This window comes from Rhodococcus koreensis (assembly GCF_017068375.1).
GTDB lineage: Bacteria > Actinomycetota > Actinomycetes > Mycobacteriales > Mycobacteriaceae > Rhodococcus_F > Rhodococcus_F koreensis.
The window spans coordinates 2,891,942-3,122,627 of record NZ_CP070609.1 but is presented as its reverse complement, the minus strand read 5'-3'; the positions used below and the strand labels follow the sequence as shown (position 1 = coordinate 3,122,627).

At 66.8% G+C, this 230,686-nt stretch carries 210 protein-coding genes and 4 pseudogenes (2 of these 214 cut by a window edge); 109 read left to right on the top strand and 105 right to left on the bottom strand.

Annotated elements, in window-relative coordinates; translation table 11 throughout:
• On the bottom strand, positions 1-208 hold the 5' portion of the coding sequence (locus JWS14_RS14425; protein WP_095862150.1) for an alpha/beta fold hydrolase. Its footprint begins 665 nt before the window's first position; 208 of the gene's 873 nt are visible here — the first part of the coding sequence; it begins with the start codon at positions 206-208; its stop codon lies off the left edge, out of view.
• Positions 209-515: 307 nt separating this feature from the next.
• Between JWS14_RS14425 and JWS14_RS14420 the strand changes: the two genes are divergently transcribed.
• The 4 genes and pseudogenes from JWS14_RS14420 to JWS14_RS50065 form a co-directional block, all read left to right on the top strand.
• Positions 516-1,421 carry a VOC family protein gene (locus JWS14_RS14420; RefSeq protein ID WP_095862151.1) on the top strand — a complete coding sequence of 302 codons (906 nt, stop codon included), beginning with the start codon at positions 516-518 and terminating at the stop codon, positions 1,419-1,421.
• Positions 1,422-1,446: 25 nt separating this feature from the next.
• On the top strand, positions 1,447-2,616 hold the full coding sequence (locus JWS14_RS14415; protein WP_095862152.1) for an acyl-CoA dehydrogenase family protein: 1,170 nt from the start codon (positions 1,447-1,449) through the stop codon (positions 2,614-2,616).
• A 73-nt stretch (positions 2,617-2,689) separates the two neighbouring features.
• On the top strand, positions 2,690-4,177 hold the full coding sequence (gene tcuA / locus JWS14_RS14410) for an FAD-dependent tricarballylate dehydrogenase TcuA (RefSeq protein ID WP_206013580.1): 1,488 nt from the start codon (positions 2,690-2,692) through the stop codon (positions 4,175-4,177).
• A 19-nt stretch (positions 4,178-4,196) separates the two neighbouring features.
• Positions 4,197-4,330: pseudogene (locus JWS14_RS50065) on the top strand (4-hydroxy-2-oxovalerate aldolase); the annotation flags it as partial.
• 267 nt (positions 4,331-4,597) lie between these two features.
• On the opposite strand, the gene JWS14_RS14405 reads toward JWS14_RS50065, so the two are convergent.
• The 4 genes from JWS14_RS14405 to JWS14_RS14390 form a co-directional block, all read right to left on the bottom strand.
• Entirely contained in the window at positions 4,598-5,416 is an 819-nt protein-coding gene (locus JWS14_RS14405) for a PaaI family thioesterase (protein WP_206013579.1), read from the bottom strand.
• A gap of 100 nt (positions 5,417-5,516) precedes the next feature.
• Entirely contained in the window at positions 5,517-6,413 is an 897-nt protein-coding gene (locus JWS14_RS14400) for an SDR family oxidoreductase (protein ID WP_072937112.1), read from the bottom strand.
• Between the two features lie 29 nt (positions 6,414-6,442).
• Positions 6,443-7,579, bottom strand: a complete 1,137-nt coding sequence (locus JWS14_RS14395; RefSeq protein WP_072937113.1) for an acyl-CoA dehydrogenase family protein — start codon at positions 7,577-7,579, stop codon at positions 6,443-6,445.
• 89 nt (positions 7,580-7,668) lie between these two features.
• Entirely contained in the window at positions 7,669-8,463 is a 795-nt protein-coding gene (locus tag JWS14_RS14390; RefSeq protein WP_072937114.1) for an enoyl-CoA hydratase-related protein, read from the bottom strand.
• Positions 8,464-8,815: 352 nt separating this feature from the next.
• Here JWS14_RS14390 and JWS14_RS14385 point away from each other — a divergent pair, with 352 nt between their 5' ends.
• From JWS14_RS14385 to JWS14_RS14365, 5 genes are all read left to right on the top strand, one after another.
• A complete protein-coding gene (locus JWS14_RS14385) occupies positions 8,816-10,060 on the top strand; it encodes a phosphotransferase family protein (RefSeq protein ID WP_206013578.1) in 1,245 nt (414 codons plus the stop codon).
• Positions 10,060-10,605: a hypothetical protein gene (locus tag JWS14_RS14380; protein ID WP_072937116.1), complete on the top strand. Its 546-nt coding sequence runs from the start codon at positions 10,060-10,062 to the stop codon at positions 10,603-10,605. The genes JWS14_RS14385 and JWS14_RS14380 overlap by 1 nt, the downstream gene beginning before the upstream one ends.
• 36 nt (positions 10,606-10,641) lie before the next feature.
• Positions 10,642-11,949, top strand: a complete 1,308-nt coding sequence (locus JWS14_RS14375) for an MFS transporter (protein WP_206013577.1) — start codon at positions 10,642-10,644, stop codon at positions 11,947-11,949.
• 31 nt (positions 11,950-11,980) lie between these two features.
• The gene (locus JWS14_RS14370; RefSeq protein ID WP_206013576.1) at positions 11,981-12,994 is read left to right on the top strand and encodes a DUF7064 domain-containing protein; all 1,014 of its coding nucleotides are present in this window, start codon (positions 11,981-11,983) and stop codon (positions 12,992-12,994) included.
• A 76-nt stretch (positions 12,995-13,070) separates the two neighbouring features.
• Complete coding sequence (locus JWS14_RS14365; protein ID WP_206013575.1) at positions 13,071-13,865, top strand: IclR family transcriptional regulator; 795 nt, start codon at positions 13,071-13,073, stop codon at positions 13,863-13,865.
• Positions 13,866-13,992: 127 nt separating this feature from the next.
• On the opposite strand, the gene JWS14_RS14360 is transcribed toward JWS14_RS14365, so the two are convergent.
• Positions 13,993-14,514 (bottom strand): thioesterase family protein, encoded by a 522-nt coding sequence (locus JWS14_RS14360; RefSeq protein ID WP_206013574.1) that lies wholly within the window; start codon positions 14,512-14,514, stop codon positions 13,993-13,995.
• Between the two features lie 45 nt (positions 14,515-14,559).
• Here JWS14_RS14360 and JWS14_RS14355 point away from each other — a divergent pair, with 45 nt between their 5' ends.
• On the top strand, positions 14,560-15,108 hold the full coding sequence (locus JWS14_RS14355) for a TetR/AcrR family transcriptional regulator (RefSeq protein ID WP_072937118.1): 549 nt from the start codon (positions 14,560-14,562) through the stop codon (positions 15,106-15,108).
• Between the two features lie 68 nt (positions 15,109-15,176).
• Here JWS14_RS14355 and JWS14_RS14350 read toward each other — a convergent pair whose 3' ends face one another.
• The 3 genes from JWS14_RS14350 to JWS14_RS14340 form a co-directional block, all read right to left on the bottom strand.
• A complete protein-coding gene (locus JWS14_RS14350) occupies positions 15,177-16,193 on the bottom strand; it encodes an Rv3169 family protein (protein WP_072937119.1) in 1,017 nt (338 codons plus the stop codon).
• Positions 16,194-16,221: 28 nt separating this feature from the next.
• On the bottom strand, positions 16,222-17,520 hold the full coding sequence (locus JWS14_RS14345; protein WP_072937120.1) for an MFS transporter: 1,299 nt from the start codon (positions 17,518-17,520) through the stop codon (positions 16,222-16,224).
• 129 nt (positions 17,521-17,649) lie between these two features.
• Entirely contained in the window at positions 17,650-18,891 is a 1,242-nt protein-coding gene (locus JWS14_RS14340; RefSeq protein ID WP_072937121.1) for an acyl-CoA dehydrogenase family protein, read from the bottom strand.
• 151 nt (positions 18,892-19,042) lie between these two features.
• On the opposite strand from JWS14_RS14340, the gene JWS14_RS14335 reads away from it, so the two are divergent.
• Together JWS14_RS14335 and JWS14_RS14330 are read left to right on the top strand one after the other, a co-directional pair.
• Complete coding sequence (locus JWS14_RS14335) at positions 19,043-19,495, top strand: MaoC family dehydratase (protein WP_072937272.1); 453 nt, start codon at positions 19,043-19,045, stop codon at positions 19,493-19,495.
• Positions 19,496-19,515: 20 nt separating this feature from the next.
• A complete protein-coding gene (locus JWS14_RS14330; protein WP_206013573.1) occupies positions 19,516-20,532 on the top strand; it encodes an NADPH:quinone oxidoreductase family protein in 1,017 nt (338 codons plus the stop codon).
• A 10-nt stretch (positions 20,533-20,542) separates the two neighbouring features.
• On the opposite strand, the gene JWS14_RS14325 is transcribed toward JWS14_RS14330, so the two are convergent.
• Entirely contained in the window at positions 20,543-21,583 is a 1,041-nt protein-coding gene (locus tag JWS14_RS14325; protein ID WP_206013572.1) for a phosphotransferase family protein, read from the bottom strand.
• Positions 21,584-21,705: 122 nt separating this feature from the next.
• On the opposite strand from JWS14_RS14325, the pseudogene JWS14_RS14320 reads away from it, so the two are divergent.
• The 3 genes and pseudogenes from JWS14_RS14320 to JWS14_RS14310 form a co-directional block, all read left to right on the top strand.
• Positions 21,706-22,125 (top strand): annotated as a pseudogene (locus JWS14_RS14320) (SDR family NAD(P)-dependent oxidoreductase); the annotation flags it as partial.
• A gap of 120 nt (positions 22,126-22,245) precedes the next feature.
• Entirely contained in the window at positions 22,246-23,676 is a 1,431-nt protein-coding gene (locus JWS14_RS14315) for an IS1380 family transposase (RefSeq protein WP_206013571.1), read from the top strand.
• A 145-nt stretch (positions 23,677-23,821) separates the two neighbouring features.
• Positions 23,822-24,205: pseudogene (locus JWS14_RS14310) on the top strand (SDR family oxidoreductase); the annotation flags it as partial.
• Between the two features lie 13 nt (positions 24,206-24,218).
• Here JWS14_RS14310 and JWS14_RS14305 read toward each other — a convergent pair.
• The 4 genes from JWS14_RS14305 to JWS14_RS51160 all read right to left on the bottom strand — a co-directional run bounded on the left by JWS14_RS14305 (position 24,219) and on the right by JWS14_RS51160 (position 28,308).
• The gene (locus tag JWS14_RS14305; RefSeq protein WP_072937124.1) at positions 24,219-24,932 is read right to left on the bottom strand and encodes an SDR family NAD(P)-dependent oxidoreductase; all 714 of its coding nucleotides are present in this window, start codon (positions 24,930-24,932) and stop codon (positions 24,219-24,221) included.
• Complete coding sequence (locus tag JWS14_RS14300) at positions 24,929-26,263, bottom strand: PucR family transcriptional regulator (RefSeq protein ID WP_072937125.1); 1,335 nt, start codon at positions 26,261-26,263, stop codon at positions 24,929-24,931. The genes JWS14_RS14305 and JWS14_RS14300 overlap by 4 nt, the downstream gene beginning before the upstream one ends.
• Before the next feature lie 7 nt (positions 26,264-26,270).
• Complete coding sequence (locus tag JWS14_RS14295; protein WP_072937126.1) at positions 26,271-27,191, bottom strand: LLM class flavin-dependent oxidoreductase; 921 nt, start codon at positions 27,189-27,191, stop codon at positions 26,271-26,273.
• Between the two features lie 994 nt (positions 27,192-28,185).
• Positions 28,186-28,308 (bottom strand): hypothetical protein, encoded by a 123-nt coding sequence (locus tag JWS14_RS51160; RefSeq protein WP_009476095.1) that lies wholly within the window; start codon positions 28,306-28,308, stop codon positions 28,186-28,188.
• Between the two features lie 318 nt (positions 28,309-28,626).
• Here JWS14_RS51160 and JWS14_RS14290 point away from each other — a divergent pair, with 318 nt between their 5' ends.
• Positions 28,627-29,004 carry a serine recombinase gene (locus tag JWS14_RS14290; RefSeq protein WP_072937127.1) on the top strand — a complete coding sequence of 126 codons (378 nt, stop codon included), beginning with the start codon at positions 28,627-28,629 and terminating at the stop codon, positions 29,002-29,004.
• Positions 29,005-29,380: 376 nt separating this feature from the next.
• Here JWS14_RS14290 and JWS14_RS14285 read toward each other — a convergent pair whose 3' ends face one another.
• The gene (locus JWS14_RS14285) at positions 29,381-29,626 is read right to left on the bottom strand and encodes a hypothetical protein (protein ID WP_143548905.1); all 246 of its coding nucleotides are present in this window, start codon (positions 29,624-29,626) and stop codon (positions 29,381-29,383) included.
• A 108-nt stretch (positions 29,627-29,734) separates the two neighbouring features.
• Between JWS14_RS14285 and JWS14_RS51155 the strand changes: the two genes are divergently transcribed.
• From JWS14_RS51155 to JWS14_RS14275, 3 genes are all read left to right on the top strand, one after another.
• Positions 29,735-29,863, top strand: a complete 129-nt coding sequence (locus JWS14_RS51155; protein ID WP_255314948.1) for a hypothetical protein — start codon at positions 29,735-29,737, stop codon at positions 29,861-29,863.
• 815 nt (positions 29,864-30,678) lie between these two features.
• Positions 30,679-31,203, top strand: a complete 525-nt coding sequence (locus JWS14_RS14280) for a hypothetical protein (protein WP_072937129.1) — start codon at positions 30,679-30,681, stop codon at positions 31,201-31,203.
• Positions 31,204-31,268: 65 nt separating this feature from the next.
• Positions 31,269-31,817: an RES family NAD+ phosphorylase gene (locus JWS14_RS14275; RefSeq protein ID WP_241031343.1), complete on the top strand. Its 549-nt coding sequence runs from the start codon at positions 31,269-31,271 to the stop codon at positions 31,815-31,817.
• 216 nt (positions 31,818-32,033) lie between these two features.
• Here JWS14_RS14275 and JWS14_RS14270 read toward each other — a convergent pair whose 3' ends face one another.
• From JWS14_RS14270 to JWS14_RS14255, 4 genes are all read right to left on the bottom strand, one after another.
• Entirely contained in the window at positions 32,034-34,016 is a 1,983-nt protein-coding gene (locus JWS14_RS14270; protein ID WP_206013570.1) for an acetoacetate--CoA ligase, read from the bottom strand.
• A 31-nt stretch (positions 34,017-34,047) separates the two neighbouring features.
• Positions 34,048-35,805 (bottom strand): FAD-dependent oxidoreductase, encoded by a 1,758-nt coding sequence (locus JWS14_RS14265; protein WP_206013569.1) that lies wholly within the window; start codon positions 35,803-35,805, stop codon positions 34,048-34,050.
• Positions 35,798-36,688: a fumarylacetoacetate hydrolase family protein gene (locus tag JWS14_RS14260; protein WP_206013568.1), complete on the bottom strand. Its 891-nt coding sequence runs from the start codon at positions 36,686-36,688 to the stop codon at positions 35,798-35,800. The genes JWS14_RS14265 and JWS14_RS14260 overlap by 8 nt, the downstream gene beginning before the upstream one ends.
• A 64-nt stretch (positions 36,689-36,752) precedes the next feature.
• On the bottom strand, positions 36,753-37,325 hold the full coding sequence (locus JWS14_RS14255) for a VOC family protein (RefSeq protein WP_072937134.1): 573 nt from the start codon (positions 37,323-37,325) through the stop codon (positions 36,753-36,755).
• Between the two features lie 246 nt (positions 37,326-37,571).
• On the opposite strand from JWS14_RS14255, the gene JWS14_RS14250 reads away from it, so the two are divergent.
• The 5 genes from JWS14_RS14250 (at position 37,572) to JWS14_RS14230 (ending at position 43,072) form a co-directional block, all read left to right on the top strand.
• Positions 37,572-38,858: a PucR family transcriptional regulator gene (locus JWS14_RS14250; RefSeq protein WP_206013567.1), complete on the top strand. Its 1,287-nt coding sequence runs from the start codon at positions 37,572-37,574 to the stop codon at positions 38,856-38,858.
• Positions 38,859-39,162: 304 nt separating this feature from the next.
• Positions 39,163-40,755, top strand: a complete 1,593-nt coding sequence (locus tag JWS14_RS14245; RefSeq protein WP_206013566.1) for an FAD-dependent oxidoreductase — start codon at positions 39,163-39,165, stop codon at positions 40,753-40,755.
• A gap of 24 nt (positions 40,756-40,779) precedes the next feature.
• On the top strand, positions 40,780-41,157 hold the full coding sequence (locus JWS14_RS14240; RefSeq protein WP_095862174.1) for a nuclear transport factor 2 family protein: 378 nt from the start codon (positions 40,780-40,782) through the stop codon (positions 41,155-41,157).
• Between the two features lie 60 nt (positions 41,158-41,217).
• Entirely contained in the window at positions 41,218-42,057 is an 840-nt protein-coding gene (locus JWS14_RS14235; RefSeq protein ID WP_206013565.1) for a mycofactocin-coupled SDR family oxidoreductase, read from the top strand.
• A gap of 19 nt (positions 42,058-42,076) precedes the next feature.
• Positions 42,077-43,072 (top strand): zinc-binding dehydrogenase, encoded by a 996-nt coding sequence (locus tag JWS14_RS14230; RefSeq protein ID WP_206013564.1) that lies wholly within the window; start codon positions 42,077-42,079, stop codon positions 43,070-43,072.
• Positions 43,073-43,296: 224 nt separating this feature from the next.
• Here the strand turns inward: JWS14_RS14230 and JWS14_RS14225 are convergent, their stop codons facing one another.
• The 9 genes from JWS14_RS14225 to JWS14_RS14185 form a co-directional block, all read right to left on the bottom strand.
• On the bottom strand, positions 43,297-44,079 hold the full coding sequence (locus JWS14_RS14225; RefSeq protein ID WP_206013563.1) for an SDR family NAD(P)-dependent oxidoreductase: 783 nt from the start codon (positions 44,077-44,079) through the stop codon (positions 43,297-43,299).
• Positions 44,080-44,124: 45 nt separating this feature from the next.
• Positions 44,125-44,433, bottom strand: a complete 309-nt coding sequence (locus tag JWS14_RS14220; protein ID WP_206013562.1) for a non-heme iron oxygenase ferredoxin subunit — start codon at positions 44,431-44,433, stop codon at positions 44,125-44,127.
• Positions 44,434-44,504: 71 nt separating this feature from the next.
• Complete coding sequence (locus JWS14_RS14215; protein ID WP_206013561.1) at positions 44,505-45,008, bottom strand: aromatic-ring-hydroxylating dioxygenase subunit beta; 504 nt, start codon at positions 45,006-45,008, stop codon at positions 44,505-44,507.
• A 50-nt stretch (positions 45,009-45,058) separates the two neighbouring features.
• Positions 45,059-46,372 (bottom strand): aromatic ring-hydroxylating oxygenase subunit alpha, encoded by a 1,314-nt coding sequence (locus JWS14_RS14210; protein ID WP_206013560.1) that lies wholly within the window; start codon positions 46,370-46,372, stop codon positions 45,059-45,061.
• A 46-nt stretch (positions 46,373-46,418) separates the two neighbouring features.
• Complete coding sequence (locus JWS14_RS14205) at positions 46,419-46,697, bottom strand: hypothetical protein (RefSeq protein ID WP_072937155.1); 279 nt, start codon at positions 46,695-46,697, stop codon at positions 46,419-46,421.
• A gap of 11 nt (positions 46,698-46,708) precedes the next feature.
• Positions 46,709-47,905, bottom strand: a complete 1,197-nt coding sequence (locus JWS14_RS14200; protein ID WP_095862180.1) for an NAD(P)/FAD-dependent oxidoreductase — start codon at positions 47,903-47,905, stop codon at positions 46,709-46,711.
• Positions 47,906-47,999: 94 nt separating this feature from the next.
• Positions 48,000-49,142, bottom strand: coding sequence for an MFS transporter (locus JWS14_RS14195; protein WP_072937157.1), 1,143 nt, complete (start codon positions 49,140-49,142; stop codon positions 48,000-48,002).
• A gap of 197 nt (positions 49,143-49,339) precedes the next feature.
• On the bottom strand, positions 49,340-50,323 hold the full coding sequence (locus tag JWS14_RS14190) for an alpha/beta fold hydrolase (RefSeq protein WP_072937158.1): 984 nt from the start codon (positions 50,321-50,323) through the stop codon (positions 49,340-49,342).
• Positions 50,307-51,374 carry an amidohydrolase family protein gene (locus tag JWS14_RS14185; RefSeq protein WP_072937159.1) on the bottom strand — a complete coding sequence of 356 codons (1,068 nt, stop codon included), beginning with the start codon at positions 51,372-51,374 and terminating at the stop codon, positions 50,307-50,309. Before JWS14_RS14185 ends, JWS14_RS14190 begins: the two co-directional genes overlap by 17 nt.
• 203 nt (positions 51,375-51,577) lie before the next feature.
• Here JWS14_RS14185 and JWS14_RS14180 point away from each other — a divergent pair, with 203 nt between their 5' ends.
• The 4 genes from JWS14_RS14180 (at position 51,578) to JWS14_RS51400 (ending at position 56,030) form a co-directional block, all read left to right on the top strand.
• Positions 51,578-52,414, top strand: coding sequence for an IclR family transcriptional regulator (locus JWS14_RS14180; protein ID WP_241031341.1), 837 nt, complete (start codon positions 51,578-51,580; stop codon positions 52,412-52,414).
• 118 nt (positions 52,415-52,532) lie between these two features.
• The gene (locus JWS14_RS14175; protein ID WP_206013559.1) at positions 52,533-53,597 is read left to right on the top strand and encodes a DODA-type extradiol aromatic ring-opening family dioxygenase; all 1,065 of its coding nucleotides are present in this window, start codon (positions 52,533-52,535) and stop codon (positions 53,595-53,597) included.
• Positions 53,598-53,754: 157 nt separating this feature from the next.
• The gene (locus JWS14_RS14170) at positions 53,755-54,885 is read left to right on the top strand and encodes a helix-turn-helix transcriptional regulator (RefSeq protein WP_206013558.1); all 1,131 of its coding nucleotides are present in this window, start codon (positions 53,755-53,757) and stop codon (positions 54,883-54,885) included.
• The gene (locus JWS14_RS51400) at positions 54,882-56,030 is read left to right on the top strand and encodes a LuxR C-terminal-related transcriptional regulator (protein WP_206013557.1); all 1,149 of its coding nucleotides are present in this window, start codon (positions 54,882-54,884) and stop codon (positions 56,028-56,030) included. The genes JWS14_RS14170 and JWS14_RS51400 overlap by 4 nt, the downstream gene beginning before the upstream one ends.
• Before the next feature lie 123 nt (positions 56,031-56,153).
• Here JWS14_RS51400 and JWS14_RS14160 read toward each other — a convergent pair whose 3' ends face one another.
• The 14 genes from JWS14_RS14160 to JWS14_RS14095 all read right to left on the bottom strand — a co-directional run bounded on the left by JWS14_RS14160 (position 56,154) and on the right by JWS14_RS14095 (position 71,607).
• On the bottom strand, positions 56,154-57,821 hold the full coding sequence (locus tag JWS14_RS14160) for an AMP-binding protein (protein ID WP_206013556.1): 1,668 nt from the start codon (positions 57,819-57,821) through the stop codon (positions 56,154-56,156).
• A 201-nt stretch (positions 57,822-58,022) separates the two neighbouring features.
• Positions 58,023-59,468 (bottom strand): aldehyde dehydrogenase, encoded by a 1,446-nt coding sequence (locus tag JWS14_RS14155; protein WP_206013555.1) that lies wholly within the window; start codon positions 59,466-59,468, stop codon positions 58,023-58,025.
• Positions 59,469-59,529: 61 nt separating this feature from the next.
• Positions 59,530-60,570: an ABC transporter ATP-binding protein gene (locus tag JWS14_RS14150; RefSeq protein ID WP_095862185.1), complete on the bottom strand. Its 1,041-nt coding sequence runs from the start codon at positions 60,568-60,570 to the stop codon at positions 59,530-59,532.
• A gap of 56 nt (positions 60,571-60,626) precedes the next feature.
• A complete protein-coding gene (locus JWS14_RS14145) occupies positions 60,627-61,163 on the bottom strand; it encodes a hypothetical protein (RefSeq protein WP_206013554.1) in 537 nt (178 codons plus the stop codon).
• The gene (locus tag JWS14_RS14140; RefSeq protein WP_206013553.1) at positions 61,160-61,759 is read right to left on the bottom strand and encodes a hypothetical protein; all 600 of its coding nucleotides are present in this window, start codon (positions 61,757-61,759) and stop codon (positions 61,160-61,162) included. Before JWS14_RS14140 ends, JWS14_RS14145 begins: the two co-directional genes overlap by 4 nt.
• Entirely contained in the window at positions 61,735-63,222 is a 1,488-nt protein-coding gene (locus JWS14_RS14135; RefSeq protein ID WP_206013552.1) for an MCE family protein, read from the bottom strand. The genes JWS14_RS14140 and JWS14_RS14135 overlap by 25 nt, the downstream gene beginning before the upstream one ends.
• Complete coding sequence (locus JWS14_RS14130; RefSeq protein ID WP_206013551.1) at positions 63,222-64,361, bottom strand: MCE family protein; 1,140 nt, start codon at positions 64,359-64,361, stop codon at positions 63,222-63,224. Before JWS14_RS14130 ends, JWS14_RS14135 begins: the two co-directional genes overlap by 1 nt.
• Positions 64,358-65,554 carry an MCE family protein gene (locus JWS14_RS14125; RefSeq protein WP_241031340.1) on the bottom strand — a complete coding sequence of 399 codons (1,197 nt, stop codon included), beginning with the start codon at positions 65,552-65,554 and terminating at the stop codon, positions 64,358-64,360. The genes JWS14_RS14130 and JWS14_RS14125 overlap by 4 nt, the downstream gene beginning before the upstream one ends.
• A gap of 17 nt (positions 65,555-65,571) precedes the next feature.
• Entirely contained in the window at positions 65,572-66,573 is a 1,002-nt protein-coding gene (locus tag JWS14_RS14120; protein WP_206013549.1) for an MCE family protein, read from the bottom strand.
• A complete protein-coding gene (locus JWS14_RS14115; protein WP_206013548.1) occupies positions 66,573-67,574 on the bottom strand; it encodes an MCE family protein in 1,002 nt (333 codons plus the stop codon). Before JWS14_RS14115 ends, JWS14_RS14120 begins: the two co-directional genes overlap by 1 nt.
• Entirely contained in the window at positions 67,574-68,737 is a 1,164-nt protein-coding gene (locus tag JWS14_RS14110) for an MCE family protein (protein ID WP_206013547.1), read from the bottom strand. The genes JWS14_RS14115 and JWS14_RS14110 overlap by 1 nt, the downstream gene beginning before the upstream one ends.
• Before the next feature lies 1 nt (position 68,738).
• Positions 68,739-69,515 (bottom strand): MlaE family ABC transporter permease, encoded by a 777-nt coding sequence (locus JWS14_RS14105; protein ID WP_206016017.1) that lies wholly within the window; start codon positions 69,513-69,515, stop codon positions 68,739-68,741.
• A 141-nt stretch (positions 69,516-69,656) separates the two neighbouring features.
• Entirely contained in the window at positions 69,657-70,451 is a 795-nt protein-coding gene (locus JWS14_RS14100) for an MlaE family ABC transporter permease (protein ID WP_095862194.1), read from the bottom strand.
• Positions 70,452-70,503: 52 nt separating this feature from the next.
• The gene (locus JWS14_RS14095) at positions 70,504-71,607 is read right to left on the bottom strand and encodes an NAD(P)-dependent alcohol dehydrogenase (RefSeq protein WP_206013546.1); all 1,104 of its coding nucleotides are present in this window, start codon (positions 71,605-71,607) and stop codon (positions 70,504-70,506) included.
• A gap of 393 nt (positions 71,608-72,000) precedes the next feature.
• On the opposite strand from JWS14_RS14095, the gene JWS14_RS14090 reads away from it, so the two are divergent.
• Positions 72,001-73,287, top strand: a complete 1,287-nt coding sequence (locus JWS14_RS14090; RefSeq protein WP_420855135.1) for an NlpC/P60 family protein — start codon at positions 72,001-72,003, stop codon at positions 73,285-73,287.
• A gap of 63 nt (positions 73,288-73,350) precedes the next feature.
• Here JWS14_RS14090 and JWS14_RS14085 read toward each other — a convergent pair whose 3' ends face one another.
• From JWS14_RS14085 to JWS14_RS14055, 7 genes are all read right to left on the bottom strand, one after another.
• Complete coding sequence (locus tag JWS14_RS14085; RefSeq protein WP_241031339.1) at positions 73,351-73,776, bottom strand: DUF2834 domain-containing protein; 426 nt, start codon at positions 73,774-73,776, stop codon at positions 73,351-73,353.
• Positions 73,777-73,780: 4 nt separating this feature from the next.
• Complete coding sequence (locus JWS14_RS14080; RefSeq protein WP_095862197.1) at positions 73,781-74,098, bottom strand: 2Fe-2S iron-sulfur cluster-binding protein; 318 nt, start codon at positions 74,096-74,098, stop codon at positions 73,781-73,783.
• A gap of 68 nt (positions 74,099-74,166) precedes the next feature.
• Complete coding sequence (locus JWS14_RS14075; RefSeq protein ID WP_206013544.1) at positions 74,167-75,489, bottom strand: cytochrome P450; 1,323 nt, start codon at positions 75,487-75,489, stop codon at positions 74,167-74,169.
• Positions 75,490-75,642: 153 nt separating this feature from the next.
• Positions 75,643-76,440 (bottom strand): SDR family NAD(P)-dependent oxidoreductase, encoded by a 798-nt coding sequence (locus JWS14_RS14070; RefSeq protein WP_072937179.1) that lies wholly within the window; start codon positions 76,438-76,440, stop codon positions 75,643-75,645.
• A gap of 26 nt (positions 76,441-76,466) precedes the next feature.
• Entirely contained in the window at positions 76,467-77,621 is a 1,155-nt protein-coding gene (locus JWS14_RS14065; protein ID WP_206013543.1) for an acyl-CoA dehydrogenase family protein, read from the bottom strand.
• A gap of 224 nt (positions 77,622-77,845) precedes the next feature.
• Positions 77,846-78,376 carry a MarR family winged helix-turn-helix transcriptional regulator gene (locus tag JWS14_RS14060; RefSeq protein ID WP_206013542.1) on the bottom strand — a complete coding sequence of 177 codons (531 nt, stop codon included), beginning with the start codon at positions 78,374-78,376 and terminating at the stop codon, positions 77,846-77,848.
• 54 nt (positions 78,377-78,430) lie between these two features.
• Complete coding sequence (locus JWS14_RS14055) at positions 78,431-79,411, bottom strand: quinone oxidoreductase family protein (RefSeq protein ID WP_206013541.1); 981 nt, start codon at positions 79,409-79,411, stop codon at positions 78,431-78,433.
• A gap of 163 nt (positions 79,412-79,574) precedes the next feature.
• Between JWS14_RS14055 and JWS14_RS50055 the strand changes: the two genes are divergently transcribed.
• The gene (locus JWS14_RS50055; RefSeq protein WP_072937183.1) at positions 79,575-79,832 is read left to right on the top strand and encodes a lipase family protein; all 258 of its coding nucleotides are present in this window, start codon (positions 79,575-79,577) and stop codon (positions 79,830-79,832) included.
• A gap of 12 nt (positions 79,833-79,844) precedes the next feature.
• On the opposite strand, the gene JWS14_RS14045 is transcribed toward JWS14_RS50055, so the two are convergent.
• On the bottom strand, positions 79,845-81,254 hold the full coding sequence (locus JWS14_RS14045) for an FAD-binding oxidoreductase (RefSeq protein ID WP_206013540.1): 1,410 nt from the start codon (positions 81,252-81,254) through the stop codon (positions 79,845-79,847).
• Between the two features lie 9 nt (positions 81,255-81,263).
• Positions 81,264-82,460, bottom strand: a complete 1,197-nt coding sequence (locus tag JWS14_RS14040; protein WP_206016015.1) for a L,D-transpeptidase — start codon at positions 82,458-82,460, stop codon at positions 81,264-81,266.
• Between the two features lie 250 nt (positions 82,461-82,710).
• Between JWS14_RS14040 and JWS14_RS14035 the strand changes: the two genes are divergently transcribed.
• Both JWS14_RS14035 and JWS14_RS14030 read left to right on the top strand, forming a co-directional pair.
• Entirely contained in the window at positions 82,711-83,166 is a 456-nt protein-coding gene (locus JWS14_RS14035) for a MarR family winged helix-turn-helix transcriptional regulator (protein WP_206013539.1), read from the top strand.
• Positions 83,163-84,575: an MFS transporter gene (locus JWS14_RS14030; RefSeq protein WP_206013538.1), complete on the top strand. Its 1,413-nt coding sequence runs from the start codon at positions 83,163-83,165 to the stop codon at positions 84,573-84,575. Before JWS14_RS14035 ends, JWS14_RS14030 begins: the two co-directional genes overlap by 4 nt.
• An 8-nt stretch (positions 84,576-84,583) precedes the next feature.
• Here the strand turns inward: JWS14_RS14030 and JWS14_RS14025 are convergent, their stop codons facing one another.
• Positions 84,584-85,162, bottom strand: coding sequence for a TetR/AcrR family transcriptional regulator (locus tag JWS14_RS14025; RefSeq protein WP_072937187.1), 579 nt, complete (start codon positions 85,160-85,162; stop codon positions 84,584-84,586).
• Between the two features lie 70 nt (positions 85,163-85,232).
• On the opposite strand from JWS14_RS14025, the gene JWS14_RS14020 reads away from it, so the two are divergent.
• Complete coding sequence (locus JWS14_RS14020) at positions 85,233-85,703, top strand: group II truncated hemoglobin (protein WP_072937188.1); 471 nt, start codon at positions 85,233-85,235, stop codon at positions 85,701-85,703.
• Here JWS14_RS14020 and JWS14_RS14015 read toward each other — a convergent pair.
• Entirely contained in the window at positions 85,691-86,818 is a 1,128-nt protein-coding gene (locus JWS14_RS14015; RefSeq protein ID WP_072937189.1) for a nitric oxide synthase oxygenase, read from the bottom strand. The genes JWS14_RS14020 and JWS14_RS14015 overlap by 13 nt on opposite strands.
• A 141-nt stretch (positions 86,819-86,959) precedes the next feature.
• On the opposite strand from JWS14_RS14015, the pseudogene JWS14_RS50045 reads away from it, so the two are divergent.
• The 11 genes and pseudogenes from JWS14_RS50045 (at position 86,960) to JWS14_RS13965 (ending at position 97,978) form a co-directional block, all read left to right on the top strand.
• Positions 86,960-87,597 (top strand): annotated as a pseudogene (locus JWS14_RS50045) (MsnO8 family LLM class oxidoreductase).
• Entirely contained in the window at positions 87,597-87,935 is a 339-nt protein-coding gene (locus JWS14_RS50040; RefSeq protein ID WP_241031336.1) for a hypothetical protein, read from the top strand. The pseudogene JWS14_RS50045 and the gene JWS14_RS50040 overlap by 1 nt, the downstream one beginning before the upstream one ends.
• Before the next feature lie 112 nt (positions 87,936-88,047).
• A complete protein-coding gene (locus tag JWS14_RS14005) occupies positions 88,048-89,064 on the top strand; it encodes a LacI family DNA-binding transcriptional regulator (RefSeq protein WP_072937191.1) in 1,017 nt (338 codons plus the stop codon).
• Positions 89,065-90,069 (top strand): 2-hydroxyacid dehydrogenase, encoded by a 1,005-nt coding sequence (locus tag JWS14_RS14000; protein WP_072937192.1) that lies wholly within the window; start codon positions 89,065-89,067, stop codon positions 90,067-90,069. It abuts the gene before it with no gap.
• The gene (gene manD / locus JWS14_RS13995) at positions 90,066-91,283 is read left to right on the top strand and encodes a D-mannonate dehydratase ManD (RefSeq protein WP_206013537.1); all 1,218 of its coding nucleotides are present in this window, start codon (positions 90,066-90,068) and stop codon (positions 91,281-91,283) included. Before JWS14_RS14000 ends, manD begins: the two co-directional genes overlap by 4 nt.
• Positions 91,284-91,288: 5 nt before the next feature.
• Entirely contained in the window at positions 91,289-92,821 is a 1,533-nt protein-coding gene (locus JWS14_RS13990; RefSeq protein ID WP_206013536.1) for a mannitol dehydrogenase family protein, read from the top strand.
• A 50-nt stretch (positions 92,822-92,871) separates the two neighbouring features.
• A complete protein-coding gene (locus tag JWS14_RS13985) occupies positions 92,872-94,251 on the top strand; it encodes an MFS transporter (protein ID WP_072937195.1) in 1,380 nt (459 codons plus the stop codon).
• A complete protein-coding gene (locus tag JWS14_RS13980) occupies positions 94,248-94,862 on the top strand; it encodes a bifunctional 4-hydroxy-2-oxoglutarate aldolase/2-dehydro-3-deoxy-phosphogluconate aldolase (protein WP_095862209.1) in 615 nt (204 codons plus the stop codon). Before JWS14_RS13985 ends, JWS14_RS13980 begins: the two co-directional genes overlap by 4 nt.
• Positions 94,862-95,800, top strand: coding sequence for a sugar kinase (locus JWS14_RS13975; protein ID WP_206013535.1), 939 nt, complete (start codon positions 94,862-94,864; stop codon positions 95,798-95,800). The genes JWS14_RS13980 and JWS14_RS13975 overlap by 1 nt, the downstream gene beginning before the upstream one ends.
• 35 nt (positions 95,801-95,835) lie before the next feature.
• Positions 95,836-96,906 carry an L-idonate 5-dehydrogenase gene (locus JWS14_RS13970; RefSeq protein WP_206013534.1) on the top strand — a complete coding sequence of 357 codons (1,071 nt, stop codon included), beginning with the start codon at positions 95,836-95,838 and terminating at the stop codon, positions 96,904-96,906.
• An 88-nt stretch (positions 96,907-96,994) separates the two neighbouring features.
• Entirely contained in the window at positions 96,995-97,978 is a 984-nt protein-coding gene (locus tag JWS14_RS13965) for an MDR family oxidoreductase (RefSeq protein ID WP_072937278.1), read from the top strand.
• 32 nt (positions 97,979-98,010) lie between these two features.
• On the opposite strand, the gene JWS14_RS13960 is transcribed toward JWS14_RS13965, so the two are convergent.
• From JWS14_RS13960 to JWS14_RS13945, 4 genes are read right to left on the bottom strand one after another with little or no spacing between them, the layout of a single operon-like run.
• Positions 98,011-101,232, bottom strand: a complete 3,222-nt coding sequence (locus JWS14_RS13960) for an acetyl-CoA carboxylase family protein (RefSeq protein ID WP_206013533.1) — start codon at positions 101,230-101,232, stop codon at positions 98,011-98,013.
• The gene (locus JWS14_RS13955) at positions 101,229-102,938 is read right to left on the bottom strand and encodes an AMP-binding protein (protein WP_206013532.1); all 1,710 of its coding nucleotides are present in this window, start codon (positions 102,936-102,938) and stop codon (positions 101,229-101,231) included. The genes JWS14_RS13960 and JWS14_RS13955 overlap by 4 nt, the downstream gene beginning before the upstream one ends.
• Before the next feature lie 33 nt (positions 102,939-102,971).
• The gene (locus JWS14_RS13950; RefSeq protein ID WP_095862213.1) at positions 102,972-103,598 is read right to left on the bottom strand and encodes a TetR/AcrR family transcriptional regulator; all 627 of its coding nucleotides are present in this window, start codon (positions 103,596-103,598) and stop codon (positions 102,972-102,974) included.
• Between the two features lie 26 nt (positions 103,599-103,624).
• On the bottom strand, positions 103,625-104,863 hold the full coding sequence (locus JWS14_RS13945) for a cytochrome P450 (RefSeq protein WP_206013531.1): 1,239 nt from the start codon (positions 104,861-104,863) through the stop codon (positions 103,625-103,627).
• Positions 104,864-105,110: 247 nt separating this feature from the next.
• On the opposite strand from JWS14_RS13945, the gene JWS14_RS13940 reads away from it, so the two are divergent.
• Positions 105,111-105,677, top strand: coding sequence for a TetR/AcrR family transcriptional regulator (locus JWS14_RS13940; protein ID WP_095862215.1), 567 nt, complete (start codon positions 105,111-105,113; stop codon positions 105,675-105,677).
• On the opposite strand, the gene JWS14_RS13935 is transcribed toward JWS14_RS13940, so the two are convergent.
• Positions 105,655-106,194 carry a nitroreductase family deazaflavin-dependent oxidoreductase gene (locus tag JWS14_RS13935; protein WP_373560143.1) on the bottom strand — a complete coding sequence of 180 codons (540 nt, stop codon included), beginning with the start codon at positions 106,192-106,194 and terminating at the stop codon, positions 105,655-105,657. The two genes, JWS14_RS13940 and JWS14_RS13935, sit on opposite strands and share 23 nt — an antisense overlap.
• 181 nt (positions 106,195-106,375) lie before the next feature.
• On the opposite strand from JWS14_RS13935, the gene JWS14_RS13930 reads away from it, so the two are divergent.
• Complete coding sequence (locus JWS14_RS13930; protein WP_095862217.1) at positions 106,376-106,840, top strand: DUF6069 family protein; 465 nt, start codon at positions 106,376-106,378, stop codon at positions 106,838-106,840.
• On the opposite strand, the gene JWS14_RS13925 is transcribed toward JWS14_RS13930, so the two are convergent.
• A complete protein-coding gene (locus tag JWS14_RS13925; protein ID WP_206013530.1) occupies positions 106,837-107,487 on the bottom strand; it encodes a TetR/AcrR family transcriptional regulator in 651 nt (216 codons plus the stop codon). The two genes, JWS14_RS13930 and JWS14_RS13925, sit on opposite strands and share 4 nt — an antisense overlap.
• 128 nt (positions 107,488-107,615) lie before the next feature.
• Here JWS14_RS13925 and JWS14_RS13920 point away from each other — a divergent pair, with 128 nt between their 5' ends.
• Positions 107,616-108,488, top strand: coding sequence for an oxygenase MpaB family protein (locus JWS14_RS13920; protein ID WP_206013529.1), 873 nt, complete (start codon positions 107,616-107,618; stop codon positions 108,486-108,488).
• Here the strand turns inward: JWS14_RS13920 and JWS14_RS13915 are convergent.
• The 6 genes from JWS14_RS13915 to JWS14_RS13890 all read right to left on the bottom strand — a co-directional run bounded on the left by JWS14_RS13915 (position 108,459) and on the right by JWS14_RS13890 (position 117,040).
• The gene (locus JWS14_RS13915; protein ID WP_206013528.1) at positions 108,459-111,749 is read right to left on the bottom strand and encodes a protein kinase domain-containing protein; all 3,291 of its coding nucleotides are present in this window, start codon (positions 111,747-111,749) and stop codon (positions 108,459-108,461) included. The two genes, JWS14_RS13920 and JWS14_RS13915, sit on opposite strands and share 30 nt — an antisense overlap.
• 166 nt (positions 111,750-111,915) lie before the next feature.
• The gene (locus JWS14_RS13910; RefSeq protein WP_206013527.1) at positions 111,916-112,650 is read right to left on the bottom strand and encodes an SDR family NAD(P)-dependent oxidoreductase; all 735 of its coding nucleotides are present in this window, start codon (positions 112,648-112,650) and stop codon (positions 111,916-111,918) included.
• Positions 112,650-113,492 (bottom strand): alpha/beta fold hydrolase, encoded by an 843-nt coding sequence (locus tag JWS14_RS13905; protein WP_206013526.1) that lies wholly within the window; start codon positions 113,490-113,492, stop codon positions 112,650-112,652. Before JWS14_RS13905 ends, JWS14_RS13910 begins: the two co-directional genes overlap by 1 nt.
• Before the next feature lie 48 nt (positions 113,493-113,540).
• On the bottom strand, positions 113,541-115,445 hold the full coding sequence (locus JWS14_RS13900; protein ID WP_206013525.1) for a flavin-containing monooxygenase: 1,905 nt from the start codon (positions 115,443-115,445) through the stop codon (positions 113,541-113,543).
• Between the two features lie 49 nt (positions 115,446-115,494).
• Entirely contained in the window at positions 115,495-116,301 is an 807-nt protein-coding gene (locus tag JWS14_RS13895) for an alpha/beta fold hydrolase (RefSeq protein ID WP_072937211.1), read from the bottom strand.
• Positions 116,294-117,040: an ABC transporter ATP-binding protein gene (locus tag JWS14_RS13890; RefSeq protein WP_167372201.1), complete on the bottom strand. Its 747-nt coding sequence runs from the start codon at positions 117,038-117,040 to the stop codon at positions 116,294-116,296. Before JWS14_RS13890 ends, JWS14_RS13895 begins: the two co-directional genes overlap by 8 nt.
• Positions 117,041-117,512: 472 nt before the next feature.
• Here JWS14_RS13890 and JWS14_RS13885 point away from each other — a divergent pair, with 472 nt between their 5' ends.
• The 15 genes from JWS14_RS13885 to JWS14_RS13815 all read left to right on the top strand — a co-directional run bounded on the left by JWS14_RS13885 (position 117,513) and on the right by JWS14_RS13815 (position 136,356).
• Entirely contained in the window at positions 117,513-118,343 is an 831-nt protein-coding gene (locus tag JWS14_RS13885; RefSeq protein ID WP_167372202.1) for an SDR family NAD(P)-dependent oxidoreductase, read from the top strand.
• Between the two features lie 41 nt (positions 118,344-118,384).
• Positions 118,385-119,254, top strand: a complete 870-nt coding sequence (locus tag JWS14_RS13880; RefSeq protein ID WP_072937213.1) for an ABC transporter permease — start codon at positions 118,385-118,387, stop codon at positions 119,252-119,254.
• 4 nt (positions 119,255-119,258) lie between these two features.
• Complete coding sequence (locus JWS14_RS13875) at positions 119,259-120,074, top strand: SDR family NAD(P)-dependent oxidoreductase (RefSeq protein WP_206013524.1); 816 nt, start codon at positions 119,259-119,261, stop codon at positions 120,072-120,074.
• A gap of 123 nt (positions 120,075-120,197) precedes the next feature.
• Positions 120,198-121,100: a LysR family transcriptional regulator gene (locus JWS14_RS13870; RefSeq protein ID WP_072937215.1), complete on the top strand. Its 903-nt coding sequence runs from the start codon at positions 120,198-120,200 to the stop codon at positions 121,098-121,100.
• Between the two features lie 161 nt (positions 121,101-121,261).
• Positions 121,262-123,481 (top strand): acetate--CoA ligase family protein, encoded by a 2,220-nt coding sequence (locus JWS14_RS13865; RefSeq protein WP_259375855.1) that lies wholly within the window; start codon positions 121,262-121,264, stop codon positions 123,479-123,481.
• Between the two features lie 23 nt (positions 123,482-123,504).
• The gene (locus JWS14_RS13860) at positions 123,505-125,043 is read left to right on the top strand and encodes an acyl-CoA carboxylase subunit beta (protein ID WP_072937280.1); all 1,539 of its coding nucleotides are present in this window, start codon (positions 123,505-123,507) and stop codon (positions 125,041-125,043) included.
• 10 nt (positions 125,044-125,053) lie between these two features.
• The gene (locus JWS14_RS13855; protein WP_072937217.1) at positions 125,054-126,430 is read left to right on the top strand and encodes an acetyl-CoA carboxylase biotin carboxylase subunit; all 1,377 of its coding nucleotides are present in this window, start codon (positions 125,054-125,056) and stop codon (positions 126,428-126,430) included.
• A 1-nt stretch (position 126,431) separates the two neighbouring features.
• A complete protein-coding gene (locus JWS14_RS13850) occupies positions 126,432-126,653 on the top strand; it encodes a biotin/lipoyl-binding carrier protein (RefSeq protein ID WP_072937218.1) in 222 nt (73 codons plus the stop codon).
• A gap of 20 nt (positions 126,654-126,673) precedes the next feature.
• Positions 126,674-127,672, top strand: coding sequence for an NADPH:quinone oxidoreductase family protein (locus JWS14_RS13845; RefSeq protein ID WP_206016013.1), 999 nt, complete (start codon positions 126,674-126,676; stop codon positions 127,670-127,672).
• 144 nt (positions 127,673-127,816) lie between these two features.
• Positions 127,817-128,863: an ABC transporter substrate-binding protein gene (locus JWS14_RS13840; RefSeq protein ID WP_072937220.1), complete on the top strand. Its 1,047-nt coding sequence runs from the start codon at positions 127,817-127,819 to the stop codon at positions 128,861-128,863.
• An 8-nt stretch (positions 128,864-128,871) separates the two neighbouring features.
• Positions 128,872-129,945, top strand: a complete 1,074-nt coding sequence (locus JWS14_RS13835) for a phosphotransferase family protein (protein WP_206013522.1) — start codon at positions 128,872-128,874, stop codon at positions 129,943-129,945.
• Positions 129,946-131,175 carry an acyl-CoA dehydrogenase family protein gene (locus JWS14_RS13830; protein ID WP_095862226.1) on the top strand — a complete coding sequence of 410 codons (1,230 nt, stop codon included), beginning with the start codon at positions 129,946-129,948 and terminating at the stop codon, positions 131,173-131,175.
• A gap of 213 nt (positions 131,176-131,388) precedes the next feature.
• On the top strand, positions 131,389-132,405 hold the full coding sequence (locus JWS14_RS13825) for a PDR/VanB family oxidoreductase (protein ID WP_206013521.1): 1,017 nt from the start codon (positions 131,389-131,391) through the stop codon (positions 132,403-132,405).
• 10 nt (positions 132,406-132,415) lie between these two features.
• Positions 132,416-133,633, top strand: a complete 1,218-nt coding sequence (locus JWS14_RS13820; protein ID WP_241031335.1) for a cytochrome P450 — start codon at positions 132,416-132,418, stop codon at positions 133,631-133,633.
• Between the two features lie 5 nt (positions 133,634-133,638).
• On the top strand, positions 133,639-136,356 hold the full coding sequence (locus tag JWS14_RS13815; RefSeq protein ID WP_206013519.1) for a helix-turn-helix transcriptional regulator: 2,718 nt from the start codon (positions 133,639-133,641) through the stop codon (positions 136,354-136,356).
• Here JWS14_RS13815 and JWS14_RS13810 read toward each other — a convergent pair.
• Positions 136,343-136,999, bottom strand: coding sequence for a histidine phosphatase family protein (locus tag JWS14_RS13810; RefSeq protein ID WP_206013518.1), 657 nt, complete (start codon positions 136,997-136,999; stop codon positions 136,343-136,345). The genes JWS14_RS13815 and JWS14_RS13810 overlap by 14 nt on opposite strands.
• A 119-nt stretch (positions 137,000-137,118) precedes the next feature.
• Here JWS14_RS13810 and JWS14_RS13805 point away from each other — a divergent pair, with 119 nt between their 5' ends.
• The 7 genes from JWS14_RS13805 (at position 137,119) to JWS14_RS13775 (ending at position 144,805) form a co-directional block, all read left to right on the top strand.
• Positions 137,119-138,120, top strand: coding sequence for a LysR family transcriptional regulator (locus JWS14_RS13805; RefSeq protein WP_095862230.1), 1,002 nt, complete (start codon positions 137,119-137,121; stop codon positions 138,118-138,120).
• 185 nt (positions 138,121-138,305) lie between these two features.
• Positions 138,306-139,625 (top strand): MFS transporter, encoded by a 1,320-nt coding sequence (locus tag JWS14_RS13800; RefSeq protein WP_206013517.1) that lies wholly within the window; start codon positions 138,306-138,308, stop codon positions 139,623-139,625.
• Positions 139,622-140,812 carry a CaiB/BaiF CoA transferase family protein gene (locus JWS14_RS13795; RefSeq protein WP_072937225.1) on the top strand — a complete coding sequence of 397 codons (1,191 nt, stop codon included), beginning with the start codon at positions 139,622-139,624 and terminating at the stop codon, positions 140,810-140,812. The genes JWS14_RS13800 and JWS14_RS13795 overlap by 4 nt, the downstream gene beginning before the upstream one ends.
• Positions 140,813-140,859: 47 nt before the next feature.
• Positions 140,860-142,008, top strand: a complete 1,149-nt coding sequence (locus JWS14_RS13790) for an acyl-CoA dehydrogenase family protein (RefSeq protein ID WP_206013516.1) — start codon at positions 140,860-140,862, stop codon at positions 142,006-142,008.
• Positions 142,009-142,070: 62 nt separating this feature from the next.
• The gene (locus tag JWS14_RS13785) at positions 142,071-142,835 is read left to right on the top strand and encodes an SDR family NAD(P)-dependent oxidoreductase (protein WP_095862232.1); all 765 of its coding nucleotides are present in this window, start codon (positions 142,071-142,073) and stop codon (positions 142,833-142,835) included.
• Positions 142,832-143,611, top strand: a complete 780-nt coding sequence (locus JWS14_RS13780) for a crotonase/enoyl-CoA hydratase family protein (RefSeq protein WP_206013515.1) — start codon at positions 142,832-142,834, stop codon at positions 143,609-143,611. The genes JWS14_RS13785 and JWS14_RS13780 overlap by 4 nt, the downstream gene beginning before the upstream one ends.
• A 30-nt stretch (positions 143,612-143,641) precedes the next feature.
• Positions 143,642-144,805 carry a thiolase family protein gene (locus JWS14_RS13775; RefSeq protein ID WP_095862234.1) on the top strand — a complete coding sequence of 388 codons (1,164 nt, stop codon included), beginning with the start codon at positions 143,642-143,644 and terminating at the stop codon, positions 144,803-144,805.
• A gap of 284 nt (positions 144,806-145,089) precedes the next feature.
• On the opposite strand, the gene JWS14_RS13770 is transcribed toward JWS14_RS13775, so the two are convergent.
• On the bottom strand, positions 145,090-145,701 hold the full coding sequence (locus JWS14_RS13770) for a TetR/AcrR family transcriptional regulator (RefSeq protein ID WP_012689589.1): 612 nt from the start codon (positions 145,699-145,701) through the stop codon (positions 145,090-145,092).
• Positions 145,702-145,862: 161 nt separating this feature from the next.
• The gene (locus tag JWS14_RS13765; RefSeq protein ID WP_206013514.1) at positions 145,863-146,813 is read right to left on the bottom strand and encodes a hypothetical protein; all 951 of its coding nucleotides are present in this window, start codon (positions 146,811-146,813) and stop codon (positions 145,863-145,865) included.
• Positions 146,814-146,966: 153 nt separating this feature from the next.
• Here JWS14_RS13765 and JWS14_RS13760 point away from each other — a divergent pair, with 153 nt between their 5' ends.
• The 8 genes from JWS14_RS13760 (at position 146,967) to JWS14_RS13725 (ending at position 155,215) form a co-directional block, all read left to right on the top strand.
• Positions 146,967-148,118 (top strand): acyl-CoA dehydrogenase family protein, encoded by a 1,152-nt coding sequence (locus tag JWS14_RS13760; RefSeq protein ID WP_206013513.1) that lies wholly within the window; start codon positions 146,967-146,969, stop codon positions 148,116-148,118.
• 123 nt (positions 148,119-148,241) lie between these two features.
• Entirely contained in the window at positions 148,242-149,036 is a 795-nt protein-coding gene (locus JWS14_RS13755) for an enoyl-CoA hydratase-related protein (protein WP_072937232.1), read from the top strand.
• Positions 149,037-149,067: 31 nt separating this feature from the next.
• Positions 149,068-149,802 (top strand): SDR family NAD(P)-dependent oxidoreductase, encoded by a 735-nt coding sequence (locus JWS14_RS13750; protein WP_072937233.1) that lies wholly within the window; start codon positions 149,068-149,070, stop codon positions 149,800-149,802.
• A 25-nt stretch (positions 149,803-149,827) separates the two neighbouring features.
• Positions 149,828-151,507: a class I adenylate-forming enzyme family protein gene (locus tag JWS14_RS13745; RefSeq protein WP_206013512.1), complete on the top strand. Its 1,680-nt coding sequence runs from the start codon at positions 149,828-149,830 to the stop codon at positions 151,505-151,507.
• Positions 151,508-151,518: 11 nt separating this feature from the next.
• Positions 151,519-152,712: an acyl-CoA dehydrogenase gene (locus tag JWS14_RS13740; RefSeq protein WP_072937235.1), complete on the top strand. Its 1,194-nt coding sequence runs from the start codon at positions 151,519-151,521 to the stop codon at positions 152,710-152,712.
• A 12-nt stretch (positions 152,713-152,724) separates the two neighbouring features.
• The gene (locus tag JWS14_RS13735; RefSeq protein ID WP_072937236.1) at positions 152,725-153,867 is read left to right on the top strand and encodes an acyl-CoA dehydrogenase family protein; all 1,143 of its coding nucleotides are present in this window, start codon (positions 152,725-152,727) and stop codon (positions 153,865-153,867) included.
• Positions 153,868-153,956: 89 nt separating this feature from the next.
• Positions 153,957-154,619: a TetR/AcrR family transcriptional regulator gene (locus JWS14_RS13730; RefSeq protein ID WP_206013511.1), complete on the top strand. Its 663-nt coding sequence runs from the start codon at positions 153,957-153,959 to the stop codon at positions 154,617-154,619.
• Positions 154,616-155,215 (top strand): hypothetical protein, encoded by a 600-nt coding sequence (locus JWS14_RS13725; RefSeq protein WP_072937238.1) that lies wholly within the window; start codon positions 154,616-154,618, stop codon positions 155,213-155,215. The genes JWS14_RS13730 and JWS14_RS13725 overlap by 4 nt, the downstream gene beginning before the upstream one ends.
• Here the strand turns inward: JWS14_RS13725 and JWS14_RS13720 are convergent.
• The 3 genes from JWS14_RS13720 to JWS14_RS13710 form a co-directional block, all read right to left on the bottom strand.
• Positions 155,212-155,469 (bottom strand): Txe/YoeB family addiction module toxin, encoded by a 258-nt coding sequence (locus JWS14_RS13720; protein ID WP_072937239.1) that lies wholly within the window; start codon positions 155,467-155,469, stop codon positions 155,212-155,214. The two genes, JWS14_RS13725 and JWS14_RS13720, sit on opposite strands and share 4 nt — an antisense overlap.
• Positions 155,466-155,714, bottom strand: a complete 249-nt coding sequence (locus tag JWS14_RS13715; RefSeq protein WP_072937240.1) for a type II toxin-antitoxin system Phd/YefM family antitoxin — start codon at positions 155,712-155,714, stop codon at positions 155,466-155,468. Before JWS14_RS13715 ends, JWS14_RS13720 begins: the two co-directional genes overlap by 4 nt.
• 151 nt (positions 155,715-155,865) lie before the next feature.
• Positions 155,866-156,099 (bottom strand): hypothetical protein, encoded by a 234-nt coding sequence (locus JWS14_RS13710; RefSeq protein WP_206013510.1) that lies wholly within the window; start codon positions 156,097-156,099, stop codon positions 155,866-155,868.
• A 256-nt stretch (positions 156,100-156,355) separates the two neighbouring features.
• Between JWS14_RS13710 and JWS14_RS13705 the strand changes: the two genes are divergently transcribed.
• On the top strand, positions 156,356-157,897 hold the full coding sequence (locus JWS14_RS13705; RefSeq protein WP_095862242.1) for a GAF domain-containing sensor histidine kinase: 1,542 nt from the start codon (positions 156,356-156,358) through the stop codon (positions 157,895-157,897).
• A gap of 54 nt (positions 157,898-157,951) precedes the next feature.
• Positions 157,952-158,371, top strand: a complete 420-nt coding sequence (locus tag JWS14_RS13700) for a LytR/AlgR family response regulator transcription factor (protein WP_095862243.1) — start codon at positions 157,952-157,954, stop codon at positions 158,369-158,371.
• Here the strand turns inward: JWS14_RS13700 and JWS14_RS13695 are convergent.
• A complete protein-coding gene (locus tag JWS14_RS13695; protein ID WP_095862244.1) occupies positions 158,349-159,044 on the bottom strand; it encodes a response regulator in 696 nt (231 codons plus the stop codon). The two genes, JWS14_RS13700 and JWS14_RS13695, sit on opposite strands and share 23 nt — an antisense overlap.
• A gap of 289 nt (positions 159,045-159,333) precedes the next feature.
• Here JWS14_RS13695 and JWS14_RS13690 point away from each other — a divergent pair, with 289 nt between their 5' ends.
• A complete protein-coding gene (locus JWS14_RS13690) occupies positions 159,334-159,618 on the top strand; it encodes a hypothetical protein (RefSeq protein WP_072937245.1) in 285 nt (94 codons plus the stop codon).
• A 166-nt stretch (positions 159,619-159,784) separates the two neighbouring features.
• Here the strand turns inward: JWS14_RS13690 and JWS14_RS13685 are convergent, their stop codons facing one another.
• From JWS14_RS13685 to JWS14_RS13670, 4 genes are all read right to left on the bottom strand, one after another.
• Positions 159,785-160,177 carry a tautomerase family protein gene (locus JWS14_RS13685; RefSeq protein WP_072937246.1) on the bottom strand — a complete coding sequence of 131 codons (393 nt, stop codon included), beginning with the start codon at positions 160,175-160,177 and terminating at the stop codon, positions 159,785-159,787.
• A 93-nt stretch (positions 160,178-160,270) separates the two neighbouring features.
• Positions 160,271-161,764, bottom strand: coding sequence for a CoA-acylating methylmalonate-semialdehyde dehydrogenase (locus tag JWS14_RS13680; protein WP_206013509.1), 1,494 nt, complete (start codon positions 161,762-161,764; stop codon positions 160,271-160,273).
• Between the two features lie 52 nt (positions 161,765-161,816).
• A complete protein-coding gene (locus JWS14_RS13675) occupies positions 161,817-162,164 on the bottom strand; it encodes a cupin domain-containing protein (protein WP_206013508.1) in 348 nt (115 codons plus the stop codon).
• 37 nt (positions 162,165-162,201) lie between these two features.
• Positions 162,202-163,614, bottom strand: coding sequence for an NAD(P)/FAD-dependent oxidoreductase (locus JWS14_RS13670; RefSeq protein ID WP_206013507.1), 1,413 nt, complete (start codon positions 163,612-163,614; stop codon positions 162,202-162,204).
• 131 nt (positions 163,615-163,745) lie between these two features.
• Here JWS14_RS13670 and JWS14_RS13665 point away from each other — a divergent pair, with 131 nt between their 5' ends.
• Complete coding sequence (locus JWS14_RS13665) at positions 163,746-165,215, top strand: PucR family transcriptional regulator (RefSeq protein ID WP_206013506.1); 1,470 nt, start codon at positions 163,746-163,748, stop codon at positions 165,213-165,215.
• A 79-nt stretch (positions 165,216-165,294) separates the two neighbouring features.
• Here JWS14_RS13665 and JWS14_RS13660 read toward each other — a convergent pair whose 3' ends face one another.
• From JWS14_RS13660 to JWS14_RS13650, 3 genes are all read right to left on the bottom strand, one after another.
• Entirely contained in the window at positions 165,295-166,734 is a 1,440-nt protein-coding gene (locus tag JWS14_RS13660; RefSeq protein ID WP_072937251.1) for an amino acid permease, read from the bottom strand.
• Positions 166,735-166,912: 178 nt separating this feature from the next.
• Positions 166,913-167,218, bottom strand: a complete 306-nt coding sequence (locus JWS14_RS13655; protein WP_206013505.1) for a WhiB family transcriptional regulator — start codon at positions 167,216-167,218, stop codon at positions 166,913-166,915.
• 200 nt (positions 167,219-167,418) lie between these two features.
• Positions 167,419-168,276, bottom strand: a complete 858-nt coding sequence (locus tag JWS14_RS13650) for an SGNH/GDSL hydrolase family protein (RefSeq protein ID WP_206016011.1) — start codon at positions 168,274-168,276, stop codon at positions 167,419-167,421.
• Between the two features lie 153 nt (positions 168,277-168,429).
• On the opposite strand from JWS14_RS13650, the gene JWS14_RS13645 reads away from it, so the two are divergent.
• Positions 168,430-169,290 carry an SDR family oxidoreductase gene (locus JWS14_RS13645; protein ID WP_072937254.1) on the top strand — a complete coding sequence of 287 codons (861 nt, stop codon included), beginning with the start codon at positions 168,430-168,432 and terminating at the stop codon, positions 169,288-169,290.
• Positions 169,291-169,292: 2 nt separating this feature from the next.
• Here JWS14_RS13645 and JWS14_RS13640 read toward each other — a convergent pair whose 3' ends face one another.
• Positions 169,293-170,048 carry an IclR family transcriptional regulator gene (locus JWS14_RS13640; RefSeq protein WP_206013504.1) on the bottom strand — a complete coding sequence of 252 codons (756 nt, stop codon included), beginning with the start codon at positions 170,046-170,048 and terminating at the stop codon, positions 169,293-169,295.
• Entirely contained in the window at positions 170,045-171,499 is a 1,455-nt protein-coding gene (locus JWS14_RS13635; RefSeq protein WP_179377604.1) for an APC family permease, read from the bottom strand. Before JWS14_RS13635 ends, JWS14_RS13640 begins: the two co-directional genes overlap by 4 nt.
• 419 nt (positions 171,500-171,918) lie before the next feature.
• Between JWS14_RS13635 and JWS14_RS13630 the strand changes: the two genes are divergently transcribed.
• From JWS14_RS13630 to JWS14_RS13615, 4 genes are all read left to right on the top strand, one after another.
• A complete protein-coding gene (locus tag JWS14_RS13630; RefSeq protein ID WP_072937285.1) occupies positions 171,919-173,424 on the top strand; it encodes an aldehyde dehydrogenase family protein in 1,506 nt (501 codons plus the stop codon).
• Positions 173,425-173,593: 169 nt separating this feature from the next.
• Positions 173,594-175,084 carry an APC family permease gene (locus JWS14_RS13625; RefSeq protein WP_072937256.1) on the top strand — a complete coding sequence of 497 codons (1,491 nt, stop codon included), beginning with the start codon at positions 173,594-173,596 and terminating at the stop codon, positions 175,082-175,084.
• Entirely contained in the window at positions 175,081-177,027 is a 1,947-nt protein-coding gene (locus JWS14_RS13620; RefSeq protein WP_206013503.1) for a primary-amine oxidase, read from the top strand. The genes JWS14_RS13625 and JWS14_RS13620 overlap by 4 nt, the downstream gene beginning before the upstream one ends.
• A 5-nt stretch (positions 177,028-177,032) precedes the next feature.
• Positions 177,033-177,497: a hypothetical protein gene (locus JWS14_RS13615; RefSeq protein ID WP_206013502.1), complete on the top strand. Its 465-nt coding sequence runs from the start codon at positions 177,033-177,035 to the stop codon at positions 177,495-177,497.
• A gap of 14 nt (positions 177,498-177,511) precedes the next feature.
• On the opposite strand, the gene JWS14_RS13610 is transcribed toward JWS14_RS13615, so the two are convergent.
• Positions 177,512-178,579 (bottom strand): IS110 family RNA-guided transposase, encoded by a 1,068-nt coding sequence (locus JWS14_RS13610; protein WP_206013501.1) that lies wholly within the window; start codon positions 178,577-178,579, stop codon positions 177,512-177,514.
• Positions 178,580-178,871: 292 nt separating this feature from the next.
• Positions 178,872-179,546: a GntR family transcriptional regulator gene (locus tag JWS14_RS13605; protein WP_206016009.1), complete on the bottom strand. Its 675-nt coding sequence runs from the start codon at positions 179,544-179,546 to the stop codon at positions 178,872-178,874.
• A 166-nt stretch (positions 179,547-179,712) separates the two neighbouring features.
• Here JWS14_RS13605 and JWS14_RS13600 point away from each other — a divergent pair, with 166 nt between their 5' ends.
• Together JWS14_RS13600 and JWS14_RS13595 are read left to right on the top strand one after the other, a co-directional pair.
• Positions 179,713-181,491, top strand: coding sequence for a CocE/NonD family hydrolase (locus tag JWS14_RS13600; RefSeq protein WP_206016008.1), 1,779 nt, complete (start codon positions 179,713-179,715; stop codon positions 181,489-181,491).
• A 118-nt stretch (positions 181,492-181,609) separates the two neighbouring features.
• Positions 181,610-182,749 carry a serine hydrolase domain-containing protein gene (locus JWS14_RS13595; RefSeq protein ID WP_072937286.1) on the top strand — a complete coding sequence of 380 codons (1,140 nt, stop codon included), beginning with the start codon at positions 181,610-181,612 and terminating at the stop codon, positions 182,747-182,749.
• Positions 182,750-182,761: 12 nt separating this feature from the next.
• Here the strand turns inward: JWS14_RS13595 and JWS14_RS13590 are convergent, their stop codons facing one another.
• The 5 genes from JWS14_RS13590 to JWS14_RS13570 all read right to left on the bottom strand — a co-directional run bounded on the left by JWS14_RS13590 (position 182,762) and on the right by JWS14_RS13570 (position 187,747).
• On the bottom strand, positions 182,762-183,670 hold the full coding sequence (locus JWS14_RS13590; protein ID WP_206013500.1) for an ABC transporter substrate-binding protein: 909 nt from the start codon (positions 183,668-183,670) through the stop codon (positions 182,762-182,764).
• Between the two features lie 11 nt (positions 183,671-183,681).
• The gene (locus JWS14_RS13585) at positions 183,682-184,431 is read right to left on the bottom strand and encodes an ABC transporter permease (protein WP_206013499.1); all 750 of its coding nucleotides are present in this window, start codon (positions 184,429-184,431) and stop codon (positions 183,682-183,684) included.
• Positions 184,428-185,078: an ABC transporter permease gene (locus JWS14_RS13580; protein WP_072937263.1), complete on the bottom strand. Its 651-nt coding sequence runs from the start codon at positions 185,076-185,078 to the stop codon at positions 184,428-184,430. The genes JWS14_RS13585 and JWS14_RS13580 overlap by 4 nt, the downstream gene beginning before the upstream one ends.
• Positions 185,075-186,184, bottom strand: a complete 1,110-nt coding sequence (locus JWS14_RS13575) for an ABC transporter ATP-binding protein (protein ID WP_206013498.1) — start codon at positions 186,182-186,184, stop codon at positions 185,075-185,077. Before JWS14_RS13575 ends, JWS14_RS13580 begins: the two co-directional genes overlap by 4 nt.
• 66 nt (positions 186,185-186,250) lie before the next feature.
• The gene (locus JWS14_RS13570) at positions 186,251-187,747 is read right to left on the bottom strand and encodes an aromatic amino acid ammonia-lyase (protein ID WP_206013497.1); all 1,497 of its coding nucleotides are present in this window, start codon (positions 187,745-187,747) and stop codon (positions 186,251-186,253) included.
• 317 nt (positions 187,748-188,064) lie between these two features.
• On the opposite strand from JWS14_RS13570, the gene JWS14_RS13565 reads away from it, so the two are divergent.
• From JWS14_RS13565 to fdhD, 4 genes are read left to right on the top strand one after another with little or no spacing between them, the layout of a single operon-like run.
• Complete coding sequence (locus JWS14_RS13565) at positions 188,065-189,150, top strand: S-(hydroxymethyl)mycothiol dehydrogenase (protein WP_206013496.1); 1,086 nt, start codon at positions 188,065-188,067, stop codon at positions 189,148-189,150.
• A complete protein-coding gene (locus tag JWS14_RS13560; RefSeq protein WP_206013495.1) occupies positions 189,147-189,779 on the top strand; it encodes an MBL fold metallo-hydrolase in 633 nt (210 codons plus the stop codon). The genes JWS14_RS13565 and JWS14_RS13560 overlap by 4 nt, the downstream gene beginning before the upstream one ends.
• Positions 189,780-189,783: 4 nt before the next feature.
• Positions 189,784-192,111 carry an FdhF/YdeP family oxidoreductase gene (locus tag JWS14_RS13555; protein WP_206013494.1) on the top strand — a complete coding sequence of 776 codons (2,328 nt, stop codon included), beginning with the start codon at positions 189,784-189,786 and terminating at the stop codon, positions 192,109-192,111.
• Between the two features lie 3 nt (positions 192,112-192,114).
• The gene (gene fdhD / locus JWS14_RS13550; protein ID WP_206013493.1) at positions 192,115-192,936 is read left to right on the top strand and encodes a formate dehydrogenase accessory sulfurtransferase FdhD; all 822 of its coding nucleotides are present in this window, start codon (positions 192,115-192,117) and stop codon (positions 192,934-192,936) included.
• Positions 192,937-192,983: 47 nt separating this feature from the next.
• Here the strand turns inward: fdhD and JWS14_RS13545 are convergent, their stop codons facing one another.
• The 4 genes from JWS14_RS13545 to JWS14_RS13530 all read right to left on the bottom strand — a co-directional run bounded on the left by JWS14_RS13545 (position 192,984) and on the right by JWS14_RS13530 (position 195,855).
• A complete protein-coding gene (locus tag JWS14_RS13545) occupies positions 192,984-194,219 on the bottom strand; it encodes a helix-turn-helix transcriptional regulator (protein WP_072951023.1) in 1,236 nt (411 codons plus the stop codon).
• A gap of 101 nt (positions 194,220-194,320) precedes the next feature.
• Positions 194,321-194,812, bottom strand: a complete 492-nt coding sequence (locus tag JWS14_RS13540; protein ID WP_206013492.1) for a Clp protease N-terminal domain-containing protein — start codon at positions 194,810-194,812, stop codon at positions 194,321-194,323.
• Entirely contained in the window at positions 194,809-195,024 is a 216-nt protein-coding gene (locus JWS14_RS13535) for a hypothetical protein (protein ID WP_087558768.1), read from the bottom strand. Before JWS14_RS13535 ends, JWS14_RS13540 begins: the two co-directional genes overlap by 4 nt.
• 60 nt (positions 195,025-195,084) lie before the next feature.
• The gene (locus JWS14_RS13530; protein WP_072950995.1) at positions 195,085-195,855 is read right to left on the bottom strand and encodes an IclR family transcriptional regulator; all 771 of its coding nucleotides are present in this window, start codon (positions 195,853-195,855) and stop codon (positions 195,085-195,087) included.
• A gap of 227 nt (positions 195,856-196,082) precedes the next feature.
• Here JWS14_RS13530 and dctA point away from each other — a divergent pair, with 227 nt between their 5' ends.
• The 15 genes from dctA to JWS14_RS13455 all read left to right on the top strand — a co-directional run bounded on the left by dctA (position 196,083) and on the right by JWS14_RS13455 (position 216,541).
• Positions 196,083-197,516, top strand: a complete 1,434-nt coding sequence (dctA, locus tag JWS14_RS13525) for a C4-dicarboxylate transporter DctA (RefSeq protein WP_206013491.1) — start codon at positions 196,083-196,085, stop codon at positions 197,514-197,516.
• Positions 197,509-198,291: an MTAP family purine nucleoside phosphorylase gene (locus JWS14_RS13520; protein ID WP_072950998.1), complete on the top strand. Its 783-nt coding sequence runs from the start codon at positions 197,509-197,511 to the stop codon at positions 198,289-198,291. The genes dctA and JWS14_RS13520 overlap by 8 nt, the downstream gene beginning before the upstream one ends.
• A gap of 4 nt (positions 198,292-198,295) precedes the next feature.
• A complete protein-coding gene (locus tag JWS14_RS13515) occupies positions 198,296-198,703 on the top strand; it encodes an allophanate hydrolase-related protein (protein ID WP_072951000.1) in 408 nt (135 codons plus the stop codon).
• Between the two features lie 26 nt (positions 198,704-198,729).
• On the top strand, positions 198,730-199,551 hold the full coding sequence (locus JWS14_RS13510; RefSeq protein ID WP_206013490.1) for a hydroxypyruvate isomerase family protein: 822 nt from the start codon (positions 198,730-198,732) through the stop codon (positions 199,549-199,551).
• 35 nt (positions 199,552-199,586) lie between these two features.
• On the top strand, positions 199,587-200,471 hold the full coding sequence (locus JWS14_RS13505; protein ID WP_206013489.1) for a 2-hydroxy-3-oxopropionate reductase: 885 nt from the start codon (positions 199,587-199,589) through the stop codon (positions 200,469-200,471).
• Between the two features lie 36 nt (positions 200,472-200,507).
• A complete protein-coding gene (gene gcl / locus JWS14_RS13500) occupies positions 200,508-202,313 on the top strand; it encodes a glyoxylate carboligase (RefSeq protein WP_206013488.1) in 1,806 nt (601 codons plus the stop codon).
• A gap of 8 nt (positions 202,314-202,321) precedes the next feature.
• The gene (locus JWS14_RS13495; protein ID WP_206013487.1) at positions 202,322-203,473 is read left to right on the top strand and encodes a glycerate kinase; all 1,152 of its coding nucleotides are present in this window, start codon (positions 202,322-202,324) and stop codon (positions 203,471-203,473) included.
• Entirely contained in the window at positions 203,470-204,525 is a 1,056-nt protein-coding gene (gene alc, locus JWS14_RS13490; RefSeq protein ID WP_206013486.1) for an allantoicase, read from the top strand. The genes JWS14_RS13495 and alc overlap by 4 nt, the downstream gene beginning before the upstream one ends.
• 44 nt (positions 204,526-204,569) lie before the next feature.
• A complete protein-coding gene (locus JWS14_RS13485; protein ID WP_206013485.1) occupies positions 204,570-205,967 on the top strand; it encodes an NAD-dependent malic enzyme in 1,398 nt (465 codons plus the stop codon).
• Positions 205,960-207,303 carry an allantoinase AllB gene (gene allB / locus JWS14_RS13480; protein ID WP_072951016.1) on the top strand — a complete coding sequence of 448 codons (1,344 nt, stop codon included), beginning with the start codon at positions 205,960-205,962 and terminating at the stop codon, positions 207,301-207,303. The genes JWS14_RS13485 and allB overlap by 8 nt, the downstream gene beginning before the upstream one ends.
• A 206-nt stretch (positions 207,304-207,509) precedes the next feature.
• Positions 207,510-209,033, top strand: a complete 1,524-nt coding sequence (locus tag JWS14_RS13475) for an NCS1 family nucleobase:cation symporter-1 (protein WP_072951018.1) — start codon at positions 207,510-207,512, stop codon at positions 209,031-209,033.
• A gap of 12 nt (positions 209,034-209,045) precedes the next feature.
• On the top strand, positions 209,046-209,771 hold the full coding sequence (locus JWS14_RS13470; RefSeq protein ID WP_072951021.1) for an aspartate/glutamate racemase family protein: 726 nt from the start codon (positions 209,046-209,048) through the stop codon (positions 209,769-209,771).
• 60 nt (positions 209,772-209,831) lie between these two features.
• The gene (gene aceE, locus JWS14_RS13465; protein WP_206013484.1) at positions 209,832-212,735 is read left to right on the top strand and encodes a pyruvate dehydrogenase (acetyl-transferring), homodimeric type; all 2,904 of its coding nucleotides are present in this window, start codon (positions 209,832-209,834) and stop codon (positions 212,733-212,735) included.
• 18 nt (positions 212,736-212,753) lie between these two features.
• Positions 212,754-214,226, top strand: a complete 1,473-nt coding sequence (pyk, locus tag JWS14_RS13460) for a pyruvate kinase (protein WP_206013483.1) — start codon at positions 212,754-212,756, stop codon at positions 214,224-214,226.
• Positions 214,227-214,360: 134 nt separating this feature from the next.
• Entirely contained in the window at positions 214,361-216,541 is a 2,181-nt protein-coding gene (locus JWS14_RS13455) for a malate synthase G (protein WP_206013482.1), read from the top strand.
• Positions 216,542-216,591: 50 nt separating this feature from the next.
• Here the strand turns inward: JWS14_RS13455 and JWS14_RS13450 are convergent, their stop codons facing one another.
• From JWS14_RS13450 to JWS14_RS13410, 9 genes are all read right to left on the bottom strand, one after another.
• Positions 216,592-217,329, bottom strand: a complete 738-nt coding sequence (locus JWS14_RS13450; protein ID WP_206013481.1) for an anti-sigma factor — start codon at positions 217,327-217,329, stop codon at positions 216,592-216,594.
• Positions 217,322-217,900: a sigma-70 family RNA polymerase sigma factor gene (locus tag JWS14_RS13445; RefSeq protein WP_124393860.1), complete on the bottom strand. Its 579-nt coding sequence runs from the start codon at positions 217,898-217,900 to the stop codon at positions 217,322-217,324. The genes JWS14_RS13450 and JWS14_RS13445 overlap by 8 nt, the downstream gene beginning before the upstream one ends.
• A 98-nt stretch (positions 217,901-217,998) precedes the next feature.
• The gene (locus JWS14_RS13440; RefSeq protein ID WP_206013480.1) at positions 217,999-218,799 is read right to left on the bottom strand and encodes a DUF1295 domain-containing protein; all 801 of its coding nucleotides are present in this window, start codon (positions 218,797-218,799) and stop codon (positions 217,999-218,001) included.
• Complete coding sequence (locus tag JWS14_RS13435) at positions 218,796-220,100, bottom strand: SAM-dependent methyltransferase (RefSeq protein ID WP_206013479.1); 1,305 nt, start codon at positions 220,098-220,100, stop codon at positions 218,796-218,798. The genes JWS14_RS13440 and JWS14_RS13435 overlap by 4 nt, the downstream gene beginning before the upstream one ends.
• The gene (locus tag JWS14_RS13430) at positions 220,097-221,500 is read right to left on the bottom strand and encodes a class I SAM-dependent methyltransferase (RefSeq protein WP_206013478.1); all 1,404 of its coding nucleotides are present in this window, start codon (positions 221,498-221,500) and stop codon (positions 220,097-220,099) included. Before JWS14_RS13430 ends, JWS14_RS13435 begins: the two co-directional genes overlap by 4 nt.
• Complete coding sequence (locus JWS14_RS13425) at positions 221,497-222,237, bottom strand: DUF1365 domain-containing protein (RefSeq protein ID WP_206013477.1); 741 nt, start codon at positions 222,235-222,237, stop codon at positions 221,497-221,499. The genes JWS14_RS13430 and JWS14_RS13425 overlap by 4 nt, the downstream gene beginning before the upstream one ends.
• A complete protein-coding gene (locus tag JWS14_RS13420; protein ID WP_206013476.1) occupies positions 222,234-223,574 on the bottom strand; it encodes an NAD(P)/FAD-dependent oxidoreductase in 1,341 nt (446 codons plus the stop codon). Before JWS14_RS13420 ends, JWS14_RS13425 begins: the two co-directional genes overlap by 4 nt.
• Positions 223,567-224,214: an alpha/beta fold hydrolase gene (locus JWS14_RS13415; RefSeq protein ID WP_206013475.1), complete on the bottom strand. Its 648-nt coding sequence runs from the start codon at positions 224,212-224,214 to the stop codon at positions 223,567-223,569. Before JWS14_RS13415 ends, JWS14_RS13420 begins: the two co-directional genes overlap by 8 nt.
• 105 nt (positions 224,215-224,319) lie before the next feature.
• A complete protein-coding gene (locus JWS14_RS13410; RefSeq protein WP_072948122.1) occupies positions 224,320-224,985 on the bottom strand; it encodes a fasciclin domain-containing protein in 666 nt (221 codons plus the stop codon).
• Positions 224,986-225,192: 207 nt separating this feature from the next.
• Here JWS14_RS13410 and JWS14_RS13405 point away from each other — a divergent pair, with 207 nt between their 5' ends.
• Entirely contained in the window at positions 225,193-225,795 is a 603-nt protein-coding gene (locus tag JWS14_RS13405) for a lipocalin family protein (protein ID WP_206013474.1), read from the top strand.
• On the opposite strand, the gene JWS14_RS13400 is transcribed toward JWS14_RS13405, so the two are convergent.
• Positions 225,774-227,255: an SDR family oxidoreductase gene (locus JWS14_RS13400; RefSeq protein ID WP_206013473.1), complete on the bottom strand. Its 1,482-nt coding sequence runs from the start codon at positions 227,253-227,255 to the stop codon at positions 225,774-225,776. The genes JWS14_RS13405 and JWS14_RS13400 overlap by 22 nt on opposite strands.
• A 59-nt stretch (positions 227,256-227,314) precedes the next feature.
• Here JWS14_RS13400 and JWS14_RS13395 point away from each other — a divergent pair, with 59 nt between their 5' ends.
• Positions 227,315-228,667 carry a TIGR01777 family oxidoreductase gene (locus JWS14_RS13395; RefSeq protein WP_206013472.1) on the top strand — a complete coding sequence of 451 codons (1,353 nt, stop codon included), beginning with the start codon at positions 227,315-227,317 and terminating at the stop codon, positions 228,665-228,667.
• Here JWS14_RS13395 and JWS14_RS13390 read toward each other — a convergent pair.
• The 3 genes from JWS14_RS13390 to JWS14_RS13380 all read right to left on the bottom strand — a co-directional run.
• Positions 228,648-229,016 carry an MmcQ/YjbR family DNA-binding protein gene (locus tag JWS14_RS13390; protein WP_206013471.1) on the bottom strand — a complete coding sequence of 123 codons (369 nt, stop codon included), beginning with the start codon at positions 229,014-229,016 and terminating at the stop codon, positions 228,648-228,650. The genes JWS14_RS13395 and JWS14_RS13390 overlap by 20 nt on opposite strands.
• Positions 229,017-229,093: 77 nt before the next feature.
• Positions 229,094-229,921, bottom strand: a complete 828-nt coding sequence (locus JWS14_RS13385; RefSeq protein WP_241031334.1) for an acyl-CoA dehydrogenase family protein — start codon at positions 229,919-229,921, stop codon at positions 229,094-229,096.
• Between the two features lie 259 nt (positions 229,922-230,180).
• A protein-coding gene (locus tag JWS14_RS13380) for an RNA-guided endonuclease InsQ/TnpB family protein (protein WP_206013470.1) crosses the window boundary here: on the bottom strand, positions 230,181-230,686 show its 3' end. It continues 655 nt past the right edge of the window; 506 of the gene's 1,161 nt are visible here — the last part of the coding sequence; its start codon lies beyond the right edge, outside the window; the stop codon is at positions 230,181-230,183.

Sequence of the window (230,686 nt, the reverse complement as noted above, 5' to 3'; positions counted from 1 at the left end):
GCCCCCACCCGGGCATGTCCACCGCCAAGCACCGGAAGTGGGCACCGAGGGCCCTGATGTTCTCCGAGAAGTTGCTCCATCCGGTCGCCCCGGGACCCGATCCGTGCAGAAACACGACCGGATGCCCTTCCCCGTACTCGTGGTAGTGCAATGTCCCACTGGGTGTGTCAACGAACCGGCTGGTCGCCTCCTCGGTGAACGGAATCATGATGCACCCTTCTTGAAATAACGCGGCGAATTGCTCTCACCGCGCAGAGTGCCGCACCGCCTCCCTCGAGCACCATCCTCGGTTTCCGAGGTTTGGAACAATCTGGCCGTTGATCGAAAGTTTCAGGCTTTGGAACACAATGCTGGTTCTCTCGTGGGCCAGGCCGCAGGATGGCTCGTGTCCCGGCCGTCATCGGCTCGTGCGGGCGGTGCTCCGCTTATCGCGAGCCGCTTGACCCGCGGGGCACCCAGCAAGCGAAAGCGCAGCTGACGACTGCGCCGCCGCCCCGATCAAGAAGGGGGACCCGATGGATCCGAGTGTGAAGGCACTGGGCTACGTCGTCATCGAGACGACACAGTATGACGAGTGGAAGCGCTTCGGGAATTCGCTTTGCGGCATGCAGATCGCCGACGAGTTCGACGGCTTTCTCCGTTTTCGGATCGACAACAAGATTTATCGCGTCGAGGTCCGACGATCCACCCGCGATAGAATCGCGGTGATCGGATGGGAGGTCTCAGGCCCTCAGGAACTACAAGCCCTGCAAGCACGGTTGGAAGCAGAAGGCTACGTGACAACCATGGGATCGAAGGACCACGCCCGCAACCGCGGTGTCATCGAACTCTTCTCGTTCGTCGATCCCGACGGCCTCGCCTCGCTCGAAATCTTTTACGGTCTGACCGAATCCTTGGAGCGATTCGCCTCCCCGAACGGCGCCTCCTTCGTTGCCGGCGAGCACGGGCTCGGCCACTTACTGCAAATCGTCAGCGACCGAGACGCCTACTGGCACCTCTACGTCGACGTACTGGGCATGAAGTTCACCGACCTGGTCGACTCCCCGAAGCGCCAAGCCGAATTGCTCTTCCTGCGCTGCAATGCGCGACATCACTCGTTCGCTTTCGCCCAACTCGACGGGGTCGAGCCGGGTGTCGGCCATTTGATGCTCGAGGTGACCGATCTCGACGTGGTAGGCCGCGCATACGACAAGGTCCTCGATGGTGAAGCACCACTGATCACCACCTTCGGGAAACACACCAACGACGACATGCTTTCGTTCTACGTCCGAACTCCGTCCGGATTCGGACTCGAATACGGCACCGGCGGAACGCTTGTCGATGAAACGTGGCGGCCGGCCCGCTACAACGACGCGCACTACTGGGGGCACCGACGAGCCGAACCGGTGGCGAACCTCCTTCCCGCGGCCGACGTCGACTAGCTAGAGAATCAACGAAAGGCAACTGATGTTCGAGGTAAAGGCCCGCGTGCTGGAACTGTCCGACTTCTGGCGCGACCACGCCGCCGAAAACGAGGCAGCGGGACAGATCACCGACGAAGTCGCGGCAAAGCTGCGCTCCACCGGAGTGATGCGCATGCTCCAGCCCAAGCGATACGGCGGATACGAGTGTCACCCCCGCGACTTTTTCGAGACACTGATCGAACTGGGCAGTCGATGCTCGTCCACCGGCTGGGTAGCCGGTGTCGTCGGCGTACACGCGCACGAGCTGGCGCAGACGGACCCGCAGCTTCAAGAGGAGGTGTGGGGTGAAAACGAGGACACCTGGGTGGCCTCGCCGTACGCGCCGATGGGCCGGGCCAAGCCGGTCGACGGCGGATACATCTTCAACGGACGGTGGTCGTTCTCATCCGGCACGGATCAGTGCCAGTGGGTGATGATCGGCGGCTTGGTCCTCGACGCCGAGGGCAAGCCTGACGGAGCAGGCACTCGTCATTTCTGCCTTCCCCGAGGCGATTACGAGATCGTCCCCGACTCCTGGGAGGTCATGGGACTGCGTGGCACCGGATCCAAGGACCTGATCGTCCGAGACGCCTTCGTGCCGGCGCACCGCGTCATCGACCAGGAGGAGATCATCGCGGGTACCGCCGCTCGGGCCATTGGCCTGGACAACCCGCTGTATTCGATCCCCCGGCAGACCATGTTCTCCGGCGCGATCACCGCGGGCACACTGGCGATCTGCCAGGGCGTGCTGCAGGCGTACATCGATCACAGCCGCCAGCGGGTGTCGCGGCTGTCGGGGAGCACCAGCCAAGACCCGAACAGTCTCGCCGTGCTCGGCGAGGCCGCCGCCGACATTCAGGCGTCCATCCAGCACTTTCTCTGGGACATCGACCGCGTCTACGACCTCGCTGCACAGGGCGAGACGATCTCGAAGGATCTCCGGATCGAGGTGCGCCGCAACCAAGTGAACGCCAGTGCCCGTGCAGTGCAGGCCGCTGACCGTCTGTTCGTCAACACCGGTGGTGCGGCACTGCACACCTCGCACCCCATCCAGAGGATGTGGCGGGACGCCCACGCAGCGATGAATCACATGATGAATACGACAGCCCCAACGTATGTCCAGTACGGGCTCAATCTGTTCGGGCACGAATTGCCGCCGACCGCCCGCTACTGAACATCAGTAGCCGATTTCGAATCACATTTCGCAACAACAATATTCCATAACTATCTCATCGAGAGGTTGATCCATGTCTACACGCCGGGTGATCGTCGTCGGAGCCGGAAATGCGGCACTCTGCGCAGCGTTGGCCGCACGCGAACGAGGCGCGGAGGTCCTCGTTCTCGAACGCGCCGACAAGACCCGCCGCGGCGGCAACACCGCCTTCACCGCCGGCGCCATGCGCGTCGCCTACAACGGCGTCGACGACCTGCGTGAACTGATGCCCGACCTGACCGACGACGATGCCGCCAACACCGACTTCGGCTCGTACACCACCGAGAATTTCCTCGACGACCTCGCGCGGGTCACCGAGTACCGCACAGACCCCGACCTCGCCGGCATCCTCGTCGACCAGAGCTACCCGACCCTGTCCTGGATGAAGGACCAGGGTGTGAAGTTCATGCCGATCTACGGACGCCAGGCATTCAAGGTGGATGGGAGGTTCAAGTTCTGGGGCGGACTGACCGTCGAGGTCAACGGCGGCGGACCCGGACTGGTCGAGTATCTCACCAAAGCTGCCGATCGCGAGGGCATCAAGATCGAGTACGGTGCCCGCGTTGTCTCGCTCATCCACGGCGACGAGGGCATCACCGGCGTGACCGTCTCTCAGGACGGCGTGACCCGCAACGAAGAGGCCGACGCGGTCATCCTCGCCAGCGGCGGATTCCAGGCCAACACGGAATGGCGCACCCGCTACCTCGGCCCGTCGTGGGACCTGGCCAAGGTTCGCGGCACCATGTTCAACACCGGCGACGGCCACAAGATGGCCCTCGACATCGGTGCGAGCCCGACAGGCAACTGGTCGGGTTGCCATGCCGTTGGCTGGGAACGCAACGCCCCAGAGTTCGGCGACCTCGCCGTCGGTGACGGTTTCCAGAAACACAGCTACCCGTTCGGCATTCTCGTCAACGCCCACGGCCAGCGCTTCGTCGACGAAGGCGCTGACTTCCGCAACTACACCTACGCCAAGTACGGACGCCGGATCCTCGAGCAGCCCAACCAGTTCGCCTGGCAGATCTTCGACCAGAAGGTGACTCACCTTCTCCGTGACGAGTACCGGATCCGCGAGGTCACCAAGGTCACCGCGCCCACACTCGAAGCACTGGCCGTGAAGCTCGAGGGTGTCGATCCTGACGGCTTCCTTGCCGAGCTCCAGGCCTACAACGCCGCGGTCGACACGAACACCGAGTTCAACCCGAACGTCAAGGACGGTCGCTCCACCAGTGGCCTACCGGTGAACAAGACCAACTGGGCTAACACCCTCGACGAAGGTCCGTTCGAGGCGTACCAGGTCACCTGCGGTATCACGTTCACCTTCGGTGGCCTGCGGATCAACAAAGACGCCCAGGTGCTCGACACCGACATGAACCCGATGCCGGGTCTCTACGCAGCCGGCGAGCTGGTGGGTGGCATCTTCTACTTCAACTACCCCGGTGGGGCCGGACTGACCAACGGATCGGTGTTCGGTCGGATCGCCGGCTACCACTCAGCGGACACTGCACGCGCACCACGCTGAGGTCGACAGCACTCAGCTCACGGAGATCGGCATCCACGCCCCAACGAGAACCTGTCGATGTCGGTCGCCAATTCCATCGTCGAGGTCGAGGAAGGCGTCACAAGGATCGACGCCTCCTTGGCCGGGCACCTCCGTCATCGTGGTCACGGACCAGCGGGACTGACAGCACAACAGAGACCCTGTTCGCCATGCAAGACGATGCCGAGGAAGTGTCAGGCATTCGGGCGGCTCGACACGTCGGGGCGCCGGCCGCACGTCGTTGTCACGTTTCCCGCCGAAGTTTGTTGCTTGGGAACAGGGAGCCGACGAAGATTCGGGTTGAACTCGGCTGTTACGAATTCGGGACTGCCCATCGAGGCGGAGCGAGTATTTTTCCGTCGCATCTTCTTCAGCTGAAAGGCCCATGCGTGCGGCAGGAAGTCAGAGCGGTTGCGTGCGATGGCACGTGACCGTCGCTGTGGTGCAGGTCTTTCCGGCTCGATTGCGCGCGGCGACCTGGACGACGGCGAAGCTGCGGCCACGGTAGATCACCCGGGGAGCGAAGGTGAGTGGCTCGGTGCCCGGGCAGGGGCGCACGAACGCCATGGCGATCGAGGTCGTCTGGAACTCCGCCTCCGGTGTTACCGCGGAGTTGCCGGCGATCTCGGAGGCGCACAGGAGTATGCCGCCGTGGACGTTGCCGAGCGGATTGCAGTGCGATTCCGCGGCTTCCAGTTCCAGCCCTGCGGCGGCGTTGTCCCGTCGGTGGTGGGCGCCGAGCAGTTCGACGATCGAGGATGCGCTCGGTCCGACAGGGGGTCGGTCATCGGGAGCGGATGCCGTCGGCATCTCCGCGGCGACGAACCGGAGCCGGGCGCTGGCGATGGCCACTGCCCGCCCGGACTCGTCGACGACCCGGCCGGTTGCAAGGCCGCCATCCGCGTCGGACGTGACGACTCGGCTCTCCGCATGGAGGATCGAACCGTCGAGCGCCGGGTTTCGTGAGAAGTCGAGGTGAAGTTCAGTCGTGACGGCCCAATGTCCGGCCGGGGCGCGGGCGGCGATCGGGTATCCCGAAACGTCGTCCATCAGGACGCCGAGAGCGCCGCGGCACGGAAGGCCGCGTTCGTCGGACATCCACGGTCCGGTCTGCATCTGAGACTCGCCACGCGTGGCGTCGCCGATCACGGGAGCCACACGGAACAGTGCTTCGGCACCCGCCGAGATGAACGGAAGTGCCTGGAGATTGTCGGTTGTCATGTCTCTTTCGGCGGATACGGCGCGGACTACGGGCGCACATGAGAAAGGCCTGCCGGCCGGGACTTGTCGTCACCGACTGGCAGGCCCGGTCTGCGAGGGGTCAGACTCCGCGCTGCGACTTCGCGGCTTCGCTGGCGGCCTTGCTCTTTTCCCGGGCGGTGGCCCAGTCCTCGTTGCTCATCGATGTCAGGCCGGCGAAAGTGCCGGGGCCGGCGAGCATCTGGCCGCCATCCATGGCGATGGTCTGGCCGGTGAGGTAGTCGCAGGCGTCCGACAGCAGGAAGATGGTGAGGTTGGCGAGTTCCTCCATCGTGCCCATCCGGCCCATCGGCACCTGGTCGGCCTGGGTCGCGCCGACTGCACTCTTTTCGGTCGGGTTCAGCATCTCCCACGCGTAGTCGGTCGGGATCGGTCCCGGTGCGAGCGCGTTGAGGCGGATGCCGTACCGCGCCCATTCGACGGCGAGCGACATCGTCATCGAGTGCACGGCAGCTTTCGCCATCGCGGACGGGACGACGAACGCGGAGCCGCTCCAGACCCAGGTGGTGAGCGTCGACAGGACGACGCCCTTGGTCCCGCCGTCGATCCAGCGGCGGCCCGCGGCGTGAGTGGTGTTGAACGACCCGTTCATCACGGTGGAGGTGACGGCTTCGAAGGCACGCGGGCTGAGTGATTCGGTGGGGGCGATGAAGTTCGCGGCGGCGTTGTTGATCACGCCGGTGAGCGGACCGTGGAGCGTCCAGATCTCGTCCATTGCGGCCGACACGAGATCTGCTTTGCGCACGTCGACGGTCTGCCAGTGGACCGAACCCGGCCGGGACACGGACGCCTCCGCCGCGGCTTCCTCGAGTACGGCGGGACGGCGGCCCCACAGGTGGACTTCGGCGCCGTGGTCCACGAGGTGGCGCGCGACGCCGCGGCCGAGTCCGGTGCCCCCGCCGGTGATGAGGACGCGCTTGCCCGCGAGGGCGTCGGAGGTGAAGGGAGAGGTGGTCATGCGATGGTCCTTACGATGGGGAACGAGGGCTACAGGCCCAGGCTCTTGCTGATGATCTCGCGCTGAATCTCGTTGGTGCCGCCGTAGATCGGTGGTGCCAGAGAACGGCGGACCTGCTCCTCCATGCCGTACTCGCGGGTGTAGCCGTAGCCGCCCATCATCTGCATCGCCTCGAGTGCGGTCTTCTTCGCGATCTCGGTACATCTCAGCTTGGCCATCGAGCCCTCGCGGTTGAGGGTGTCTTCCTCGCCGGCATCGATCCGCTCGGCGACCTCGTACACGAAGGACTTCGCGAAGGCGATGTCGGTCGCGAGGTCCGCGATCCGGTGCCGGATGGCCTGGAAGCTGCTGATCTTCTGGCCGAACTGTTCACGCTCGGTGACGAACGCGATCAGGTCGTCGAGCGAACGTTGGGCGCCGCCCAGTGCCATCGTCGCGATGATGAGGCGTTCGACGCTCAGTCCGCGCATGAGGTGGCGCCACGCCTGGTTCGGTGTGCCGACGACCGCGCTCGCCGGGACCGCGACGTCGGTGAAGTACAGGTCGTTGCAGGTCCGGGCCTCCATGGTCTTGATCTCGTGAATCTCGAGCCCCGGCGCATCGGCCGGCACCATGAACAGGGTCAGGCCCTGGTGCTTGTTGCCGGTCGTGTCGGTCCGGGCCAGGAGGAGGATGTGCTCGGCGATGTGGGCCGCGGAGATCCACGTCTTCTGCCCGTTGATCACGTAGTGGTCGTCGACCAGTTCCGCCTTGATCCGGACGCCCCCGAGATCGGAGCCGGCGCCGGGCTCGCTGAGGGCGATCGCCTCGAGCTTGCCCGCCGCCATGTTGCCGACGATGGTGCGTTTCTGCTCCTCGGTGCCGTAGCGAAGATAAGTCTGCGCGGCGGTGAGACCGGTGGAGTAGGCGATGATAGGTGCGAGGCCGCGGGCGGATTCCTCGAGGAAAATGCATTCCTCGACCATTCCGGCGCCGCCACCGCCGTACTCCTCCGGCAGCGAGACGGCGAGCCAGCCGAGGCCGGCGAACTTGTCGAGGATGAGGGGGCTGTTCGCCAGGGTGCCGCCCTCGGTCAGCAGGTCGCGTTGCTGGAGGGTCTTGCATTCGGCGGCGCAGAACTCGCGGACGGCGACCGCGAACTCTCGTTGCTCTCTAGTGAAACGCATAGCGGCGGATGCTCTCTCGCGTGAGGGGTGGGCTTCGGTCGACGCGGCGGGCGGGAGGCGAGGCGCGTACGCCCCGCCTCCCCGATCCGTCAGGCCCCGCGGAACTTGGAGAAGTCGGGCTTGCGCTTCTCGTTGAACGCGCTGATTCCCTCGATGGCCTCGGCGGACTCACCGAACAGCTTGAGCGTGGAGTACGCCATGTTGCCCTGTGCGATGAAGTGCTCGGTGTCGGCGTTGAGTGACTGCTTGAGCACCTTCAGCGACGTCGGCGACAGCTGCAGGATCTCGTCTGCCCACGCCCGAACCTCGGCCCGCAACTGGTCACCGGGCACCACCTTGTTGACCAATCCCCAGTCGAGGGCCTGCTCGGCGCTGTAGCGGCGGCACAGGAACCAGATCTCACGCGCCCGCTTCTCGCCGATGGCCCGCGCCAGGTAGCCGGTGCCGAGGCCGGCGTCGAACGATCCCACGCGCGGCCCGTTCTGCCCGAAAATCGCGTGCTCGGCGGCGATGGACAGATCGCACAGCAGGTGCAGCACGTGCCCGCCACCGACCGCGACACCGTTGACCGCGGCGATCACGGGCTTGGGCACGTCGCGGATCACACGGTGCAGAGCCTCGACCTCGAACAGGCCGCTGTCGGACGGGCCGTAGTCGCCGGTCTCCATCCGCTGCTTCTGGTCGCCACCCGAGCAGAACGCCTTCTCCCCGGCGCCGGTGAGCGCGATCGCCCCGACCTCGGAGCTGCCCCACGCCTTCTTGAACGACTTCACCAACTCGTCGACCGTCCGCGCGCGGAACGCGTTGTACCGCTCGGGCCGGTTGATCGTGATCCAGGCGAGTCCGTCCTCGACCTCGTACGTCACATCCGTGAAGTCACTCATCGACCTGTTGGTCCTTTCATGCTGCCCGCGGAGCGTGAGCCACCCGCGAAGTTGTTTTGGTCTTACCTTATGACGAACGTAGCGCTGATAACGAGCGTTTTCAAGAGCGACGGTGAAAAACGCTGTGACCTGCAGTGATGTCGGAGCGAAGGTCTGCAGTATTCGTCCGAGGCCTGGTCGTCGCGTCCCCATCCTCTGCACAGCAGAACCTTCTGTACGTGTGTGCCCGGTCACATTAGTGTTCGGGTCGTCGAGGTGACGACCACCCGACTCGCAAGCCCCAATCTCCCGGAGAGCCGTGCTGTAGCGCTCCGGTCACGGCGTGACCCGCCAAGAGCGTGATGAGGAAATCATGAGTGCAACCATCCAACGGGATCGGCAGATACCCGGACTGATCGCAGACTCCGATCGAGACGAGCCCACGCCGGACGTCATCGAGGGGATTCGCGCGCGGTTCCCCACCGAAACCGAATACGACCGGATGCTGACCCGCAAGATGGAGCGGCGGGCGGGCCAGGGTTATCGCAGCTTCGATCTGGACCTTCTCACCGCGGCGCTCGAGAACATGCTGAGGGACGTACTGTCGTCTTCGCGGTTCGAGGTCCGAAACGCGCGGTGGCTGACAGGTGGGGCGTCGAAGATTCAGATGGGTTTCACGCTGCGCTACGACGACTCCGTAGCCGGTGAGGTGACCGAGGATCTGGTCCTGCGCATGGAGCCGCCCGAGTCCCTGAACGCCACCAGCCGGATGCGGGAATTCGAGGTGATCAACGCCCTCGCCGGAACGGTGCCCGTGCCGACGGTCCGGTGGGTCGACGAGGACGGCAGGTGGTTCCCGGAGCCGGCGCTCGTCTATACGTGGGTGCACGGATCCGCGAAGCCCAGCCGCGCCCAGAGCCGGATCGCCGGCATCGGGATCAACTTCGGTCCCGAACTCCGAGAAGTCCTGGCGCCGCAGTTCGTCGATCTCCTGGCACGCATTCACACGCTCGACGTGACGGCGGCAAAGCTGGATCACTACGAGAAGCCCGCCGTAGCCGGTACCGAGAGCGCACTGTGGCAGTTGAATCGGGCGAGGCGGGTGTGGGAGGAGGACCGTGGCGAAGACTTTCCGCTGCTCGATGTGGCGGCGGGTTGGCTGGAGGACAACCTGCCTGTTCTCGACCGTGTCAGTCTCGTCCACGGCGACTACCGGGGCGGAAATTTCCTGTTCGACGAGGACACCGGATCCATCACGGCCATTCTCGACTGGGAGCGCAGCTTCCTCGGCGACCGCCACCGCGACCTGGCATGGGCGACGCTGTACCCGTTCGGCCATCCGTCGGAGGACGGTTCCGCATTCCTCGCGACCGGACTGCTGCCGACCGCCGTCTTCTTCGAGATGTACGAGCAGGCGTCCGGCCTGACCGTCGATCCGGAGAAACTGACGTTCTACCGGATTCTGAACGAATACCAGTCCGTCGTCACCGCGCTGGGCTCGGCCTACCGCGTCTCGAAGCTGGGGAAGACCCACCAGGACGTTCTGCTGACGGGACTCGAGGCGACCGGATATCTGATGGCCCATCAACTCGGCCAGGATCTCGAGGAGGTTCTGTAATGGTGAACAAATCCGCGAACACGTTCGACGCTGCCGCCCGCTCCCTCCGCATGACGGTGACACCGGCGCTGGGCGAATCGAACTCGCTGGCCGCAGAGCAGGTGAGGGTCATCGCCGGTGTCCTCGACTTCTACCGCGACCGCGCACACCACGAGTATCCGCGGAAGCAGTACGAGTTCCGAACGTATCTCGCTCTCGCTGAACGGCTCAGCGACCACGAGAAGGTCGATCACGCTGCCCGGTCACTGCTCGCGGACGCACTCGAGAATGCGCGCCGCACCGATCTGCTCGCCGTTCCGGAGTACGGACAACTCGACCGGGCCACGGACGAGTTGACGCGTGCGATTGCCGGGATCGTCCGATCGGCGCGCACCACCGACCCGGACACGGGCGCCGAGGTCAGCCGCATCGTGCTCCAACACTCACGACCACTCGTCGAGTTGCAGCGGTCGTGGTTCCTCCCTCAGGGTGTCGATCCGGACCCGCATACGGTCCCGCCGCTCCGCTCTCTGCTCGGAGCCCAGACCGCCACCCGCGCGCACTAGCCAACGCACCGTCTGCCTCATGGATCAGGAGAAAACATGTCATCCGAGGTGATCACCACCGCCCCCTACAGTACGGTCTCGACAGCCGTGCGTCGGCGCGCGATCTCCGCCGCCAGTTTCGGAACCTTTGTCGAGTACTACGATTTCGTCATCTACGGCTACGTGGCGACGTACATCGCGCAAGCCTTCTTTCCCACCGGAAACTCGTTCGTCAGCCTGTTGCTGACCTTCGGTGCCTTTGCCGCCAGCTTCATGGCGCGCCCCCTCGGTGCGGTGATCTTCGCGCCGCTGGGTGACCGGTACGGCAGGCGAACGGTCCTCTCCGTCGTCATCACCCTGATGACGCTCGCCACGGCGGGCATCGGAGTGCTGCCCACGTACTACCAGATCGGTCTTGCCGCACCGGTTCTCCTGACGGTGCTGCGTCTCGTGCAGGGAGTCTCCGCGGGAGGCGAGTACGGCGGGGCGACGTCGCTCATCGCGGAGTTCGCGCCACCGGCCCGGCGGGGCTTCTTCGTCGGATTCATCTCGCTGACCGTCGGCGGCGCGATGCTGTTCGGATCGGGAACGGCGATGTTGCTGACCCGCACCCTGTCGCCCGAGTCGATGTCGTCGTGGGGTTGGCGGTTGCCGCTGCTGCTGTCGCTGCCACTGGGGCTGATCGGCCTGTACATCCGTTACAGGCTCGAGGAGACCCCGGCGTTCACCGCCCTCTCCCGGGAGGGGCGGGTGCAGAAGTCACCGCTGCTCACGACGCTGCGACGGGACTACCGTTCGGTTCTCATCGGTATCGGCATCGCGGCGACCAACTCGTGCATGATGGCGTTGTACTTCATCTACATGCCGTCCGCGCTGAAGCAGTTCACTGACTTCTCCGCCGCTGATGCACAGTTGATTACGTTCGTCGGTCTGGTGGCGTATTGCGCTGCGGTGCTGCCCTTTGCCCGGCTGTCCGACCGAGTGGGGCGGATCCCGCAGCTGCTCGTCTCGTCGGCCACGTTGATCGTGCTGATCTACCCGTCCCTCGTGATGCTGTCGAGCGGGGTGCTGCCACTCGCGGTCGCCGCGATGGTGGTCGTCACGCCCGTCGTCGCGGCGAACATCGCGGCGGTGACACCCTTGCTGTCCGAGATGTTCGAGACCGACACCCGGTACACGGGTTTGTCTCTCGGGTGGCAGATGTCGACAACTCTCTTCGCCGGCCCCACCCCCATCATCCTGGCGGCACTCGCCGGACTCGGCGGCTCGACCGTCCCGGCCTTCTATGCGATGGCCGTCGTGGCACTCACCGTGATCGCCGGCATTTTCGCGGCGCGCACGGTTGCACGATCCCGAGCCCACTAGACCAACCACTCAGAACTGAGGAATGAGAACAATGGCATTCGACGCCGAGCATTTCGAGTACCAGAATCCCCCTGAGGCCGACCATCTGTGGGTCGAGACGATCCTGTTTCCGATCGTCATACCGGAGGCGAATCTCTACACCCTGATTTACACGAATGTGCGCCCCAGTCTCGGGGTGATGTGGAACCAGATCATGGTCTGCGGTTCGCTCACCGACACGCGCGCGGAACTGTTGCACTACAACGAGAATCCGCATCTCCCTGCGCCGGCATCCTTCACGCGGATCGAATCGCCGATCGGGCTGTCGATCGATGCCGTGGACGCACCGCGCAAGTTCCGCATCGACTACGTCGCCGACGACGGCACCGAGATCCACGTCGACTGGGTGAATCTCATGGACCCGTTCGACATTCATGATCCACAGCACAGCCCGCAGGCCGGCGCGGCTCCCGATATCCATGCCGACCTCGAGTCGGGAGCGCACAAGTCCGTCGGGCACGGGGACGCCACCGGGCATGCGACCGGGACGATGATCGTTCGCGGCCGCGAGTACGTCGTGGACTCCATCGAGCGGATGGACCGGAGTTGGGGGCCGCGTGACCCGATGAAGGCAGGGAAGCCGAACCATATCGTCTCCGCGACCTTCGGTGAGGACCTCGCCTTCCACATGATCTGTCCTTGGAATCCCGAGGCGGCAAACCCGGACGCGTTCCAACTCTCGCACGGATACGTGATGGACGACGGTGAAGTCTACGGGCTCACCGACGAATTGGAGATGACCAGCACTCACCTGGGAATGGTGTGTACCGGCATCGACATGACGGTCACCGATGTGCGCGGGAAGAAGTTCCGGCTCCAGGCCACGCCCAACGTCGGGGCTCCCTGGATCGCGGCGCCGACCGCTATGGTGCACAACGCCCTGATGCGGTGGACGTGCGAGGGCCGGGACGGGTACGGGGTCGTCATGAGTACTCGGCACCTGTCCGAGTTGAACAGGAGCTTCGGTCGGTTCCAGGCCGACACTCGCGGACTTGTCTCCGTCTGACCGGCGTGATGTGAGCGGGGGAGCGCGTTGCCGGACATCCTTTTCGGATACTGCCGGGTCGGACTATCATCCCGGTATGAAGACGAGGCCGATCAGTAAGCCGACTTACATGATCGAGTCCGTGCACAACGCGCTTCTGCTGCTGAACGCAGTCCGCGACCACGGCAGCCTCCGGTTGAAGGACGCCGCCGAAGAGATCGGGGTGGCGGAGTCGACCGCTCACCGGTTGCTGGCCATGCTGATCTACCACGGCTTCGTCGTGCAGGACGAGTCGCGGAGGTACCTCCCGGGGCCGTCGATCGGGGTCGGACCCACCGGGTCGTCCTGGACCCGGGTGTTCCGCGATGCGTGCCTCGACTCGATGCACGAATTGGCTTCGCTGACGGGGGAGACGGTGAATCTCGTCGTTCGGACCGGCGTCGAGTCCCGGGTGATCGGAGCCGTCGAGTCGGAGAAACTGCTCAGGGTCGGTAATCGACAGGGTCATGTTCCGCCCGCACGAACGTCGGCCGGCGGCCGGGTGCTGCTCGCGCAACTCGACGACAGTGCGCTCGCGGATCTGTATCGGTCGGAGTACGCACTCTCGGCCGACCGGCTGTCGCCTGCGGAATTCGCTTTGTTGCAGAGGGAATTGCGGGCTGTGTCCGAGAAGGGGTACGCAACAGCGGTGGATGCGGTCGAGGTCGGCTTGTCCTCCGTGGCGGTCTGTCTGCGCAACGGCGAGGGTGTCGCTCTGGGCGCCCTGGTCGTGGCGATGCCGACAACCAGGTTTCATGCCAGCCTGGAGTCGGGACTGGTCGGCCAGATGCGCAGAACAGCAGCGGGAATCGAGTCTCGCATTCGTGACCTGAGGTCGTCCGACGCCACGTGAGTCGGGCCGCGGTGACGGCATCCGGCACTACTTATCCGGACACGCGCACCTTCTCGGCCGCCGTAGCGAGTGCGGGAACCGAGAAGGTGAGCGTCAATGGCTCGTGGAAGCCGTCAGTCCGACGCCGTCACCGCGCGGCCCTGGCGCGGACGCCCATCGCACCGCAGACGGGGGCGGGCCAGTCGACGTCGGTGCGGGCGAGTTCCCGGTCAACCGCACCGGCGACGTCGCCGGCGAAGGGCACGACCCGGCGGCTGGTGAGGTCGACGTGGGTCGCGGTGACCTCGAGTGTGCTCGCGAGGCGTTCGGTGGTGTCGTCGACGAGGAACGCCATGGCGTGGACGACCTTGTCCGAGCGTTCGACGATCCGCGCGTGCACCGACACGCGGTCGCCGACGTGGACCTCCGCGTAGTAGCGGATGTGGTGCTCGGCGGTGAAGAAGCCCTGGCCACGGGTGGCGCGGTAGTCGTCGGTAATGCCCATCCGATCGAACACTTCCGCGATCGCCTGCGCCTCGAGGTCGAAATAGTGGCGGATGTTCATGTGGCCGTTCTCGTCCTCGTAGGCGGACGGAACGAGCACGGGCCCGCACTCGCGGGGCAGTGCAACCACCTGGAGGTATGAGGGGATTTCGGCTGGTGACGTCATCGGTCCATAATAACGATCGTTATCACCGAGTGCTAGAATGCAGCTGTGGACCGGAACAGGAAGATCCTCGACACCGCCGCAGAGCTGTTCTACGAAAAAGGCTTTCACGGAACGAGTGTCGATGAGCTGGGCTCCCGTGCCGGTCTGAGCGGTCCTGCCATCTATCGTCATTTCTCAGGCAAGGACGAGATTCTGGCCACCCTGTTCGATGAGGCGATGGACGAGTTGATCGGCGCCACCGAACCGGTGCACGAGGACGCGGATCTCGATCTCCAGCGGATGATCCGACACCACGCCCTCTATGCTGCCCGGCACCGCCATCTCGTGAACGTCAGCCAGCGTGAAGACCGGTCGCTGGTCGATCCGTGGCGGAAGGCGATCAACCGCCGGCGCAAGCAGTACGTCCAGGGGTGGGAGGCCGCGGTGGCGCGGTCGATCCCCGCCGCGTCGCCGGCAGAGGTTTCGGTGGCCACCCAGTCCTGCCTGGGCATGATCTTCTCGATCGCGTACTGGCCCGCCAAGGTGACCCGCACCGCCGGGCTCGCCGATCACATGGTGCGGATGGCGAGCGAGGGCCTGGACGCTTTCCGGTAACAGCACACCGGTAATAGCACTCTGCCCCTGCACCTATCGGTAGATGCAGGGGCAGAGTCAGCTTCGGGCTAGGTCGCGATGCTGGAGCGGTACGTGTAGGACGACGACCGCGACAGGGCGAACTCGAAGATTCCGTAGCCGGTCTGCCCGTTCCACTCGAACGTGCAGCACCGGTCGGTCAGGGCCGAGTCGAGGGTCGTCGGCCCCACGGATCCGTCGAGCGGATAGACGTCGAACTCCTGGAAGTCGCGGCCACGGACCTTGCCGTGGTGTCCGCCGTAGCCACCGCCCGCCATGTAGCCACCGCCTGCGGAGGCGTCCGCACCGATGCGGTAGGTCGCGCCGCCGGCCGTCACGACCTCGATCGTCCCCCCGGTGAGGTCGTTGCCCGCGGCGAATGCCAGGTCGTGCCGGACGTCGGTGATGTCGTCGAGTCGGCCGTCGTCGTGCATGACGGCGCCTTCCAGCAGAATTCGGCCACCTCGACGGTCCTCGACGAGCAGGAACCCGAACGTGCGGTCCGGGAACTGCGCCTGGTACCAGATGTGCAGGCCCTGTCCGCCGGACATGGTCCGCACCCCGCGGGAGCGGTCCCGCAGGCCGTACCACCCGCCGACGTCGGTGGCGGACCCGTCGAGGGTGAGAGTGCCTTCGTAGCGGCCGGGCTGGAAGAGATGGTCGAACGACGTGACGTTTCCGTCGGTGTTCTCCACATCCACCGATCCGAGCCAATACGGTGCCCGGGCGCGCCAGACCAGGTCCAGTTCGAGTCCGGTTTTGTTCTCACCCAGCTGGATTCGCCAGGTCGTGTTGTCCTCGAGCGTCTCCCACTTCAGCGGCCCGACGGAGGCGGCGTCGGTCGCGTCGTGCTCGGTGGAGAAGCGCAGGTTGCGCTGCTCGGTCTCCGTGGTGAGGACGACGAAACCGTCCACGACGTTCCGCGGTGGATAGACCCCGGCGCCGAGGATCACCGACGGCGCGGCGGCGCCGTCCGGATGAAGGTTGAACATGAACCGGTCGAAGAACCTCTCCGGCATGTCAGCAGTGGCCCGGGTTACCAGGGCGTCGTGGAATCCGTCGGTCATGCGTACTCCTTCTGGTCGACGGTGGGTATCAACTGGAGACCGGCGACTTCGGCGCCGATGTCTCGTCGACAGCGTCGACCTCCTTGTGATCGAGGGTAAAGCGGTAGGACCCCATCAGCAGCAGGCAGACGATCCCGACACCGACCAGCACGATGATCGGCAGCGCTCCGGCACGGTAGGAACCGGTGGCGCTGTAGACCTGTCCGAGCAGGAAGATGCCGAACGCCGACCCCTGCGCGTAGAGGAAGTAGATGAATCCCAGCACCCGGCCGTAGGAGTGCTTGGGGAAGTATCGGCTCACCATGTAGGCGGCGAGATCACCCTCGGATCCCAGGCCGAGACCGATCAGGACGGCGCCGACGAACAGCAGGCCGGTCTGCGACGACGTGATCATCAGGAAGACGCCGACCGCGCACAACGCGAAGATGATCGAGCCGATGGCGGGGGCGTAGAACCGGTCCAACAGGTAGCCGACCAGCAGGCGGGCGGAAACCGACGCCAGGCTGAGGACGGACAGGATCGAGACGGCGGTGCCCTGGCTGATGCCCTTGTCGGTGGTCATGGGCACGATCTGCGACATCAACCCGAAGGTTGCCGACGACACCAGGAAGATGGCGATGGAGAGCAGCCAGAACTGCCGGTACTTCCGGGCCACGGTGAGGAGGGACTCCCCGGCCATCCGGCCTTGTAGGCGCGCGGCCATGCGCTCGGCCTCGTGTTCGGCCGGCATCCGGGTGACGAAGGCGTAGACGGCGGCCGGGATGACCGTGCACAGGGCGCCGATGACCAGGAACGCCAAGCGCCATCCGCCGATGCCGAGCATCCAGTTGGCTAGATACGGCATCAGTACACCGCAGGAGCCGAGGCCGGCCATGAGAATGCCCAGCGCCATGCCGCGCCGGTCCTGGAACCACGCACTCACCACGGTCGAGTGCGCGACCGGGTTCACGGCGCCCGCTCCGGCGCCGATCACCACACAGAGCAGGTAGAAGACGAGTTGATTGTTCGGCAGTGCGGACATCAGCATCAGGCCGATTCCGAACGCCAGTGACATCGGGACCGAGGGGATCTTGGGTCCGTACCGGTCGATGAGGAAGCCCAGGATGACGATGCTGATGCCCACCAGCACCGTTTCGATGGACAGGCCGTTGCTGATGACGCTGCGTTCCCAGCCGAACTCCTGGGTCATGGGCTTGCCCAGGATGTTGAACAGAACGTTGACCGCTGTCGTGCCGAACAGCAGTGTCATGAAACCGGTAACGACATACCACCAGCGGTTCAGATGCCGCGTGGGCGCCTGCAACCCAGTCGTGCCGACTGCGCTCATGGAAGCTCCTGTCGATTGATATCGGTAGTCGGGGGCGGCGATGCCGCGCAGGGGATCCACGGTGAGTGGCCTCCGTCACAGATAACACCATATGGACAGGCCAAAGTAAAGGACAGTCCAAAATGGTGACTAGCGATGGGACGAGAAGTCGAAGATCCTGCTCGCGATCCGGCGCAGCTGCAGCTCGTCCGTGCCCTCGGTGATGCGGTAGCGGCGGTGGTGGCGGTAGATGTGCTCGAACTGCTTGTGGCGGGAGTATCCGACGCCGCCGTGGATCTGGATCGCGCGATCGGCGGCGCGGCAGGCGAGCTGGTTGCTGCGCAGGTTCACCATCGCCACCTTGTCGGTGACGGCCGTCTTCCCGAGCTCGTCCATCATTGCCGCGGTCTTGTAGATCGTGTTGCGGATCAGTTCCGCATCGGTCTGGAGTTCCACCAGTTGCCACTGGATTCCCTGGTGCTCGTGCAGCGGCTTCCCGAAGACGACCCGCTCCTGCGCGTACTTCACGCTCTGGTCGATGCAGTACTGCGCCGCACCGAGCGACGACGCCGCCTGCCGGATCCGGTTCTCGTGGACGAACAGCTGCGCGCAGTCGAGGCCGCGGCCGACCTCCCCGACCACTGCGCTCGCCGGGACCCGCACGTCGTCGAGATGGACTTCCGAATGGTCGCTGGGCATGTTGAACGTCCAGTGGTTGAACGGAACGGAGAACCCGGGCGCGTCCGTCGGTACCAGGAATGCGGTGATCCCGTCGGCCTTGCCGGCCTGCCCGGACGTGCGCGCGAACACGAGGTCGACCTCGGAGCAGTCGACAAGGCTGTTGAAGCGCTTCGCCCCGTTGATGATCCAGTCGTCGCCGTCACGCCGGGCCGTCGTTTCCAGGTACGTCGCGTCGCTGCCGTGCCCGGGCTCGGTGAGACCGAACGCGATCTCGATGTCGCCGCGGATCAGTGGTTCGAGGTACTGCTCCCGCTGTTCGTCGGTACCGTATTCGTGCAGTACGAGCGCAAGGGGGAGGTTCGCGACCACCGATGCCTCGTCGGCGTGCGGGAAGTGCAGACCGGAGCCCCGGGTGAGGAGGTGCTCGCGCACGACGGCCATCGCGAGGTTGCTCCCGTCGTTGCCGCCGAGCGCCCGGGGCAACGGGAACCGGAAGAACCCGGCGGCGTCGGATCGGCGCCGCGCCTCGAGCAGCAACTCGCGCCACTCCTGCTTGGGGAATCCGTCCCGTTCCCAGTCCGTGCGGGCGTACTCGCGGCGGTGGTCGAAGAACTGCGGGTGCTTGGCCTCGAGCGGGGTGATCTCGCGATCGATGAACGCGTCGAGGTCGGTGACGAACTGCTGCACATCGTCGGGAATGGTCCAGTCCATAGGGCGTCCTCCGCTTCGGTTTCCTGATGCATCGGACGGTAGGGAGCGGCGGCACCCACAGCCACGAGGCCGCCGCGCCGCACTGTTGATTTCTCCAGTGCCGAATCGACGGTTCCTGTGGTGCGCGCGGTCGCCGTGGTTGCATGCGGCCATGCTGAAGCTGAACGGGATCGACGAGTTGGTTGCGCGGGTCGGCACCGACCTCGGCACGACGGACTGGTACGACGTGACCCAGGACCGCATCACGGCGTTCGCGCACGACACCGAGGACTTCGAGCGGATCCACGTCGACCCCGAGCGTGGCCGGGAGGCCGGATTCGGCGGCACGATCGCCCACGGAATGTACACACTCTCGCTCGGGCCGAAGTTTCTCTACGAGGTCTTCGAGATGAACGGGCATTCGCTGGGACTCAACTACGGGTTCGACACGGTGCGGTTCCTGAACCCCGTCCCGGTCGGTTCGCGGATCCGCATGACGGCGCGACTGCAGGATGCGCGACCGATCGACGGCGGATATCGGTTCACGATCCGGCAGACCTTCCAGATCGAGGGTCACGACAAACCCGCCTGCGTCGCGGACGCGGTCGTGGCCTACTTCCACTGAATACGAGGAGAGTGACGTCCATGCGCGCAGTCGTCGTCGAGGAACTGACCGGCCCGGAGGCCGCGACGTTGGCAGAGGTACCCGAACCGCACGGCGCCCACCCCCGGGCGGACGGACAGCGACTACTCGTCGACGTGCACGCCGCCGGCCTCTCGTTCATCGACCCCCTGCAGACCTGGGGGAAATACCAGAACGGCGTGCCCACACCGTACGTGTGTGGCAGCGAGTTCGCGGGTGTCGTGGTCGAGGCGCCGGGCGGCACCGACCTCCGGCCGGGCGACCGGGTCGGCGGAATCGTCTGGCACGGCGCGCTCGCCGAGCGGGCCCTGGCACTGCCCGAGTACACGGTGAAGATCCCGCCGTCGATGTCGTTCGTCGAAGGCGCGGCGCTCTACATGAACTACTCGACGTCCTGGTACGCGCTGCACCGGGCGCAGGTTCGGCCGGGCGAGTACGTGCTCGTCCACGGCGCGGCGGGTGGGGTGGGTACCGCGGCGCTCGACCTCGCGGACACGTTCGGGGTGAAGGCGATCGCGGTCGTGTCCAGCGACCGGAAGGAGGAGGTCGCGCGCCACCACGGCGCGCACGCGGTGGTGCGGTCGGACGGGCCGTGGCTCGACGAGGTGCGCGACCTCACCGACGGGCGCGGCGTGCACGTGGTGATCGACCCGGTGGGCGGCGACCGGTTCACCGACTCGCTCCGCGCACTGCGCCAGGGCGGGCGACTCGTCGTCGTCGGATTCACCGGCGGCTCGATTCCCACCGTTAAGGTCAACCGCCTGCTCCACCGCAATCTCACCGTCACGGGAATCACCATGGACAACATGGAAACCGAGTATCCCGGGACTTTGCGGATGGTCCGGGACGCCGTCGAGTCACTGGCCGCCGAGGGACGGATACATCCGTATGTCGGGGCGACGTTCCCGCTCGAACAGTCGGCGGCCGCACTGCGCGCGCTGGACGACCGGGCCGCGCTCGGCAAGGTCGTGGTCGAGGTGGTACCTCGCGGTGTTACGGAAGTGGTGCCGTCGGCCTGACGGCACGGGCTCAGGGAACCGCCGGGGCGCCGAGCACGGCCAGCCCTCGTTCGACGACCTCGGCGAGGCTCTCCGCGGCGACGACCAGGGCGGGGTCCGGGTCGGGGCGCCTCCGGTTGCGTTTGACGAAGACCGACATCGTCGACGCCGTCTTGTAGTAGCAGTAGGCCAGGAACCAGTCCAGGTCGGGAATCGGCCCGTCACGCTCGGCGCGGTAGGCGGCCAGGAGTTCGCCGCGGGACGGCATCCCGGTTCCCGCCGCGACGTCGGCCGCCGGACGGGACCGCCGGAACCGGTGCGCCGGGTCGGTGTGCATCAGCAACCACGCCAGATCGGTGCGGGGGTCGCCGACGGACCAGATCTCCCAGTCGATGATCGCGGCGAGGTCGTCGCCGGCGAACAGCATGTTCGCGAGTCGGTAGTCGCCGTGCAGCAGGGTGGGAGCGACCGGTGCGGGGATGCGGTCCGTCAGCGCGGCGTGCAGTTCGGCGTGCCGAGGCGCGATGTCGTCGTCGACGGTGTCGAGCAGGCGCTGCCAACGGGCGAGTTCCTCCGCGACGGTGACGACCGGTTCGTCCCCGACTCCCAGCGCGACGGGATCGAGGTTCTGCATCCGTGCGAGCATCCCGGCGGCTCGGAGAGCGCGGACGGCAACCGTGTCGGCGGACGGCGGGGAGCCGGCTTCGTCGAGGAGCGGTTCGTAGGACTGTCCGTCGACGAGGGTCATGCCGAAGTACGGTGGCCGTTCGGGTGTTCCGTTCTCCTCGAGGAGGATCGATGGCACCCGGACGCCGGGCGCCGCGCCGAGGAGACGGATGATCCGCGCCTGCCGGAGGACGTCGCGGTTGCGGACCGGTTCCAGTCCGGGGGGTGCCATCTTGAGGACGATGCCCGCGTCGGGCACGCCCGGGCGGCTGAGCACGGCCCGGTAGGTCAGGCTCGACACCCCACCCGGCAGTGCCGAGGGCGCCGATATCGCGGCTCCCGGCCATCGGCGATCCGCGGCCGCCGTCGCCCGTGTGGTCAGCGTGTTCACATCGAATTCCGTCACGTCTCCACGATCGGGCCGGTCGGCCGGCACCGCAAACACGCGCGTCGCTGTCACTGAAGAAATCCACAGTGGTCCCTCGGTGGTTGCTTCGGATGATCTCCGGTGCGTGGTAGAGCTTGTCTATGACATCGATCAGCGGATATCGGTCCCGGAACGATGCTGGGCTGGAGCGGTTCTCGTTGCACGGCAAGGTCGCGGTGGTGACCGGGGCGTCGTCCGGTCTCGGTGTGGCCTACGCGCTCGCCCTGGCACGCGCGGGTGCCGACGTCGTCCTCGGGGCGCGGCGTGGCGACAAACTGGCCGACACCGCGGAGCAGGTGCGGAAGTACAACCCCCGCGTGGTGGCGGTGGAGACCGACGTGACGCAGGTGGACCAGTGCGACCGCCTCGTCGAAGCCGCCGTCGAGGCATTCGGGCGGGTGGACGTCCTCGTCAACAACGCGGGCACCGGCGGTGAATACCACCCCGTGACGGAGGATCCGCCCGACCACTTCCGGTCCGTCGTCGACGTCAACGTGCACGGCTCCTACTGGATGATTCAGCCTGGAAGCACCGATTGGTATGAGCGCGTGAGAGTGTCATAAAAGCGAAATGCCCTGTCGTAGTGGAAGAATGAGACTTCTCGAGGGTCAGATTCAGCCACGCGGAAGGACATCTCGCGGATGCAACTATCTCACACCCGACCCGTCTCGGCGGCGAGGTTCGACGATCCGAATTTGGTGGCGACCGCGGGACTGGTCCCGGTGATGGCGTTGGCGCAGGCCAGCGGCCTGCTCACGCTCGCCGATCAGCACCTGAGCGTGCCCACCGACAAAGGCGCCAACCCGGGCCGCAAGATCGGGTCCCTGATCGGCGGGATGGTCGCCGGCGCCGACAGCATCGCCGACCTGGCGATCCTGCGGCACGGGGCAATGGGGACCGTCTTCGACCGCCCCTATGCACCGTCGACGCTGGGATCGTTCCTCCGCGAGTTCACCTTCGGGCACGTGCGGCAACTCGACGCCGTCGCCTCACGGTTCCTGGGCGCTCTCGCCGAGAAGACCCCGCTGGTCAGCGGCATCGACACCGGGCGAATCATGGTCGATATCGACGACACGATCATCGAGGTCCACGGCCACGGCAAACAGGGCTCCGGATACGGCTACTCCGGCGTCCGCGGGCTCAACGCCCTGCTCGCCACCGTCACCACCGACACCTGCGCGCCGGTGATCATCGGTCAACGCCTACGCCGAGGAGCCTGCGGCTCCGCACGCGGCGCCGCCCGGATGGTCGCCGATTCGCTGGCCACCGTCGACCGGCTGCGTTCCCAGGCCGGCGGGGCGGACGGCCACGGCGCGTCGAAGCCCCTGGTCCGTGGCGACTCCGCCTTCTACGGCCATCCCACCATCAGTGCCGCGATTCGCGCCGGCGCCGATGTGTCGGTCACCGTGCGCCTGACCTCCACCATCAAACGTGCGATCGCATCCATCGACGACGAGTCCGCGTGGACACCCATCGAATACACCGACGCCCTCTACGACGAGGACACCGACACCTGGATCTCGCGGGCGGAGGTCGCCGAGATACCGTTCACCGCGTTCGCCTCGCAGAAGAAGGCCCACCAGATCCCCGGACGGCTGGTGGTGCGCCGCATCCCCGACCTGCGACCGCCCAAGGACCAGGGCCAGGGCACGTTGTTCGACATCTGGCGGTTCCACGCCTTCTTCACCACCACCGACCCCGACGACCTCGACACCGTCGACGCCGACAAGACCCACCGCCAACACGCCGTCATCGAGCAGGTGCACGCGGACCTGAAGAACTCCGCCCTCGCGCATCTGCCCTCGGGCCGGTTCGCCGCGAACGCCGCCTGGCTGGTCTGCGCGGTGATGGCGTTCAATCTGACCCGTGCCGCCGGCACCCTCACGGCTGACCCGAAGCTGACGAAAGCGACCACCGGCACCATCCGGCGCACCCTCGTCTCGGTCCCCGCCCGCATCGCCTCCTCCGCCCGACGGCTGACGCTGCACCTACCGACCGACTGGCCGTGGGAAACACCATGGAACACACTGTTCGACAGAACGTTCGGCCGCAATCACCCGATCATCGTCTAACGTCCGCGACACCTGCCCGCCCTCGACGCGAAAGAGCCAGTGGAACAACCCGACACGCAGGTCGGACGATCACCCACGTCCGTAACCAACTCGCTGCCGCACAACGAAACTCAGCACGGACACATCAGTCGATCGGTGGATTTAGGTTCAGGCGTGCGCGCGGGTGATGGGCCGCGGCAGTTCGATCGTGAACGTCTCCAGCGTCATGGCTCTCACGACGGCGAAGATGCCCGCCGCCGCGTACAGCGCGAGCAAGGCGGCCGTTCTCGGGCTGAGCCGCGACCTCGCCGCGCAACTCGGTCCGAGCGGAATCCGGGTGAATGCCATTCTGCCGGGTGTCTTTCCGTCCGAGGCGACGGCGCACTACAGCGAGAACTACAAGCGCAAGATCATCGACGCGCGGATACCCCTCGGACGCATCGGCGATCCCGAGGACATCGCCGCGGTGGTGGTGTTCCTGGCGAGCGACGCGTCCGCGTATCTGACCGGGGTGAGTCTTCCCGTCGACGGCGGCGTGCTGGTGAACTGAGCACGCGCGGACGCTATCGGTGCTGCGCCACCGAGGAGGTGACCGTGCGGGTGTTGAGGCCGTCGCCGGCGTCGACGGTGAGGAACTGGCCGGTGACGCTGCGAGCGGTGGGGGAGGCGAAGAACGCGACGGCATCCGCGATGTCGGCCGGGTCGACGAATCCGTTGGGCATCGACGCGAGCCACGCGTCCTGGATGTCCTGAGGCATGGACAGGATGCCGGAGCTGGCCGTCATCCCGGGCAGGACGGCGTTGGCGGTGATGCCGAGGGCGACGTTCTCGGCCGCCACCGTCTTGACCAGACCGAGCAGGCCGGCCTTCGTGGTGCTGTACGACACCTGGGCCGGCATGCCCTGCGTGCCTGCGGTACTGGAGATGACGACCACGCGGCCGTATTCCCGTTCGCGCATCCCCGGCAGGCATTGCTGCAGCACTCGGAAGGTCCCGGTGAGGTTGACCTCGAGGTCTTTTCGCCACTTGTCGATCGACAGACTGTGTGCGGCGCCGAACATCGTCGTCAGACCCGCATTGGCCACGTAGACGTCGATGTCGTCGAGGGGCGGCAGTTCGTCGGCGGACATGTCGGCCTGGTACGTGCACCCGGGTGCACGGTCGAGCGTGACCACCTCCATCCCGTCGGCTTCGAGTCGGGCGACGATGGCCTTACCGATACCGCCCTCGCGTGCGGCACCGGTTACCAGTGCCTTGCGGCGGTGCGGGTCGGTCATGCGGATCTCCGTTCGTCGGGCAGTGCATCGATGCGTCCAGTGTCGTCGCATTCCGCTTCGGCGCAGCGGTTTTCGACGTGGAAGGCCGGATGGTCGCGAAGTCGGAGGACGAGAAGCGCGGTATGGATGCTCAGTTGATGAGACGCGTCACCGGTGACGTCGAGGCCGGTGAGGGCGTGCACTCGCGACAACCGGAGGCGCACCGTGTTCTCGTGCACACCCAGACGCGTGGCGGTGCGGCGCATGCCGCGATTCTGCTCGAACCAGACTGCCAGGGTGCGAATCAGTTCGGTCGACGTCGCGTCGTCATCGAGGAGGGGGCCGAGCATGTCGTCGATGTAGTGCCGGATGGCGGAGATCTCGCCGTTCGCGAGGAAGAGCCGGGCCGGTCCCAGATCGTCGACGGCGAGAACGCGATGCCCCGTTCCGTGAGTGAAACGGTCGATGCAGCGCACCACCTCCCGTGCCTCGCGGTAGGCGCGGGTGAACGAATCGGGTTCGTACACGGATGACACCCCGGCGATCAGACCTCCCGTCGGGCTCAGTTCGGCGGCCGCCGCCTCGAGGGTCGCGGTGATGCGCCGGACGACGGTCGGGGACGCGACGTGCTCCGGTGCCTCGATGAGCAGGAGGATTCCCTCCGAACCCCGAGTCGACAACACCTCCATGCCGAGAGCACGCTCGGTGTGCTCGGCGAGGGAGCGGTCGAGATCCTCGGGTGTTCCGTCGGATCCGCGGACATACACCAGGGACCGGCGGGCGTGGACGTTCACGCCGAGGTATTCGGCACCGGCCGCGAGATCGGCCCAGGCGCCGGAGCCGCGAACGAGTTGGCGGGCGAGTGCGGACCGCGCATTCCAGGCCACCCGGGTGATGCGACGCTGGGTGAGGAATTGCGCGCCGATGCGGCGGGCACAGCGGAGGGTCACGTACTCGTCCGTGGGATGGAACGGCGTGGGTTGTTCGTCGACGACGAGCCATCCGAGGTGTTCGCCGCGTTCGACGATCGCGCTGAGGATCTTGCGCCGCGACAACCCGGTGCCGAGTTCGGCGGGCAACAGCACGGGTTCCGCACTGGTCGGGGTGATCGTGTGCTCGCGCACGATCTCGCGCAGTGGTGGGAACGTCGTCTGCCTGCCGGCATCGGGCCGGGAGGACGCGACGACGTGTCCCTGGCGGTCGAAGAGGGTGACGGCTTTGCCGGTGGCCTCCGAACAGACCCGGACGATCGCGGACAGGCAGTCGACGGCCACCGCGGCGTCGTCGAGAAGCTCGTCCAACGCGCTGAGCGGAAGGTGCCTACGGTCGGTGCGCTCGTCGGAGGTGGACATCACACGGTCAGCGGTGATGGGTGAGCAGAAGTGTGCGGACTGACGCCGCGTGCTCGATGGCCGACTCCATCGACGTGGTTGCCGGCACCAGGGTGATGTTGTCTGCACCTGCTTCGACGAACGAGTTCAGCCACTCGGCGACCTGCTCGGGTGTTCCGGCGGGGGCCAGATGACGGAACTTGTCGCGCGGCAACTGATACAGCGCCTGCATCTTCTCGCCGACGAGCCGGTCCGCGACCGCGGCATCCTTGTCGAGCCCGCACCAGACGTTGACGCCGAACGAGTCGGGTGCCCGGTCTTCCTTCGCTGCCGCATCGAGAATGGCGGTACGGGTCTCGGCGAACCGGCGTGGAGTGCAGAAGATGCCGAGCCAGCCGTCGCCGTAGCGGGCGGTGCGGCGGATGGCGGATTCGCCGCGGCCACCGATCAGAATCGGCACCGCCGGCTGCGGCGCAGGCAGGATGCGTGCCCGGTCGAGGGTGAAGAACTCACCATGATGGGTCACTTCCTCGCCGGTGAGGACGGCGCGCAGCACCTCGAGCGTCTCGTCGAGGCGACGGCCGCGGGTGCTGGGGTCGACCCCGCTGTTCGAGATCTCGGAGCGGTCCTCACCGCCGACGCCGGCACCGAGGACCAGCCGTCCGGGTGCGATCTGCGACAGCGTCGCGATCTGGCGCGCGGCGAGCATCGGGTGCCGCAGTCCGAGCAGGTAGACGCCGATGATCACCGACAACGTGTCGTGGCTGGACAGGACGGACGTGGCCGAGACCATGCCGTCGAACCCGGTTCCGCCGTGGAAGCTGATGTGGTCGCCGACGGTGATGTGGTCGAGACCCGCCTCTGCCGCGGAATCGAGGAGCAGTCGCCGATCCGCGGGTTTCGGGACGAGGAGTGCGTCCGTGACCGACAATCCCACTCTGATCGACACCCTGATCTCCTTTCATGCGAATGGACTGACCATAAACTTATCGGCGGGGCGATGGCAAGGGGCGGGGCAGGCCCCACCACGTCTTCTGGCCGTTGATCACCCAGCCGTCAGCGGTTTGCTCGGCGCCGCAGTTCATCGCGGCGACATCTCGTGGTGTCGGCAACCGAACGAATGAGACTGGCGGGGTTCGGTTCGGCGTGCCCATATCATCGGTCCACGAGCATCGACCGGGCGCCGGCTTTGGCGGCCCAGAATTCTCGGCTGCCGCCTTCGCGGAGCGGGTCATTGTTCGGTCGATCAGGCTGCCGGCGCGGTCGGGGGTGAGTTCCTCGCAGGCCAGTACCAGTCCGTTGCCGGGTACTTCCCACAGCGACAGGTAGGTGGCCGGGGGCCGACGTACGGGCGTTGCGGGCTGTCAGGTGCGCGCTGTCCATCGGGTGCGAGGCCGAACGCTATCGGGGGACTGCTGCGATCGACGATGTGTCGGAACGCCGGCAACTGTGCGTGGGGCCCGTCGTCTCCTCGGCGACAGTGAAGTCGGGTCCGGCCGAGGGGGTGGCGATTCCAGGACGATTCATTTCTGTTCCATCAATTCTCGACGGGTCTGGAACTCCGGATGTCGTTGTGTGAGTGGCCTTGTCTTGCTCACCCTGAACTACTTCGGAAAACACGTCGTCCCGGCCACGGAGAGGCCGGGACGACGTGCCAGAGGCCGGAAGTTGGCCCCCCGATCAGGTGGTCACACGCAGGGAAAACCGAAAACCTGCGGCGTGCTTCCATTGAACTCGTCAGGTCTTGTGAGACTTTTCGCTGCTGCAAAAAATGGAAGTGAGTGCAGTCGGCAATATTTCCACGTTCCGGGCCGTTCCTTTCCGAAGCCGTTACTTCTGATGTGGGCGCGGGTCAGGGGTGTTGGCCGTGTTCCCGCGGCAACATCATCAATCCTCAGGCAGCGAAGAAGATGGCGGGATGCGGTGTTGACGCCAGTGTCGCATCAGCTCTTCCGCTTTCGGATGAGTTGAGTGGACTCGAGGGCCTTCTCTCGCTTCTCCGCCCGGCGCTCCTTGAGGGCACGTGCGGACTGTTTCGAACTCTTGACGGCGGACTTGTCGGCCATTGTCGGTCCTTTCCGAATCGGCAACCGCGAACTGACCTCGACCATACCCAACAAAAGAAATAAGTCCAGTTCAGCGGCCGAAATGCGAGGCGGCTCGGTGATGCCGGGTCGTGACGAGGGGTCGGGTGGCGCCTCGGCGGGCGGTTCCCCGGTCCGAGGGGCGCTACGCCCCCTTTTGTCCGGTCCGGTCGTCGTGAAACACCAGTCGGGAGCTTCCGAGGTGCAAGGCGCGCAGGAAATTTCACGGAGCTTGCTTATTTCTCACCGATGGCTATGGTGCAGGGCAGCGTTAGTGGAATCTATTTGGAGGACTGAAATGTGAGTGCAGCTACCGATCGTCAGTGGGCGGTTCGCGACGCTGTTCTGCGTTGGCTTCTTGCGAAGACAACGGAGGGTTATCGCAGCCCGATTCTGGACGCGGATGCCATCGGAGCGGAGGTCGGGTGGGTGGCCTCGGCGCTCACCCATGACGAAGTGGTCGACGCCTCGATGTTTCTCTTCAAGGAGAACTTTGTGACAGGCGTCCCGGTAATGGGTATCGGGATTCCACGACCGATGCTGACTGTCGCCGGACGCCGGGTGGCCAAGGCAGGCAAATCGTTGAGGTCCAAGATCGACGCTCACGAAGCGAAGTTGCGCCAGCGTCTACCGGCCCCGCTCGCAGAGACATCCGCGACGACGGCGGCCGTGAAGTGAACGAGAGAATGGCTCGACCGGTCACTCGACGTTGAGTTCGTGAGCCTGGGGTTGAATTCGGAACCGTTGGAGTCTGCACCGTCGTCGGGCACACTGCGCCGACACCGACGAGGTCACCCAGTCCGGTGGCGTTCCCCGAGGTAGGTGTCCGCGTACGCGCACTCTGCGGCGCGAAGGTTCGACCACATCGGCGACGGCCGGCAGGCGACCAACAGCGAAAAAAACTGAACGATAGGAGAATTCGATGATTTCCTACTGGATGACAGGGTGCTCCGGAGGTCGTAGCGTGGGTGCTGGACGGATTGGTCGATGGCGGGCAGTGTGACTCACGGTTTCGCCGGCCCGTCGCCGTTCGCATGGCTCGTCGATGGGCACGTTATTTGCTGGTGAGGGTGTAGCGGTCGGCGATGACTTCGCGGTCTTCTCGTGGGGTGACTGCATGCCCGTCCGTGATCTGGCCGAGTGCACTCGGAGCCAACCAATTGATTTCTAGACGAAGGCAGGAATCGTCCATCATGAGTGTGACATCCGACCGCAGGAGATCGTCGACCCTCACCGGTGCCGGGTCGATCAGCACCGCGGAGATCAAGGCCCGACTCGCCGTGATGTTCGCTGACGACAACGCCGACACCCCTTTGCCCTCGCTGCCGACTGGGCGCGAACTGAGCTCTACCGCATCACGATCCGCACCGGCCGCCACACCTGGCCCATCCCGAGGAGGACCTGTCCCGTGAATCTCAATGTCGCTCTACTGCTCCTTGTCCTCGCCGGCGGAATCGGTGGCACCGCCGTCATCCAGGCCGCGTTGCGCCGTTCCGCCGACCGCGGTCGACATGCGGTGTTCCACGTCGACGGCTGATCAAACTCGGTCAAGCTCGCCGGGGGTCGAGAAGGGCAGAGGTGAGCGATCCTGCGATGGGGGTTGGGTCTGGTACGGGCGCTGCCGCGGATCCCGTGCCGGCCCACGAACCTATCGACCTGCGTGACAACGCCGGTCCCGGCGGCGGCTGCGACCGCGGCTCGAACGGGCACGGTCGGGATGAGGCCATGCGATTAGCTCGGAGGTCGCAAATGACGAATCCGATGCCGGGCAACTCGGACAGATCCGGTGCGACGGCCGTCACGGCAGAATCGAGTGCCTTCATGTTGTCGATCAACTCGGTATCGGGGGTGCAGATTCGTCTCGCTCGAGGACTGATCGAGGCGGCGTAGCCGGGTTTGGGATCAAGTTTGTGGTGTATGAGTCACGTTCGACTCGTGATGTTTCAAGCCGCGAGTGCGCGGTGGCGGTTGCTTCTAACCGGCAAGGTGAACCATCGACCCTCCAGCACGCGTCGTCAGGGGAAATCGGCGCGTTTGCCGTCTCTGATCGTCGACGCCACCGCTGCAATCGCGACGCCGGAACGAGCCCCGCAGAGTGTGGTGCCCGGAGCGCCCCGCCGGATGCGGCATCCGCAAGGAAACCTCGGTCACACGGAGGGACCGGCCGGGACCGGCTCCTCGACGAGGTCGAGGGGAACGCTCTGTCGAGGTCGACGATCGGCGGCGATGAGATCGACGTCCGCACTTGACCGTAGATCGGGGAGGTGCGATCGGGCCGACTCTCTGGTTGACGTGGTTGACGACATAAGGCAGCATTATGGTTGACAAGGTTGACGCGAAAGGGCGGGTGTGATGACGTCGCTGGTGGAGCAGGAGAAGCGATTGATGGAGGAGCTGTCGCAGCGTGTGCACCGCACGTTCGCTGCGGCCGCTGCGGCCGGTGTGCCCACCGACGCGTTCGCGGACGTGCAGGCGATCGCTGATGCGATGTCGGCTGCGCTTCCCACCCATCATGTCTATGACCAGGTCGTGGGCCCGTTTTACGATACGGCCGGGCTGACTCGCTGGTGGAATGTCAGTCGGCAGGCGGTGAGCAAGAGGGTCGCTACCAACGCGGTGATCGCCTGCCAACTCGAAGAGGGGCAGTGGGTCTATCCGGTGTGGCAGTTCACCAGCAGCGGCACCGTGGATCCGACGCTGGTGCAGGTGTGGCGTGTCCTGCGTGCGGGGGCGGACCCGTGGACGTGTGCGCTGTGGCTGCGGGCACCGCAGGATGCGTTCGGCGGTAAGACCGCGGCGGGCTGGTTGGCCGAGGGCGGCCGGGTCGACCCGGTCCTGGCGGCGGCCCGCGCGGACGTGCAGCGGTGGGAGGTGTGAACCGTGAGGACGTTGCTCTTCGGGCGCCCGGACCACGCACGCTCACGGGGTTTCCTGGTTGGCGGTTGACTGGGAGGCGGCAGGTCAAGCGTGGTCACCGGGTCTCGAATGGGCCGTGGTGGTTCTCCTCTTCGGGTGGCGGACGATTCGATCTGTCCGCACCGCGGGGCACGTGTTACGTCGCATTCGATGAGGCGACGGCGATCCGGGAGACGGTGGGGGAGGCGTTGGCATCGCTCGGGGTGATCGCCCACGACTTCGCGGCCGAGCGGGCACTGTCGACTCTCCGGGTACCGGGCACCCATGACCTCGCCGACACGTGCGCTGACGCGGCTGCCGCGTTCGGGCTCACCCGGGAGTTGTGTTCGATGACACCGTACGACGTTCCCCGGTCGTGGGCGGCAGCGTTCGATGTCGAGTTCGACGGCATCCGGTATCAGACGCGTTTCACCACGGGCCCGGCGGCGAATGCGGCCGCAGTGTTCGGTCCGGCCGGTGAGGTGTCCTGGCCTGTGGACCCGCGCCCGGAGTCTTTCATGGCGGCGGCGAGGCGTTGTGATATTGCGGTACAGCCGCTTCCGCGGTCGGTCCGGGTCCTCGATCCGCCAACCTGACGATCCAGGGCCGGCTCGGCAGGGCGATGTGTCGCGCGTCGAGTGCCGGACACAGCAGCCGTGCGTGGAAGCGCCGCGTCCGTGGCCCGTGCTGCGAGGGGGTCGCGGTCCCGTGATCGACTGACAGGGCGTTGTTCATTGTTTCTCTTTGGTTTACGACGAAGCTGCGGGGGTGCAACAGGGCAGTTCCGAGGGGACTATCGCTCCCTGAGCAAGTCAGCCACCCTCGCTGTTGCTGTGAAAGCGTTCGGCATAGTCGATGTACCAGTCGAGGGCGGCGGCGTCGGCGACGGTGGCGCGGTTGATCGCGGTCTCGGGAGCCACTCCCTGGATCAGCTTCTTGACGGGAATCTCGAGCCGCTTGCCGGTGCGGGTGGTGGGAACTGCAGGAACATCGATGATCTCGTCCGGAACGTGCCGGGGCGAGGTCTGACGGCGGATCGAGGTGCGAATCTTCTCCACGAGAGCCTCGTCGAGGTCAAATCCTTCGCGCAGCACCACGAACAGCGGCATGTGATAGCCCCCGTGGGGTAACTCGGCGCCGATCACCAGTGCCTCGGCGATCTCGGGAAGCGTTTCGACGGCTTGATAGATATCCGCCGACCCCATCCGGACACCGCCGCGGTTGATTGTCGAGTCCGACCGACCGTGGACCACGCAACCGCCGTCGGCTTCCATGCTGATCCAGTCGCCGTGCCGCCATACCCCGGGATAAACATCGAAATAGGCTTCCCGGTAGCGGTTTCCGTCGGGATCGTTCCAGAAGTAGATCGGCATCGACGGCATCGGTGCGGCGATCACCATTTCCCCGACCTCGCCGACGACCGCCTGACCGGCCTCGTTCCAGGCCTGCACATCGACCCCCAGGTAGGGGCCTTGGAGTTCCCCGACGCGAACAGGGGAGATCGGGTTGGCGCCGATGAATCCGGTGGCCACGTCGGTGCCGCCGCTGTCCGACCCCAGGTGCACGTCCGCGCTGACTGCGTCGTAGACCCACCGCCAGGTGGTGTCCGGTAGCGGCGAACCGGTCGACATGATCGACCGCAACCTCGACAGGTCGAAATCGGTACCGGGCTGGGTGCCGCCCTTTTCGCACAGCGTCAGGTAGGCCGCGCCGGTGCCGAATCTCGTTGCCCCGTAGCGGGCGCAGACCTCGAATTGGTGGTCTGGCCGGCCGTAGGTGGGGCTGCCGTCGTAGGTGATCACGGTGGCGCCGACCGCCAGGACGTCGACCAGCATGTTCCACACCACCCAGGCGGTGCTCGCGGCGATGAACACCCGATCGGCGGGGCCGAGGTCATAGTGCAGCGCGTTGGCCTTGAGGGATTCGAGCAGGATTCCGCCGTGCGAGTGGACGATGCCCTTGGGGAGGCCGGTGGTGCCGGAACTGTAGAGGATCCACAACGGGTGATCGAACGGCACCTGCTCGTACTGTGGTGCGGCGTCCCCGACGACGAGGTCGGCGTAATCGGCGACCTCGGGCGGGAGCCGCCCCTCGAGGCCGAGGTTGCGGACCACGATGGTGTGCCGCACGGTTGGGAGCTGTTCCAGCAGTGCGGAGAAGACGTCGCGGCGGTCGATGCGCTTGCCGTTGAATTGGTAGCCGTCCACCCCGATCAGCACGGTCGGCTCGATCTGCGCGAACCGGTCGACCAGCCCTTTGACGCCGAAATCCGGTGCGCAGCAGGACCACACCGCACCGACGCTGGCCGCGGCCAGCACCGCAACGACGGTGGGGGCGATGTTCGGTAAGACCGCGGCGACCCGATCGCCGGAACGCACTCCGATCTCGCGGAAGTGCGCGGCGAGGTTGGCGACCTGCGCGACCAGCTCGGCCCGCGATAGTTCCCCGGTCGTGCCCGTCTCGTTTACCGAGATGATCGCCGGCCCGGGCTCGTCGACGTGACGGAGGAGGTTCTCCGCCCAGTTCAGCCGAGCGCCCGGGAACCACCGGGCACCGGGCATCCGCGGGTCGGCGAGCACCGTTTGCGGCGGCGCCGAGGCGATCACGTCGGAATACTCCCAGATCGAGAGCCAGAACTTGTCGAGGTCACTGATCGACCAGCACCAGAGCGAATCGAAATCGTCGGTGGGGACATTCTTCTCGGTAGCGAGCCAGCGTTGGTACCGGATGATGTTCGAGGCCGAGACCCGCCCGGGCGGCGGCGTCCACAGCACTTCACGTCCTGGCGTGGTCATAGTCGTGCGTCCTTTCCGGTGGGTCCCGCCGTCAGCGTGAGAGCACGGTGCCGAGTGCGCGGGTGAGCTCGTCGGCGGGGTCGGCGGCGGTGCCGGTGCTGCGCCAGGCGACGTGGTTGTCCGGACGGACCAGGATCGCCCCGGTGTCGTCGATCTGGCGGAGTTCGCTCCACCGGCCGGTGGGGTCGGTGCCGTCGCCGATCTGCGCGACCTTGATCTGGACACCGAACTTGTCCATGGCGAGTCGGGCGGCGTCGGACCATGCGGCACCGTCCGTAGCAGTGATGAGCACGAAGTGAGCGTTGTTCCCGGTGAGGTCGTGGGTGGAGATCTGTCTGCCGTCGTGTTCGATCCACGCGTGGGGCAGTCGGTGCCCGGGACGGGTGGTGGGGTAGTACGTGTGCCCCATCGGGTCACGCGGCGGTGCCTCGGTGCCGTCCGGGACGAGTGCCCCTTCCGGGTAGGAGAAGCCGATCTCGAGATCGTGAGCCTGGAATTCGGTGCGCTGGGTACTGATCACCTCGGCTGCACGCGCACGGCGGGTTTCACCCATCGGGGTGTCGGAGAAGAAGTCCCGGAACACCTGGACCTGAGCCTCGACGGGCTGCCCGGGGATCAGGCCGAGACCCGCGTCGATGACCATGTGATTGAGGAAGGTGAACATGGCCCAGTCGACATTGCGCATCCCGACAAGGCGACGTTCGGGCTCGTAGGTGTTGAGCAGGGCAGGGGCGGCGTCCCCTTTCAGGACCGCAGCCAGCTTCCACGCCAGGTTGTGGGCGTCCTGGACGGCGGTGTTCAGACCCAGTCCCGTGGTCGGCGGGTGTCGGTGTGCGGCGTCGCCGGCGAGGAAGATGCGGCCCACCTGGTACTTGTCGGCGAGCACACCTTCGAGGATCCAGTGGCTGACCTTGTGGACCGTCATCTCCAGGTCGGGCAGCTTGAGTAGTTCGCGGATCCGGGGAACGATCGCGTCTTCGTCGAAGCGAGCGGGATCGTCGGGCCGGAAGGTGAAGTGGAGGACGAATTCTTCCGAATGTTTGCCCCAGGTCGGCCCCATCGCGGCCATGGCGCCGCTGCTCCAGGACCCGGCGCCCTCGGGGTTGAGGAGCCAGGTGATCAGGACGTCGTCTTCCCACCACTGCGACAGGTCCGCGGTGAAATGGGTGCTGACCATGTCCAGGATGCCGCTCGGGCCCTCCATCGTGATTCCGAGTTCGGGGCCGACGGTCTTGCCGCCGTCCGCGGCAACCATGTACTGGGCGTGGACGGTGTAGGTCTCCTGCGTTTCCCGGTTCACGATGACCGCGTGCACACCGTCGTCGTCCTGCTCGAACGAGACCAGCTCACGACCGAAGTGTATCGAGCCCGGTGCCCGGTCCTCCGCATGCTGCCGGAGCAGCCGTTCGAGACGGATCTGGGGGTAGTTGCTGGACGGGCACGGGCTGTCGACTGCGTACGCACTCTCGAGCCGTCCGCCGCCGAACGACTCCAGCGTGAACAGGGTGCGGCCGTCGAGTTCGCCGTCACCCCCGAGAGAGGTCACCCATCGGGTCTTGCCCATCTTCCTCGGCGGGGTGCCCACTTCGTAGATCGAGTCCGCGACGCCGACCTGGCGCAGCACCTCCATCGTGCGCTGGTTGAGGTAGTGGGCCTTCGGCAGGTGGGAGGTGCCGGTGTGCCGCTCGACGAGATGGTGATCGATGCCGTGCTCGGAGAGGAGGATCGAGGTGGTCAATCCGCACCCGCCTCCACCGACGACGAGTACGGGGACGGTGATGTCAGACATGGTGTGTGCTCCTGGAAAGAGTGGTGAGGGGGTGCGGACGGTCGGTGGCGGCGAAGCGGTGCCGCATCTCGCCGATGCCTTCGGCGCGGCTGACGAGTTCGTCGTCGAAACCGATGAGCCGTTGGGGATCGCGGGTGAAGCCGATCCCCGAGGGGGTGCCGGTGAAGATGAGGTCGCCGGGGCACAGCGGCAGAATCGAGGACAGGTAGGACACGAGGACCGGGATCGGGAAGATCAGGTGCCGGGTCCGCGACTTCTGCATGAGCTCGCCGGAGAGGACCGTGCTGATCTCGATGTCGTCGGGGTCGCCGAATTCGTCGGGCGTCACGAGCAGGGGTCCGATCGGGGCGAATCCGGCGAAGGACTTGCCGAGGTTGAACTGCTGTGGCGGGGGACCGGACAGCTGCAGGTCCCGCTCGGACAGGTCCTGGCCGAGGGTCAGCCCGGCCACGTGGTCCCAGCCCTGGGAGGCGGGCACGTTTCGGGCTTCCTTGCCGATGACCGCCACGAGTTCGACCTCGAAATCCACCGAGCCACCGGGGTGTTCGATGGTGTCGTACGGCCCGGCGATCGACGCGGGGAACTTGGTGAACACGAACGGGGCGTCGGGCAGTGTGAGCCCGGATTCCTCGACGTGATCGGCGTAGTTGACGCCGACGGCAAAGATCTGGCCGGGCCGGGGAACCGGAGCGCCCAGCTTCGACTCGTCCACCGGTACCCCGTCCGCCAGGTCCGCGGTGCGTGACCAGGCGGTGAACTCGTCCCACCGGTCGAAAATCTGCTGGGGTTCGGCGGAAAAGTGGCCCCCGCTGGCCGTCTCGACGTCGACGGCAACGCCGTCCGCCACGACCTGGAGCCGGCCGGCTTGGTTTGCTACACGCATGAAGATTGTCCTTCGGTGAAAGAGAATTGCCGCTGTGCCGAGCCGAGCGTGAGTTCGAGTGGGGTCAGCTGGTCAACGCCGCCATCGGGTCGGGCAGGTCGGGGCTGGTCTGCAGGGCCCAGGAGTGGGTGGTGATCTGCGAGATCGGGGTGCCGTTCACGAGTGCTTCCCGCATCAACTCCGGTACGAACGACACTCCGACCGGGTTGTTGCCGTACTCCGGGCCGTTCATGTAGGCCGTTGCCTCGTCCGGGGTGGTGAAGTTGTCGATCTGGAGTTCCACGAAGTTGCCGTCCGGATCCTGGTAGTACAGCGACGTCGTCACCCCGTGCTGGATCGGCACTTTCGGCTCGATCCCCCGCTCCTTCAGGGAGTCGTAGCGATCGAGCAGATCATCGAGAGTGTCGAACGTGTAAGCGGTGTGATGCATACCCGACGCGCCCGGGTTCCTCGGTTCGAGCTGCACGGGCGCTCCCAGCAGCGCGACCCGGTGGTGTTCCTCGTCGAACGTGATGAAGCACAAACCGTGCCCTTCGTAGACCACGTGCGCGTCCAGCACGGTGCAATACCAGTCGCGCATCTCCTCGAACCGGCTGGTCTGTAGCACGACGTGCGCGAACTTGGGGGTGGCGGTCATCGTTGACTCCTTTGTGTCCACGGTCACTCATGGGTGGTGTAATGCGAAACATGTGTTGACGACACCGGGTGAACGCCATGTCCGAGAGACCCGGTGCTGTGGTGCCCGTCACTGATCGATGACACAATTTCATTCAATTTCAGCGCGTGTTGCTACTGGCTGAGGACCAGGAACACTCGAGGAATTTGGGTTCGAGCCCAATTCGGGCGGATCGTAGTGGTCGGGGGCAGAGTGGAAGGATGTCGAGTGCCGCACTGGACTCACGAACTCGCGGGCACCCGCGCCCGGCAATCCGAACGCGAATGGCTCAGTCCCGACGCGGATCGCATCCGCTCCACCCTGGGCGACGGCGCTGTGACCTGGGCTGTCGAGGTAGGCGAAGATATCGCGACCAGGATCTCGCGGGAAATGCCGATCCTTCGGGAAGGAGCCTCACAGCCCAGTGCCGTGCGCAGGGCGACGACGTCGACAGCACTACGGGCCCTGACATTGGTCGCCGGCCTCGGTGAACCCGATACCTCCCTGGCGAGTGCCGAGGTCGAGGAGGTTGCGGTGGACTTCGCCCGCCGAGGCCTGGAACTCAATGATCTTCTCGGCTCGATCCGAGTCGGGTACGCCGTTCTCGCAGCCGCCATCCTCGATGCGGCCCTCCGGTTGATCCCGCCGGCGGAGAGCAGCGCTGAGTTGCGGCGGGTCTCGGTGCTGCTCTTCGAGGTCTTGGACCAGTTCACCGGAGTCGCTGCCACTACCTTTCTCGAGGAGCGGAGCGCCTGGGCGGCCGGGGTCTCTGCCGCTCGACTCGATTTCGTCAAGAAGATCGTCGAGGCCGAACCCGTCGACCCTTCTCGCGCAGACGAGGTGCTGGGATACCCGCTCGGCGGACACCATCTGGCGATCATCGCGTGGAGCGGGCCGCACGCGGGTCACGATCTGCGAAGCATCGTCGACCCTGTGTTGCGGCACTGGGGAATTCCTACAGCAACGCTGGTGATTCCCGTGGGACTTCAGACGATATGGGCGTGGGGTGCGGTCTCCCCGGATCAAGGGCATGTCCTCCGAGAGCCTTTGCCGGAATTCGGTGACATCTCCGTCGTCGTCGGCCAACTGGGATCCGGAGTGGATGGCTTTCGGCGCAGTCACATGGAGGCCAGGGCAGTGGAGCGGATAGTGCGTCTTCGCGCCGATCAGCCGCGCACCACGTGCACGCACGAAGATGTCGCCCTCGAAGTGCTTCTCCTCGCCGAACCAGATGCCGCCGCCGGATTCGCCAGTCGCCTGCTCGGCCCCCTCGCCGACGACGACGCCCGGACTGCCGATCTGCGATCGACCCTCATTCGCTATCTCGACATGGATCACAGCCTGGCCAAAGTCGCTGCTGCCGAACATATTTCCAAGAACACGGTCACGTATCGAGTCCATAAGGCTTTGAGCCTGTGTGAGCATCCACCTGGAGCCTCGACCACCAACCTGCGGGCCGCACTCAGGGTCCACGAATGGCTCCGAGGTGGCACCACGTCCCGGCCCGACGCCTGAATCAGCGGTCCAGGCGATGTGAGTTCGCGCCGATGTTGGTCTCTGGACCAATGCCGGGCGAGAACGCTGGGCTCTATCCCAGTGCGAACCCCGCCACCCTTGGGCTGTAATTGTGGCACACGCCACACAGTGTGTGCGGGTGGAACCGGATGCTCGCTGCGCCCTGCACTGCCGATGAGCTTTGAATTGTGATGTTTTGACGCAACTTTCGTCGACCGAAGTCTAGGAATATCGGCACGTCTTCCGCCGCTGCACCGTCCTGCTGAGGATGCCGTTCCGGAACTGATGCTGTGAAAGGCTGGTTATGAATCACGAGTGGGACGAAACCGTAGATGTTCTGGTCGCGGGAAGTGGAATCGGAGGTCTGGGTTCTGCCGTGATCGCCGCGGCGGGCGGCGCCGAGGTCACCGTCGTCGAGAAGGCTTCCGTCATCGGTGGAACTACCGCGAAATCCGCTGCTTACATGTGGATTCCGAACAACAAATATCTGCGCGCCACCGGACGCACGGATCCGCGCGACGATGCCCTCCGGTATATGGCGAAGCTGTCGCGCCCCAGACTGTACAACCCCGACCATCCCACCCTGGGTTTGCCCGAGTGGGAGTACGACGGCCTGACGGCCTTCTACGACAACGCCTCGGATGCGGCCGAAGCGTACGAGAACCTCGCGGGGCTGAAGTTCGGGCATGCTGCAGACTTCCCCGACTACTACGCGCACCTTCCCGAGGACGCGGCTCCGACAGGCCGCGTGCTGTTCCCGGAAGAAAGCGAAGGTGGGCCCACCGGCGGATCGATCCTGATCGAAACTCTGGCTCGGGCTTGTGAACGTGCCAACGTCCCTGTTCGCACAGATTCCCGTGTGGTCGAGCTCGTTCAGGACGCGACCGGTGCGATCATCGGTGCCGTCGTCGAGTCGGCAGGACGGACAATCCGCATCCGGACACGCCGCGGAGTAATCTGCGCCACCGGCGGTTTCACCCAGGACCCGGAATTGCGTCTGCGCTTCTTGGACCATTCCTACGTCGGTGGTTGTGCGGCTCGGACGAACACCGGCGACCTTCTCGCAATCGCACGCGAGGTCGGCGCCGATCTGGCAAATTTGAACGTGGGCATGCGAGCCCCGATGGTCCTCGAGCGCCTCCAGAAGGACCCGGTGGCCGTCCGCGGCTCGTTCATGATTCCGGGCGACTCGATGATCATCGTCAACCGGTTCGGCAAGCGCGTCATCAGCGAGAAGGTGCCATACCACGACTTCGCGCGGGCGTTCTTCGACTGGGACAGCCAGCAAGGCACCTACCCGAACAACCCGCTCATCGCAATCTGGGACGACCCTGCCCGGCGATTCGGCGGAGAGGGCTTCGGCAACCCCATCCCACCTCAGGGTGAGGACGACTACTGGGTCATCAAGGCCGACTCGTTGGCGGACCTCGAAAAGGGAATCGCGGAACGGCTCGAGACGCTGCGCGAATATACCGGCCCGATCGAGTTGGACACGGATTTCGGTGCCACACTCACCGGCACCGTCAACCGGTGGGCCGAGATGTCCGCAGAAGGCATCGACCACGACTTCGGCCGCGGTTCGACGCCGATCGAGCAGGCCCTGAGCGCCTATTTCGGTGTGGGGGCGGGACCGAATCCGATGATGGCCCCGCTCGCCGACCAGGGGTCCTACTACGCCACCATCCTGGGGCCGGCTCTCATCGATACTGCCGGCGGGCCGCGCGTCGACAAGAACTGCCAAGTCGTCCGACCCGACAGCACACCGATCACGGGCCTCTACGCCGTCGGGAACTGCGCTGCAACACCGTCCGGCGAGGCCTACTGGGCCGGCGGGCACACCATCGGATTCATCCAATGCTCCGCGTACCTCGCGGCTCGGCACATCACCAAGGTCTGACCCCTTCGAAGGCAAGGAAAGAACATGACCCAGACAACGATCGACCTCGATTCGACCACCCGTGTGTTCTACCGTGAGGTCGACGCCAACGACCCCGGAGTCTTCCAGCGTTGCCTTACTGCGGACGCGGTCTTCGGCTTCAACGACGTGGACCCGGTCGCGGGAGTCGAGGCCATCGGCGCCTTCGTGTCCGCCTGGAAAGGCAACTTCAAGGCCGTCCTGCATCAACTCGACAACCTCGTCGTCGACACGACGAAAAACACCGTTGCCGTGGAAATCACCGTGTCCTACGTCTTCCCCGACGGCAACGAGGTCAAGGTCAAGGGCTCGTCGTTCCTCGAGTTCGCCGGCGCCGACATCGCGAGCTGGCGTGTGTATGTCGACACCAGCCGATTGAGCTGAGCCCGCACTCGGATTCTCACATTCGACCCCCTAACACCACATCACCGACAGGAGAGATCGATGGGACGAGTAGAAGGCAAGGTCGCGCTGATCACCGGAGCGGCGCGCGGACAAGGTCGCAGCCACGCTCTGCGGCTCGCCGAGGAAGGCGCAGATATCATTGCGATCGACATCTGCGATCAGGTCGCGAGTGCCGACCACACGATGGGCACCGAAGAGGACCTGCAGGAAACTGTCGTTCTGGTCGAAAAACTCGACCGCAGGATCGTCGCGATCAAGGCTGACGTCCGCGACCGTTCCGCTCTCGAGAGCGCCGTGGCGGAGGGTGTCGCCGAACTCGGCCGCCTCGATATCGTCTCCGCGAATGCAGGCATCGCGTCGACGGGACCGCTTGTGGGCCTCCCGGAACAAACCTGGCAGGACGTCATCGACATCGACCTGACCGGTGTATTCCACACCATCAACGCTGCCGTACCTCATATCGTCGCTGGTGGTCGTGGTGGCTCGATTGTGTTGACCAGCTCCGCCGCCGGAGCGGCCGGGGTGCAGAACCTGGGTCACTATGTCGCTGCAAAACACGGCGTCCTGGGTCTGATGAAATCGCTCGCCCTGGAACTCGGACCGCAATTCATCAGAGTCAATTCGGTTCTTCCGACCAACGTCGACACCCCGATGATCCAGAACGAGACGATCATGAAGCTCTTCCTGCCGCACCTCGAGCACCCCAGCCGCGCCGATGCAGAGAAGCCGGATTCCAACTACCGTGCGGCGAACGTCTTGCCTATTCCGTGGGTCGATCCGGTCGACATCAGCAACGCAGTTCTCTATCTCGCCTCGGACGAGTCCCGCTACGTCACGGGAATCGCTCTGCCCGTCGACGCCGGCTTCCTGATCAAGTAAATCCAGCTACCGATCGGCTATGCGCCGCAAGTCAGGAGAGTTCAGAGTGAAAGCGTGGATGTTCAACGGTGTCGGGTCACCGATCGAACTTGTCGATGTCCCGGATCCAATCCCGGGTCCCGGCGAGGTTGTGGTGGATCTCAAAGCGGCCGGCCTATGCCACACAGACGTGGGCATCACAGACGGGACGATGGCCGAGATCCTCGGCTTCACCCCCATCATCCTCGGACACGAAGCTGCCGGAGTTGTCTCCGCTGTCGGCGACCGAGTCGAGACGGTCTCGATCGGAGACCGTGTCGCAGTCAGCGCCATGGGAGACGGCAAAAGCGGAGTTCTCGGACAGAAGAACATCGGGGTCGGACGCCACGGTGCGTACGCAGAAAAGACGCTGGCGCCGGCCGGCGAGATCATCCCCCTCCCAGCCACCGTGCCGTTCGAGCAGGCAGCTGCTGCTACCGATGCCGGCATGACGTCGTATCACGCGGTCTTCGCGCGCGGCGGCCTGAAACCCGGTACGAGAGTTGGCATCATCGGTCTCGGCGGACTCGGAATGACCGCCGCACGGTTGGCGGTGCTCGGTGGCGGTGAAGTCTACGCAGCGGAGATCAATCCCCAGGTACACGCGGCCGGAATCGAACGCGGCGTGAAGCAGGTTGTCGACGACGTCAAGGACCTCGCGGCGTTCGAACTCGACCTGATCGTCGACTTCGCGGGCTTCGGGACTACCACCGCCGGTGCAATCGAAGTGGTCAATAGCGGCGGCCGCGTCGTCCAGGTCGGTCTCGGCCGAGCCGAAGCGACCATCAACACCCATCTTCTGACCATGAAGGAGGTGGAGCTGCGTGGGTCGATCGGAGGAACGCCCGCCGATACCGTCGAAGTCTTGAAGTTCATCGCGTCCGGGGATCTGGCAATCTCGACGCAGTCGATCGGATTCACCGAGATCGGTACGGGCCTCGGGCAGTTGGCTCGCGGCGAAGTCGGTGGGAAGCGACTCGTCGCGCTCTTCGACTGACACAGGGAGTGCCACCGCACTCCATACTGGCAGAGTGTATGCGTCTGACACTGTCGCCAACGCGGCCAGAACGTTCGACTACGTGGCGGCGGCTTTCCACCGATCTCGTCAGCGATGGTTCCACGCCGTCACGTTGTCGGTGAATGGTGGATTGATCGAAACGCCGGAGGCATTCGAGAGCACGACCTCGAGCAGGGATTCGCCGCCTCGACGTCGTGTTCCGTCTAGAGCATCGAACTGCCACCGTTCACGCTGATCACCTGACCGGTTACGTAGGACGCTTCTTCGGAAGCGACGAAGGCTACTGTGGCTGCGACTTCCTCGACGGTCCCGGGGCGGTTCATCGGAATGAGGTTGCGCATCTGGGCGCCGAAGACCGCCATGTCCTCCTTCGCTTCGGGGGTCGCGGACGCCAATTTGGCTGCGGCCTCTGGTGTCTCGATCCACGCGGGGGCGACCGTGTTCACGGTGATTCCGGAATGCGCGAACTCTCGTGCGAGTCCGGTACCGAACGCATGGACCCCGCCCTTGGCGGCGTTGTAGATCGCGTGCCGGTACAGACCGTTGCGCACGGATTCCGCTCCTATGTGCACGATCCGGCCGTAACCGGCGTCCACCATGTGGGGCAGCGCCTCGAGTGTGGTGTACAGGGTCGTCCAGAGATTGCGGTCGATGGTGGCCCGCAAGGTCTCCTCGGTGTGGTCGAACGTGGGAAGGATGACGCCACCGCCCGCGCAGTTCACCAGCACGTCTACCGCGCCGCATTCCGTGACAGTCCGTCGGATGAGGTCGGCGGCGTCCTCACGTTGTGAGAGGTCTCCGACGATTGTGGTCACGGACGCCGCGTTGCCGGGGCGAAGGTGCTCGGCCACCGCCTCCACCGCGTCGGCACTGATGTCTCCGAGGACGAGGTCCGCCCCTTCGTCGGCGAGTCGCACGGCGATGGCGCGGCCGATGCCGCTGCCGGCCCCGGTGACAACCGCAGTCCGGCCTTTGAATCTGTTCATGTGGTGCTGCTGCCTTCCTCTGGAATATGCTGGACGCGAGAGTGTTCAGTCTTCGTTCGGTGCTACGTACACCCGGCCGTCGCTCAACACGGTCCGATACTTCTTCAACGCCAGCACCGCGGGAAAGCACAGGGGTGCTCCGGTGCGGACGTCGAACCGGGCCATGTGGAGTGTGCAGAGCACCTCGTGGCCCTCGAGTTCGCCCTCCTCGCCCAGCGACCACTTCTCGTGACTGCAGGAGTCGGAGGTCGCGAAGAACTCGCCGTCGACGCGATAGACGGCGATCCCGCCATCCGCCTCCAAGCGTAGGGTTTCGCCGTCGGCCAGATCTTCCTCGTTGCACGCGAAGATCATTGCTGCGGTTGATATTTCCGGTGCCATGGTCGGCCCTCTCGTGATGCGCGGATACGGTGCGCGGTGACAGTTCAGATGATGAAACTGATCTTGCCCTGGGGATCGAGCATGTCGTGAGCGAGAACGGCCCGCTTCCTGCGGATCAGGAAGGAGGAACCGTGAGGGGTCAGGTCGTAGTCGTAGCGGCCGACATACGTGTCGAACTTGCCGGCTTTCGCGCGGTTGATGATGAAATTGGCTGTGACGGAGATCGACTCGTTGTTCTGTGTCAGGATTCGCACGTTGCCGACGATCCGGATGGTCTGTGAATGGGGAAATTCGGCGTGTGCTTCCGGTTTCTTCAGGCGAATCACCCTCTGTTCGAGCATGGTGCGGCCATCGTGGATGAGTGACCACGTGAGACCGGGGTCCGCGTCCGGCCGGTCCGTGGCGGGTACTTCGTACGTGCAATCGAGTGTGAACAGGTCGAGCCACTCCTCGAGTCGCCATTCGTCGATCAGGCCGGCTTCATGGAACAGGAATTCCTCGACGGCGTTACGCGTCGTGATGGTGGGTGTCTCTGACACGGAAGTCATGGGAGTGTCCTTCTGAGGTGACTGGCGGATGTGCGGCTTATCGAACGAGGTCAGGCATCGGCAGCCTGCTTGTCGAAGGGAACGAACGACGTGCCTTCGGTGGGGAGCTGCTGTCCGGTGATGCGCCGGTTCCATTCCCGCCACCAGGACCGCATCTGCAGTTCGTCGTTGGCCGCCGGCACGGGCTTGCCCATTCCCTTCGACACGTCGGACCAGCCGACCTCGCCGCGTGCGCCGAACCCCTTCTGCGCCTGTTCGAGGGCCTCGACATCATCGGGGGTCGCGAGGCCGGCCGGCCCCCAGAAGGTGAGTGCATTGTTGATGCGGTATCTGACGAACTCCTCGTCGGCACCCTTGGGGATGATCTGCCAACCGGTGACGAGCGTTTCCGATGGGCTCACCGGGTGGAATGTGCGCAGCGTCAAACCGAAGCTGAGATCGATCAGGATGAGGCTGGGGAAGAACACCGAATTTCGCGCGAGGCCAAACATCGCGTTGGCATAATTCTCACCGAAGGACTGTTCGGCCTGCGACCGCAGGCCGGCGAGGGTCTGCTTGACACTGTCGGTGGCCAGGGGAAGTCCGTTGGCCGGATACATCAATGTGGCGTGCCCGTTGGGGAATTCGGTTCCCATACCGGCCGGTGCCACACCGTTGACGGTCTCCTTGCCCAGCATCGGTGGTGTGGCACCGAGTTCCATCATCATTTCGAAGTAGGTGTGGTGAACGGACTTGGCGTGATACCCGTCGATGCTGTTCTCGACGAGGAGCTTCCAGTTGGCCTTCAGTGAGTACTTGTGGGTTCCCTCCAGGATCGCGACGCCTTCGGGGGACTGATCGGCTGCCAGATCGATGAAATAGCGGGCGTCGCCGAGGTACGTCAGCAGATCAGGCGCGTCGGGATCGAAGTTCACGAAGTAGAGCCCCCGGTAGGAGTCCACCTGCGCCGGAGACTGCAGACCCTTGTACACGGCAGCCGGCTCGCTCTTGTAGTCCTCGTTGCCGGGCACATTGACCAACTCGCCCGAGTTCCGGTACGCCCAGCCGTGGTAGAAGCAGGTGAAGATCTTCGCATTGCCGGAGCTGTGCCGGCAGACGGAGGATCCGCGGTGCAGGCAGGTGTTGAGCAGCACCCGGACGTCACCGTGCCGGTCCCGGTTGAAGATCACCGGTCGGCCGCCGACGTCCCGGGTCTGGAAGTCGTTCTTGCCGGGAATCTCGGACTCGTGTCCGACGTACAGCCACGTCTTGTCGAAGATCTCTTTTCGTTCGCGCTGCAACACGTACTCGGAAGTGAAGGCTTCACGGTTGACCCGGAAAAGGCTGTTCTCGCGGTCGTCGATGATGAATTGCTCTGCGGTCATGGGGCTGATCCGTTCTGGTGAGTGCGGGCCGCGCCGGCGGCGTGAGTTAGTGGTGGTCGGCGACGCGGGGATCGGTTGTGGTGATGTCCCGGAAGAGCCAACTGTCGGGATCGGAGCCGGTGGCCGGGACGACCAGCACGGCGGTGGGGCCGATTGCCATCCAGTTCCGTCCGTCGTCGTCCGGTTCGGCGGGCAGGATTTCCACGGTGGTGAAGACTTCGTTGCTGAGGTCGTGGGTCCCGATGATCACGTTGATCTTGCAGCCCTCGGTTTCGATGTGGAGGATCTTGTCCGGACCCCCCTTGAAATGCTGGATCTGACGCATGGGTGCCTTCCTTATCGGGCGGGTATCTGGCCGCCGACGAGGTCCGCGAGACTCCCGCCGCGACGGTGGTTCTTGCGGAACGCAGCGACTGCTCTGGGGTCGTTGACGCTGACCTGGGCGATCGGGTTGTGGTCGGCGTCGGTGTAGACGGCACGGAAGCGGCCCTCCGCGATCGCCCCCTCGCGATGGGCGAGTTCACCGAGCGAGGGCCTCCCGACTATCTGGATCCGGGAGCCGTACTGGTCCGACCACACGTACGGAAGCTGCGGTGCAGGGGGTTCTGCACCGGTCACGATCGCGGCGACCGCATCGGCCTGTTCGCCGGCACTGGTCCAGTGCTCGATCCGCGCCCGGATACCCAGCAGCGGATGCCGACGCAGGGCGAGGTCGCCGATGGCGAAGATCGACGGGAATCCCTCGACCTCGAAGCGGTCAGTGCAGTGCACCCCGCCGTCGACGGGAAGCCCGCTGTTCTCGAGCCACCGGGTGTTGGGTACTGCGCCGACGCCGACGACGACGAGGTCCGCCGGTACCTCGCTTCCGTCGGCAAGGACGACGCCCTCGACGTGCTCACTGCCCCGGAAACGTTCCACCCGCGCTCCGGTGATGAGCTGGGCACCGCCGAGTGTGTGGATCGACGCGATCTCGCGTCCGACCTCGTCGCCGAGAACCTGACTCATCGGGATCTCGAGTGCCTCGATCAGGGTGACGTCGAGGCCGCGCCCCCGCGCCGCGGAGGCGAATTCGGCGCCGATGAAGCCTGCGCCAACCACAGCCACCCGCGGTCTGCCGGTGAGAGCTTCTCGCAGAGCCGTAGCGTCGTCGAGCGTGCGCAGCGTGTGAACCCCCGCCGGCACGGCAGGAATGGGGAGGGACCGTGCGTGAGCACCGGTAGCGATCACCAACTGCTCGTACGAGAACTGCTCACCGGTGTGGGCGATCACTACCCTCCGTACCGGGTCCAGAGCGGTGGCTCGCACGCCCAGCCGGACGTCGAGGTCGAACTCCGCTGCGAGCTCCGGTGTGAGGAGCCGCGGAACATCCGGGGCGTGCCCCTCGGCCAGGAGGTCCTTGGACAGAGGGGGTTTGTCGTACGGCCAGTGCTCCTCGCTCTCCAGGAGCACGATGCGCCCGGCGAAACCGCGCTGCCGCAATGCGATTGCTGTTCTGGTGCCTGCAACCGAGGCGCCGACGATCAGGAAGGACATAGTCGAAACGTAGCCACGTATCACGCCCAGGTGGTGTGCAGTTCCGGCCGCTGGAACCGCGAATTGGTGACGAGTCGGCGAGCATGTAGCCCGGCTAGCGTCGACTGGCGCGCGTCCGCGACAGGATCCGCAGAATGGCGGCACCTGCGACGTTGGCGGCGACGGCTGCCGACGCCACGCCCAGCAATGTTGCAGGCGTGCCGATCGCATAGGAACTGTGCAGCCAGGCGATCGCCGTCGGTAGTCCGAACCCCAGGTAACCCAGGCAGTAGACCCGGCCGGTCATCGTCCCCAGCCGGCCGGGCGGGGCCAATCGCTCGCAGTCACGCAAGCACCCGACCAACGTCAATCCGTATCCGACGCCCAGCACGGATGCCGCAACCACGACCAGCCAGATCGACGCGGTTGCGGCGGCAAAGGCGGCGGCGAGCGTGCCGGCCACGAAGAGTGTCAGTCCGATCCCGCGGGCCGGGCCCGATCGTCCCGCCGTGCGCCCGACGAGTCGCTGCGCGACGAAGCCCAGTCCCAAACTCAGTAGACACAGCAGACCGGAGAACGCCGTGTCGAAGCCTTCCAGCTGAGGCGCCACGATGGGCGGGAGCACCGCGTACGCGATGCCGAGGGCGCCGAAGATCCACGGTGCCGCGGGTATCACCAGGAGGTGGAATGCGCGGGGAAGAAGTATTCGATTCCTCTCCAACGGTTCTGGCCGAGCCCGCACCGGGCTGTTCGTCGTCGTTCGCGCGATCAGCAGGGCGGCAGCTACACAGAGAACCCCGTGCAGCAGAAAAGCCGCGGTGGTCGGTGCGGGCGCCCACTGGGCGAGGGCGCCCGCGGCACCTGCACCCATCGCGAAGCCGCTCGTCAGACTCATTGCCGACGCTCGTGGAGCACGGCCGGGTGAAGTGGTCAGCGAGTCGAGCGCCAGCCCGCCGACCACCATTCCGATCCCCAGAGCCATGCCGGTCGACATTCGCCCGGCGAACATCAGTGCGGGGTAGTGTGACCCGGCTGCGACCAGTATCGAACCCAGCGCGCTGACGGGTACGGCGAGAACGAGGGGAGTGCGGGTGCCCCAGCGGGCCGCCAGCCGATGCGCGAGGAGGAGCGAGGGGATCAGGCCGATGACATACGCGAACAGCAGTGTGTTCACGGCGAGTTCGCTGAACCCGCGCTCCGCCCGGTACATGGTCAGCAGCGGAGTGAACTGATTGCCGCCCCACGCGACCACGAACATTGCCGCACAGAGTGAGAACCAGTTCCGGTCGCGATGCCCGGCTCGCAGCGATCTTGCCGGAGCAGGTGGTGAGATTTCGGCCGGCACGGACTGCGGTCGGGGCATCGGACACTTCCTGGATTGGCGGAGGCGGAAACAACCGATGGCCGACGCCGAATCGTGGATTCCGGCGTCGGCCATCGGTTGTCATCGGAGAATCAAGCAGAGACCAGGGAGCGATCGATCAGTGGCAGTTCGGGTCGGCGATCGGAGACGCCGGCGGCGTCGGCGAGATCTCCGGAAACCCTCCCGTCGCGGAAGAATTCGAGGAAGACCGGGTTGAACAGGTCCGGTCGGTCGGTCTGGCCCTGGTGGCCACACTCGTCGGGATAGAAGAATTGCACGTTGGGCAGGTGGTCTTCCTGGACGTACCCCCACTCGACCGGTGTCAGGATGTCCTGGCGTCCGTAGAGGTAGAGCCCCGGAGTGCTCAACCGGTCGAGGCGCCCCTTGGTGACCAAACGGGCGGCGCGATTCTCGTCCGTCCAGTCCGTGATCCGCCGGTACTGCAGGAGAGTGGGCCAGAACTTCGCGTGCGCGTCCATCCGGTCTCTCGCGGAGAGGTAGCGCATGTCGATCAGATCTTCACTGATGGCCTCACCGCGATGGATGATCGCCTCCATCATCGTGCGCATTCCCTCGCGTGTGCCGTCGTAGGCGGTGAGACGGAACTCGCCCGCCGGCGGGGTCAAGTGCTCCGGGACGACGTCGCCGACATCTCCCGCGATCAGAATGAAGCTCTTGACCTTGTCCGGGTGTGCAACCGTGTAATTGACCGTGTTCATGCAGCCCATGGAGTTTCCTGCGAGGTGGAACTCGTCGAGGCACAGTGCGGTGGCGAACTGGTCGATGAAGTCGACGAAGGACTCCATGCCGTCCGGCCAATACTCCGCACGAGTATCGGACAGGCCGAATCCGGGCATGTCGGGGCAATAGACGCGGAAACCGTTCTCGCCGAGGTAGGGGGCCATGAAGCGCCATCCCGCGAGGCCTGAGGAGCCGGGCAATCCGCCGTGGAGCAGGATCACGGCGGGGCCCGACGTGCCGGCGGTCATGTAGTGGGCGCGGGCGCCGTTCGCCAGTCGGACCCAACGGCTGGCCAAGCCGGGAACGTCGACGAGATTTTCAGCAGTGAGTGCCATGGTGATCTTCCTTTATCGGTGAGAAGTGGTCGGTGACGAGTGCGCCGGATGCCAGTCCGAGAAATTCGAGCGCATTCTCGCGGAGGATTCTCGGCACGGTGCCGGGCGGCAAATGCTGTGCCACAGAGTTCAAGTCCGCCAGTCCATCTCCAGGTTGTCCCGGAATGAAGGGGTGGTCGCTGCCGAGCAGGATCTGGTTCGGGCCGAAGCGGTGTACCAACGCAGGCAGGAGTCCCGGGTCGAAGACCAATGTGTCTGCGTAGAGACGTGATACGAGGCGATCCAGATCGTCTGGGACGTGTGTGGCGGCCAAGTGGGCGCCGAGGCGCAGTCTCGGGTATGCCCAGGGAAAGGTGCCGCACCCGTGGACCATGGCGATGCGTAGTCGTCGATGACGGTCCAGCACCCCGCCGAAGACAAGCGCGGTAGCCGCCAACGCGGTATCCGAGGGCATCCCCAGTCCGAAGTCGTAAGTGAACCCCGAACGGCGCACCGCGCCACCGCCTCCGTCGACGGGATGGACCATTACCGCGAGTCCGAGACCGTCGACCGCATCGAAGAAGTACTCGAGTGCCGGGTCGTCCAATTCCATCCCGTTGATCCGTGTGCCGATCTCGATCGCCCGCAGTCCCAGAACTGTGGACAGGTAGTGAAGTTCGGATAGGCAGTCCCGGGGAGACAAGAGGGGAACTGTTCCGATTCCGATGAGCCTGCCATCGCCGTCTTCCACTGCGCGGGCGGTGGACTCATTGATCCACCGGCAGTACGCGGCGAAGGGTGCCGGCGCGGCGCCGTACTCCAGGGTGACCGGAACAGGAGAAATCGCCTGAACCCCGACACCCGCGCGATCCATGTCCTCCAAGCGCGCCGGCACATCCCAGAGAGCGCGCCGGACGGCGCGGAAGTCTTCGGATCCGCGGACGAGCCGTCCCTCCGCGGGAGAATCGAGCACCAATCGGGGTGCTCGCGGAAAACCTGCGATGACGTCGGCAGGGGGTGCGTCCCGGGGGAAGTAGTGCGCATGCACATCGATGGTGCCGGGTGGAACCACGAGGGTCTCCTTTCGCGCGCATCCGTGGCGTGTTCCGTCCGGCCTGCCCGCGTCGTCGGGCAAGCCGGACGGAGGGAACGTTAGGGGCTCGGTGCGGCTGCGGCCGCTGTAGTTCCGGGGGCTGGAACCGATCGGCGGGCACGTACCCTGAATGTCAGCGCGCTGTGACTGCCGTTACATTAGTTTTCCGCGGGGTCGGCGGAGTGAAGATTGCGGAGGCCCGGATGATGCAGATGGAAGAAGACAAGCACGACACCGGCGGTGCGGGGAGCTCACCGCCTTCGATCCTGGCGAAGGCGTTCTCGATCATCGATGCGTTCAACGAGCGCGATCGGGTTCTGACCCTGACACAGATCAGCAGGAAGACGGGCCTGCCCAAGTCGACGGTGCACAGATTGCTGCAGCGGTTGGGTGAACTGGCGGTGATAGAGGAACACGGTGCCGGGTACCGGCTCGGTATCCGGCTGTTGCGGCTGGTTTCGTCCATGCCGGTGGACGGAATGCGCGAGGTTGCGCTGCCGCACTTGGCGCAGTTGCAGGCCTGGTCGAAGGAATCCGTGCACTTCGGCGTCCTCAGGGGCAACGAAGTCGTCGTGCTGCAGGCGCTGTTCGCGGTGAACCACGCGCGACCCATCGGGGAGGTGGGCACCCGGATCCCCGCGCACCTGTCCGCGATGGGCCGGGCGATGATGGCGCATCTGCGTGAAGAGGAGCTCACCGAACTGCTGGCCGGACCTCTGGTAGGACTGACGCCGAAGTCGATCACGGACCCGGTCCGAATTCGCCACGAGTTGAAGCACGTTCGAGTGGCGGGAGTTGCCGTGCAGAAGGACGGGGTGGTTCTGGGCTTGGGCAACATCGCCGCGCCGGTGCTGATCAAGGGCCGGCCGATGGGTGCTGTCGCCGTTCAGTTCGACTCGGCGAAGGAGGTCTCGGAGTCGGTGATCAACGCCGTCAAACTGACTGCTCACCGCATCTGCCGTGACACCACCCAGATGCTCGCCCAGGGTAGGGCCGATCTCTTTCCGTTCGACGACTGACGCCGCGTTCCGGGCACTGGAACTTGCTGTGCGTGTGGCGCGCGCACGTCACACGATGGGGAGCGATACCCCCGGCGCGTGTGACGGCGCCGAGGCGCCACCTCAGAAAGGACGGCCAATGGGAGACTTCCTCGCTCTCGGCATGACCCACTACCCGCTGTTGGCGGGAACCGACGAGCACATGGCAGGTCTGCTGCGATGGACTCTCACCGACCCGGACATCCCCGACGAGGAGAAGGACCCGGCCCACTGGCCGGACCGTATGCGTCGCGAGTGGTCCGACGACGGTGGAACCGCCGCCGCATCGGCGCATCGTGCGGAGCTGGTGGCGAATCTGACTCGGGTGCGTGACGCGGTCGACGAGTTCGCCCCCGACGTCGTCGTGGTGTGGGGCGACGACCAGTACGAGAATTTTCGCGAGGAGGTGGTGCCACCGTTCTGCGTGCTCGCCTACGGAGACCTCGAGGTGCCCGCCTTCGAGGTGATGAACGAGCGAGGCAGTCCGAACTTCTGGGGGAAGCCGGACGAATTCGAGATCGTGATGCATGGTGACGCGTCGGGGGCCAGGAAACTCGCCGACGGCCTGATCGAGCGCGGATTCGACATGGCCTACTCGTACAAGAAGCGCACCGCCGCACATTTTCCGCACGCGATCCTGAATACGCAATTGTTCCTCGACTACGCCGACGCCGGCGCCGAGATGTCATATCCCTTCATCCCGATGACGGTCAATTGCTATGGGCAGCATGCCATCGCGCGCAAAGGTGGATTGGCGCGATTCGCCGACATCGAATCGGAGGTTCTCGACCCCTCGGGTCCGACGCCGGCCCGGTGTTTCCAAGTCGGTCGGGCGGTCGCGCAACATTTCCGCGACCGTGATCTCAGGGTGGCGTTCGTCGCCTCCTCGAGTTGGTCGCACGCCTTCCTCGCCGACAAGCTGTGGCATATGCGTCCCGATACCGAAGCCGACCTGCGTATCTACAAGGCGCTGCTCGAGGACGACTTCGGGCTGATGCGCAACTACACCAGCGCAGAAGTTGTCGACGCCGGCCAGCACGAAATTCTCAACTGGTTCTGCATGCTCGGTGCGGTCGAGGAGCTCGGCCTGCGCCGAGACTGGTCGGACCTCGTGGTGACCGACGTCTTCAACTCCAACAAGGCATTTGCCGTGTACTCGGGGTAGATCAGCGTACCCGCGATCAGCTGATCGGTCATACCATTGGACGATAGCTGGGCGATCGGGCTACACTGCAGAGTGATGCCAGTCACAACAATCATGTCGAGTGGTGTGCCGATGCGGCCGGAGGTGTGACGAGAAGGTGAGCCGGACGAAGACGTCAATGGATCCTGATCACGCGGATCTCGAGCACCAAGCAGCCGACTGTATCGGCAGGGCAAGGAAGCTACTGGTCGACCACCAGCACAACCCGGACGTCGGCTCTCCCACGTTGTCGGTGTCTCTTGCAGCGGCAAGGGGTCGCCTCGTCGAAGCGCTGACCGATGGGCAGCTCGCCGAGACCGATATCGGAGACGCTTGCCGGGTTCTCGTCGACATCGAACGTGTTCAGGAGCAGCTGGCGAGAACCGAGGCGATTCGCCGGATCGCGGAGCTGGGCGAGGTGCACGACGCCGCGGTGACGCTTCGGGGACTTTCCCCGCGACAGATCATCGAGGCGGCACCGGAGGTGGTGTGTACACAATTGCCCTTCGCGCGCTCGATGGTCTCAGCTGTGTCCGGCTCTCTGTGGCAGCCCCGCCGCCTCTATCTGCGGCCCGAGCTCGACGGCTCGCCTCTCGACTTCTCCGACTACGTCGACTCCGCGGTGTTGTCCCTGGCTGAAGCGCCTCTGGAAACCGAGCTGGTCCGACGCCGGGTTCCCGCGCTGGTCGCCGCCCCGGCTGACGACGACCGCACACACAAGGAGATCGTCAGCCGATCTCGGACGTCGGCATACGTCGCGGCGCCGGTCATGTCCGCAGGTAAGGTCATCGGACTGCTCCACGCCGACCGGCCAGGGTCGGAGCATGTTCTCGATCCCGACGACCGGGATCGGTTGGACACCTTCGCGACCATTCTGGCCATCGTGTACGAGCAGGCGGTGCTGAAGCACCGAATTCAACTGCAGCGTGCCCGGGTGGAGGAGTCGTTCGACGCAACCCAGACGATGCTGGACCGGATCTCGAAGGTGGATGCGGTTCTCTCTCATCAGGCCGCCGCACCGGTCGAGGGCTCCACGGATGAGCCCGGGGAGAACCGGGCGCTCGAGATCAACAGCGTGCTGACCGTCCGGGAGCGCGAGATCCTGTCCCACCTGGCAACCGGGGCCACCAACAATCAGATTGCGCAGGCACTGGTCATCTCCGAGGGCACCGTGAAATCGCATGTGAAAGCCGTGCTCAAGAAGCTGCACGCACCGACTCGTGCCGCGGCGACGGCCCTCTACTCGAGTCAGGCGCGCCGAGCGAGATGACAGGGAAGACGGAGGGGCGAGCGACCGTCAGGTCGACGACCGACCGCGAGTTGTCGCACGCGGTCATCGTTCTCCTCGATCGGTTGCGCGACGAGTACGGCGTCGGCCCCCGCTCCCACGAGATCCGCGTTGTCTCGCTCGGCACCCAGATGGCGCTCCTCGACGAGGCCACGGAATCGGCACTTGCGACGTTCCCCGCGCTCGGCCCCGAGCAGCAACGAGCGCTCGGTCGCCTCGTCGTCGACCTTCAGAACACGCGCACGCGGATTCGCACAATGCGCGAGGGTCCGGGGCACGTCGTGCAACCCGCCGAGTTCGCCAGCGCGATCCGGCGTTTACGGGGCTCGGAATCCGTTGCCGGTCTTCGCAAAAGAATCTGCTTCGAGGCTGCGAACGCAGCGCGACTCGACCGAATTCTCCTGTCCGAGGTGCACAACGGCTCGTGGACGGCGCTCGAGCTCCACAGCTCGACGAGGTCGGACGAGGTCCTGAGTTCCCTGCAGGCATTACCCCTCGGTTTCGAATCAGCCGAGAGCCGGGCGTGTAAGACCAGATCCGCGGTACTCGCCGGGCCGAACGCCGACGTCCGGCCGAGTGCCGAGGTCGTGCAGATGCTCGCCGCCGACTCCTATGTGGTTGCCCCGATTACCGTGTCGACCGGTGTCATCGGTCTCGTGCACGGCAGTCGACCTTCCGGGGACCCGGTGAACGTTGTGGTCCGGGACATGCTCGGGGCATATGCCCGCGGTTTCGGGACGTTGTTCGAACGGGCGATGCTGGCCGACCGCCTCAGTGAACAGAAGGATGTGATCGTCCAACGCCTGCAACAGGAAGCCCGCGAAGCGGAGCTTCTCGAACATGCGGACGTCAGTTTCCTCGACGAGACCTCGGCCGAGCAGGTCTCGGCGTTGCCCGGTACGCCCTACGACGATCTGAATCCCGCCGCGCTGGAATCGCTGACGACGCGTGAGCGCGAGGTGTTCACGTTGCTGATCCGGGGCGCATCGAACGCCGAGATCGCGAACGAACTCGTCATCAGCATCTTCACGGTGAAGACGCACGTCAAGAAGATACTTCGCAAGCTGGGCGCGATGAACCGGTCCGAGGCGATTTACCGCTATCTGGCGATGACCGGCCAACGGTGACAGGGGCCACGAAAGTCTCACGCGCGCACTCAGACCATCTCGGTGGGTGACGGGCTCACCACATGCACGAATACCGCCCCCCTTGCCTCGGCGAGGGGGGCGGTCCTGTGTCCTGGTCGGGATCTAGTCGCCGGCAACCGCTTCGGCCGCTTGCTTGCGGAGAAGGAACTTCTGGATCTTGCCGGTCGCGGTGGTGGGGAGTTGATCGACGACTACCAGCTTCTCGGGAATCTTCTGCACCATGGCCTTGCGCTCGATTCGCAGGAAGTCGGCGATTTCGTCCAGAGTTGGTGCGGGGCCGTTGGCAACGACGAAGGCGCATACCTTCTCGCCGAGACGCGCGTCGGGCATCGACACAGCTGCAGCTGCGGTGATACGCGGGTGCGCCAGGAGGTGCTCCTCCACTTCCCGCGCCGAGATGTTCATGCCGCCGCGGATGATGAGGTCCTTGATTCGTCCCGTGACCCGCAGATAGCCGTCTTTGTCGACGCGGCCGAGATCACCTGAGGAGAGGAACCCACGTGCGTCGACCGACGCGGTCGTGCGTTCGGGGTCGCGCCAGTACCCGAGGAAGATGCCCGGTCCTCCGTAGAAGATCTGGCCTTCCTCGCCGGCCGGTACGGTGGTGCCTTCCTCGTCGCGGATCTCGAGACCGACACCATCGAACGCACGCCCGTCTGAGGAGAGCACCTTCTCGAGCGGGTCGTCGACACGCACTGCCGTCACCAGTAGTCCTTCGCTACTGCCGTATACCGGTAAGAGTGTGCAGTCAGGTAGTGCCGTCTTCCATTTCCGAAGAAGGGTCTCGGGTATCGGTGCGCCGGCGCTGACCCAGAGTCGCATCGCGCTGACGTCGTGGTCGGCACCGGCTTCGATGGCCCCGAGTGCCATCTGGAGGAATGGTGTCGCGGCCATGCTCACTGTCGTCTTGAATTCCGCGATACGCCGGAGTCCCTCGTTGGGCTCCCACACGTCGAGAAGGTGGATCCCGCTTCCGAGGATCAACGGAGTCGCCACTCCCACGGCCAGTCCTGTCGCGTGGGTGACGGGAGAGGGCATGAACATCACGTCGTCGGGGTTCAGCCCCATCACCTGCCCGCCGAGTCCGTGGGCGGTGAAAGACAGTGTGTTGAAGGTATGTTGGCAGCCTTTCGGCCGCGACTCGGTTCCCGAGGTGTAGATGATGGCGTGGGCGGCATCCGCGGGCGGTGGTGGTCCGAGTTCGTCGTCGCCGGGTACATGGTCGCCGGCAATCAGGTCATCGAAGGCGATCGTGCCGGCGCCCGCCGTCCCACGCACGACGACGACCTGTTCGAGTCCGGGTACGTCCTTACGCACCTCGGCGAGCAAATCCGTGTACCGGAACTTGCGGAATTCCTCGGTGACGAAGGAGATCTTGGCTCCGGAGTGCTCCAGTACGTAGCGCACCTCGTCGTGCCGGTACACCGGCATGGTGGGCACGAGGACGGCGCCGATCCGGGCGAGCGCCACGTAGATGACGACGAACTCGTTCCAGTTCGGCAACTGGACCTGAACGCGGTCACCCCGTTCGACGCCGAGCGTCTGCAGGGAGGCCGCGAGACGGTACGCCTGCGCTCGAAGTTCACCGCGCGTGAGAGTTCCGTAGCCGTCGGTGACGGCGACGAAGTCCGGGTCGGTGTCCGCCCACCGGTCCACGTATTGGGTCAGGCTCTCGTCGCGCCAGTACCCGTTCGATCGGAACGCCTCGAGGGTGCTCGCACTGTAGCGGTCCTCGGGGAGAATCGCTCCCGCGTGTTCCATGACATCCATGTGCGGATCCTTGCTTTCAGGTGCCTCTCCCGACAGGGGACAGGCCACAGTGTTTGGTCGAACCATAATGCCGACCGAGAGGGGGTAAAAGGTGCGAATCGGACGCGTTCTCATCCTTCCGGGGGAGGGAAATGCCCCATGGGGATGAGTGGTCCGCGGAGCGATGCGGGTGCGCCCCGAGTGCCGCACCCGCACTCGCCTTTACAGGTAGATCGACTTCGGCACGAGATAGGCGGACAGGGCCTCCGGACCCAATTCGCGTCCGAGACCACTGGCCTTGACACCACCGAACGGCGCCGTCGGATCGGGAAGGTAGCCGTTGATGCCGACGGTTCCCGTCTGGATGCGCCGGGCGACGGCGACTCCGTGGTCGTGATCGGCGGTGAAGACGGTGCCGCCGAGACCGAAGTCGCTGTCGTTGGCGATGCGGACAGCGTCCTCGTCGTCCCGAAAAGAAATGATCGACAGCACGGGTCCGAAGATCTCCTCCTGGGCGATCGTGTAGTTGTTGTCGACGTCCGCGAAGATGGTCGGTTCCACGAACCATCCCTTCTCGAGGTCCGCGGGGCGTCCACCACCGACCGTGATGCGGGCACCCTCGCCTCTGCCCTTCGCGATGTAGGACTCGACCCGGTCGCGCTGCCGGGCGCTGGCCATCGGTCCGATCATCGTGGCGGGGTCGAGGGAACTTCCTACGGTAAGTGACCCGGCCAGAGCACTGAACGTGTCGACCACTTCCTGGTAGCGCGACTGTGGTGCCAGGATGCGGGTGCCGAGGTAGCAGACCTGGCCGTTGTTCAGCATGGTCGCCCCGAACAGCTGTTCGCCGACGGTGGCGAGATCCAGATTCGCGTCGTCGAGGATGATCGCCGCCGACTTTCCACCGAGTTCCAGCGTGACCGGCCGGAGCAGTCGGCCGCAGGCCTCGGCGATGTTGCGGCCGGCAGTCGACGACCCGGTGAACGCCACCTTGTCGATGCCGGGATGCGAGACCAGGTACGCGCCCAGTTCGCGACCGCCGGGCACGATGTTGATCACGCCCGCCGGCAGGGCTGCCTCTTCGACCGCTTCCGCGAGAACGTAGCTGTCGAGGACCGTCTCCGGGGACGGCTTGATGACGATCGTGCACCCGGCAGCCAGAGCGGGAGCGTATTTGAACGCGGCGAGTGCCTGCGGGAAGTTCCACGGGACGATCGCGCCGACGACCCCGATCGGGGTCTTGGTCACGAGAGTCGATCCGCCGAGCAGACCCGGCCGTGTCTCCTCGAAGGAGTCGTTCTCGATCAATCCGGCGTAGTAGCGCAGCAGAACCTGCGGGAATACGGCTTCCAGCTTCTCTGCGACCGCGACGGGCATGCCGTTCTGTGAGCTCACCGCCTGGACCATCTCCGGTGCGCGTTTGTCGAGCGCATCTGCAAGGCGTCCCAGTGCCTGCGCTCGCCGAGCCGGTTCCCACTGCGACCAACCGGTCGGATCGTCGAATGCCCGGCGTGCCGCGTCGACGGCGGCGTCCATGTCGGGTTCGGCGCCATCGGGGGTGTGGCCCACCACCTGTTCGTCGTTGGGCGATACCACCGTGATCACGCCACTCGAGGCGGGCGCATGCCATTCGCCTCCGATGAAGAAGGCGTTGTTGTTCGTCGTCATGACGGGTTCCTCTCGTTGATCTGGCTGTTCTTGTTGCCGAGTCGTGAACCGGGAAGATGGATCACACGGATTCGAGGGGCTCCTCGTATATCGAGAAATCCTCGGTGTCGTCGTAGGGGCCGAAGCTCTCCTCGAAGCTGTCCTGGATGGCGACCTGCGCGTTCTCCGGCAGGGTGTGCAAGATGTCGCGGACGCGTTCCTGCCGGCGGGCGACGGCCTGCCGGAACGGCATCCCCGGGGTGGCCTTCATCTGCGGGACGATGCCCTCGACGTCGTCGACACCACCGGCGTGGTGTCCGGCGTCGACCATGGCCTGCTCGGCGGCCATGGTGGCCTCGTCTTTCTCCTCGGACATCCCGATCGGGCCGATCATGGTGCCGTTGAGGAACTGTTTGACCACCGGCTGGTCGCTGGTGAGCAGCACCTCGCGGGGTCCGAACATCACCAGTTGTCGGCGGAACAGCATGCCGATGTTGTCCGGCACCGTCCGCGCGAGGTTGATGTTGTGCGAGACGATCAGGATCGTCGCGTCGATTTCGGCGTTGATGTCGATCAGCGTCTGGCTGATGTAGGTGGTGCGGACCGGGTCCAGGCCGGAGTCGGGTTCGTCGACGAGGATGATCTGCGGGTCCAGCACCAGCGCCCGGGCCAGGCCGGCCCGCTTGCGCATGCCACCGGAGATCTCCCCGGGCAGTTTGTCCTCGGCCCCGAGCAGGCCGACGAGTTCCATCTTCTCCATCACGATCTTGCGGACGTCCGACTCGGACTTCTTGGTGTGCTCGCGCAACGGGAAGGCCACGTTGTCGTACAGGTTCATCGAGCCGAACAACGCACCGTCCTGGAACAGCACCCCGAACAGCTTGCGGATCTCGTAGAGTTCCTTGGACGAGCATTCGAGAATGTTGGTGCCGTCGATCACGATCGAGCCCTGCTCGGGGCGGAGCAGACCGATCAGCGATTTCAGGAACACCGATTTGCCCGTTCCGGACGGGCCGAGCAATGCGCTGACCTCGCCGGTGGGCAGGGTCAACGTGACGTCCTGCCAGATCCTCTGCGAGCCGAACGACTTGGTCAGTCCCTCGACGGATACCTCGACACCCACGACTACCTCCTACGATTGCGAAAACATCGACTGATCCCCGTGTTTCGGGGAAACGGTCAGACCGGAGTCATCTCCGTCATGACCCACGTACCCTCCTGCTCGGTCATGCCGACCCGCACGCGACTTCCGTCCAACTTCGGTGCGGCGCTGTCGGTGCTGGTGGTCGACTGGTTGACGAAGAACAGCAGAGTCACCGCGTCTTCCGACGCGGCCACGACGGAGGATTCGACGACGGTCGCCGAGGTGACGACCTGGCGCTGTTTCGCCGACGGAATGATGACCTCTTTGCCGACACTGTCGAACTGGCCGCGGAGATCGCCACCGAGACTGGGAAGTACGTCGGTGAAATGCGTGTCGATGGTGTTGAAGTCGTACGACAACACGTCGGCGACCAGTCGAGTGGCGCGTTCACGCGCCTGTGCCTCCGCGCTGTTGATCTGGTGGTGATCGTGGACCTGGAGGGTGACCGCGACCGCAACCGCGACCGCGACGAGTCCGCCGGCGAGAAGCACGGCGAGGTAGCGGGTGGCTCGCCGCCGCGCGTAGGACCAGGTGGCGATGGCCTCGGGTATCCGGGTGAGTGTGTTTCTCATGCTACGAACTCCACATCCGAGACGAGCCAGTTGCCGTCCACCGAATCGAGCGAGACCTTCATGCGGTAGACGCGGATCTCGCCGTCGGGTGCCTCGGTGTTCTTGACCGTGGACGTCACGGCGGCGAGGACCACGGCGTGGTCGTCGTCGGCCTCGACGAGACCGGCTTCCTTTACTTCACCGGTCGACTCGACCTGGCCCTGGTTCAATACTTCACCGAAACTGCCCGATGCGCTGGTGAATTGGTCGCGGAACGGTCCTGTGGTGCCGTCCGCGACGCGTTGGATATCTTCGTCGACGCTCTGGTGCCGCAGTGTCACGAGGTTGACCACCACCTGCCGTGCCGTCTCGAGGACCTGCTCGTCTCGGGACTGTGCGGTCTGTTCGGTGCGTAGGTTGGTCCACGAGACGCCGCCGACGACGACGGCGGCGATCGCGATCACCGCGGTCGTGGCCAGGCCGATGAGGAATCCGCGCGTCGGTGCCCGCTCCTCGGAGTCGGGTACGGCCCCCGCTGGGGCCTCGTCCTCGGGTCGGTCGGGGCCGGGCTGGTCGAGGCGGGGTTCGACCTCTACCGGAGCAGAAGTGCCTGCCATGTCGATTCCTCCTTCGGGTGTGGTGCGGAAACGCCGGCGATCGAGTAGAGATCGCCGTTCGGTGCCCGGAAATTTCCGGTAACCGGGTCATAGGGAACGCTGAGAGTGCCGGCGCCGCTCCCCAATTCTTGTCGGTTCGACCACGAGGCCGGTGTGACGGTTCCGGGTTCGGTGGCGTCCGGGCTCGGCGGGGTCGAGATCGGTCCCGTGCTCGGACCGCCGGTATCCACCGGCGGCGGCGAATACGGTTGTCCCGGCCGGGCAAGCATGTCCGGCCACGTGGACGGCAGACCGCCCGGGCAGTCCGCGATCTCGGCGGTGCGCACCGCGGGATTCGTCGCGCAGGGGATGTTCCGTGCCCCTCGTGCGACCCGAGGGTCGGCCTGCGGCAGCTTGCAGTAGGAATTCTCCGGTGCGGGGATCGCGCTGAGATCGCTGGGGTCGCGCCGCTGGGTTTCCTGGTAACCCTCGGTGCAGGGGAGCGGGTTCGCGGAGTTGCCGAGCTTGACGTCGAGGGCGCCCTGACCGTACACCCGGTCGTCGCCCTGGACTCCCCGGTGCATGTAGTTGATCGATGCCGACACGGCCGGGTAGATCACCAGGATCTGCTCGATACCCGGGATGTTCACTCGCACGACCTCACCGACCGTTTGGAGGTTCGCCAGCAGCAGCGGAACGGTGGGGCGGACGTCGTCGAGTGTGCCGCTGACCGTGTCGAAGAACTGTGATCCGTTGTCCAGGACACCGCGGACCTGCGCGTCGCTCATCACCAACTGCTCGGAGAACGAGGAGAGATCGTGGGCGAAGCTCGCGATGTCTGCTCGCGAGTCGATTCCGGCCTCGAGGACGGGTTCGGCGTCGTCGAGCAGGGTCCTCGTGGTGCCGATCTTCGCCTGCGCGAGTTCGATCAAAGGACGCGAGGAGTCGATGAGTCGCGACAAGGCAGGTCCGGCGCCGTCGAATGCGGTGTAGGCCTCGTCGACGGTGACTCGGAGGTCGTCCTTGGGCAGTTCCGACAGGAGCACGTTCACCTTGTCGACGACCTCGGAGGCAGGCACCGGGATTTCGGTGTTCTCCTTCGTGATCACGTCACCATCCGCGAGGAAGGGACCTTCGGAGGATGCCGGAACCACGTCCAGATACTGCTCGCCGATGGCCGAGACGCTGCGGACGAATGCCTGGCTGTTCCGGGGAATCGCGAAGTCGGAATCCAGCTGCAATTCCGCCGACGCCCGATCGGGGCCCAGGTCGATCGACTTCACGACGCCGACGTCGACGCCGCGGTAGGTAACGAGGGAGTTGACGTAGAGGCCTCCGGCGCGATCGAATTCGGCCGTGATCGTGTACATCCCGATCCCGGTGACCCTCTTCAACCCGAGGTAGTTGACCGCGGCGTTGCCGACGGCGAGAACTGCCACCACGGTGAACACGATGAGTTGGAAGCGAACGAGTTTCGATCTCATCAGCGTGGTGCTCCGTTCTGCGGTGCGGACGTCGCGGGTCGGCCGGATGTCGTTGTACCGGTGGGTGCCAGGAGAGGATCCACGGCTTGGCGGGCAGGGTTCAGTCCCGCCAGTTCGTCGAGGGGGATGCTGCCGAGGACCTTGCCGCCGACCGTCTCGGCGCTGACGTCGAGGGTGAGGAAGAGATTCATGTAGTCGCCCCTGACGGCGCGCTGGGTGGTCGTCACCGGGAACGGGATCGTTCCGGCGATCTTCAACGCTTCCGGGAGGTGGTCGCCGGCCGCAGCGAGCTGCGACAACACCGGCTGCAGCGACCGCAGATTGGCGTCGAGGTCGTCGCGGCTGCTCTCGAGTACTTCGGTGGCCACCTCGCCGAACCGTCCCACGTCGTTCAGCATCGTGGTGAGTTGTTTCTGCTGTTCGTCGAGTACCTGCAGGGCCGGTTGGATCGACGTGATTCCCCGATCGATCGTCTCATTCTGACTGGCGAGTTCCGCGCCGAGACGGTCCAGTCCGTCGATCGCCCGGACGATGTCGTCGCGCTGTTGGTCGACACCACCGACGAACTCTTCGAGGTTGCCGAACAGGCTGCGCAGCGATTCCTCCCGGCCACCCAGAACGCGGTTGAGCTCGGAGGTCACGGTGCGAATCTGTTGCAATCCACTTCCGTTGAGGACGAGCGCGAGTGCCGAGAGCACTTCCTCGGTGGACGGGTACTGGCTGGTGCGGGCGAGGGGGATCACGTCGCCGTCGGCGAGTCTGCCGACCCCCTCCGTACCGGGCGGCACGGTGAGCTCGAGGTACTGGGAGCCCAGCACACTGGTTTGGGCGAGCTTGGCGCTGACGTTTACGGGGATTTCTGCATCCGGGTCGAGCTCGAGGGTCAGCTTGGCGCCCCAGTTGTCGCCCGTGATGTGGCTGATGTTTCCCACGATGACGTTGCCGGCCTTCACCGGTGAGTTGCCGACCAGGTTCTGGATGTCCGCCAGCTCGACTGTCACCTCGTGGGCGTCGCCTCCGACCGCGTTGCCGGGCAGCCCGATCGAATTGATTCCGTCGAATCGGCACCCTGCCGCCGCGGCGACGACACCGACGAGCATGGTTGCCGTGAGCGCCGATCTTCGCAGAGAGTTCGTCATCGTGGTCCCTCCGGGAGAATGAGGTTCTGCAGACTTTGGGTGATGGAGGCGACGGGATCATTCGGTGCGGGAGTGCCCGGCGTGATCCCCGGGGGACGCGGGGCGGTGACCGGTGCCGGTGACGCCTGCCGCACCGCGGCGTTGGCCAAGGGCGCCGCGAAAGCGCCGGCAGCCGTGTTGCATTCGTCGCCCGAAGCATCGACCGTGGTCAAGAGTGCACAGATGAGCGAGCGTGGGTCCGGCATTTCGGGCACCGCGAGTGCGCCCGTGAGCGAGTTCGCGTCGGAATCGTAGATGTTGTAGAAGTCGGACAGTGCCGTCGGTCCGGAGTGCAGGATCGACATCAGGGTGTCCTGGCGGTCGACGAGCAACCGGGTGATCTCTTCGAGCTGCCCGACATTGTCGACCAGCGCCCCACGATTGTCCTCGATGAACTTTGTGACTTCCTGAAAGGTAGTCACCATGCTGCTCAGCACCGCGTCGAGTTCGGTCCGGTTGTCGTTGAGCAGCCCCGAGACGTTCGCGAGTTCGCCACTGAATGCCCGGATCTGCTGATCGCTGGCCGCGAGCGCGGTAGTGAACTTCTGAAGGTTCTCGACAGTGCCGAACAGGTCCTCGCCGCTCGCGTTCAGGATGGTGGCGGCGTCCGAGAGGTGGATGAGGGAGTCGTGGAGCGCTGTGCCCGTGCCGTCCAGTGTCCGAGCGGTACTGCTGACGAAGCGATTGAGCGAACCGTCCGGATGCTCCGGAGTGCGTCCGGCGTCCTCGCTGAGCTTGACCACCTGCTTCTTGATCTCGTCGAACTCGACCGGGACGGCTGTTCGGTCGAGGGGGATCTCTTCGCCGTCCGCGAGGGTCGGTCCACCCGAGTACGCCGGTGCGAGCTGGATGTAGCGGCCGGTGACCAAGGTCGGGGCGACGACCGCCGCCTTCGCGTCGGCGGGGACGTCGTACTCGTTGTCGTAGTCGAACTCCACTCGGACCCGTTCACCGTCCGGCTCGATCGTCGTGATGCGGCCGACCTCGACACCGAGAATCATCACCCGGTCCCCGACGTACATGCCGGTGGTGTTCCGGAAATACGCCGTGACGTGGTTGACGGAGTGATTTTCGATCCAGGCGGCGGTCAGCAACCCGACGAGGGCGACCGCGATCACCACGGCGAGCAGTCTCGCCGGCACTGCCCGTGCCATCTCACGTACCGATGCCATCAGCGCGGCCCCCCGAAGCTTCCGGGAAGCTGCCCGGAGAGGTTGGCGGGAACGATGTTGTGGAGGAGCACCCCGAAGAACGGACCACTGCCCACCGCCTCGCCGACCTGCTTCGCGAACCGTTCGAGGCCGGTCAGCGATGCGTTGATGTTGTCGTAATTGCTGTTCAATGTGGCCACCAGAGTCTTCAACTGATCGAGAGTGGGTCCGAGTGTTGCTGCGTTGTCGCGGGAAAGCCCGGTGAGGGCGTCGGCCACCTGCCGTGACTGCACGAGCACGCGATGGATGGTGTCTGCCCGGCTGTTCAGTGCGGTGAAGAGCGACTGCCCTTGGCCGAACAGCGTGGCGACCTGCACGTCTCGGTCCGCGAGGATCCGGGACACGTCGGCGGCGCCTGAGAGCAGCTGACGCAGTTCGTCGTCGCGGCTCGCCACCGTGTCGGACAGGCGGGACAGGCCGTCGAGAGAGGACCGCAGGTCAGGCGGAAGCTCGTCTTCGACCGAGGAGACCTGCTCGAGTGCGCCGGACAGGTTGACGGTGTCGGTCTCCGACACCTTGTCGGTGACCTCCTCGAGCGCCCGGGTGATGTCGTATCCGGAGCTGGTATGGGCCAGCGGAATGGTGGCGTCGTCGGCGAGCTCGCCATGGCGTCCCGGAGTGATCTCCACGTACCGCCGACCGAGCGCAGTTTCGACCTTGATCGCCGCCGTCGTGTCCTCACCGAGCCCGAGCGCACCGCCGTCCACATCGAATTCCACGTCGACTCTTCCATCGGCGATCGAAAGCTTCTTCACCTCTCCGACTTTCACACCGGCGATCTGCGTGGTATCACCCACCGCGAGGCCGCTGGCATCGGCGAACTCGGCATGGTAGGTCGTGGCCCTGTTGACACCGGGTATCGAGTTGAAGTTGAGCGCAAGAAACAGGACTCCGATCAGCACGGCTGTTCCGACCAGGCCCATGCGGAACGCATCGCGCTCGAGGAAGGACTTCTGAGCCATCACTGGCACCTTTCTGCGGGGGCCTTGAACATCGGTGTGAGTCCACCGGGCCCGGGCGCGTACTTGACAGCGAGACCGCAGACGAAGAAGTTCACGAAACTTCCGTAACCCGCGACGCGGCCGATGAGGCGGTAGTTCTCGGGCAGCGTGGACAGCACCATGTTCAGGGTGTCGGTATTCGCGTCGAGGTTGCCCGCGAGATTGCCCAGCGCAACCACGTCCTGCGCGATCGCCGGGCGATTCTGGTCGAGAACTCCTGCGAGACTGTCCGTGACATGGTCGATGTTCACCAGGGAATTGGTGATCAGGTCACGGTCGCCGTCGAGACCCGCGACCAGACGTTGGAGTTGGTCGATCAGTGCGGAGAACTGGTCACCGCGATTGTTCACGGTCCCGACAACGGTGTTGAAATTGCTCACCACCTGACCGATCGCTTGATCCCGGTCCGCCAATGTGTTGCTCAGGGTTCCGATTTGGGCCACCAGACTCCCTATACTCGCTTCCTGACCGTTCAGTACCTCGATCAGAGAAGCGGACAGTTGATTTGTCTGATCCGGGTCGAGACCCTGTAGGAGAGGACGGAATCCGTTGACCACCTGGTCGAGGTCGAGCGCCGGCGTCGTCTGCTCGAGGGGGATCGGGCCGTCGAGCGCTCCGATCGCGCCAGGTCCGTTCGAGAGCTCCACGTAGCGGTCACCGATCAGGTTCTTGTACTTGATCCGCGCCGTCGTCCCCGCCGTCAGGGGGCGTTCCGTGGAGAGGGAGAACGACACCACTGCCGTGCCGTCTCCGGCCAACTCCACCTCTGTCACCTTTCCCATCGGCACACCACCGACCTTGATGTCTTCCCCGTGGCCCAGCCCGGACGCATTCGAGAACACGGCCTGATAGGTGTTCGTGCTGCCGAAGCGCATGTTGCCCGCCACCGTCGCCACACCGAATCCCGTCAACGACGTGACCAGGACGAAGATCAGCAACTTGATTCCCGGTGCCTTCGTCATCAGCGAACACCTCCGAACATGAACTGCGCGAACGGGTTGCCGATCAGATCTTCGATTCCGTGCGCGGGCTGGTAGGCCTTGCTGCCGTCGTCGAAATCGGTATGGCCGGGGGCCTGCGCGGGGTCGTAGCACCGCGGCGGGCCGTCAGCACCGTTCTTCGGCGCATTCTCCGGGTACGTGTAAGGCGGATCGCCCATCAGCAGAGTGCCGAGGATGTTCAGCCCGGCCTGATCGCTACCGCCGACGGTGCGCTCCAGGTACCTGTTGGTCTGATCCATGCTCGCCAGGAAGCACGGGAACATCGGCGCATGCTGGGCGAGCAGCGCCGTCGTCGGCTCCAGCGAATCGAGGGACTTCTCCAACGGGTCACCGGAAGCCTCGAAGAAGCTCAGCCCGCTGTTGCCGAAACCGCTGAAACTGAGCAGGAAAGCGCTCAACTGCTGTTCCCGTTCGGTCACCGTGTCACCGGTGGTACTCACATGATCGACGGTCCGCAGCAGCTCCGGAGCGGCATCGGCGAGGACATCGGAGACCTCCGCACCCTTGACCAGATCCCGCTGCAACGTGGGAAGGCTGCCGTTGAACTCGGACAAGTAGGCGTCGAGCTCGACCATCATGTCCCCGAGTTGGTCGCCGCGGCCCTGCAACGAGGTCGACAACGCACTCAACGTCGCGTTGACCTTCTGCGGTTCCACGGTCCGCAGCACCGTCACCAGCGATTCGAGGAGATCGTTCACCTCGGTGGCCACGCCGGTGCCCTGAACCACAGAGCCCGCCGACACCATTGTGCTCGAGGGATGTTCCGGCTGGACGAGCGTGACGAACTTGCGTCCGAACAACGTGGTCGGATCGATCACGGCCGTGATGTTCTCCGGGATCGTCGACGTTCGGCTCTCGTCGATGTCCATGGTGATCTCGGCCCGGTCGTCTACCAGTTGTACCTTCGACACCCGGCCGACGACGACGTCGCGCATCTTGATGTCCGAGCCGGGTTCGAGCATCAGCCCTGACCGCACCGAGTACAGCGTGACCGGGACGGTCGAATGGAACAATCCGCGGTAGATGCCGACTGACGCTGCGGTCGCGATTGCCATCAACGCGATCAGACACCCACCCAGGAGCGCGTAGACGCGGCGGCTCCGCTCTTCGATATGGCCACCCATGTCAGCCCGACACTTTCACGGCGCCTGCGGAGCCACCGTAGACGGCGATTCCGATGAGAAGGTCGATGACCATGATCGAGATCAGGGATGTGCGTACCGCACGTCCGACCGCGATACCGACTCCCGCCGGCCCGCCCTTCGCGTTGTAGCCGTGGTAGCAGTGCACACACATCACCACGACCGACATCGCGAGCACCTTCACCATCGACCACGCGACATCACTCGGCACGAGGAAGACGTTGAAATAGTGCTGGTACGTTCCGCTCGCCTCACCGAGATACTCGGTGACCAATTGCGTGGCGACGTACCCGACGAACAACGCCACGGCATACAGCGGAATCACCGCGATGACCCCGGCGGTGACGCGAGTGCTCACCAGATAGGGGAGCGACGGGATCGACATGGTCTCCATGGCGTCGATCTCTTCGCTCACCCGCATCGCACCGAGTTGAGCGGTGAAACCCGCACCGACCGTCGCGGTCAGCGCGATGCCGACGATGACGGGAATCGCCTCGCGGGTATTGAAGAATGCCGAGATGAATCCGGACAGCGCACCGATTCCGATGCGGCCCATCGACGTCGCTCCCTGCTGGCCCACCTCGTAGCCGACCGCGGTGGTGAGAAGCGAGATGACCACCAGGGTTCCCCCGATCACCGCAAGGGCACCGGTACCCATGCTGACCTCGGCGAGCAGTCGGATCGTCTCCTTGCGGTAACGCCGAACCGTGTGCGGGATGGAGGTGACGGCGTGGCTGTAGAAGTGGAGCTGCCTGCCCATCTCCTCCAGATGACCAACAGGTGCACCGACCGCGCGGAGCGCGAGCCCGGCAACGTGCGGTCTCGCCGGGGCGGCCCGAGTAGCTTTCGACACAGAATTCTCCCGTTGACAGCCGACTGTGCGGCTAGGTGTTGAGCGCTGTCAGTGCAGCGCAAGAGTGGTGATAACCGAGTTCGCGAGGAAGAGCAGCAGGAAGCTGAATACGACGGTCTGGTTCACGGCGTCTCCCACTCCCTTGGGTCCGCCTTTCGCGTTGAGTCCCAGATGACACGCGACGAGACCGGCAAGCATGCCGAACACCGCCGCCTTCACCTCACTGACAAGGAAATCGGGCAGTCCCGTGAGGATCGAGATGGCCGTGACGTATTGCCCCGGCGACGCACCCTGCATGTAGACCGTCGCGAAGTAACCGCCCACCAGTCCGACGGCAGACACCAGACCGTTGAGAAACATTCCGATGAGAGTCGACGCCAGCACCCTCGGTACACACAAACGCTGAATCGGGTCGATTCCCAACACCTTCATCGCGTCGATTTCCTCGCGAATCGTGCGCGATCCCAGATCGGCGCAGATCGCGGTCGAACCGGCGCCGGCAACCACGAGAACCGTGACCACCGGACCGATTTCACGGATGATCGCGACACCGGCGCCGGCCCCGCTGAGGTCGACGGCTCCGATCTCGGCCAGCAGAATATTGATCTGGTAGACGAACATCATGCAGAAGGGAATCGCCATCAGCAGCGCCGGCATGATCGACACACCCGCAATGAACCATGCCTGCTGAACGAACTCGCGAGCGTGGAAGGGGCGCTTGAACATGCATCGGAACGTCTCCATCGACGTCGCGTAGAACGCGCCCACCGCAGTCGGCGCGACCTGAATGCCCTTCTTGACAGCGCTCGCCCTCGACGGGCGGGCTTCCAGATCTACTGACATCGAACGGCCTTTCTCACTGTTTCCGGAGTATCCGATACGGCGGAGTCGGTCATCATTCGTGGACGAGGACGACCTTCACCGCGTCACCTCGATGCTGGACGGCCACAGCTTCGTTGATCTGTGAGAACGGCATTGTCGTGATCAACTTGTCGAACGGGAACCTGCCCTGACGGTGCAGATCGAGAAGGTGCGGAATGAACGTGTCGGGGTCGGCATCCCCCTCGACGATCCCGCGGATCGTCAGACCGAAGAGCTGCGTCGACATCATGCCGATCGGGATTGTGGCGGTCGGGTCGGCGGGGACCCCGATGAGGCCGAGGGTGCCCCGGACACCCAGTGACTGCAGGATCTGGTCCAGCACGGGCAAGAGAGCCGTCGTGTCGATCGCGTAGTCGATGCCGTCGGGCACCACTGCCCGAATCTGTTCGGAGAGGTCACCGTCCGCAGGATCGACGACGTGGGTCGCGCCGAGAGACAGCGCGAGCTCGCGCCGCGACTCGTGAGGTTCGACGACGATGATCACGCCGACCTCGCGGACCACGGCAGCAAGCACAGCCGCCAGGCCGACCGAACCCGCGCCGACGACGACCAGTGAAGATCCTGGAGCGACGTCGAGAGAGTTCAACACCGCGCCTGCGCCGGTCTGGATTCCGCAGCCGAGCGGACCGACGAGTTCGAGAGGGGCATCGTCCGCGACCTTCACGACGTTGCGTTCATGAGCGATGGCATGTGTCGCGAGGGAGGACTGCCCGAAGAAGTTGCCGCCGAGCGTGGCGTCCCCCGCGGTGAGTGCCGAAGGGCCGTCCGGGCGCACACCACCGAAGTTGAACGCCATGAAATTGTGGCAGTACGCAGGCTCGCCCTTCCCACAGTGGGCACACTGGCCGCAACTGTTGAAGGTGATCGCGACCTTGTCGCCTGCAGCGACCTTGGTGACTCCGGATCCGACCCTCACGACCGTCCCGCTACCTTCGTGGCCGACGACGCCCGGAAGGGGGAACGGGAGATGGCCCTCCTTGACGGCCAGATCGGTGTGGCAGAGACCGACGCCGGCGATCTCGACGAGGACTTCGTGTTCCGTGGGTTCGCTCAGAGACACGGTCTCGATGGCGAAGTCGCCCGCGACTTCGTGGACTACGGCGGCGGTGATCTGCACGACTGCTCCTCATTTCAGGTGTTCGCCCGAGGACGGGCATCACTTGCTCAGGTGCAATGTTAGGTAGATCACAAGCTCTGAAAACAGGGATGAGCGGCAAGTTCGCTCCAATCTCCCCCCTTTTACCCCCGATGGGACTACGGCACCCGAGAGGTCCTGTCTTCCTGTGAAAATTCGCCACACGGAGTCGAGGCTCGTGTGGCGGAGTCGACGCAGGGTCGGCAGTCTGCGCGCCGCGGGAACCCGATGCCCCCGACGAAGTACCGAAAACACCCCTTGGTGTGACGCGTCGAGTGCACGCATGAAGAGAGACTTGAATCACATTCCGCGATCAACTCGATCGATGTCCCATCTCAGGGGGAACCAGTGTCTGTTGATCCTTCGGCGCTCATCATGGGGGTCGCCGCCGCAATCGGCGGCATCGTCCAGGGCGCCGATATGCCCGATGCGGCACAAGATTTCGCGATGCAGCAGATTTACGCGGTGGCGGATCAGGCGAAGGCCGTCGACGTGACAATCGACGACTACATCGAATTGCTACCCGAGAATTCCCGCGAGCCCGCTCGGCAGGCAGTCGACACGGCTGCCGAGACGGCCCAGAGTGCGGTGGCACCGTTTCTGCCGTCACCCGTCATCGCGGTTCCTCCTGATCCCGAAATCGACGAGTCGCTGCCGGGGGCATCCGAAGAGCCCGAGGTGGTCGGGCCCGCAGAGGAGCCGATTGCTGCCGACAGTACTGTGCCGGAAACAATTCCGCGCGAGGAAGGTGACGATATCAGCAGCGTCGCAGCCGGTCCGATGCCGATCGGCTCGATCGCCGTGTTCGTCCCCTGGTTCACGAAGGCGGGTGGAATCTGCGAGGGAATCACCGCGCCCGTTCTCGCAGCGCTGTATTCCGTCGAGAACGGATTTCGGTACGGTGCCACGTCGCCGGCCTCGCCGGCGGGTGCACGTGGACCCGGACAGTTCATGCCGGCCACCTGGGCGCGATACGGCAAGGACGCCGACGGCGACGGAATGTCGGACGTTCTCGGAGTAGCCGATTCGGTGATGGCGTCCGGGAACCTGCTGTGCGACATGTACAGCCAGATCGGTGAATGGAAGGCCGAGGGGCTCGTATCCGGCGATACCCTTGACCTGACTCTCGCCGGATACAACGCGGGGATAGGAGCGGTACGCCAATTCGGGGGAATGCCCAGAGGGACTGACGACTACGAGAACCAGACCCGGCCGTACGTCGCGAAGATCCGTGAGTCGGAGGGGCGGTTCGCGTCGGTTCTACAACTCCTGCGCAGTGATTCGGGGGGTGTGGGTGGTCTCATCGTGCAGGCGGCAATTCGGTATCTCGGCTTGCCGTACGTGTGGGGTGGCGGCAGCGTGAAGGGCCCGTCCTCCGGAGGGTTCGACTGTTCCGGTCTGACGTCCTACGCCGTGTACGACGCAACCGCCGGCCTCATCCTCCCACGCACGTCGGAGACCCAGTGGAACGTCGGTGTCGAGGTCCCGCTGGACGGCGCGAGGCCGGGCGATCTGCTGTTCGGCAACTGGGGCCCGGGAGGGCCCGGCCACGTCGCGATCTATCTGGGAAACGGTCAGATGGTGCATGCGCCGACGACAGGCGACGTCGTTCGGATCGCACCGGTCTTCGAGGGCATGAAGGCGCGGCGAGTGGTGTCGTAGAAGGCCGAACGGCACGAGGCCCCCACGCCGAGCAGCGCTCGACGTAGGGGCCTCGGTCGGTTGCTAGCCGCGCCCGACACGGGACGCCGGGTTCTCCGGTGTCTTTGCGTCCGGTCGACCGCCGGCCGCGTGCGCCAGGAAGCGCTCTCGTGCAACGAGATAGAACGGGAATGCCATGGAGACGCCGATGTAGGACAAGAGCACGAAGACCACGCCCCACTTCCGGCCCATGCCGATCCGTGCGGTGTCCGTGAGCACCCAGACGATGAAGACCGTCCAGGCGATCAGCATGTCGATGCTCAGGAACGCGGCGGTGCCGCCCGGCTCGATACCGTCTCCGAAGAATTCGACCGGGTTGAAGATGTTTCCGCCGTCGCCGATCCAGTCGAACGCGAATGGCCAGGTCAGGAGTAGCGCAGCGATCCCGGCGACGACGTAGAAGGCGTGACGGGCATTCATTGCGGTATTTCCGCGCATCTGCGTGGTCACGACGTCACCTGCTGTCTGCGACGCGAACGTGGATCTCGGCCTCGCTGTCGGCGACGACGAGTTGGCAGGACAGACGAGAATCGTCGTCCGCGGCGTCCAGATAGGCGATCAGATCCGTCTCCTCGTCCGTCGGTTCGGCGAAGAAGCGGGTGTACTGCTTCGGGAGGTGGACGTGACACGTAGCGCAGGCGCAACTGCCGCCGCATTCGGCGACGATGCCGGGGAGGTTGTTGCGGAGCGCTGCGTTCATGAGCGTTTCACCGGGTTCGACATCGACGTGCTCCGTCGACCCGTCCGGCAGGTGATAGGTAACTTTCGTCATGCGCTGAGGGCACTTTCTCACTCGAAGGTGGTGCGCCGAATATCATCTTGTCTCGGCGCACCACCTGGTCAGGCGAACGTCAGGTGGACGGGGAGGTGCCGCAATCCGCCGACGAAGTTGGTCTGGATCATCTTGGGTTCGCCGGTCACCTCGACGCGACGAAGCTTGGGCAGCAGTTCCTCGAGCATGACCTTCATTTCGAGCTTGGCGAGATGCTGGCCGATGCACATGTGCGGTCCGTAGCCGAACGCGATCTGCTTGTTCGGACGCCGGTCGATGTCGAAGGTGTCCGGGTTGTCGAACACGTCGGCGTCGCGGTTACCGGACTGGAACAGCAGCATCAGTCGGTCGCCGGCCTTGATCGAACTCCCACGGAGTTCGTAATCGGTGAGTGCGACTCGGGTGAACTGTTTCACCGGAGACACGATCCGCAACGCTTCGTTCACCAGGTAGGGAACCAGATCGAGGTCTCCCTGCACCTGCTCGAGGATGTCGGGACGTGCGGCCAACTGCTGCAGGCAACCCGCAAGGGTGCTCGCCGTGGTGTCGTGGCCGGCGGTGGCGATGGCGACGAACCACCCGTAGGCGAACGTCTTGGGGAAGTACTCGCCGTCGGCATCCTTCGCGACCGCGATGAGAGTCGCCAGATCGTCGCGTGGTTCTCCTCGCCTGCTTTCGACGAGAACATCGAAGTAGGCGTAGAAGTCGGAGATCGCCGCTGCCCACTGCTGGGCGGCGGCATCGGGAGACAGGCTCTCGATGTCCTCACGTGTCGCATCCGGGTCGGCGACCCCGAACAGGTCCTGTGTCAGTGCCATCATGCGCGGCTCGTCTTCGACCGGCACACCGAACAGCGACATGATGACGTGCAGCGGGAAGAGCACCGCGAATTCCTGTACGGCGTCGAGGTCCTGGCTCCCGGACACGAGCCGATCGACGGATTCCTTCGCCGTCTCGCGGATGCGGTCCTCCCATTTCTTGAGGTTGGCCGGCCGGAACCAGTCGAACGCAACATCCTTGACGGTGGAGTGCTCCGGGGGATCGAGGTAGGGCAACGCGTCCAGGATGCGAAGACTTCCGCCGGTGAGTTTCTTCGTGAACTTGTCTCCGGCCTGGTTGGCGAGAATGGGGTTGTGCGAGCCCTTGTCCTCGCCGCCGCCGGCGCTGAAGATCTGCGGCTGTCGCTCGATCTCCATCAGATCGGCGTGCTTACTGACCAGCCAGAGCGGGTCGTATCCCTCAACGCGTGCCTGCCCGAGCGGCCGGTTCTCGCGCAGCCACCGGTAGGCGTCGTACAGCTTCGCGTCGTCGGTGTGTCCCTCGGCGAGAACGATCTGCCGTGCTATCTCATCGGGAATTGTTGTGGTGTTGGCGGATTCGACCGTCGTCATGATCAACCTTCTCTCTGGTGTGGGCTGAACAGCGCCGGGACGTACCGGCGCTGTCGCGCGGTGTCCGTTCATGCTGTGACTCGAGTCTCATGCATGAACGGCACCCATGCGTCACCCAGACGAGGGGTTTCGCCCCCGATTCGGAGGCAGTTCTCAGGCCGCCGAGATTCCCCCGTTGACGCTGATCGCCTGTCCGGTCAGCCGGCGCGCGGCGGGGGAGGCGAGGAAGACGGCGAGCGCAGCGAGGTCCTCGGATTCGGGGACGCCGAGGTGGGCCTGCTGTGCTGCCTTGGCGAACAGTTTGGCACTGAACCCGTCGGAGGTGATGCGTTCGGTAGACCCGGTGCCGGCGACCAGCGACGGCGTCAGGACGTTCACGCGGATTCCGCTGCGTTTGGCTTCGATGGCCAGTGTGCGGGTGAACATGACGATCGCGGCCTTCGCCGCCCCGATCACGGACTCGCCGGGCGTCGCGGTCTTGGCTGCGTCCGATGCGACGTTGATGATGACGCCGCCCTTCCGTGCCGTCATGTGGGGAACGATTTCGCTCGCGAGATACATGCACGGGAGCGCGAGTTGGTTGAAGATGCGCGCGATGTCGTCGGTGGGAATGTTCGCGAAGAGTTCCGGCCGGACGTCGGCAGCTGTCGTGGATACCAGGACATCCACGCCGCCCAGAATCCGCTCGGCTTCGGACGCGATATGGGCGGCGCCGTCGACTGTGGTTGCGTCTTCCGGCAGGAAGGTCACCTCGCACGACGAGTTGGCGGACGAGATGCGATCGACGGCAGTGTGTCCGCGTTCCGTGCTGCGTCCGACGACCATGATGCGCGGTGCGCCGGCCTGAGCGAGGCCGACGGCGGTCGCGAGCCCGATCCCTGCCGTGCCACCGACGATCAGTCCGCTGCTGTCCTTCAGTTCTTTCGGCGGTGAGATTTCATGCGTTCCCATGGTGAGCTCCTTCAGGGTGATGGGGGTCAGAGAGATACTGTGCCGCGGGCGAAGATGTCCTTCGCGATGATGCGTTTCTGGATCTCGGCTGTGCCGTCCGCGACGAGGTACGCGGTGACGTCGCGGTAGCGTTGTTGCAGAGGCGATTCGGTCGAGTACCCGAGGTTTCCGTGTACGCGCATGGCGAACTCGATCGCGTTCTTGGCCACGACGGGAGGCCACCACTTGCTCATCGACGCCAGGGCGGTGTGCGGCTGGGCGGTTTCCCGGAGCCACAGCGCCCGGTAGCAGATCCAGCGCGCACCTTCCAGGTAAGTGGCGTGCTCGGCGAATTGGAACGCGAGTCCCTGGTGCTCGGACAGCGGCTGCCCGAACGTCTCGCGTTGCTGTGCGTACGCGGCGGCTTCCTCCAGGCTTTGTTTCGCGGCGCCGAGGCACATCAGCCCGAGCGCGGCTCGGCTGAAGTCGAAGTGGTCCATGACCGAGTGAAAGCCCTTGCCGAGTTCACCGACGAGATGCGATTCGGGAACGAAGACGTCGGACAGGTGAATGCTTCCCCAGCCCAAGGGCAGGCAGCCCATGCCGGGCATGTGGCTGACACTGACCCCGTCCGCGTCGAGCGGCACGACGAAGCAACTGACACCCCGGGCACGGCTGGATCCGGGCTCTCGCGCGTAGACAAGTGCCGCAGTGGCATTCATCGCCCAGGAGATGGCCGTCTTCTCGCCGTTCAGGCGCCATCCGCCCTCTACCGCCGTTGCGGTGGTGGTCAGTGCACTCGCATCGGAGCCCGAGCCCGGTTCGGTCAACGCGATGGCGATGGTCTGCTCCCCGTTGATGAGGGGAGGGAGGTAGCGCTCCTGGATCTCGTCCCGGCACAGCGCCAATTGAGAGGCGACCAACCCGATCTGGACGGGTGCCGATGCCATGTTCACGTCGCCGTAGGCCAGGGTCTCGGTGGCGATCCCGAGGAGGACGGGGTCTTCGGTGCCCGTGCCGCCGTACTGCTCGGGCAGGCCGATGCCCAGCAATCCGAGGTCGCCGATTCTCTTCAGAATGTCGAAAGGGAAGTCCGTTGACGCGGCTCGGTCGCGGTAGCCGGGAAGTAGAACTCGGTCGCTGAACGCGGCCAGCGTCTTTCGGAACTCTTCGTGTTCGTCGGTGAATGCGAATGAAACCATTGGAGTGTGCTCCTGTGCGTGACTCGGCTGGAGAATCACGGCGAGGGGGCGTTGTCGTGCACCGAGAGCCGGACGGCCCGTTCCTCGTCCCGTGAGAACTATTCTAGGTTTGAATAGTAGGGCGTCAAAGTTAATCAGGCAAGAGATGTGCCGGGTAGATGTCTACGTGGGAGATGCGGCACCCGGGTCCGGCACCTCAACCGCGAGAGGGTCTCCTGCGGTTCTCAGTCCCCGGTTTCGACGTCACCGACGGCGCGACGTACCTGTTGCAGTTGTTCGATCAACGCTTCCAGGGTGTCGGTGTCGACGGGCGCAAGGCCGAAGCGCGCCGCGGCGAGGCGGTCGTTCGCCTCCTCGACCACCTCCAGGCCGGCCGGGGTGAGGGTTGCGAGAACGGTGCGGCGATCCGTCGCGTGGGCTTTGCGTTCGACGAGGCCCGCCTTGACGAGTTGGTCGACCGCCATCGACACGGTGGTGGGGTGGACCATGAGGTACTTGCTCAACTTGCCGAGCGTGCGAGTGCGCTGCTCCGACAGTTGCAACGACGTCAGAATGAGATAGGCGTTGCGCGACAGTCGAAGTGAACGCAGTTCCTGGTCCATGGCGCGCACGATCCACTGGTGCGTGCGGAGCAACGCCATCGTGGTTCCGAATTCCAGATCCGCCGAATCGCGCCGCTGGGACCATTCGGCTCGCATCCAGTCGACCACGTCGTGGCGCGCGTCGTCGGCCGGCGTCGGGAGTTCACTCGCCACTGGGCGTCCTCTCGTCGTCACCGAACCGCGTCGAGGTTGATCATAGAACCGCGGTCAGCCGTGCGAGAGGACGACCTTCCCGAACCCGCTTCCCTGTTCGAGATGCTTGTGTGCGGCGGCCGCTTCGGCGAGGGGGAATGCCGCGCTGATGGGTACGGGCGGGACGGATTCGGTGTCCAGCAGTGTCAGGAGCCCCGCGAAGTCCCGGGGACTGCCCATCGTGGTTCCGATCAGTTCGTACTGACCGAAGTAGAAAGGCCGGACGTCGAGGGTGGCGAGCTCGCTGCGCGACGCGCCCAGCACGACCAGGCGGCCACCCGGCCGCAGTGCGGCGATGGCCTGCTCCCAGGTCCCCACCGAATCCAGGACGAGGTCGAATCCCTGACCGTCCGGGGTGAGTCGGCGAGCCTCGTCCGGCCATTCGGGGTCGGTGTAGAGCACACCGTTCGCGGCGCCGAGTTCCTGTGCCTGCGCGATCTTGGCCGCCGTGGAGGACGTGACGGTGACGTTCGCTCCTACTGCGGAAGCCAGCATGACGGCCATGGTCGCGACGCCGCCGCCAGCACCCAGGACGAGCACGTTCTCGCCGGCGCGGAGGCGGCCACGCGTGAACAGGGCGCGGTAGGTGGTGAGTCCGACGAGGGGCAGTGCGGCGGCCTGCTCCCAGCTGAGCCCGCGTGGTTTGGGGGCGACGCAGTCTGCGGGAACGCGCACCAACTCGGCATAGGTGCCTCGCTGGTGATCGCCGAGGATCTCCCACTGTGCGCTCGGCGCGGCGTCGCGATCTCCCCACCACAGCGACGGGAGGACGAGAACCTCCTCGCCCGTGTCGCTGCGAATGCCTGCGCCGTCGGCGCCGAGTACGTGCGGCAGCGGTGACGAATACCTGCCCTGGCGGACGAGGACGTCGTGCCAGTTGAGCGCGGCCGCCTTCAGGCGGACGGTGACCCAACCCGAGCTCGCCACGGGGTCGGAAATCGACTCCACCTTCAAGACATCCGGCTCCCCGAATTCTCGCAACACGACGGCGTCCACAAAAAGTCCTTTCGGTCGTACCATTCGCACGGTAGCATGTTTTTCGTGCGCATTCGGCGGTGGTTGCGCCTTCTGGTCGCGGCGGTGACGGGACGGAGTGTGCCGATCCCGGTCGATTCCTGGCAGCTGCTGTACAAGTCGCTCGACCGCATCAGAGTCGTTGATGATCGCGTATCTGCTATCCCGTGGTTGGGCGGTCGTCACCGCCGACTACGAAGGACCGGAATCCGAATTCCTCGCCGGACCACAGGCCGGCTACGCGGTTCTCGACGGCATCCGCGCTGCCCTCCAGTTCGGGCCGAGTGGACCGAGCCCGCATGTGCCGAGTCACAACACCACCTTGGTCTCCGGCGCGCCGGGTGCGATCGACTTCCTTGCAGCACGTTTCGCCGGCCGGGCTGCCGTCGACGATTGCGTGTGACATCTGCGAATCTCAGAGCGGGTAGTGCGTCAGCACCCCCATCGGATCGTGCCTTTGCCGCAGTTCGCGCAGTCGCCGCAGGTTTCCGCCGTAGGCAGCGTCGATCTCGGCGCCCGTCTCGGGGAATCCGGGCCGGACTTCGACGCTGTAGACGCCGGTGGTGTGGGGTGCGAGCGCGTCGAGGGTGCCGCCCGCCCAGGACAGGCAGGCGGCGCCGTCGTAGGGGTCGGACCAGATGGCGTTGAGCGGGATGTTCCATTCGCCGCCGCGACCCCAGAAGGCGGTGTCGCCGTTACCCACATCGGCGAGTGCACCGCCGGTGTGCTGGAAGTCGATACGACATTCTCGCGTCGGCGCCCCGCGGATCTGGGTGGCCAGGGCTTCTGCGAGGTGGGAGTCGAGGGTCGGTCCGGTGAAGACGGCCTTCCCGAAGAACGACCCCCTGTGGTCACCCGGTTGGGGCAGCCGGATCGGTTCCGGTTCTTCGCCGTCGGCTCCGGGTGGCGCGAATTCGGGTAGCCCGTCGAGGTAGTTGCCCGAGGTCTCGGACCGGTACAGCACGCTGCCCGACACGGCGGCGACCGAGGTGGCGGCGGCCCGGGCGCGGTCGATGTCGGATGCATCGTCGCTCGCGCACGCGGTGTACACGAACAGGACGGGTTCGTCGGCGGACAGCGCGCTGTAACCGAGCACCGCGCCCATCGTCGTGTCACGCGGAAGCGTCGGGGCGACACGGAAATAGGTGGCGAGCGCTTCGAGTCCGAGCACCATTCGATCGACCCACACCGGGCCCTGCGGATGGGTGCGCAGCACCGCCGACGTGACGACCCCGAAGCACGGTGCGCAACCCCGGACCGCCCACCACAGATCGGCCTCGTCGCCGGTGCTGGCATCGGACAGGTGGACGACTTCGCCGGAGGGCAGCACGAGTTCGACCTCGAGCAGTTGATCGACGGTCAGCCCGAGACTGCGGGTGAGGTAGCCGACGCCGCCGCGGGTGACGAGTCCGAAGCCGGCATGCCCCACGATCCCGACCGGCACCACCCGGCCGGTGGGGGCGAGTGCGTCCAGCATGGTTCCCACGGTGGCGCCGCCGGCGACGACCACTCGGTCGTCCTCGGGCCGCGCCGTGTTCATCTGGGCAGACAAGTCGAGCATGACGGCGTCGTCGGCGACACAGTTCGAACTCAGCCCGCCGCCGCGGACGGTGACGGTGCCGCCCGTCCGATGCGCAACCCGCATGACAGTGGAGACGTCCTCCACGGACTCCGGTTCGACGATGCAGGACGGTCGGCGTCTCGCGGCGTCGGGAAAGAACACTCTGCCCAGTGCCGCGCGGTAGTCGTCGGTGTCCGGGAGATGAACCCGGTGCGGGAGCACCGCCTTCAGCTGCGCGACACATTCCGCGGATGGTGAACTCACGAGCGCCTCCTATCCGGTTGCGTTACCTGCCTGCCACTCGGCCCACGGAACTTCCCAATCCCCGTACGTGTCCCACACGGGCAGGATCGGTCCGCCCGAGTTGGTGATCTCGACGACGTCGCCGATACCGAAGTGGTCGAACATCCACTGGGCGTTGGCGGGAGCCAGGTTCACGCAGCCGTGGGAGACGTTGCTGTTGCCCTGATCGCCCACCGACCACGGCGCCGAGTGGACGAACTCGCCGTCGTTCGAGATGCGGAGGTTCAGGTCGACCTTCTCGCGGTAGTAGTCGGGGTCGCCGGCACAGACGCCGTACGTGCAGGAGTCCATGATGATGCTCTGCTGCCTGTCGGAGACCACGTGCGGGCCCTCGTGCGAGGGGTGGTCGGGGGAGCCGAGGCTCATCGGCATCGAGGTTTCCTGAACACCGTTGTGGAACACGGTGAGCACCTCGCTGGCACCGTCCGCCTTGGCGACCCACGAGTCGTGCACGGTGTAGTCGGCGGCATTGTTCTCGGCACCGAAGACGCCGTCGCCCAGGTCGACGCCGAACACGTCCGCCTCGATGTGGATCTTGGTTCCCGGCGCCCAATAGTTTGCGGCGCGATAGTGCGCGTTCTGGTCGTCGGTCCAGTACCAGGCCCCGGGCTGCGGCGGTGTTGTCGTCACGTGCAGTCGCTCCTGCACCGCGGCCTTGTTGGCGACCGGAGCGGTGAACTGGAACACCATGGGCTGGCCGACGCCGATGCCCGTGTCCGCGACGACCTCGGGTGCCGGGACGACGTTCGCGTACGCGGTGGAATCGGGGGTCATCGTCGTCACCGTGAACGTCTGCTCGACGGGGGCGCCGTCGGGGTTCGCCGCGTCGGCGACGACCGTGTACGTGGACCCGTATCCGAGGGGCGCGGTGCTCGTCCAACTCGTGCCGTCGGGGGCGAGGGCGCCGGCGACCGGTGCGCCGGCGTCCGCGGGATTCGTGACCGTCACGGTGGTCAGCCGGCCGCCCGTGGCGGTGACCACGATCGGGGTGGTCGGGTTGATCGGCGCGCCGGCGGCCGCGGGAACGGCAATCGAGGCGGGCGCGGCCTGGGTGGTGGTCGGGGGTTCCGAGGTGCCGGTGTCTCCGATGGTGCATGCCGTGGCCAGGAACGTCAGGGCCACCACTGCAACGATGCCGGCTGTCCGTGTGCGGAGAGTCACGACCACCTTCTTTCGGATCTCGATCAGCGTTTCGCCGTCCTCATACTGCCAGCGATCGCCTCGGAGTTTCCTGTCAGACACCCGCCGACCCTGCCCGACCTGGGTGAATCCGTCCACTCACGACGATTTAGACAGCTGTGCTGGCAATATTTCTGACTGTATGCGCACGTAGTTGGCGCAACATGACGATTGACCTGGAGAAATAAAACAGCTAGACTGGCTAATGAAATTGCTCCGGCGAACGAGAGGCGAATACATGGACGAGAAGGCTGATCGACTCCGTGAGGATGTCGTGATGTTCACCCGGCGCATCCGGACCCAGCGGTCCGGGCACCTGCTCACGCCCTCGCAGCTGCAGGCCCTCGCGCATCTCGACCGGGAAGGTCCGATGAGCGCCCGTGCCCTCGCCGATCTCGAGCAGGTGGCGCCGCAGTCCATCGCGCGGACCGTCTCGATCCTCGAGGACTCCGGCATGGTATCCCGCACGGTGGACCCCCAGGACGCGCGGGCGAGCATCGTCGCGATCACCGCGCTGGGATTGCAGACCCTCACCGCCGACCGGTCGCGGCGGAGCGAATGGCTCTCGGCGGCGCTCGCCACCGAATGCACCGAGGCTGAACGCGACCTCCTCTTCATCGCCGGACGGCTACTCCGCCGACTCGCAGCAACCCCCGAGTCGGCGCCGCAGCGGGAGTCACTGATGAACTCGTGAGCGGTACCGTCGCCGACACCGCTGTCGCGCAGAAGTCGCCGTCCGTACCGTTCCGGGTCAGCGGATCCGTCGCCACCGGGAGCATTCTCCAACCCCTGAACTCGTCGATGATCGCGGTGGCGATCGTCGGCATCGCCGCCCAGTTCGGCTCCTCGTCCGGCATCACCTGGGTGATCTCCGCGCTCTACATCGCCACCGCCGTCACCGCGCCGATGGCGGGGAAGCTCGGCGCCCTCCTCGGCGCCCGGAAGGTGTACCTCGGGGGCCTCGCACTGGTGGCGCTGGGCTCCGTGGCCGGTCTGCTCGCACCCACGGTCGGCTGGCTGATCTTCTCCCGCATCCTCGTCGGAATCGGAACCGCCACCCAGTATCCCAACGCGATGACGATGATTCGCGGGTACGCGGAACGGCACGGTGCGCAACCGCGCACCGCGATCACGACCCTCGCGATCTGCAGCCAGGGCGTCGTGGCACTCGGCCCGACGCTCGGCGGACTGCTGGTGGGTGCGTTCGGCTGGCAGTCGATCATGTGGATCAACCTCCCGATCGTCGCGTTCAGCGCGATCGCGGTCACGAAGTTCGCGAACGTCGGTTTCGTCGGCGGCATGTCGGTCAGTCGACGCCAGCTGTTGCACGCACTCGACGTCGTGGGAGTCCTGCTGTTTCTCGCGCTCGTCTCGTCCACGATGCTGTTCCTGTTGTCGGTCACCACCGACCCGGTGTGGTGGCTGATCCCCGTGTGGGCGCTGGTGCTGGCGCTGTTCGTCCAGTGGGAACGTCGGGCGGATGAACCGTTCATCGACGTTCGGGCACTGGCCCGGAACCGGGCGCTCAGCGCGACCCTCGCGCGGACCCTCCTCACCTACACCGCCTTCTACTGCGTCTTCTTCGGAATCCCGCAGTGGTTGCAGTACTCCCGGGGGATGGGCGCCACCGAGGCGGGGCTGACGATGCTTCCCGTCGCCGTCGTCGGTATCGGCTCCACGCTGCTCGCGTCCCGGACGTACCGGCGGCACGGGGTGCGCCGAACGCTCACCGTCGGGACGTGCGCGCTGCTGGTGGGCGGGGTGCTCCTGGCCTCGGTGGAGAGCAGCACCGCCCCGATCGTCGTGCTGCTCATGGTGGCGGCGGTGCTGGGAATCCCCAACGGATTCAACAATATCGGCAACCAGAATCTGATCAGCTCGGTCACGTCCGTCGAGGAAGTGGGCACGGCCATCGGGATGTACCGCACCGTGCAGTACATCGGGGCGAACCTGTCGGCCGTCGTGCTGCAGACCACCGCCGGTCACGTCATCGGCGACGACGGACTGCACCGCACGGGATGGTTCATCGCGATCGCGGGTGTTCTCCTCCTCGCCGGGGTCCTGATGTCGCGGAACATGGGCGACCGCCGGTCCGCTGCGTAGGGGGCACGTCAGGAGGGAGCCGTTCCTCCGACCGCCCGCCAGACCAGCGCCGCGGTCCGGGCCGCCCAGTCCGCGGGGGGCGGATCGCCGGCCAGGGCGCGGCCGTACCAACTGCCCGTGGTCATCGTGACGGCGACCTCGAGATCGGCGTCGGCGTCGATCATCTTCAGCTCCGCGGCACGATCCAGGATGGCGCGGACACGGCGCCGGCGCGGTGCCACCACCCGGGCACGGTACTGCGCGCGGACGTCGCCGTCCGTCGTGTCCTGCAGCATCGTCCCGACCAGTGACAGCCGGCCGGTGCACGACACCCCGCGCTGGAAGTCGGCCAGTTCGCGAACCAGATCACCGAACGGGTCCGCCGACGACCGGCCGGTCTCCTCGTCGGCCAACTGCGCCACGACGGCCGCGGCCAACTCCGCCTTCGTCGCCCACCGGCGGTACAGCGCCTGGCGGGTGGTGCCCGCCTCCGCCGCGATCGCGGCGAGCGACATCGCGTCGTATCCGGCCCGGGACAGTTGCCGGCCCGCAACTCTCAGGACCCGGGTGTCGATGTCGGTGTCGCGACTGCGCCCGGCCACACTCATGCTCGAACCTCTTTTCAATCCAATACTGATGTGTATTGTAATGGAGAGACGACGGAAATCGGGAGCTCGCATGAGTGATCAGGACACCCCGTCCCTGTACGAATGGGCGGGCGGTGAGCAGTCGTTCCGGCGGCTGATCGACGCCTTCTACGACCGGGTGGAGCGCGACGAACTGCTGTCGCCGATGTTCCCCGGCGGCGTGCACGAGGAGCATCGCCGCAACGTCACCCTGTGGTGGTGCGAGGTGTTCGGCGGCCCGCCGGGATACACCGAACACCTCGGCGGCTACGAACGCATGCTGCGGCACCACATCGGTCTCGCCATCAGCCCGCAACAGCGGCACCGCTTCGCCGCGACCATGAGTCTCGCCGCCGACGACGCGGCCCTGCCGTCCGACCCCGAATTCCGCTCCGCCTTCATGGCATACGTCGAGTGGGGGACCCGGCTCGCACTGCAGAATTCGAGTCCGGGAGCCGAGGTGGTCGAGCACGCACCCGTCCCGCACTGGGGTTGGGGCGTCGCCCCGCCCTACCGCGGCTGACCGGAGATCGGGCAACCCGAGCTGGCGGCCGGGAGAAAGTTGGGGCGGAGGTCCATGTCGGGTGCGTCGTAGAGTCGGTGGAACGTCGGGGTGAGCGCCGCCGACATCGGTGGGTTGATCCACGACCAGTCGGTGGGGCACTTCCGGCCCAGCGATTCCTCGCGTTCGACATGGCTGATGAACTGCTTGGCGACGGTGTGATGATCGACCATGTGCACCCCGGACTGCCGGTAACTGTGGATCACGGCGCGGTTCAGTTCGACCAGTGCCCGGTCGCGCCAGAGCGTCCGCTCCGAGGACGTGTCCAGGCACAGCTTTTCGGCGATGGCGGGCAGCATGTCGTACCGGTCCCGGTCGCTGAAGTTGCGGGCCCCGACCTCCGTGCTCACGTACCACCCACTGAACGGCGCCAGCGGATACGTCAGCCCGCCGACGGAGAAGCTCATGTTCGACACGGCGGGCACGGCATGCCATTTGAGACCGAAATCGGCGAACCAGGCGTAGTCGGGGTGCTCGATCTCGACCTCGAGCACCAGCTCGGATGGAATCTCGTACCAGCGCAGCGTCTCGTCGGGGGTGCTCACCAGCAGCGGCAGCACGTCGAATGGCGTGCCTGCGCCCCGCCACCCCATCTTCGTCACCGCCTCGGTGATTCCGACCTGGGCGGGGTCCCCGGTCACCGTCCCGTCCGCGTGGCGGTAGCCGGCGTACCGGATCAGTTGCGGGCTGACGATCTTGTACTCGCGTCCGTCCGCCAGCGGTAGGGGACCGACCGTGATGACCGAGCGCAGCGCGCCGCCGTTCGTCGCGACCCGCAGGTGCTCCCAGCACGCCTCCGCAATCTCGTCCGCGGTGGTGGCGTGGCGGGCATCGATCAGCTTCAGCGTGCGCCAGTGCTTGCGACCGACGCAGCGGGCGTGATTGCGCCACGCCAGCTGCGAGCCGACTTCCAGTTCCTCCACGGTGTGCTCGTAGCGGCCCGCCTCGGCCAGCGACTCCAGTGCGTCCGCGAGGCGGGCGGTGGGCAGGTGGGCCAGCTCGGGCTCGCTGAAGAACTCTGCGCACTCCCGCATCTGCGCTGCGGACCGCGACGTGACATCCAGCGAGTACGACATAGTCCCTGTGCTGCTCACCATTGACCTCCCGGCGATCGTGGATCCTGCGGCGGTCAGTATGTCAGCGAAGCGGGCACACTCGTCCACCGAGTGCGGACGGGGTGAGGAAATACCGCCGGCAGGACGGCGGTTCCCCCGGAGGTGAAGCTCTCGATTCTGGACCGGTCCCGCACGCGCCGCGGTGCGCCCGACTCTGCCGCGCTGACCGGGACGATCGAGCGGGCGGTGCACGCCGAACACCTCGGATTCGAGCGGTTCTGGGTGGCCGAGCACCACGCCGTGCCGGGCATCGCGAGCGGGTCGCCGCCCCTGTGCTGCTCGCGGCCCTCGGCGCCCGCACCAGCCGGATCCGGTTGGGCTCGGGTGGTGTGATGTTGCCGAACCACCAGCCGCTGGTGGTGGCCGAACAATTCCTGATGCTCGAGGCCGTGTACCCGGGCCGCATCGACCTGGGGGTCGGGCGGTCCCTGGGATTCACCAAGCCGGTGCGGGAGGCGCTGCGACGCGACCGCAACGCCCCCGACACGTTCGCGGACGACCTCGACGAGGTGCGGAACTACCTCGAGGGCAAGGGCACCGTGACGGCCCGGCCCCAGGTGGCGAGCCCCCGTCGATGTTCGTTCTCGCGACTCGCCGCGGACTCGACTTCGCCGCGAAGGCGGGTCTGCCGGTGGTGGTCGGCGGGCCGATCCTTCAAGGGTCGGGCGCGCGCGTCCCGGAACTCGACCGGTACCGCGACAGCTTCGTCCCATCCGCCGTTCACCGGGCCCCGTACGTGATGATCTCGCTCGAGGTCATGATCGCCGAGAACGACGACCGGGCCCGTGAACTGCTGCTCCCGGAGGCGTGGGCGCTGGCGCAATCGAGCCGGACCGGCGAATTTCCGCCGCTCGAATCGGTCGCGGACATACGCACTCAGCCCTGGACCCCGCGGCTGCGCGAACAGGTCGACGCCACGATCGCGTCGTCGATCCACGGCGACGCCGAGCAGGTGAAGGTCGCGCTCGACGCGCTGAGGGCGCGCACCGGCGCCGACGAACTCCTGGCCTCGACGTCCACGTTCGACCGGGACGCGCTGTTCGAATCCGATCGGCTGTTGTCACTCCTGGACGTGTGACCCGCACGGCACACAACAGTTGCCGCAAGCCTTGCGCAAGTCTTGACAATCTTGCGCAAGCGGGTGAATAGTGTGTGTCGGCAGTCACAACGAACAGCGAGGCGGTAGCACAGTGGCACCCACCTTGACCGAGGTCGCTCAACGCGCAGGGGTATCCCTGTCCACCGCATCGCGGGCGTTCAGTGCCCCGGACCGGATCGGACCGGACACTCTCGCGCGGATCATCGCGGTCGCCGACGAGATCGGCTACCGGGCGGCGTCGCCGACACGCAATGACGCCGTGAGGCCGACGGCGACCACCGTCGCTGTCGTGGTGCCCGACATTGCGCACACGGTGTTCGCGAGTTTCGTGAAGGCGGCGCAGGCTCAGGGGTGGCACCGGCGGCAGACCGTGCTCCTCACCGACACGGACGGCAGCGCGGATCGTGAGCGCGAGGTCCTCGGCGAATTGCAGGGTCGTGTCGACGCACTCGTCGTCTGCGCGCCGCGACTGCCCGCGTCCGACATCGTGCAGCTTGCCGGCGACACCCCACTGGTGCTCGTCAACCGGTCTTCGCCCGAATGCGATTGCATCGTGGCGGATTCCGAGGACGGTCTTCGTCAGACCATCGACTACCTCGTTGCCCTCGGGCACGAACACCTCGCCTACGTTCAGGGCTCGCCGCAGTCCTGGTCGAATCAGCGCCGCGTCGCCGCGGTCGAGGAATTCTGCAAGTCCCGCGATGTGCAGCTGAGCCTGCTCGGATGGCAGCAGGAGACCCTCGCGGGTGGTCATGCCGCGGCCGCGAGCGTGATCGCGACCGGTGCGAGTGCCGTGATCACACACAACGATCCGATGGCGATCGGTGTGATGAACGGCGTCCGCGCAATGGGCTTTTCGGTTCCGGACGACCTGAGCGTCGTCGGCATCGACGACTCACCGCTGGCCGAGCTCGCCAACCCCGCGCTCACGAGTGTCAACGTGCCCATGGCGAGAGCCGGCGTGCTGAGTCTCGACCTGGTGTACCAGCGCGCCGGCGAACCGGATTCCGACGTCCGCGAAGTTCACCTCCCCACACAACTTGTCGTCCGTGCGTCGGCCGGACCGGCGCACGATCGGGTGTTTCGCCCCGGAAAAGAGAGCCGCTAGATGAAAATCGTTGTTGCCGACAGTAATCTGATCCCACACCGGGCGCGGTTCGATGCCGCGGTTCCCACAGGATCGCAACTGTCCTGGCACGGCAGCTTCGACGAGGCTGCCCTGATCGAAGATCTGCGTGACGCCGACGTGTATGTCGGGGGAAAGTTCACGCCGTCGATGGCGTCGTCCGCGACCACGCTGCGGCTCGTGCACGTCGCCGGCGCCGGGACAGACAATATCTCGTTCGGCGCCCTGGCCCCCGACGTGCTGGTGGCGAACACCTTCCACCACGAGAAGTCGATCGCGGAATACGTCGTGGCGGCCGCAGTGATGCTTCGGCGCGGCTTCGTCGCCCAGGACGCGGCCCTGCGGCGCGGGGTGTGGGCGACGTCGGTCTACGACGACCGCCTCACACAGTCGAATTCACTGCAGGGTGCGCGGGTGGGTTTCGTGGGTTTCGGCCACATCGGCAACGCCGCGTGGAATCTGTTCCGGGCATTCGGCGCGACAGGAGCGGCCGTGACCGGCCGCGGCAACGTCGATGCGACGGGTGAGGGGTTGGACTGGGCGGCCGACGTGTCCCAGCTCGGGCGTCTCCTCGCCGAATCCGATGTCGTCGTGGTGTCCGCACCGCTCGACGACCGGACGCGGGGCATGATCGGCGCCGACGAATTGCGTGCGCTGGGCAGCGACGGTGTGCTGGTCAACGTGGGCCGCGGGCCTCTCGTCCAGGAGCAGGCACTGTTCGACGCGCTGTCCTCGTCGACCATCGCGGCTGCGGCCATCGACGTCTGGTACGACTATCCCGGAGCCGACGGTCGAGGTGCGCCCAGTGCCCTCCCGTTCTCCGAACTCCCCAACATCATGATGACGCCGCATTCTTCCGGGGTGTCGCGGCAGACGTTTCTCGGCCGCGTCGACGACATCACCGACAACATCACCCGACTCGCACGCGGGGAGCAGTTGCGCAACGTCGTTGCTCCCGCGGTCGGAGCGAAAGGATCACGGGCATGACCGACAAGATCATCTCCGCGGACGTGCTGGTCTGCAGCCCCACCCGCAACTTCGTCACCCTGAAGATCACCACCGCCGACGGCGTCGTCGGTTACGGTGACGCGACACTGAACGGCCGCGAACTGTCCGTCGCGTCGTATCTGCGAGACCACGTCGCGCCCTTGCTGATCGGACGGGACGCGACGCGGATCGAGGACACCTGGCAGTACCTCTACCGTGGGGTGTACTGGCGCCGCGGGCCGGTCACGATGGCCGCGATCGGCGCGGTCGACGTGGCGCTCTGGGACATCAAGGGCAAGACGCTCGGCCAGCCCGTCTACCAGTTGCTCGGCGGTGCCGTGCGTGACCGCGTCCTGTCGTACACCCACGCCACCGGGTGGGACGTGCCCGCGCTGCTCGACTCCGTCGACGCCAAGCGGGAGAAGGGCTTTCAGGCGATTCGTGTGCAGTCCGGGGTGCCCGGACTCGATTCGGTCTACGGTGTGCACAAGGGGGCTGCGGGATACGAGCCCGCGAGCCGCGGCGCACTCCCGGTCGAAGAGGTATGGGACACGGACGCCTACCTCAATCATGTGCCCGGGGTCCTCGCGGCGGTCCGGGACCATGTCGGCCCCGACCTCAAGTTGCTGCACGACGCCCACCATCGACTCACCCCGCAGCAGGCCGCGCGGCTCGGCAAATCGCTCGAGCCGGTGAATCTGTTCTGGCTCGAGGACGTCACGCCGGCAGAGAACCAGGACGCGTTGCGTCTGGTGCGCAACCACACCACGACGCCGCTGGCGATCGGCGAGGTCTTCAACACGATCTGGGATTGCCAGCACCTGATCACCGAACAACTGATCGACTTCATTCGCGTGGCGGTCGTCCACGCCGGCGGAATCAGCCACGTCCGCAAGATATTTGCGCTCGCCGAGGTGTATCAGGTGCGAGGCGGACCGCACGGGCCGTCGGACGTTTCGCCGATCTCCCTGGGCGCGAGCCTACAGCTCGGACTGGCGACGCCGAACTTCGGAATTCAGGAATACATGGGCTACGACCCGCTCGTCAGTGAGGTCTTCCCGCACGCATGGTCGTTCGCGGACGGCCATCTCACCCCCGGTGACGCGCCGGGTGTCGGAGTGACGATGAACGAGGAACTCGCGGCGAAGTATCCCTACGAGCAGGCCTACCTCCCGGTCGCCCGGCGCCGCGACGGCTCCATGACGGATTGGTGACGCGCATGACCGAACACCCACTCTCACGCCGAAACGTTTCCGCCGCGGCACTGATCCACCGGCGGGTGCCGGAAGGCACCGGGATCGTGCACCTGGGGCTCGGCAACTTCCACCGTGCCCACCAGGCCGTCTACACCGCGCTGGCAATGGAACGCGAACCCGGGCCGTGGGGGATCCTCGGTGTGGCTAGCCGGTCGAGCGCCGTCGCCGATGCGATGACGGCGCAGGATCTGCTCTACAGCGTCGTCGAGATCTCGCCCGGTGGATCGCGTGTCAGAGTTCCCGGCTCCCACACCGGGACCCTGGTGGCCGAACACGATCCGGAGTCCGTCGTTCACGCGATCGCGGATCCGGCAACGAAGATCGTGACGATCACCGTGACCGAACACGGGTACACCGTGTCTCCCGAGACCGGATCCCTCGACCTCGACTCCGACGCTGTCCGGCGTGATCTCGCCGAGGCCTCGACGCCGCGCACGACGATCGGACAGATCGCCCGCGCACTGGCCCTGCGGGCGAGCACACACGGCACCCCGATCACCATCCTCAGCTGCGACAACCTGCTGGCAAACGGACGGCAGACCGAACGGCTCGTGCGCGAGTTCGTCGGCACCTTCAGGGCACCCCTCCGTGACGAGGTACTGACCTGGATGGATGCGTCCGTGGCGTTCCCCAATTCGATGGTGGACCGCATCGTGCCGTCCAGTTCAGACCGATACAACGAGACGGCCCTGACGCACCTCGGCGTGCGGGACACGATCGCCGTCCCCGCCGAACCGTTCACGATGTGGGTGATGGAGGAGAAGTTCGCCGCCGGCCGTCCCGCCTGGGAGCACGGCGGCGCACTGTTCACCGACGACGTCGAGCCGTACGAGCTGATGAAGGTCCGGCTGCTCAACGGGACGCATTCGCTCATCGCGTACCTCGGCGCACTCGACGGGTGTGCCACCATCCCCGAGTCCGTGGCACGACCGTTCGTCGAGGACGCGGCGCGCCGCATCCTGTGCGACGAATACCTGCCGACAGTCACTGTTCCCGAAGCGGTCGACACGGACGACTACATCCGGCAACTCTTTTCGCGCTGGTCCAATACCGCTCTGGGACACCGCACCTCGCAGGTCGGCTCCGACGGATCGGTCAAATTGGCGCAGCGTATCCCGATCCCCGCGCTCGAACACCTCGGCCGCGGTGACGTCCCGCAGTTCCTTGCTCTGACCGTGGCGGCGTATCTCGCCTGCATCGCCCCGCTGCCTGGATTCGACCCCGGCCCACACGCACGATCCATGACCGACCCCGCTCGACCGCGCCTGGCAGGAATGGCCGACAACGCCGCTTCCACTACAGAATTCGTTCGCTCCGTCTTCGTCGACGGAGGCCTGTTTCCCAGCGTTCTCGCTGCGCACACCGAGTTCGTCTCGCGGATTGCCGACTTCGTCGACATCATCGTCCGCCACGGGCCGGCTGTCGCCGCCGGTGAAGCATCCGCCCCGGTCCCGGACCCCGGCGCGCTCACGCTGCAGTCCAGGGCGACCATCTGACTCTCTCACCCCCTGCCCGGACTTTCCGGGAACCACCAATGGAGGAATCCATGGACACTACACTCGACCCCACGGTGAACCCGAAAACACCCGGCCGCGCAGGCGGTACACCCCAGGCAGACCCGGCCGCAGTCCGCCGGGCGGCGTGGGCGGGACTCATCGGCACCACCCTCGAGCAGTACGACTTCGTCATCTACGGCACCGCCTCGGCGCTGATCTTCAACACACTGTTCTTTCCGAACATCTCGCCCGCGGCGGGCATCCTCGCGAGCTTCAGCGCCTACGCCGTCGGGTTCCTCGCCCGACCGCTCGGCGGCCTGTTCTTCTCACGCTACGGTGAGCGTCTCGGCCGCAAATGGGTGCTCGTCGCGACCCTGATGCTGATGGGCGGCGCGACACTGGGTATCGGTCTGCTGCCCACCTACAGTCAGGTCGGGCTGCTCGCACCCGCTCTCCTCGTCGCGTGCCGATTCTTCCAGGGATTCGGCGCGGGCGCCGAACAGTCCGGTGGTGCAACCCTTCTGACGGAGACAGCGCAGATAGGCAGGAGAGGCCGGCTCGCCGCGCTGGTGATGACCGGGGCCGCGCTGGGCACGGCGCTCGGCGCAGTCGCGTGGATCGCCGCGCAGCTCCTGCCGGAGGAGCAGCTCATGTCCTGGGGCTGGCGGCTCGTCTTCATCAGCAGTCTGCTCGTGACTGTCGCCGCGTTCGTCATCCGTCGCAAGCTCAACGAGAGCCCGGTGTTCCAGGAACTCAAGGAGCAGCACCACGTTCCGAAGACACCCGTGAAGGAGATCTTCGCGAACGGCAAGAAGCCGCTGTTCATCGTCATGTTCATGACGATCGGCATCAGCGCGCAGTCGTACACGTACCAGGTATTCATGGCGTCGTACCTCAAGAACGACGTGCACGTCGACCCCACGTTCATTCCCAAGGTGCTGCTGGTCGGGGCCATCTGCGGCGGCATCGCGGCCTATGGGTTCGGTCGGCTGTCCGATCGGGTGGGCCGCAAGCCGGTGTACATCTCGATCGTGATCGCTCTGATCATCCTGCCGGTGCCGACCTTCCTGGCTCTGAACACCGGCTCGCACCTGTTGATCACGATGGCGATGATCGTCGGCTTCATCCTGGCCTGCCAGGGCGCGGTCGGTGTCACGATGAGCTACTTCCCGGAAATCTTCGGCTCCCGCTACCGCTACGCCGGCGTCACGCTCGGACGTGAATTCGCGTCGATCTTCGGCGGCGGTGTCGCGCCACTGATTTGCGCGGCCCTCGTCACGGCCTTCTCCGGCTCCTGGATCCCCGTCGCGGTCTACATGATCGTGATGGCCGTGACGGTTCTGATCGCCTCGACGATGGCACCGGAAACTCGCGACCGCGACCTCACGCTGGCCGCCAACGCCACCGATCGTGAGGTGACGGCGGCATGACCTCCTCCGTCATCGCAGTGCTGCGCGCCGCGCACGCCGACCGGTACGCCCCCGTCGTGACCGTCCTCGCCGAGAACGGGGTGCGGGCCGTCGAGCTGACGATGAGCACGCCGGGCACCCTCGAGTCTCTGCGCAGCATCCGGCGCGACGCACCGGACGGCGCCGAGATCGGGGTCGGCACGGTCACCACCGTCGACCAGGCGCGCGCCGCCCTCGACGTGGGTGCCGACTTCCTCGTGACACCGACCACCAACCTCGACGTCATCGCCACGGCCGTGCGTGCGGGTGTCCGGATCTACCCGGGCGGATTCACCCCGACCGAGCTGTGGAACGGATGGAACGCGGGTGCGACCGCAGTGAAGTTGTTCCCGGCATCGGTGGTCGGCCCGGAGTACATCGCGCATCTGCGCGGGCCCTTCCCCGACATCCAGGTCGTCCCCTCGGGCGGGGTGAGCATCGAGGACGTCCCCGTGTGGATCGCCGCCGGTGCGGCGGCGGTCAGCCTCGGCGGCCCCCTGATCGGGGACGCACTCCGCGGCGGGGACCTCGGTCAGCTGGCCGAACGATGCCGGCGCCTCGCGGGCGTCGTCGCAGAACCGGCGGTCGCGTGATGACGGTACTGACGTTCGGCGAAACGATGGCACTCACCCGAGCGGCGGACACCGGTGCACTCGCCCACACCTCGACGCTGCACCTGGGAATCGGCGGGGCCGAAACGAACTTCGCGATCGCGCTACGACGGCTCGGCGTGGACGTCGCCTGGGTCGGGCGCGTCGGCCAGGACAGCCTGGGTGACCTGGTCGAGCGTGAACTCCGGGCCGAGGGAATCACCGCCGACGTCATCCGCGATCCGGACGCCCCGACCGGGCTGATGGTGAAGGAGCGGCGAACCGCCACCGCCACCCGCGTCTGGTACTACCGGACCGGCAGCGCAGGGTCGCGGCTCACGATGTCGGACATCGCGGACGACCGCCTCGAGTCGGCGTCGCTGCTGCATGTCACCGGCATCACCCCGGCCCTGTCCGACAGCGCCAGGAAGGCCACTTTGTACTGCGTCGAACGGGCACGCGCACTGGGCATTCCGGTGTCGTTCGATCTCAACTACCGCCGTGCGCTGTGGTCGCCGGAAGAAGCGGGTCCCGTCTTCCGCGAGCTGATCGCGTTGTCGGACATCGTCTTCGCCGGTGAGGACGAGGCCGCGATCGCGGTGGGTGACGGCGACCCCGCAGAACTCGTCGCGCGTGTCCGCGACCTGGGTCCCCGCGAAAGCATCCTGAAACTGGGAGACCAGGGGTGCCTGGCGATGGTCGACGGCGAGACGTTCTCCCTCCCGGCGGTGCCGGTGAACGTCGTCGACTCCGTCGGGGCCGGAGACGGTTTCGTTGCCGGATACATCGCGGACCGCCTCGCGGGGGAGTCACCCGGCGACCGTCTGAGAACCGCGGTGACCGTGGGGGCCTTCGCGTGCACCGTGTCCGGCGACTGGGAGGGCATGCCGCGCAGGGACGAACTCGGACTCCTCGCCACCGCGGAACCCGTCACCAGATGACAAGCTCCCATCTCCCACAGAACTGGACTTCACCGATGAACACCACCGAGACCACCGGCACAGAAACGATCGAGATTCCGACGCATGCGCAGGCGGTCGTCGCCCACGGCGCGAACGACCTGCGCGTCGAGGACGTGCCTATCGCCGCACCGAAGCCGGACGAGGCGGTGATCCGCATCGCCTACGGCGGAATCTGCGGATCCGACCTCCACTACTGGCAGCACGGCACCGCAGGCGAGTCGATCCTCCGCGCACCGATGCGGCTCGGGCACGAGGCGTCGGGCACGGTGCTGATCGGCGCGGCGGACGGCAGCGGTCCCCGTCCCGGCGCACCCGTCACCATCCATCCCGCGACGCCCGGCGGCGACAGCGCGACGTATCCGGCCGACCGCCCCAACATTTCCCCCGGATGCACGTACCTGGGCAGCGCGGCACATTTCCCGCACGCGGACGGGTTATTCGTCAGCCACGTCGCCGTGCCGACCCGCATGCTCCGGGTCCTTCCCGAGGGTCTCGATCTTCGGCTCGCTTCCTTGGCCGAGCCGGCGAGCGTGGCGTGGCACGCGGTCGCGCGGGCAGGGGAGGTGAAGGATCGGTCGGTCCTCGTCATCGGCGCCGGACCCATCGGGGCGCTCGTGGTGGCGGTACTGAAGCGAGCGGGCGCCGGGAAGATCACGGCGGTGGACATGCACGAGTACCCGCTGCAGATCGCGCGCGACGTGGGCGCGGACGTGACCCTCACGGCCACCGACGCCGGCGCGGTCGCGGCGGTCGGAGCAGACGTGACCATCGAATGCTCCGGCAACCACCGCGGTCTGTCGTCGGCGATCCACGGGACCGCGCGCGGCGGCCGGGTCGTGATGGTCGGACTGCTTCCCTCCGGTGATCAGCCGGTACCCGTCTCGATCGCGATCACCCGGGAACTGGACCTGATCGGTTCGTTCCGGTTCAACGACGAGATCGACGAGGTCGTGGCCGCTCTCGCCGACGGCTCGCTGGCGGTCGATCCGATCATCACCGCCGAGTACGACGTAGCCGATGCGCTCACCGCGTTCGCGTCGGCCAAGGACGCGTCGTCGTCGAGCAAGGTTCTCCTCAGGTTCTGATCCCGGGATCCTCGCCCCGGCATCGTCGACGCGGCACAGTTGTCGCATGATGGTCTCGACGCACCCCCGAGGTCAGGAGAGCAAGCTGATGAAGGAATTCACCGCCTGGATCGCTCGCGAGAACGAGGGCGCCATCGGCCTCTCCGAGGAGACGGTCGACGAATCGTTCCTGCCACAGGGCGAGGTCACGATCCAGGTCGAGTACTCCAGCGTGAACTTCAAGGATGCGCTGGCGCTGACACCGAAGGGCGGAGTGGTCCGCGAATACCCCATCGTCCCCGGCATCGACGTCGCAGGCATCGTCGCCGAGTCGCAGTCGCCGGAGTTCGCGGTCGGTGACAAGGTCGTCGCTCACGGTTACGACATCGGAACGGCCCGGCACGGCGGGTACGCGCAGTTCGCCCGCGTCCCGGCCGACTGGGTGGTGAAACTCGACGGCATGTCCACCCGCACCGCCGCCGCGATCGGGACCGCCGGTTTCACGGCTGCGATGAGCGTGGAGGCACTGCAGTCCCGCGGCGTCGAGCCGGGCCACGGCCCGGTCCTGGTGACCGGTGCGAGCGGCGGCGTCGGCACCGTCGCCGTCGACCTGCTGTCGGCGGCCGGCTTCGAGGTGGTCGCGTCGAGCGGAAAGCCGGAGAAGGCGGAACTGCTCACCCAGCTGGGCGCGAGCAAGGTGATCGGACGCCTCCCCGAACCCGACACGAAACCGCGTCCCCTCGGCAAGGCTCAGTGGGCTGCCGCGGTCGACTGTGTCGGCGGCGCCACCCTCGCCCACGTGCTCAGCACCATCGAATACGGCGGTGCCGTGGCGGCCAGTGGACTGACCGGCGGACCGAAGTTGGAGACCACGGTCCTGCCGTTCATCCTGCGCGGCGTCAGCCTGCTCGGCATCGACTCGGTGCAGTACCCGATCGACCAGCGGCGCCGACTGTGGGGCCGCCTCGCCTCCGACCTCGCACCCAGCCGCCTCGAGTCGATCACGCACGAGGTCCCGATTGCCGACGTCGTCTCGGTGATCGATCAGGTGCGGGCGGGTACGTGGTCGGGTCGTGCGCTGACGCGCCTGTGAGTACTTATTAACGTCCGGCGGTTAACAAGTACTCACGGGCGGCGGAGCCGCACGATCCAGGCGCGGGTATCCGCCGGGTCGATCACGTCGTCGAGTTCGAAGATCGTCGCCGCGTTGAGTGCCTTCCCGTGCTGGTAGGCGGCGTCGACGAGTTGCGTGAATGCCGCGTCCCGCTCGGCGGGGTCGTCGAGCGCCTCGAGTTCCTTCCGGAACCCGAGGCGCACCGCGCCTTCCAGCCCCATGGCGCCGATCTCGCCGGTGGGCCACGCGACCGTGAACTCGGACGCGTGGAAGGAGCCGCCCGCCATGGCCATCGCGCCGAGACCGTAGCCCTTGCGCAGGATGACCGTTCCGTACGGCACGGTCATCTGCGCGCCGGTGATGAACAGCTTGCCGAACCGGCGGACCGTGGCCTCCTTCTCCGAGTCGGGGCCGACCATGAACCCCGGTGTGTCACACAGCGAGACCACCGGCAGGCCGAACGATTCGCACAGTTCCAGGAAGTGGGCCATCTTGTCGGCCGCGACCGCGTCGATCGCACCGCCGAGGTGGTGGCTGCTGTTCGCGACGAGACCGTACGGCGCCCCCTCGACCCGGATCAGCGCGGTGACGATGCCGACGCCGTGGTCGCGGCGTAGCTCGAGGACCGAGCCGACGTCGGCAATGGACTCCACCGCACTGCGAACGTCGTAGGCGCGCAACCGGTTCTCCGGGACGACGTGACGGGCCAGCCGCTCGTCGGGGGCCTCCCAGTCGGGGAGCACCCCCTGGAAATACGACAGGTACGTCTTCGCCAGTTCGACGGCGTGCGCCTCGTCGCGGGCGAGCAGATCGATCACACCGTTGCGCCGCTGCACGTCGACCGGCCCGATGTCCTCCGGCCGGTACACACCCAGCCCGCCGCCCTCGACCATCGCCGGACCGCCCATGCCGATGTTCGCGTCGGGGGTGGCGATCAGGACGTCGCAGACCCCGGCCAGGGCGGCGTTGCCCGCGAAGCAGCGGCCGGACACGACCGACACCAGCGGCACCTTCCCGTTCAGCGCCGCCAGCGACCGGAAGGTGTTCAGGTCCAGGCCCGCTGCGGGGCCGGCGTCGGTGTCGCCGGGGCGTCCGCCGCCGCCCTCGGCGAACAGGACGACCGGAACCTGTTTGCGGCCTGCGAGTTCGATCACCCGGTCCGTCTTGGCGTGGTTCCGCATGCCCTGGGTTCCGGCGAGCACCGTGTAGTCGTACGACAGCACCACCGCCTGGGAATTCTGCGGACCGAACACGTCCCCGTTGATTGCGGCGAGGCCGGCGATCAGGCCGTCGGCGGGGGTGTTCTCGATCAGGTCCTGCTCGGAGCGGCGACTGCGCTGTGCGGCGAGAACGAGGGGCCCGTACTCGACGAAGCTGCCGGGGTCGACCAGGTCCTCGATGTTGGTACGCGCGCTCCGCCTCCCGAGCTTCGCCCGCTTCGCGATCGCGGCGGGCCTGGCGGCGTCGAGGGTGTAGTCGTGCCGCTGCCGGATCTCCGCCAGATCGGCACGCTTACGATCGAGATCGGTTGCGCTGTCGGCCACGTCGCCGGCCTCCGACCCGGTTCGGCGGATCACGACCAGTGGATCGCCGGCGTTGACGGTCTGCCCGGGCGACACCAGATTCCGCTCGACCACCGCGCCGGTGGGGGCGGCGATCACGTGCTGCATCTTCATGGCCTCGAGCACCACGAGGTGCGCCCCCGGCGTCACGGCGGCCCCCTCGGTGGCCGACTCCACGACCGTCCCGGCCAGGTGCGCGCGCAGCACGTCCTCGCCGGCGCGCAACTCGAGCGTGTCCGATGCGACCTCCGCCGGATGATGCACGTGCGCGGCGTCGACGAGGGCACCCATCCGCTCGGCGAGGTGGTCGGTGCCCACGACGCCGTCGGCGAAGCCGGGATCCGTGAGAATCGCCCGGAGAAAGCCGATGTTGGTGGGGACGCCGTCGACGACGAATTCGGCGAGCGCCGCGTCCGCCTTGCGTGCGGCGGCCGCGAACGACTGCCCGCGGGAATGCACGATCACCTTCGCGAGGAGCGAGTCGTACCGCGGGCTCGGCGACAGTCCCGGCCGCCCGTAGGTGTCGACGCGCACCCCCGGTCCCGTCGGCGGGGAGAACACGGACAGCGTGCCCGCGGCGGGAACGGCCTGACCGTCGGGGCGCATCGTCTCCATGTTCACCCGGGACTGGACGGCGATTCCGCGCGCGACAGCGGGTGTGCCCGACGTGTCGAGCCCGACGGCGCCGACCCCGTCCGGCAGCGCCAGTTCCGCGAAGTCCGCTCCCCGCGCGATGTCGATCTGCACGGCGACGAGGTCGATCCCCGTCACCTCCTCGGTGACCGTGTGTTCCACCTGAATCCGCGGATTGACCTCCAGGAACACGAATCCGTCCGGGGACACCAGGAATTCGACGGTGGCGAGTCCCCGGTAGCCGACACTGGCGCACAGCCGCGCCGCGGCCTCGTGCAGTTCGCTGCGCAGTCCGGGGTCGAGCCCCTGCGCGGGTGCGATCTCGACGAGTTTCTGGTGGCGGCGCTGCACGCTGCAGTCGCGGTCGCCGACGGCGAGTGCCCGCGTCACGCCCGCCTGCGGTGCCGCGACCACCTGCACCTCGATGTGCCGGGCGCCCTCGAGCAGCGCCTCGGCGAACAGTGCGGGATTGCCGAACCCGAGTTCCGCCTCCGACGCGCACGCCCGGTAGGCCTCGTCGATCCGGTCCGCGCTGCGGACGGCGCGGATGCCGCGGCCGCCGCCGCCCGCGAGTGCCTTGATCATGATGCCGCCCGAATGTTCCGCGAAGAGCGCGCGGACGCCGTCGAGGTCGGTGGGACCGTGGGTCGCGGCGAGCACCGGCACCTTCGCGGCCACGGCGGCCTCGCGTGCCGACGACTTGTCGCCGAAGATGTCGAGCACTTCGGGGCTCGGACCCACGAAGGCCAGCCCGGCCTCGCCGCAGGCGCGGGCGAAATCGGCGTTCTCGCTGAGGAACCCGTAACCGGGATGCACCGCCGTCGCGCCGAACTCGGCGGCCGCGTCGAGGAGGGCGCGAGCGTCCAGGTACGCGGACGGTCCCGAGCCGCGCAGCGCGACCGCCTCGGTCGCCGCGCGCACGTGGGGGCTGTCGGCGTCGTCCTCCGCATACACGGCGACGGTGTCGACCGACATCTCCTCCGCCGAGCGGATGATGCGCAGCGCGATCTCGCCGCGATTGGCGACCAGCAGGGTCACTTGTACTCCTCGGCCAGGGCGAACAGGTCGGCCTTGCGGACCTTCCCCGTCGCCGTCATGGGTAGTGCGTCGAGCACCTCGACGGTGGGCACCTTGTAGGTGGCCATGTTCCGGGCGGCCCACTCCCGCAGTTCCTCACCCGACACCTGACGGTCGGGCAGGAGCTGGACGAACGCGAACGGCACCTGCCCCTTGCCCGGATCGGGCTTCGGGACCACCGCGGCCGACTGAATCGCCGGATGCAGCATGAGCAGTGCCTCCACCTCCGAGGGGAACACGCTCATCCCGTTGGTCTTGATCATCTCCTTATTGCGGGCCAGATAGTGCAGTGCGCCTTTGCCGTTCAGCTTTCCGATGTCACCGGTCTGGAGCCATCCGCCGCGGAGTGCGTCGGCGGTGGCGTCCGGTTTGCCGTAGTAGCCGGTGAGCAGCGACGGACTGCGGACGATGATCTGCCCGGGTTGCCCCACCGGCACCGGAACCCCGGCGTCGTCGACGACCAGCACATCGGTCCCCGGAACCGGCAGCCCGCAGAACACGGGTTCGCTGAGCAGATCCTCGTCGTCGGTCTGGAAACCGAGCGTGATGGTGTCGGCGGTGTGCGTCTCCGTCATGCCGTAACTGGCCTCCCGGAGCACGTGTCCGGTCGCGTCGCGCCATCGGCCGCGGATCTCGGGGTCGAGTTTGAGCACGAACGACACGGCCATCGCGTTGCCGAGGGTGGAGAAGTCCCGCTCGGCGAAGCCGGGCAGATCCATCAGTTCCACGTAGTTGTCGACGGTGCCGACCATCGACGTCACACCACGCCGTTCGACGAGGGTCGCCGCGGCTTCCGGGTCCCATCGGGTGAGCAGCACGACGGTGCCGCCGTTGATCAGGGGGTACAGGATGCCGAAGTCCTCGCCGGCGATCCAGAAGATGGGCAGGAACCCGAGGACCACCGGGGGAGCCTCGCCCACCTGCCTGCCCCCGGCCAGTGTCGCGGTGGCGGCGGTGTACACCATGTGCGCCTGAGTGTGTTTGCAGCCCTTCGGCATCCCGGTGGTGCCGCCGGTGTAGTTCAGTGTCGCGAGCGCGTCGGGATCCATCGGGATCGGATCGGCGCGAGGGGATTCCATGATCCCCGCCCAGTCGGTGGCTCCGGACGCGGTGGGGAACGGCGGTGCGACGCTGGGTTCGGCGGGCAGCAGGTCCGACAGGGCGGTGACCGCGACGTGCCGCAGAGCCGACTCGCCACGCACGGATTCGACCATGTCCGCGAGGGAATCCTGGGTCAGCAGAATCTCCACGCCGGCGTCACCGAGTTCGTACGCGAGTTCGTGTTCGCGGAACAGCGGGTTGATCGGGACGTGGACCGCACCGATCTTCAGGATCCCCAGCATCGCGATGTGGAACTGCGGACAGTTGGTGAGATGGACGCCGACGCGGTCGCCGGCGGCCACGCCCCGCTGCAGCAGCCAGCCGGCGAAGCGGTCGGACAGGTCGTCGAGTTCCGCGTAGGTGATGGCGCGACCGTAGAAGTCGATCGCGACCGTCTGCGGTCGTGCCGTCGCCCAGTGCCGGAGATAGTCGATCACGGTGCGGCCCTCGATCGGGTACTCGACTGTCCGCGGTACCTGCGGTGGCCACGCGGCGTCCTGGAGTTCTCGTATCTCGGCGAGGGCCGATTCCAGGGTCGCGGGGTCACTCGAAGGCGAAGTGGGCATACCGAACTCCCGATTCTGTGCGGATGGTCGTTGCTAGGCGAAGCCGATGAGTCTTTCGGAGATCGCGGTCAGGTCGGCGGTGTACCGGCGTTGTTCGCGGGCCGTCGCGTCCACCAGCCGGGCGGCGCCCGCGAGTTGGGCGTCGGCGAGGGTCTGCGCGATGCGGGCGGGCGGCGCGCACGGCGTGACGTCGCAGGTGGCGTTGATGCGTTCGATGAACCGGGTGTAGCGGCGGATGAGCCGGGTCTGCACGGTGGACCAGCTTCGGCCGACCTCGGGGTCGAGCCGCGCGCGGTGCCTGATCAGTTCGAGGACGCGTCCGTTGGCATACACGGCCTCCACGAACGCTTTCGTGGTGGTGCGCAGCACCTCTCGCAGGTCCTCGCTCGCCGGTCCTTCGACGTGCTGCGACTCGAGGAACTCCTCGCAGACGTCGGCGGCGACGGCGTGGAACACCTCGTCCTTCGAGGAGAAGTACGCGTAGAACGTCGCCCGTGACACTTCCGCCCGGGTGGTGATCACCTCGACGGTCGTCCGGTCGTACCCGAGTTCGGCGAAGCAGGCGCTCGCGGCGCGGAGGAGTTCGCGGCGGCGGGGACCGTCGTTGTCCTTACGCGCCGACCGTGCCCGCTCCTGAGCCTCGCTTGTGGTCACAGTCACAGTATGGGTTGATATTGACGTCAATGTCAATCGAGGCTCGACGACGACCTGATCCGCAGCGGGAGTGCGCTGTGGCGGCGCACGAGGACGCTGGGGAGCCAACGTGTCTCGGCGTCGTCGGCGAGGGAGAACTGGTCGGTGCGCGCGAGCAGCGTGGTGGTGGCGGCGAGTGCCTCCATGCGGGCGAGCGCCGATCCGACGCAGAAGTGGACGCCCTTGCCGAACGCGAGATGGGAGCGGATGTGCGGCCGGTCGAGCACGATCTCGTCCGGCCTTTCGAACGCGGCCGGATCCCGGTTGGCCGCGCCCCACAGCAGGAGCAGGTGGCTACCCGCGGGCAGGTCGACGCCGCCGAGGGTCGTGTCGGCGACCACGTGCCGGTGATGTCCGCGGAACGGGGATTCGAGGCGCAGTGCCTCGTCGAGGAACGCGTCGACGAGCGCGGGTTCGTGCCGGAGCCGGGTCTGCACTCCGGGGTGGGTGGCCAGGAGGCGGGCGGCGTTCGCGATCAGGCCCGCGGTCGATTCGCCGCCGGCGCCGACGAGCTGGAGCAGGACGAGCGTCGCGACGTCCTCGGACAGGTCTCCGTCATTGCAGGCGTGTGCGAGGACGCCCAGTAGATCCTCCGACGGATGCGACCTCGCCCGCACGAGTTCGGCCCGCAAGTACGCGGCCAGTTCGGCCACGGAGGCGACCAGCCGGCCGAGGCGACCCGCGTCGACGATCCCGCCCAGCATCTCCGTGCTGTCGTACGCCCAGGCGAGCAGTCGGGGAACGTCCGGCTCCGGCAGCCCGATGAGATGCGCCACCATCGTCAGCGGCAGGCGGTCGGCCATCTCGGCCGCCCAGTCGATCCGCCCGTCCCGCAGCCCCTCGTCCCACAGGGTGTCGACGAGCGACTGCACGGTGGGCGTCAGCGCGCGGATGCGGCGGCCGAGCGTGGGCAGCACCAGCTTGCGGTGGTGCAGGTGCGTCGGGTCGTCGGCGGTGGCGAGCACGTGAATCGCCTGACCGCCGCCGTCCATGTCGAACGTCGTGGGCGGCCCCGACGGTTGCTGCACCAGCACGCCGGTGAGGTGCGAGGAGAAGTCGTCGGTGCGGTTCGCCGCCTCTGTCACGAGGTCCCACGTGGACACGAGGAAGAAGTCGGTGCCTTCGACGCGATGGACGGGGGAGTGCTCACGGAGAATCCGATACAGCTCGTTCGGGTCGTCGAGGTGGGTGGGATCGAAGATGTCGATTCCGTGGGTCGGCGAGTGGGCCATCGAAGACTCCTTGTCATCGAGAACTTGTTGCACATCACCACAGTTCGCGTCGGAGCCGGGTGCTGTCAAGGACTGCGAGCAAGGTGGGATTCTGCTGATCAGCACGCCGTTCTGCCGGTGTCTCAGTGCTCGATGATCCGGCTTCGTCGATCCTGATCACGGCCCTATCGGAGAGGAACACGTTATAGAATTGGCACGTATCCGTCTCATCGTGAGACAAAATGGCAAGGACGTTTCTGGAGGTGCCGTGGGCACGGAGCAGGCAGACTGGTTGACCGGAGGCAGCAGGCGGGTGCTCGCGGTCGAGAGGATTCTCGCCGCCGCTGCCGACCTCGTTCGCGAACAGGGCATCGACGGGGTGAGTGTCGACGAGGTCGCCGCCCGTGCCGGGTGTTCACGCGCCACGCTCTACCGGTACGCCGGCGGCAAGCGCACGCTCGTCGAGGCCGTGATGTCCCGCGCTGCCGACTTCGTGGCCGACCACGTCGAGCAGGCGCTGGAACCGTTCGAGGACTCGGAGCGGATCGTGGAGGCGATCCTCGCCTCGCTGGTGGCGATCCGCGGGGAGCCGACCCTGGTGCAGTGGTTCACCGGGGCGCATCCGAGGAGTACGGACGAGTACCTGGCCCGCGCACCCGAACTCGGCCGGGTGGCGATCTCGCTCACCCGCATCGCGCCCGACGAGGAGGCTGCGGGATGGATCGTGCGCGTCGTCCTGGCGCTGTTGACGTGGCCGCTGCCCGACGCGGCCGCCGAGCGGCGGACCGTCGAACGCTTCGTGGAGCCGATCTTCAGGATTCGCGCGGCGTCGTAGCCGATCGGGTGGGCTCGAGCACGAAGAGCCGGAACTCGCGTCCCCCGGACCGCCGGTGCTCCATGCGGTAGCCGGGCCAGTAGTCGACGACGAATTTCCACAGGTTCTCGCGTTCGTCGCCCGTGACCATCTGGACGCGCATCCGGGACTCCCGTGCCCCGGCCTTGACGAGCGCCTCGTCGGCGGCGCGCAGATTCGCCGACCATGCCGGGTGCTCGGGGCGACCCCAGTTGGAACCGGTGACGACGTATCCGTCGCCGTACGGAATGCACAGCAGCGCCGTCGTCCGCGGGGTGCCGCTCTTGCGTCCCGGGACCGTCACCTGCACGGACTGCAGGCCGGCGATGCCGATGAGGCTCACGCGGTTCCCGGTCCACGCGCGCAGGTGTGACTCCAGCCAGATGATCACCGGCGCCATCCGCATCACCCATTCCCGGGTGCCCAGCCACCGCGCAAGGATGCGGAGCGGGTTGCGGGGCGCGCGCGATCGGTCAGGGGGTATGGGGGCGGCGTTCATGGTGGCCATCTTCCCTCAGGTGGGCGGTTCGGGCCGATCGCGATGAGTTTTGCGCATCCCGCGGGTCTAATGGTCAGGTCCCACCGAAAAGACCTCGATTTCACGCCTTGACCCGAACAACGGTTGAGGTTGCAGGATCGGTCAGTAGCAATTCGAGCCACTCGACAGGGGAGTACAGATCATGTCCGACACCGGAGCCACGATTTCTGCAACCACAACCTCACGGATCAACCCGGCGACGCTCGAACTGAGCCGGGCCTGGGCGGTCGCCGCGACCGTCATCGGAGCGCTCGTCCCGAACCTGGTCATCTGGCTGCTCGGCCTCGCCGCCGGCGGGTCGTTCGAGATGACCGATGCGGGCACGACCAGCAGTGTCGCTCCCGGAGGCGTCGTCATCCTGACGGTGGTTCCGACGTTGATCGGGATGACGCTGGCCGCGCTCATCTCACTCAAATGGGTGGCCGTCATCCGGCCTGCGGAAGTGATCGGCGCGCTGCTGCCGCTGGCGACGATCGCGCTCACAGTTCAAGCGGACTTCGACACGGCCAGCACCATCGCACTGGCCGCCATGCACGTGGTGATCGCCGTGGTGATCGTCGTCGGCCTCGAAGCGATGCGGCGTCCGCTGGTCCGCGCGCAGGTCTAGGGGGTGCTGTTCACCGGCACGTGCGCCTCGATGGTGAGTGCGATGTGCTCGACGATCCGCTTCTGTGAGATCTTCGGGCTGCCGGTGAGCCAGCGCTGATACAGGAAGGCGATCGCCCCGAACAAGGCAATCGCGTTCAGCTGGGTGTTGACGGCGTCGCGGGGTGCGCCGTCGGCACCCAGCATTTTCAGTGCCGCGGCCATGGGGGTGGTGAACTCGGCAACGAGTTGTTCGCCGCGCTGCGCCAGTTCCGGCACGGACTGCGACTCGACGAACATGATGCGTCCCCGCCGCCGGTCCTCGGCGATGTAGCCGGTGAACGCCTTCACGACGTGGCGGACGAGTCGGCCCGGATCTTCCGGGGCCGTCTCGAGTGCCCCGAGCAGGGTGTCCCTCGCGCCCAGGACGACGTGGTCGAGGAGGGCGACGAGTAGCGCCTCCCGATTGTCGAAACTCTCGTAGAAGTAGCGCTCGGTGAGGCTCGCCCGACGGCAGGTCGCGCGCATCGTCGTGGCCGCTGTGCCCTCGGTTCCCATGATCTGGAGGCCGGCCTCGATCAGCGCCGCGCGCCTCGCCGCGCGGCGGTCGTCCGGCTCCTGGCCGCGCCATCTGCGCGGCGCTCCACGAGGGTTCTCGCTGTCGCTCATTCCGTCATCGTCTCACCGATCCCGGTGTCGATCGGGGTGCCCTCGCGCACCGACTGTTGACATCAGGTGATGTCAACAATCATCCTGAATGCACCACGTTCTACATCCAGCGGCATCAGGAGATCGCCATGACCACCACAGAGCTTCCGCCCCACCGTCGTTCGACTGCGCCTGCGCTCGGACCCGATTCGCTGACGTGGCACCGGTTCGGCGACTGGCGAACCGCGCTGCTCATCTCGTGGTCGGGCACGCTGCAGGTGATGCATCCCGTCATCGACACCGCCCTCGTGCAGCACTCGACCGTCTTCGACAACGAACTCGCCCGGCTCGCCCGTTCCGCGGGGCCGATCATCCGGGCGCTCTACGATCCGACGGGCGCGGAGGCCCAGATGATCCGCGACATGCACAAGGACATCAAGGGCACCACGGACGACGGCCGGCGGTACCACGCACTGAACCCGGGTCCGTACTTCTGGGCACACGCCACGTTCCTCGGCACCCAGTACGTGGTCGCCGAATACTTCGGTGAACCGCTCACCGCCGGCGAGAAGGAACAGTTGTATCAGGAGTCGAAGCAGTGGTACGCGCTGTACGGGGTGTCGGCCACCCACTTGCCCGAGACGTACGCCGATTTCGTGGACTACTGGAACGAGATGGTCGGCACCGTCCTGGAGAAGACCGAGACGGTGCGCAGGTCGCGGCTTCTGAGTGGACTGTCGATGCCACGCCCCGACGATCGCATCCCCGAGGTGGTGTGGCGTCTCGTCGGTCCCGCGCTCGGACGGCTGCTCGTCTGGATCGCCCGGGGAACGCTGCCTCCCGTCGCGCGCGACAAGCTCGGCTGGGAGTGGTCCGCCGCCGACGAGCGCAGGCTCCGCCGATTCGGAGGCGTCGTGCGGTTCGGTTTCCGGATCCTGCCCGAGCGGTGGCGGCTGACTCCCATCGCCCGAAGAGCGTGCGACGGAACGGCATCAGGGTTTCGGGCCGCCCGGGTCGGCTGACAGTTCCGTGACCCAGGCCGCGATCTGAGCCCGGGATGAGAATCCGAGTTTCGAGAGGACGTGCTCGACGTGACCCTGCGCGGTGCGTTGAGAGATCACGAGGCGGGCGGCGATCGCCTTGTTGGTCAGACCCTGCGCGACCAGGTCGGCGACCTGGCGTTCGCGCTTGGTCAGTGCCGCCGCCGGATCGCCGCGCCGCGGCGCTGCGGGGAGAGTTTCGCCCAGGGCATACGAGGCGGCGGCGGTGAAGCCCAGCGCCTCGCCCTCGCGGGACGCGGTCTCGAACGCGCGGGCACCGAGCGAGCGCCGCGTGACGAGCTCGCATTCCTTGTGAGATTCGGTCAAGTCGGGGATCTGAACGATGGAGGTCCCCACCCTCCGTCGAAGCATCTCGGCCGCTGCCAGCAGGACGGCGGCGCGGTGGAAATCGTTCTCGCGGGACGAGATCCAGGCGAGAATTTCGAGGCACCAGGTGGCTCCGAACGGATCGTCGACCGCGCGGGCCAGCTCGAGTCCCTTTCGGAGCAGCAGCACCGCGCGATCACGGTCGCCCTCCCGCCACATCACCAGCCCGAGGGTCAGGGACGAGCGGCCCAGGTACACCGATTCACCGTGTGATTCGGTAATCCGGATCGCCTCGTCGAGACAGCCGGTGGCGGCCTCGGCGTGCCCGAGTATCTCGTGAGCCAATCCGAGCGCATGCAGGGCCGTGACGTGTGCAAGGAGGTTGCGCTCGCCGCGTAACACCTCGAGAGCCCCGGTGAACGAGCTCACGGCGTGCTCCGGGTTGCCGCCGTGCAGTGCGTGCGCTCCGTCGGCTTGAAGCATGAGGGCGCGATCGAGTGCACTGCCCCGGGTCTCGGCAAGCACACGCCCCTCGTCGATCAGTTCGGCTGCCCGCTCCAGGTCTTCGTGCCGGCTGGCGAGGACGCTGGCCGAATGCAACGCCTTGACCCGGAGTGCGGTGTCGTGTCCTCCCTCCTGCGCCAGTGCGCGGTCGAGCCAGCGGCGTCCCTCGCGGAGCAGCCCACGCGAAACCCAGAACGGATACAGAGCGGTCGCGATCTCCAGCCCCGCCTCGGCCGAGTCGGCAGCCGTGGACAGGCCGTACTCCATCGCTTCGCGCAGGTTGGGTTGTTCACGGGCGAGCCGGGCGAGCCAGGCGACCTGCCGGGGGCCGATCCATTCGGATTCGGCCTGGAGGGCGAATTGCCGGTACCAGCTGTGATGCCGCCGCCGGAGGTCCGGGAGGGTGCCGTCCTGTTCGAGCTTCTCCCGGCCGTACTCGCGCAGCGTTTCGAGCATCCGGAATCGCACCACCGCCCCCGATCCCTCGCGGATGAGGATCGACTTGTCCACGAGCGACGCGACGAGATCGATGAGACCGGCCGGTTCGGCGTCGTACATGGTCACCTCCTCGGCGGCGTCCAGTTCGAAGCTGCCGGCGAAGACCGACAGCCGCGACCACAGCTGCTGCTCGGCGGGGAGACACAGGTCGTAGCTCCAGTCGATGCTCCACCGCAGCGTCTGCTGCCTGGTCGGTGCACTCCGGCTTCCGCGGGTCAGCAACTCGTACCGGTTGGTCAACCGCTGCAGGATCTGTTCCGGCGACATCGAGCGCAGCCTCGCCGCCGCCAATTCGATGGCCAGGGGCAGGCCGTCCAGCCGGATGCAGATCCGGGCGACGGTGGCGGCATTGTCTTCGGTGACCTCGAAGCCGGGTACCGCCGTGGCGGCCCGTTCGGCGAACAGCGTCACTGCGTCGTACCCGGGCAGACTCTTCAGCGACGGCTCCTTGTCCGAATCCGGAAGCGTCAGTGGACGAACGCGCAGGGCGGCTTCCCCCGCGACGTCCAGGGTTTCGCGACTGGTCGCGAGAATCCGCAGGCCGGGGCAGGTACGCAGCACGGTCTCCGTCAGGTCTGCCGCCGCATCCACCACCTGCTCGCAGTTGTCGAGGACCAGCAGCATGTCGCGCGGCTCCAGGAACTCCATGAGGGTCTGCAGCGGTCTCGGCGACCGCTGCCGCAATCCCAGCCCGGCCGCCACGACTTCTCCCAGCAACGATCCGTCGCGCAATTCGCCCAATTCGACCATCCGGACCCCGTCGTCGAATGCCCGCCGGATGTTGGTCGCGACGCGCAGTGCCAGTCGGGTCTTGCCGACACCGCCGATTCCGGTCAACGTGACCAGCCGTGACGCCGAGAGCAGTTTCTTGGCCTCGGCGAGCTCTTTTCGCCGGCCGACGAAGCTCGTCAAGTCCAGCGGAAGGCTCCCGTCGGTCGGCGATCCCGAGGAACCGGTGGATGATCGTCCTGTCGGCGGTCGTGCGGAGCGCTCCGGCGCTCGGTCCGCGTCGGGATCCGGGCCCAGCGCCATCGCGTCGACGGGGACACCGCGGCGAAATTGAATGTCCTGCAGCGTTTCACCCAGCATCGCCGCGGACGGGCGCTCGCGCGAGTCTCGCGACATGGCCTGTTCCAGCATGGCGGCCACGTCGGCTTCGAAACCGGACTCGCGGAGGTCCGGCGCCGGTTGCGTGGTGATCCGCAGGAACTGCGCCACCACCTGTTCACCGCTCCGGCGCTCGAATGCCGCGTGTCCGGTCAGCGCGGCGAACAGTGTCGCCCCGAGGCCGTACACGTCCGAGGACGGACTCGGGGTGTCGCCCTCGAGGACCTCCGGGGCGGTGAACGCGGGTGATCCGGTGATAGTTCCGGTTGCGGTCTGGAAACCGCCGGTGATGTGCGCGATGCCGAAGTCCGTCAGCGCCGGTTCGTCGTAGTCGGTGAGCAGGATGTTGCTGGGTTTGACGTCGCGGTGCACGATGCCGAACCGGTGCGCGGTCTCGAGTGCGCCGGCGATCTTCACTCCCAACCGCAACGCCTCGGTGACGGTGAGCGGGCCGTGCCTGCGAATCCGCGCGTCGAGGGAGTCCTGCGGATGGTAGGGCATCACCAGGAACGGACGCCCGCTCGGCGTGACGCCGACCTCGAGCACACTCACGACGTTCGGGTGCCCGGTCAGCCTGCCCATCGCCCGCTGCTCACGGAGGAACCTGGCCCGGCTCTCGTCGTCGAGGTCGCCGCTGAGAACCTTCACGGCCACGGCGCGCTCCAGAGCGGACTGAGTGCAGCGGTAGACCACGCCGAAGCCCCCACGCCCGATCTCCCGGGCATCGTCGAACCCGGCCGCGCGCAGTTCATCCGTCGCGGTGTCGGTATCGCGCTGTGTGCGGAGCGGATCGCCGTCGGTTGCCAACGCGCTATCCGCCCCTGTGCCGCCCCGGGAACCGTGGTGTCATCCGCCTACCTCTCGACGACCCTTCCCAGACTATCGCCGCCGCCCGGGCCGCGGACCGAGACGATCCGGAATTCGGTCACGCGGCCGTCGAGCAGGCGACCGGTGGCGGTCCGGGCGGCGCCGCCTAACGGCGGATCGAACCTCCGTCGACGACGAGCGTCTGCCCGGTGACGAAGGAGGAGCCGGGGGAGAGGAAGAATCGGGTCGGGCCGATGAAGTCCTCGACCGTTGCGGGTCGTTTGATCGCTCGCGTGCTGATGTTGGCCTCTTCACCTGCGGCGATCGCCGTCGAGAGTGGGGTCAGCACCAAACCGGGGGCGATCACGTTGACCGTGATGTTCCTGGCTCCGAGTTCCGCGGCGAGGCTGCGGGCAAAGCCGATCACGCCGGCCTTGGAGGCCGCGTACGCCGCTGCGCTCGCCGGGGCCTTGAAGACCGTCCCGGACGAGAACAGGACGATTCTGCCGCCGTCTGCGACCATGTCGGCGACGCCCTGGACGAAATTGAGTGTTCCGTGAAGGTTGACCAGAAGCACCCGTTCCCACTCGGACTTCGGCATCTCCATGAAGGGGCCGAATGCGCCGATGCCCGCGCAGTGGACGATGCCGTCGATCGTTGCCCGGCCGTTCTCGGTCAGGGACTTGCGAACCGTGTCGACCGCGTCGTCGGTGGTGATGTCGCCCTGGAGGTACGTCACGCCGGGGGCAGGCGTTTCCGGCAGATCCCGATCGACGACGGTGATGTCCCACTCGCCTGCCAGATCGCCCGCCAACCCGGCGCCGATTCCGGACGATCCGCCGGTGAGAACGAGCGAACCCACGGTGGACGCGGTCGCGGCATTGCCGCCCGGGGTCGGCATCAGTTCGTACCGCCGGTGCAGCTGTCGAGGAACTCGCCGATCACGGCCCACGTCTCCGTCGGATGGGTGACGTTCGGGCAGTGCCGGTAGGGCAGGACCATGGCGCGGGAATTCTGGAGTTCGGCCTGGAGGTGTTTGCTCCACCCCGCCTCGAGCAGCACGTCCTCGGAGCACTCGAGGAGCAGCACGGGGGTCTGAACACCGGCAAGTGTGGCGGGGTAGGGATCGGCTGGGCGCTCTGTCCGCAACGCCTCGGGTACCGGCAGATGCGGAGCGCTCATGCACCCGAAGTGACCGGGCGCGACGGCCCACCTGTACCGGGCGTCCACCTGTCCGGCCCTGCCGGAGAAGTCGTCGCACAGCAGGTCGACGAACGCCTCGATACCGGCAACCGAACCGTCGAAGTCGCGCAGCTTGCCCATGTCCGGCGCTTTCCAGGGGCCGCCGGTGCCACTGAGTGTGGTGACCGAGGCGATCCGGGATCGATAGTCACCGTCGGCCAGCGCCCGCAGACCCACCGATCCACCGAACGAATTTCCGACCAGGTGCACCGGACCGTCGATGCCGAGATGGTCGAGCAAGGCGAAGACGTGCCGGATCCGGAAAGCGAACGGCGAGACATCCAGGCGAACGGACTTGGCGGATCCGCCGTAACCGAGGAAGTCCGGGGCGATGACCCGGTACTTCTCTGCGGCCAGGGGCAGGACCTGCCCCCACGTCACGTCGGCGCTGCCGCCCCACGCGCCGTCGTGCAGGAACACGACGGGGACGCCGTCTTCCGGACCGCCCGTCAGGTAGCGGGTTTCGAGGTTGGCGACAACTGCCGTCGTCTCGGTGATCAAAGTAGCCTCCGGTGAAAATGAAAAATGCGGATGATGACGTCGTGCGGGTCAGTGGATGTGGTAGTCCTCGTCGTGCACCGCGCTGGTGCGCTCGAAGTACTGCCGGGCCGGGAGTGGCCACATGATGGTGGACCGCCCGGCGGCGTTCTGATACCAGCTGTGGGTCTTCGACCAGCCCCAGGTGCGCTTGGCGCTCTCCTTGGTGACCTCGTCGGTGTACTCGGTGAACACGTCCGGTCGAAGGGCCATCGAACGGTGGCCGCCCTTGGCCAGCATCTGGACCGCGCTGATGATGTACGCGGCTTGGCACTCGAGGAAGAACACCAGGTTGCCGTGGATGACGGTGTTGGTGTTCGGGCCGTACATGCAGAAGAAGTTGGGGTAGCCGGGCAGCGTGATGCCGAGGTAGGCGCTGGCGTCGATACCCCAGGTTTGGTGCAGGTCCTGTCCGCCGATGCCCGTCACCGTCATGGGGACGAGGAATTCCGAAGCCTTGAAGCCGGTTCCGAACAGGATGATGTCGGCGGGGACGTGCTCGTCACCGATCCAGACACCGTCCTTGTCGATCCGTTGCACGGCCTGGCTGACCAGGCGCACGTTGTCCCGCTTGAGGGTGGCGACCCACGTGCCGTCGTCGCAGATGATTCTCTTCGCGGCGGGCGGGTAGTCGGGCATGATCTGCTCGAGCAGATCGAGTCGGTCGCCGGCCTGTTCGGTGAGATAGTCGGTCAGCTCGACACGAAGGGCCTCGTTGGCCGCGGACACCGAGACCTCGGTCGGCGGAAAGTCCGGATCGACCGTTGCGGCCGGGAGGTTGCCGATGAGGCGGGGAAGGAAGATGGAGAAACGGTAGTAGGCGCGGTAGTGCTTCAGATTCGTGAGGAGCCGGCGCTCGCCGGGGTCGATCTCCTGCCGGAGCACCGGCGTCGACCGCAACCAGGGGGCACTCCTCTGGAAGATCGTGACGTGCTCCGCTTCCTTCGCGACCGCCGGAGCGAATTGCAGTGCGCTGGCGCCGGTCCCGATCACGACGACGCGTTTGCCGGCGAAATCGATGCTGTGGTCCCATTGTGCGGAGTGCATTACCGGGCCGGTGAAGGTGTCGAGGCCGTCGACGGCGGGGATCATCGGCCGGTTCAGTTGTCCCACAGCGCTGACGACGATCTGAGCTTCGGCTGAGCCGACGACGCCGTCGGACGTGCGGGTGTCGATCGTCCAGGTGCTGGTGCTCTCGTCCCACCGGGTCGCGGTCACTTCGGTGCCGAACGAGATGTGCTCCAGGAGGCCGTTCTTCGCCGCAAAGTTGTACAGGTACTCGTGGATGGCCTGCTGGCGGCCGAAGTGCGTGACCCAGTCGTGCGGAACGAACGAGTACGTGTAGATGTGGCTGCGGACGTCGGTCCGGCAATCCGGGTAGCTGTTCTCGTACCACGTGCCACCGACATTCGTGCTCTTCTCGAGGATCGTGAAGGGCACACCTGCTTGCTTCAGTCGAAGTCCGGCAAGGAGACCGGAGAATCCGGCGCCGATCACCACGGCACTCAGGCCGCTGTCGGGAGCGATCTCGTCGAGATTCCACTCCGGCCCGCGAGGATCGCTGTCGTCGGGTGTGAAGGCCACCGCGGCCAGAGCCTGGGCGTCCTCGATGTTCTCGTCCATCAACCAGGTGCACATCGACTCACGCAGGGAATCGTCGGGCAGTGCAGCCCAGTCCCGCTGCGAGGAGAGGTACGGTGCGAGGCGCTTCAGGCAGAAGGCTCTGATCTCCGCGTCGGTCTCGGGTGCGAGTCCACTGGCAGGCAACGTCGCCCGGTTGGGCTTCCATTCCGTACGCAGTACGCCGGCGTCACCCGTGACGTGGGCCGTCAACATCAGGAGCGCGGGCGTGAGGGCCGAATCGAGGTGTGCGCGAAGCTCATCCTCTGTCATCGCGCGATCGAGCGTGAAATCCATGTCGTCTCCGTAGCAGTATGTGGAACCAGTGTGCACGTGGGCCGAGTGGCTACCAGCAGTCGAGGCCCTCGAGGAAAGGTCGCACCGTGGCGGCGACTTCGCGGGGGTTGTCGAAGGCGGCGAGGTGTCCGCCCTCGGCGAAGCGCAGTTCGGCACCCGTGATGGACGCTGCGAGCTGTTCGATCACGGCACGAGGGGTGCTTCGGTCGTCGTCGCCGCCGACCACGAGGGTCGGGGGCGGTGAATCGGTGTGAAACGTGCCGACCTCGGTCATGGCGTCGAAATAGGCGCCGATGGTGTTGCCGCCGGCGTTCCGGAACTGTTCGCGAGCTTTCCGAACCAACGGGTCTGCCTCGTTTCGCGATGCGTCGCCGAACCAGCGATGCATGGTCATCTCCTCGGCTTGCTCGAGGCCGTTCGGTGCACGAACCTCCGCCGCGCGGGCCGAAGTTCCGCGAATGGCCTCCTCATCATAGGCGCCTCGGGTGGCCATCAGGATCTGCGCGTCGACCCGGTTCGGGAAGCTGCCCGACACCGCCTGAGCGACCATGCCTCCCAAGGAGATTCCCAACACCACCGAGCTCTCGACGTTCTCGGTGTCCCACATCGCGGCGACGTCCCCGGCAATGAGACCGAGAGTGATGGCAGATCCTCCGCGCGCAGTCATGCCGTGCCCGCGGAAATCCGGCGCGAGCAGACGGTAGTCGTCTCCGAGAGCCTCGGCCAAAGGCGCATACCAGGATCCGTCCAACGCCAGGGAGTGCAGGCACGTGATCAGGCGTGGCCCTCGGCCGAATTGCTGATAGGCGATGGTGGCGCCATCGGCGGTAGTCGCAGTCTGCAGAGTTTCAGTCATTCTGGTTTTCTTCCATCATCCGCTGTTCGGCGAGATCGACTTCGGCCCGAAGCCGGGCGGACATATCGTGGAAATAGGATTTGAAGAGATCGGAGGACCTGCGCATCTCCTGATGTCGCGGCCGCTCGAGCTCGATCTTCATGTCGACCACCATGCGGCCCGGCCTGCTGGCCATCAGGATGACGCGGTCGCTGAGCAGGATGGCCTCCTCGAGGTCGTGGGTGACGAAGATGACCGTCGGTCGCTCGGCCTCCCACAGCCGGAGGAACTCCTCCTGCTGGATTGCGCGGGTCTGGGCGTCCAACGCTGCGAACGGCTCGTCCATCAGAAGGACGCCGGGGCTCTGGACCAGGGTGCGGGCGATCGCAACGCGCTGGCGCATGCCCTGCGACAGGTGGAGAACGTCCGAGTCGGCGAACTCGTGCAGACGGACACGACGAAGCCATTCCTCGGCGCGCTCGCGTCGTTCCGCCTTGGGAACGCCCCGGACCTCCATGCCGAGTTCGACGTTGCTGCGGACCCGTCGCCACGGAAGGAGCGCATCACGCGCAAAGAGGAAGGCCGCGTCATTGCTGCCTGGCCTCACCTCCGCGCCGTCGATGCGAACGGTTCCACTGCGCGGCTTCAGGAGGTTGCCGACCATGCCGAGCGCCGTGGTCTTCCCGCAGCCCGACGGACCGACGATGCTGACGAACTCGGACGGCTCGATGCGGAGGTTGAAGTCGTCCAGCACGCGCACCGGTCGATTGCCGTGGAGGAACGCGTGGCGGACATTTTCGAACTCGACCGAGACCCCCTTGGCGGTAGTGGGCCTCGTCGGAGTTTCAGCTAGACCAGTCACAAGATTCTCACTCTCACTGTTTGACCGTAGGGATGAATCGGACACCGTCAATCCGATGATGTGTGTGCGGGGCCGACCGATCGCTGCCTCCCGTGCCGGACGATCTGCTGAATCGGCACAAAATCCGCGGTGGATCCGGACTGCATGACCCTGTGGTGAATATCACCCTATCGGCCTATGAATCGTTGAACACGTCGGCGACGGTGTCAAGGACAAGAGGCCCGCCCGGGGGCTATCGCCTTGATAGCGATTCAGTCATTGTCCACGGCCTCGAATGGCACGACGCTAACTCGAACGCACCTTGCCGGGAACGGCTCCCAGTGCGTCACAAGCTGCCCACACAGGGTGCGAATCACGAGGAGGACGTCAGGTGACCAGAGAAGCCGCCACCATCAACAAGGTGGGTCAGACCACTTTCGACTTCACGGACCAGGTCGTCATAGTGACGGGCGCTTCCGGAGGCATCGGGTCGGCGCTCGCCGACAAGTTCGCGGAAGCGGGAGCAGATCTGATCCTGCACGGGCGCAACGCCGAAACGCTCCAGGCAAGAGTCGAGAGCGTCGAAGCGCTCGGGCGAAAGGCAGCTCTCGTCGCCGGCAACATCCGCGAGCCGAAGACTGCCGAAGATCTCGTCCGGACCGCTCTCGAACAGTTCGGGAGGATCGACGTCCTGATCAACAATGCCGGCGGCAACTTCGCGTCGCGCCTCGAGGACCTGTCGGTCAATGCCTGGAACGCGACGATCGATACCAATCTCAGCGGGGCCTTCCACACGGCCCGCGCATGCCTGCCGGTCTTCGAACGTCAGGGCGGCGGAAACGTCATCAACGTCGGATCCGGATCGGCCAACCACGCACACCCGCTCCGCGGCGCCTACGCGGCAGCCAAAGCGGGGCTCGCCTCGCTGACGAAGACGATGGCCTGGGAATGGGCGGATCGTGGCATTCGAGTCAACTGCGTCGAACCCGGCGCCACTCTGACGCCGGCGTCTCGTTTCGCGTCTCCCGAAACCGAGCAGAAGTTCGGCCGCTACCTCGCACTCGGACGCGTCGGAAGGCCGGAAGAAGTCGCCGATGCGTGCCTGTACCTGTGTTCCGACGCCGCAAGCTTCATCACGGGAACCGTCCTGCAGGTCACCGGCGGCCCCCACACCTCCTCGGCCGCCGACGTCGAGCTCGTCCGAGGACCGCTCGATGCCTGACCCACACAGCTGTCCAGAAGACTCGAAGGGAAGGTCCCGGCATGGAATCCATCACTGAAGCGCCCCGCACGGTCGCGTCGATCGGCGGAGTCGCGAACAACGACGAACCGGCGGATATCGACAACACGATCCTCGTGGAGCGGCGTCGCGCCCGGCGCAACGAGAAGATCCTCGTCTGGTCGCTTCGGGTGGGTGCACTCGCACTCTTCGTCGCCGTCTGGGCCTATGTCTCCGGAAACATGATCGTCGACCCGATGATGATCTCCGCCCCTCTCGATGTCGCGCGAGCGTTCATCGACCAGCTGAGCGACGGCGTCTTCTGGACCGATGTGACGGCGACGTTCAGCGGGGCGATGGTAGGGCTGGTGACCGGTGCGATCGCCGGCATCCTCGCAGGTGTCGTCTTCGCCCGCGTCCAGGTCCTCCACACCGCTGCCTCACCTTTCCTGACCTTGATGAACAGCCTTCCGCGGCCCGCGCTGGCACCGATCTTCATCCTCTGGTTCGGCCTGGGTTTCGGACCGAAGGCCCTCGTCGCCTTCAGCGTCGTGTTCTTCGTCCTGATGACCAGCACGATGGGTGCGATGAAGAGCATCGACCACGACATCGCTCAGTTGACCAAGTCGCTGGGCATGACGCGGACCCAGCGCTTCTTCAAGATCGAGATTCCCGCGGCTCTGCCTGCCATCGTCGGCGGCCTGAGGCTCGGCGCGGTCTACTCGGTGCTCGGCGCCGTGGTGTCGGAAATGGTCGGCGCCTACACCGGCCTGGGGCAGCGCCTCGTCGTCGTGACCAACAATTTCCAGGTCGCGGAAACCTTCGCGATCCTGATCGCCATGGGATTGCTGTCCATGGTCCTGGACGTCTCGATCTCCGGCCTGCAGAAGCTGGTCACCAAGTGGACGAGGTGAGTCGGTGAAGATCGACGACCCCGATCAGCCACTTCTCGCCGAGACGATCGATCACCACAGTCTGTTCCGGCTGGACGGCAATTCCTACGTCGTCCTCGGCGCAGGCGGCGGGATCGGTGAGCACGTCAGCAGGACGATCGTCGCCCTGGGCGGCCGCGTTCTGTGCGTCGACGTCAATGGTGACGACGTCGACGCCGTCGCCGGCTCGTTGCGGATGCCGTCGGTGGTCGCGGACGTGACCACCGAAGAGGGCATCGACATCGCGGCGGCCGGTGCCATCGCCGAGTTCGGACAGATCAACGGCTACGTGGACGTCATCGGCCGGATGCATCGCAAGCAGATCGCCGACTACGGACTGGCGGATTGGGATCAGGACTTCCGGGTGAACCTGGCCCACGCCTTTCTGTCTGCGCGCCGGCTGTCCCCGCTGATCAGCCACGGCGCGATCGTCCACGTCTCGAGTGTGATGGGTTCTCACGGCGGTCGAACGGCACCCGGCTACGGCCCCGCCAAGGCGGCACTCGAAGTGTGGTCCAAGGAGTTGGCCGCCGAGCACGGACCCCGCGGCGTTCGCGTCAACGTGGTCGCCCCGGGCCTCTTCCTCTCGCCACGCGTTGCCGCGACCCCGCGAAGCCTGAACGATTCCCGGATCCTGGCCGGACGGCCCATGCTCGGGAGACTCGGTCAGCCCTTCGAGATCGCCGCCACCGTCGCGTTCCTTCTCTCTCCCGCCGCGGGATACATCACGGGTACAACGATTCCCGTCGAGGGCGGCTCTCTGTCGCGGGACTCGACGGGCCTCGACGACCTGCTGAACTGACCGGCCGGGTCGGTCCGCTCGCGGTTTCGTGTCGAGTGCTGCGAACAGGGCGACGCTGAGTTCGGAGAGCCCCCGACGAGCTGTAATGTGGGCCACGTCGCATAGCAGCACCGAGGGAGACCGATGAGATTCGAGCAGTTGCGATATCTGGAAGCAGCGCTTCGGACCGGATCGTTCCGTCAAGCCGCCAAGGAACTCGACATCTCTCAGCCGACGATCACCAACCAGGTGCAGCGGCTCGAGGAGGACCTCGGCGTCGTGCTCGTGGTTCGCGGTGCCAAGGGAGTACGACCGACGTACGCGGCCGAACGGATCCTGCCGCACGTGGTCGCCGCCGTTCAGGCCGAACACCTGATGCGCGAGGAGGCCAGCGCCATCGGCGGCCTGAAACTCGGCACCGTCCGCCTGGGCACGGTGCCCGCGGGATCTCAGACGATCCTTCCCGGGGTGGTCAAGCGCCTGTTGAGCGACTTTCCCAATGTGCGTTTCGAGGTGGAGGAAGGTCCGTCGAGAATGGTGAGCCGCGGCGTCCTCAGCGGCCATTTCGACGTGGGCCTGGTGACGCGTCTGGCCGGAATCGATCTGATTCCGGCGGAGCAGGCTCTGCTGCACCACGTCGACTTGATCTCCGGCCGGCTGGTGCTGGCGGTCCCGGAGAATCATCGCCTCGCCAGCAAGGACGGCTTCGAGGCCGCCGACCTGGAGGGCGAGCCGCTGATCTTCCCGGCGGAGACCAGCATCCTCCGTACCGCCTTCGAGCAGCTACTCGACGGAATCGAAGCCAGGATCGTCTACGCCACCAACAACGCCGAAGCGTCGCAGAACATGGTGCGCGCCGGCGTCGGGATCTGCATGGCGAACACACTTCTCAGCTCGACGGTGAGCGGCAACGGCGTCGCGCTCGTGCCCCTTCCCTTCGAGTGGGCCCATGCCCGCATCTCCGCGATCGTCAGGAATGACGAAGCGCGGACGTCTGCGGTGCAGGCATTCCTGGGGTTGTTGCGGGAATCTGCCAAGAATTACTGACGGCGCCGTCGACCGGGACACGGTCGCGACGGTCCGATAGCGCACCCGTATCACCCCGCCAACGCTGCGGACCTTCCCAAGCCCTGTGCGGCTGACCACACTGAATACGTGCCGAGCGAGCGAGATCGCCGCCGGATCCGACGTTCAGTGAGGAACTTCAGGTGTCAGTCGATACAGCACAGCCATGCACCCGGGACGCAGTCGCCGAACTCATTTCCGTTGCACGGGAAAGAGAATCGGCGATGTTTACGGAGGCGGAAGGTAAATCCCTGCTCTCCGCCTTCGGGATCGACACCCCCCGGGGCATCGAAATTGCTGTCGGCCAGATGATTTCCGACGACATTCGCGAGCCGTTGGTGGTCAAGGCCATCTCGACCACGCTCGTCCACAAGTCCGACGCCGGCGGCGTGCGGGTGGGGGTGCGCCGCGACGAGATCGACGAGGTCGCTGCACGGATGGGCGAGCAACTGGCCGCCGCCGGGCACCGCTTGGACGGCCTCCTCGTCGAGGAAATGGTCCCGTCCGGTCACGAGGTGATCGTGGGAGCAGTTCGGGCTCCCGGGCTGGGCTGGACCGTGATGGTGGGCCTCGGCGGCGTACTGGTCGAGGTCTTCGAGGATGTTGCGTTCGGTCTCGCGCCGCTCGCGAACGAACAGATTCTCGACATGCTGCACGAACTGCGCGGCATGAAGGTGCTCGACGGAGCCCGTGGTGGGGAGAAGGCAGACATTCCTGCCTTGGTGACACTGATCTCGCGGCTCGCCGGGCCGAACGGTCTGCTGCAGTCGCTGCCGGACGACGTGATCGAGATCGACCTGAACCCGGTCATCGTGTCCGGAACACGCGCAGTGGCCGTGGACGCGCGTTTCGTCGTCGGTCCGGTGGAAGACACCGGATCCGCACCCGGCGACCGTGATGACGGCCGGGCCACCGATTTCACGCCGCTGTTCCATCCGCGCAGGATCGCCGTCCTCGGCGCGAGCGGTCAGCGGCCGAATCTCGCGAACCGGTTCATCCGGAACATTCTGAGCGGCGGCTTCGACGGCACCATCGTGCCGATCCACCCGACCGCGGACAGCATCGAAGGACTTCCCACGGTGCGGTCGCTGGCCGAGGTCGATCAACCGATCGACTACGCGTTCGTGGCGCTGCCTGCGACCCGTGTCAGCGAGGCGCTGAGCCGAGGCGCCGGCCGAGTTCGGTTTGCCCAGGTGATCTCCAGCGGCTTCGGTGAGGTCGAGGAAGGAAAAGATCTCGAGGCGACCCTGGTCCAGACCGTCCGCGATGCGGGCATTCGGCTGATCGGCCCGAACTGCCTGGGCACGCACGCCTCGGCCGGTCGACTCTCGTTCGTGCCCGAAGCACCTCTGACGCCGGGATCGACGGCTGTGGTCTCGCAGAGCGGCGGGCTGAGTGTCGACATCCTGCGCGTCGGATCGTTGCGCGGCATCGACTTTCACAGCGTGGTCAGCATCGGGAACGGCGCAGACGTCACCGCTGCAGAGCTCGTCGAATCCGCCCTACGGAACGACGAGGTCCGTGTCATCGGCCTGTACCTCGAGTCGCTGGCGGCGGCACGCGAGGTGCTCGACGTGCTGACCCGGGCCGAAATGCGCAAGCCGGTAGTGCTTCTCGCCGGTGGCCGAACCAGCGAAGGCTCGCGGGCGGCGACCAGCCACACCGGTGCCCTCGCGGGAAATCACCGACTGTGGCCCGCGATCGCGCGGCAGGCCGGAATGACACTCGTCGATTCACTCGAGGACTTCGCGACGGCCCTGCACGCCCTGTCCACACTCGACCTCACGGTCAAGCCGAACGGTCGCGATGCCGTTCTGTTCGGCAACGGCGGCGGCGCGAGCGTCCTCGGCGCCGACGCACTCGAGCGGCAGGGATTGGCCACACCGCCGCTCGCCGATTCCGTGGTCGAGGAACTGGACGGCCTGGGCCTGCCGCCGGGCAACGGACTGCGCAACCCGATCGACGTGCCCGCGGGGACGCTCGCCGTCAAGAACGGTGCGATCGCGAAGGACGTTCTCGCGGTGGTGCTCGCCGGCAGTGAGCCGGCAGTGCTGATCTCCCACCTCAATGTGGGCATCATCCAGCGCAACCTCGGTGAAACCCACGGCGACGTGACCGGCACCGTCATCGACTCGATCGCAAGCGCCCGCGACGAAGCCACGTCGAACACCCACCAACTTCTCGTGCTCAAGACCGACGGCAGCGCAGACACGGAGGCATTGATCACGACGTACGCGCACCGCGCCCGCACACGCGGAATCCCGGTCTTTCCGGCCTTCGAGGACGCGGCCCTCGCCGCACGGGCGGTTCTCGAGCAGGGACAGCGGACATACCAGGCGTCACGCGACGCAGACGGAAGGTAGTAGAGATGTCACAGGACACAGTGATGGCTGAACCCACGCTCAGCCGCGAGCAGGAGCACGAAGAACGCCGCGCAGCCGCGCTGGCGATGGGTGGCCCGAAGAAGCTGGAGCAGCGGCGCGCCGAGGGCAAACTCAACGCCCGCGAGAGGATTGCGTTGATGCTCGACCCCGGAACCTTCCGGGAAAGCGGGTTGTTCACGACCTCGGCCGTCGACGCCGATCGCGACAAAACTCCCGCGGACGGCAAGGTGACCGGAACCGGCGAGGTCGACGGCCGGCGCGCAGCCGTCATCGCCTACGACTTCACCGTCAAGGGGTCGTCGAGCAGTCCGGTGAGCAACAAGAAGATGTCCCATTTCAAGGAACTCGTCGTTCAGGTCGGGATGCCGCTCGTCTACCTGTCGGAGTCCACCGGGGTCCGGATGCCGGACGCGATGGGCGGGACCGGAATGGGCGCCGCCAACAGCAAGAAGCGGTTCCTCCGGCAGCGCGAAAGTCCCTGGGCATCGGCCGCATTCGGATACTGCTTCGGATCGGCCGCGTGGCACACCGTGTCCGCCGACTTCGCGGTCTTCCGCAAGGGGAGTGTCCTGGCGGTGTCGAGCCCCGGACTGGTCAGCCGCGCCACCGGTCAGCAAGTCGACGCCCAGGAGCTCGGAGGCTGGAAGGTTCATGCGGAGGTCACCGGCTACGCCGATGCCGTCGCCGACACCGACGAGGAAGCGATCGAACTGATCCGCCGGTTCCTCTCGTACCTGCCTTCGCACAACGGTGAGACACCGCCGGTCGCGCCGATCCCGAGTGGATCGGGTGAGCGTGCCGCCGAACTCAACGACATCGTTCCCCAGGCCCGCACCCAGACCTACGACGTACGCAAGGTCATCGAGATCGTCGCCGACACCGGTTCGGTGTTCCCGATCAAGGCCCGTTACGGCAAGAGCCTGGACACCTCGCTGGTCCGGATCGGTGGACAGAGCGTCGGCATCATCGCCAACAACCCGATGTTCAAGGGCGGGGCGCTCGACGGTCCGGCGTGTGACAAGGCGACCAGCTTCCTGGTTCTCTGCGACTCCTACAACATTCCCGTCGTGTTCCTCGTCGACCAGCCGGGATTCCTGATCGGATTGGAAGCCGAGCGGAACAAGATCGCAGGCAAGGTCATCAACTGGATGAACGCCTTGTCCTTGGTGACCGTGCCGAAGATCGCTGTCACGCTTCGCAAGAACTACGGCCAGGCCTACATCAACATGGGTGGCGGACTGACCGCCGACACGACTGCAGGCTGGTGGTCGACGGAGGTGAGCTTCATGGATCCCACGTCGGCGGTGTCGGTCGTCCACGGAGTCGACGCGGAGTCCGACCCCGAGCTCTATGCGCAGCGCCTCGCCGAGATGGCGAAGGGGACTACCGCGTACGACGTCGCACGCGTCTTCGGCGTCGAACAGGTCATCGATCCCGCCGAGACCCGTGACTTCATCCTCGGCGCGCTGAAAGACCACTACCGAGCCCGGACCAACGGCATCGGCGAGCACCTGCTGCGCGCCTGGCCGACGAGTTACTGAGGACGATGTGATGAACTCATTTCCAGATTGCCTGCTGGTCGCGAATCGCGGCGAGATCGCCCGGCGGATCATCGCGACCGCCGGCAAGCTCGGTGTCCGCACCGTCGCCGTCTACCACAAGGTCGATGCGGACCTGCCCTACATCGGTGAGGCCGACCACGCCGTTCAGCTCGAGGGCGACACGCCGGTGCAGGCGTACCTCGACGGCGCTCAGATCGTGCGAATCGCACAGCAAGCCGGTGCGACCGCCGTGCATCCGGGCTACGGATTCCTGGCCGAGAACGCCGACTTCGCCCGACTGGTGGCCCAGTCCGGACTGACGTGGGTCGGCCCGAGCGCCGAGGTCATCGAGGTGATGGGTGACAAGGTCGAGTCGCGCCGGGTCGTGGCTGCTGCCGGTGTGCCGATCAGCGGTGACGTCGGCGCGGCGCTCGAAACGGGCGACGAAGCCGTCGCGGAGGCCGAACGTCTCGGATATCCGGTGATGGTCAAGGCATCCGCCGGCGGCGGCGGAATCGGCATGGCCGTTGCTCACGACGAAGAAGGCCTGCGCAAGGCGTTCGAGAACACCAAGTCGATGGCGGCGCGGAGCTTCGGTTCCGATCGGGTCTTCGTCGAACGGTACGTGTCGTCCGCGCGGCACGTCGAGATCCAGATCCTGGGTCTGGAGGACGGTTCGATCGTCGCTCTGGGAGAACGGGATTGCTCGACGCAACGGCGTCACCAGAAGCTGATCGAGGAGAGCCCGGCCCCGCACCTGGATCCGGCCCTGCGAGAGCGCCTCGTCGAGAGTTCGATTGCGGCCGCCCAGGCCGTGGGCTATCGGAATGCAGGTACGGTGGAATTCCTGCTCGACGCCGTCACCGGCGACTTCGTGTTCCTCGAGATGAACACCCGCATCCAGGTCGAGCACCCGATCACCGAACTCACTCACGGTGTCGATCTGGTCGAGCAGCAGTTGAGCATCGCGGAGTCGGGCACCACCACACCGGGTTTCGCCCCCGTTTCGCGCGGTCACGCGATCGAGTTGCGGATCTGCGCGGAAGACCCCAAGAGGTTCTTCCCGCGCCCGGGGCCGATCGACGTGTGGCAGGAGCCGACCGGGCCCGGTATCCGGGTCGACTCGGGCTACACGGCGGGCACCGAGGTGACGCCGCACTTCGACTCGTTGCTGGCCAAGGTCTGCGCGTTCGGCGCGACCCGTGAGGAGGCGCACGCCCGCGCCCTCGCGGCCTGCAGGGAGTTCGTGATCGAGGGGCTCGTCACCAACAAGCCTTTCCTCGAACACGTGCTCGGCTCGGAAGAATTCACGAGCGGGCGTTACGACACCGGTGTGGTCGAGAAGATCCAACAGAGACAAAAGAACTTGGCCAGAAGGAGTGCGTGAGATGTCAGAGACGATCGAGTCGGATATGGGTGCCAACGTGTGGAAGATCCTCGTCGCACCGGGTGACCGAGTGGAGGAGGAGGCGACGTTGATGATCCTCGAAGCCATGAAGATGGAGATCCCGATCCTCGCCGAAGATGCAGGCACGATCGTGGCAGTCCACGTCGCCGAGGGTGACAGCGTCGCGTCCGGTCAGCCCCTCGTCGAATTCGAGACAGCATGAGCACATCGATTCCCCAACGCATGAAATCCTGGTCGGTCACCCAGCTCGGCGAGCCGATCGACGTCGTGCAACTCGTCGAAGGTGATGTTCCCGAACCTGGTGCAGGGCAGGTCCTCGTGCGTGTCCTGGCGGGCGCAGCCAATTTCCCGGACGTGCTGATGTGCCGTGGCAAGTACCAGGTGCGCCCCGACCTGCCCTTCACCCCCGGACGTGAAGTCTGCGGCGAGGTCGTCGCGGTCGGGCCGGACGTCGTACGGGCAGCGGTAGGCGACCGTGTTCTGGGCCTGACCACTCTTCCCTACGGCGGATTCGCCGAGTACGCCTTGATGGACCAGAGCACGACCCATCCGGCGCCGGCCTCACTCGACGACGCGCAGGCCTCCTGCCTGTTCATCGGGTATCAGACCGGCTGGTTCGGACTCCATCGGCTGGCCAGGATTCGAGAGGGGGAGACCCTCCTGGTTCACGCGGCCGCCGGCGGTGTCGGCAGCGCGGCCATCCAGCTCGGCAAGGCCGCCGGTGCCCGGGTCGTCGGTGTCGTGGGCGGCGAGGAGAAGGCCGCCTACGCCAGGCAGCTCGGTGCCGATGTCGTCGTCGACCGCCGGCAGGAGGACTTCGTCGGGGTCGTCAAGGAATTCACCGAAGGCAGAGGCGCCGACGTCATCTACGACCCGGTGGGAGGCGACGTCTACCACCGTTCGACCAAATGCATTGCGTTCGAGGGGCGGATTCTGGTCGTCGGCTTCGCGGGCGGCGAGATCCAGACCGCGGCGCTCAACCACGCGCTGGTCAAGAACTACTCGATCCTGGGGATTCACTGGGGGCTCTACAACACGAAGAATCCCGGCGCGGTCGATCGATGCCACCGGGAACTGTGCACGCTGGCTGACTCCGGAGCCATCGATCCCTTCGTCAGTCAACGGGTCTCGATGGACGGGGTGCCTGCGGCCCTGCAGAGCCTGGGGGACGGAAAGACCGTCGGCCGAGTGGTGATGGAGCACACCGGGATCGGCCGGTAGCCAGTTTGCGGAAACCGGGGGCAGCACATCGTCAGGCCACCAGGCATGCACTAATCACTAGGAGTACGAATGTTTGGGTCGAAGCAAGGTGACTCGCCCTTCGGAGAACTGCGGGCATTGGACAGCAACATCTCGAGAAGGTCGATGTTGAAGTATCTCGGTCTCGGCACGGCGGCGGTCGGCGCCACCTCGTTGCTGGCGGCCTGCGGGGGTGGACTGGGCGCGGGTGCCTCGGGCCAGGCCGCCAAGTTCACCATCGGGTCGTTTCCGGGTGACACCTTCCTCCTCGATGCGGTGAATCTCGCCAACAACGACTTCGCCAGGAACAACCTCAACGTTCCGAAGTTCATCACCCCGCAGAGCGGTGTGCAGGCGCTGCAGCTCGTCTCCGCAGGCGCTGTCAACGGCTACAGCTCCGACACCCTGCTGCTGATGGGTGCCCACGCCAACAGCACACAGGGCAAGCGTCCGGTCATCATCGGTCTGAAGAACGTGTCCACCACCTACGGGATCGTCGTCGGCCCGAACGGCAATTGGCCCGGCGAAGACGCGACCTTCGAAGAGAAGATGCAGTCGCTGAAAGGCAAGTCGATCGGGGTGAGCGCCATCGGCGCGGGCGGTGACCTGCAACTGGACCTCGCTCTGGAGCTGGCCGGTATGCAATCCTCCGACGTCACCCATCTGGCGGTCGGCCCGTCTGCCTCGGCGATCCCGAACATGAAAGCCGGGCGACTCGACGGCTACGTCTCGGTCCAATGGAGCTCGGGGCTGTTCATCGCCCGGGAGACCGGCGGATCGGTGCTGCTCGACTTCGGCAGGCCGTCGATGCCCGAGACGTTGCGCAACCAGGCCGTGGTCTGCATTTCCACCAGCGAAAGTTTTGCCCAGGAGCACGAGGACGTGCTGAAGAACTGGCTTCGAGCACAGTCGGAGGGCAGCGAATGGATGCTCTCCCACAAGGACGAAGCGGCGGAAATCCTGAACTCCGGCACCTTCGACGGCAACGCACCCGAAATCGCCAAGGCCTACATCGAGCACTACGCGCAGGATGTGGCGCCGAAATTGCAACCGATGTTCAAGGCGCCCAGGGATCAGGTCGACCACATGATCGACCTTGCCGTCCGCTTCGGAAACGCGAAGGAAGGCGCTATCAGCTACGAGCAGATAGTCCCCGCCTTCGCACGGGCGTGAGGTCGCACATGGAGAACACACAGACAGGTGCCGCCCCGACGCGTCCCCAATCCCCGCCCGGGCTGGATCTCGATCGAATCACCGGCTGGCTGGCCGGGGAGCGACCGGGCCTGGTGGCAGGGGAACTGTCGGCCCGGCTGATCGAGGGTGGGAAATCGAATCTGACCTACGACCTCTCCGACGGTGAAAACCAGTGGATCGTGCGTCGTGCGCCACTGGGCGAGGTCATGGCGACGGCTCACGACATGCGCCGGGAGTACCGAATGGCCGGCGCACTTCGAACCACCGACGTCCCCGTGCCGGCGATGATCGCCTACTGCGACGACAAGGACGTTCTCGGCACCGACTTCTACCTCATGGAGCGGATCGAGGGCGTGCCCTATCGGTACGCGGACGAGCTCAGGCCACTCGGTGCCGCTCGAACCCGAGCCATCTCCGTCGAGCTGGTACGCACACTCGCAAAGCTGCACCGGGTAGAACCGCGAGACGTGGGCCTGACCGACTTCGGTCGCCCCGAGGGCTTCCTGGGACGGCAGGTGAAACGCTGGAAGACGCAGCTGGACGCGTCCTACACCCGCGATCTCCCCGGCGCCGACGAGCTCTACACGGCACTCGTCGCGGCCGTCCCCACGACGTCGGCCGCGGGCATCGTCCACGGTGATTTCCGCTTGGACAACGTGCTCGTCGGCGCCGACGACATGCCTGCCGCGGTCATCGACTGGGAGCTGGCGACGCTGGGTGACCCGCTTCTGGACCTGGCCTTGATGCTCACCTATCAGCGGCGAGCGAAGCTCGTGTCCGAACGGGATACGACGGAACCGGCCAAGTACGACGCGACGCTGGCACCCGGATACCTCACCGAGCAACAGATCATCGAACACTACGAAGCCGAGAGCGGTCGCGAACTGGAGGGATTCGGCTTCCACCTCGGTCTGGCCTGCTTCAAGCTCGCCGCGATCTCCGAGGGCGTCCGGTATCGACACATCAATCGTCAAACCGTGGGTGCGGGTTTCGAGGACAGTGGCAGCACTGTGCCGTTGCTGCTCGAACTCGGGCTCGACTCACTGAAGGAGCACAAGTAGATGGAATTCTCGACAGACGCCCGGACCGACGGGTTGCGCAAGGAACTCGTCGATTTCATGTACGGGCACGTCTACCCGGCCGAGGCGGCGTACCTGGACGAGCTGGACGGCCTCGAGGACCGCTTCGCGTGGTCGGAGTCTCCCATCCTGCAGAAGCTGAGAGCGGAGGCACGCAGCCGTGGGCTGTGGAACCTCTTCCTCCCCGGGGCCGAGGGTGCCGGGCTGACGAACGTGCAGTACGCGCCGCTCGCCGAGATCACCGGCCGCAGCAAGCTCCTCGCTCCCGCCGCGCTGAACTGTTCGGCACCGGACACCGGCAACATGGAACTGCTGTCGATGTTCGGCACCGAGCAGCAGAAGAAGGAGTGGCTCACCCCGTTGCTCGAGGCCGAGATCCGTTCGGCCTTCGCCATGACCGAGCCCGACGTCGCGTCCTCGGACGCCACCAACATCTCCACCAGTATCGTTCGGGACGGCGGCGACTACGTGATCAACGGCCGCAAGTGGTACATCAGCGGTGCGATGAATCCCAACGCCAAGATCCTGATCGTGATGGGCAAGACGGATCCGTCGGCCGACAGGCATCGCCAGCAGAGCATGATCCTGGTACCGCGGGACACCCCCGGCGTCCACATCACGCGCGCGATGAAGGTCCTGGGGTACGACGACCATCACAGCGGTGGACATGCCGAGATCGAGTTCACCGACGTGCGGGTTCCGGTTGCCAATCTCATCGGCAACGAGGGCGACGGCTTCGGGATCGCCCAGGCCAGGCTGGGACCCGGCCGGATCCATCACTGCATGCGCGCCATCGGTATTGCGGAGCGGGCGATCAAGCTCATGTGTGAGCGGGCCGACGAACGCGTGGCGTTCGGCAAGCCACTCAGCCAACAGGGCGTGATTCGCGACTGGATCGCCGAATCGCGGGTCCGTCTCGAGCAGTTGCGCCTGCTGGTCCTCAAGACGGCCTGGCTGATGGACACGGTGGGCAACAAGGGCGCACACACCGAGATCCAGGCAATCAAGATCGCCACTCCGTCGACCGTCGAATGGATCATCGACAAGGCAATCCAGGTCCACGGCGCCGGCGGACTCTCACAGGACTTCTTCCTCGCTCCGGCAGCCGCGTATGTCCGCACGCTGCGGTTCGCGGACGGACCCGACGAGGTGCACAAGAACGCGCTGGCGCGCAATGAACTTCGCCGCCAGGCCGCACGACGCAGTGCCTGACCCCTCGGTCGGCCTCTGCTGAGTTCGTTCGGCCCGCTCGCCCACGAAGCGAGTCGGTTTCGCCGTGACGTCCCACCCGTGTCCCCCTGACCTGTAACCCAGGTGAGGGGGACACTGTCGTGTGTAGGGCCCGTTCGGCAGGCGACTGTGGCTATCGCCTTGATAGTGAGTGAGACATTGATCTCACCAGCAGGACCCGCGCATGATCATGACGTGCCAAATCATCTTGCTCAGCATGGTGTCGACTCGTCCTCGCCCGCATCGCCGGTCACGCGGCGACCCGGAAACCAGACGCTCGAGGTCGCGCGGAAGGACGTCGTGGCAGACGGCGTCGTGAAACTGCGGCTCGAGGAGCCGTCCGGTGGGCGGCTCCCGCATTGGACGCCCGGCGCGCACATCGACCTGGTCATGCCGACCGCGGACGGTGGTTCCCAGGTGCGGCAATATTCGTTGTGCGGCGACCGGTGGGATGCCTCCGCCTACGAGGTCGCCGTGTTGCGGGAGCCGAACTCCCAGGGCGGATCGCAGTTCATTCACGAGAATCTGGCCGTCGGGGACATGCTCAGTGTCGGCACCCCGCGGAACAACTTCGGTCTCGCTCAGGCGAGCCGATACGAATTCATCGCCGGCGGCATCGGGATCACCCCGATCATGACGATGATCGCCGCAGCCGAGAAGCTGGGAATCGACTGGCACCTGCTCTACGGCGGTCGGTCGCGTCGCTCCATGGCCTTCCTCGGGGAACTGGCTCGATACGGAGACCGCGTCACGGTGTGGCCGCAGGACGAATCGGGTCATCTGCCGCTCGACTTCCTCGACAAGCCGACGGAGGGGGCCAAGGTCTACTGCTGCGGACCCGAGCCCCTGCTGGCGGCGGTCGAATCCGCCACCACGAACTGGCCCTGGTGGGCCGTCCGGTTCGAGCGGTTCGTGGCGCCTTCCCAGCCGCCACCGGTCCGCACCGAACCCTTCACGATCGAACTGTCCCACTCCGGCAGGACCGTCACCGTCGGTACCGAACAGACCGTTCTCGAGGCCCTGGACGCCGCCGGCATCCCGGTGTTGTCCTCGTGCAACGAGGGAGTCTGCGGCACATGTGAAGTCGGTGTCGTGGGCGGTGTTCCCGATCATCGGGATTCACTCCTGAGTGATGCGGAGCGCGCCAAGGGAGACCGGATGTTCGTCTGTGTGTCACGTTCGATCACCGAACGACTCGTGCTGGATCTATAGGAGGCTGACAGTGTCGATTACGGATACCACCGGACGGCAGGGCTCGACAGCCCCGTCCCTCGACGACGACCCCTTCTCGTCGGAGACCCTCGAGAACCCGCTGCCGTTCCAGGAGCGACTGCGTGAATCCGGGCCTGTCGTCTTCCTGCCCCGGTACAACGTCCACGCCGTCGGGCGTTACGACGAAGTCCACAGCGCGCTCTCGAACTGGCAGGGCATGACCTCCGGTTCCGGAGTCGGCCTGAACGAGCCGTGGCGGGCCCGGGGACTACTTCAGACCGATCCGCCCGAGCACGACGCACCCCGCGAGGTGCTGCAGTCGATTCTGTCCGCACGAGCATTACGTGCGATGAAGGACGCCTGCACACGGCAGGCCGAGACGCTGATCGACAACCTGCTCGGCGGCACGGCTGCCGGGGACGCGATCGAGATCGACGGATACAACGACATCGCGGCCGTGTTTCCGGTGAACTTCTTTCCCGACGCGTCCGGCATCGACGAGGAGCAGCGGGAGAATCTCGTTCCCTACGCAGATCACATCTTCAATGCCCTGGGGCCGCGGAACGAACGGGTCCTGCAGGGGGAAGGCCGGAGCGAGGCACTGGCGGAATGGGCCACTGCGAAGTGTGCCCGGGAGTCCCTGAAACCCGAAGGATTCGGCAGCGAGATCTGGGCGGCCGCCGACCGCGGCGACATCATGCACGAACTGGCGCCGCTCCTCACGCGTTCGCTGTTGTCGGCAGGTGTCGACACGACCGTCTACGGTCTCTCCGCGATGCTCTATGGATTCGCCACACATCCCGATCAGTGGGCGGCTCTTCGACAGAACCCCAACCTCGCCCGAGTCGCCTTCGACGAAGCGCTGCGCTGGGAGTCGCCGGTCCAGATGCTGTTCCGCAAGACGTCGGCCGACGTCGAGATCTCCGGGACCGTCATACCGGCCGAGACGAGGGTGCTGCTGTGCTACGCCGCTGCGAATCGTGACCCGCGCCGGTGGGACAACCCTGATCGGTTCGACCTCTCGCGAGATCCCTCGGGGCACGTGGCCTTCGGGATGGGGATCCACCAGTGCGTGGGCCAGCACGCGGCGCGTCTGCAGGCCGAGTGCCTGCTCGAGGTTCTCGTGACCCGTGTGACGTGCATCGAACTTGCGGCACCCGTACGTCGCTATCACAACAACACGCTGCGAGGATGGAAGGCCATGCCGCTTCGGCTGAGCCTCGCCTAGATGTTGTGAACGAGTTCGTGTTCGACTGCGCCCTAGAACGATTGAGTGCCGGTGCCGGTTCGACGTACCTGATCCACGGTGAGGCCGGCACCGGCAAGACACACCTCCTCCGGTGCACGCTCGACGCGGCCCGCAGGCGTGGATGGACGTGCTTGTACGCCGCGGCGCACGAGTACGACCACGACATCCCGTACGCGACGTTGCGCACCCTCGTGGGAGTCCTCGGCCACAGCACGGTGTCGAGCGATCCGAGTGGTGTGACGGCGCTGTTGCAGTCGATGACGGATTCGTCGCCCGTGGTCGTGGTCGTGGACGACGCGCACCTGGCGGACGAAGACAGTCTCGTCGCCGTGACCCTCGCCGCTCGGCATCTGGCGGGCCGCCCGCTCCTCGTGATCTTCGCCTCGCGGACTCGGCCGTGGATGACCGGCGAACGTCTCTTCGCGACGATCGGCCCCCTCGTGAGCGAACAGGCGCGGACGGTTCTCGAGGTTCGGCCAGTCGAGGGGCGGGCCCTCGGCGGACTGGTCGAGTCGGTCCTCGACGCCGTGCCCGACGAGCGACTGACCGGCTACCTTTCCGAGCGGACGCGGGGGAACGCGCTGCTGGTCCGAGAAACGGTGAACGCGTTGCACACTGCGGGCGCACTCCGCATCGAACAGGGAATCGGCTACCTGGTCGATGATTCCCCGCCCCAGTTCCCGCGCCCTGCGGCGTTGCTCCACCGGCTGTTTCCCCGGGACCACGCCGTCCGCGCACTGGGTCGTCTGGTCGCGGTGTTCGGACGGGTGGATCTGGACTACCTTCCGCTCCTCGCCGAACTGGCCGAGAGGTCGCTGGGCGAGGTCCGGGCCGCCTTCGACTCACTGGTCTCGAGCGGCGCGCTGGTGGCAACGGGGTCCGGGTGGTACGAATTCGGCCACCCACTGATCGGTGAGCTGCTCTATGGCGAGATCGGTCCGGCCGAGCGCCGCCGCGTCCATGCTGCGATTGCTACGCGGATCGAGGGCACCGACAGCGAGCTGGGCATGCCGGCCCTCGAGCGCGCCCGGCACGCCACCGAGGGCGCGGCGCGCGGCGACATGGTCGCGGTCACGGTGGCGTTGCGTGCCGCCGATCGAGCGCTGCGCACGTCGCCGCGCGCGGCTGCCCGATGGTACGGCCGGGCGCTCGATCTGCTGCCACGCGCGGACGCCGCCGCCGGCGAGATACTCCGCAGGCAGTCCGCGGCGTACTGGAAGGGTGCGCGGCCGGCCCTGGCCATCGAAGCCGGCAGAAAAGCGCTCGGACTTCTCGAGGCGGGCCGTTCCCGCGACCGCACCGTGGCGACGATCGTGCACTGCCACAGCGCGATGGGCGATCCGCAGAGTGCTGCAGACCTACTGGTCGCCGAGGCGGGGCAGGCGAGAGACCCGACGCCCTACCTCGCGCAACGGGCGGCGATGGCGGCGCGCCTCGGTGACACGGATCAGGCGCGCGTCCTGGCCGCGACAGCGTGGTCACAGGTGCGTGAGTCGACGCCGGCGGACCAGGTGATCGCCTACACGTACCTCGGTCAGGTCGAAGCCTCCGTCGGGACGTTCCCGAACGCACTCGAGGCTGTCGACCAGCTCGCAATGCTCGGGACCGGCGAGCGGGAACTCCCGGTGGGCACGCGCACCGGTGCGTTGGAGTCGGCAGCGCACCACGCCGCCACGGCAGGCGCGACCGGTCGCGCGAACGCGCTGCTGACGAAGGCGGGTGAAGCCGCCGGACTCGCCGGATTCGGAAACCTGGGCGGGCAAGCCGTACTCGCTCGCGCGCTCGCCGAGTACACGGCCGGCGAATGGACCGCGGCGTCCGAGACGATTGCCCGGGAGGCCGTCCATCTCGAGTTCTCGGGTATGCGCAGCACTCTGGCTCGCCTACGTGGCGTGGAGGTGCAGATCCTCACGGGCCGAGGTGATTTCCGGCGTGCGGCGTCCGTGCTGGCAGCGACGAAGCCGCCGGCCTCCTGCCGGATCGACTTCGCGATCTGGCAGGCAGTGCAGGCGTCGGTCGAGGTGTCGAGATCCCGGTTCGAGGACGCCATGCCGGTCCTGGAGCGACTGCGGTCGGAAGCGGGAATCCGCGGCTGGAACGAGGTCGGGGCCATCACCCACACGAGTCTGGTCGAGGGCTACCTGGCGTCGGGAGAGGTCGAGGCCGCTCGGCACGTCGCGGACGAGTTCTGCCGCCTTGCGGAGGACATCGGTTCACCCAAGGCCCGGATGGCATCCGGCATCGGCCATGCCCGCAGCTTCGGTGACGTGGACCGCGCACGTGAAGTGCTTCTCGAGGCCGAGGAGCAGGGTATGCACTTCATCGCGGCGCAGGCCCACCATGCGCTCGGCGTCGTCGGCCGGGACGGCGCCGATCACCTCGAGGCAGCCTGGGCATTGTTCAAGAAGATGGACGCGACGCTGTGGCTGAAGCGGGTCGAGGCCGCCGGCCGGTCGCGCGGTCTCGTCCTCGACAGACGTGCCGACAAGTCGGGGGCACCCGGACCTCTCACCGATGTGGAGCGTCAACTCGTCACGCTGGTCCGAGACGGCCTCAGCAACCGGGAGATCGCCGAGGTTCTCCACTACAGCAGCAAGACCGTCGAGGCCTACCTCACCCGCCTCTACAAGAAAACCGGCTACAACTCGCGGGTCGAGCTGATCGTGGCCCACGAGCGGGCGGAAAGTCTCACCGGTAGGTGACCCAGGGGTCCGGGAGATGACCGTGCTCGTTGAACGCCACGAGGGACGTCCCCGACGAGCCGATCACGATCTTGGTGACGCCGGAATTGACCGCGACTCTGTTCAGAGCGAGCCATTGCGGGAAGCCGCCCCCCAGCAGCCGGGCAGTCACCCAGGCGATCGCACCGGCGCTGGAGAAGACGACACCGGTCTGTCCGCGTTCGAGCCCTTCGGCAACGCGGTCGAGGGACGCGTCGACCCGGGTCGTGAACGCACCGAACGTCTCGACGTAGTCGGCATCGTGGTCACCGGACGACCACCGTGTGGAAGCCCGCTCGAGCAGCCGCTGGAAGGCGCGCGAATCCGTCTTCGCCCTCGGATCGTGCTCACCGCTCGCAGCCAGTAGGTCGCTCGCGTCGAACTCGTCCCAACCCGGATCGATGTCGGGGTCAGTCGTGTGCCAGGCGGCGGCCGTGCTTGCCTCCTGAGCCGTCTCTCGTTGGCGTTTCATGTTTCCGGTGACTGTGCGGGCGGGAGCGATGCCGCGACGATTCAGCTCGGTGCCGAGGGCGCGACTCTGTTCTCGGCCGCGTGGCGACAGGCGGTCGTAGTCGTCGGTGCCGAAGGATGCTTGTCCGTGACGGACCAGAAGGACAACACTCATGCGGCGCACGGTAGTTCACCCGGCCACCGGCGGCATACCCTTCTCGGCCGGTCGCCGCACACTCGCGGGAGATCCCTATCGGCCCTCCGCCGCGGTGCGGGTACCTCTAGATTCAGAGCATGGACATGCGGCAGATGGAGTACTTCCTCGCTGTAGTCGACTGCGGCGGGGTCACCCGCGCCGCAGCGCAGTTACGTGTGGCGCAGCCGTCGCTGTCGCAGGCGGTGCGCAAGCTCGAGAAGGACCTGGGCGTCGAGTTGTTCCATCGCGTCGGCCGTGGCCTCGTGCTCTCGCCTGCCGGTGAGGCGCTCGTCGGCCCGGCACGCAGCATCCTGCGGGAGGTGGAATCGGCCGAGAACGCCGTGCGTGACGTCGGGGCGATGCGCGGCGGCCGGATCGACATCGCCTCGCTCTCGGACCTGTCCTCGGATCCGCTGTCGGTGTGGGTCGCCAAGTTCCGCCGGCAGTACCCCGACGTGCGGTTCCACATCGAGGAACGGGACGAGACCGCCGATATCGTGTCGCTGGTCCGGTCGGGGGCGTGCGAGCTGGGCATTCTCGCGCTGCCCCTCCCGACCGAGGACCTCGTCGGGGAGGAGCTCATCGATCAGCAGCTCGTCCTGGTGTGTCCGCCCGGCACCGACGCCCGGTGGCCGGACCCGGTGCCGATCGAGGCGTTGACCCGTGTTCCCTTCGTCATGGGCGAAAAGGGCACGGCGACGCGAGATTTCATCGATCGCTCGCTACGGCGGCGCGGCGTCGAACCCGACGTCGCGGTTGAGGTGCGTCAGCGTGGTGCCGTGCTGCCGATCGTTCTCGCGGGCGGCGGGGTGTCGATCGTGGCCCTGCGCAGCGGACTCGACGCGATGCTGCGCGGCGGGGTGGTGCGTGAACTCTCGCCGCGGCTCACCCGCCGCATGGGCGTGGTCCGCCGTCCCGGCCGGATGACTCACGCGTCCACGGAGTTCCTGGCCTGCGCCCGTGCGTCGTTCGAGGAGTTCGCCACGTCCATCGCCGCGCTCATGTCCTCCGGTGTTTCCCTCGTGGAGGCCGCAAAGCTGACGCGGGCCGAGTTCGACCGCCGGATTCGCGACGACAACGCGCGCGCCACGAACTCATAGGCAATTGCAGTATTTCTCCTACTTTTCTGGTCTTTGACCCGATCGATACTCGGGACTTCAATGGTGTGTACCTGATCACACCGTTGCGACGGGATCCGGATCGATCGAAGGTCGCATTCGAGATCCGTCCGGACTGGTTCACGCCACGCAGACACGTCGCGACGGTTCGTTTCCGAAGAGGCCCTATGACTCAAGTATCGACGCCGACCACCGCAGCGTCCCGGCGCACCAGATCGGCGCTGACCCGGCGCGCCTGGATGATTACCGGACTGCTCGTCGTGTTCATGCTCATCAATTTCGCGGACAAGTCCGTCATCGCGTTCGCCGGCGTCCAGATCCAGAAGGATCTGGGCCTGACGCCGCAACAGTTCGGCATGATCCAGAGCAGCTTCTTCTGGCTGTTCGCCGCCGGCGCCCTGTTCTTCGGCTGGCTGTCGTCCAGGGTGAGTATCCGATGGCTGCTGGCCGGACTGATGCTGCTCTGGGTAGCCACCATGGTGCCCCTGACCGGCACCGTGACCTTCGGCGTCCTGGTGGCCTGCCGGCTCGTCCTCGGGTTCGCCGAGGGCCCGGCCTTCGCCCTCGCCAACCACGCCGTTCACTCCTGGTTCCCGCCGGAGAAGCGTGCCTTGCCGAGCAGCTTCGTCACCGCCGGATCCTCGCTCGGTGTCCTCATCGCTGCACCCGTGCTGACCTGGATCATCGTCCGCTGGGACTGGCACGCCGCGTTCTACCTCCTGATCACGGTCGGTCTGGTCTGGGTGGTCGCCTGGATCCTCCTCGGACGCGGCGCACCCGGCGAGGCCGCCGAGCCGGCCCAGGCAACCGCAACCGTCGTCGACACCGTCGACGCCCCGTACCGGACGATCCTGCGCACCGGGACCGTGATCGGGATCGCGCTGTTGATGTTCTGCTCGTACTGGTCCACCACGCTCAAGGTGTCCTGGCTCCCCGTCTACCTGGAAGACGGTCTCGGCTACGACACCCTGACCACCGGTCGGCTGGTCATGCTTCCCTACGGACTCGCGGCGGTCGGTGCGATCGCTGCCGGATGGTTCTCGAATCGCCTCGTCTCCCGCGGCGTCTCCCGGAAGGTTGCGCGCGGCTACCTGTCGGCCGGCCTGATCGCCGGCGCCGGCATCACCATGGTCGGGTTCACCATCGTGTCGGCCGGACTGCTGCAGATCCTGCTCGTGTCCCTGGCCTTCTCGCTCAACACCGCGGCGTACGGCGTGGCGTTGACGGCAATCGCCGACGTCGTGCAGTCCCGTAAACGCGGCATGGTCCTTGGTGGCCTCGGCGCTGTGTCGAGTATCTCCGGCATGGTCGCACCACTCGTACTCGGTTTCTCGGTCGGCCGGGCGGCCGACAAGATCTCCGGCTACGGCACCGGCTTCCTGATCAGCGGGATCCTGATGATCGTCGGTAGTGCGATCGCGGTGTTCCTGGTCAACCCCGAACGTGACATCACCCTCATCCGCCGGCGTGCCGAGGAGACCGCATGATCGACAAGCCCCTCGACGGCGTCCGCGTCATCGACTTCGGTCAATTCATCGCTGCCCCCGCCGCCACCCAGGTCCTGGTGGACCTCGGCGCCGACGTGATCAAGGTCGAACCGGTGCACGGCGAGTCCGCACGTGGAATCGGCGCGCACGGTAAAGCCATGGTGGAGAACTACAACCGCGGCAAGCGGGCAATCGCGCTCGACCTCAAGGACCCGCGCGGTCAGGAGATCGCCCGCCGTCTGATCGCCGGCGCCGACATCGTGGTGCAGAATCTGCGCCCCGGGGTGATGGACAAGCTTGGTCTGGGCGCGGAGGAGATGCGTGCCGCGCATCCGCACCTCGTGTACGCGACGGTGAGCGGGTTCGGCTTGCACGGACCGTCCAGGAATCGAGCCGGCCTCGACATCGCCGCGCAGGCGGAGAGCGGTCTGATGTGGGTGACCGGCGAGCACGACGGCGAGCCGCAGAAGGTCGGTGCCCAGATCGTCGACGCCGCCACCGGCTACGTCTGTGCCCAGGCAATCCTCGGCGCGTACATCAGGCGCCTGCGCACCGGCGAGGGCGACACCGTCGAGGTGTCGCTGCTCGAGGTCGCCATTCATCTGCAGGCCCCGAACTGGGGCGCCTACCTCGACACCGGCAACGAACCACGGCGAATGGGCAACGGTCAGCCGACGGTCGCCCCGGCCGCCGACATCATGCCCACCAGCGACGGCAGCGTCGTGGTCTCCGCCTACTCCGAGGTCCACTTCCGGCGACTGTGCCGACTGCTGGGCCGGGCGGAACTCGCCGACGACGCCCGGTTCGCCGACAACGAGAGCCGGGTCCGCAACCGCCCCGCCCTGCTCACCGAGTTGCGCGCCGCGTTCGCGACCATGACGAGCGACGAGGCGATGGACGTGCTCGCCGCCAACGGTGTCGTCGCCGGGCGGATCAACACCTATCCCGAGGCGATGCGCAGTCCCGACGTCCAGGCCTCCGGGCTCTTCATCGAGGTCAGCCGCCCCGACGGCGTGCCTGCGACCGCACTCGGCACGCCGTGGCACCTCGAGAGTGTCCCGAAGCTCCCGACGGCAGGTGCGCCCGACCTGGGGCAGCACACCGCCGAAGTGATCGCCGAACTCGGTTACCCGACCGACGCGCTCGATGCGCTGGCAGCCGACGGCGTCGTCGCGCTCGGCCGCTGAAATCCGTCGACGGCACTCACCGTCGACCCATTTTCGAAGGAATCACCATGCAACGCACCATCTTCACCGACGACCACCATGCCTTCCGTGACGTGGTCCGCCAGTTCATCGCCAAGGAGATCGTCCCGAACCTGCCCGACTGGGAGGCGGCCGGCTGCATCCCCCGCGACTTCTACACCAAGACCGCGGCACTCGGCATCAACGGACTGCAGGTGCCCGAGCAGTACGGCGGCGGCGGCATCGACAGCTTCCTGTTCAACACCGTCGTGTACGAGGAAATCGGTTACGCGGCAGCCTCTCTCGGGGGCTTTCAGGTGCACTTGAACACCGTGCTCCCGTACTTTCTCGAATACGCCGATGAGGAACAACGCGACCGCTGGTTCCCCGGCTTCGCCGACGGTGCGCTCGTCAGCGCGATCGCGATGACCGAACCCGGCATCGGCTCCGACCTCGCCGGTGTCACCACCACCGCCGTCCGCGACGGTGACGACTACGTCCTCAACGGGAACAAGACGTTCATCACCGGCGGCATCAACGCCGACCTCGCGATCGTGGTCGCGAGGACCTCGAAGGATCCCGAGAATCGCCGCAGCGGTCTGTCGCTGCTGGTGGTCGAATCCGGCATGCCCGGGTTCACTCGCGGTCGCAACCTGCACAAGATCGGGATGAAGTCGAGCGACACCGCCGAACTCACCTTCGACAACGTCCGGGTGCCCGCGGCCAACCTGCTCGGCGAGGAGGGCGCCGCCTTCAAGATGCTGGCCCACAACCTGCCGCAGGAGCGGCTGTCGATCGCGATCACCGCGCAGGCCACGGCCACCGCCGCGGTGGACCTGGCGATCGCGTACGCCAAGGAGCGGATGGTGTTCGGTAAGCCGCTCGCCGGCTTCCAGAACACGAAGTTCGTACTCGCCGAGTGCGCGACCGAGTTGCAGGCCGGGCAGGCCCTGGTCGACCAGGCGCTGATCGCCCTGGACGCCGGCACCCTCACTCCCGCCGACGCGGCCAAGGTGAAGCTGTTCTGCACCGAGGTGCAGGCCCGGGTCATCGACAAGTGCCTGCAGGTGCACGGTGGCTACGGCTACATGACCGAGTACCCGATCGCGCGACTGTACGCCGATGCCCGCGTCACCCGGATCTTCGGCGGCACCAGCGAAGTCATGAAGAGTGTCATCTCGAAGTCGATGGGGCTCTAGGCATCTCGCACTCCACACCATTCCGGGCACCACTGGGGCCCGGCCACATCGAAGGTTCATCCATGCAGATCAAGGACATCAACGCCGTCGTCACGGGCGGAGCATCCGGACTCGGACTCGCCACCGCCACCCGGCTGGTCGAGTCCGGCGCCACCGTCACCCTGCTCGATCTCCCCGGTTCGCCGGGGGCAGAGCAGGCCGCGGCGCTCGGGCCCGCCGCACGGTTCGTACCGACCGACGTGACCGACGGCGACGCGGTGGCCGCGGCCTTCGCCGCCGCGGCCGAGCGCGGCCCGGTGCGGGCCGTCGTGCACTGCGCAGGCCGCGGACGGCCGATGCGCGTGCTCACCAAGGACCGCAAGGCCGCCGACCTCGAGCCTTTCGAGTCGGTGATCCGGCTCAACGTGATCGGGACGTTCAACGTGCTGCGGTTCGCGGCCGAGGCGATGGCCGCGAACGAATTGCGGGGCGGCGACCGCGGCGTATGTGTCCTGACCGCGTCCGTCGCCGCGTACGAGGGCCAGATCGGGCAGATCAACTATGCGACGTCCAAGGCGGGAATCGTGGGGATGACACTGCCCGCCGCCCGCGACCTCGCCGGCGTCGGGATCCGGGTGTGCACCATCGCGCCCGGCGTGTTCGCGACACCCCTCCTGCTCAATGCGCGCGACGACATCCGGGACGCGCTGGCGGCCTCGGTTCCGCATCCGCAGCGGCTCGGCGAGCCGTCCGAGTTCGCCGCGCTGGCCGAGCACATCATCGAGAACGGGATGCTCAACGGGGAGACGATCCGCCTCGACGGTGCGATCCGGATGGCACCGAGGTGACCGCAGAGGCGCCCGCACCGGTCGTGCTGACGGAACGGGTGGGGCCGGTGCTGGTCATCACGCTGAACCGACCGCAGGCCCGCAACGCGGTGGACCGTGCGGTCGCGGAGGCCGTCGCCGAGGCGGTTCAACTGCTGGACTCCGATCCGCGGCTGCGAGTGGGTGTGCTCACCGGAGCCGGCGGATACTTCTGCGCAGGAATGGATCTCAAGGCCTTCCTGCGGGGTGAGAGCCCACGCGTCGAGGGTCGCGGATTCGCCGGGCTGGTGGAGGCGCCGCCCGCCAAGCCCCTGATCGCCGCCGTCGACGGTCCCGCGCTCGCGGGCGGTTTCGAGATCGTCCTGGCGGCGGACCTCGTCGTCGCCGCGCCGACCGCGACGTTCGGCCTGCCCGAGGTCCGCCGCGGCCTGGTCGCCGCCGCGGGCGGGTTGACCCGGCTGCCCGCACGGCTGCCGCGAGCGGTGGCGCTGGAGATGGTGCTCACCGGCAAGACCGTGACCGCCGCGCAACTGCACCCGCTGGGGCTGGTCAACCGGCTGGCCCCCGAGGGCGAGGTGTTGGCGGCGGCGCTCGAACTCGCCGACGAGATCGCCGGCAACGGGCCGCTCGCAGTCCGGGCCAGCAAGCGGGTCATCGACGAGTCTCCCGGCTGGCCGCACGCGGAGATGTTCGAGCGGACCCGGCAGATCGTGATGCCGGTCTTCGACTCCGACGACGCCCGCGAGGGCGCCGCCGCCTTCACCGAACGCCGCGCCCCGGTCTGGACCGCGACGTGATCACCGAGAACGAGAGAACAGGAACACACCATGCGTGATGCAGTCATCGTCGAGGCCGTACGGAGCCCCATCGGCCGCCGCAAGGGCGGCCTCGCTGAGGTCCACCCCGTCGACCTGTCCGCGACCGTCCTGACCGCGCTGCTCGACCGGGCCGGGGTCGACGCCGCGTCGGTCGACGACGTCGTGTGGGGATGCGTCGGACAGGTCGGTGAGCAGGCCGGCAACATTGCACGCAACGCGGTGCTGGCCGCCGGATGGCCCGAGTCGGTTCCCGGCACCACGATCGAGCGGCAGTGCGGATCGAGCCAGCAGGCACTGCATTTCGCCGCGGCGGGAGTGATCGCGGGCCAGTACGACATCGTCGTCGCGGGCGGCGTCGAGTCGATGACCCGCATCCCGATGGGATCGGCGCGGCGCGTCGGCCTCGGTGACCCGAACAGCGAGGCGATTCGGCGACGCTACGACGGCATCGAGTTCAACCAGGGCCGCGGCGCCGAGATCCTCGCCGACCGGTACGAACTGAGCCGCGGCTGGCTCGACGAGTACAGCCTGCGCTCACATCAGCGCGCCGCCGCGGCGGTCGACGAAGGCCGATTCGCCGGCGAGATCGTGCCGGTGACCCTGCCGGACGGAACGAAACTCGACGCCGACGAGGGGATCCGCCGAACCACGACCCTCGAGAAGCTCGCCCAGTTGGAGCCGGCTTTCGGCGAGGACGGCCGCATCACCGCGGGCAACGCCTCACAGATCTCCGACGGCGCCGCAGCACTGCTGGTGATGTCCGGCGACCGGGCCCGCGACCTCGGACTGACCCCGCTGGCTCGGGTACACACCGCAACCGTCGTCGGCGACGACCCGGTCGCGATGCTGGCCGGACCCATCCCCGCCACCGCGCGGGTGCTCGCCCGCGCAGGCCTGACCCTCGACGACATCGGAGCCTTCGAGGTCAACGAGGCCTTCGCCAGCGTCGTCGGTGCCTGGCTGCGGGCGACCGGGGCACCGGACGAACGGGTCAACGCGCTCGGCGGAGCGATCGCTCTCGGGCATCCGCTCGGCGGATCCGGGGCCCGGCTCGCCACCACCCTCGTGCATCACCTGCGCGCCGAGGGCGTCCGCTACGGACTGCAGACGATGTGCGAAGGCGGCGGCATGGCCAATGCCACCATCTTCGAAAACCTCGCCGTCACGGTCTGACCGTGGCTAGCGGGTTGGAGAGGGTGGACGCAGCCATCCTCGAGTTCGCGTGCCGGTGGCTGCCCTACGGTGGTCCACCTCCCGACGAGATCTGGATCGGGTTCGGTATGACGACACCCGGATTCGACCGGAGACTGTCGACGATTCTGGAGAGTGTCGCTGCAGGAGAAGTGCCTGCCGATGTCCGAGCGCGGCTGCGCACCCAACTGTCCGAACGGGCAAGACGGTGGACGATTCGATCGAGGTCCAGCCTCTCGTCGTAGGGCGCACCAGTGACGTCTCGCTCAGGCGCGGCGCAGCCCGTCGAACGTCAGCTCGACGACGGCGTCGGCGAGGTCGGCGACCGTCCCGCCGGTGCGGGGGCGGTACCACTCGATCAGCGAGTTGACCGTGCCGAACACGAGCCGGCTGGTGAGTGCGGGATCGATTCCGGGCCGCAGGTCGCCCTCTTCCGCCGCCGCGACCACGAGGTCGCTGACGAAGGCGTCGAACTCGCGGCGGCGGGCGAGTGCGCGACGTTCCACCGCGGTGTTGCCCCGGACGCGCAGCAGGAGCGTGACGTACGGGAGTTCGGCGGCGAGTACCTCGACACTGCGGCGGACGAGGTACTCGAGGCGGTCGATGTACCGGCCGCTCGTCGCCTTCTCCTCGGTGGTGACCGCGAAGAGCGCGTTGAGCGCGCGCGACAGCGCCAGTTCGAGGAGCTCCGACTTCCCGGACACGTGGTGATAGATCGACGACTTCGTGATTCCCAGGCGCTGGGCCAGCACCTCCATGCTGGTGCCGTCGTAGCCCTTGTCGTTGAACACCTTGACCGCGACAGCGAGCAGCGAGTCGAGGTCGTAGCCGGGCCGTCCGGGCGAACCGGTCTTCCGTGCGGGGCGTGCCGTAGTCATGCGCGCAATCCTTCCAGGTGCAGAACTCCATCGCATCGGTGCGCCGTCATCCACAGGAGCCGACCGAAGGTTCGGTTCAGCTGAGAATACCGTGACCGACCCGGCAGTGGTGAACCACGTGAACGGGCCGAGTCGCTACGCGAACCGCGGCGTCGTCCGGCTCATCGGCCCAGGGCCTGGGTGCGGCCTTCCTTCCGGGCTTTCGCGAGGCCACGGCGGGCCAGGAATCCGTTGGCCAGGAGCAGGATCGTCTTGTTCGGCGGCGCGGTGAACCCGGCCTGCGTGTGCGGTGCGTACACCGCCTCGGTGCCGGTGACCTCGAGCCAGCCGGTGTTCTGACGCGACTCGAGGCCGACGAGCTGGGGCCGGTACGCGTGGGCGAGCAGTCCGGCGCGACGACCGCCCTGCGGCACCCCGGCAGGGACCCTCAAACGCACGCCCTCGTTGCTCGCCGAGTTCACGTCGACCGGCACGACGGTCGGATAGCCGTCCGCCTCGCGGTAGGCGAGCAGCACGTGCGGCAGCTTCCGGGCGCGCTCACCGGTCTTCACCGCATCCACCCGCGGCGCGGTGCCCTTCTTCGGCGGCGCCTGTGGCGCCGCGTCGGCGTCGGGGAGCGGTGCGCCGTAGACCTCGGGTTCGCCGGTCGTGCGCAGGTCGGGCCAGGCGGTCACCCGCGTCACCACGACCGTCACCAGCACCCGGTCGGTGTAGTACGCGCTGAGCCAGCGGTCCCAGAATCGGCCACGCCGCGGCGCACCCACATAGGGGGCCGAACGCTCGCCGAGGGCGTCGAGGGCGTCCCGGTCGGGGCTGGGATCGAACGTCGCGTCGCCCTGTACGAGCACGTAGCGCCGGTTGGTGCCGTCGCCGATTCCGTGCTCACGCGCGTGGAAGGCGAGCGCCACCCGCGGTTCCGCCTTGATGCGCTCGAGCTTGCGGCCGAAGCCCAGTGAGGTGGTGAATCCGACGGTGCCCCGCTCGCGGTCACGCAACCCGAAGGGTGCCACCGCGGCCACCACAGCGCCTCCCGCGGGCGTGACGTACGCGAACCCGCTGGTGAGGTCGTCGCGGATGACCTCGTCGACATCGTCCGACCAGGTGACCGGCATGGGTCGAGCCTACCCAGGCGACCCGGCACCGGACCAGACCTTCGCACTCCTCGAGGGTTGACGACTCCTGCGAAATGAATAATGCTTCATTTGTTATGAGCGATCGCTCAAATTCAATGATCATTCATTCGCTGCGGCATCGAGGAGCATTCCATGGACCTGACACTGACCGAGGAGCAGAAGGAGTTCCGGCAGCTGGCCCGCGACTTTCTGAACAAAGAGGTCGTCCCGCACCGCGCCGAATGGGACCGCGCCGAGTCGGTGGACACCGCGATCGTCGGGAAACTCGCCGACATCGGCTTCTTCGGCATGACCATTCCCGAGGAGTACGGCGGGCTGGGTGGCGACTACGTCACCTACTGCCTCGGGATGGAGGAACTCGGCCGGGCGGACTCCGCGGTCCGGGGCATCGTGTCGGTGTCGATGGGGCTGGTGGGGAAGGTGATCCTCTCGCACGGCACCGAGGAGCAGAAACACGAATGGTTGCCCCGCATCGCGTCCGGTGAGGCGCTCGCCTGTTTCGGTCTCACCGAGCCCGACAACGGGTCGGACCCCGGAAATCTGAAGACCAAGGCGGTGCGCAGCGGCGACGAGTACGTCATCAACGGTTCCAAGATCTTCATCACCAACGGCACGTGGGCCAAGGTGTGCCTGGTGTTCGCGCGCACCGGAGGTCCGGGGCCCAAGGGTGTTTCGGCTTTCCTGGTTCCGACGGACACCCCCGGTTTCGAATCCCGCGAGATCCACGGGAAGCTCGGACTCCGCGGGCAGGCGACCGCCGAGTTGTCGTTCACCGACGTGCGGGTGCCGGCGAGTTGCCTCCTCGGATCGGAGGGGCAGGGCTTCTCCATCGCGATGCACTCGCTGGACAAGGGGCGCGTCTCGGTGGGCGCCGGATGCGTGGGGATCATCCAGGGCTGCCTCGAGGCGGCCGTCGACTACGCCCGCGAGCGCACGCAGTTCGACCGTCCGCTCGCGTCGTTCCAACTCGTGCAGGACCTGATCGCCGACATGTCCGTCGACGCCGACGCCGGGAGGCTGCTCACCTGGCGGGCGGCCGACCTGATCGAGCGCGGGGAGCCGTTCGGGACAGCCGCGTCGAAGGCGAAGTACTTCTGCAGTGAGGCCGCGGTTCGTGCCGCCAACAACGCGATCCAGCTGTTCGGCGGTTACGGCTACGTCGACGAGTACCCCGTCGCCAAGTACATGCGCGATGCGCGGGTGATGACGCTGTACGAGGGCACGAGCCAGATCCAGAAGTTGCTGATCGGCCGGGCGGAGACCGGGATCAGCGCCTTCCTCTAGCGGTCGCAGGGCTGCGTGACCCTTGACACACTCCGCGCAGTGAATGTACGTTCATTTGTACCGAATCAATGTTCACAATCTTTGAACCCACTCTCATTACCGGCTTCCCGGAAAGGAATCACCGTGACCGACTACGAAGACATCACCTACGAGGTCGACGGCCCGGCGGCGGTCGTCACGATCAACCGCCCCGCGCGCTACAACGCATTTCGCGGTAAGACCGTCGAGGAACTGATCAAGGCGTTCCGCTCGGCATGGGCCGACGACACGGTGCAGGCGATCATCCTCACCGGTGCGGGGGAGAAGGCGTTCTGCACGGGCGGCGACGTCAAGCAGCGAGCGGAGACCGGCGACTACGGCCCCACCGAGAGCGGCATGTTCGAGATCGGCAACCTGCACAAACTCATCCGCGACGTCCCCAAGCCCGTCATCGCGGCGGTCAACGGCATCGCCGTCGGCGGCGGCCACGTGCTCCACGTTCTCTGCGACCTCACCATCGCGTCCGAGACCGCGAAGTTCGGCCAGGCGGGACCGCGTGTGGGCTCGTTCGACGCGGGCTTTGGCTCGGCGTTCCTGGCGCGAGTCGTCGGTGAGAAGCGGGCCCGCGAGATCTGGTACCTCTGCCGTCAGTACGACGCCGTCACCGCCGAACGCTGGGGTCTGGTCAACTGGGTCGTCCCCGCGGACCGGTTGCTCGACGAGGCGAAGGCCGTCGCCGCGGAGATCGCCGAGAAGAGCCCCACCACCCTGCGTTTCCTGAAGCAGTCGTTCAACGCCGACACCGACCACCAGGCCGGGCTGAGCAACCTCGCGATGTCTGCGCTCGACCTGTTCACGCATTCACCCGAGGGCCTCGAGGGGGCGACGGCGTTCGCGGAGAAGCGCAAGCCCGAGTTCAACAAGTACGTGAACGCCTGAGTCCGACACACACGGGAAGGGGAAACACACCATGAGCAACAACATCGCAGTGGTCACCGGCGCAGGATCCGGCATCGGCCGCGCCATCGCGCTCGCACTCGCCGAGCAGGGCGACCGGGTGGTCGTCGCCGACCTCGACCTGCAGGCCGCGGAGAAGACCGCGGCGGAACGGCCCGACCTGCTTTTTCCGATGACCGTCGACGTCGCCGACCGGACGCAGGTCGACGCCCTGCGCGACCGGGTGACGGCCGAGGTGGGGGTCGCGAACATCCTCGTCAATGCGGCGGGATGGGACCGCACCGACCAGTTCCTCAACGCCACCACCGAATTCGCCGAGAAGGTCGTCGCCATCAACTACCTCGGGCCCGTGCACATGTGCAGCGCCTTCCTCCCCGGCATGGTGGACGCGGGTAACGGTGGGCGGGTCGTCAACCTCGCCAGCGATGCCGGCCGCGTCGGTAGTGCGGGGGAGAGCATCTACGCGGGTGCGAAGGGCGGTGTGATCGCCCTGTCGAAGTCGCTGGCGCGGGAGATGGCCCGGCACGGGATCAACGTCAACTGCGTGTGCCCCGGCCCGACCGACACGCCGCTGTTCCAGGCGCAGGCGGAGAAGCTGAAAGAGGCTCTGGTCAAGGCTATTCCGTTCCGCAGGCTCGCGCGCCCGGAGGAGGTTGCGGCGCCGGTCGTGTTCCTCGCGTCCGAATCCGCATCGTTCATCACCGGCCAGGTGATCAGCGTCAGCGGTGGCCTCACCATGGCCGGCTGACCGGCGCCGGGACGGAGGACTCATCATGACGTACGCATACGATGCCCACGCCTATCGTCAGTACTTCGAGCACGACTTCACCTATCTGAACGGCTTCCGGCGCAACACGCACCGGTACGCCGATCGACTCGCGATGCAGTCCCCGTCGACCGGCGAGAGCTGGACGTACGCCGAACTCGGCGACCGGGTCGACCGGCTCGCCACCGGCCTCGCCCGCGCCGGTGTGGGTCCCGGCGACGTCGTGGCCTACCAGTTGTTCAACGGCCCCGAGTTCGCCCAGCTGTACCTGGCCGGGCAGGCCTGCGGGGCAGTCGGATCGCCGATGAACTTCCGCCTCGCGTCCGGCGAGACGGCGTTCGTCCTCGACGCGAACCGTCCCACGGTGTTCGTCTACGACACCGAGATCGGCGAGATGGTGCGGGACGCGCTGGCGCGCTCCACGCACAAGCCCGCGCTCGTCGTCGCCGTTGGTCCGGGAGAGCCCGTGCCGGGGAACGGCTTCGAGGTGATCCGGTTCGACGACCTCGTCGCCGAGTCGGCGTCGCCGCCGGACGTGACTCGCACGGTGTGGGACGAGACCACCCGGCTGTTCACGTCGGGAACGACCGGCATGCCGAAGGGCGTCCCGCTCAACAGCATGATCGAGATCTTCAGCGCCCACGACGTGATCATGCACTTCCCGCTGACGGCGGAAGACAAGACGCTGAACATGACGCCGTGGTTCCACCGCGGTGGGCTGTACTGCGCCGGACCGAATCCCACGTTCTATCTCGGTGCGTCGCTGGTGGCGCTGCGCAGCTTCGACGCCGACGTCACGCTCGACCACGTCGAGGAGTACGGGCTGACGTTCCTGATCGGCGCCCCGACCAACCTGGCGATGCTCGCGCGTGCCCAGGAGGACAAGCCCCGCGACCTGTCCACCCTGAAAGGCGTCGTCACGATGGGTGCGCCCCTCGAGCGGGAGGCGGCGCTGCACTACCAGAAGGTGCTGAACCCGCGAATCTTCAACGGCTACGGCAGCACCGAAGGTTTCTGGAACACCTTCCTGCGGCCCACGGATCTGCCGGACATGGCCGGGTCCGCGGGGCGGGCCTGCATCGACGACGACGTCGCCGTGGTCAAGTTGTTCGACGACCGCCTCGCCGACGCGCACGAGACGGTCGCGAGGGACGGAACCGAGATCGGCGAGGTCATCGTCCGCTCCCCGAAAGGCGCCAACGCCTATTTCGATGCCCCGGAGCAGGAGAAGCAGAAGTTCCGGAACGGCTGGCTGCACATCGGCGACCTCGCCACCTGGGACGAGAAGGAGTTCGTGACGATCGTCGGACGCAAGGACGACATGCTCCTGTCCGGCGGCGAGAACGTCCACCCGGTGCAGATCGAGGAAGCGCTGAACGAGCACGCGTCGGTGACGGATTCGCTCGTCGTCGGTGTTCCGGACGACAAGTGGGGGCAGGTCGTCGTCGCGTACGTCGTCGCCACCGCACCGGTCCCGTCCGCCGAAGAACTGGACGACTTCTGTCGCAGGCATCCGATGCTGTCGCAGTTCAAGCGCCCCCGTGCGTACCGCTTCGTCGAATCGCTCCCCGTGTCGGCGACGGGAAAGAAGCTGCACTACAAGGCAACCGACACCGCGCGCAGGGAGTTCGAGAGCGGGGCATTCGTCACCCCGGCCGCCCGCGGATCCCACACCATCGGCTCGTAAAGGACACCGTCATGACCACCCATTCCCATCCGCGGCCCTTCAGCGCCGTCGACCCACTCGACATCGACACGCTGTACTCGGACGACGAACTCGCCGTGCGCGACACCGTCCGGAAATTCTGCGCCGAGCACGTCACACCGCACGTCGCCGACTGGTTCGAGGCCGGCGAACTGCCGGGAGCCCGCGAACTGGCGAAGGAATTCGGGAAACTCGGCGTCCTCGGGATGCACCTCGAGGGCTACGGGTGCGGCGGATCGTCGGCCGTCCACTACGGTCTCGCCTGCCTCGAACTCGAGGCCTGCGACTCCGGCATCCGCTCCCTCGTGTCGGTGCAGGGCTCCCTGGCCATGTTCTCGATCTGGAACAACGGCTCCGAGGAGCAGAAGAATCAATGGCTGCCCGGCATGGCGGCCGGTGAGATCATCGGCTGCTTCGGTCTCACCGAACCGGACGCGGGCTCCGACCCGGCGTCGATGTCGACGCGTGCCAAGCGGGACGGCTCGGACTGGATCCTCAGCGGCCGCAAGATGTGGATCACCAACGGCAGCATCGCCGACGTCGCGGTGGTGTGGGCGGCCACCGACGACGGGGTCCGCGGATTCATCGTTCCGACCGACACCCCGGGTTTCAGCGCGCCCGTGATCAAGCACAAGATGTCGTTGCGCGCCTCGGTCACCAGCGAACTGGTGCTGGACGACGTCCGACTGCCCGAATCGGCGATGCTCCCCGGCGCCCGTGGCGTGCGCGCCCCGCTCAGCAGCCTGTCCGAGGCGCGCTACGGCATCGTGTGGGGTGCGATGGGCGCGGCGCGGTCCGCGTGGGAGGCTGCCCTGCAGTACTCGAAGGACCGCGCCCAGTTCGGACGACCCATCGGCGGATTCCAGCTCACGCAGGCCAAGTTGGCCGACATGGCGGTGGAACTGCACAAGGGGCAGCTGTTGTCGCTGCACCTCGGCAGGCTGAAGGACACGGCCGGGCTGCGACCGGACCAGGTCAGCTTCGGCAAACTCAACAACACGCGTGAGGCCATCGAGATCTGCCGCACGGCGCGCACCATCCTGGGCGGCAACGGAATCTCCTTGGAGTTCCCCGTCATCCGGCACATGGTCAACCTCGAATCGGTCCTGACCTACGAGGGGACACCCGAGATGCATCAGCTGGTTCTCGGGCAGGCCTTCACCGGCGAGAACGCGTTCCGCGGATAGGAGACGAACACCATGACCATCGAATACGAATCCGAGCACCAGCAGTTCCGGGACAGCGTCCGCAGCTTCGTTCGCGAGCGAATCGTCCCGCGGCACGAGCAGTGGGAGAACGAAAGCTGTCTCGACCCGGCACTGTTCACCGAAGCGGGTAAGCAGGGGCTGCTCGGCTTCCCGGTCCCCGAGGCGTACGGAGGTCCCGGCGTCGAGGACTTCCGCTACAACGCGATCGTCGTCGACGAGGTCAACCGTGCGGGTGCCGCATCCGCGGGTATCGCGTTCTCCCTCCAGAACGACGTCGTGCTGCCGTACCTGACGGACATGACGACCGAGGAACAGAAGGCCCGGTGGCTTCCGGGAACCGTCACCGGGGAGACGATTCTCGGCATCGCGATGACCGAGCCGGGCACCGGAAGCGACCTCACCGGCATCCGCACCACGGCGGTCCGCGACGGCGAGCACTACGTGGTGAACGGCAGCAAGACGTTCATCTCCAACGGCCAGAACGGCACGCTCTTCGTCGTTGCCGTGCGCACGTCGCCGGACAAGCACAAGGGGCTGTCGCTGCTCGTCGTCGAGTCGGACACGCCCGGGTTCTCCCGTGGCCGCAACCTGGAGAAGATCGGGCTGCACGCTCAGGACACCAGCGAGCTGACGTTCACCGACATGCGCGTTCCGGTGGCCAACCTGCTCGGGGAGGAGGGGCAGGGCTTCTATCAGCTCGTCCACAACCTGCCGCAGGAGCGGCTGTCCCTGTCCGTCGGCGCCGTCGCGGCCGCCGAAGGAGTCCTCGAGCAGACCCTGGCGTACGTGAAGGAGCGCAGCGCCTTCGGACAGCCGATCGCCGGATTCCAGAACACCCAATTCGTTCTCGCGGAAGTGGCCACGGAACTCGACCTGGCCCGCACCTACCTCGACGACTGCATCCGCCAGCACGTCCGCGGAGACCTGACCGCGGCCCGTGCGGCGCGGCTCAAGTGGTGGACCACCGAACTGCAGGTCCGCGTCGCCGACCGGTGCCTGCAACTCCACGGCGGATACGGCTACATGCGCGAATATGCGGTGGCGCGCGCGTTCGTGGACGCGCGGATCCAGACCATCTACGGCGGCACCACCGAGATCATGAAGACGATCGTCGCGAAGGATCTCGGTATCTGACCCGGACCGGACTGCGGTTCCGGTCCCGCGCGGGATACTGTGAATACCCATTCACCGCAGGTTCTGCCACCAAGGAGAGGTCATCTGTCATGGCGAAGGACACGTCCGCCCTTCCACTCGACGAGGCGGTCCGCGCCGTCCGCGTCAGCTCGCGTCGACGTCAGGTGCTCGACGCCGCCGTCACGGTGATGCAGCGGACCGGGTTCCATCAGATGTCCATGCAGGCGCTCGCCGACGAGGCGCAGGTGAGCGTGGGGCTGATCTACACGTACTTCGGCGGCAAGGAAGACATCCTCCTCGCCACGATCGTCGACATCCTCGACGCGTTCCGTGATCAGCTCGAGCCCGCGATGGATGCCGCGGGAACCGACCCCATCGAGCGGCTGGCCGCCGGGTTCCGGCGGTTCGTCGAGATCGTCGACGAGAACCTGGACGCCGTCGTGCTGACGTACCGGGAGAGCCGGACCCTCGACCAGGAGGGGCGCGAGCGGATCAAGGAACTCGAGGTGGCGACGTCCACACCGCTCCACGATGCCCTCGAAGCCGCGATCGCATCCGGGATCGCCGGCGACCTCGACGTCGACCTGACGACGTTCGACATGATGATGCTCGCGCACGGGTGGGCGCTCAAGCACTGGCATTTCGCGTCCCGCTACACCGTCGACCAATACATCACGGCGCAAACACGATTCATTCTCCGCACCGTCCTGTCGGATCGGAGCGCCGCAGCGTACCGGCACCTGACCGAATGACCCGATGGCGTTTCGACGGTGAGATCACCGGCGTGGGCACCGGGTCGGGAGTCCGCATCGTCGTCGGCCACTGGTCCCGATCGCCGCTCGGTGAGTTCACGGATGTCATGGTCGAACACGCCGACGGCCTGCGGGTGCTCCTCGCGCCGTCGGACGCCGTCCGCGATTTCGTCACCGCGACGTACACCTTCGACCGGACGGTGATCACACCCGTTCACTACACGAGGTCCGGCGACAGTCGGGCGGTTCAGGCCGGCGACCTGCACGTGCGGTTCGAGGTCGGGGCCCGCACCCTGCTCGGACACCTGCTGAATCTGGTGCCGCGGACCGTCGCGGGTGCGCCGTGGTTCTGCTCGGTCAGCGACCCGATCGCCCGCGTCGTTCTCCGCGGTGTGCGCACCCGTGGCACCGCGGGCAACGGGCGTCGCGAGTTCTACGGAGCCGTCGACCAGCGGCGGCTGGCCGGAATGTCCGCCACCTGGTGCGGCGAGAACCTCGGCGCCCTGACACCGGTCGATCCGCCCGTCCGATTCGGGTTCGGCTCGACCCCGCGGACCCCGGCGGTCACGACGATCGTCACGACGATCGTCGACTAGTCGTAGTGGTAGCGGGCCTGCTGTATGACGACAGTGTCGTCGACGATCACGTACACCAGGCGATGCTCGTGGGTGATGCGCCGCGACCACACGTTGTCTTCCATGTGGCGGAGCCGTTCGGGTTTTCCGATCCCCTGGTAGGGCGACCGTTTGATGTCCTTGATCAGCGCGTTGATCTTGGCGAGAACCTTCCGATCGTTGGTCAGCCAGTACGTGTAGTCGTCCCAGCCGTCGTCGGTGAAGGCGGTGTTCACTCGATCAGTTCCCTGTCGGTGTATTCACCGCGCCGGGTCGCCTCCAGGCTGCGGAGCAGCCGGCGAGCGTTCGCCGGGCTGGACAACAGGTAGGCGGTCTCCATGATGGAGTCGTAGTCGTCCTTCGAGATCAGGACTGCGTTGCCGTTCTTCGACACGATCTCCACCGGGGTGTGGTCCTCGTTCACCTGGCTGACCAAGCCGAACAGATTTTTCCGGGCGTCAGTGGCGGTAATAGCGGACATGGGTCACCTTCTTTTCCTCGCATCGCAGGCGGGGCCGCACCTGCCGTGGGCAAGCGATGCCCGACGCTGCCAGGGTACCATATACGTACTTGATCTGGTACGTAATGGAGGCGTGAACGACGTCATGTGTGGACACGAAATCGTTCGTGATCTAGTCGAAGAGGGTGGGTGCCTCTCCCGGCTGATCGCGGGCGGGCGGATCGACCTCGCCCGCCGGGCTCGTCGCCTTGTGCACCACCGACAGCGTCGTCGTCCGGACCGACAGTCTGTGCCCGTCGGGATGCTGGAGCGAAGCCATGCCCTTGCTGACCTCGACGACCAGCCAGGGGCCGGCGTGACCGGACGCCTGCACCAGATCACCCACCTGTATCCGTACGGCTACCACCGCGTCCTCCCAAGGTCTACTGCATCGGCCTGTGCCCAGCGTAGCGACATCGGCCGGTGTCAGCCGACCAACGGGAGCAAGCCGTCGAGACGGGGAGGGTCACCTCGATATGATGCACATCGAGGTCTGTCCGAGAACTCCACGACTGATCCGAGCAAGCACGATGACGCGAAAGTGGTCACGGCGGTCAATCGGAGCGCTGTCGCGGCGCGACGCGGCGTCCCACTTCGGGGCTGTCGATGCGGACGCGCGAGAGATGCCTGCGCGTCTGATAGCGCTCCTGGTGCGCCCGACCAGCCCTCCTCTGTGGCTGGGTATCGTGGTCGCCGCCACCGTGATCACCGTGGAAACCGCTGTGGTGCATCAGCTCGACACGGTCGCGCCGCAGAACGCCTTCGGCGCGGTGTTCCTGCTCGGCGTCCTGGTGGTCTCGGCTCGCTGGGGATTCGTGCTGTCGGTGATGACGACGTTGGTCAGTGCAGTCGTCTACGTCTACTTCCACCTCCAGGTGGCGGGATCCCTGCTTCCGACCAAACCCGGCGACTGGGTGGCCATCCTGGTCTTCCTGCCCGTCGCGCTGGTGGCCAACCTGATGGCCGGTCAAGCCAGGTTGCGCACCGCCGAGGCGGTCCTGCGCCGGCGCGAGGCCGAGGTCAGCCGCGACGAACTCGGTGTCCTCGCCGCACATCAGGCCGCACTGCGCCGAGTGGCAACACTGGCGGCGCGTGGAGTGAGCCCACCGGAAGTCTTCACAGCTGTCGCCGAGGAACTCACGCTCTGGCTGCACGTGGTCAACGCCGTACTCCTTCGCAACGACGGGGACGGTACGGGGACGTTGGTCGCCGTTCGATACGAGCCGGGGGTCACGGGGATGTCCGACACCGGAGACAGAATCCCGATGGAGGGCGACGACGTCGGGGCGATCGTTCTCCGCACCGGCCGTGCCGCCAGGATCGACAACCACGAACACGTCGGTGGGGAAGTCGCGACCCGCATTCGGGAGGGGGGCTTCGGATCGATCGTGGGAGTCCCGATCGTCGTGGACTCCCGGGTGTGGGGTGCGGCGATCGTCGGATCGCGGTGCGCCGAGCCGCTGCCACCGGACACCGAGGCGCGGCTCGGTGACTTCGCCGATCTCGTCGCGACCGCGATCGCCAATGCTGTGACCCGTGCCGAACTGCTCGCGTCGCGCGCGAGGATCGTCGCGGCCTCCGACGAGGCCAGGCGTCGCCTGGAACGCGATCTGCACGACGGGGCTCAGCAGCGACTGGTGTCGCTGGGGCTCGAGGTGCGGATGACGGAGGCATCGGTGCCTGCCGAATGGGTGGACGTGAAGGAGCAGCTGTCGGCCATCGCGTCGGGGCTGAAGGGGGTGTCGGAGGATCTGCGCGAACTCTCACACGGAATCCACCCGGCGATCCTGTCGAAGGGAGGGCTGGGATCGGCGGTGCGGACGCTGGCGCGTCGCTCGGCGGTCCCCGTCACCCTCGACGTCGCAATCGAGGATCGCTTCGCGGAATCGGTCGAGGTAGCCGCCTACTATGTGGTCGCCGAGGCGCTCACCAATGCCGCCAAGCACGCGCGAGCCTCCGAGGTGTCCGTGTCGCTGGGGACGCAGGACGGCATCCTTCACCTCGTGATCCGGGACGACGGCGTCGGCGGTGCCTCGTCCGCCGCGGGCTCCGGGCTCCTCGGATTGCAGGACCGGGTCGAGGCCCTCGGCGGCCACCTGCGGATCACGAGTCCGCCGGGTCACGGCACCACGCTGGACATCACGATCCCGGTCGCCGGCGAGTGAACGAGGGGATTTTCCTGCTAGCGGGAATGCGTCGGCGGGAGGATCGGGTCGACGATGGAGGGCATGGTGTTGCAGCACGATCGTCCACGGTGCCTGATCGTCGATGACAGCCCGTGTTTTCTGGACACTGCTCGGCGACTCCTCGAGCAGCAGGGCATCCCCGTGGTCGGCACAGTATCGAACACCGCCGACGCGGTGCGGACGGCCGCGGAACTGCAGCCCGACGTCATTCTGGTCGACGTCGAACTCGGCGCGGAGTGCGGATTCGACCTCGCGCAGCGACTCGACGAGTCGTTCGCAGCAGCGGTGATCCTGATTTCCACGCACGCCGAGCAAGACCTGGCCGACCTGGTCTCCGGGAGCCCTGCGGTGGGATTCGTGTCGAAGACCGAACTGTCGTCCGATGCAATCCGGGATCTGCTCCGCGCTGAACGGGACCGCGTGGCTCCGGTCAGCGAGCCTCGAGAAAGGTGACGACCGCGAGAACCCGTCGGTGATCGTCGCCGGTCTCCGGGAGGTTCAGTTTGGTCAGGATGCTGCGCACGTGCTTCTCGACGGTTCCTTCGGTGACCCACAGCCGGCGGGCGATGCCGGCATTGGAACGTCCTTCCGCCATGAGGGCCAGAACCTCCCGCTCCCGCGCGCTGAGCGCCGCGAGCGGGTCGTTGCGCCGACGGGCGGACACCAACTCCTGCACCAGCGCCGGGTCGACGACGGACGCCCCCGCGGCGATGCGCTGCAGGGTGTCGATGAAATCGTCGACGTCGGTGATGCGGCTCTTGAGCAGGTAGCCGATTCCGCGGCCGCTGGCCAGTAGTTCCATCGCGTGCTCGACATCGGCGTGCGCCGACAGCACCAGGATGCCGACCTCGGGGAAGTGTTCGCGAATCTCCCGGGCTGCGTCGAGGCCTTCGGTGGTGTGGGTCGGTGGCATCCGGATGTCGACCACCACCAGGTCGGGCGTTCGCTTCCGGACCAGTTCGAGGAGGGTGGTTGCGTCGCCGGCCTGCCCCATAACATCGAAGCCGGAGCGGGCGAGCAGGCTCGCCACACCCTCGCGGAGCAGGACGTCGTCCTCGGCCAGCAGCACCCGCACCCGTGGCGTCGCCGGATCGGACCGCGCCGCCGGAGGATGGAATTCGGCCATCGTCGACCCCGAGTTTCCGCGTCGTCCGTGAGAAAGCGCCCGATCACCGTCGAAGTGATCGACTTCGAGAGTACGTCATCGGCACCCCGTCGATACGCCACAATGCGGTCTTGCACACGCCGGCCGGTAATGGCATTGCAGCTACCTGGAAGACCGAGATTACGGCTGGTAGCACCTGCAAACACCCGCTGGCTGTGGCGACTCCGGGCCGTGTTCGGACGAAAATTTACATCAATGGTCGTTCGATCATCAACCCGATCACAGCTCCAGAAAACGAAAGGTGAGAACAATGTACAAGTTCGCAATCCGCGCGGCGGTCGCCGCAGCCGCAATCGCACCCCTGATCGCCCTCGGCGCCGGAACTGCTTCCGCGGCAACAGTAACCGACAGCGTTGCTACGCCCGTCGCACGGGTCGTGCCAGATGAGGGGCCCGTGACCGACGTGCCGCAGTCGGGCTTCCCCTGGGGCTGGCCCGGAACCTACGGGTCCCAACGACCGGAGGCCGGCCCGTTCCTCGGTGGCTTCGGTGGTTTCGGACACTTCGGTGGTTTCGGGGGCCACGGCATGTTCTAGCTCGTCGGCGTCGGGTCAACTAGCGGACGCTGCCAGGCGTCGCATGCACTGATGGCGGAGGCTCGCCGGTGTCGAAGGATCGATCGAGCGGGCGGCGGGGGTGTCCAGCCGATCATGTCGATGTCCGTTCTCCTGGCGTGCCGCTCAGCGACTGCAGTGTGTGTGGTCAGAGGTGGCCTTCTACGAATTGGGCGATTCCGTTGCCGAAAGACCAGTCATCGCGCGTGTTCTCGACGACCGAGACGATCACATCGGTTGGTGCGAGACTGGTCTCGATGTGAAGTCGGTCGGCCAGTGCCCGGTACATCGCCGTCTTCTGGTCCACGCTTCTGCCCTGTTGAGCGATCTGCACGACGACGATGTCGTCGGTGCGTTCGAACCCCAGTCCGGTGTCCTCGGCGATGATCTGGCCCGGCTTGTGTTCGGTGATGAGTTGGTAGCGGTCTCGATCGGGTGCGGCGAAGTGTTCGAGCATCACGTTCTGCACGACGTCCGCAACGTGGCGAAGTTGCTCGGGTGTGCGCCTGTTTTCGATGACGTGGATGTGGACGAGAGGCATGACGTGTTCCTCGAGTGTGGGGGAGTGGTGAGTGGGGGCCTGTGCGGGGTGCGGTCCGAGATCCGCACCCCGCACAGGTGATGTGGTGGGGGTTTAGTTGTTCTGGGGGAAGCCGAGGTTGAGGCCGCCGTGGCTGGGGTCGAGCCAGCGGGTGGTGACGACCTTGCCGCGGGTGAAGAAGTGCACGCCTTCGGCGCCGTGGGCGTGGGTGTCGCCGAACAGGGAGTTCTTCCAGCCGCCGAAGGAGTAGTAGGCCATCGGGACGGGGATGGGGACGTTGATGCCGACCATGCCGACCTCGACCTCGTTCTGGAATCGGCGGGCGGCGCCGCCGTCGTTGGTGAAGATGGCGGTGCCGTTGCCGAACTGGCTGGAGTTCACCAGTTCGAGGGCTTCGTCGTAGGTCTCGACCCGAATCACGGAGAGGACGGGTCCGAAGATTTCGTCGGTGTACACGGACATGTCGGTGGTGACGTGGTCGATCAGGGTGGGGCCGAGCCAGAACCCGTCCGCACCGCCGTCGGGCTGCACCTGCCGGCCGTCGACGACGATGGTGGCCCCGTCGTTTTCGCCGGCGTCGATGTAGGAGGCGACCTTGTCGCGGTGCACCTTCGTCACCAGCGGTCCCATGTCGGAATCGCGGGTGCCGTCACCGATCTTCAACGTGTCGGTGCGGTCTTTGATCTTCGCGACCAGTTCGTCGGCGATGTCGCCGACGGCGACGAGGGCGGAGATGGCCATGCAGCGTTCGCCGGCGGATCCGAAGCCGGCGTTGACCATGGCGTCGGCGGCGAGGTCGAGGTCGGCGTCCGGGAGGACGATGGCGTGGTTCTTCGCCCCACCCAATGCTTGGACGCGTTTGCCGTGGGCGGTGCCGGTGGCGTAGACGTACTGGGCGATGGGGGTGGAGCCGACGAAGCTGATGGCCTTGATTGCGGGGTTGGTGAGGAGTTCGTCGACGGAGGTCTTGTCGCCCTGCAGCACGTTGAACACCCCGGCCGGGAGGCCGGCTTCGGCCCAGAGTTCGGCCATCCAGATGGCGGCGGTGGGGTCCTTCTCGGACGGCTTCAACACCACCGTGTTACCGGCGGCGATGGCGATGGGGAAGAACCACATCGGGACCATGGCGGGGAAGTTGAACGGGGAGATGATCCCGACCGGGCCGACGGGTTGGCGGAGGGAGGAGACGTCGACGTTGGTGGAGGCGTTTTCGGTCATGCCGCCTTTGAGCAGGTGGGCGATGCCGCAGGCGAATTCGACGACCTCCTGGCCGCGGGAGACTTCGCCGAGGGCGTCGGAGACGACCTTGCCGTGTTCGGAGGTGATGATCTCGGCGAGTTCGCCCTTGCGCTCGTTGAGCAGTTCCCGGAACTTGAAGATGATCTGGGTGCGCTTGGCGAGGGAGGTGTCGCGCCAGGCGGGGAAGGCGGCGGCTGCGGCGTCGATGACGGCGCGGGCGTCCTCGACGCTGGCCAGGGCGACCTGTCCGGTGACGGCGCCGGTGGCCGGGTTGGTGACGGGGGCGGTGTTGCCGCTGGTGCCGGGGAAGGTCTTGTTGTCGAACCAATGGGAGATCGTGGCGACCACGTGAATCCTTTCGAAGGAGTGACGGAGTGCGAAGTGGGATGCGGTGAGTGCGTCAGAAGATGGCGTAGGCCTTGCGCAGGGTGTCGGTGACGTCCCAGCGTCCCGACCAGCCCGGGGGCAGGACGACGAAATCGCCTGCCGAGATGTCGACCTTGGTGCCGGTTTCGTCGTCGGTCAAAGTCGCCCTACCGGAGATGATGTAGCAGGTTTCGGTGTTCAGCCGGTCGACGACCGGCCAACCACCCGGCCGGCATTCCCAGATCCCGATCTGGGCGTCGGTGCCGCCGTCGAGGGGCAGCGTGCCGAGTTGCGGGTCGCCGCTGTCTGCTCCGGGCCGCTGCCCCGCGGGGGTCAGCTCGCCTTGAACTGTGCTGGCGGGCAGGTGGATCAGTGATGTCATGGTGATTTCTCCAAGAAGTGTTCTGCAGTATCGATGGTCAGTGGGCGCCGGTGAGCTTCTCCAGCAGCGCGGAAACCTTGGACGGCTTGTTGGTCACCCGCTCCTCGAGGTCGGCGGTCGCGGCGGCGCGCAGTCCGGCATTGACTCCGAACCACCGGAACGGCTCGACTTCCCACTTCGGCGAGCGGTGGTTGACCACGGGGAGCGAATTCAGGTCGTCGCGCTTGTCGAGGATGAGGTTGCGCAGGATGCGGCCGGCGAGGTTGCTGGTCGCGACACCGTCACCGACGTACGGTCCGGCCCAGGCCGTCTTGTTGTTCTGGTCGTAGCCGACCGACGGGAACCAGTCGCGCGGAACACCGAGCGGGCCGCCCCACCGGTGGGTGATCGGCACGTCCGCCAGCGCCGGGAAGAACTCGTGCATCGTGTCGATGATCTTGTCGTGAATCTTCTCGTCCACGTCGAAGGACGAATCGACCTTGGACCCGAAGTGATACGGCGCGCCGCGGCCGCCGAACAGCAAGTGGCCGTCGCTGGTCGGGTGCGCGTAGATCCGGAGGTTGCGCATGTCGTTGAACGCGGTCCGGCCGTCCAGGCCGAGGTCCTCGCGAAGCCCCTGGGGCAGGGGCGCGGTGGCGACGACGAGTGAGTACAGCGGTGCCACGTTGCGCCGGTACGCCGGAAATTCGGGGGTGAATGCCTCGGTCGCGCGGATGACGACGGAGGCGGTGACCGAGCCGTGTTCGGTCCAGACGATGCCCTTGCCGATCTCGTCGACCGCGGTGTCCTCGTAGATGACTGCGCCGTGTTCCTCGACCCAGCCGGCGAGCCCACGCACGAGTTTGTCCGGGTGCAGCAGTGCACAGTGCTCGGTGTAGATGCCGCCGAGGACGTCGGTGGCGTTGATTTTCTCCTGCGCCGCAGCGGAATCGAGCAGTTGCCACTGGCCGCGGGTGCCGAACTTCTCGGCACCGGCCACGGTCGCCTTCGCCCGCGCCCACTGCGCCTCGCTCCGCGCGAGGGAGACGAACCCGTCGCGGGCGTATTCGCAGTCGATGCCCTCGTCGCCGACGACCCGGCCGATCTCGGAGACCGTATCGTTCATCGCGGCCTGCAGATCCAGGGCGGCGCGGTGCGAATACAGCTGTTCGACGCGGGCGAGGGAGACCGGGAAGATCGACGACGCCCACCCGCCGTTGCGCCCGGACGCCCCGAACCCGGCGAATTCGCGTTCGAGAAGAACGACTTTCAGCGACGGATCCGCCTGCAGCAGGTAGTAGGCCGCCCACAACCCGGTGAACCCGGCACCGACGATGGCGACATCGGCGGTGACGTTCCCGGGCAACGCGGGCCGTCGGGGAGCGAACTCTCGATCCTCGCGCCACAGGGGTGTACCGTGTGCGGCACCTGACACGTCGCGCCCACCAGCGCGGGCATTGCTGACTACCATCTAGAGCCTCCAGCCGTCATTCGTTTCGTGCGTCGGTGTCCAGTGTCGTGTCAGCATGTGAGCCCCGACATACTCCGGATTCACAGACATCCGACCGCCGGCTGTACGTTTGTATGAGGAGGTGAGGACCGGTGATCTCCGTCGATCAACTGACCGCGATCCCGTCGCTCGGATTGCGGTATCTCGCCGGCGAGAGCGGTGGCGCGAGACTGGTGACCTGGGCGCACGCGTGCGACCTTCCCGATCCGTGGCTGTGGTTCGAAAGCGGTGACCTGGTCATGACGACCGGCGGCGGGCTTCCCGACGGCCCCGCGGAGCAGTCCGAGTGGATGGCGCACCTGATCGACAGCCAGGTCAGCGCCCTGGTGATCGCGCGCGGCCCCGGCACCCCGGATGTGACCGCCGAACTGCTCACGGTGGCCGACCGACGCGGCTTTCCCGTGCTGTCCGCGAGCTTCGACTTGCAGTTCGTCACGTTGGCACGGACCGTCATCGAAAGTGCCGTCGAATCCGAACGCCAACGCTTGACGACGATCACACGCCTCTACGACGTGTACTGGCAGGCGCTGCACGCCAGGGGCACGTTCGCCGACCGGATCTCCGCGCTCGAGGGCACCACCGGGTGGGCGCTCGAGGTCCGGGACCACGACGCCGGTGAAGTCGTGGTCAGCGGCCGACTCGCGCTGCACCAGCGTGACAACCGGCCGGACGAACCGGCCGGCCGCGTGGAAATTCCCATCCCGGGCGCAGGGGCGGTGGTGCTGTCGGCCGGCGCCGGCCGGCTGCCCGTCAACGACCGGCCGTTGCTCCAACACCTCGGTGGGCTGATCGCCCTGGAACTCGAACACGATGCCGCGCAACGTGACCGGCTCCGCGCCTCCGGACAGGACCTGCTGCTGGGCCTGCTGGACGACACCATCACCGCCGCCGCAGTCTGGCCGGAACTACGTCACCGTGGAATGACGAATGCCGTCGTCGTCGCATGCTGGAGTACCCCCGACGGAGATGCCTTGCACCACGAGACGATTCATCGGCAGGTGTGCCTTCACGAGTACGCGCCGTTGCTGCTGCCCCGCACGGCGATGCTGATCGGGCTGGTACCACGAGACCTGGATCTGCTGTCGACGATCGGTTCGAAGCTGGGGCGCGGATGTGCCGTCGGGGTCAGCACCACCCTCACCGCCAACTCCGACGTCGCCGAAGCCGCCCGGCAAGCCCAACTCGCTGTGGCCCGTGCTCACGAACAGGGGCTGACCGTCAACGTCTACGGCGAAGACGACGACGAGATCGGTTTCTTGCCACGCAGTGTGGAAGACACTCGCCGACTGGTGCGCGACATCCTCGGCCCGCTGATCCTCCACGACAGAACCAGCGAGGGCGACCTCGTCAGCTCGGTCCGGGTGTTCCTCCGCAACGACGGCGCCTGGCAGAGGAGTGCCGACGAACTGAAGATCCACAGACAGACCCTCGTGTACCGGCTGCGCCGCGTCGAACAGCTCACCGGCCTGAAACCCACCTCCACGGAAGGGTCGGCGATGTTCTGGCTCGCGCTGTCCGGCGCCGACCGAACCAAACTGACACTGGACGAACTGATCGAGTGAGCCGGCAGGCCTTCCCGGAACGCGAAGTGCTGCTACCACCCTGGGGTGGCAGCAGCACTGTGACGGGTATTCCCGCGTTTTACGAGGTCGGTTGGGGAGTCGCGGGTCGCTCGTTGTCGGCGCCCGGGGAGTCCAGCGAAGAAGATCCTCCGGAACCGCGCCCACCCAGTCGCTTCCTCAGGACGTAGACGATCGTCAGCACCACCCAGACGGCGACTCCCTGCATCAGCTCGATCCGGTTGGCTTCCCGGAATCCCATGCTGATCAGCACCGCGACGATCGCTGTCGTGACCAGGATCGGCAGGCCCGGGTACAGCCACATCCGGAACTGGAGCAGGCTCGGGTCTTCCTTCTCCCACCGCCTGCGCAACCGCAATTCGGAGATGCAGATCATGAAGTACACGAACAGGAACACCGCACCGGAGGCGTTGATCAGGAACAGGAACACCGTGTCCGGGAACAGGGCCGCGAGCACCACACATCCGTAGCCGACCACCGTGCACGAGAGGATTCCCTTCACCGGGACACCCCGCTTGTTGGTCGAGGTCATCCATGCCGGAGCGTCGCCGCGTCCGCCCATGACGAACAGCAGCCGCGAGGACGTGTAGAGACCGGAGTTCAAGACGGAGAGCACCGCGACCAGGATGACGAGGTTGAGCAGGTCCGCCGTACCCGGAATGCCGATCCGGTCCAGGGCGGCGACGAACGGCGATTCCCCCGGAACCACCGAGTCCCACGGCACGATCACGGCGATCAGGAATGTCGAGATGACGAAGAAGGCGAGGATGCGGAACACCACCGAATTGACGGCCTTGCGGATCGATTTCGCCGGCTCCGCCGATTCGGCGGCCGCGATCGTGACGACCTCGACGCCGGTCATGGAGAAGATGACCACCACCACGCCGACGAACAGGGTGGCCAACCCGTTCGGCAGCAATCCACCGTGATCGGTGAGGTTGCCGAAGTCGACGCTTGCGCCGGGCCAGAGCCCGAAAACGAAGAGGGCGGCGACGGTGATGAAGGCGACGATGGCGACGACTTTGATGCTGGCGAACCAGTATTCCGCCTCACCGAAAGCGCCCACCGACAGGAGATTGACGGCGGTCATGACCATCATCAGTACGAGCGCAATCACCCATACCGGTATCGACGGGATCCATTTGTTGATCATCTGACCGCCGACGACGGCCTCGAATCCGACGACGATGACCCAGAAATACCAATAGAGCCACCCCGTCGAGAATCCTGCCCACTCACCCCACGCCATCCGCGCATAATCGGTGAACGATCCGGAACAGGGTTTGGCAGAAGCCATTTCCCCGAGCATGCGCATGACCAGCAACACGATCAGTCCCGTGATGCCATACGTGATGAACGCAAGCGGACCGGCCTGGTTGATGATCGCACTCGAGCCGACGAACAACCCCGCACCGATGACGCCGCCGAGCGACAGCATCGTGAGGTGCCGCTGCTTGAGGCCGGGTTTGAGCTGATGCGCTCCGTCCGGAACCGTACCCATGGCATTCCCTTCATCAGGTGTCCGCATCCGTCGACGTTCGCAGGGGCGGGACCACGCTTGTGATGGGAGTCACCCTGCTCGCGTGGTTGCGCGCCCACCATGCGCCATCACGACAACGATGGGGGTGCCGGTTCATACAATGTGATGAAGAGCCGTGCCTGAAACGCGGCTGACCAGGTCAGCGGCGCTCGCCGGTCCGGGTTCGCCGGGCGTGGCGTCGGCGGTCGGCCTCGGTCATGCCTCCCCAGATTCCGTACGGTTCGTCCGCTGTGAGGGCGTGGTCGCGGCACTGGGCGAGGACCGGGCAGTCTTCGCAGATCTGCCGGGCGTTCGCCTCGCGGCGGGCCCGGGCGCGACCGCGTTCGCCATCGGGGGAGAAGAACACCGATGATGCGACTCCGCGGCATGCGGCCACCTCTCGCCACTCCTCGTGGTGGGGTGCGGCCGCGGGGGCCCGTATTTCTGACGTTTCTGCCAACAGCACTGCGGTCCTTCCGTTCCAGGCCTGTGGACGATCCACGTGTCGGGAAACAGATGTCGTTTTTCTATATGTGAGTGTCGGTATCGGTTACGGCCGTTGCCGGATAACAAACCGTACGACCCGTTTGAAGGGTATACCGGATGGCGCCCGGGTGTGCCACTAGGTTGGGCGTCCAGCCGTGCCTGCGCGCCGCCGCCTGCTGGTCAGGGAAGGGGCGCGACGACGAGCGAGGCCATCGCTCTGTGCCCTTCGTGGGTGGGGTGCAGGGGCATCGTGAACGACCGGGGGACGAGGCCCTCGAACCAGCGTCGAACGGGTCCGGCGCACGCGTCGTGCCCCACCGCGGCGGCGGCCACGTCGACGAACCGGGCGCCGTTCGCGCGTGCCGCGTCGGCGAGAACGGCGTTCATTCGCACGAAGAACTGCACGACGAAGGCGGCGTCGGCGTCGCTCGTGGGGACGTAGGGCCAGCAGCCGCGGTCGCCGAAGATGCCGCCGTGCCCCACCAGGAGCACAGTTGCTGCGGGGGACTTCGCGGCGATGGCAGCCAGGGTCGCGGACACCTTCGGGCCGAGCACGGTGAGGGCGTCGGTCATGCGCCGGGCCGTGGTGGCGTCGGAGCGACATCTCGCGTCGAATCCCGGGGCGGGCGTGTAGCAGGGCTCGACCAGCGACGACCACGCGATGTCGTTTCCGCCGATGCTGACGGTGACGAGCGTCGTGTCCGGCCGGAGCGCCCCGATCTGCGGTGGCTGCGGGCCGGTCACTGTGAATTGCGGTGTTGTCGTGATGTTCTCGGTCTTCGCGCCTGCGCACGCCCGGCTGACATAGGATTCCGCGCTCAGGGTGTCGGCGACGATCTGCGGGTACGCGTCGGACGTGCGGAAGCACCCGTCCCGAATCGACAGCAGATCCTGAGGCGACCCGGTGGCTCGCGAATCCCCCAACGCGACGTACCGGACGGCGGGGTCCGGCGCGGCGTCGGCCACGGCCGGATGCGACCACGGGAGCGCGAGCGCCACCGTGCACGCGACGAGGGCGGGGGACAGGCCCGGCTTCACGGGACCGCTTCGAGGACGACCGGATCGTGTGGGCCCGGCGGGTTTTTCGTCATCACTCATCCTATTTCCGCCCGCCGGATATCGCCTGACTTCGACGGACTCGGAGAAATTCGGGCTACCGACGTAACTCAGATACTGCTAGTCTCCGAAACCATGGGAATCTTCAGCGGACGGAATTACCCCGAGATCGACCCGGACGGCGCGGTCATCGTCGTGACCGGGGGAGGGCGGGGCATCGGCCGCGCCACTGCGGAACTGTTCGCGGCCAGGGGCGCGACCGTGTGCATCGGTGACCTCGATCGTGCGGTCGCCGACGAGGCGGCTTCGGCGTTCGGCGCCCGCGCGTACACGGTGGACGTCGCTTCCGTGGAGTCGTGGCGGCGGTTCGCCGACGACGTGCTGGCGGACTGCGGTCGCATCGACGTGCTGGTCAACAACGCCGGCGTCATGCCGCTCGGTGGGTTCCTCGAGGAATCCGACGAGACCAGCCGGATGACGATGAACGTCAACGTGTGGGGACCGCTGCACGGCATGCGAACGGTGTTGCCCGGGATGGTCGAGCGCGGGCGTGGCCACATCGTGAACGTCGCATCGATGGCCGGCAAACTGCCCGTGCCCGGGATGGCCGTCTACAACGCCAGCAAGTTCGGGGCGGTCGGACTGTCCGCCGCCGTCCGGGCCGAGTTCGCTCCGGCCGGTGTCAGCGTGAGCACGATTCTTCCCAGCGCGGTCCGCACCGGGCTGTCGTCGGGGGTGCCGCTGGGCGGTGGGATGCCGACCGTCGACCCCGAGGACGTGGCGGACGCCATCGTTCGGACACTCGACCATCGTCGCGCCGAAACGGCGGTGCCCCGCTACCTCGCCGGGTGGGATCTGATCGACGCCGTGGTCCCGGAGAGCCTCCTCGACCTCGGTCGCCGACTCGTCGACGACCGGCGCGCGCTCACCGCCGTCGACCCCGTCGGACGGGCCGACTACGACCGTCGCCTCGCCCGGCAGTCGCAGACGACGTGACGTCAGGCCATCAGCGGGGCGAGCCGTTCCGCGTGCTCCCGCAGTGACGGGACATGCCGCAGCATGAGGTGTTCGTGATCGACGTGCCCCGACAGTGCCAGACTGCCGACGAGCGACCCTGTTCCGGACCGGACGGGGACGGCGACGCACGCCGACGCGTCCCGCAACTCCGCGAGTTGGGTGGCGAACCCCTGGCGTCGGATCAGGTCCAGATTCGCGAGCAGCTCACTCCGCACGACGATCGTGCGGGCCGTCAGCGCCCGCGGCTCCCAGCGGGGAATCACGGATTCGAGTTCCGCCTTCTCCGCGAGGAGAAGCTTGCCGACCGCACACGCGTAGAGGTGCTGGTTGAGGAACGACTCATCCTCTGGCGGCGGGTATTCGGGGTCGGCGTCGGCGGTGCGGACGGCGACGTTGGTGTAGTAGAAGAGGTGGACCCCGAAGCGCACCGACAGTCGAAGCTCGGCGAGGACCTCCCGCGCCGCCGCACACACGGTGGGCACCACGGCGGCGTCGACGAGAACCCCGATCTTCTGGCCCAGGGCGAACCCCGACAGGTCGGGAAGCCGCACCACATAGCCTTCGCCGACGAGGATGTTGAGCAGCCGGTACGTGGTCGCCGACGGCATCGACAGGCGGGCCGCGATGTCCTTCGCCGTGACACCCGAACCGGCGCGGGCCACTTCCTCGAGCACCCGCAGCGCGCTGGTGACGGCCTTCGGCTGCCGCCCCGACAGGGCCCTGTCGTCGGCGTTCACCGGCGGACCTCCCACGGGCGGTAGCGGCCCAGCAGGTCGTCGGCCACGGCCTCGTCGTACACACCCATCCGTTCTCCGATTCCGGGGGATCGCCTGGCGCGGATCGCGAACACCGCAGCGCCGAGGAGCATCAGAAGCACGTAGACCGCGGTCGCCGCGCCCGCGACATACGTCCGCGAGAACGCCGCCCACCCGACCAGCGCCACCATCGCCGTCGCCGCCAGCGCGCCGATGACCAGCGGGAGCCGGGTCAGTTCGCCGATCCGCCGGAGAAACGCCGGCGTCGCGACGCACAGCAGGACGTACGCGAGGACGTAGCCGTGGGCGGACACGGCGAGCAGCCCGATCAGGACGTCGCGGCTCGAACCGCTGACGAACAGGTAGAGGACGGGGACGGCGACGATCACCGGCATCGCGACCGCCAGCGCCACGTGCGGGGTGTGGAACCGGTCGTGCGTCCGGCCGAACACGATCGGAACCACCCCTTCGCGGCCCATCGCGAACAGCGTTCGCGACAGTGCGGTCGTCGAACCGAGGACGCAGGCGAACCAGGAGGCGGTGATGCCGAGTTCCATGACGATCGACAGCGCCGACGAACCGGCGCCGGACGGGTCGGGCAACGTGAGGACGATCGGCAGTGAGTCGACTCCCTGCCGCACCGGCTCCGGCAATTGCAGGGCGGCCGCGAACACGTACAGGACGCCCAGGGCGATCGGGGTCCACCGGATGGCGCGCGGAACGGTGACGAACGGGTTGCGGGCTTCGCGCGCCACCGTGCCCGCGCTCTCGAATCCGACGAACGACGTAATCGCGAGCAGTACGGCGAACCCGACCGCGGACCCCGATTTCGCGCCGCCCGCGGACGGGGTCGCGCCCTCCCGGACGGATTGGACGAACGCGACCACGAGCGCGGCGGAGGCGGCGACGATGGCGAAGACCTCGATGGCGAGCATGATCCGCGCCGACAACTTCACCCCCCGGATCATCAGCATCAGGGCGAGCAGTCCGACGATCGCCGCGAGGACCGCGATGAGCGTCGACCCCGTCGGAAGCCCCACTCGGCCGAGCAGCGCCGCGAGGTAACTCGCGGCGCCGAGCGTGCTCGCCATGGCGGCGGCCGCGTAGCCGACGAGCAGCGACCAGCCGCCGCCGAAACCGGGCACCGCCCCGAGCCCCTTCACGATGTAGCTGTAGAGACCGCTGACGGCCACCATCCGAGTCGCGAACTGTCCGACGCAGTAGCCGACCGCCGTCATCAGAATCGCCGCGGCGACGAACACCGCGATGGTCGCCCGGCCGGCGTCGGGGATGACGAGAGCGGGCAGCGTGACCATCACGGCCGACGGTGCGACCGCGGACACGGACTGCCCGAGCACCTGGACGAAACTCAGGCGCGCGCGCTCGAGACCGGCGACCGGTGATCTACTTCTGATTCTGGGTGTACCGGACACCACGCACCTGCTCTCCACACTTTCTCGCCTGCCCGCGCGTGATCGACGCCGGGCTGCATGAGTTGCACGCTAGCGCAGGAGTCGAGCGTGATGCGCCGATCGGAATTAATTTTCGGTCACCTCGAATGAGAATGGCCGGGGAATTCGTTCCCGATTCCGGGGCCTGCGACGCCGCACATGGTGGATCAGCTGCACCGACCCGAAAAGCCGGAATGAGAATCGCCACCGCCGCGGCCGGAAAAGTCGAATGAGAATGCCGCAGTCGCTGATTCCCATCCGGATTTAGTAGTGACCGGCGACACATCCCGGGTTTATCGTGGATTCAGGCCGCAGCACGACGAGGCGAAAACTCCCGCCAAAAGTGTTCTGCAGAAGCCGGATTCATTCACAGATTCATTCACTCCATCGAAGAGGACATGATGACTGCAGTCGTTCACACCCCAGCCGGACTCGACCCCCGGGTCGTCGACTTCGTTTCGTCCCCGAAGCGCATGTTCGTCGACGGCCGATGGGTGGACTCCGCGTCGGGCAGGACGTTCGAGACGGTCGATCCCGCCACCGGACAGGTGATCACGACAGTGCCGCACGCCGGCATCGAAGACGTGGACCGGGCGGTTGCGGTGGCCCGGCGGGCGTTCGAGTCCGGGCCGTGGCGCTCGCTCACCCCCGCGGAACGTCAGCGGATCCTCTGGAAGATCGGCGAGGGAATCCTCGCCCGCGCGGATCAGTTCGCGCAGCTCGAGTCGATCGACAACGGCAAGTCGGTGGCGGTGGCCAAGGCCGTCGACGTGACGTGGGCGGCGGAGATCTTCTTCTACTACGCCGGCTGGGCAACCAAGATCGAGGGCCGCACCATCCCGGTGTCGGTGCCGTGGGCGCCCGGCGCCCGCTTCCACGCCTTCACCACCCGCGAACCGGTCGGCGTGTGCGCGCAGATCATCCCCTGGAACTTCCCGCTGGTGATGGCCGCGTTCAAGGTGGCGCCCGCGCTGACCTGCGCGAACACCATGATCCTCAAGCCCGCGGAGCAGACCCCGCTCACCGCGCTGCTCCTCGCCGAGGTGATCGCCGAGGCCGGCGTCCCGGACGGCGTGTTCAACGTGCTCACCGGGTTCGGCGACATCGGCGCGGCGCTGTCCGGTCACGACGACGTCGACAAGGTCGCGTTCACCGGCTCCACCGAGGTCGGAAAGAAGATCGTCAATGCCGCGTCGGGGAACCTCAAGAAGGTGTCCCTCGAACTCGGTGGCAAGAGCCCGCAGGTCGTGTTCTCCGATGCGGACCTCGAGGCCGCGATCCCGGGCGTGGCGAGCGGATTCCTGTTCAACCACGGGCAGGCCTGCACGGCTGGAACGCGGCTGCTCGTCGAGGATCGGATCTTCGACGAATTCACATCCGGGGTAGCCGATTTCGCGAAGTCGCAGAAGATCGGCCCCGGGCTCGACCCGACCAACGACATCGGCCCGCTGATCTCCGGGGAGCAATTGGGCAAGGTCACCGGCTACATCGACGCCGGACTCGCCGACGGCGCCCGCGCCCTCTCCGGCGGGCGGCGGCACGGCGACACCGGTTTCTACGTCGAGCCCACCCTGCTGGTCGACGTGAACCGCGACTTCAGCGTGTACCAGGAGGAGATCTTCGGACCGGTCGCCGTCGCGGTGCCGTTCAACCGGGAGGAAGGCGTCCGCGCAGCCGCCAACGACACCCCCTACGGCCTCGCCGCCAGCGTGTGGACCCGGGACGTGTCCCGCGCCCACGAGGTGGCCGCCGAGATCAAGGCGGGCACCGTGTGGGTGAACTGCCACAATGCGTTCGACACGGCGCTCCCGTTCGGCGGCTACAAGCAGTCCGGGTGGGGACGCGAACTCGGTGAGGGCGCCATCGCCGAGTACACCCAGAGCAAGTCCGTCAACATCGCGCTCTAGAGACCGTGACCGGAGCCGAATGAGAACACCCCTGCATGCGTTCTCATTTGCCGTCGACGAACCGTGACGCTTCGGCAACCGCGCCGACAACCCGCAGCCGCATGCTCGTTCCGGAGCTCACCGCGGAGCATCCACGCAGACCCTCTCCTCGTGAAAGTCGAAGGAAGCCATGACAACCAACGCCTCACCGCACCCGAGTGCAGTCAGCGACGGCGCGTCTCGCAGACTGGCAGGCACCCTCGGTCCCGGTGCCATCGTGTTCATGGTCGTCGCAGCGGCGGCCCCGTTGACCGTAATCGCCGGCACCGTCCCGCTGGGGATCTCGGCGGGTAACGGCGCCGCCTATCCGGCGTCGTACCTGGTCTGCACGGTGGTGTTGCTGTTCTTCGCCGTCGGATTCACCGCGATGGCCAAGCACCTCCCCGGCGCCGGCGCGTTCTACACCTACATCACGCAGGGCCTGGGCAGGCATGCCGGTCTCGGCTCCGCGTTCCTCGCGCTGCTGTCGTACACCGCCGTCCAGGGCGCGGTCTACGGATACATCGGGGCCGCCGTCAACGATTTCGTCACCGCGCACGGCGGTCCCGAACTTCCCTGGTACGTGTGGGCCCTGGCCGTGACCGCCGTCGTCGCGATCCTCGGATACCGGCACATCGACCTGTCCGGCAAGGTGCTGGGCGTCCTGCTTGTCTGCGAGGTCGGGATCGTCCTCGTCATCGACGCCGCCGTCATCCTCCGCGGCGGCGGTGACGAGGGATTCTCCACGGCGGCATTTCACCCGGGCGAGTTCTTCTCCGGGGCACCCGGCATCGCCCTGATCTTCGCCATCGCCGGGTACATCGGATTCGAGGCCACCGCCGTCTTCCGTGACGAGGCCCGCGATCCGGGCCGCACCATTCCCCGGGCGACCTACCTCGCGTTGCTGGTCATCGGCGGCTTCTACGCATTGTCGAGCTGGGCGATGGTCAGCGCGTGGGGCGACGAGGGCGCGGTGGCCATCGCCACCGAGAACCCCGAGGGCATGATCACCGAGACCGCCACCCGCTACGTCGGTGCGATCGCCGGCGACCTCGTCCAGATCTTCCTGATCACGAGCCTGTTCGCCGCGCTGCTGTCCTTCCACAACGTGCTCTCCCGGTACATCTTCTCCCTCGGGAACAGTGCCGCCCTGCCCGCCGGCTGCGGCCGTTCGCACGACAAGCATGCGTCGCCGTACATCGCGTCGGTCGTGCAGACGGTGTCCGCTCTCGTGCTGATCCTCGCGTCCGCCGTCGCCGGACTCGACCCGGTGACCGAGGTCTTCGCCTGGTTCGCCGGTGTGTCCTCGGTCGGCATCGTCGCCCTGATGACCCTGACGTCCGTGGCCGTCCTCGTCTACTTCGGCCGGACCCGGGTGGACCGGCGGCTGTGGAACACGGTGATCGCACCGCTGCTCGGACTCGTCGGTCTGGCCGGGCTGCTGATCATGACCGTCGCCAACCTTCCCCTTCTCGTCGGCGGATCGAGCACGCTCGCCGCCGTCATCGGGGTCCTGCTCGTCGGAACCTTCGCCGGCGGAGCAGCCGTCGCAGTGCTCCGGCCCCACGCCGCACGACACGACACCGCACTACCGCAGCATCACACGAACGACACCGTCATCGACAAGGAGATCGCACGATGAGTACCGCAACCACCGAGACCCGCGCCACCGTGGGGTCCGCCGCCCCGGATCACCCGCTCACTCCGCTGACCGCGGATGAGATCCGCTCGGCGAAAGCACTGCTCACGGACGAGGGACTGATCGGCGAGAACGTGCGCTTCGTGTTCGTCGCGCTCGCCGAGCCGCACAAGTCCACGGTCCTCGCGTTCACCCCCGGCGACCCGATCGAGCGGCGCGCCCGGATCCTGCTGCTCGACCGGTCCACCGGCATCGGCACCGACCTCGTCGTGTCCGTGACGGAGAACCGTGTGATCAGCTCGACCACCGTCGATTCCGCCACCGACGGTCACGTCCCGATCCTCGACGAGGAGTTCGAGGACATCGAAGCCTTCCTGCTCGGCAGCGCCGACTGGCTCGCGGCGATGGCGAAGCGCGACATCGAACCGTCGAAGGTCCGGGCGGTTCCCCTGTCGGCCGGTGTGTTCGGCCACGAGGACGAGGTCGGGCACCGCATCGTCCGCGTCCTCGCCTTCCATCAGGAGGACGAGGCGGACCTGCCGTGGGCGCACCCCATCGACGGGGTGGTTGCCTACGTCGACCTCACCGAGCGTCGCGTCGTGAAGGTGGTCGACGAGATCGAGCTGCCGGTGCCCGCCGAGCGTGGCGAATGGAACGCCGAGCCGCACGCGACACCCACCCGCACCGACCTCAAGCCGATCGAGATCACCCAGCCCGAGGGTGCCAGCTTCTCCGTCGACGGCAAAGAGATCACCTGGGCCGACTGGAAATTCCGCTTCGGTTTCGATGTGCGCGAAGGTCTGACGCTGCACCAGCTCTCGTTCGACGACGGGGGAGTCGAACGGCCCGTGATCTATCGCGCGTCGATCGCCGAGATGGTGGTTCCGTACGCCGATCCGTCCCCGGTTCGTTACTGGCAGAACTACTTCGACCAGGGGGAGTACCTGTTCGGCCGGTACACCAACTCGCTCGAACTCGGCTGCGACTGCCTCGGTGAGATCCAGTACTTCGACGTCACCATCGCCGACGAGGCCGGCGACCCGCGCGTGATGAAGAACGCGATCTGCCTCCACGAGGAGGATTACGGCGTCCTGTGGAAGCACACCGACATGTTCAACGGCATGACCGAGACCCGCCGCTCGCGCCGCCTCGTCATCTCGTTCTTCCTCACCATCGGCAATTACGACTACGGGTTCTACTGGTACCTCTACCTGGACGGCACCATCGAACTCGAGGCGAAGGCCACCGGAATCGTCTTCACGTCCGCGTACCGCGGCGCGGAGGGATTCTCCACCCAGATGGCGCCCGGGCTCGGCGCCCCGTTCCACCAGCACCTCTTCTCCGCTCGACTCGACATGGCCGTCGACGGTAACGTGAACACGGTCGAGGAGGTGGATGCCGTGCCCGTCCCGATGGGACCGGAGAACCCGTGGGGCAATGCCTTCCGCTGCCAGAAGACCAAGCTGACCACCGAATCCGAGGGGCAGCGCACCGCCGACAACCTCAAGGCCAGGGTCTGGCACATCACCAATCCCACCAAGCAGAACCGCCTGGGTCAGGACGTCGGGTATGCGCTGCACCCGGAGGGACAGCCGGTGCTCCTTGCAGACCCGTCGAGTTCGATCGCCGCCCGCGCCGCGTTCGCGACCAAACACCTGTGGGTGACGCAGTACGACGAGTCCGAGCGCTATCCCGCAGGCGACTTCGTCAACCAGCACCCGGGCCAGGCCGGTCTGCCCTCGTTCGTGGCGGGCAACCGGGACATCGACGGCGAAGACCTGGTGCTGTGGCACACGTTCGGGCTGACGCACTTCCCCCGGCCCGAGGACTGGCCGGTCATGCCCGTCGACTACGCCGGGTTCAAGCTCAAGCCCGTCGGGTTCTTCGACCGCAATCCCGCGCTCGACCTGCCGGCGAGCGCCGCGAAGCACTGCTGCGAAGGCTAGACGTCGTGACCACCGTCTTCTCCACGGCCTTCTCCACGGCCGCCCGCCGCACCAGCCTCTGGTGGCGGCGGGCGGCCGCGGCCCTCGCGATCGCCACGGCAGGGCTCCACGCCGCGACGCTCGGTGAGCATGCGGCGGCGTCGCCGATGGTCGGGGTGGTGACCGTCGCGATGATCCTCGGATGTCTGTACTGCGCGGGGCACCTGTGGATGCGGGGTTCGCAGCGGGACTGGGGGCTGGTCGCGATGATGAACGTCGGGATGATTGCACTGCACCTCACCGTGATGAGTCCCGGTTCGGGTGGCGGCGGCCACCACGGGCACGCGATGCATGCGGCAGCCTCGGCTCCTCCGATGGCGCATGCGATGTCGACCCCGATGGCGGCGGCCCTCGCGACGGCCGCGCTCGAAGCGGTGGTCGCCGTGACGGTGCTCTTCTACCGCAGCCGGCTCGACCAACCCCCCACGTGATGCTCCTATGAGTGTCAACCCGGGTTTGCGGGGTTGAGGAGGGCGAAGATTTCTCGGGCGACGGCTCGTTTGAGGCAGCGGATGATGTCGCGTTTGCTTTTGCTTTGGGCGAGTCGTTTGTCCCGGTAGGCGCGGGTGCGGTCGTCGTACTTGAGTCTGGAGAGCACGATCACGTGCAGTGCCCGGTTGGCTTGCCGGTCACCGCCCCGGTTGAGGCGGTGCCGGGTCGTCTGCCCGGACGACGCCGGGATCGGGGCGACCCCGCAGAGGTTCGCGAAGGCACCCTCGGAGGTGATGCGGCCCGGGTTGTCGCCGGCGGTGATCAGCAGCTGGGCGGCGGTCTCGACACCGACGCCGCACCGTTCGAGCAGCCGTGGTGCGGTGTGGGCGACCAGGGCCGCGATGTTCGTGCGCAGGGCCCGACCCTCGGCGGTGAGGGCGCGGATCCGGCGGGCGAGGGACCGCAACGCCGTCTTGACGGCCGCGGTCAGGTCGCCGGGGACGATCGGGCCGGGACGCAGCGCGGCACAGGCGGCGAACAGGGCGGGGTCGGACAGCCCGCGCAGGGCGGCGCGGAGGGGTTCGGGTGCGTTCACGATCATCGCCTTGAGGGTGGTGATCGCCTCGGCCCGGGACTTGATCACGCTGCGGCGGGCGTTGTGCAGGAACCGGATTGCCTCGACGTCCCCGCCGTGGGTCTTGGGGACGGTGGTGGCGCGTCCGGTCAGGGCCGCGGTGGCGGCGGCGTAGGCGTCGAGCGGGTCGGATTTGCCGTGCCGCCGTCGGGAACGACGGTCGGGGCGGTCGACCTCGACGACGGTGAGACCGGCGTCGTGCAACACGTGGGTGAGGCCGGCGCCGTAGCTGCCGGTGCCCTCGACACCGACGGAGGCGATGATGCCGGTGCCGGCGAGCCAGCTCAGGAGTTGGTGGTAGCCGGCATCGGTGGCGGGGAACTCGCGGTCGGCGAGGGGGCGACCGAGGTGGTCGACGATCGCGGCGTGGTGGGTGTGTTTGTGGGTGTCGACGCCGGCGTGGATGGTCAGGCTGACATCCGGCGGGGTTTCGGTCATGCTGGTCATGGCTGTCCCTTTCATCTGGTGGCCACGCACCGGTCGGGACGGCGGACAACTCAGTGATGGGACTTGTCGAAGTCAGGCTCCTATCAGGTCACTCCGCCCGACCGGCCGCGTGTGTTCGTCGACGCGGTCGGTCGACACATCACGTGAAGGACAGTCCTTGCGGGCGTCAGAGTGGCAACGAGTCAGACCGGCCGCGTCAACGAACCCAACCAGTATCACTGAGTGGCAAAGCGTCCCCCGGCACGCTTTGCCACTCACATGGGGGTGGTCGCGTCAGGCCACGGGTGCGCGTCTAGCTCGCGTCCTGCTGCGCGAGTTGCGCCTTGATCCGCGCGGTCGCGTCCAGGAGCGAATCGTTGTTGACCGCGGCGGCCGCGGCGTCGTCGTGCTCCCGGGCGGACTCGACGAGACGCTGCTGGTACTTCCACAGCGAGTCGTCCTCGGTCGTGTCGACGGTGCCCTCGGCGCCGACGATCTTGTATGCCCGGCAACGCTGCCACAGCGTGCGGATCGTGTCGACCAGCACGGGATTCTCGGCGGCCTCGTACAGGATCGTCAGCAGCGCCTCGTCGTGGTCGAGATAGGCCACCACACGCCGCTCGTCGAGGGCGGTGCGCATAAGAGCGAACTCGTCCTGCATCCGGGTACTGTCCGCAGCGCTGATTCGCTGGGCGCCGAGCCGGGCGGCCTCCACCTCGAGCAACCGGCGCACGTCGTAGACGTGCACCAACTCGGCGAGGGTGAGGCCCTTGACCACTGCCCCCTTGTGCGGTGATCGCTCGGCCAACCCGGCTTCCTCGAGCCGGCGGATCGCCTCGCGCACCGGCATCACGCTGGTTCCCACCTGTTCGGCGAGATCTCGCACTCGCAGGCGGGCACCGGCAGGCAGATCACCGTTCATGATCGACTCGTGGATCATGTCGTAGACCTGGTCGGTCAACAGTGACGTTTCGGCGCGCTTGGACATTGCCACGACTCAAATATAAACGGCACGGTCGCTCGGGTGTCGCGACATACCGGCAATCCGAGTTGGTCACAGTTCCAGAGCGTTTACGCTCTTCGGAGGTTCTCCGGACGGCGTGACGGATGGCGGGTGGGCTGTGAATCGCAGGGTGGGCAGATCGACGCTGACGATGGCGGTGGCCGCGGCCACCGTCCTGACACCGATCGCGGCAGCCGCTCCGGCGACCGCCGACGCGGGCGGGTTCACGAAGACGACGCTCCATTTCCAGGTCTTTGTCGGACCGAACCGCGACGTACCGTGCGACGTGATCGGCGACGTGTACAAACCGGATGCGGCGTCGGCGTCGAATCGCGTCCCCGCCGTCCTCACCACCAACGGCTTCGGCGGTTCCAAGAACGATCAGGCCGGTATCGGCTCGTTCCTCGCCTCGCGGGGCTACGCGGTGCTCGCCTATTCCGGGCTGGGCTTCGGCGGTTCGAGCTGCAAGATCCACATGGACAACCCCGAGTACGACGGAGTTGCGGCGAGTGAACTGGTGAGCTTCCTCGGCGGACGCGACGGGACTGCGTTCGTCGATCCCGCGCACACCGTTCCCGTTGCGGGTCTCGACTACGTGGTGCAGGACGCGACGGCCCACCACGGCACGGCCGAGGCGAACGATCCGCGGGTGGGGATGATCGGTGGGTCCTACGGCGGGGCGGTGCAGTTCGCCGCGGCGTCGGTGGACCCACGGATCGACACGATCATCCCGATGATCACCTGGAACGACCTCAGCTACTCGCTCGCGCCCAACAGCATCGACCAGACGTCCGGGGTCAGCACGTCGGTTCCCGGGGCATCGAAGGTGGTGTGGTCGCTGACGTTCGGGGCCGTCGGTGTTACCAACCCCCGCGCGGAGGGCTACGCGCAGGACCCGGTGCGGGCCCTGGGGTGCCCCAACTTCGCCGATCCCGCATGCCCCGCGCTGGCACAGTCCGCGGTGCAGGGTTTCCCGGACCCGGCGTCCGTCGACTTCCTGCGGCAGTCCTCCGTGGTGTCGTACGCCCATCGCGTGAAGATCCCGGTGCTGCTGCTGCAGGGTCAGCAGGACACGCTGTTCGACCTCAACGAGTCGAAGGCCACCTTCGAGACGCTGCAGGCACAGGGCAACGACGTGAAGATGATCTGGCACAGCTGGGGGCATTCCAACCTGACTCCCGCCGAGGGCGAGATCAACATGAAGGACCCCAACCCCGACACCCAGTACGAGGCGGGCCGGATCATCGACTGGTTCGACCACTACCTGCGGGACAGCGGGGCGGACACCGGGCCGGTATTCAGCTACTTCCGCAACTGGGTCGACTACACCGGCAACGCCACACCCGCGTACGCCGAATCCTCGGACGTCTCGGTGGGTCAGGACTATTCGCTCTACCTCTCCGGTGACGGCGCACTGACCGACCGCCGCGACCGCATCGTGGCCGGCGCCCAGACGCTGAACACGCTGCCCGGCGGACTCCCCACCGACCGCGAGGCACCGGACACGAGGCCGAACGCCCCGGTCCCGCAGAGTGTCGAGCCCGGAACCGAGGCCGAGTGGTCGTCGGGGATCCTCGATGCCCCGTTGGACGTGGTCGGAGCGTCCCTGCTCGACGTCCGGGTCGCGGCCGCACCCGCGGTCACCGGTGTCGAAGACGCGGTGGTGGTCTTCGCCAAGCTGTACGACGTGGCTCCCGACGGCACCGAGACGCTGATCAACGGGCAGGTCGCGCCGGTGCGGATGGTGGCACCCGGCGAGCCCGTGCGGGTCGTGATGCCGGCGATCGTCCATCGCTTCGGTGAGGGGCACCGTGTTCGCCTCGTGGTGGCCGGCGGCGATCAGAGCTTCCGCGGCGGGCTGGTGCCGCATCAGGTCACCATCGCCGCGGGCGACCCGGGGCAGGCGCTGGTGCTGCCGGTGACGGGCTGAAAACGAGCCCCGAGCAGCACGTGATTGACATCACACCGCCTCGGGATCACACTGGGAACCCTCAATTGAATCCGATGTCAATATCAATATGACGTCGGCCGGTGGAGAGGAACCGCAGGTGACCGAGCTCGGAGGAGTGTGCGACCAGCGCTTCGCGGCGTTGCAGGACGCACTGAAGGATAATCTCGACTCCGGTGAGGAGCTCGGCGCGTCGATCGTCGTGACCCTCGACGGACACCCGGTGGTCGACATGTGGGGCGGATGGTCCGATCCCGATCACACCGCCGAATGGGGACGCGACACCCTCACCAACGTGTGGTCGTGCACCAAGACGGTGACCGCTCTCGCCGCGCTGATGCTCGTCGACCGCGGTCTGCTGGACGTGTACGCGCCCGTCGCGAAGTACTGGCCCGAGTTCGCGGCCGCCGGCAAGGAGCGCGTCGAGGTCCGGCATCTCCTCTCGCACACCTCGGGGGTGTCGGGGTGGGATCAGCCGATCACGGTCGAGGACACGTTCGACCTCGCCGAATCGACGAAACGACTTGCCGCCCAGGCGCCGTGGTGGGAGCCGGGCACGGCGTCCGGATACCACGCACTGAACTACGGTCACCTGATCGGCGAGGTCGTCCGACGGGTCGACGGACGCACCCTGGGCCGTTTCGTGGCCGAGGAGATCGCCGGACCGCTGGCGGCCGACTTCCACATCGGATTGGACCCGTCGGAGTTCGGCCGGGTGTCGAACGTGGTCCCGCCGCCGCCGCTGCCGATCGACCTGGCGTCCCTCGACCCCGCCAGCGTCATCGTCAGGACGTTCACCGGGCCCGGACCGGACGCCTCCGCGTCCTGGTCCGACGCGTGGCGCAGGGCCGAGAACGGCGCGGCCGGCGGTCAGGGCAACGCCCGGTCACTCGCCCGGATCCAGTCCGTGGTGGCCTGCGGCGGCGAACTCGACGGCGTCCGCCTGCTGTCGCCGGACACCATCTCCCTCATCTTCGAGGAGCAGTCGAACGGCGTGGATCTGGCGCTGGGGCAGCCGATCCGGTTCGGCGTCGGCTACGGATTGCCGACACCCGTGTCGGTGCCGTTCGTCCCCGAAGGGCGGATCTGCTTCTGGGGTGGCTGGGGCGGTTCGCAGGTCGTCGTCGACACCGAACGTCGGATGACCATGACGTATGTGATGAACAAGATGGGTCCGGGACTGCTCGGGTCCGACCGCACCGCCCAGTACGCGACGGCGACGTTCGACGCACTGGGCTGACGCGGGGGAGGATCAGGACGCCAGACCCTTGTCCTGCAGCCACTCCCGGGCGATGTCGCCCATGTCCTCGAGGTCGGCCACCCGCTCGTTCATCGCGATGAGATCCTCGGTCGTCAACGCCGCCGACACGTCCGCCAGCACGGCGCGGACGTCGTCGCCGGCCTTGTTCTCGTTGATGATCGGGGTGATGTTCTCCGCCAGGAACAGGTGCTTGGTGTCCTCGAGGGCCACGAGGTTCTCCGAACGCATCGCCGGGTCGGTGCTGAACACGTCCGCGACCTCGATCTGACCTCTGAGCAGGGCGTTGAGCGTGAGGGGCCCGCCGGCGTCCAGTGCCAGGAACTCCTTGAACGTCAACCCGTACCTGTCCTTCAGGCCGGCGACGCCGTTCTCGCGGGTCTTCCATTCGGGCGGGCCGCCGAGGGTCAGTTCGCCGGCGTGGGGCACGAGGTCCTCGATCGTCTCGAGCGAGTACTCGTCCGCGGTCTCCTGCCGCACCGCGAGAACGTCCTTGTCCTCGGCGGGCGACGGTTCCAGCGCAATGAGCCCGGCGGGGAGTTTCGCCTTGATCTCCTCGGTCACCTCGTCCGACGCCGTCGCGGTGGTCGCGCTGTCGAGATACTGGAGCAACGCGCCCGAGTATTCGGGCAGCAGGTCGATGGAGCCGTCCCGGATGGCCGGTACGTACACTTCACGGCTTCCGATGTTCAGCTTCTCCGTCACGTCGATGCCGTTCGCACGCAACGCTTCCGCGTAGATGGTGGCGATCAGCTGGCTTTCGGGGAAGTCCGCGGAACCGACGACGATGGCGCCGTCGCTGCTCCCGCCGCCGTCGGCCGCGAGGGGATCCTTGCCGATCCCGCAAGCCGTCAACGACATCAGGGTGGCGCCTGCCAGCGCGACGATCAATGCCTTCTTCATGGTGATGTCCTTCAGGTCAGCGAGGGCTCGGGTACGGACGTGGGACGGGCCGCGACCGCGGTGTCTTCGGAGGCGGAGCGCTTGCACCTGCGCACCCGCCGGGTGAGTCCGGGCGAGACGACCCGCACCGTGAGGAACCCGATCGCGAGATCGAAGGCGAGTGCGAGGAGCGACACGAGGACCGCTCCCGCCGCCATCTGCGCGTAGTCGCTCTGCGCCTTGCCGTCGATGAGGAGTCGTCCCAGGCCGCCGAGCGAGATGTAGGCGGCGACGGTCGCCGTCGAGACGATCTGCAGCACGGCGCTGCGGACACCCGACAGCATCAACGGCAGCGCGCAGGGCAACTCCACCTCGGTGAGGATGCGCATCGACCGGAACCCCATTCCCCGGGCCGCGTCCACGGCGGCCGGGTCGACGGAGCGGATGCCCGCGTACGTGTTGGTGAGGATCGGCGGAATGGCCAGCAGTACCAGCACGATCAGGCTCGGAATCAGGTAGGCCAGCTTGCTCGAGAACGACGGCGCGATGACGAGCACCAGCAGGATCAGCAACCCGATGGTCGGGAGGGCGCGCAGCGAGTTGGCCAGACCGGCGACGACGACGGACCCGCGCCCGGTGTGCCCGATGTACAGGCCGAGAGGAACGGCGATCAGCGCGGCGGCGAACAGGGCGAGGAACGTGTACATCAGGTGCTGGAGGAGCAGGGCCGGAATGCCTTCGGGCCCTGTCCAATGAGCACCGTCGAGCAGGAAGTCGATCATGAGGTGACCACCTTCGGGGTCCACGGGGTGAGTAACCGGTTAGCGAGCACGATGAGGAGGTCGAGAACCAGGGCCAGCAGCAGGCTGAGCGCGATACCGGCGATGATGGGTGTGTAGAAACGCAACTGGAAGCCCTGGGTGAACAGCGAACCGATCTGCGGGATCCCGAGCAGAGCGGCGAGCGAGACCAGGCTGACGTTCGACACCACGGCCACCCGCAGGCCCGCGCAGATGACGGGAACACCTACCGGGAGCTGAACTTTGAGCAGGGTCTGATACGGCCGGTAGCCCATCGCCGTCGCGGCGAGCACGGTTTCCTGGGGCACCGAGTCGAGGGCGTCGGCGACGACGCGAACCAGCATGGCGACGGTGTAGATCGTCAGCGCGACAATGATGTTCATCGGATCGAGGATCTTCGTCCCGAGGATCGGCGGCAGCAGGACGAACAGGGCGAGTGACGGGATCGTGTAGAGCAGGCCGGCGGTCCCCACCACATACGGGTTGATCCGGCGATTGCGGTGCGCGAGCCAGCCGATGGGCAACGCGACGATCACGCCGACGACGATCGGGACAAGGGAGAGCAGGATGTGCCAGCCGACGAGTTCGACGATGCGGTCGGACTGGCGACCCAGCCATTCGAAGTTCATCGGGCCACCGCCCCCGCGAGATCCGCTGACTCGATCGCCGCCACGGCCGCGTGTGCCGTCACGGTGCCCACGAGCACCCCGTCGCCGTCGACGACCACACCCCGCTTGCTGGGTGCGGACAGGGCGGCGTCGAGCAGCGCCCGCATCGTCCCGTGCGCATCGGCGACCGTGCCGCTGAGATTCACGTCGTCCGGGTGAATGCTGCCGACGACCTTCGACGGCTGAACCCACCCGATCGGCTTGTTCGCCGGGTCGACGACGAGAAGCCAGTCGTCGGACGTCCGCGCGAGGGCCTCGCCCGCCGAATCACCCAGACGAGCAACGGGTTCGGCGACCGTCTCCACGCGTCCGTCGAGATTCGCGAAACCCAGCGACCGGTAGCCGCGGTCGCGTCCGACGAAATCGGCGACGAACTCGTCGGCGGGCTCGGTCAGCAACTCCAGCGGAGTGGCCGCCTGCGCCAGGACTCCGCCGGTCCGCAACACGACCACCTGGTCACCGAGTTTGAGCGCTTCGTCGATGTCGTGGGTGACGATGATGATCGTCTTCCCGATCTCCTTCTGCAGTCGGAGGAATTCGTCCTGCAGCTGGCTCCGGACCACCGGGTCGACGGCACTGAACGGCTCGTCCATCAGCATGAACGCCGGGTCCGCGGCCAGTGCGCGCGCGACCCCGACTCGCTGCTGCTGCCCGCCCGAGAGCTGCCACGGATACCGATCTGCGAAATGCGCGGCCAGACCGACCGTCTCGAGCAGTTCCATGGCCCTCGTCCGGGCCTCCTTCTTCGTCTTCCCCAGCAGCTTCGGCATCGTCGCGACGTTGTCCACGATGGTGCGATGCGGGAACAGTCCGGCGTGCTGGATGACGTACCCGATCCGTCGGCGCAGCAGCGCCGGGTCCATGTCCGCGGTGGACTCGCCGTCGAGGGAGATGGTTCCGGACGTCGGTTCGATCAACCTGTTGATCATGCGCAACGACGTCGTCTTGCCGCAGCCCGACGGACCGACGAGGGCCGTGATCTTGCCGCTGGGGCACTCGAGGTCCAGTTTGTTCACCGCTGTCGTGCCGTCCGGGTACGCCTTGGTGACTTTGTCGAATGTGATCATCCGCGTGCTACTTTCGTGTAGTCCGGGAGGTGAGGCGCCCGGAAGTTCGGTGTCGGTGGGACTGCTCTACCGAGCTGTGTCTTTCTCCGGATTCGGCAACTGTTCCAGGAACTTCACCGCAGCTTTCAGGTCGTCGCTCAGGGGGCGGTCGGTGGTCCGGGGGTCCAGGCACGTGCGCGCACGGTGCAGGTAGGCGCCGAGTTCGGTGTCCGTGTCGAGGTCGCGGTGCTGCTGGCCGAGCGCCCGCACCGCCGAGATCAGTTCGCACGCAAGGACGATGCGGGACTGCGCGAGGATGTCGGTCAGCTGGGTGGCGGCCTGGGACGCGAAACTCGCGTGGTCTTCGGTGCCGCGGGAGATGACTGTGTGCCCGAGGGAACCCGGTGCGGCGGCCATCCGGATCTCCGCGATGGCCGCGGACGTCGTGTACTCCAGCAGCATGGTGCCGCTGCTGCCTGCCGGACCGTCGGCCAGGAACGGCCGCAGCCCGGTGACCGCCGGATCCGACAGGTTGGCCAACCTGCACTGCGACAGCAACGCCGCGCTCGACAGCGCGAGTTTCGCCTCGTCCACAGCGAGGGCGATCGGCATCCCGTGGAAGTTGCCGTTGTGGAACACGGCGTCGTCCTCGACGGAGATGAGCGGGTTCTCGGAGGACGAGTTCATCTCGATCGCGAGGGTCCCCCGCAGTCGTTGCAGCGCCTGCCAGGTGGCGCCGAGGATCTGGGGGAGGGCGCGGAACCCGTAGGAGTCCTGCACCCGGGCGGCCCGGACGTCGTGGTCGGCGAGGAGTTCCCGGACCCGGCCCGCCACCTCCTCCTGGCCGAGGTGCCTGCGGGCCGCCTGCACCCGTGCGGCGAACGGCTCGACGGAACTGCGCGTCGCCAGCAGCGACAGCACGCCGACGATCAGCGAATGCTCCAGCCAGTTCGCCACGCTGTCGGTGGCCGTGGCGGCGAGCGCGACGGTCATCGCGTTCGTCGAGATCAAGGGGAGCGCATCACCCTGATGCGCCGTCCACCGGGGCACGACCCGGCCGTCCCGCAGCGGTGTCTCGCCCATCAGTCCGAGCGCGATCTCGGAGAACGCGCTGAGGTCGCCGGTGCCGATGGCCCCACGAGCGTGCACGGCGGGCAGTTCGTCCGCGGCGACGGCATCGATCAGCGCCGTCACGATGTCGGGGTGCAGACCGGATCCGCCGTTGAGGATCTGGTTGACCCGAATGATCATCGCGGCGCGGACGACGTGGTCCGGCAGCGACGGACCCGAGCCGGTGGCGTGGCTGCGGAGCAGTCGGAGGTCCTGTTCGACACCGTCCGAGACGGAGGTGTCCCGGTTTCCGCCGACCCCCGTGGTGCGTCCGTAGATCGGCTGGCGCGCGGCGATGCGCACCGCGGTCTCCCAGGAACGGCGTGCGTGGTCGAGTGCTGCGGGGTCGGGCGCGACGACGGCCGGCTCCCGGGCCAGAGTCGTCAGCTGATCGACGGTGAGCTGGGAGCCGTCGAGCAGCACCGGGACGGGCGGGTGCGGTTCCTCCGTCGGGCGGGGATCTTTCCGGGTCATCGGAACTCCGTGATCGATGCGGTGTACGGGTACTCACGAGGCGGGTGCGGACGACGTCGTCCGGCGTCTGCGTTCAGTGTGGTCTGCCTCACTCGTTCGAGATGTATAGTCCTGTATATACCGCACCCTGTCAACCGTCGGTTTCCGGCGATCGACAGGTTCGCAACCCCTTCCCGAGGGGCTGGCATTCCGGCTAGGTCGACCTCTCACTTCGATCAGTCCCTCTGTGATCGTCCGGAACGTAGGGTCTCGGGAGAGGTGCATATATGGCCATGCATCGATCCCGCTCTGACTGATCGACCGAAGGAATGAGTCCAATGCCGCAGCAGGTACGAGGCGTCATCGCCCGCTCCAAGGGTGCCCCCGTGGAGATCGCGACCGTGAATATTCCGGATCCGGGTCCGGGTGAGGTGGTGGTGGATATCGCGGCGTGCGGTGTGTGCCACACGGATCTGACCTACCGCGACGGCGGGATCAACGACGAGTTCCCGTTCCTGCTCGGGCATGAGGCGTCCGGGATCGTGGAGAGTGTCGGCGAGGGTGTGACGTCGGTGGCGGTCGGCGACTTCGTCGTCCTGAACTGGCGGGCCGTGTGTGGTCAGTGCCGGGCGTGTAAGCGCGGTCGCCCGCAGTACTGTTTCGACACCCACAACGCCGCACAGAGGATGACGATCGAGGACGGCACCGAACTGACCCCGGCGCTGGGGATCGGCGCGTTCGCCGACAAGACCCTCGTTCATGCGGGACAATGCACCAAGGTCGACGCCTCCGCGGACCCGGCGGTCGTCGGGCTGCTCGGGTGCGGGGTGATGGCCGGCCTCGGTGCCGCGGTGAACACCGGCAATGTGGGCCGCGGCGACTCGGTGGTCGTGATCGGCTGCGGCGGGGTCGGTGATGCGGCGATCATGGGTGCCCGGCTGGCCGGGGCGAACAAGATCATCGCGATCGACCGGGACGAGAAGAAGCTCGAGTGGGCCAGGGATCTGGGTGCGACGCACACGGTCAACGGCGGCGAGGTGGACGCGGTCGAGGCGGTGCGGGAGCTGACCGGCGGTTTCGGTGCGGATGTGGTGATCGACGCGGTCGGGCGTCCGGAGACGTGGAAGCAGGCGTTCTACGCCCGCGACCTCGCCGGCACCGTGGTGCTGGTCGGGGTCCCGACCCCCGACATGACCCTCGAGATGCCGTTGATCGACTTCTTCTCCCGCGGCGGATCCCTGAAGTCGTCGTGGTACGGCGACTGCCTGCCCGAACGCGACTTCCCGATGCTCGTGGATCTGTTCCAGCAGGGCCGGTTGCCGTTGGAGAAGTTCGTCACCGAGCGGATCAAGATCGACGAGATCGAAGAGGCGTTCCACAAGATGCATGCCGGTGAGGTGCTGCGTTCGGTGGTCGTGCTGTGAGCGGGCGGTTGCGGATCGAGCGGGTCGTCACCGAGGGAACCTTCGCCCTCGACGGTGGGGAGTGGAGGGTCGAGAACAACATCTGGCTGATCGGGGACGACACCGACGTGGTGATCGTGGACGCCGCCCACAGTGCGCAGCCGATCGTCGACGCGGTCGGGGGCCGGCACGTGAACGCGGTGATCTGCACGCACGGGCACAACGATCACGTCACCGTCGCCCCGGAGCTGGCCGAGCGGTTGCACGCCCCGGTGCTGCTGCATCCGGGTGATGACGTGCTGTGGAAGATGAGCCACCCGGACGGCAAGTACTGGAATCTCGAGGACGGGCAGCGGATCGCGATCGCGGGCACCGAGATCCGGGTGATCCACGCGCCGGGGCATTCGCCGGGGTCGGTGTGCCTGTCTCTGCCGGAGGTGGGGGCGTTGTTCTCCGGGGACACCCTGTTCTCGGGTGGTCCGGGCGCCACGGGTCGATCGTTCTCGGATTTCCCGACGATCATCGGGTCGATCCGGGACCGGTTGTTCGCGTTGCCCGAGGACACGCTCGTCCACACCGGGCACGGGGACGGGACCACGATCGGTACCGAGGCCCCGCATCTCGCCGAGTGGATTGCCCGAGGACACTGATCCCATGACCGACACCACCGACCGCCCCGAGGCCACCGACAGGTACACCTTCGACGAGGACGATGTCGTCGTCACGCACGAGAAGTCCTATGCGGCGGGTGTTCCTGCGGTGTTGGTGTCGCTCAAGCGTGGTTTGGAGCAGATGGGTCCGGTGCGCACGGCGCGGACCTTCTTCCGGCTGAATCAGCGGCACGGGTTCGACTGTCCGGGGTGTGCGTGGCCGGAGACTCCGGGGCACCGTAAGCATGCGGAGTTCTGTGAGAACGGGGCGAAGGCGGTCGCGGAGGAGGCGACGACCCGGACGGTGACCCCGGAGTTCTTCGCCCAGCATTCGGTGGCGGAGTTGTTGGGCCGGACCGAGTTCTGGTTGGGGCAGCAGGGCCGGCTGACGCATCCGATGGTGTTGCTGCCGGGGGCCACGCATTACGAGCCGATCGGGTGGGATGCGGCGTTCGCGTTGATCGCGGGGGAGCTGCGGGGTCTGGGATCGCCGGACGAGGCGGTGTTCTACACCTCCGGGCGCACCAGTAATGAGGCGGCGTTCGTGTATCAGTTGATGATCCGGGCGTTCGGGACGAACAACCTGCCGGATTGTTCGAACATGTGCCACGAATCCTCGGGTAGTGCGTTGGTGGAGACGATCGGGATCGGGAAGGGGTCGGTGTCGGTCCCCGACCTGGAGAACGCGGATCTGATCCTGATCGCCGGCCAGAATCCGGGCACGAATCATCCGCGGATGCTCTCGACGTTGGAGAAGGCGAAGGCGAATGGGGCGAGGGTGATCGCGATCAACCCGTTGCCGGAGGCGGGGTTGTTGCGGTTCAAGGACCCGCAGAAGGTGCACGGCGTCGTCGGTGACGGCGTGGCCATTGCGGACGAGTTCCTGCAGATCCGGATCGGCGGCGACCAGGCCCTGTTCCAGGGGTTGGCGAAACTGGTCCTCGACGCGGAGGACGCCGCCCCCGGCACAATCCTCGACCACGACTTCCTGCGCGAGCAGTGCGCCGGGTGGGACGACTACGCCGCCCACATCCGCAACACCGTCGACCTGGACACCGTCATCGCCGCCACCGGCCTGACCCTCGAACAGATCCGGGCCACCGCGGACGCGCTGATCGCGTCGGAGAAGACCATCATCTGCTGGGCCATGGGCCTGACGCAGCAGACCCATGGGGTCGCCACCATCCAGGACGCGGTCGCCCTGCTGCTGATGCGCGGCATGATCGGCAAACCCGGGGCGGGGGTGTGCCCGGTGCGCGGGCACTCCAACGTCCAGGGTGACCGGACGATGGGGATCTGGGAGAAGATGCCCGAAGCGTTCCTGGCGGCGTTGGATGCGGAGTTCGGTATCCGGTCCCCGCGCACGCACGGCCTCGATGCCGTCGATTCGATCCGGGCGATGCGGGACGGGACGGCGTCGGTGTTCGTCGGGATGGGCGGCAACTTCGTCTCCGCGACCCCGGACACCGAGACCACCGAGGCGGCGCTGCGCCGGTGTGCGTTGACGGTGCAGGTGTCGACGAAACTGAACCGCTCCCACCTGGTGACCGGGCGGGCCGCGCTGATCCTGCCCTCGCTCGGGCGCACCGACAAGGACGTCCAAAACGGTCGCAAGCAGCAGGTGACGGTCGAGGATTCGATGTCGATGGTGCACCTCTCCCGCGGCAGCCTCACCCCCGCGAGCGAGCAGTTGCGCAGCGAGGTGTCGATCGTGTGCGGGATCGCGCAGGCGTTGTTCGGGCCGGAGCATGCGGTGCCGTGGGCGGAATTTTCGGCCGACTACGACCGGATCCGCGATTCCATTGCCCGGGTGATCCCCGGGTTCGAGGATTTCAACACCAAGGTCCGCCAACCCGACGGATTCGGGTTGCCGCACCCACCCCGCGACGAGCGCCGCTTCGACACCGACACGGGGAAGGCGAATTTCGTCGTCAACGACCTGTCCTGGGTGCCGGTGCCGGAAGGCAGGCTGATCCTGCAGACCATGCGCTCGCACGATCAGTACAACACCACCATCTACGGTCTCGACGACCGCTACCGCGGGGTCAAGGGCGGACGGCGGGTGCTGTTCATCAACACGCAGGACCTGGAGTCGTTCGGGTACGCGGCGGGGGATCGGGTGGACCTGGTCTCCGAATGGACGACCCCGGACGGCAGCGTGGAGGAGCGGCGGGCGGAGGATTTCCGGTTGGTGCCCTACCCGACCCCGGTCGGGAATGTGGCCGCCTATTATCCGGAGACGAATCCGCTGATCCCGCTCGATCACGTCGCGAAAAAGTCGAACACGCCGGTGTCGAAGGCGGTCACGATCCGCCTCGAAGGGCGGGGCTGACCGGTGGGGCGGGTGACGACCCGGACCCCGGTCACCCGGATCACCGACACCCGGCACTCGACCCGGCCGGACACCGTGGTGGTGGAGGAACCCCTGGAGATCCGGGTGAACGGGACACCGTTGGCGGTGACGATGCGGACCCCGGGTTCGGATGTGGAGTTGGCGCAGGGGTTTTTGCTGACGGAGGGCATCATCGCCGGCCGCGCGGATGTTGCGTCGATCCGGTACTGCAACAGCGTCGACGAGCACGGTGTCAACACCTACAACGTCCTCGACGTGGATCTCGCACCCGGGGTGTTCCTGCCCGACATGGGGATCGAACGCAACTTCTACACCACCTCCTCGTGCGGGGTGTGTGGGAAGGCGTCCCTGGACGCGATCCGGCAACGCACGAAGCATTCCCCGGCGGCGGACACGGTGCGGGTCGATTCGGCCACCATCGTGGAACTCCCCGACCGGTTGCGGGCCGCGCAGAAGGTGTTCGACACCACCGGGGGTCTGCATGCGGCGGGGTTGTTCACCCGCACGGGGGAACTGCTCGCGGTCAGGGAGGACGTCGGCCGGCACAACGCGGTCGACAAGCTGATCGGGTGGGCCACCGAGCAGGACCGGGTTCCGCTGCGTGGAACGGTGCTGCTCGTCAGCGGTCGGGCGTCGTTCGAGTTGGCGCAGAAGGCGGTGATGGCCGGGATTCCGATCCTGGCGGCGGTGTCCGCGCCGTCGTCGCTGGCGATCGACCTCGCCCACGACACCGGCCTGACCCTGATCGGGTTCCTGCGCGGCACCACCATGAACCTCTACACCCACCCCGACCGCATCACCTGAGGTGAGTGGCACAGCGTGCTCCCACACACCGCGCCACTCACCTGGGGTCAGTGCCTGCCGGTGGTATCGGCGCGGACGCCGGCCTCGAGGGCGATCGCGCCCGCCTCGCCCCGGGACGCCACCCCGAGTTTCTTCAGCACACCCGCGACGTGGAACTTGACCGTGCTCTCACTGATGCCGAGGCTGTCGGCGATCGCCTTGTTCCTCTTGCCCGTGGCCAGGTGGCCAAGGACCTCGAGTTCGCGGGGGTTGAGGTCGCCGAGTTGCTGTTCGTCCGGTCGGGCCGCGGGGACGTCGAGGGGGATCGCGACCGCCACCCGGGACCCCCACCCGTCGACCGACTCGACGTCGATCCGGCCACCGAGCGTGTGCACCCGGCCGGAGAGTTGCCGCACCAGTGCGTCGGTGTCGAGTCCGCCCTCGGCGTCGTCGCGTACCTCGACCAGGAGGTTGGAGCCGTCGCAGTCCCAGGCGATGCGGATGCGCTCGAGGGTGGACTGGGTCGCGAACGCCAGGACGGCGCTGCGCACGACCGCGCGCGCGGCGCTGGCCACCTCACCGGGCAGCGCGCGACCGTCCACCGGCGGATCGACGTAGTCGACGCGCACGGGCCGGTGCTGCAGCAGCGGTCGCAGTTCGCCCTGCAACCGGGCGAACGCCGTCGTGACGGCTTCCTCCGCGAGGATGCGGTCGGACTCGCCCGCTGACCGCAGAGTGATCAGCGCCGACGACGCCGTCTCGCTCGCCGTGATCCGCGACCGACGGTCGTCGAGGTCCTTGGACCGCAGTGTCGACAGGATGGATTCGAGTGTCGCGGCGTGCAGGTCCGTCAACTCCACGATGGTCCTGGCCCGCTCGCTCGACGCGGCCCGCGACTCCGCCAGGTACGCCGGGCTGGCCTGCGCGACCTGATGCCGGATCGACACGGCGACGACACCGAAGGCGCCCGCCACCAGCGGGACCTCCCGAATCTGCTGCCGCGGCTTCGGCAGAACGACGAGGAGGGTTCCGGTCGCGTCGAGCAGCGCCCAGACCTTCCGCTTCGAGCCGGCCACCACGGTCTGGTCGTCGAACGGCGTGCCTTCCGTCATGCGGGTGCGCAACGCGTCCAATTCGGCGATGGTGACCCGTTCGACCACCGCGGGGTCGCCGCTGACCTTGCGGGGACGCCCCGTGCATTCCCGGGTGAAGATCACCAGCGCGGTGTGCGGCCAGATGTCGGCGAGGAACTTGGAGAAGCGGACGGCGATGTCGGGCAGGGGACCGTCGATGACGTCCCGCATCGAACCGAGAACATCTGCCGGTGACACCGAAGTCGCGCTGGGAAGAACCACGTGTCGAGCCTATCCGCGCAGACGGCGAACACCGATCCTGGGCTGTCCGGTCATCGTGCCGGCTCCGACCGCGCGGCGTCGACGACTGCGGACCGGACGAACCCCAGCGATTCCAGTGCCCGCGCCGCGGTGCCGTGGGTGATCGTGGCCACGGCCGCGACGATGTCGGCGCCGACGATCGGTCTGCGCTCCGATTTCGCGAGAGCCACCGCGTTGCGGAACGCGCCCTGGGCCGGTTCGGTCAGCCGCAGCGGACCGGTGCGGGGGCGGCTGAGCGCGCTGGTGGCGGCGCCCGTGTCGGTCATGCCTGCCGCCGCGAGGGCCTCGCCGTGCACGTGAATGATCGCCTCGCGCAGCACGTCCCGGTTCGATCCGAGACGGTCGAACACCCGGCTCGTTGTTCCGTCCGGCAGCGCGAACGACGCGAGGAGCAGGTGTTCGAGGCCGGGCTCGCGGTCGCCGAGCCGGTCGGCTTCGGCCTCCGTTTCGGAGAACAGGGTTTTCATCGTGCGCATGTCGCGCCATGCCCGGGTGAATTTCATCGTGGTCCCCTCGTCTTCTTGTCGGCGGATCGCCCCGGGCCGAGGCGTTTGTGCGCCGCCTGACCCGAGACGCCGAGCGCCTGACCGATGTCCGCCCACGTCCAGCCGGCGGACAGTGCGTCGGCGACGGCGTCACGCTCGAGCTGATCGGCCTGCCGCCGCAGCGCGACGACGGCAGCGAACGCGGTGGCCGGGTTCGGATCGTCACTCACAGGTATCAACTTAAGTTGATGAGGCGAACCTCGTCAACCTTTGTTGATGGAAGGGTGCACCTAGAGCGCCGCGTTCTTGTCGAACTCGGTGCCGAGTTCCTTCGCGACGCGCTTGAGCAGCGGCACGATGTGGTCGGCCGACTCGAGGGTGACGCGGGCCGCGGGCCCGGAGACGGAGATGGCGGTAGGCGTCGGGGCGTTCGGCACCGGCACCGAGAAGCAGCGGACGCCGATCTCCTGCTCGCCCTCGTCGATGGCGAATCCGCGGTTCCTGCTCAGTTCCAGATCGGCGATCAGCAGGTCGGGGTCCGTCAGCGAGTTCTCGGTGTAGGTCGTCATGCCGGTCCGGCCGACCAGTGAGCGCACGGCGTCGTTCGACAGTTGCATGAGGATGGCCTTGCCGACACCGGTGCAGTGCGGGTACACGCGGCGGCCGACCTCGGTGAACATGCGCATCGCGTGTTCGGACGGCACCTGCGCGACGTAGACGGCCATGGTGCCGTCGAGGACGGCCATGTTCGCGGTCTCGCCGGTGCCTCGCACCAGTTCGGACAGGTGCGGCCGCGACCACGCGCCGATCAGTTGCGTGGCGCTCTCGCCGAGCCGAATGAGCTTGGGGCCGAGCGCGTACCGGCGGGTGGGCAGTTGCCGCACGTACCCGCGGTTCATCAGTGTGCGGATGAGCCGGTGGATCGTCGGGAGGGGGAGTCCGGCCAGTTCGGCGAGTTCGCTGACGCCGATGGACCCGCCGGCGCTCGCCATGATCTCGAGTATGTCGAATGCACGCTCGACCGACTGCACGCCGCCGGCCGCGTTCTGACCGTTCGTCATGTCTGGCTCCATCCTCTGACTGCCTCGGGGTGCCTCCCCCGGGAGCCCCCCATTCTTTCCGTCAGGCGGAAAGGGCGCTCCGTATGACGATAGCGCGGTTGTGGCGGATCGCGCCGATTCCTTCGCTACATCGGTTGACAAAACGCGGTGTGACGGCGTTCACTATATCGAGATACGAAATACAACTTCCATAATATGGAAAACACCAAGCCCCGAGGGAGGGCCCCGTGTCTGAAGTCGAAATCGCTGCAAAACCCAAGAAGCAGCGTTGGTACAGATCGCTGTTCGTCCAGGTCCTGATCGGAATTGCCCTGGGCATCGCCACCGGCATCCTGTTCCCCGAGTTTTCGCATCACCTGGCGCCACTGGGCGAGGGCTTCATCAAGCTCATCAAAATGGTGGTCGCCCCGCTGATCTTCCTGGTGATCGTCACCGGCATCGCGAAGGTCGGCAGCATGAAGGCGCTCGGCCAGATCGGCGCCAAAGCACTGCTCTGGTTCATGGGCGCGACGATCTGCGCGCTGGGGCTTGGCCTGCTGGTCGGCAACCTCGTGCAGCCGGGCAGTGGCCTCAATATCGACCCGGCCACGCTGGACACCTCCGCGCTGGACGAGAAGACGCAGGGCGGTCACATGCCCGGCGGCGTCGAGTTCGTCATGCACATCATCCCGACCAGCGTGTTCGACGCGTTCGCCACGAACAGCCTGCTCCAGGTGCTGCTGTTCTCGATCCTCTTCGGCGTCGCTCTCGCGTCCTACAGCGAGTCCGCCCCGCCGGTCCTGATGGACGTGATCGACCAGTCGCTGCACGTCATCTTCCGCATCGTCGGCTACATCATGTACCTGGCGCCGCTCGGCGCATTCGGTGCGATGGCCTACACCGTCGGCAACTACGGTGCCGGTTCACTCAAGTCCTTCGGGATCCTGGTGCTCGCGGCGTATGGCGCGGCCCTGGTCTTCATCGTCGTCCTCGCCACCGTTGTCAGGCTCCTGACCGGCGTCAATCCCTGGAAGTTCGTCAAGTACTGCCGAGAAGAGTTCATGCTCGCGCTGGGCACGGGGTCGTCCGAGGCCGTCATGCCCCGCATCATCAAGAAGCTCGACAACGCCGGCTGCGACCGCGCCGTCGTCGGACTGGTGATTCCCACCGGCTACTCGTTCAACCTCGACGGTGCCGCCATCTACCTGTCGCTCGCGATGATGTTCCTCGCGCAGGCGGTGGGCGTCGACCTCGGGTTCGGGGAGCAGCTCGCCATCATGGGCATCCTCATCCTCAGCTCGAAGGGCATGGCAGGCGTGCCGGGCTCCGCGTTCGTCGCACTCTCGGCCACCGCCGCCGCGATCGGCGCCTTCCCCGTGGCCGCAGTCGCGCTGCTCCTGGGCGCCGACCGGTTGATGGACTCCATGCGGGTCTTCACCAACCTGTTCGGCAACTGCATGGCCACGTTCGTGGTCGCGAACTGGGAGGGCCTGCTCGACAAGGACAAGATGCGGGCGGTTCTCGACGGGACGGTCACGCCCGACGACCCGGACGACGTCGTCGCCCACCCCCACCCCGGGCACGAACACCTCGCGACCACACCGGCCCAGCCGGCGATCGAGAAGCCCGAAGCGCTGACCGTGAACAGGACCCCGGAAGGAACGGTGAACCACCATGCCTGACACCCAGCCCACCGTCGGGCTCCTCGGTACCTGGGGCTATCACGGTCTGCTCGACGACGCCGAGCAGGTCTCGGTCGACACCCCGTACGGTCCCACCTCCGACAACATCGTCCTGGGATCCTCCGGGGGCCGCCGGCTCGCCTACCTGACCCGCACCGGGCGGCACCGCAACATCCCGCCGCACCGGATCAACGCCCGCGCCAACATCTGGGCACTGCACAGCCTGGGCGTCCGGACCATCCTCGCTCCCACCCCCTCCGGCTCGCTGCGACCGGCGATCGGTGTCGGATCGGTCGTCGTCCCCGACCAGTTGGTCGACCGCACCGGTCGCACCGACGACACGTTCCACGACGACGACGTCCACATCTCCTTCGCGGACCCGTTCTGCGTCCGCGGACGGCAGGCCGTGGTCTCGACGCTCCGCAGGAGCGGCTGGGTCGTCAACGACGGCGGCGTGATGGTCGCGATCCGCGGCCCCCGGTTCTCGACTCGCGCCGAATCCCGCTGGTACGCGGCCCAGGGCTGGGACCTGATCAGCATGACCCCGTATCCCGAAGCGGCACTGGCCCGGGAACTCGGCATGTCCTACACCTGCATCGCCCTGGTCACCGATCACGACGTCATCAGCGACACCCCGTGGCCGGTCACCCAGGATCTGGTGCGCGAAGGACTCGACGCCAACACCAAGCGACTGCGCGAAGCACTGCTTCAGGTCGCGATCGAACTGGCAGACAAGCCGGAAACGACGGCAACTGCCCACGGAAGAAGGAGCTGACAAGATGGCCGAATTGTTCTGCAACGGTGGAGCGATGCGTGGCGGAAACCTGCATCACAACGTGTCTGCGCACACGTTCCTCGGCACGGTACGGACCGCGCCGAACTACCGATTCTTCTCCGTACGCGACGAATTTCCTGCCCTTCTCCTGACGGAGACCGGAGGCGCCTCGATCGAGGGCGAACTCTACGACGTGCCGATCGGCGACATCCGCACCGACTTCCTCCCCGAGGAGCCCGAGGAACTCGAGCTCACCGTGATCGAACTGTCCGACGGCCGTTCGGTTCTCGCAGTGGGGCTGCGACCGGGTCTGCTCGAGAGTAAGGCCGGCGAGCTCACCGAGATTACCGATCACGGCGGCTGGCGACGCTACCGCGGCCTGCCCGAGCCCGACAACACCACCGTCTCCTGAACACCCCGAAAGCGAAAGAACAGCCGATGGACAACATTGCCTACACCCTGAACTGCTCGATCCTGCTCACCGACGTGCCGCTCCTGCAGCGCCCGCAGGCCGCCCGGAACGCCGGATTCGACGCCGTCGAATTCTGGTGGCCGTTCGACACCGCCGTACCGCAGGACAGCGACGTCGACGCCTTCGTGGCCGCGATCGAGAACGCCGGAGTGCAGCTCACCGGATTGAACTTCGCGGCGGGCAACATGCCGGCGGGAGATCGCGGACTGCTGTCCGACCCGGCGCAGGTGTCGGCGTTCCGCGACAACATCGACGTCACCGTCGGAATCGGAGAACGGCTGGGCACCAAAGCTTTCAACGCCCTCTATGGTAATCGTATCGACGGCACGGATCCGAAGATTCAGGACGACACGGCCACCGAGAACCTCGCCCAGGCGGGCAAGGCAGCGGACCGTATCGGTGCGGTCGTGCTCGTCGAACCGGTCAGTGGCACACCGGCGTACCCGCTGAAGACCGCGGCCGAGGCGATCGCCGTGATCGACCGGGTGAAGGCCGAGCACGGTGTCGATTCGCTCCGGCTCCTCGCGGACCTCTACCACCTCGAGGTCAACGGCGACGACGTCGGCGCCGCGATCGACACCTACGCCGACCGGATCGGGCACGTGCAGATCGCGGATGCGCCGGGGCGCGGCGAACCCGGCACCGGAACCCTCGACATCGACGGCTACCTGAAGAGGCTCGCCGGACACGGCTACCGCGGCTACGTCGGCCTCGAATACAAGGCGACGCGGCCCGACACGTTCGACTGGCTGCCCCGCGAGCAGCGCGCGACCCGCGCCGGCCGCTGACACACCACCACACTTCGACGGAATCGAGGAGACTCGTGAGCACAATCGCATTCATCGGACTCGGAATCATGGGCAGCCCCATGGCCGTTCATCTCACCAAGGCCGGCCACCAGGTGGTCGGATACAACCGCTCGCCCGAGCGCACCGCGGCACTCGTCGAGGCCGGAGGCACCGCGGCCGACTCCATCGCCAAGGCCGTCGCCGGTGCCGACGTCGTGGCCGTCATGGTCCCAGACTCGCCCGACGTGCAGGCCGTACTCGCCGGTGAGGACGGTGTGTTCGCGCACGCCCCGGCCGGCGCCCTGATCATCGACTTCTCCAGCATCCGGCCCGACGTCACCACCGCACTCGCCGCGCAGGCGGCGGAGCGTGGATTCCGGCTGATCGACGCACCGGTATCGGGTGGCGAGGCAGGCGCTAAGAACGCGGCCCTGTCGATCATGGCCGGTGGCAAGGACGAGGACTTCGCCGCCGCGAAGCCGATCCTCGACGTCGTCGGGAAGACCGTGGTCCACGTGGGCCCGAACGGCTCCGGGCAGACGGTGAAGGCCGCGAACCAGCTGATCGTCGCCGGCAACATCCAACTCCTCGCCGAGGCGATCATCTTCCTCGAGGCCTACGGTGTCGACACCGCGGCCGCCGTGGAGGTGCTCGGTGGCGGGCTGGCCGGATCGGCCGTCCTCAACCAGAAGGCGCAGAAGATGCTGGACCGGTCGTTCGAACCCGGATTCCGCATCGACCTGCACCACAAGGACCTCGGCATCGTGACCAGCGCGGCCCGTGAGGCCGGTGTCGTGACACCGCTCGGCGCGGTCGTCGCCCAGCTGATGGCCTCCGCCCGTGCGAACGGTGATGGCGGCCTGGACCATTCGGGACTGCTGCGTGGAGTGGAGCGGCTGTCCGGCCGCCCCTCCCAGTGACCCGTTTCAACTCGTAATCCTCGATGGAGAAGTGATATGCCTCGTATGCGCGCCGCTGACGCAGCGGTCAAGATTCTGGAACTCGAAGGCGCCACCCAGGCGTTCGGCCTCCCCGGTGCGGCGATCAACCCGTTCTACTCGGCTATGCGTGATCACGGCGGGATCAAGCACGTCCTCGCCCGCCACGTCGAGGGTGCCTCGCACATGGCCGAGGGATTCACCCGGGCCAAGGCCGGGAACATCGGGATCTGCATCGGCACCTCCGGGCCCGCAGGCACCGACATGATCACCGGCCTGTACTCGGCGATGGCGGACTCGATCCCGATCCTCGCGATCACCGGGCAGGCCCCGGTCGCGCGCCTGCACAAGGAAGACTTCCAGGCCGTCGACATCGCGTCGATCGCAGGCCCGGTCACGAAGATGGCGATGACGGTGCTCGAGCCGGCCCAGGTTCCGGGAGCGTTCGCGCAGGCATTTCACCTCATGCGGTCCGGTAGGCCGGGACCGGTGCTCATCGACCTGCCGATCGACGTGCAGTTGGCGGAGATCGAGTTCGATCCCGACACGTACCAGCCGCTGCCCGTGTACAAGCCGGCCGCGTCCCGTGCGCAGGCGGAGAAGGCGCTCGACATGCTGGGTGCCGCCGACCGCCCGCTGATCGTCGCGGGCGGCGGCATCATCAACGCCGACGCCTCGGACCTGCTCGTGGAACTGGCCGAACTGCTGGACGTTCCGGTGGTGCCGACGCTGATGGGCTGGGGCACGATCCCGGACGATCACCGTCTCGCGGCCGGCATGGTCGGACTGCAGACCGCGCACCGGTACGGCAACGCCACCATGCTGGCGTCCGACTTCGTCCTCGGCATCGGCAACCGCTGGGCCAACCGGCACACGGGCGGCCTCGACACCTACCGCAAGGGACGCAAGTTCGTCCACGTCGACATCGAGCCCACCCAGATCGGTCGCGTGTTCGCACCCGACTACGGGATCGTCTCCGATGCCAAGGCGGCGCTGGAACAGTTCGTCGCCATCGCGAAGGAGCGCAAGGCCGCCGGAACACTGGCGGACCGCAGCACCTGGGTGGAGGACTGCGCCACCCGGAAGCGGACCATGCAACGCAAGACCCACTTCGACGACGTGCCCGTCAAACCGCAGCGGGTGTACGAGGAGATGAACCGCGTCTTCGGCCGTGACACGCGGTACGTCAGCACGATCGGACTCTCGCAGATCGCCGGCGGCCAGTTCCTGCACGTGTACAAGGCCCGCAACTGGATCAACTGCGGGCAGGCCGGTCCGCTCGGCTGGACCATCCCGGCGGCACTGGGAGTGGTTGCCGCAGAGCCGGAGACGTCGGTGGTGGCGCTGTCGGGCGACTACGACTTCCAGTTCATGATCGAAGAACTGGCGGTGGGTGCGCAGTTCAACCTGCCGTACATCCACGTGGTGGTGAACAACTCCTATCTGGGGCTGATCCGTCAGGCGCAGCGCGCGTTCGACATGGACTTCTGCGTGCAACTGGGCTTCGACAACATCAACACCCAGGAGCGGAGCGAGCACGAGACGCTGCCCGCGGTGCCGAAGGGGTACGGCGTCGACCACGTCAAGGTCGCCGAGGGGCTGGGCTGCAAGGCCCTGCGGGTCACCGAGCCCGGCGAGATCGCCGGCGCGCTCGAGAAGGCCCGTGAACTCGCCCGCGAGCACAAGGTCCCGGTGGTGGTCGAGGTCTTCCTCGAGCGCGTCACCAACATCGCGATGGGCACCGAACTCGACAACGTCGCGGAGTTCGAGGATCTGGCGGAGAGCTGGGAGCACGCCCCCACGGCCCTCATGCTGCTGGACTAGGGGACACCGTGACACGTGTCCTGGTCGCACCCGACAAGTTCAAGGGGTCCCTCACCGCGGCGGAGGTCGCGGACGCTCTCGCCGACGGGCTCGTCGCCGGTGCACCGTCCTGGGTGATCGATCGCGTTCCGGTGGCGGACGGCGGCGACGGCACGGTCGCGGCCGCCGTCGCCGCGGGATGGACCCCGGTGCCGGTCGACACGACGGGACCGACGGGGCTGCCCGTGACCTCGTCGTACGCGGTGCGCGGTTCGACCGCGGTGGTGGAGCTGGCGTCGGCGGTAGGCCTGGTCCTGCTCCCCGGCGGTGCTCCGGACCCACTGGGTGCCAGTACATTCGGACTCGGCACCGTCGTCAGGCACGCGCTGGATGGGGGAGTCCGCGAGATCATCGTCGGTCTCGGGGGCAGCGCGTCAACCGACGGCGGTGCCGGCTTGTTGCAGGCTCTCGGCGTGCGTGTTCTCGACGCCGACGGCAGGGACGTCGCACCGGGCGGGGCGGCACTGCGCCACGCCGCCCGGGTCGACGTCACCGGTCTGCACCCGGCGGCGCGGGCGGCGCACTTCCGGCTCGCCTGCGACGTCGACAACCCGCTCCTCGGCCCGAGCGGCGCCACCGCCGTGTACGCGGGCCAGAAAGGCGCGGCGGCCGGACAACTCGTCGTTCTCGAGGACGCGATGACCCGGTGGGCGCAGGTCGTGCGCGCCGCGACGGGCCGCGATGACAGCCGGGCCGCGGGGGCGGGCGCCGCGGGCGGGGCGGCGTTCGGCGCGATCTCGGTTCTGGGTGCGGACATCCGGCCCGGCATCGACACGGTCCTCGGCCTCGTCGACTTCCGCGGGCGACTCGCCGCCGCCGACCTCGTTATCACCGGCGAGGGGTCGCTGGACGAGCAGAGCCTGCACGGCAAGGCCCCGATCGGCGTCGCGACCGAGGCACGGAGGGCGGGAATCCCCGTCCTCGCCGTCTGCGGCCGAAATCAGCTCAGCGACGCACAATTACACAGCTCCGGCATCTCCGCGGCCTACGCGCTCGCGGACCTGGAACCGGACCTTCACCGATCGATCGGACATGCCGCGGAACTCCTGCGCCGGATCGGCCGCACGATCGCCGCATCGTCCGACGAACTCGCAACACTCAGCACACGAGGAGAATCATGACTTCCGATTTCACCGCCCTGCCCGACCTCGCCTCGCGAGCCCTCGGCGGGAGCGTCTCCGCCGCCAACGACGAACTGTTCGCGCAGCGGGAGAACCTCATCAAGGCGGAGGCCCCGTTCTTCGACCCCGCGGACTTCGGGCACAAGGGCAAGGTCTACGACGGCTGGGAGACCCGCCGCCGCCGCGACGACGGCCATGACTACGCGATCGTCCGCCTCGGTTCCGCCGGCATCATCCACGGCGTCGTCGTGGACACCGCGCACTTCAAGGGCAACTACCCGCCCTTCGTCTCCATCGAGGCGGCGTCGATCGAGGGTTATCCGTCCATCGAGGACGTCATGAAGGCGGACTGGCAGACCATCGTCGAGAAGTCCCCGGCCGAGGGACACAAGGAGAACACGTACGCGGTCGCCGACCGGCACCGCTGGACGCACGTACGCCTCTCGATCTACCCCGACGGCGGCGTCGCGCGTCTGCGTGTACACGGTGAGGTCGTGCCCGACCCCCGGTTCCTGGACGGGACCGTGGACCTGCTGGCCGCGGAGAACGGTGGCCGCCTCGTCGGCTGCTCGGACGCGTTCTACGCCTCGCCCGCCAACATCATCCTTCCCGGCCGGGCCCGGAACATGGGGGAGGGCTGGGAGAACTCCCGGCGGCGCGGGGGCGGCAACGACTTCGCCGTGTTCTCGCTCGCCGCGGCCGGTCGCCCCCGGCACGTCGAGATCGACACCAGCTACTACGTAGGGAACGCGCCGGGCTGGGTGCGGCTGAGCACCGCCGACGCGCGCACCGCCGACATCGCGGACGAGGGCGCCTGGACGGAACTGCTGCCGCGCACGGCCGTGCAACCCGACACCCGGCACCGGTTCGTTCTGGACGCCGCCGCCGCGGCCACCCACCTGCGACTCGACGTCTACCCCGACGGTGGCCTGTCCCGGCTGCGGCTGTTCGGCGATCTCGACGAGACGGCACTGGCGGAGACGCGACGCACCTGGTGGGACGCGCTTCCGCAGACCCATCAGGCACTCGTCGCCGACCAGGCGCCCCGCTGATCGAGCGCACTCCCTACTCCTTCGACGAACCCGAGGAAACACCCATGCCCAACCCCAGTCCCGGTTACTCCATCACCGTTCGCGTCACGGCCCCGGTCGGCGCAGGCACCACGTCGACCCTCGCGGGGGCGGTGGCCTCCGTGAAGGGCGCCATGACCGCGTTGGACGTGGTCGAGAGCCACCCCGACCACATGGTCATCGACGTGACCTGCGACGCGTCCGACGTCGAGCACGCCGAGCAGATCGCGTCCGCGATCGCGGACGTGCCCGGCGTCGTGGTGGGCAAGGTCAGCGACCGCACGTTCCTGCTCCACCTCGGCGGGAAACTCGAAGTGGTGCCGAAGGTTCCGCTCAAGCACCGCGACGACCTGTCCCGCGCGTACACGCCCGGTGTCGCCCGGGTCTGCACCGCGATCGCCGAGAACCCCGAGGACGTACGACGACTGACGATCAAGCGCAACACCGTGGCGGTCGTCTCCGACGGTTCGGCGGTGCTGGGGCTGGGCAACATCGGTGCCGCCGCGTCGATTCCCGTGATGGAGGGCAAGGCGGCCCTGTTCAAGCAGTTCGCGGACGTCGACGCGTGGCCGGTGTGCCTGGACACCCAGGACACGGACGCGATCGTCGAGATCGTGCGGGCCCTCGCCCCGGTGTACGGCGGAATCAACCTGGAGGACATCTCCGCCCCGCGCTGCTTCGAGATCGAGGCCCGGCTCCGCGACATGCTGGACATCCCGGTGTTCCACGACGACCAGCACGGCACGGCCATCGTGGTCCTCGCCGCACTCACCAATGCGCTGCGGGTGGTCGAGAAGAGCCTCGACACAGTGAAGATCGTGGTCTCCGGTGTCGGCGCCGCCGGGCACGCGATCATCCGCCTGCTGGTCGCGCAGGGGGCGACGAACATCGTGGCGTGCGGTCGGAACGGGATCCTCTCGCCCGACGACACGTCCGACTCGTTCCGCTCGTGGATCGCGAACAACACCAATCCCGAGGCCCGGTCCGGGTCGCTGCAGGATGCCCTCGCCGGTGCCGACGTGTTCATCGGTGTGTCGGCACCGGACATCCTGACGGGCGACGACATCGCGACGATGGGTCCCGACTCGATCGTGTTCGCCCTCGCGAATCCGGTCCCCGAGGTCGATCCCGTCGCCGCCGGACAGCACGCTGCCGTCGTCGCGACCGGTCGGTCCGACTTCCCGAACCAGATCAACAACGTGCTCGCATTCCCGGGCGTGTTTCGGGGTCTGCTCGACGCCCACGCCGTCGAGATCACCGACGACATGCTCATCGCCGCCGCCCGGGCGATCTCCGATTCGGTGTCCCCGTCGGAGCTCAACCCCACCTACATCGTGCCGAGCGTGTTCGACGCGGCCGTCGCCCCGGCCGTGGCGGCAGCGGTGCGTGGTGTCGCCGGCGCAGGTCGTGACGACGATGTCTGATCCGCTCGATCTGCTGTTCCGTGCCCCGCGGGTGATCACCTCGGCAGGGGAGGTCGCGCGCAGTGTGGGCGTGCGCGACGGCCGGATCGTCGTCATCGAACCGTACGGGGCCCAACTCGACGCCGAGGTCGTCGTCGAACTGGGCGACGACGAAGTGCTGATACCCGGTCTCGTCGACACCCACGTGCACGTCAACGAGCCGGGCCGCACCGAATGGGAGGGTTTCGCGAGCGCGACCCGCGCCGCGGCCGCCGGCGGGGTGACCACGATCGTCGACATGCCGCTCAACAGCATCCCGCCGACCGTCGACGCCGCGGCCCTGGACGTCAAACGCCGGGTCGCGTCCGATCAGGCCTACGTCGACGTCGGGTTCTGGGGCGGCGCCGTGCCGGGCAACGTCCCGGACCTGCGTGCCCTGCACGACGCGGGCGTGTTCGGGTTCAAATGCTTCCTGCTGCACTCCGGCGTCGACGAGTTCCCGCCGTTGGATCCGGCGGAGCTCGAACTGGCGCTGAAGGAGATCGCGAGTTTCGGCGCGATGATGATCGTGCACGCGGAGGACGCACACGCGATCGACCGCGCGACGTCACCGGGCGGCGAGAACTATGCCGACTTCCTCGACTCGCGGCCGCGGGGCGCCGAGAATCTCGCCATCGCGGAGGTCATCGAGCTGGCCCGGTGGACGGGGTGCCGGGTGCACATCCTGCACCTGTCGAGCTCCGACGCGCTGCCGATGATCGCGTCGGCCCGCAAGGACGGCGTGAAGCTCACGGTGGAGACGTGCCCGCACTACCTGTCGTTCGTCTCCGAGGAAATTCCCTCGGGAGCAACGCAATTCAAGTGCTGCCCGCCGATCCGTGAAGCCGGGAACCGGGAACTGCTGTGGCAGGGCCTCGCCGACGGTGTGATCGACTGCGTCGTCACCGACCACTCCCCGTGCACGGTGGACCTCAAACGATTCGACATCGGCGACTTCGGGGTCGCGTGGGGCGGCATCGCGTCGCTGCAGGTGTCGCTGTCCGCGGTGTGGTCGGAGGCCAAGCGTCGCGGGCACACCCTGAACGACGTGGTCCGGTGGATGGCGGAGAACCCCGCCGAGCAGGTCGGGCTGAACACGAAAGGGCACATCGCGCTCGGGTACGCGGCGGATTTCGCGGTGTTCGCGCCGGAGGAGGCCTTCGTCGTCGACGTGGCCGCCCTGCAGCACAAGAATCCCGTCTCCGCGTACGACCGGCGTGCCCTCGCCGGCGTCGTGCGCAGCACCTGGCTGGCCGGAAAACGGATCGACCTCGACGAGGCACCCCGCGGACGGCTGCTCAGTCGCGGACTGGCCTGACCCCGCCGCGACCCCGCCCGCTGTCGCACTGGAACGAAATATCCAGTGCGGCAGCGGGTTTGTCGTGTTCGGGGCGGTGCGGCACCAAGATATATCCTGCGGAAATCATTGACCGGCCACTGTTGCCTGGCTCACACTTGGAGGGACCAATGGAACAAGCTTTCCGTGATACGGAAGTTAGTTCGCCGCCACGCAAGGACAGGCACATGCTCATAGACGACACAGTCTCGCGGCACACCACCACCGTCGACCACACTGCCGCCGCCGGCCGTCACACGACGACGAGTCCGAAACTCTACAACGCGGACCTGGCACCGACGAAGGCCGCAGGCCGTCGCTGGGGTTCCTACAGCATCTTCACGCTGTGGACCAACGACGTCCACAACATCGCCAACTACTCGTTCGCCATCGGCCTGTTCGCGCTCGGACTCGGCGGCGGCCACATGATCCTGTCGCTCATGATCGGCGCGGTCATCGTCTGCGTCGCCATGACCTACGCCGGATTCATGGGGCAGAAGACGGGCGTGCCGTTTCCCGTGATGAGCCGGATCAGCTTCGGCATCCGCGGGGCCCAGATCCCCGCGGTCGTCCGCGCGATCATCGCGATCGTCTGGTTCGGAATCCAGACCTACCTCGCGTCGATCGTCTTCCGGATCTTCCTCGTCGCCGTGGCGCCGTCCCTCGGCCGATTCGATCAGAACTCGATCCTCGGACTGTCCAGCCTCGGATGGATCTGCTTCATCGGGATCTGGGCGATCCAGATCGTCGTCCTCGTCTACGGGATGGAGGCCGTGCGCAAATTCGAGAGCCTGGCCGGCCCGCTGATCCTGGTCACCGTCGGCTCCCTGGCGCTGTGGATGCTGTTCCGCACCGACTTCTCCGTCGCCTGGGCGTCCGACAAGCCCGCATCCGGCGGGGAGATGTGGCGGCAGGTCTTCGCGGGCGCGGCCCTGTGGATGTCGATCTACGGCACCCTGATCCTCAACTTCTGCGACTTCTCGCGACGCTCCCCGTCGAAGACCGCCGTCGTGCGCGGCAACTTCTGGGGCCTGTTCGTCAACGTCCTCGCGTTCGCCGTCATCGCGTTCATCCTGTGCGGCGCCCAGTTCCAGATCGACGGGACGATCATCGACAGCCCCACCGACATCGTCGCCGCGATCCCGAACACCCTGTTCCTGTCGCTGGCCTGCCTCGCGCTCGTCATCGTCACGATGGCCGTCAACGTCATGGCGAACTTCGTCGCACCGTCGTACGTCCTGTCGAACCTCGCCCCCGAGAAGATCAGCTTCCGCAAGGCCGGCATCATCAGCGCCTGCATCGGCGTGGTCCTGCTGCCCTGGAACCTCTACGACAGCCCGGTGGTGATCAACTACTTCCTCGGTGGCCTCGGCGCCGTCCTCGGACCCCTGTTCGGCATCATCTTCGTCGACTACTGGTTCATCCGCCGCACCAAGGTCGACGTCCCCGCCCTCTACTCGGACAGCCCCACCGGAACCTATTACTACCGCAAGGGATTCAATCTGCGGGCGATCTATGCCCTCGTTCCCGCCGCCGTGGTCAGCACCCTGTTCGCGATCGTCCCCGCCTTCCATCTCGTCGCCCCCTTCTCGTGGTTCATCGGAGCAGGTCTCGCGGCAGCCATCTACGCCGTCGTCGGCGACCGGACCCGGCACTACGTGGACGCTTCCGGCGAGTCGATCGCCGTGGACAGCGGCCACGGCGACCACTGACAGGAGATTTCGATGCGCATTCTCGTCGTCAACGTCAACACCACCACGTCCATCACCGACGCCATCGCCAAGCAGGCCGAGGCCGCGGCAGCACCCGGAACCGAGATCGTCGGGCTCACACCGGAGATCGGTGCCGAATCCGTCGAAGGGAACTTCGAGAGCTACCTCGCCGCGATCGCGGTGATGGACCGGGTGCGGTCGTACCCCGAACCCTACGATGCGGTGATCCAGGCCGGATACGGCGAACACGGCAGGGAGGGTCTGCAGGAACTGCTCGACGTCCCCGTCGTCGACATCACCGAGGCCTCCGCGAGCATCGCGATGATGCTGGGGCACAAGTACTCCGTGGTCACCACCCTCGACCGAACCGTGCCGCTCATCGAAGACCGGCTCCGGCTCGCGGGTCTCGACGCCAAGTGCGCGAGCGTGCGCGCCAGCGGTCTGCCCGTCCTCGCACTGGAAACCGACCCCGAACGCACGATCGAGGCGATCGTCGACGAAGCCGAAGCCGCCGTGCGTGAAGACAAGGCCGAGGTGATCTGCCTCGGCTGCGGCGGCATGGCCGGACTCGACGACAAAATCCGTGAGCGCACCGGTGTTCCCGTGGTCGACGGAGTCAGTGCCGCTGTGAAATTGGCGGAATCTCTTGTAGGGTTGGGACTCTCGACCTCGAAGGTGCGCACGTACGCGCCCCCGCGTCCCAAGCGGATCACGGGATGGCCGCTCGCGAAGCCCTAGTCATTCACACCGCCCTCACCCCGGGCGGACACACAGGCGCCCGACCCCGCGCCCGCAACGATGGAGTATCCCTTGCTCGAACAGACCACCACCTCCGCCGACCGCCCCCGCGCGGGCTCCCACGTCATCCGTGAGGGTGTTGCGTCGTATCTGCCGGATATCGATCCGGATGAGACCACGGAGTGGTTGGAATCGTTCGATGGTTTGTTGGACCGGTCCGGTCCGACTCGTGCCCGGTATCTGATGTTGCGGATGCTCGAGCGGGCCGGGGAGAAGCACGTCGCTCTGCCGGCGTTGACGTCGACCGATTATGTGAACACCATCCCGACGGAGAACGAGCCGTGGTTCCCCGGCGACGAGGAGGTCGAGCGCCGGTACCGGGCGTTCATCCGGTGGAACGCGGCGGTGATGGTGACCCGCGCGCAGCGCCCCGGGGTGGGGGTCGGTGGCCACATCTCCACCTACGCCTCCTCCGCGGCGCTGTACGAGGTGGGGTTCAACCACTTCTTCCGCGGCAAGGACCATCCCGGCGGTGGCGATCAGATCTTCATCCAGGGCCACGCCTCCCCCGGCATCTACGCGCGCGCGTTTTTGGAGGGGCGGATCCCGGCGGAGCGGATGGACGGGTTCCGGCAGGAACACTCGCACACCGACCAGGGTGGCGGGTTGCCGTCGTACCCGCACCCGCGGTTGCTGCCCGATTTCTGGGAGTTCCCGACGGTGTCGATGGGGTTGGGCCCGATGAACGCCATCTACCAGGCCAGGTTCAACCATTACCTGCACGACCGCGGCATCAAGGACACCGCCGACCAGCACGTGTGGGCGTTCCTGGGTGACGGGGAGATGGACGAACCCGAATCCCGCGGCCTCGCCCATGTGGCGGCCACCGAGGGCCTCGACAATTTGACGTTTGTGGTGAACTGCAACCTGCAGCGCCTCGACGGCCCGGTCCGCGGCAACGGCAAGATCATCCAGGAGTTGGAGTCGTTCTTCCGCGGCGCCGGCTGGAACGTGATCAAGGTGGTCTGGGGCCGCGAGTGGGACGCGCTGCTGCACGCGGACCGGGACGGCGCCCTGGTCAATTTGATGAACGTCACCCCGGACGGCGACTACCAGACGTACAAGGCGAACGACGGCGGGTATGTGCGGGAGCACTTCTTCGGCCGGGACCCGCGGACGAAGGAGCTGGTCGCGAACCTCTCGGATCAGGACATCTGGAACCTCAAACGCGGCGGCCACGACTACCGCAAGATCTACGCCGCGTACGCGGCGGCGATGGCGCACAAGGGTCAGCCGACGGTGATCCTGGCGCACACCATCAAGGGGTACACCCTGGGTAAGCACTTCGAGGGCCGCAACGCCACCCACCAGATGAAGAAGCTGACCCTCGATGATCTGAAGAATTTCCGGGACCTGCAGCGGATCCCGATCTCCGACGCCGAGTTGGAGAAGAACCCGAAGATGCCGCCGTACTACCACCCCGGCCCCGATGCCCCGGAGATCCAGTACATGCTGGATCGCCGCAAGGCGCTGGGCGGGTTCCTGCCGCAGCGGCGGACCACGGCGGCGCCGTTGCCGCAGCCGGCGGATTCGACCTACGACGTGGTCCGCAAGGGGTCCGGTAAGCAGCAGGTCGCGACCACCATGGCGTTGGTGCGGATCATGAAGGAGCTGTTGCGGGACAAGGAGATCGGGAAGCGGATCGTGCCGATCATCCCGGACGAGGCCCGCACCTTCGGGATGGACTCCTGGTTCCCCTCGCTCAAGATCTACAACCGTAACGGGCAGCTGTACACGGCGGTGGATGCGGAGCTGATGCTGGCGTACAAGGAGTCCGAGATCGGGCAGATCCTGCACGAGGGCATCAACGAGGCCGGCTCGACGGCCTCGTTCACCGCGGTCGGCACCTCCTACGCCACGCACGGTGAGCCGATGATCCCGCTGTACATCTTCTACTCGATGTTCGGGTTCCAGCGCACCGGCGACGGCCTGTGGGCGGCGGCCGATCAGATGGCCCGCGGGTTCGTGCTCGGTGCCACCGCCGGCCGCACCACCCTGACCGGGGAAGGGTTGCAGCACGCCGACGGGCACTCGCTGCTGCTGGCCTCGACCAACCCGGCGGCGGTGGCCTACGATCCGGCGTTCTCCTACGAGATCGCGCACATCGTCAAGGACGGGCTGCGCCGGATGTACGGCGGCACCGACGGGGTGGACGGGTTCGGTGGTGAGGACATCTTCTACTACATCACCCTCTACAACGAGCCCTACTCCCAGCCCGCCGAACCCGCCGACCTGAACGTCGACGGCCTGCTCAAGGGCCTGTACCTGTTCAAGAAGTCCGAGGCCTCGGGCGGCTCCGCGCTTCAACACGGGCACTCCGCAGGCTCTGCGCCTGAAACCGGGCACTCCGCAGGCTCCGCGCTTCAACACGGGCACTCCGCAGGCTCCGCGCCCAGGGCCCAGATTCTGGTCTCCGGTGTCACCATGCCCGAGGGGCTGCGGGCCCAGCAGCTGCTCGCCGACGAGTGGGGTGTGGCCGCCGACGTGTGGTCGGTCACCTCCTGGGGTGAACTGCGCCGCGACGGCATCGAATCCGAACGCCAGGCGCTGCGGGACCCGGGCACCGACGCCCCGCTGCCCTACGTCACCCAGGCGCTGTCGGATGCGGCCGGCCCGTTCGTGGCGGCCTCGGACTGGATGCGCGCCGTCGCCGACCAGATCCGCCAGTGGGTCCCCGGCTCGTACACCACCCTCGGCACCGACGGGTTCGGGTTCTCCGACACCCGCCCCGCCGCCCGCCGGTACTTCAACGTCGACGCCGAATCCATCGTCGTCGCCGTCCTGTCCGCCCTCGCCGGCGAAGGCACCCTCGACCGCTCCAAGGCCGTCGAAGCCGCCACGAAGTACCGCATCGACGACGTCCGCGCCGCCGCCGTCTCCTATGCCGATACCGGCAGTGCCTAGAACGGAATCGACAATCCCATGACAGCAACAGTTTCCGAAGATCTCCTGGTGTCCGGCCAGCAGGATGCCGCGTCGGCCCGGCGCGCGAAGATCGTGTGCACCCTCGGGCCCGCGACGGCCACCGGCGATCGCATACGCGAACTCGTCGACTGCGGAATGGACATCGCCCGGCTCAACTTCAGCCACGGCGACCATGCCGATCACGAGGCGAACTACAACCGGGTGCGGGATGCATCCGAACGCACCGGTAGAGCGGTCGGCATCCTCGCCGACCTGCAGGGCCCGAAGATCAGGTTGGGGCGCTTCGCGGAGGGCTGCACCGTGTGGTCGGACGGTGATGTCGTGCGGATCACCGTCGACGAGTGCGAGGGCACCCACGACCGCGTGTCGACCACCTACAAGCAGTTGGCCGAGGATGCCAGGCCGGGTGACCGGTTGCTCGTCGACGACGGCAAGATCGGATTGGTCGTCACCGGCGTCGACGGCAACGACGTGGTGTGCCGGGTCACCGAGGGCGGTCCGGTCAGCAACAACAAGGGTGTGTCGTTGCCGGGGATGAACGTGTCGGTTCCGGCGCTGTCGGACAAGGACATCGCCGACCTCGAGTTCGCGCTGGGTCTCGGTGTCGACCTCATCGCGCTGTCGTTCGTGCGGTCGGCGGCTGACATCGAACTCGTCCATGCCGTGATGGACCGGGTCGGCCGCAGGGTCCCGGTGATCGCGAAACTCGAGAAACCGGAGGCGATCGACAACCTCGAGGCGATCGTGCTCGCATTCGACGCGGTGATGGTCGCCCGCGGCGATCTGGGCGTGGAGTTGCCCCTCGAACAGGTGCCGCTCGCGCAGAAGCGGGCCATCCAGGTCGCCCGCGAGAATGCGAAACCCGTGATCGTCGCGACGCAGATGCTGGAATCGATGATCGAGAATTCGCGGCCGACCCGCGCCGAGGCGTCCGACGTGGCCAATGCCGTTCTCGACGGTGCCGATGCCGTGATGCTGTCGGGCGAAACGTCCGTCGGCAAGCATGTGATGGAAACTGTCCGCACGATGGCCCGGATCGTCAGCGCGGTGGAGGAGAGGTCCACGCACGTTCCGCCGCTGGGGCACGTGCCCCGCACGAAGGGCGGAGTCCTGTCCTATGCGGCCCGCGACATCGGGGAACGATTGGGCGCCGCGGCGCTCGTCGCGTTCACCCAATCGGGTGACACGGTGCGCCGGATGGCGCGCCTGCACACACCGCTGCCGTTGCTGGCGTTCACGCCGCTCCCGGCAGTGCGTGCTCAACTCGCGCTGACGTGGGGGACCGAGACGTTCCTCGTCGACCCCGTCGCGTCGACGGACGAGATGATCCACCAGGTCGACCACGCGCTCCTCGGCCTGGGCCGGTACCGGCGGGGCGATCTCGTCGTCATCGTCGCGGGATCGCCGCCGGGCACCGTCGGCTCGACCAACCTGATCCACGTCCACCGAATCGGCGAGGAAGACCACTGAAGGGATGTGACGTTGTAACCGTACGGCCGTCCGCTATTGACAGAACTCGATGGACACGGTTTTCTCTATGTCAAGATACGAAACTGTGTTTTCGCATCGTGGAAGTTTGCCAAGTGCGGAAGGTGAGTCATTTCATGACTGAGCGTGTTGAGGTCGGCGGTCTGCAGGTCGCGAAGGTGCTCTACGACTTCGTGAACGAGGAGGCGTTGCCGGGGACCGGGATCGACGTCGACGGTTTCTGGTCGGGTGCGGTGAAGGTGATCGAGGACCTGGCGCCGAAGAACCGGGCCCTGCTCGCCACCCGCGACGATCTGCAGGCGCAGATCGACCGGTGGCACCGCGACCACACCGGCACCCCCGACCCGGCCGAGTACCAGCAGTTCCTGACCTCGATCGGCTACCTGGTGCCGGCGCCGGCCCCGTTCACGGTGTCCACGGCGAACGTGGACGCCGAGATCACCTCGACCGCCGGCCCGCAGCTGGTGGTCCCGGTCCTCAACGCCCGCTTCGCCCTGAACGCCTCCAACGCCCGCTGGGGGTCGCTGTACGACGCCCTGTACGGCACCAACGCCATCCCCGACGACGGCGGCGCCGAGCCGGGCACCTCCTACAACACGGTCCGCGGCGACCGGGTCATCGCCTGGGCCCGCACGTTCCTCGACACCGCCGCCCCCCTCACCGAGGGCTCGCACGCCGACGCCACCGGCTACACCGTCGACGGGGACACCCTGCGGGTGGAGTTGGCGGACGGCACGATCACCGGGCTGGCCGAACCGGGCAAGTTCGTCGGCTACCTCGGTACCCCGGCCACCCCGACCGGGGTGCTGCTGCGCAACCACGGCCTGCACGCCGAAATCCAGATCGACCCGACCTCCCCGATCGGGTCCACCGACCGGGCCGGGATCAAGGACGTGGTGCTCGAGTCCGCGGTCACCACCATCATGGACTTCGAGGACTCCGTCGCCGCCGTCGACGCCGACGACAAGGTCATCGGCTACCGCAACTGGCTCGGTCTGAACCGGGGTGATCTGACCGAGGAGATGACCAAGGGCGGCACCGCGTTCACCCGCCGGCTGAACCCGGACCGCACCTACACCGCCCCCGACGGCACCGACCTCACGTTGCACGGGCGGTCGCTGCTGTTCGTCCGCAACGTCGGGCACCTGATGACCACCCCGGCGATCCTGCACCCGGACGGCACCGAAATCCCGGAGGGCATCCTCGACGCCCTGCTCACCTCCCTCTGCGCCGTCCACGGGCTCGGCACGTCGGAGGCGTCGGGGCCGCTGGTCAACTCCCGCACCGGGTCGATCTACATCGTCAAACCCAAGCAGCACGGCCCCGACGAGGTCGCGTTCACCACCGAACTGTTCGGCCGCGTCGAACAGGTCCTGAACCTGCCCGCCAACACGTTGAAGGTGGGGATCATGGACGAGGAGCGGCGCACCACCGTCAACCTCGCCGCCTGCATCCACGAAGCCCGCGAGCGGGTGGTGTTCATCAACACCGGGTTCCTCGACCGCACCGGCGACGAGATCCACACCTCGATGGAGGCCGGGCCGATGATCCGCAAGGCCGAGATGAAGCAGCAGACCTGGATCACCGCCTACGAGGACTGGAACGTCGATGTCGGCCTGGCCGCCGGCCTGCAGGGCAAGGCGCAGATCGGCAAGGGCATGTGGGCGATGACCGAACTGATGGCCGAGATGCTCGAGCAGAAGATCGGCCACCCGAAGGCGGGCGCGAACACCGCGTGGGTGCCGTCGCCGACCGGGGCCACCCTGCACGCCACCCACTACCACCAGGTCGACGTGTTCGCCGTCCAGGACCGGTTGAAGGGGGCCCCGCGGGCCACCCTCGAGCAGATCCTCACCATCCCCCTCGCCGAGAACACCGACTGGACCGCGGAGCAGAAGCAGCAGGAACTCGACAACAACTGCCAGTCCATCCTCGGGTACGTGGTCCGGTGGATCGACGCCGGCGTCGGCTGCTCCAAGGTCCCCGACATCCACGACGTCGCCCTGATGGAGGACCGCGCCACCCTCCGCATCTCCAGCCAGTTGCTGGCGAACTGGATCCGGCACGGCGTCGTCACCGCCGACCAGGTCGTGGCCTCGCTGCAACGGATGGCGCCGGTGGTGGACCGGCAGAACCAGGACGACCCGACGTATCGGCCGCTGGCCCCGGACTTCGACACCAACATCGCGTTCCAGGCCGCCAAGGAACTCATCCTCGACGGCACCGCCCAGCCCTCCGGCTACACCGAACCGATCCTGCACCGCCGCCGCCGCGAATACAAAGCCGCCAACGCCTGACCCCCACGTGAGCGGCGAAGCGTGCTCGCGCACGCTTTGCCGCTCACGTGTCAGGTGAGGTTCACCGTCGCGAAGATGTCGCCGGTGGGCTGGGTGGAACCGCCGGGCGGTTCCACACTGAATCCGAGTGCCGTGGACTGGTCGATGTCGTTCACGACCGCGGTCGTCGACGGTGACACGTCGTCGGCCTCCATGATCCCGGCGGACACCGGTTCGTGCGACGGCCCGAGCAGCCACATCTGATAGACCGAACCGGGCTCGGGCGGTGGGACGTCGTTCATGACCAGCAGTCCGGCGTCGACGTCCTTGGAGTACACGACGGTGGCCGAACCGCCACCGGCGATCGGTGCTGCCGCGGTGCGGACGTCGTCGGCCGCGAGGATCTGCGCGGGAACGGGTTGGGTTTCGTCGCTCTGCAACTGCTGGGCGACGGTGATGCCACCGACGGCGAGGACGACCACGGCGGCCGCCGCACCCAGAGCGCCGAGGAGACGCCTGCGCCGGCGCGCACGAACCTCGTCCAGCGCCACCGGCGCGGGTGCCGAGGCAGTACCGGGCAGGGCATCGCGGATGCGCCCGAGCAGGTAGTCGGGCGGTTCGACCGCGGTGGACGCGGACTGGGCGGCCATCGTCTCGCGCACCCCGCGCACCGCGTTGTCGAACTGCAGGCGAACGTGTGGCGGTGCGCCCTGGAGCGCGGTGTCGATCTCTCGGCGCTGCTGATCGTCGACGGCGTCGAGTGCATACACCTGAGCGAGGTCGAGGATGTCGTGCTGGGACTCATCCATCGAACTGCACCCCCAGACATTGCTTGAGCCTGATCAATCCGTCTCGAATTCGTGATTTCACCGTGGGAAGCGCCACGGACAACCGCTCCGACACTTCCCGGTAGGTCAGCCCCCCGTAATACGCGAGGACCACGGTTCGCTGCTGGACTTCGGTGAGCGTGCCGAGGCAGTCGACGACGTCGCTGGTGTCGCCCCGCCGGGTGACTTCCTCCGACACCGCGTCGAACGGTCCGTACCAACTCGAGGCGCCGTAGGCGGCTTCCCGTTCGGATCCGGACTGCTCGGACCGCACCCGGTCGACGGCGCGGCGGTGGGCGAGGGTGATCAGCCACGACAGCGGCGACCCCTGCTTCGGATCGAATTTCGCCGCGTTGTTCCAAACCTGCAGGTACACCTCTTGGGTGGTTTCCTCGCTGTATCCGGGATCGCGCAGCACGCGCAGCACCATGCCGTACACCCGCGCGCTGGTGCGTTCGTAGAAGTCGCTGAACGCATCCCGCTCGCCGCGCGAGATACGCGCCAGCAACGCCGTCAGCGTCACGTTCTCCGTGTCCCTGTCGACGCCGGTCATCGGCCCATTCCGTTCATCGATCCACAGCCTAATAGCAGGTTGCGGCCGGTGTGACCAGGACAGGACCTGGGGAGGGGGGAGCGATGCCGGCACGGTGCTCACCGCTTCGGTGGCAGGGGAAGGAAGTAACTGGTTCGCTGCTGGTATTCGGGGTAGCCGGGACGCTGTGACATCGACTTCTCGAGCAGCCTCGCCCCCGTCGCGAACACCAGGAAATACGTCATGACCACGGGGGCCAGCACGGTGACGGCGCCGGGCCACACGCTTGCCGCGATCAGCCACAGCCCCCACCACACGCAGGAGTCGCCGAAGTAGTTCGGGTGCCGCGTCCACGCCCACAGGCCGACGTCCATGATCTCGCCCTTGTGGGACGGGTCGGCCTTGAACGTCTTCAACTGGTGGTCGCCGACCGATTCGAACACGACGCCGATCACCCACAGGAGGACACCGAGCACCACCGCCACCGCGCCGACTCCGGATGCCGGACCGAGCACGGCCGACACCTGCAGCGGCAGGGAGACGAACCACTGCGCGAATCCCTGGGTGAGGAAGATCTTCCTGATGACGACGCCCGGCGAGTCGCCGCCGGCCCGGTCGAGCATCTCCTCGTACCGCGGGTCCTCGCCCTTCCCGGCGGACTTCGTGTACATGTGCCAGGTCAGCCGCAGACCCCACACCGCGACGAGCACGAACACCAGCCACCGGCGCAGCGCGTCGCCGTCGCCGAGGACGGCGGCCACGAACGCCACCAGGACGAAACCGAGGCCCCACGTCACGTCGACGACGTTGTAGCGCCCGATCCGGCGGCCGACGAGGAACGTCGCGGCCTGCAGGATTGCGAGCACCAGCAGGCTCGCCGCGGTGACGGCGCCGAAATCCGACCAGTCGAACCCGTTCATCGGAGCACGCCGGAACCTGTGGAATCGGCCCGCACCGCGGGCATCAGTGACTGGCCCGCCGCGGTCGGTTTCACGGCCAGGATCTGATCGACGCCCATGCGGCCCTGCGCGAAGCTCATCCCGCCGCCGACGAGGTACAGCCGCCACACCCGGGCCATCTCCAGCCCGACCATCGCGACGACGTCGTCCCAGCGGGACTCGAACTGCTCCAGCCACGCGTCGACGGTCCAGACGTAGTGCTCGCGAAGGCCATGCACGTCGCGCACCTCGAGCCCGGCTCGTTCGAGGTACGCGACGCTCTCGCCGACCGGACGCATGGTCATGTCGGGAGCTATGAACGACTCGATGAACGGGCCGCCGCCGGGATGACGTCCGGTGCGCGACATCTGCTGGATCAGCACCCGCGCACCGGGCTTCGCGTTGTCGTAGAGGGCCTGCGCGTACCGGGCGTAGTTCTTCTCGCCCACGTGCTCACCCATTTCGAGGGAGGCGACGGCGTCGAACGGCCCGTTGGGGACCTCCCGGTAGTCCTGGAGTCGGATCTCGACGTGGTCCTGCAACCCGCGTTCGGCGATCCGCTCGTCGATAAAGGCCTTCTGCTCCCGGGAGATCGTGACCCCGACGACCCGGGCGCCGTACGCGGATGCGGCGTGCAGGCTCAGCGACCCCCATCCGCAGCCGACGTCGAGCAACCGCATGCCGGGTTCGAGCCCGATCTTGCGGCACACCAGGTCCAGCTTGTCCCGCTGTGCGTCCTCGAGCCGGTAGTCCGGATCCTGCGGTGCGCCCGGCGCATTCCGGGTGAAGTACGCGCAGGAGTAGGCCATCTGCGGGTCCAGGATCAACGAGTAGAAATCGTTGGAGAGGTCGTAGTGGTGGCTGATCGCTGCGCGGTCGCGCAGCAGGCTGTGCAGCCGGCCGCGGATGTTCGCCTGCGTGGCGGGTGCGGGGAGGGGGCCGCCCACGACACCCAGTTTCGCGGCGACGCGCAGCACCTTCGCGATCGTCGACGGGCTCGGCCGCACTCCGCTCAGCCCGCGCTCGCGGGCCACCGCCCACACGTGTGCCAGGGCCTCGCTCAGGTCGCCCTCGACGTCGATCTCACCCGTCACGTAGGCCTGCGCTGCCCCGAGTTCGCCCGGGTTCCACAGCAATCGGCGCAGGGCGTCGGGACTGCGCAGCACCACCTTCGGCGCCGTCGCCGGGCCGGCGGTGCTGCCGTCCCACGCGGTCAGGTGCACGGGCAGTTCGCCGCGGACGAGCGGACGCAACGCCTTGTCGAGTTCGGCGGCCACGGTCACGGTCGTGCTCCCGTCTTGTCGAGGACGAGCTGCTGGACGTCGATGTAGCCGGAGCGGAACCCGGCTTCTGAGTAGCAGAGGTAGAAATGCCACATCCGGCGGAACGTCTCGTCGAATCCGAGTTCCTCCGCCTGCGTGCTGTGCGCGGCGAACCGCTCGTTCCACAGCCGCAGCGTCTCCGCGTAGTGCTGTCCCATACTCAGGCGTTCCCGCACCCGCAGCCCGGTGTGTTCGGCGGTGACGGATTCGATCGCCTCGGTCGACGGGAGGAACCCGCCGGGGAAGATGTACTTGTGCACCCAGGTGTAGGTGTTGCGGGTCTGCAGCATCCGATCGTGCGGCATGGTGATCGCCTGCAGCGCAACCCTTCCTCCCGAGGCGAGGAGCTTGTCGAGTACCCGGAAGTAGGTGGCCCAGTACTGGTGCCCGACGGCTTCGATCATCTCGACGGAGACGATGGCGTCGTATTCGCCGTCGACGTTGCGGTAGTCGAGCAGGTCGATCTGCACGACGTCCGAGTGTCCGGCCTCGGCGACGCGCAGGCGGGCCAGGCTCTGCTGTTCGCTGGACAGCGTCACGGAGCGGACCACGGCGCCGCGTTCCGCCGCCCGGATGCACAACTCTCCCCAGCCGGTCCCGATCTCGAGCAACCGGGTGCCCGCGCCGACACCGGCCTCGTCGAGCAGCCGATCGATCTTGCGGCGCTGCGCGTCCGCGAAGTCGTCCCACTTCGGGGTGACCTGCGGGACGGGTGCCCGCAGGACGGTCACGTCCCGGACCTGCCCCACACGCGTCGGCGTCGACGAGAACAGCGCGCTCGAGTACGTCAGCGTCTCGTCGAGGAACGTCTCGAACATCTCGTTGGACAGGTCGTAGTGCCGGGAGATATTGGAGCGGGTGTTCTGCTCGGTGTTACGTTCCTGCGCCGGGTGTTTGGCGACATACAGTGCGCGCAACCGCTGCAGTGGGCGAGGAATGAGCGTCGCCATCCGGGAGGCGAACACGCTGAGCACCGCGGCGAGATCCGGTGACGTCCAGTCGCCGGCCATGTAGGACTCGCCGAATCCGATCAGTCCCCCCGTCCCGACCCGCCGGGCGAATGCGTCGGGATTGCGGATGATCATGCGGGGCAGGATCTCCTGCTCCCGGCGTGCCCCCACCAGGGTGCCGTCGGGATACTCGATGCGGACGTCGAGGTCGGCGGCCGCGCGGCGGAACAGGCGGTCGGCGACCTTCGCCGACGCCGCGGCACGCACACCGGTCGGCACGTCGGCCAGCCCGGGCCAGATCCGGTTGTCGATCCGCGGGTTCTCGCCGGTGAACTCCTCGTCGACGAACCCCTCACCGGCCGTGCTCACGGCAGGCGACCCGTCCGTGTCGGTGTCCTTGTTCCTTCTCACTGAACTGTCTCCTTCTGACGGCCGTCGGGCCGGGCCATGACGGGAAGTCCACGGGCCCACAACGTGATTCCCTGGATGCGGATACGAGCCGACACCACGAGAGGTGCCAGGGGAGTGCGCAGTTGAGTCCTCAGAACCGTCCGGCTCGTGGCCGGTTGCCGCGTCCCCCGCACCGTCGCGGTGAACGGTCCGTGCCCGTCGCGGTGGAGAACCACGTTCAGGGAGAGGGTGTCGCCGGGTTCGGGGAACCGCATGTCGTAACGACCGCTCACGTCGTTGAACGGTGAGACGTAGAACTGCTTGTCCACCTCGGCGCGGTCGTCGCCGTCGGGCCGGATCAGATAGCTGTGCCGCTGACCGTACGTGTTGTGCACCTCGGCGATCGCGCATCTCAGGGTGCCGTCGACGTCGTGGCACCAGTACACGCTGAGCGGGTTGAACACGTAGCCGAGCACCCGCGCGTTGAGAAGGGCCGTCACCCGGCCCCCGCAGAGGTCGACTCCCTGTCCGGCGAGGAACGCATCCACCCTGCTGCGCAGCGTGTCCGTGGCGGCGGCCGGATCCGGTTCGAGGTGGTCCCCGGCGCGGAAGCGGGCGAACGGTCCGAGCCACCGCGGGAGGCGAGGAAGGGCGTCCACGTCGACGTACCAGCTGTAGCTCGTGTACTCGAAGCTGTTGCGGACCGGTTCGATGCGCGCGTGCCGGATCCTCGTCGAGTAGATCGCGGGCGCGGTCACGACACCGTCTCCCGTTCGTGGGGTCGTGCGGCCTGCGCATCCCACGAGCGGCCGACGCGTTCGGCGGCGCGCAGTCCCGAGAGCGCCCCGTCCTCGTGGAACCCCCAGCCGTGGTAGGCGCCGGCGAAAGCGAACGTGCCGGAACCGAGTTCGTGCAACCGCGACTGCGCCGCGACGGAATCGGGGGTGTAGACGGGATGTTCGTACGTCATCTCCGCGACGACCTTCGACGGGTCGACGAGGTGCTTCCCGCCGAGCGTGACGAGGAACCGCCGGTCGCGCACCGTGTCGAGGCGCATGAGCCGGGTCATGTCGTAGGTGACGACGACGCCCGCCGCGTCCTTGTCGTCGGCGGGAGTCAGGTAGTTCCAGGAGGCCCGGGCGTGCTCGGCGCGGGGCAGCATCGACACGTCGGTGTGCAACTGCGCGTGGTTCACCGAATACGGCATGGCGCCCAGGATCTCCGCCTCGAGATCGGAGGCGTCGCCGAGCATGGCGAGCGCCTGACGGGGGTGAACGGCGATCACCACGGCGTCGAAGTACCGGACGTCGCCGCGGCCGTCGACGACGCACGTGCCGCCGTCCGGGGTGCGCTCCACCTGCTGCACCGGGGTTTCGAGAAGAATCTCGTCGACGTGTGCCGCCACCTTCTCGACGTAGCGGGCGGACCCGCCGGTCACGGTGCGCCAGGTGGGTGAGCCGAAGACGGTGAGCATTCCGTGGTGGTCGAGGAAGGTGAACAGGTAGCGGGCCGGGTAGCGCGCGGCGGTCGCGGGATCGCACGACCACACGGCCGCGACGAGCGGGGTCATGAAGTTTTCGACGAAGTACGGGCTGAAACCGTTGCGGGCCAGGAATTCGCCCAGCGGTTCCTGCGCGCCGGACTCGCCGGCCGGGGTGTCGAGCACGGTCCGGGCACGGCGGTGGAACCGGAGCACCTCGCCGAGCATGCGCCAGTAACGTGGCCGGGCCAGGTTGCGGGCGGTCGGGAACAGTCCGCGGAGGCCCTTCGCGCCCGCGTACTCGAGCCCGCTCGCATCGGATCGGATCGACATCGACATGTCGGAATCCTGGGTGGCCACGTCGAGTTCGGCGAACAGGCGCAGCAGGGTGGGGTAGGTGCGGTCGTTGTGCACGATGAAGCCGGTGTCGACGTCCACCTCCACACCCGAGTCCAGCGTCAGGTGGTGAGTGTGGGCGTGGCCGCCGAGACGGGCGTCGGACTCGTAGAGGGTGACGCGGTCGTGGCGGGACAGAACGTAGGCGGCGGTCAACCCCGCGACGCCGCTGCCGATCACGGCGACGTTCCTGCGTCCGAGCTTCTCCGAATCATGCATGGCGACCTGCCTTCCGGTCTGTCGGTGCGGGGACGACGCCTTCCGCGGCGAAGGCGTCGAGAACGAAATCGGCGATGATGCGATGCCACCACCACGGCCGGGTGAGCATGAAATGGCCGGCTCCGGAGAGCGGATGCCAGGAGGCGTTCACTCCGCGCGCCAGTGCCTGTTCGGTCTGGATCCGGGAGGCGACGGGGTCCGTCCAGCGGTCGGCGGTTCCGTGCGCGACCATCAGGCTGCGGTCGGCAGGCACCAGATCGGCGTCGGATTCGGGCCACCAGGGTGCGAGGGCGGCGATCGCCCGGACGTTGTCGAGGTCGGCGAGGTGCGCGGCGACGCGGCCGCCCATCGAATGCCCGACGACGGCGACGGGGACGTCCCCGAACCGCAGTCGGGCCCGCTCGAGGGCCATCCGGGCGTCGTGCACCGGGCTGGCCTCGGGGGCGTTCCATCCGCGGACCCGGTACTGCAGCCGCTGCACGGCGATGCCGTGGGGTCCGAGCGTCGACCTCAGGGACCGGGCCAACCAGATCATGCGCAGGTTCGACAGGTGCCAGCAGCGTGACGGGTCCTGACTGCGTGGTTTGCCGCCGGGCAGCACGAGCACGTACGCCGGGGCGGTGGGTGAGCCTCTCTCCATATCAATTATTCGGAGCTGACTGTGCATCGGATGGGCGGACCCCACACCCGCACGTGAGTGGGAAAGCGTGCCGGACCACGCTTTCCCACTCACGTGGGGGGATGCCTACTGGGGCATCAGGACGGAGTCGACCAGGTACACCGTGGCGTTGGCGGTCTGGACGCCGCCGCAGATGACGCCTGCGTCGTTGACCTTCAGGTCGTCACCCGAACCGGTGACGGTGACCGTGCCGCCCTCGACGGTCGTGTGCTCGCCGGCGATGTCACTCGGCGCGATCTGGCCGGGGACCACGTGGTACGTCAGGACCTTGGTGAGCAGGGCCGGGTCGGTCTTGAGGGTCTCGATCGTGGCCGGGTCGACCTTCGCGAACGCGGCATCCACCGGCGCGAAGACCGTGAACTGCCCGCTGTTCAGCGTGTCGACGAGGTTGACCTGCGGGTTGAGCTGACCGGACACGGCGGCGGTGAGCGTGGTGAGCAGCGGGTTGTTGGATGCGGCCGTCGCAACCGGATCCTGCGCCATGCCACTGACCGAACCTGCGCCGTCCGGAACCGTCTTCGCGTACTCGGCGCAGCCCGGGCCGACCAGGTTGGCGGCGGGATCGGCCATCGCGGACGAGGTCATCGAACCGGACGACATCGACTCGGACGTCATCGCCTCCGAAGCGGAGCCGCTGCTGGACGAGCCGCTGTCGTCCGACGAACACGCCGAGCCCAGCAGGGCCAGGGACGTGCTCGCGGCGACTGCCAGGACTCGTGTGGTGATCTTCATCAGAAATTGCCTCTCTCCGGTGTGAGTGCGGGGGAGCACCATCGACAGGCATTCGGAGCGGTCTTCGGAACGGATGGGTCGAAAGTTCTCTCGCAGCGACCCATCCGATCCGGAATGGGCATCGAATACCCCGAGAGAGGGTGCTGCGCCGGCCCTCTGTTTCGGCTGCCCGTTTTCGTCGACCGCATGATGTTGAAAGGATTCGAGATGACACCGTCGAAGGTCCGTGGGATCGCCGCCGCGCTGTCGGCCGCCGCCGCGGCTGTACTGCTGGCGGCCGGCCCTGCACACGCTCAACCGGGTGCGCTCGCCCCCGTACCATCCCTCGACGTCCAGAGGTACCTGGGCACGTGGTATCAGTTGGCCGCTGTGCCACAGCCGTTCAATCTCGACTGCGCGCGGGACACGAGGGCGACGTACGGACTGATCGACCCGTCGAACGTCAGCGTCGCCAACAGGTGCACCACGTGGGCGGGTGGGACGAACGGGATAAGGGGCAACGCGCGCGTCAACGATCCGGTGACCAACGCGCAGCTCCACGTGAGTTTCCCGGACGTGCCGTTCCAGAGTGCGGCGGACGGTCCCACCAATTATGTGGTCACCTACATCGCCGACGACTATTCGTGGGCGCTGGTCGGTGACCCGGCACGGGTGTCGGGTTTCGTGCTCTCCCGCACTCCGGCGGTCGACGACGCGGGGTGGAAGCAGATCCGGCAGGTGGTGGAATCGCGGGGCTACAACTCGTGCCTGTTGCTGACGTCCCCGACCACCGGTGGCAGAGAGGGGATTCAGCCGCTCTGCACGGTCTGACGGGCCGCCGACCCGGTGATGTTCTCCATCATGCCTTTGAAGATGATTCCGTGGAACGGCAGGATGGAATACCAGTACAGCCGCCCGGCCAACCCTTTCGGGAAGAAGATGGCGCGCTGATCGAGCCGGGACCGGTCGGGATCGACACTGTGGACGGTCCATTCGAGCCACGCCCCGCCCGGTGCCCGCATCTCGGCGCGCAGCCGGAGCAGCGACCCCCGGTCGATGCGTTCGACCCGCCAGAAGTCCAGGGGGTCACCGGTGTTGAGCTGCTTCGGGTTCCGGCGTCCCCGCGTGAGCCCGACGCCGCCGACGACGCGGTCGAGCCAGCCGCGCACGGACCACGCGAGTGGGAAGGAGTACCAGCCGTTCTCGCCGCCGATGCTCTCGACGACGGTCCACAGCGTTGCGGCGTCGGCGTCGCAGCCCTTGGTGCGTTCGTCGGTGTAGACGACCTCACCGGCCCAGTCGGGATCGGACGGCAACGGATCGGAGGGGGCGCCGACCGGGGACGCACTGGCCCACGTCGTCTCCACCTCGCCGTTGTCGATGCGCCGCAACGCCAATCGGACAGCGTCCCGGTACGTCGTCAGGCCGGCCTTCGGCGGCGGGATCACGTCGTCGATGTCGTGCTCGCCTGCGACGGCGTCGTTGTGGAGTGATTCGATCAGGGCCCGCCCGAGTGAGCGGGGGATCGGGGTGACCAGACCGATCCACAGGCCCGCGAGTTTCGGGGTCAGCACCGGGAGGACGAGGATGCGACGCTGACGCAAACCGGCGACCTCGGCGTACGTCTGCATCATCTCGCCGTAGCGGAGGACGTCGGGGCCACCGATGTCGAACGTGCGACTGCGCGGCAACGGCGCCTCGGCCGCGGCGACGAGGTAGTGCAGCACGTCGCGGACCGCGATCGGCTGAATCTTGTTGTTCACCCACCGCGGCGTCGTCATCACGGGGAGCCGGTTGGTGAGGTGGCGAATCATCTCGAACGATGCCGAACCGGAGCCGATGACCACCCCGGCCTGCAGAACCATTGTGGGGACACCGGAGTCGACGAGTATCCGTCCCACCTGGGTGCGGGACCGCAGGTGCGGCGAGAGATCCGCCGAATCGGGATGCAGTCCGCCGAGGTAGACGATCCGGCCGACACCTGCCGTGCGGGCCGCCTCGGCCACGTTCTCCGCGCTGATGCGTTCGGCCTTCTCGAACTCGTCCGACCCTCCCATCGAGTGCACGAGGTAGTAGACGACGTCCGTGTCCGCGAAAGCGGCAGAAAGGGATTCGGGGTCACTCAGATCGCCGCGAGCGATTTCGACGTCGGACGCCCACGGAACGTCGGTCAGTTTTTCCGGTGAACGCACCAGTACCCGCACCCGGTGGCCGGCTTCCGCGAGCCGGGGAGCGAGGCGTCCGCCGATGTATCCGGTGGCTCCGGTGACCAGTACACGTAACTGCGTCATTCCCACACGCTACCCGTCGTTGTCACCGCCGCGCGGCCTGTCGCGACTATGGTCGGGTCATGGGCATCGTGCATTCGAGCGTGGTCGAGGCCTCGCGGGACGAGTTGTTCGCCTGGCACACCAGGGCCGGGGCGTTCGCCCGGCTCTCACCGCCGTGGCAGCCGCTCAGTCTCGCGAAGGAATCCGAGTCTCTGGAATCGGGTCGTGCCGAATTGCGCATGCCCGGCGGCCTGACGTGGGTCGCGCAGCACGACGCGAAGGAATACGACCCTCCGCACCGGTTCGTCGACTATTCGGCCGCCCTGCCGCTGCGCCTGCTGGTGCCGTGGCGGCACACGCACACGTTCGACGTGGTGTCCGAGGACCGGACCCGGGTCACCGACCGGGTCGACACCATCGTGCCCGGTCAGTTCCTCCGGTCGACGTTCGTCTACCGGCACCGTCAACTCGCCGACGACGTAGACCGGCACCACTGGGCGTCCACGCTCCTGCCCGGCCCCCTCACGATCGCGGTGACGGGCAGTTCGGGGCTCGTCGGCTCCGCCCTGACGGCGTTCCTGAGCACGGGCGGGCATCGGGTGATCCGTCTCGTGCGCCGCGCTCCCAGCACGCCCGACGAGCGGCGCTGGAATCCGGATGCGCCTGCCGCGGACCTGCTCGACGGCGTCGACGCGGTGATCCACCTGGCAGGCGCGTCCATCGCGGGACGGTTCACCGACGGTCATCGCCGGGCGATCAGGGACAGTCGTATCGAACCCACGCGGCGGCTCGCGGAGGTGGCGGCCGCGTCCGGGCAGGGACCGAAGACGTTCGTCAGTGCGTCGGCGATCGGGTACTACGGGCCCGACCGCGGCGACGAGGTGCTGCACGAGCAGGATGCGCGGGGCGACGGCTTCCTCGCCGACGTCGTGGCGGACTGGGAGGACGCGGCGACGCCGGCAGCGGACGCCGGACTGCGGGTGGTGCAGGTCCGCACGGGGATCGTCCAGTCGCCGAGCGGCGGTGTGCTGCGCCTGCAGCGGCCGCTGTTCGAGGTCGGACTCGGGGGTCGCCTGGGCGCCGGAACGCAGTGGCTGTCGTGGATCGACATCGACGATCTGATCGACGTCTACCACCGCGCCGTCGTGGATTCGGGGTTGAGCGGGCCGGTGAACGCGGTGGCGCCGAATCCTGTTCGTAACGAGGAGTACACCGCGGTCCTGGCGTCGGTGCTGCATCGACCGGCCTTTCTTCCGGTGCCCGATTTCGGTCCGAAACTGCTGCTCGGGGAACAGGGTGCGCGTGAGCTCGCCCTGGCCGATCAGCGGGTCGCCCCCGGCAAGCTCGAGGGTCGCGGCCACCGGTTCCGGCGGCCCGACCTCGACACGGCGCTGCGCCACCAACTCGGCCGGTTCAGGACGGACGAGGGGTAGCGTGCCCCGCGTCGTACGCCGCCACGACCCGCTTCGGGGCGGTGAGACGCCACGCCTCCTCGACGAGTTCGGCCAGTTCTTCGGAGTCGACGCGGTCGAGGACGACGTCGATCCAGCCCCACCGTCCGAAGAACGGTGCGACCAGGAACACGTCGGGATCCTCCTGCAGCAGCGCGGCCTGCGTTTCCTTCGTCGCCTTGAGGCAGACGGTGGGCGCGCCGTACCCGACGAGGCCGAACATCTTCTTGCGCACCCGGAACGTCGGTTGGTCGCCCCAGTTCGCGATCACCACCTCGTGCGCTTCCGGCAACGCCAGCATCATCGCGCGCACGTCGTGTTCGGTGGGCATCACAGCTCCTGGGCAGGCGGTCGGTGGTTCGCAGACCTTTATAGCCCCGATCACCGACAGCCCGGACCGCGGCACGCTCAGACGAAGGCGAACTCGTCGCCGGCGTGGAACTTGGCGAGCGATTCGGAGACCGACCGCCGCGACGGCGGATGGAAGGCGAACGCGTGCACGGCGGCGGTGAGGTAACCGATGTCGGAGGACTTGATGAACGCGATCCCGCCGAGCGATTCGACGGCCGCCGAGGACGCGCGGACCAGCGCGTCGCGAATCGCGATGCGCGAGAAGAGGAGACGCACCGAGATGTCCTGCCCGCGTTCGCCCTCGTCCACCGCGCGGGCGATGTTCTCGACGGCGCCCATGGCGTTCTCGATATCGGCGGCGGCGCGCACATAACCCTCGTAGTCGTCCTTGCCTGCGGCCAGCAGTCGTTCGAGTAGCGCGCTCGCCGCACCCAGGTAGTTGGCGGTGACGAGCATCCCGAACCACAGATATCCGGTCATCTCGTGTTGCCCCTCCGGGTCGTCGGCACCGTTGAGGAGGACGAGGTCGGCCGGTATCTCGACGTCCTCGAGGTGTACCTCGTCGCTTTCGGCACCGGCGAGGATCGGTCCTCGTCCATTGCTTCCTGCGCGAACCGTTGAGGGTGGCGAGCGACACATGGTGCATGGTGGTGGCCGCGCCCAATGAGGGTGACCCTGCTCCCGATCGCCCGCTGCACTCGCACGGCCCCAGCCCGCCGGATTCTTTGGAGATGGCCAGTGCGGTGCCGCCTGAGCCCCGAAGCGACCGATCGCTCCGCTGTCTCTGCTGTCGAGGGTGAGCAGGTGTGACTCGTCAAGGTAGGTGGCGAGGTCGAGCAGAAAGGACGTCAGCGCTGCGTGTTCACGGGCCATCAATGCGGTCATGACACTCCTCGAATTGTTTTCAATCCGGATATTCCGAAATATCCACAGGGGCACGAGCGATGGCCTATCAGACCTGCCTGGTCGGCGTCGGTCACCAAATCGGATCGGCGACGCTCCGGACCAATGGAGGTATCCCGATCGTGCACACCGCGAGGAGATTGGTATCGATGGCTATCAACGTATCCGGCCCTGCCGGGCCGGATTTGCCAGTCGCGCCCCTGACTGGCTGTCAGGGACCCGCCGACTGTAGGCCGGTTGATTAGACGGCCCGATGACTTCGCGTCGTAATCGTGTACTGGACATACCCGCGGTAGGCGATGTTCAACGCGGCATTGTGATCTGCCTGATCGGCATGCCCGCACATCCGGCACACGAACCGATCCTGTGTGGTCCGGTTCGCCTTGTCGACGTGTCCGCACGGATAGCACGTCCGCGAGGTGTTACGTGGATCGATCACCACCAGGGGAACGCCCGCCGACACGGCTTTGTAGGTCACGAAGTCCCGCAACTGTGCATACGCCCACGAGTGCAGTTGTTGCCGCTGAGCCTTGGCCAGCCGTACCCGCTCGCGGATCCCGGAAAGGTCTTCCAGGACAATCCCACGACCGGTGCGTTGCGCCTGAGCAACAATGGTCTTCGAAATCTGATGGTTGATATCGGTGGCGTACCGATGCTCCTTGTCACGACGCCGTCGCAGCTTCCGCTTCGCCGACTTCGACCCGACCTTCTGCAGGGCCCGCCGGGTCCGCGCGTACTTGGTGCGGC

Coding starts and splice junctions, on each gene's coding strand:
- JWS14_RS14420 (WP_095862151.1), top strand. CDS start 516: ATGGATCCGAGTGTGAAGGCACTGGGCTACGTCGTCATCGAGACGACA.
- JWS14_RS14415 (WP_095862152.1), top strand. CDS start 1,447: ATGTTCGAGGTAAAGGCCCGCGTGCTGGAACTGTCCGACTTCTGGCGC.
- tcuA (WP_206013580.1), top strand. CDS start 2,690: ATGTCTACACGCCGGGTGATCGTCGTCGGAGCCGGAAATGCGGCACTC.
- JWS14_RS14405 (WP_206013579.1), bottom strand. CDS start 5,416: ATGACAACCGACAATCTCCAGGCACTTCCGTTCATCTCGGCGGGTGCC.
- JWS14_RS14400 (WP_072937112.1), bottom strand. CDS start 6,413: ATGACCACCTCTCCCTTCACCTCCGACGCCCTCGCGGGCAAGCGCGTC.
- JWS14_RS14395 (WP_072937113.1), bottom strand. CDS start 7,579: ATGCGTTTCACTAGAGAGCAACGAGAGTTCGCGGTCGCCGTCCGCGAG.
- JWS14_RS14390 (WP_072937114.1), bottom strand. CDS start 8,463: ATGAGTGACTTCACGGATGTGACGTACGAGGTCGAGGACGGACTCGCC.
- JWS14_RS14385 (WP_206013578.1), top strand. CDS start 8,816: ATGAGTGCAACCATCCAACGGGATCGGCAGATACCCGGACTGATCGCA.
- JWS14_RS14380 (WP_072937116.1), top strand. CDS start 10,060: ATGGTGAACAAATCCGCGAACACGTTCGACGCTGCCGCCCGCTCCCTC.
- JWS14_RS14375 (WP_206013577.1), top strand. CDS start 10,642: ATGTCATCCGAGGTGATCACCACCGCCCCCTACAGTACGGTCTCGACA.
- JWS14_RS14370 (WP_206013576.1), top strand. CDS start 11,981: ATGGCATTCGACGCCGAGCATTTCGAGTACCAGAATCCCCCTGAGGCC.
- JWS14_RS14365 (WP_206013575.1), top strand. CDS start 13,071: ATGAAGACGAGGCCGATCAGTAAGCCGACTTACATGATCGAGTCCGTG.
- JWS14_RS14360 (WP_206013574.1), bottom strand. CDS start 14,514: ATGACGTCACCAGCCGAAATCCCCTCATACCTCCAGGTGGTTGCACTG.
- JWS14_RS14350 (WP_072937119.1), bottom strand. CDS start 16,193: ATGACCGACGGATTCCACGACGCCCTGGTAACCCGGGCCACTGCTGAC.
- JWS14_RS14345 (WP_072937120.1), bottom strand. CDS start 17,520: ATGAGCGCAGTCGGCACGACTGGGTTGCAGGCGCCCACGCGGCATCTG.
- JWS14_RS14340 (WP_072937121.1), bottom strand. CDS start 18,891: ATGGACTGGACCATTCCCGACGATGTGCAGCAGTTCGTCACCGACCTC.
- JWS14_RS14335 (WP_072937272.1), top strand. CDS start 19,043: ATGCTGAAGCTGAACGGGATCGACGAGTTGGTTGCGCGGGTCGGCACC.
- JWS14_RS14330 (WP_206013573.1), top strand. CDS start 19,516: ATGCGCGCAGTCGTCGTCGAGGAACTGACCGGCCCGGAGGCCGCGACG.
- JWS14_RS14315 (WP_206013571.1), top strand. CDS start 22,246: ATGCAACTATCTCACACCCGACCCGTCTCGGCGGCGAGGTTCGACGAT.
- JWS14_RS14305 (WP_072937124.1), bottom strand. CDS start 24,932: ATGACCGACCCGCACCGCCGCAAGGCACTGGTAACCGGTGCCGCACGC.
- JWS14_RS14300 (WP_072937125.1), bottom strand. CDS start 26,263: ATGTCCACCTCCGACGAGCGCACCGACCGTAGGCACCTTCCGCTCAGC.
- JWS14_RS51160 (WP_009476095.1), bottom strand. CDS start 28,308: ATGGCCGACAAGTCCGCCGTCAAGAGTTCGAAACAGTCCGCACGTGCC.
- JWS14_RS14280 (WP_072937129.1), top strand. CDS start 30,679: ATGACGTCGCTGGTGGAGCAGGAGAAGCGATTGATGGAGGAGCTGTCG.
- JWS14_RS14270 (WP_206013570.1), bottom strand. CDS start 34,016: ATGACCACGCCAGGACGTGAAGTGCTGTGGACGCCGCCGCCCGGGCGG.
- JWS14_RS14265 (WP_206013569.1), bottom strand. CDS start 35,805: ATGTCTGACATCACCGTCCCCGTACTCGTCGTCGGTGGAGGCGGGTGC.
- JWS14_RS14260 (WP_206013568.1), bottom strand. CDS start 36,688: ATGCGTGTAGCAAACCAAGCCGGCCGGCTCCAGGTCGTGGCGGACGGC.
- JWS14_RS14255 (WP_072937134.1), bottom strand. CDS start 37,325: ATGACCGCCACCCCCAAGTTCGCGCACGTCGTGCTACAGACCAGCCGG.
- JWS14_RS14245 (WP_206013566.1), top strand. CDS start 39,163: ATGAATCACGAGTGGGACGAAACCGTAGATGTTCTGGTCGCGGGAAGT.
- JWS14_RS14240 (WP_095862174.1), top strand. CDS start 40,780: ATGACCCAGACAACGATCGACCTCGATTCGACCACCCGTGTGTTCTAC.
- JWS14_RS14235 (WP_206013565.1), top strand. CDS start 41,218: ATGGGACGAGTAGAAGGCAAGGTCGCGCTGATCACCGGAGCGGCGCGC.
- JWS14_RS14230 (WP_206013564.1), top strand. CDS start 42,077: ATGCGCCGCAAGTCAGGAGAGTTCAGAGTGAAAGCGTGGATGTTCAAC.
- JWS14_RS14225 (WP_206013563.1), bottom strand. CDS start 44,079: ATGAACAGATTCAAAGGCCGGACTGCGGTTGTCACCGGGGCCGGCAGC.
- JWS14_RS14220 (WP_206013562.1), bottom strand. CDS start 44,433: ATGATCTTCGCGTGCAACGAGGAAGATCTGGCCGACGGCGAAACCCTA.
- JWS14_RS14215 (WP_206013561.1), bottom strand. CDS start 45,008: ATGACTTCCGTGTCAGAGACACCCACCATCACGACGCGTAACGCCGTC.
- JWS14_RS14210 (WP_206013560.1), bottom strand. CDS start 46,372: ATGACCGCAGAGCAATTCATCATCGACGACCGCGAGAACAGCCTTTTC.
- JWS14_RS14205 (WP_072937155.1), bottom strand. CDS start 46,697: ATGCGTCAGATCCAGCATTTCAAGGGGGGTCCGGACAAGATCCTCCAC.
- JWS14_RS14200 (WP_095862180.1), bottom strand. CDS start 47,905: ATGTCCTTCCTGATCGTCGGCGCCTCGGTTGCAGGCACCAGAACAGCA.
- JWS14_RS14195 (WP_072937157.1), bottom strand. CDS start 49,142: ATGTTCGTGGTCGCGTGGGGCGGCAATCAGTTCACTCCGCTGCTGACC.
- JWS14_RS14190 (WP_072937158.1), bottom strand. CDS start 50,323: ATGGCACTCACTGCTGAAAATCTCGTCGACGTTCCCGGCTTGGCCAGC.
- JWS14_RS14175 (WP_206013559.1), top strand. CDS start 52,533: ATGGGAGACTTCCTCGCTCTCGGCATGACCCACTACCCGCTGTTGGCG.
- JWS14_RS14170 (WP_206013558.1), top strand. CDS start 53,755: ATGGATCCTGATCACGCGGATCTCGAGCACCAAGCAGCCGACTGTATC.
- JWS14_RS51400 (WP_206013557.1), top strand. CDS start 54,882: ATGACAGGGAAGACGGAGGGGCGAGCGACCGTCAGGTCGACGACCGAC.
- JWS14_RS14160 (WP_206013556.1), bottom strand. CDS start 57,821: ATGGATGTCATGGAACACGCGGGAGCGATTCTCCCCGAGGACCGCTAC.
- JWS14_RS14155 (WP_206013555.1), bottom strand. CDS start 59,468: ATGACGACGAACAACAACGCCTTCTTCATCGGAGGCGAATGGCATGCG.
- JWS14_RS14145 (WP_206013554.1), bottom strand. CDS start 61,163: ATGAGAAACACACTCACCCGGATACCCGAGGCCATCGCCACCTGGTCC.
- JWS14_RS14140 (WP_206013553.1), bottom strand. CDS start 61,759: ATGGCAGGCACTTCTGCTCCGGTAGAGGTCGAACCCCGCCTCGACCAG.
- JWS14_RS14135 (WP_206013552.1), bottom strand. CDS start 63,222: ATGAGATCGAAACTCGTTCGCTTCCAACTCATCGTGTTCACCGTGGTG.
- JWS14_RS14130 (WP_206013551.1), bottom strand. CDS start 64,361: ATGACGAACTCTCTGCGAAGATCGGCGCTCACGGCAACCATGCTCGTC.
- JWS14_RS14125 (WP_241031340.1), bottom strand. CDS start 65,554: ATGGCACGGGCAGTGCCGGCGAGACTGCTCGCCGTGGTGATCGCGGTC.
- JWS14_RS14120 (WP_206013549.1), bottom strand. CDS start 66,573: ATGGCTCAGAAGTCCTTCCTCGAGCGCGATGCGTTCCGCATGGGCCTG.
- JWS14_RS14115 (WP_206013548.1), bottom strand. CDS start 67,574: ATGACGAAGGCACCGGGAATCAAGTTGCTGATCTTCGTCCTGGTCACG.
- JWS14_RS14110 (WP_206013547.1), bottom strand. CDS start 68,737: ATGGGTGGCCATATCGAAGAGCGGAGCCGCCGCGTCTACGCGCTCCTG.
- JWS14_RS14105 (WP_206016017.1), bottom strand. CDS start 69,515: ATGGGCAGGCAGCTCCACTTCTACAGCCACGCCGTCACCTCCATCCCG.
- JWS14_RS14100 (WP_095862194.1), bottom strand. CDS start 70,451: ATGTCAGTAGATCTGGAAGCCCGCCCGTCGAGGGCGAGCGCTGTCAAG.
- JWS14_RS14090 (WP_420855135.1), top strand. CDS start 72,001: ATGGGGGTCGCCGCCGCAATCGGCGGCATCGTCCAGGGCGCCGATATG.
- JWS14_RS14080 (WP_095862197.1), bottom strand. CDS start 74,098: ATGACGAAAGTTACCTATCACCTGCCGGACGGGTCGACGGAGCACGTC.
- JWS14_RS14075 (WP_206013544.1), bottom strand. CDS start 75,489: ATGACGACGGTCGAATCCGCCAACACCACAACAATTCCCGATGAGATA.
- JWS14_RS14070 (WP_072937179.1), bottom strand. CDS start 76,440: ATGGGAACGCATGAAATCTCACCGCCGAAAGAACTGAAGGACAGCAGC.
- JWS14_RS14065 (WP_206013543.1), bottom strand. CDS start 77,621: ATGGTTTCATTCGCATTCACCGACGAACACGAAGAGTTCCGAAAGACG.
- JWS14_RS50055 (WP_072937183.1), top strand. CDS start 79,575: ATGATCGCGTATCTGCTATCCCGTGGTTGGGCGGTCGTCACCGCCGAC.
- JWS14_RS14035 (WP_206013539.1), top strand. CDS start 82,711: ATGGACGAGAAGGCTGATCGACTCCGTGAGGATGTCGTGATGTTCACC.
- JWS14_RS14025 (WP_072937187.1), bottom strand. CDS start 85,162: ATGAGTGTGGCCGGGCGCAGTCGCGACACCGACATCGACACCCGGGTC.
- JWS14_RS14020 (WP_072937188.1), top strand. CDS start 85,233: ATGAGTGATCAGGACACCCCGTCCCTGTACGAATGGGCGGGCGGTGAG.
- JWS14_RS14015 (WP_072937189.1), bottom strand. CDS start 86,818: ATGTCGTACTCGCTGGATGTCACGTCGCGGTCCGCAGCGCAGATGCGG.
- JWS14_RS50040 (WP_241031336.1), top strand. CDS start 87,597: ATGATCTCGCTCGAGGTCATGATCGCCGAGAACGACGACCGGGCCCGT.
- JWS14_RS14000 (WP_072937192.1), top strand. CDS start 89,065: ATGAAAATCGTTGTTGCCGACAGTAATCTGATCCCACACCGGGCGCGG.
- manD (WP_206013537.1), top strand. CDS start 90,066: ATGACCGACAAGATCATCTCCGCGGACGTGCTGGTCTGCAGCCCCACC.
- JWS14_RS13990 (WP_206013536.1), top strand. CDS start 91,289: ATGACCGAACACCCACTCTCACGCCGAAACGTTTCCGCCGCGGCACTG.
- JWS14_RS13985 (WP_072937195.1), top strand. CDS start 92,872: ATGGACACTACACTCGACCCCACGGTGAACCCGAAAACACCCGGCCGC.
- JWS14_RS13980 (WP_095862209.1), top strand. CDS start 94,248: ATGACCTCCTCCGTCATCGCAGTGCTGCGCGCCGCGCACGCCGACCGG.
- JWS14_RS13975 (WP_206013535.1), top strand. CDS start 94,862: ATGACGGTACTGACGTTCGGCGAAACGATGGCACTCACCCGAGCGGCG.
- JWS14_RS13970 (WP_206013534.1), top strand. CDS start 95,836: ATGAACACCACCGAGACCACCGGCACAGAAACGATCGAGATTCCGACG.
- JWS14_RS13965 (WP_072937278.1), top strand. CDS start 96,995: ATGAAGGAATTCACCGCCTGGATCGCTCGCGAGAACGAGGGCGCCATC.
- JWS14_RS13955 (WP_206013532.1), bottom strand. CDS start 102,938: ATGCCCACTTCGCCTTCGAGTGACCCCGCGACCCTGGAATCGGCCCTC.
- JWS14_RS13945 (WP_206013531.1), bottom strand. CDS start 104,863: ATGGCCCACTCGCCGACCCACGGAATCGACATCTTCGATCCCACCCAC.
- JWS14_RS13935 (WP_373560143.1), bottom strand. CDS start 106,194: ATGAACGCCGCCCCCATACCCCCTGACCGATCGCGCGCGCCCCGCAAC.
- JWS14_RS13930 (WP_095862217.1), top strand. CDS start 106,376: ATGTCCGACACCGGAGCCACGATTTCTGCAACCACAACCTCACGGATC.
- JWS14_RS13925 (WP_206013530.1), bottom strand. CDS start 107,487: ATGAGCGACAGCGAGAACCCTCGTGGAGCGCCGCGCAGATGGCGCGGC.
- JWS14_RS13920 (WP_206013529.1), top strand. CDS start 107,616: ATGACCACCACAGAGCTTCCGCCCCACCGTCGTTCGACTGCGCCTGCG.
- JWS14_RS13910 (WP_206013527.1), bottom strand. CDS start 112,650: ATGCCGACCCCGGGCGGCAATGCCGCGACCGCGTCCACCGTGGGTTCG.
- JWS14_RS13900 (WP_206013525.1), bottom strand. CDS start 115,445: ATGGATTTCACGCTCGATCGCGCGATGACAGAGGATGAGCTTCGCGCA.
- JWS14_RS13895 (WP_072937211.1), bottom strand. CDS start 116,301: ATGACTGAAACTCTGCAGACTGCGACTACCGCCGATGGCGCCACCATC.
- JWS14_RS13880 (WP_072937213.1), top strand. CDS start 118,385: ATGGAATCCATCACTGAAGCGCCCCGCACGGTCGCGTCGATCGGCGGA.
- JWS14_RS13870 (WP_072937215.1), top strand. CDS start 120,198: ATGAGATTCGAGCAGTTGCGATATCTGGAAGCAGCGCTTCGGACCGGA.
- JWS14_RS13860 (WP_072937280.1), top strand. CDS start 123,505: ATGGCTGAACCCACGCTCAGCCGCGAGCAGGAGCACGAAGAACGCCGC.
- JWS14_RS13855 (WP_072937217.1), top strand. CDS start 125,054: ATGAACTCATTTCCAGATTGCCTGCTGGTCGCGAATCGCGGCGAGATC.
- JWS14_RS13850 (WP_072937218.1), top strand. CDS start 126,432: ATGTCAGAGACGATCGAGTCGGATATGGGTGCCAACGTGTGGAAGATC.
- JWS14_RS13845 (WP_206016013.1), top strand. CDS start 126,674: ATGAAATCCTGGTCGGTCACCCAGCTCGGCGAGCCGATCGACGTCGTG.
- JWS14_RS13840 (WP_072937220.1), top strand. CDS start 127,817: ATGTTGAAGTATCTCGGTCTCGGCACGGCGGCGGTCGGCGCCACCTCG.
- JWS14_RS13835 (WP_206013522.1), top strand. CDS start 128,872: ATGGAGAACACACAGACAGGTGCCGCCCCGACGCGTCCCCAATCCCCG.
- JWS14_RS13830 (WP_095862226.1), top strand. CDS start 129,946: ATGGAATTCTCGACAGACGCCCGGACCGACGGGTTGCGCAAGGAACTC.
- JWS14_RS13810 (WP_206013518.1), bottom strand. CDS start 136,999: ATGAGTGTTGTCCTTCTGGTCCGTCACGGACAAGCATCCTTCGGCACC.
- JWS14_RS13805 (WP_095862230.1), top strand. CDS start 137,119: ATGGACATGCGGCAGATGGAGTACTTCCTCGCTGTAGTCGACTGCGGC.
- JWS14_RS13800 (WP_206013517.1), top strand. CDS start 138,306: ATGACTCAAGTATCGACGCCGACCACCGCAGCGTCCCGGCGCACCAGA.
- JWS14_RS13795 (WP_072937225.1), top strand. CDS start 139,622: ATGATCGACAAGCCCCTCGACGGCGTCCGCGTCATCGACTTCGGTCAA.
- JWS14_RS13790 (WP_206013516.1), top strand. CDS start 140,860: ATGCAACGCACCATCTTCACCGACGACCACCATGCCTTCCGTGACGTG.
- JWS14_RS13785 (WP_095862232.1), top strand. CDS start 142,071: ATGCAGATCAAGGACATCAACGCCGTCGTCACGGGCGGAGCATCCGGA.
- JWS14_RS13775 (WP_095862234.1), top strand. CDS start 143,642: ATGCGTGATGCAGTCATCGTCGAGGCCGTACGGAGCCCCATCGGCCGC.
- JWS14_RS13770 (WP_012689589.1), bottom strand. CDS start 145,701: ATGACTACGGCACGCCCCGCACGGAAGACCGGTTCGCCCGGACGGCCC.
- JWS14_RS13765 (WP_206013514.1), bottom strand. CDS start 146,813: ATGCCGGTCACCTGGTCGGACGATGTCGACGAGGTCATCCGCGACGAC.
- JWS14_RS13760 (WP_206013513.1), top strand. CDS start 146,967: ATGGACCTGACACTGACCGAGGAGCAGAAGGAGTTCCGGCAGCTGGCC.
- JWS14_RS13750 (WP_072937233.1), top strand. CDS start 149,068: ATGAGCAACAACATCGCAGTGGTCACCGGCGCAGGATCCGGCATCGGC.
- JWS14_RS13745 (WP_206013512.1), top strand. CDS start 149,828: ATGACGTACGCATACGATGCCCACGCCTATCGTCAGTACTTCGAGCAC.
- JWS14_RS13740 (WP_072937235.1), top strand. CDS start 151,519: ATGACCACCCATTCCCATCCGCGGCCCTTCAGCGCCGTCGACCCACTC.
- JWS14_RS13735 (WP_072937236.1), top strand. CDS start 152,725: ATGACCATCGAATACGAATCCGAGCACCAGCAGTTCCGGGACAGCGTC.
- JWS14_RS13730 (WP_206013511.1), top strand. CDS start 153,957: ATGGCGAAGGACACGTCCGCCCTTCCACTCGACGAGGCGGTCCGCGCC.
- JWS14_RS13725 (WP_072937238.1), top strand. CDS start 154,616: ATGACCCGATGGCGTTTCGACGGTGAGATCACCGGCGTGGGCACCGGG.
- JWS14_RS13715 (WP_072937240.1), bottom strand. CDS start 155,714: ATGTCCGCTATTACCGCCACTGACGCCCGGAAAAATCTGTTCGGCTTG.
- JWS14_RS13705 (WP_095862242.1), top strand. CDS start 156,356: ATGCCTGCGCGTCTGATAGCGCTCCTGGTGCGCCCGACCAGCCCTCCT.
- JWS14_RS13700 (WP_095862243.1), top strand. CDS start 157,952: ATGGAGGGCATGGTGTTGCAGCACGATCGTCCACGGTGCCTGATCGTC.
- JWS14_RS13695 (WP_095862244.1), bottom strand. CDS start 159,044: ATGGCCGAATTCCATCCTCCGGCGGCGCGGTCCGATCCGGCGACGCCA.
- JWS14_RS13690 (WP_072937245.1), top strand. CDS start 159,334: ATGTACAAGTTCGCAATCCGCGCGGCGGTCGCCGCAGCCGCAATCGCA.
- JWS14_RS13685 (WP_072937246.1), bottom strand. CDS start 160,177: ATGCCTCTCGTCCACATCCACGTCATCGAAAACAGGCGCACACCCGAG.
- JWS14_RS13675 (WP_206013508.1), bottom strand. CDS start 162,164: ATGACATCACTGATCCACCTGCCCGCCAGCACAGTTCAAGGCGAGCTG.
- JWS14_RS13670 (WP_206013507.1), bottom strand. CDS start 163,614: ATGGTAGTCAGCAATGCCCGCGCTGGTGGGCGCGACGTGTCAGGTGCC.
- JWS14_RS13660 (WP_072937251.1), bottom strand. CDS start 166,734: ATGGGTACGGTTCCGGACGGAGCGCATCAGCTCAAACCCGGCCTCAAG.
- JWS14_RS13645 (WP_072937254.1), top strand. CDS start 168,430: ATGGGAATCTTCAGCGGACGGAATTACCCCGAGATCGACCCGGACGGC.
- JWS14_RS13630 (WP_072937285.1), top strand. CDS start 171,919: ATGACTGCAGTCGTTCACACCCCAGCCGGACTCGACCCCCGGGTCGTC.
- JWS14_RS13625 (WP_072937256.1), top strand. CDS start 173,594: ATGACAACCAACGCCTCACCGCACCCGAGTGCAGTCAGCGACGGCGCG.
- JWS14_RS13620 (WP_206013503.1), top strand. CDS start 175,081: ATGAGTACCGCAACCACCGAGACCCGCGCCACCGTGGGGTCCGCCGCC.
- JWS14_RS13610 (WP_206013501.1), bottom strand. CDS start 178,579: ATGACCAGCATGACCGAAACCCCGCCGGATGTCAGCCTGACCATCCAC.
- JWS14_RS13605 (WP_206016009.1), bottom strand. CDS start 179,546: ATGTCCAAGCGCGCCGAAACGTCACTGTTGACCGACCAGGTCTACGAC.
- JWS14_RS13600 (WP_206016008.1), top strand. CDS start 179,713: ATGGCGGTGGCCGCGGCCACCGTCCTGACACCGATCGCGGCAGCCGCT.
- JWS14_RS13590 (WP_206013500.1), bottom strand. CDS start 183,670: ATGAAGAAGGCATTGATCGTCGCGCTGGCAGGCGCCACCCTGATGTCG.
- JWS14_RS13585 (WP_206013499.1), bottom strand. CDS start 184,431: ATGATCGACTTCCTGCTCGACGGTGCTCATTGGACAGGGCCCGAAGGC.
- JWS14_RS13580 (WP_072937263.1), bottom strand. CDS start 185,078: ATGAACTTCGAATGGCTGGGTCGCCAGTCCGACCGCATCGTCGAACTC.
- JWS14_RS13575 (WP_206013498.1), bottom strand. CDS start 186,184: ATGATCACATTCGACAAAGTCACCAAGGCGTACCCGGACGGCACGACA.
- JWS14_RS13570 (WP_206013497.1), bottom strand. CDS start 187,747: ATGACCCGGAAAGATCCCCGCCCGACGGAGGAACCGCACCCGCCCGTC.
- JWS14_RS13565 (WP_206013496.1), top strand. CDS start 188,065: ATGCCGCAGCAGGTACGAGGCGTCATCGCCCGCTCCAAGGGTGCCCCC.
- JWS14_RS13555 (WP_206013494.1), top strand. CDS start 189,784: ATGACCGACACCACCGACCGCCCCGAGGCCACCGACAGGTACACCTTC.
- JWS14_RS13545 (WP_072951023.1), bottom strand. CDS start 194,219: ATGCGGGACGTCATCGACGGTCCCCTGCCCGACATCGCCGTCCGCTTC.
- JWS14_RS13540 (WP_206013492.1), bottom strand. CDS start 194,812: ATGAAATTCACCCGGGCATGGCGCGACATGCGCACGATGAAAACCCTG.
- JWS14_RS13530 (WP_072950995.1), bottom strand. CDS start 195,855: ATGACGAACGGTCAGAACGCGGCCGGCGGCGTGCAGTCGGTCGAGCGT.
- JWS14_RS13520 (WP_072950998.1), top strand. CDS start 197,509: ATGCCTGACACCCAGCCCACCGTCGGGCTCCTCGGTACCTGGGGCTAT.
- JWS14_RS13515 (WP_072951000.1), top strand. CDS start 198,296: ATGGCCGAATTGTTCTGCAACGGTGGAGCGATGCGTGGCGGAAACCTG.
- JWS14_RS13510 (WP_206013490.1), top strand. CDS start 198,730: ATGGACAACATTGCCTACACCCTGAACTGCTCGATCCTGCTCACCGAC.
- gcl (WP_206013488.1), top strand. CDS start 200,508: ATGCCTCGTATGCGCGCCGCTGACGCAGCGGTCAAGATTCTGGAACTC.
- alc (WP_206013486.1), top strand. CDS start 203,470: ATGACTTCCGATTTCACCGCCCTGCCCGACCTCGCCTCGCGAGCCCTC.
- JWS14_RS13485 (WP_206013485.1), top strand. CDS start 204,570: ATGCCCAACCCCAGTCCCGGTTACTCCATCACCGTTCGCGTCACGGCC.
- allB (WP_072951016.1), top strand. CDS start 205,960: ATGTCTGATCCGCTCGATCTGCTGTTCCGTGCCCCGCGGGTGATCACC.
- JWS14_RS13475 (WP_072951018.1), top strand. CDS start 207,510: ATGCTCATAGACGACACAGTCTCGCGGCACACCACCACCGTCGACCAC.
- JWS14_RS13470 (WP_072951021.1), top strand. CDS start 209,046: ATGCGCATTCTCGTCGTCAACGTCAACACCACCACGTCCATCACCGAC.
- aceE (WP_206013484.1), top strand. CDS start 209,832: ATGGAGTATCCCTTGCTCGAACAGACCACCACCTCCGCCGACCGCCCC.
- pyk (WP_206013483.1), top strand. CDS start 212,754: ATGACAGCAACAGTTTCCGAAGATCTCCTGGTGTCCGGCCAGCAGGAT.
- JWS14_RS13455 (WP_206013482.1), top strand. CDS start 214,361: ATGACTGAGCGTGTTGAGGTCGGCGGTCTGCAGGTCGCGAAGGTGCTC.
- JWS14_RS13450 (WP_206013481.1), bottom strand. CDS start 217,329: ATGGATGAGTCCCAGCACGACATCCTCGACCTCGCTCAGGTGTATGCA.
- JWS14_RS13445 (WP_124393860.1), bottom strand. CDS start 217,900: ATGACCGGCGTCGACAGGGACACGGAGAACGTGACGCTGACGGCGTTG.
- JWS14_RS13440 (WP_206013480.1), bottom strand. CDS start 218,799: ATGAACGGGTTCGACTGGTCGGATTTCGGCGCCGTCACCGCGGCGAGC.
- JWS14_RS13420 (WP_206013476.1), bottom strand. CDS start 223,574: ATGCATGATTCGGAGAAGCTCGGACGCAGGAACGTCGCCGTGATCGGC.
- JWS14_RS13415 (WP_206013475.1), bottom strand. CDS start 224,214: ATGGAGAGAGGCTCACCCACCGCCCCGGCGTACGTGCTCGTGCTGCCC.
- JWS14_RS13410 (WP_072948122.1), bottom strand. CDS start 224,985: ATGAAGATCACCACACGAGTCCTGGCAGTCGCCGCGAGCACGTCCCTG.
- JWS14_RS13405 (WP_206013474.1), top strand. CDS start 225,193: ATGACACCGTCGAAGGTCCGTGGGATCGCCGCCGCGCTGTCGGCCGCC.
- JWS14_RS13400 (WP_206013473.1), bottom strand. CDS start 227,255: ATGACGCAGTTACGTGTACTGGTCACCGGAGCCACCGGATACATCGGC.
- JWS14_RS13395 (WP_206013472.1), top strand. CDS start 227,315: ATGGGCATCGTGCATTCGAGCGTGGTCGAGGCCTCGCGGGACGAGTTG.
- JWS14_RS13390 (WP_206013471.1), bottom strand. CDS start 229,016: ATGCCCACCGAACACGACGTGCGCGCGATGATGCTGGCGTTGCCGGAA.
- JWS14_RS13385 (WP_241031334.1), bottom strand. CDS start 229,921: ATGACCGCATTGATGGCCCGTGAACACGCAGCGCTGACGTCCTTTCTG.